The following is a 224,593-nucleotide window of genomic DNA, read 5'->3' as shown; positions in this document are numbered from 1 at the left end:
AAGATCACCCAGCGAGCGGCTTCCCCCGTGGTCACTTCGTGCGGCTTGCGATCGACGATGACCAGGTCCAGTGCGATGAGCACCAGCAGGCCACCGATCGTGGCGATCCACAGCCACAGGGGGACATTCATGGAACCAGAACCTCCGGATAGTGCGCATGAGCAACTAACCGGAGGTCTCTTCCGCCGGTGAAACCACCGGCCGACGGTGCCGGGGGCGCAGGGCCACCGTGCTGACGACACCGCCGCGAAGGAATACTCCCCTCACAGCGCGTCCAGTTTGCCGGTTCTCCCCGGCAAAGCGCCAGCCGGAATCGCCCACGTCACCAGGTTGGTCCTGTAATTTCGGTCACCTCGGTCCACCAGGCGGTCACGAGCGTGTGATCGATGTGAGCCGTTGAAGGCACTCTCAGGAAACTTCACATACGGTCACCTCGTGCCCCGACTCCCGCTCCCGCGAACACGCGGAGCCCGCCTCACCGCGCTCGCCGCCGTCGTCGTGGTCCTGGCCGCCGGCGCGGTCTTCTGGATCACGCGCCCGGCCGCGCCCGCGCCGGTGCCCACGCAGGACGCGCTGATCGACATGCCCGCCGCCCCCGGTTCGGCGGAGCAGGTCAAGATCGACACGACCACCTACCTGCCCGCCACCGTGCCCGCACCCGCGGTGCTGCTCGCGCACGGCTTCGGCGGGGACAAGAACAGCGTCGCCGACGACGCGCGCGAACTCGCCCGGAAGGGCTTCGTCGTCATGACGTGGTCCGCGCGCGGGTTCGGCAAGAGCACCGGCAAGATCGGGCTCAACGACCCGGACGGCGAGGTCGCCGACGCGAGCCGCCTGATCGACCGGCTCGTCGCGCAGCACCAGGTGACCACGGACGCGGGCGGTGACCCGAAGGTCGCCGTCACCGGCGCTTCCTACGGCGGCGCGCTCTCGCTGCTGCTGGCCGGCACGGACAAGCGCGTCGACGCGATCGCCCCGGTGATCACCTACAACGACCTCGCGCAGGGCCTGGTCCCGAACGCGGCCACGCCCGGCCTCACCGCCTCGGGCACGCCGGCCGCCGGCGCCTTCGCGACCGACGGCGTGTTCAAGAAGAGCTGGGCCGGCATCTTCTTCTCGGCCGGCTCCGGCGCGGCCTCCAGCGGCTCGCCGTCGGCCGAGGCGCCGGAGGCCGGGCAGCAGACGGACGCCGGCTCGACGGGAGCCGCCGGCGGCGCCGCGGCCGCCGTCCCCGCCGTGCCCCCGGGCGCGGGCGGCGGACGCCAGAGCGCGCCGGCCGACCCGTGCGGCCGGTTCACCGCCGCCGTCTGCCGCGCCTACACCGAGCTCGGCACCACCGGGCAGGCGAGCCAGGCGAGCGTCGACCTGCTGCGCCGCGTCTCCCCCGTCTCGGTGACGGGCAAGATCACCGTCCCGACCCTGCTGGTCCAGGGCGAGAGCGACACGCTGTTCGGCCTCGACCAGTCCGACGCCACCGCGCGCCAGATCACCGCGGCGGGTGGCAAGGTGCGCACGATCTGGTACACCGGCGGCCACGACGGCGGCAAGCCCGGGCCGCAGCTGCGCGGCAAGATCGCCGACTTCCTCTGGACGGCCGTCGACGGCGGCGACCCGGGCACCGGGTTCAGCTACGACGTCCAGGGCACGTTGCGCGCCAACGGAACGCCGTCGGTCCGCACGGTCAACGCCGCCACCTACCCGGGGCTCACCGGTCCGGCCACCGAACGGCGGCTGCTGGCGATGGCCGGGCCCGCCCAGTCGATCGTGCGCCCGGCCGGGGCGAACCCCTCGGCGGTGAGCGGGATCCCCGGCCTCAACGGCGTCGCGAGCAGCACGTCGCGCCTCGGCGCGTTGTTCAGCAACGACCCGCCGGGTCAGGCCGCGCAGTTCACGACCGCGCCGGTCGACGGGCAGATCGTCGTCAGCGGCTCCTCCACCGTGCGGCTGCGGGTCGCCGCCGACCCGGCGCACCCGCAGCCGGACGCGGTGCTGTTCGCGAAGCTCTACGACATCGGTCAGGACGGCTCGCGGGTGCTGCCCGCCAACGCGATCGCCCCGTTCCGGGTGAGCGGCCTGCCCGCCGACGGCACCCCGGTCGACGTCACCGTGACGCTGCCCGGCGTCGTCCGGCCGATCGAGGGCGGGCACTCGCTGCGCCTGGTCGTCGGCACGACCGACCAGGCGTTCGCGACCCCGGCCGCGCCCGCGGTGTTCCGGGTCGCGCTGGCCGGCGGGACGGCGCTGGCCGTGCCGGTCGTCCCCGGGACGTCCGTCGGCTCGCCGGCCCCGGTCGGGCAGCTGGTGGGCATCGGCGTGACGCTCGCGATCGCCGTGGCCGCGGTGCTCTTCGCGGTGCTGCGCCGCCGCCGGGCCACCGACATCGACCCCGAGCTCGCCACCACCCCGCTGGTCATCGAAGGCCTGCGCAAGGAGTACCCGGGCGGGTTCGTCGCGGTGAACGACCTGTCCTTCCGCGTCGAGCCGGGCCAGGTGCTCGGCCTGCTCGGGCCGAACGGCGCGGGCAAGACGACCACGCTGCGGATGCTGATGGGCCTGATCACGCCGACGAAGGGCCACATCCGGGTCTTCGGGCACAAGATCACCGGCGGCGCTCCGGTGCTCTCGCGCATCGGCTCGTTCGTCGAGGGTTCCGGGTTCCTGCCGCACCTGTCCGGCCGGGCGAACCTCGAGCTGTACTGGGCGGCCACCGGGCGGCCGGCGGAGAAGGCGCACTTCGGCGAGGCGCTGGAGATCGCCGGGCTCGGCGCGGCGGTCGACCGCCGGGTGCGGACCTACAGCCAGGGCATGCGGCAGCGGCTGGCGATCGCCCAGGCGATGCTCGGCCTGCCGGAGCTGATGGTCCTCGACGAGCCGACCAACGGGCTCGACCCGCCCCAGATCCACCAGATGCGCGAGGTGCTGCAGCGTTACGCCGCGACCGGCCGCACGGTGGTCGTGTCCAGCCACCTGCTGGCCGAGGTCGAGCAGACCTGCACGCACGTCGTGGTCATGCACCGCGGCGCGCTGGTCGCCTCGGGCGAGGTCGGCGAGCTGGCCGCGGCCGGCGGCGAGGCGACGTTCCGGGTCGACGATCCGGCAGCCGCCGCCGCGGCGCTGAAGGCCGCTCCCGGCGTCACCTCGGTCGACGTCGACGGCGACCTCGTGCACGCCGACCTCGACGGGATGCCGCGCGCCGAGGCGGTCGCGGCGCTGGTCCGCGCCGGCGTCGCCGTGGAGCAGGCCGGACCGAGGCGCCGGCTGGAAGACGCGTTCCTGCAACTGGTCGGAGAGGAATCATGAGCGAGGGTGTGCACACCGACCCGCACGCGCTGGACGAGCTGAGCGACGTCGCGTCGCACGAGCACGCCGAGGTCGGGCCGGACGGTGCCGTCGAGGGCTACGTCGCCCGGCGGACGCTGCGGCTCGGCGTCGAGCTGCGGCGCCAGCTCAAGCGGCGGCGCACGCAGTTCCTGCTCGGGTTCGTCGCGATCCTGCCGTTCACCCTGGTGCTCGCGTTCGAGGCGGGGCAGTCGAACCCGAACCGGCGCAGCGGCGGGTTCGTCGACCTGGCCACGGCGTCCGCGCCGAACTTCGTCGTGCTGGCGCTGTTCGTGTCGGGGACGTTCCTGCTGCCGATGATCGTCGCGCTGTTCTTCGGCGACACGATCGCGAGCGAGGCGTCGTGGTCGAGCCTGAAGTACCTGCTGGCGATCCCGGTGCCGCGGCAGCGGGTGCTGCGGCAGAAGGCGATCGTGTCCGGGCTGCTGTCGGCGGCGGCGCTGATCCTGCTGCCGCTGGTGTCGCTCGGTGTCGGCGTGATCTGGTACGGGGCGGGCGACGCGATCAGTCCCACCGGCGACGCGGTGTCCTTCGGCGACAGCCTGCTGGCCATCGCACTGTCCACTGTGTACATCATCCTGCAGCTGGCCTGGGTGGCCGGGCTGGCGCTGGCGCTGAGCGTGTCGACCGACGCCCCGCTCGGCGCGGTCGGCGGCGCGGTGCTGGTGGCGATCCTGTCGCAGATCCTCGACCAGATCACGGCGCTGGAGGGCCTGCGGAACTACCTGCCGACGCACTACGCGTTCTCGTGGATGGACCTGATCTCGACCGACGTCGACTGGACGAACCTGGCGAGCGGCATGCTGTCGGCGGTCATCTACGGCACGGTGTTCTTCCTCTACGCCGGCTGGCGGTTCGCCCGCAAGGACATCACCAGCTGATGTCCGCCGTGGTCGAGGGCCACCAGCCGCCCGCGCCGCTGGTGAAGGCGTTCAACGGGGTGCTGCGCGCGCTGCTGCCGAGCCCACTCGGGCGCGGCGTGCGCGAGTTCATGCTGCTCGCCTTCACCGGCCGCCGGTCCGGACGCCGCTACCGGGTCCCGGTGACCGCGCACCGCGACGCCGGCGGGCGGTACGTGCTCACGCCCGCCGGCTGGCGGCTGAACTTCACCGGCGGCGCGGACGCCGACGTGACGTTCGCCGGGCGGACCACGCCGATGCGCGGCGTGCTCCTCGACGACGAGGCCGCCGTGGTGCGGCTCTACCTGGACCGGATCACCGAACTCGGGCTGCGCGGGGCCGCGCGGCAGATCGGCCTGAAGTTCCCGGCCGGCCGCCTGCCGACGCTCGACGAGGTCACCGAGCTGGTGCGGCGCGAGCACTTCGGCGTCGTCCGGTTGAGCGCCAGGACCTGAGCGGACCGCCTCGCCGGGGTACGGTCGGGCGCGTGCCGATCACCCTGGAGCACCACCACGACGTCGCCGTGCTGCGGTTCGACCACGGCAAGGCCAACACCCTCGACAGCGACTCCTGCCGCGAGCTCGTGCTCCGGCTGGAGGAGGCTGCGCAGGCCCGTGCGGTGGTGCTCACCGGCGCCGGGCGCATCTTCTCCGCGGGGGTCGACCTCAAGCGGATCCACGACGGCGGCGCGGCGTACGTGTCGGAGTTCCTGCCGCTGCTGTCCGACGCGCTGCTGGCCGTGTTCGGCTTCCCGCGTCCGGTGGTCGCGGCGCTGAACGGGCCGGCCATCGCCGGCGGCGCCGTCCTCGCCGCGGCCTGCGACCACCGCGTACTCGGACCGGGCGCCATCGGCGTGACGGAACTGCTGGTCGGGGTGCCGTTCCCGCTGTCCGCGCTGGAGATCCTGCGCTGCGCCTACGGCACGGAACCGCTGCCGGCGCTGACCTACTCGGGTTCGACGTGCGGCGGCGAGGACGCCCTGGCGCGCGGCCTGGTCGACGAGCTGGCTCCACCGGAGGACGTGCTCGAGCGGGCGCTGGCCGTCGCGACCCGCCTCGGCGAGCTGCCCGCCGAGGCGTTCGCGCACACCAAGGCCCAGATCCGCCAGCCCTTCCACGAGCGGATCGCCGAGCACCGCCACACCGACGACCCCGAGGTCGAACGGCTGTGGCGCTCCCCCGCCGCGCTCGCCGCCGTGAAGTCCTATGTGGACAAGGTGCTCCGCTAGGCGGCGTGGACCCCGCTTTCGGCGAGGGCCTTGATGCCTTCGACCGTCTTCTGCATGTTGGCCTGCAGCTCGCCCAGGCGCATCGCGACGATCTCCTCCTCGTGCTCGGGCATCGAGCCGATGATCGCCGTCAGGTTGGACGGGCCGGGGCCGATCTGGGCCCACTGGCGCAGGATCGTGCCGTCGCCGTCGGGGACGAGCTCGAAGCGCCACGACGCGGCCGGGTTCGCCACGTCCATCACGGCCCACGCGAACAGCCGCTCGGGCTCGTAGCCGGTCACCGTCGAGACCGTCTCCCACTCCCCGGCGACCGGGTGGGAGTTGCGGCCGCGGAACCGCGCGCCCAAGCCGGGCTCGGCGTTCCCGACCCAGCCCCCGCCCTGGAACTCGGTCGAGAACCGGGCCGGCAGGTCGATGTCGAGGAGCCAGGACCAGACCTCGGCCGGTCGCGCGGCGATGCGGACTTCGACCTGGGTCGTAGGGCAGTCGGAAACCTTCATGGCGGACCCCTCGCTCGATGCCGGTGCCTACGGGTTCGGACCGTAACGTGGCGCTGATCAGCCGGACAACTCGCACGGTGCCCGCGGTTGCGCACGGCGGAGGACGCGCGCGCCACCCGACGAAAGTCGGAACCTGACCGATTCTGCGCCCGGACAGCCGATTGCCGACCGCCGCCGGTTCTGTGAGGGTCCCACGGTGGGATCCGAAGCCGGGGAGGGTGCGTCCATGCGCAGACTGTTCACCGCTGTGGCGGCCGTGCTGATGGTGGTGGGCCTGGCGCCCGCCGCGAGCGCGGCGACCGACATCGAAACCGCCTTGGCGCACATCCCCGGGCTCACGGTCGTCAAGGAGGACCCGGCGCCGGCCGGGTACCGGTTCTTCGAGCTGACCTTCACCCAGCCCGCCGACCACCGCCACCCCGGCGCGGGCACGTTCCAGCAGCGGTTCACCCTGCTGCACCGCGACTTCACCGCGCCGACGGTCGCCTTCACCAGCGGCTACAACGTCAGCACCGCGCCGAACCGGTCGGAGCCGACGCAGATCGTCGACGGCAACCAGCTTTCGATGGAGTACCGGTACTTCACGCCGTCGCGGCCGCAACCGGAGAACTGGGCGAAGCAGCTGACGATCTGGCAGGCCGCCGCCGACGAGCACCGCGCGGTGCAGGCGTTCAAGGCGATCTACCCGGGCAAGTGGCTGGCCACCGGCGGCAGCAAGGGCGGCATGACCGCGACGTACTTCCGGCGCTTCTTCCCCGACGATGTCGACGCGACGATCCCCTACGTCGCGCCCAACGACGTCATCGACCCGGTCGACGTCTACAACCGGTTCCTCTCCCGCGTCGGCGACGACCCGGGCTGCCGGGACGCGCTGAAGGCGATCCAGCGGGACGCGCTCAAGCGGCGGGCCGAGCTGGGCGTGATCGCGGCGGCGGACGCGGCGAAACGCGGGCTGACCTTCTCGATCGTCGGCTCGGCCGACAAGTCCCTCGAGATCTCGGTGATCGACTCGTACTTCGCGTTCTGGCAGTACCAGAAGCAGGCGGACTGCGCGACGGTCCCGAAGGCCGGTGCGCCCGCGGCCGACGTCTACGCCTGGTACGAGAAGGTCGAGAGCCTCAACACCTACTCGGACCAGGACCTCGAGCCGTTCATCCCGTACTACTACCAGGCGGCCGCGCAGCTGGGTTCGCCCGAGGCGTACGACGGCTACCTGCGCGACCTGCTCCGCTACCCGGGCGCCGACCAGCCGAAGACGTTCGTGCCGTCGTCGGTGAAGATCCCGCGCTTCGACTACCTGGCCATGCCGGACATCGACTTCTGGGTGAAGTCCCGCGGCACCCGGCTGCTGTTCGTGTACGGCTCGAACGACCCGTGGGGCGCCGAGCCGTTCGAACTGGGCTTCGGCAGCCGCGACTCGTACCGCTACTACGTACCGGGCGGCAACCACGGGTCGAAGATCGCGCAGCTGCCCGCGGCCGACGCCGCCGCGGCGACCGCGACGGTCCGGCGCTGGGCGGGACTGCCGGCCGCTTCCGCTTTGACGGCGCGGAGTGCCCCGGCCGGGTTCCCGGACTTCGACGCCGACCTCACCCTTGCGGCGCGGCCGCCGCTGTAATTTCCCGGCTGTGACTTTCCTCAGGCCGGGCGTAGTCTCACGGCACCTTGACGGCCCGGCCTGAGGAGGCGCGCATGCCTCGCCCTGTCCACTTCGAGATCCACGCGGGCGACCCCGAACGCGCGGTGGCCTTCTACACGGCGGTGTTCGGCTGGAAGTTCGAGCGCTGGGGCGACATCCCGTACTGGGTGATCACGACCGGCGAGGGCGACGGCATCGACGGCGGGCTCGTACCGCGGGTCGGCCCGGCGCCCGAAGAGACGGCCCCAGTGCACGGGTTCGTGAACACGATCGACGTCGCCGACCTCGACCGGTCGCTCGACGCGGTGACCGACGCGGGCGGAACGCTGGCGCTGCCGAAGAACCCGGTGCCGGGCGTCGGATGGCTGGCGTACGTCAAGGACACCGAGGGCAACATCTTCGGCATGCTGCAGCCGGACTCGAACGCACCGGCACCGTCCTAGGGACGTTTCGCTTTCGGCAGCCGCCGGACGACGTCGTCGTAGGAGACATCGATGAGCTCTTCGAGCTCGGCGTCGGGGACCCCGGCGCCGAGCCCGACGCGGTTCCAGCCGTAGCGGCCGAGGTAGTCCATGACGGTGACGGAGTCCGGGTACCGTTCCCGGACTTCGGCCGCTTCGTCCTTGGTGGACCCGCACTTGACGGCGACGGAGCCGGGCTCCTCCTGGCCGATGAAGGCGAAGCTCTTGCCGCCGACCTTGGCGACGAGCACGTGGTCGCCGAAGGGGTAGGTCTCTTCGGCACCCGGCTTGCCGAGGCAGTACGCGACAACGGCTTCGACGTTCACTACTTGATGCCGGCCGCGTCCATGCCCCGGAGCTCCTTCTTCAGGTCCTGGACCTCGTCGCGCAGCCGGGCGGCCAGCTCGAACTGCAGGTCGCGGGCCGCCTGCATCATCTGGTCGGTCATCTGCTGGATCAGGTCGGCCAGCTGGGCGCGCGGCATCGCCGAGACGTCCTTGTCGACCAGCATCCCCGAGCTGCGGACCCGGTCGCCCTGCTCCGGCTTCTTGCCGCGGGAGGAGTTGCGGCCCGAGCCGCCCACCGAGACCTGCTCGGTGTCTTCGGCCTCGCTGTACACGCGGTCGAGGATGTCGGCGATCTTCTTCCGCAGCGGCTGCGGGTCGACCCCGCGCTCGACGTTGTAGGCGACCTGCTTCTCGCGGCGGCGGTCGGTCTCGTCGATCGCGTGCTTCATCGAGTCGGTGATCTTGTCCGCGTACATGTGGACCTCGCCCGACACGTTTCGGGCCGCGCGGCCGATCGTCTGGATCAGGGACGTCCCGCTCCGGAGGAAGCCCTCCTTGTCCGCGTCGAGGATCGCCACCAGCGACACCTCCGGCAGGTCGAGACCCTCGCGCAGCAGGTTGATGCCGACCAGCACGTCGAAGTCGCCCGCCCGCAGCTGCCGCAGCAGCTCCACCCGGCGCAGCGTGTCGACCTCCGAGTGCAGGTAGCGCACCCGGATGCCCAGCTCCAGCAGGTAGTCCGTCAGGTCCTCGGACATCTTCTTCGTCAGCGTGGTGACCAGGACGCGCTCGTCCTTCTCCGCACGCTCGCGGATCTCGTGCACCAGGTCGTCGATCTGGCCCTCGGTCGGCTTCACGACCACCTTCGGGTCGACCAGGCCGGTCGGCCGGATGACCTGCTCGACGAACTCGCCGCCCGCCTGGCCCATCTCGTACGGCCCGGGCGTCGCCGACAGGTACACCGTCTGCCCGATCCGGTCGGAGAACTCCTCCCAGGTCAGCGGCCGGTTGTCGACCGCGCTCGGCAGCCGGAAGCCGTACTCCACGAGGTTCCGCTTCCGGGACATGTCACCTTCGTACATGCCGCCGATCTGCGGGACCGTCTGGTGCGACTCGTCGATCACCAGCAGGAAGTCGTCCGGGAAGTAGTCGATCAGCGTCGCCGGAGCGGTGCCCGCCCCGCGGCCGTCGATGTGGCGCGAGTAGTTCTCGATGCCGGAGCAGAACCCGACCTGCCGCATCATCTCGATGTCGTAGGCCGTGCGCATCCGCAGCCGCTGCGCCTCCAGCAGCTTGCCGGACTTCTCCAGCTCCGCCAGGCGATCCTCGAGCTCCTTTTCGATGCCCTGGATCGCCTTTTCCATCCGCTCCGGGCCCGCGACGTAGTGCGTCGCCGGGAAGATCCGGACCTCGTCGACCTCCTTGACGATGTCCCCGGTCAGCGGGTGCAGGTAGTACAGCTTCTCGACCTCGTCGCCGAAGAACTCGACGCGGATCGCCAGCTCCTCGTACGCCGGGATGATCTCGACCGTGTCCCCGCGCGCCCGGAACGTGCCGCGCGCGAACGCGATGTCGTTGCGCGTGTACTGCACGTCCACCAGCGCCCGCAGGAAGACGTCCCGGTCGAGCTGCATGCCGACCTTCAGCATCGACGACCGGTCGAGGTAGGACTGCGGCGTGCCCAGGCCGTAGATGCACGAGACACTGGCGACCACGATGACGTCCCGCCGCGACAGCAGGTTCATCGTCGCCGAGTGCCGCAGCCGCTCGACGTCGTCGTTGATCGACGAGTCCTTCTCGATGTAGGTGTCCGTCTGCGCGATGTACGCCTCGGGCTGGTAGTAGTCGTAGTAGCTGACGAAGTACTCGACCGCGTTGTGCGGGAACAGCTCGCGCAGCTCGTTGGCCAGCTGCGCGGCCAGGGTCTTGTTCGGCGCCATCACCAGCGTCGGCCGCTGGACGCGCTCGATCAGCCACGCGGTCGTCGCCGACTTGCCGGTGCCGGTGGCGCCCAGCAGCACGACGTCCTTTTCGCCCGCCCGGATCCGGCGTTCGAGGTCGTCGATGGCCGCCGGCTGGTCACCGGCGGGCTGGTAGTCACTGACCACCTCGAAGCGGCCGCCGGTCCGGGGGATCTCCGAGACGGGCCGGAAGTCGGACTGGGCGAGCACGGGGTGTTCGGTTGCGAAAGCCACGTCGACCAGAGTACGACGCACCACCGACAATTTCCGTCGGGCCTGGTCAGCGGGGTCGGAACACCGTGACGGAGGTGACTTCGCCGCCGGTCACGGCGCAGTGCACGACGGCCCCGGGCACCGGCTCGTCCCCGAAGCACGAGACCAGGGCCCGGTCGGGTCCGGTCGCCTGGACCTCGGTGCGCGGGAACTCCCCGAGCACCTCGGCGACCGCGGTCCCGGGGTCCGCGAGGTAGGCGAGCACCACCTCACGCGGCGACGGCGGCGGCGGGATCGGGAGGCCATGGCCTTCGAAGAGGCGGTTCAGCTGGTCGGCGGCCGAAACCGCGCGCGGGAAGCCGGCGAAGGCCGCCGTCTGGACGACGACCTCGCAGACCTCGGCGGGCGACAGCCCCGAGGCGAGGCCGGTGCGGAGGTGGACGCTCAGCGGCGGGCCGACCATGCCCGAAGCGACGATCGCCGCCAGGGTGGCGGCTTCCCGCGTCCGGCCGTCCAGCGCCGGCCGTTCGTGCAGGTGGCCGTAGACGGTGCCGACCGCCAGCTCACCCAGCGCCGGGACGGTGGCGAACAACGCGTCGAGCCGTTGCGCACCGCCTTCGACGAGCCCGGCGAAGTTCTCGCGGCCCCGGTCGTGCAGCTCGCCCATGGTCATTTTCGGTCCCCCTTCAGCAACTGCAGTCACAGCAGTCACAGCAGTCACAGCAACCACAGTCGCAGTCGCAGCAGTCGCAGCCCCCGGTCGAGTGCGGCTTCCCGCTCCACGGCCCAGGATAGGGATCGCGGCAGCAGAATTGGCAGGTGCAGCACATGTAGGGGGTCAGTGCGCAGCCGAGGAAGAAGTTGCGCTTCTTGGGCGGGACGGCGAACTTCGGGTACCAGAGGCCGCCGCCTTTGCCGTCGAGCGATTCGGGGCCGTCGGAATCGCCGGGGCCTCCTGGGCCACCCGGTCCGCCGGGACCTCCTGGGCCACCCGGTCCGCCGGGACCTCCTGGACCTCCTGGACCTCCGGGGCCGCCGGGGCCGCCGGGGCCGTTTGGTCCGCCCGGGCCTCCTGGTCCGCCGGGGCCGCTGGGCCCGCCTGGGCCACCGGGCCCGCCTGGGCCACCGGGCCCGCCTGGGCCTCGGCCGCCGGGACCGCCCGGACCGGGCGCGCCCGGCGGCGGAACCGGACCTGGCGGCGGAAAGCCCTGCGGCGCACCGGATCCCGGACCGCCCGGAGGCTGGTGCGGGTACTGCTGAGGAGCCGGCCCTCGGCCGATCCATCCCGGCGGCGCCTGGTGCGGGTGCTGTTGAGGGGTCGGCCCCGGCCCGATCCACCCGGGCGGCGGCTGCTGCCCGGCGAGATCGCCCGGCCGGTGTTCGCCAGGTGCGAACGCCGAGCCGGATCCGAAGTCCGCACCGGCCCCGGCCACCGGACCGAGCGCGGAGGACGGGCCGTGGCCGTGCCCCGAACCACGCTCCACGTCCGAGCCGTGCGCGTGCACCGAGCCGGACCCGGCGACCGAACTGCTTCCGGCCGCCGAACCGGGCCCGAACGCCGAACCGTGCCCATGTCCCGCGCCATGCACATGCCCCGAACCGTGCCCGAAGGCGCGCCGCACTGCCTGGCGCAGCTCGTGGACCAGCAGCGCGTGCACCAGGCCCGGCCGCGCGAACTTGGCCTCCCGCAACGCCAGCTCCACCCCGAGCACCGCGTCATCGCACAGCCGGCGGGCCTCCTCCAGCGAGGTTCCGGTCGCCCGCAACGGGTTCCACGCACCCGCCTCAGCGTCGGCCGCGTGGTCCTCGACCGCGTCCAGCAGGTGCGCCACCCGGCCGAACAGCCGGCCCGCCTCCGCCAGCGGGGCCACGTTGCCCGGCCGTCCGGCCAGCTCCGCCGTCCGCGCGAACGCCGCGGACGTCGCCACCTCCGCCGGCTCGGTCGCGAGGAGTGCCGAGTCGCCCAATCGGACCGAATGCTCCAGTGAACCCTGGCGCGAGACGGCCTCCACCAGCACCGACGTGTCGAACCCGACCCGGCCGCCGGTGCTGCTGCCCTGCGATGCCCAGCGGGACGCGACCCGGCGCGCCGCCATCGCCACCGGACGGCGGCCGAACGCGCCGTCGCGGTCCTCGACGTGGTCGTCCACCTTCGCCGCGGCCAGCACCAGCGATACCGCCGCCGCTAGCTGGGCGCCCTCGCCTCGCGCCACCGATGCCGTCCGCATCCCCCGCAAGGGGCAGGGTCCGGCGTTCCGGCGCCCGCCGACACCCGGCGTCTGCGCCTCGACCAGGGCCGAGATGATCAGCCCGTCGTAGTTCGTGACGACGCGGGCGAACTGCCCGTGTTCGTCGCGCAGCGTGAGGCAGAGGCCGCACAAGTGCGCCAGCCAATCCGCGTGCAGGCTCTCGGACAGCCGATGCCGGCACGGTCTGATGATTCCGAACATGCCCGGCTCCCCTCACACACAGTCGGCAGACCTTAGCCCGAACGTGTGGCTCGCGCGTCGCGTCTGCGCGATTCGTGACCCGCCGGGCAGGATGAGCCCCATGGCCGAACTGCACCCGCCGAAGGTCGAGATCTTCGACCCCGCCGCGCGCGCGAACATCGACCCGAAGGGCATCCTCCGAGAGGTCGAGGAGTACCGCGAGGAGCCGTTCGGCCTGTACCTCGCGCGCCCCACGCCCGGGCGGGCCCAGTTCCACTACCTCGAGTCGTGGCTGGTGCCCGGGCTCGGCCTGCGGTTCACCGACTTCTGGTTCACCCCCGGCCACGAGCGCGACCAGGACTTCTACCTCGACGTCGTCCGCGTGCGCCGCGACGGCCCGCGCTGGGTCGCCACCGACCTCTACGTCGACCTGGTGGTCAAGGACAAGCTGTCGCTGCGCGTGATCGACACCGACGAGCTCCTCGAAGCCCACGCCGCCGGGCTCGTCACCGGCGAAGACGCGCAGTACGCGCTCGAGACCACCTACGCGGCGGTCGAAGGGCTGGCCGCCCACGGCTACGATCTCACCGCCTGGCTGTCCACGAAGGACATCACGCTGACCTGGCGCCGGCACCCCTAGGGGCCACCGCATCCTCCGAACGGTGGATGCGACGGTGACCGGTTCGACGACGTGCCGGACCGGCTCGGCACGGGATTCTCGATCCAGCGGAAACGGATCGAGAAGGGGGACGGCGCCATGCCGGTCATCGAGGTCGAGCACCTCCACAAGCGGTACGGGGACAAGGTCGCGGTCGACGACGTGTCGTTCACCGTCGAGCGCGGCGAGATCTTCGGGATCCTGGGCCCGAACGGCGCGGGCAAGACCACGACCGTCGAGTGCCTGGAGGGCCTCCGGACGCCCGACGGCGGCCGGCTTTCGGTGCTGGGTCTCGACCCGCGCCGCGACCGGGCCGAGCTGCGCCAGCGCGTCGGCGTCCAGCTCCAGGAGGGCCGGTTGCAGGACAAGCTGCGGGTCGGCGAGCTGCTCGACCTCTACGCCGCCTTCTACCGCACCCCGGCGGACCCGGACCGGCTGCTCGCCACGCTCGGCCTGACCGAGCACCGCAACAAGGCCTACAAGAAGCTCTCCGGCGGTCAGCAGCAGCGGCTGTCCATCGCGCTCGCGCTGATCGGGAGCCCGGAGCTGGCGGTGCTCGACGAGCTCACCACCGGCCTCGACCCGCAGGCCCGCCGCGACACGTGGGACCTGATCGAGGCCGTGCGCGCCCAGGGCGTGACGATCCTGCTGGTCACGCACTTCATGGCCGAGGCCGAACGCCTCTGCGACCGGATCGCGGTGATCGACGCCGGCCGCGTCGTCGCGGTCGACTCACCGGCCGGGCTGGTCGCGCGGGTGAGCGACGAGCAGGTCGTGCGGTTCCGGCCGTCGGCGCCGCTCGACCCCGGTGTGTTCGAGGCGCTGCCCGAGGTCCGGACGGCCGAACGGAGCGGCGACCGCCTCGTGGTCTGCGGGAGCGGGAACGTGCTCCACGCGGTGACGTCGCTGCTCGCCCGGCTCGGCGTGATCGCCGGGGACCTGCGTGTCGAGCAGGCCGGCCTCGACGACGCCTTCGTCGCGCTCACCGGCCACCGGCCGGAATGAAGGGGGAAACCATGTCCGTCCTGACCAAGCTGACCACCGCCGAGGCCAAGGTGTTCCTGCGCGACCCGGGCGCCCCGGCCGTCGTCGTCGGCATCCCGCTCGCGCTGCTGCTGGTGTTCGGGCTCATGCCCGGCGCGAACGAGCCCGACCCGAAGTACGGCGGGCACAGCGCGCTGGCCACGGTGATCGCGCCGATGGCCGTCACGATCCTGCTGGCCATGTTGGCGCTGACGCTGTTTCCGAACGCGATGGCCACCTACCGCGAAAAGGGCCTGCTGAAACGCCTTTCCGCGAGCCCGGTGCCGCCGAGCCGGCTGCTCACCGCGCAGCTGCTGGTGAACCTGGCCGCGGCCGTCGTCGTGGTCCTGCTCATCGCGGGCGTCGGCGGGCTCGTGCTCGGCATTCCGTTGCCGGGCAACCCGGGCGGTTTCCTGCTCTCGATCGTCCTCGGCGCGCTGGCGCTGTTCTCCGTCGGGCTGCTGGTGGCGGCGCTGGCGCCGACCGGCCGCGCGGCGAGCGGCATCGGCAGCGCGCTGTTCTTCCCGATGCTGGCGCTCGGCGGGGTCTGGGTGCCGAAGGAGCAGCTGCCGGTCTTCCTGCAACACGTCGCCGACGCCCTGCCGCTGGGTGCCACGCTCAACGCGCTGCGCGCCACCTGGGCCGGGGACGCGCCGGAGCTGCTGCAGCTCGGCGCGATGGCGGCGTTCGCCGTCGTCTGCACCACGATCGCGGTACGGGTGTTCCGATGGGAGTGACGACCGCGCCCGCACCCGCCGTCGTCCGGCCGGTAGCTGTGAAGCCGGTGGCGGTCGTGACGGCGCTGATGGCGATCCCGTTGCTGCTGACGGCGAACCGCTACGGCTACTTCGGCGACGAGCTGTACTTCCTCGCCGCCGGGCGCCACCTCGCGTGGGGATATGTCGACCAGCCCCCGCTGCTTCCGTTGCTGGCCAAGGCGATGGACGCGCTCGGGCACTCGCCGTTCGTGCTGCGGATCCCGGCGATGCTGGCGGTGCTCGCCGGGGTCGCGCTCACCGCGCTGATCGCCCGCGAGCTGGGCGGCGGCGCGAAGGCCCAGACGCTCGCCGCCGCCACTTTCGCCGTCTCGACGGAGTTCCTGGCGGGCGGGCACTACCTGGCGACGTCCACAGTGGACCCGTTCCTCTGGACGCTGGTGCTGTGGCTGCTGGTCCGGTGGCTGCGCACCCGCGCCGACGGCCTGCTCGTCTGGGCCGGCGTGGTGACGGCGGTCGCGCTGTACACGAAGTTCCTCATCGGCGGTTTCTGGCTCGCCGCCGGGGTCGCCCTCCTCGTCTGCGGGCCGCGGGAGCTGCTGCGGCGTCCCGCGCTGTGGCTCGGCGCGGCGATCGCCGCGGTGGCGCTGGTGCCGACGCTGCTCTGGCAGGCCACGCACGGCTGGCCGCAGCTGGGGATGGGCGCGGCGATCTCGCACGAGGTCGACGGGACCTGGGGCGGCAGGCTGACGTTCCTGCCGACGGCCCTGGTCACCGCCGGTCTCCCGGTGGGCGCCGTGCTGCTCTGCTACGGCCTGTGGCGGCTGCTGCGCGACCGCGAGCTGCGCTTCCTCGGCTGGACGACCGTGCTGCTGACCGTCGTGTTCCTGGTGGTCAACGGCCGGTTCTACTACGTCGCCGGGATGTACCCGGTGTGCTGGGCGATGGCCGCCGTCGCGCTCGAACGCCGGGAACCGGCGCGCTGGTGGCGGTGGGTCGCGACCTGGCCGTGCTACGCGCTGGCCGTCGTGCTAGTCGTTCCGGTGGCGCTGCCGGTCTGGCCGCGGGCGTGGCTGACCGAGCACCCGTCGCTGCCGTCGCCCGTGTTCGCCTTCGCCGAAATCGGCTGGCCGGAAGGGGCCCGCTCGGTGGCCGGCGCGTTCGCCCGCCTGCCCGACCGGGACCGGACCGCGGTGGTGACCGGGACGTACTGGCAGGCGAGCGCGCTCGACCGCTACGGCCGCGACCTCGGCCTACCCGAGCCGGCCAGCGGGAACCGCGGCTACGCGACGCTGGTCGTCCCGCCGGAAAGCACGACCGACGTGCTGTTCGTGGGCGACGATCCGCGGCCGCTGCTCGGGCACTTCGCCGACCTGCGGCCGATCGGGGAGGTGGACACCGGCGCGGCGAAGCCGAGCCACTTCGACGGCGTGCCGCTGTGGCTGGCGACCGGCCGGACCGAGCCCTGGTCCGAGCTGTGGCCGAAGCTGGTGAACACGCACACGTGAGCCCGGCGTCACCATCCGCACGGTCACCCCGCGCGGGCCCACGTAGGGTGCGGGAAGGACCGGCGCCGACCCACGACAGGAGCATGATGGACGCCGTAGCCACGGCCCCCGACCAGTCGAAAGCCGACCTCGCCCCCTTTGCCCGGCTGCCGGTCGCGCTGCTGGCGCTGGGCACGGCCACCGCCCTGCTGCTGACGGCCGGCCGCTACGGCTACTTCGGTGACGAGCTGTACTTCCTCGCCGCCGGGAAGCACCTGGCGTGGGGCTACGCCGACCAGCCGCCGCTCGTGCCGTTCCTGGCCTGGGCGATGGACTCCCTGGCGCCCGGGAACCTGGTCGTCTTCCGGCTGCCGGCGATCGCCGCGACCGCGGCCGGGGTGGTCGTCACCGCGCTGATCGCCCGGGAGCTCGGCGGTCAGCGCAAAGCGCAGGCGCGCACCGCGGCGGCGTACGCGATCTGCGGGCAGTTCGTCGGCAGCGGCCACTACCTGGCGACGTCGACGATCGACCCGCTGCTGTGGGCGCTCGTGCTGTGGCTGCTGGTCCGCTGGGTCCGCACCCGGGCCGACGCGCTCCTGGTGTGGCTCGGCGTCGTGACGGCGGTGGCGCTCAACGACAAGCTGCTCATCGGCGCGTTCTGGGTGGTGGCCGGGCTCGCGGTCCTCGTGGTCGGGCCGCGGGAGCTGTTGCGCCGCCCGAAGCTCTGGCTGGGCGCGCTGATCGCCGCCGTCTCGCTGGTGCCCACGCTGCTGTGGCAGCGCGCGAACGGCTGGCCGCAGCTCGGCATGGGTGACGCGGTCGGCGCCGAGGTCGACGCGGCGGGCGGCCGCGAGAGCTTCGTCCCGAACCTCCTGGCCGGCGCCGGCTGGGTGATCGGCGCGCTCGGCGTCCTCTACGGCGTGGCCGTGCTGCTCGGGAGCCGGCAGCTGCGGCCGTACCGGTTCCTCGGCTGGACGGCGCTGGGGGTCGTCGCGGCCTTCCTGGTCGCCAACGGGCGGTACTACTACGCCGCTGGGATGTTCGGCGTCCTGTGGGCCGCGGCCGCCGTCCACCTCGAAGCGCGGGAACCGGCTCGGTGGTGGCGGTGGGTGCCGACGTGGCCGGTCTTCGTGCTGTCCGCGCTGTTCAGCCTGCCGTTCACGCTGCCGCTCTGGCCCGCGCAGTGGCTGGCCGACCACCCGGGCGCGCCGCGGCCGGCCTACGCGGCCGAAGAGATCGGCTGGCCGGACCTCGCCGGCGACGTCGCCGCGCTGTACCGGACGGCACCGCCGGGCACGGCCGTCGTCACCGGCGGCTACTGGCAGGCGGGCGCGCTCGACCGCTACGGGCCCGAGCACGGCCTGCCCGAGGTTTCCAGCCCGAGCCGCGGCTTCTGGTACTTCGGCCGGCCCGCCGACGACGCCGACACCGTGCTCTTCGTCGGCTACGACCCGGCGAAGCTCGCGAAGTACTTCGGGAGCGCGCAGCTCGCCGGGCAGGTCGGCAACCGGCTCGGCGTCGCGAACGCGAGCGAGCACATGCCGGTCTGGCGGCTCACCGGCCGGACCGCGACCTGGGCGGAGATCTGGCCGCGGCTCAAGGACATGAGAGCGTGAGCCTCGAGGTCGACTGGAGCCGGCCGATGTGGCCGCCGGAGTCGGCGCGGACCCCGGATGGCTGGCAGCCGTGGCTGTTCCGGGCCGAGCGCGTCCTGCCCGGCGCGCTGCTGGCCGTCGCGACGGTGGTCACCCTCGGCGTCGGCGGCCACGACGCGCGGTGGTGGGCGACCACCGGCGCCCTGGTCGCCGCGACCGCGCTCTGGGTGCTCGGGACGGTGGTCCTCGCACCGCCGCGGCTGCGCGAACGACCGGCCTTCGCCCTGCTCACGTTCCTCGGCGTCATCGGGCTGGGCAGCGCCCTCGAGGTCCGGGACATCACGTTCCTCATCTTCATGATCTTCGCGTTCCTGGCCGCCATGCGGCTGCGGCCCACGTGGCTCGCCTTCGCCGCGCTGGCGGTGACGTCGCTGCTGATCAACACCCTCGGCAACGGCGGCCCGGTGCACGCCCTGCGGGAGCGCCCGGCCATCTGGGTCACGATCATCGTCGTGCAGACCGCGGCGATCGGGGGTGGCGGCCTGCTCTCGACGGCCATCGCCCGGCAGAACGAGGAACGCCGGCGCATGCTCGACGACCTCGCCGCGGCGCACGCGGAAAACGAAGGCCTGCAACGACAGTTGCTCAGCCAGGCCCGGGAAGCCGGGATCCTCGACGAGCGGCAGCGGCTGGCCCATGAGATCCACGACACCCTGGCGCAGGGCTTCACCGGCATCATCACGCAGCTCGAGGCCGCCGCGCTGGCCCAGGACGAGCCGGCGGAACGGCAGCGGCACCTGGACTCCGCGACCGCGCTCGCGCGGGAGAACCTCACCGCCGCCCGGCGTTCGGTGCGCGCGCTGCACCCCGAGCCGCTGGACACCGCGACGCTGCCCGACGCGCTCGCCGGCGTCGCGGCGCGGTGGAGCGGGCGGACCGGCGTGCCCGCGGCGTTCACCGCCACCGGCGACCCGCGGCCGCTGCACCCCGAGATCGAGTCGACCGTCCTGCGGGTCACCCAGGAGGCGTTGTCCAATGTGGACAAGCACGCCGCGGCGAGCCGGGTCGGCCTCACGCTGTCCTACATGGACGACGAGGTGACCCTCGACGTCCGCGACGACGGCGCCGGGTTCACCCCCGGGCCCGGGCCGGGCTTCGGGTTGCCCGGGATGCGGCGGCGCGTCGAGCGGCTCGCCGGTACGCTCCACGTCGAGTCCGAACCCGGCGGCGGCACCGCGATCTCGGCCGTCCTGCCCGCCGTCCCGTCCCCGCCGGAGGCCTCCGCATGACGATCACCGTGCTCATCGCCGACGACCACCCGATCGTCCGCGACGGGCTGCGCGGCATCTTCACCGGCCGCGGCTTCGAGGTCGTCGGCGAGGCGGCGAACGGCGCCGAAGCCGTGGCGCTGGCCGAGCGGCTGCGCCCCGACGTCGTGCTGATGGACCTGCGGATGCCGGGCACCGACGGCGTCGCGGCGATCACCGAGCTGGCCCGGCTGGGCAACCCGGCGCGGGTCCTGGTGCTCACGACCTACGACACGGACTCCGACGTCCTGCTCGCCGTCGAGGCCGGCGCGACGGGCTACCTGCTCAAGGACGCCCCGCGCGAGGACCTCTTCCGCGCCGTCGAAGCCGCCGCCCGCGGGGAGGCCGTGCTCTCCCCCGCGGTCGCCAGCCGGCTGCTGGGCCGGATGCGCGCGCCGGTGCGAGAAACGCTGTCGCAGCGCGAGCTCGAAGTGCTCACCCTGGTCGCCCGCGGCTCGACGAACAAAGAAGCGGCGAAGAAGCTCTTCATCAGCGAAGCGACGGTCAAGACGCACCTGATCCACGTCTACGCGAAGCTCGGCGTGAACGATCGCGCGGCGGCCGTCGCGGTCGCGTTCGAACGCGGGCTGCTGGGCTCCTAGAGCGTCCAGCCGGTGGTCCCGGCCCACTTCTCCGCGCGGCCGAACACGCCGTTGACGAACTCCTGCTTCTCCTCCGCGTAGGACGCGACGTTGCCGTCCCCGGCGTGCGCGCCGGCCAGCCGCAGCTTCACGTCGCGGTAGTCGTCGCGCTCGTCCGGGTTCGCGCGCAGGTAGTCGCGGAACAGCAGCGCGAGCCGCCACGCCGGCGTCTCCTCGGACCGGACGTGCAGGTTCACCGCGCGCTTCGGGTCGGCGCCGACGTGCAGGCGCTTGGGCCACGGGTCGCCGCCGTCCGGGGCGTCGTCGCACCAGTCACCCTCGAGCCGAGGGAACCCGGCGTCGGACAGCAGCTCCTCGAGCGTGTCGGCGTCGGCGAGCGTGGCCACCGTGAGCTGGAGGTCGAGGACGTCCTTGGCGGGCAGGCCGGGGACGGCGGTGGAGCCGATGTGGTCGGCGCGGCGGGCCAGCTCCCCCGCCACCGCGCGGACCCGGGCGAGCACCCGCTCGGCCTGCGCCGGCCAGGTGAGGTCGTACTCGGCGATCTTCGGGGACACCGGCGGCCGCGGCCGGCGCAGCCGGATGTTCGCCTCGAACGGCACGAGCCGGTCGGCCCACAGCGCGTCGACGTCGGCGAGCACGGCGTCTTCGGCACCGCCGTTGTCCAGGAACACGTCCGCGACGGCGCGGCGCTGCTCGTCGCTCGCCTGCGCCCGGATCCGGGCCCGCGCGTCGTCCTCGGCCATGCCCCGCGCCGTCACCAGCCGCCGGACCCGCACCTCGACCGGCGCGTCGACCACCACGACCAGGTGGTACGCCGTCGCCAGGCCGTTTTCGACCAGCAACGGGATGTCGTGGACGATGACGGCGTCCGGTGCGGCGGCGGCCATCAGCTCGCCGGTGCGGGCACCGACCAGCGGGTGGACGATCGCGTTCAGCCGGCGCCGCGACTCGTCGTCGGCGAACGCCTTCGCGGCGAGCGCGGGCCGGTCGAGCGAACCGTCGGCGGCCAGGATCTCCTCGCCGAACTCCTCGACGAGCCGGGCGAGCCCCTCGGTACCGGGCTCGACCACCTCGCGGGCGATCCGGTCCGAGTCGATCAGGACGGCGCCGTGCTCGGCGAGCCGGTTCGCCACGGTCGACTTGCCGGCCCCGATCCCACCCGTCAACCCCACACGCAGCATGCCGATCACCCTAGTCAGCCCGGATCCGGCCGCCGGTCACCGGCCCGCCCGCGCCACCGTGTGGTCAGTGCACACGAACAGGTGACCCGCAAGTGATCGTGACGCGTGACTCAACCGATATCCGGACACGCCGCGTTGCTTACTCACCTTGACCGGGCCGAGTGCGTACCGTCCGCGCGACAGGGTCGCCCACACGGAGGAACGATGGCGGACAGCAAGCACGCCGGAAAGCACCGGCTCGGCACGCCGGGGCTGGTGCACTGCCTTCTGCACCGCACCGTGGCCGACGCGCTGGCGGGCTACCGCCGGACCTGGCTCAACGCCCTGCTCGTGCCGGCCAGGCACAGCTTCGCCGGACTCCGCCGCAAGGCCCGCGCCGCCGCCCTCGAGCGCATCTGGGTCCCGGCCGTGGGCACCGCGACCGTGCGCCCGCTGACCGCCCGCGCCGCCTGACCGTCCCCGCTCAACGCCCGGTTTCGCGCGTCTCGATCGCGATCTCCGCCGACAGCGTCCGGTGCACCGGGCACTTGTCGGCGATCAGCATGAGCTTCGCGCGCTGGTCGTCGTCCAGCTCGCCCTCCAGCTCGATCTCCCGCGTGATCCGGCTCAGCATCCCGCGTTCGGTCTCGCACTTGGCGCAGTCCTCGGCGTGGATGCGGTCGTGCCGGAGCCGGATGGTCGCCCGGGTGAGCGGGAAGCCCTTGCGGTCCGCGTACATCCGCAGCGTGATCGCCGTGCACGAACCCAGCGACGCGAGCAGCAGCTCGTACGGGTTCGGGCCGGCGTCGGCGCCGCCGACCGCGACCGGTTCGTCGACGAGCAGCTCGTGGGTCGCCGTCGTGACCCGCTGCGTGTAGGTGCCGTCGCCGGTCGCGGTGACGACGACCGTGCCGGGCTCGGGGTGCTCCATCCGCGTCAGTCCTCCCAGGGTGAGTCCAAGATCGTGGTGACGAAGTCCGTCCGTTCGAAGCCTGGCACGAACCGGGCCAGTACATCGGCTTTGACGTTCCCGAACGCCGTGTCGGGCCGGTCACGGATGCCGTCAGTGAACGCCGCGAGGATGCGCCGCTTGAAGTCCGGCCGCGGGTGCGCGGCCACGATCGCGGCCCGGTCCTCGGCGGGGAGGTCGTGGTAGCCGATGCCGAGGACGTCGTACTCGACCCCGGCCGTCACCAGCGCGACCTCGGGTTCCATGTGCTCGGGGATGCCCGGGGTGGTGTGCAGCGCGATGGCCGTCCAGGCGATCCGGGCGCGGTCGGCGTCGACGCCGTGGTCCAGCAGGAAACGCCGGACCTCGTCCGCGCCGTCGAGCTCGAAGCGCCGGTCGGAGCGGTGGCCCTCGACGAGCCCGAGGTCGTGGAACAGGGCCGCCACGTAGAGCAGTTCGGCGTCGAAGGCGAGGCCGCGGCGCCGGCCCTGGAGAGCGCCGAACCGGTAGACGCGGGCGGAGTGGTCGTACAGGAGCGGGCCCGCGGTGTCGCGGACGTACTCGGTGGCTTCGCGGGCGAGCGCGGTGCCGGGGACGTCGATGGTCATGACGCCGACGATGCCCGCCCGCGCGGTGCTCGGACATGCGTCGGGCGGACGGGAATCCCGCACATCCGGACATCCGGCGCATTCCCAAGACGCGCCGGATATCGTATCTTTTGCTGCGGGTGGGTCACCCGAACGTCGTTGTGCGCGAAGGGGGTGCGCCGTGGCCACCAGGCATCTGTCGACGCGCCCCGTCGAGCAGGGCCACCGTGAGCGTTTCCTGGACACGGCGCTGGGGGTGCTGTTCGACCGGGGTGTCACGGGGCTGACCGTGCGCGGGGTGGCCGAGGCGGCCGGCGCGTCGACGATCGCGGTGTACGCCCGCTTCGGCGGCCGCGCGGGCCTGCTCGACGCGCTGTACGAGCGCACGTTCGACTCGCTGCGGGAGCTGCTGGAAGGCCTGCCGACGGCGACCCCGGACGGGATCGCGGACCTGATGCACCTCGCGCTCGAGTACCGGCTGTTCGCCCGGGAGAGCCCGGTCCGCTACTCGCTGATGTTCGAACGCCCGGTGCCGGGGTTCGACCCCGACCCGGCGTTGCGGTCGGCGGTCGTGCGGACGACGTTCACCCTGTTCATCGCCCGGGTCCAGCGGGTGTGCCCACCGGAGGCGGACGCCCGCGAGACGGCCTACCAGCTGTGGACGGCGATGCACGGCCTGGTCGGGGCGGAGCTGATGCTGGCTTCGCGGACGCCGTTGCCGGACTGGTTCATCCCGCCGACCGAAGAGGCGAACGAGCGGATGTACCGCCGGGGAGTCGCCGCGATGATGACCGGCCTGGGCCTGCGCAACCGCTGAGCCGAGCCCGAGCCCGAGCCCGGAACGCAGCGAACCCCCGGTCCACTCGGGACCGGGGGTTCGCTGTCAGCTCAGACGCTCAGAGCGCTGGTGCTCACGCACCACCGGAGAGCTTCTCGCGGAGCGCCGCGAGCTGCTCGTCGGAGGCGAGGGTGCCGCCGGTGCTCTTCGTGTCGGTCGAGGTCGAACCCGAGGTGTAGCTCTCCGAGCCACCCTCGACGCCGGTCGCGGCGTCGGCCGCCGCTTCCGCGTCGGCCTCGACGGCCTTCTGGACCTGCTTCATGTGGGCCTCGTAACGAGTGTGGGCCTGCGCGTACTGGCCCTCCCACTCCTCACGCTGCTTGTCGAAGCCTTCCTGCCACTCCTGCGTGTCCGGGTCGAAGCCCTCGGGGTAGATGTAGTTCCCCTCGGTGTCGTACTCGGCCGCCATGCCGTACTGGGCCGGGTCGAACTCGGTGTCGGGCGTGACACCCTCGTTCGCCTGCTTCAGCGACAGCGAGATGCGACGACGCTCGAGGTCGATGTCGATGACCTTGACCATGACGTCGCCGTTGACCTGGACGACCTGCTCCGGGATCTCGACGTGGCGCTCGGCCAGCTCCGAGATGTGGACCAGACCCTCGATGCCCTCTTCGACGCGCACGAACGCACCGAACGGAACCAGCTTGGTGACCTTGCCCGGCACGATCTGACCGATCGCGTGGGTGCGGGCGAACTGACGCCACGGGTCTTCCTGGGTCGCCTTCAGCGACAGCGAGACGCGCTCGCGGTCCATGTCGACGTCCAGAACCTCGACCGTGACCTCCTGGCCGACCTCGACGACCTCGGACGGGTGGTCGATGTGCTTCCAGGACAGCTCGGAAACGTGCACCAGGCCGTCGACGCCACCCAGGTCCACGAAGGCACCGAAGTTGACGATGGACGACACGACGCCCTTGCGGACCTGGCCCTTGGCGAGCGCGTTGAGGAACTCGCTGCGCACCTCGGACTGGGTCTGCTCGAGGTAGGCGCGGCGGGACAGGACCACGTTGTTGCGGTTCTTGTCCAGCTCGATGATCTTCGCCTCGAGCTCGCGGCCGACGTACGGCTGCAGGTCGCGCACGCGGCGCATCTCGACCAGCGACGCGGGGAGGAAGCCGCGCAGGCCGATGTCCAGGATGAGGCCGCCCTTGACGACCTCGATGACGGTGCCCTTGACGGGCTCGTCCTTCTCCTTGAGCTCCTCGATCGTGCCCCAGGCGCGCTCGTACTGCGCGCGCTTCTTGGACAGGATCAGACGGCCTTCCTTGTCCTCCTTCTGGAGAACCAGGGCTTCGACCTCATCGCCGACGGTGACAACCTCAGCCGGGTCGACATCGTGCTTGATGGACAGCTCACGCGAGGGGATGACGCCCTCGGTCTTGTAGCCGATGTCGAGCAGGACTTCGTCGCGATCGACCTTGACGATGGTGCCCTCGACGATGTCGCCATCGTTGAAGTACTTGATCGTCTTGTCGATAGCCGCGAGGAAATCTTCCTCCGACCCGATGTCGTTGATGGCGACCTGCGGGGCCGCGTTCGGGGCGGTCGGGGCGGTGGCGGTGTCGATGGTCATTAGGCGGGTTGCTCCGGTGGATGGGATCGAGGGTTGGCAGTTGTCGGCGCGATGGGCTGTTGTGAGCATGCGACGACCCTGCGAGCAAACGTCCACCAGTGAACGACCGCGGCATGACCCGCATAACGGTGCGCGACCCCGAGCCCGACCTGGAAAGCTGAGCGGAAGGCAGCGCGAACCCACTGCGCTAACACTTATCCTACGCGGCGGCCGCTAGGCGGCACAATCAGGGTCCCCCACGATCGCTAAGGTCCTCGCGGAAGCAAACCGCACGCACCAGGACGCAGGGACCGGAGACCACCATCATGCCACCGGAGGACCCGCCCGCGCCGGGGCGCCACGACGCGGCCGAGCACCGGCTCGGCACCACGGCCGTCGCCTACCGCACGGTCGGGGGCCCCGAAGCCGCCGCCGCGAACCTCGCCTGGTGGGACGCCGATGCCGACGACTACCAGGCCGAACACGGCGGTTTCCTCGGCGACGCCGACTTCGTCTGGTGCCCGGAAGGGGTGCGGGAGGCCGACGCGCGGCTGCTCGGCGACGTCCGCGGCAAGCGCGTGCTGGAGGTCGGCTGCGGGCAGGCCGCGTGCTCGCGCTGGCTCGCGGCGCAGGGCGCCCGCGCCGTGGCGACCGACCTGTCCGCCGGCATGCTGCGCCACGCCCGCGAGGGCAACGACCGCACCGGCGCCGCCGTCCCGCTGGTGCAGGCGAACGCCGAGTACCTGCCGCTGGCGTCGGGCAGCTTCGACGCGGCCTGCTCGGCCTTCGGCGCGATCCCGTTCGTGGCCTCGGTGGACGCCGTCTTCGCCGAGGTGCACCGGGTGCTGCGGCCGGGCGCGCCGTGGGTGTTCTCGGTGACCCACCCGATGCGGTGGATCTTCCCGGACGACCCCGGCCCGCAGGGGCTCACCGTCACCCAGCCCTACTTCGACCGCACGCCGTACGTCGAGGTGGACGACGAGGGCACCGCCACCTACGTCGAGTACCACCACACCCTCGGCGACTACGTGCGCGCGCTGGCCGCGGCCGGGTTCACCCTCGTCGACCTGGTCGAGCCCGAGTGGCCGGAGGGGCACACGCGGGTCTGGGGCCAGTGGAGCCCCTTGCGGGGCCGGCTCTTCCCGGGCACCGCGATCTTCCGCACGCGCCGCCCGTGAACCCCCTGGAGCGGGAGCAGAACGCGCGGTTCGCCGCGCTCGACCCGCAGCTGCCGCCGATCGCCGCCCCGCCGGCGGCGAGCGAGCCGCTGGTGGTGACCACCGGCGGGCGCCGGGCGGGCGGCCTGCTGACGCACGTCGTGCACGCGCCGGGGGCGTGGCCCGCGCTCTGGGGGCCGTTGGAGATCTGGGACCTGACCGCGGTCCCGGGCGACAGCGGCGCGGCGGGCCTGACCGCGTTGCTCGGGGCCTGGCGTCAGCGGCTGCGCGGCACGCGGCCCGGCCTGGACTCGGGCTGCACGGTGGCCTGGCCGAGCCGCGACGCCGAGGCGTCGGCGGTCCTGCTGGCCCACGGCTTCGCGCCGATGACGTGCCTGGCGGTGCGGCCGCCCGGGCCGCCCACCGGCGAAGGTCCGTCGCGGGTGTCCGTCCGCCTCGCCGGCGAGGGCGACGTCGAAGCCCTCACCGACCTGCGCCTGGCCGAATGGCGCTACACGTCGATGGTCGGCACCGCGGTGCCGCGGCCCGGCGCGCGGGCGCTGCTGCGCGCGGAGGTCGTGCGCGCGCTGCGCTTCACCGGCCTGGTCTGGCTCGCGGAGGACGACGGCGTCCCGGTGGGCCTGGCCGCGTGCGCGCCCGCCTCGCCGAGGCCGGGCGACGGCATCCACGGCCGGCTGCACCCGGGCCGCTGGGGGTACGTCGACACGCTGTCGGTCGCGCCCGGCGCACGGGGCGGCGGCGTGGGCCGGGCGCTGATGGCGGTGGCCCATCGCGAGCTGCTCGGGCCGGAGGTGCGCGGTACGTTCCTCTTCTACCACCCGGCGAACCCGCTCTCGCCGGTGTTCTGGCACCGGCAGGGCTATCGTCCACTGTGGACGATGTGGATCCGGCGACCCGCCTGGTCCTGACCGATCGCAGCAGGGGGACCCATGGACATCGCCGAGCCGCTGCTCGCCGCCCACCGCGCGCGCTTCGCGGCGGTCGACGCGCTGCTGCCGCCCGCCGCGCCCCCGGCCGAGGGACGGCGGCTGGACGCCGCGACCGCGGACGGCACCCGGGTCGCCGGCGTGCTGCAGCGGCAGCGCGTGGCGCCCGGCGACGTCACGACGCTCTGGGCCGCCGCCGACACCTGGCAGCTCTTCCCGTACATCGGCGCCACCGGCACCGAAGGCGTCGATCTCCTGCTTCGCGCGCTCAAAGGCACGCTGGAGACCGAGGAGACCGGCGACGACTCGGCGTGCGTCGTCTTCTGGCCCAGCCGGGACGCCGAGGCGATCCGCGCCTTCCTCGACCACGGTCTCGTCCCGCTGTCCGCGGTCGGCGTGCGCACGGATCCCCCGGCCGAGGCGGACCCGGCGGTCGCCGTCCGCCGCGCCGGGCCCGGCGACTTCGCCGTGGCGCTGGAGCTGGCGGCCGCGACGTTCGACTACACCGGTCTCGTGGCCGTGGCCCGGCGGGCCGACACGGCCGAGCTGCTCGCCCCCGCGCTGCGCGCGGCGCTGGCCGAGGACGAGCCGGCGGTGTGGCTGGCCGAGGAGGACGGCGAGGCCCGCGCCCTCGCGCACTGCGCGTGGGTCGACGCGACCCCGGGGAGCGCGGCGGCCGAGCTGCTCCCGCCGGGCCGCTGGGGGTACGTCAACAACGTGGTGACGGCGCCCGGTGAGCGCGGCAGCGGCTTCGGCCGGGCGCTGATGGCCCACGTGCACCGGGAGCTGCACCGCGGCGGCGCCACCCGCACGTACCTCTACTACAACCCGACCAACCCGCTGGCTTCGGTGTTCTGGCACCGGCAGGGGTATCGCCCACTGTGGACCAGCTGGGAGGTCCGCCCGGCGTCCGCGCTCCGCTGAGCAGGGCAGCGACCGGTCGGAGGTCTGCCGCGGCGGTCGTGAGTGAGAAACAGGGTTAGAACACTGTTTCCCACTCACGACCTCCCCGCGGCAGCGCTCCGCTGAGCGGGATCGTCTCCCCCGCCCGGGTTCTCCGAGGGGCGCCGCGACCGGCGAACTGCGACAGTCACCCACGGGTGTGACGTGCGTCCGGTGATCTTGCCCCGCGACTCCATGAGGACTAGCTTTTTGAACTGACCGGTCAGTTCAAAAAGTTCCCGACGCTGGAGTAACCGTGCAGGTCCGCGCCGATCGGGTGTCCCTCGAAGGACACCACGGCCCCTTGTTACCGCCCACCTCGCTGACCGTCGGCGAGGGCGACCTGGCGATCGTGCACGGCGAGCCCGGCGTCGGCGTCACCGCGTTCGGCCTGGCACTGGCCGGGCGGCTGAAGCCGACCACCGGCACGGTGCACGCCGAAGGAACCGACGCCGGGCTGCCCGAGCTCGTCGCGGTCGTCGACGCCCCCGGCGTCAGCGAGCCCGACGACGCCCTCCCCCTGCGCGTGGTCGCCGGCGAGGAACTGGCGCTCGCCCACCGCCCGGCCGGCAAGGAAGACGTCGCCCGCTGGCTCGCCGCGCACGACGCCGCCCCGTTCGCGGGCACGCGGTTCGAGAACCTCGCCCCGGCCCTGCGCACGCGGCTGCTGACCGAGCTGGCCGCCGAGCGCAAGGGCGTGCGGCTGCTCGTCCTCGACACCCCCGACCGGCACACCAGCGACGTCGAAAGCTGGGCCGGCCTGGCGCGCGAGCTGGCCGAGCGCGGGCTCGCCGTCGTCGTGCTCGCCGCGACGACGCCGCTGTCCGCACTGCCCTTCACGCCCGCGCGCCTCGGCTCGGCCGAGCAGCCCGAGCCGCAGCACCACGCCCCCGAACCCGCCCCCACCGAAGAGCTCCCCGAGAGCACCGACGGAGTTTCCGAATGAACGCCTTCCGGATCGCGCGCAACGAGCTGCGCCGCCTCTCCACCGGCACGATGCCGAAGCTCGCGCTGGTCGCGCTCGTACTGGTGCCGCTGCTGTACGCGTCCTTCTACCTCTACGCGAACTACGACCCGTACGGCCGGCTCGACAAGCTGCCCGCCGCCGTCTTCACCAGCGACACCGGCGCGCAGGACTCGAGCGGCCAACAGCGCAACGTCGGCCGCGAGGTGACCGACGAGCTGGTCAAGTCCGGCACCTTCCAGTGGCACGAGGTGTCCGAGCAGGAGGCGCGTGACGGCGTCCGCGACGACAAGTACTCCTTCGCCATCGGCATCCCCAGCGGGTTCTCCGCCGCGCTGCTCTCGGTCGGCAACTTCCAGCCGCAACAGGCGACGATCACGCTGACCACCAACGACGCCAACAACTACCTGTCCGGCACCATCGCGAAGCAGGTGGCCGAGCAGGTGCGCAAGACGATCGCGGAGAAGGTCGGCAGCGAGGCCGCGGACCGGTTCCTGGTCGGCTTCTCCACGATCTACGCCAAGATCCAGGAAGCCTCGACCGGCGCGTCCCAGCTCGCCAACGGCGCTTCGCAGCTCAAGTCGGGGCAGCAAAAGCTGGCCGACGGCGCAGCGAAGCTCGCGGACGGCTCGTCGACGCTGGCGACCGGCCTGGGCACGCTCAAGACCGGCACCGCTTCCCTGCCTTCGCAGACGCAGCAGCTCGCGAGCGGCGCTTCGCAGGTGGCCGCCGGGGACCAGAAGGTCGCCGACGCGGCATCGATCGCCGCGACGGCGTCGTCCGACATCCAGGGCAAGCTCGACTCCTACCGGAGCCAGCTCCAGACCGATCTGCGCAACGCGGGTGTGCCGGACGCCCAGGTCCAGGAGATCCTGGCGCGCGCCGACCAGCTGCGCTCCCCCGTCGACCAGGCCAACAGCAAGATCCAGCAGGCCAACGGCGACCTCGCGAAGCTGGCCGACGGCGCCCGGCAGGTCTCCGACGGCGCGGCCAAGCTCGCCGCCGCGTCCCCGCAGCTGGCCAGCGGCATCGCACAGGCGTCCGACGGCGCGAACCAGCTGCGTGACGGCGCTTCGCAGCTCAACGACGGCGAGAAGACCGCCGTCACCGGCACGAACCAGCTCGCGGACGGCGCGGTGAAGCTGCGCGACGGGCTGGCCGCCGGGCTCCAGCAGATCCCGAACCCGGACGACCCGACCCGCAACGCGACCGCCAACACGATCGCGGACCCGGTGGCGGTGAACGCCAACGGCGAGGCGTCGGCGGGGACGTACGGCGCGGGCCTGGCGCCGTTCTTCATCTCGCTGGCCACCTGGATCGGCGCGTTCGTGCTCTTCCTGATCCTGCGGCCGCTCTCGACGCGGGCGCTGACCGCGGGCGCGTCGCCGTTCCGGGTCGCCGTCGGCGGCTGGCTGTCCTCGGCGCTGCTCGGCGTCGCGCAGGTCGTCGTGCTGTTCGGCGCGGTGACGTGGCTGGTCGGCATCCACATCGCCCACCCGCTGGGCGCGATAGGGTTCGCCGTGCTGGTTTCCCTGACCTTCACCTCGGTGGTGCACGCGCTCAACGCGTTCTTCGGCGCGGTCGGGAAGTTCCTCGGACTGGTGCTGCTGGTGCTGCAGCTGGTCAGCGCGGGAGGAACGTTCCCGTGGCAGACCATCCCGGACGCGCTGTACCCGCTGCACGTGGTGCTGCCGATGGGCTACGCGATCGACGGGTTCCGCCACCTCTTCTACAGCGGGGCGACGGTGAACCTCTTGGGTGACATCGGGGTGCTGCTGGCCTACCTCGTGGGCGGGGTACTGGTGTCCACGCTGGCCGCGCGCAAGCGTCGCGTTTGGACGGTGTCCGCGCTCAAACCCGAGCTGAGCCTGTGAGCGGCGGGACGAAGCAGAAGCTCTTCGAGGCCACCCTGCGGCTCTCGAAGAGCCGGGGCCTGGTCGGCCTGACGGTCGACGACATCGCCGCCGAGGCGGGCGTCGCGAAGGGCACGGTCTACTACAACTTCGGCTCGAAGGACGGCTTGGTCGACGGCCTCCTGCGGTACGGAGTGGACATGCTCGCGCTTCGGCTGCGTGACGCGGTTTCGGAGGCGGATCCGCTCGACGTGATCGAGGCACAGGTCGACGTGACGCTGGAGTTCATCGCGGCGTACCCGGGGTTTTCGCAGATCCTGGTGAGCGAGCTGTGGCGGACGCCGGGCCAGTGGCACGACACGCTTTCGCTGCTGCGCGAGGAGATCATCTCGATCGTGAAGGGGCAGCTGTCCCGGTTGGAGTCGGCGGGGCGGCTGCCGGACGGGGTGGAGATCCCGACGGCGGCGGCGGGCTTGTTCGGCACGATGCTGGTGGTGGCGCTGGACTGGCAGGTGTTCGGGCCGCAGCGAACGCGAGCCGAGGTGCGGGAAGCGGTGATGGTGCTGATCCGTGGTTTGGGTCGCAAGTAGCCGAAGCTTGGGGCAGCCCGCCGGCACCGCGCCCAGATCCCTCCCACCACCCCGATCCGAAGCCAGAACACGGCCGGCGGTTCCGGGTCAAGGCACGCTTTCCCGCCTTGACGCGGTGCCGCCGGCCGTAGTCACAATCAGGCGTCGGGGTGGTCGGTGCACTCCAACGCCGACAGGGCCGCACCGACTTCACGGCGACGGGCACTCCCCAACACAGGCAGGCCGCCGGGCCGGTCAAGCGCAGTTATCGGCGCAAGCCCGCCGGGGCGCCCCCCGTTCTCTACTTTACCGGCCGCCACCGACAGTTCTGGCGGCCGAAAGGGGTCAGGCGCGGTCTTCGATGCGGGCTCGGACAGCCGCCGCGTACGTGTCCACCGCTGTGGCCGCCGCCGTCAGCTCGCAGGGGCCGTCGATCAGCAACCTCTTCGCCGGGACGTACGCCTGCTCCAGCTCCGGGTCGCTCACCAAACCGTGCTCTCGGGCCAGCTCGTTGTCCGCGGCCAGGCGGGCGCGCAGTTCCTCGCGGCGGGCGACCAGGCCGTCGAGGACCGCTCGCTGGCGGCGGCCGTCCTCGACCGCCGGGGCTACCGCGTGCTCGTGGCCGCCGATGTGCTTCTCCACCCACTCCGCGTCGCCGTCGACCTCGGCCGAGCGCAGCTGCTTCAGCGCGCCGCGCAGGCGCTGGGCGCGGGCCGGCAGCATCGCGACGCCCGTGAAGCGGGTCGCCACGCGCAGCTGGTACGCCTCGATCTCGGCGAGCTCCTCCACGGACTGGGTCAGCACGTCGAGCCGGCCCGCGAGGTCGTCCGGCGCCGGGCGGGCGCCGTTCGTGCTCGCGCGGACCGCCGCGACCCCGGGCGAAGACTCCTCCCGGAAGCCGAGCAGCAGGCGGATGCCGAGCTCGGCCGCGCGGCCGGCGAGCGGAGCCAGCACCTCGCCGACGAGCCGGTCGGGCTCGGCGGAGTCGTCGATCGCGTCGACGACGAGGGTGCGGCCCGCGACGCCGGTCGTGAGCCGGTCGGCGATCCGGTGGCGGACGGCGTCGGCGGTGCGGCCGGTCGCGTCGACGGCGAGGTCGACGCTGCCCGCCGGCGGCATCTCGCCCAGCGCCGGCGGTAGGCCGGGCACGCCGAGGGAGCGTTCGCGGTCGGCGAGGACGATCCCGAACCGCAGGGCCGCGGCGACGGGCGAGCCGGCCTCGCCGGTGTCGACGACCCAGACGGTGCCGGGCTCGGCCTTGGCGAACCAGTCGGCGACGCGCTGCACGAAGGAGACGTCGACGGCTTCGCCGACGGGGCGCGAAAAACTGGCGTCGACCGCCGGGCTGCCCGACGTCCAGATGCTCAGCTGCGGCAGGTGCCCGAGCATGCTCTCGACCGGGATCATCCAGGTGCCGGTGTCCTTGCCGACGACCACGCCGACGAGGTGACCGGTCGCCTCGTCGAGCACCGCCGTGCCGCCGAAGCCGGGACCGAGCGGTTCGGCTTCGGACGTGCGGAACAGCCGGACCCACTCGCCGCCGGGACCGCCGGGGTGCTCGGGGCCGCCGAGCCGGGCGTGGGTCCAGCGGCCGACCGAACCCGGCGGGAACCCGAAGGCGCGCACGAGCTGGTGTTCGCCGAGCGGCATGCGGTGCAGCGGCGCGCGGAAGACGCGGGATTCGGGGCGTTCGAGGCGCAGCACAGCGAGGTCGCCGCGGCCGCCCCCGTCGGAGGGCACCCAGCAGCCTTCGACGACGGAAGCCGTGCCGGGCATCGCCTCGGCCAGGCCGACGAAGTCGACGCTCAACGAGGACCGCGGACCGCCGGCGGTCTCGACGACGTGCGCGCTCGTGAGGACGTGGTACTCGTCGAGAACCGTGCCCGCACCGCACACCCGGCCGAGTTCGTCGTGCAGCCGGACCCGCCAGCGTCGTCGCTCACGCTCGAACCCCATTCGGCGGACCCTACGCCGTGATCTCCGCGCCTCGGGCGCCGACCTCCCTACCCAGCGGTAACGGCTCACCCGAACGGAGTCAGCCCTTCGTAGCAATGCCAACGGTTTCTGCGTCCGAGTGAGCGGATGAGCACGCTCGGAGACCGTTCAGCGGGACAACGGCCCGCTGAGCGACTGCCCGAACGATCACCGAAGAGTGCCCCGGCGCGTCAAACGCGGCCGAACACCCAGCTGCCCGGCGCCGCCGGGTCGTCACCCGCCCAGAACTCGTACCAGTGGCCGGTGAACTCGTCGTGGGACAGGCGGCCGTCGCCGTCGGTGTCCAGGAGGGCGAACACCTCGTCCGTCGGCGTTTCGACGCCGTTCCACGCCTGGATCAGCCGCCGGTACTCGCCGGCGGAGATGGCGCCGTCGCCGTTTTCGTCCACCGCTTCGAACATCGCCGCGGCGGTTCCGGTGACGGCGCCCGGCATCTTCGGGAGTTCGTCGACGACGGTGAGGACCTCGTCGAGGGAGACCTTGCCGTCACGGTCGCGGTCGGAGGCGTCGCGCAGCGTGGCCCACCAGCCCATCATGATGGCGGCGAGCTTCTCCCCCTCGGGCGTGCCGCCGTCGGTGCCGCGGACGTCGAGCCACCTCGCCGTGAGCGCCCGGAAGTCGGACTCGGTCAGGTAGCCGTCGTCGTCGGCGTCCATCGCGCCGAACACGCCGGAGATCTTGCGTCGCTGAAAGTCACTGGCCATGACCGACAGCTTCGCCGCGACCGGCGGCGTTCCACGACGTCCGCCCGAGTACACCCGCGCCACGACCCGGTGATCCGGGTCGCGACGCAGAGTGAACTCAGTGCGCGGCGTCGTTCCAGGACCGGCCGTAGCCGACCGAGACCTCCAGCGGCACAGCGAGGTCGTAGGCCGACCCCATGCCGTGGCGCACCAGCTTCTCCAGCTCGTCCCGCTCGCCGTCGGCGACCTCGAGCACCAGCTCGTCGTGGACCTGCAGCAGGATCCGGCTCTTCAGCTTCGCCTCGACCAGCGCGCGGTGGACGTTGAGCATCGCGACCTTGATGATGTCGGCCGCGCTGCCCTGGATCGGGGCGTTCAGCGCCATCCGCTCGGCCATCTCGCGGCGCTGGCGGTTGTCGCTGTTGAGGTCCGGTAGGTAGCGGCGGCGGCCGAAGACCGTCTCGGTGTACCCGTTCTTCGCCGCGACGCCGACGACCGAGTGGAGGTAGTCGCGCACCCCGCCGAAGCGGTCGAAGTACGCCTCCATCTGGGACTTGGCGTCCTCGGTCGAGATCCGCAGCTGCTGCGAGAGCCCGTACGCCGACAAGCCGTACGCGAGCCCGTACGACATCGCCTTGACGCGGTAGCGCAGCTCCGGCGTGATCTCCTCCGGTGGCATCGAGAACGCGCGCGACGCGACGAACGTGTGCAGGTCCTCACCGGAGTTGAACGCCTCGATGAGGCCCTCGTCCTGCGACAGGTGCGCCATGATCCGCATTTCGATCTGGCTGTAGTCCGCGGTCATCAGCTCGGTGAAGCCCTCGCCGACGACGAACGCGTCGCGGATGCGGCGGCCTTCTTCGGTGCGGACCGGGATGTTCTGCAGGTTCGGCTCGGTCGAGGACAGCCGCCCGGTGGCCGCGATGGTCTGCAGCAGCGTCGTGTGGATGCGACCGTCGTCGGCGACGGACTTGATCAGGCCCTCGACGGTCGTGCGCAGCTTCGTCGCGTCCCGGTGCTCCAGCATGTGCTGCAGGAAGGGGTGCTCGGTCTTCTCGAACAGGCCCTGCAGCGCCTCGGCGTCGGTGGTGTAGCCGGTCTTGGTGCGCTTGGTCTTCGGCATGCCGAGCTCGTCGAACAGCACGACCTGCAGCTGCTTCGGCGAGCCGAGGTTGATCTGCTTGCCGATCACCGCGTACGCCTCTTCGGCCGCCTGCGTGACGCGCGAGAGATAGTGCGCCTCCAGCGTGGTCAGCTGCTCGAGGTCGACGGCGACGCCGGCGATCTCCAGCTCGGTGATGACCTCCAGCAGCGGCAGCTCCAGCTCGGCGAGCAGCCGGGCGCCGCCGATCTCGTCGAGCTCCTTCTCGAGCGCGCCGGCCAGCTCGAAGATCGCGCGGGCCTTGACCAGCTCCTCGTCGATCTCCTTCTGCTCCAGGCCCTCCGCGCCGCCGTCGAGCAGCGACAGCTGACCGTCGCCGCCGTCGGTCTCCGAGCGCAGCTCGCGGTGCAGGTACCGCAGCGCGAGGTCGTCGAGCTCGAACGTGCGCTGCCCGGGCCGGACGAGGTACGCGGCCAGCGCGGTGTCCATGGCGAGCCCGGCCAGCGTCCAGCCGCGGGAGCGGATCGCGTGCAGCGGCGCCTTGAGGTCGTGGCCGGTCTTGCGGATCTTCGGGTCGGCGAACCACGCGGCGAGCGCCGAGTCGTCGGCCTGGTCCATCGCCGTGACGTCGACGTACGCGCCTTCGCCGTCGGCCGACGCGAAGGCGACCGCGCGCAGGTCGGCCCGGACCGACGTGCCCATGGCGCGGAAGGACAGCGCCACCGGCTCGCCCTCGCCCGCGTGCGCGGCGAGCCACGCCGGAAGCGCGCCCGGCGCGAGCGCGGACCCCGAGACCTCGAAGCCCTCGTCGGCCTCCGGCTCGGCGCTCTGCAGCGTCGCGAACAGCCGGTCGCGCAGGACGCGGAACTCCAGCTCGTCGAACAGCGCGTGCACGGCCTCGCGGTCCCACGGGCGCAGCTCCAGCCCGGACGGGCCGACCTCCAGCTCGACGTCCCGGATCAGCTCGGTGAGCTGGCGGTTGAGCTGGACCGAGCTGAGGTGCGCGCGCAGCGCCTCGCCCGCCTTGCCCTTGACCTCGTCGACCCGGTCGATCAGGTCGTCGAGCGAGCCGAACTGCTTGATCCACTTGGCCGCGGTCTTCTCGCCGACGCCGGGGATGTTCGGCAGGTTGTCCGAGGGGTCGCCGCGCAGCGCGGCGAAGTCCGGGTACTGCCGCGGGGTGAGGCCGTACTTCTCCTCGACGGCGTCCGGCGTGAACCGCGTCATCTCCGAGACGCCGCGCTTCGGGTACAGCACGGTGACGTGGTCGGTGACCAGCTGCAGCGCGTCGCGGTCGCCGGTGCAGATGAGGACGTCGAAGCCGTCCGCCGCGGCCTGCGTCGTGAGCGTGGCGATGATGTCGTCGGCTTCGAAGTTCTCCTTCGTCAGCGACGGGATGCCGAGCACGTCGAGGACCTCCCGGACCAGGTCCACCTGGCCGCGGAACTCGTCCGGGGTCGCGCTGCGGTTCGCCTTGTAGTCCGCGAAGGTCTCCGAGCGGAAGGTCTTGCGCGAGAGGTCGAACGCCACCGCGAGGTGGGTCGGCGCTTCGTCGCGCAGGAGGTTGATGAGCATCGAGGTGAACCCGAAGACGGCGTTCGTGACCTGCCCGGTCTTGGTCTTGAAGTTTTCCGCGGGCAGGGCGAAGAACGCCCGGTAGGCCATCGAATGGCCGTCGATCAGCAGCAGCTTCGGCCGCTCGGCGACAGTGGTCGTTCCTGTGGCGTTGGCAACGGTCGTCTTCTCACTCGGGCTCACGGGGCCGAGTCTAGGCTGAGGGTCCGACACTCTTACGTGTCGCATAGGAACAGGAGCATTGCGTGACCGAAAGTGCCGCCCCCATCGACGTGGACCGGCTGTCGGGCATCGACCCGGCGGCTGCGGACCAGCAGCTGAACGACAAAGTCGGGATGAAGCTGCTCGAAGCGACGGCCGAACGCGTGGTCGGCACCATCCCGGTCGAGGGCAACCTCCAGCCGTACGGCCTGCTGCACGGCGGCGCCAACGCCGTGCTCGCCGAAGCGCTGGGCTCGACGGTCGCCGCGCTCAACGCGGGCCCCGGTCGCGCGGCGATGGGGCTGGAGCTGTCCTGCACGCACCACCGCGCGGTCCGCTCGGGCACCGTCACCGGCGTCGCGACGCCGCTGCACGTCGGGCGCGGCACCATCACCGCGGAGATCGTGCTGACCGACGACGAGGGTCGGCGCACCTGCACCGCGCGGCTCACCTGCGTCGTCCGGGACCGCCCGCCGGGCGCCTGAGCCGGTGGACCTCGACCTGGCCCAGGTCCGGGCGTTCGTCGTCACCGCGGAACAGCGCCACTTCGGGCGCGCGGCCCAGTCGCTGTTCCTCACCCAGCAGGCGCTGTCGAAGCGGATCCGGAAGCTCGAGGAGGCGCTGGCGACGCCGTTGTTCCTGCGCACCAACCGGTCGGTCGAGCTGACCGCCGACGGCGAGCGCTTCCTCCCCCACGCCCGCGAGCTGGTGCGGGTGGCCGACGCGGCGGTGGCCGCCATGGGCGCCGACGACCGGCCGCTGCGCCTCGACGTCGTCGACTTCCGGCTCTCCCCCATGTTCCTGCTGCGCCGGCTCGCCGCGCGGGAGCCGGCGCTGCGGATCGACCGGGTCGCCGGCGGCGGGTTCGCCCACGCCGTCGAGCCGCTGCTGACCGGGGAGCTCGACGTCGCCATCGGCCGCGTCACCGGCTTCGGCCGGCCGCTGCCCGACGAGCTGGAGCACCGCCCGATCCGGCTCGAACCGCTGGTCGCGCTGCTCGCCCCGGAGCACCCCCTGGCCCAGCAGGCCGTGCTGCGGCTCGACGAGCTGCGCGCCGAGGGCATCTGGCTGCCCGGGTCCGGCGGGGCCGCCGAATGGCTGTCCTACCTGCAGGCGATGTGCACCCGGTTCGACGTGCCGATCGACGACTCCGGCGTCAGCTACGACCTGCGGCACACGCTCGAGCAGACGCGGTACGGCAAGCGGCGCGTCACGCTGGCCGGCGCCGACATGGAGCTCGCGCCCGACCTCGACCTCAAGGTGCTGCCGTTCGAGCCGTCGCCGCTGTTCCCGTGGTCGCTGGTCTGGCGGCGCGGGAAGCCGCACCCGGCGCTGCGGCGGCTCCTGGCCCTGGCCGGGCGCACCAGCCGTGAAGAGGACTGGTGCGCCTACGACCCGGAGCGCGCCTGGCTGCCGGAGGACGACCTCAAGCTCGCAGCCGCCGCGCGAACCACTCGCTGAACGCCGCGTCGACGCGCTTCGCCTCCGGCGTCCCCGGCGCGAACTCGTGCGCCATGTCGTCGACCGTGACCAGCTCGGTCCCCAGCTTGTCGCGCAGCGCCGCCGCGGGCTCGCGCACGGCGATGTCGTCGTCCGCCCCGGCGACCAGCAGCAGGGGCGCGGTCAGCTCCCCGGCCCGGCGCACGAAGTCGTAGTGACCGGCGACCTCGCGGGACCGCGGGGTCCACGGGTAGGTGACGTCGAAGAGCCGCTCGTTGCGGCCGATCACCGGCGTGAGCTGCGCGACCGGGCTGACCACCGCGGCGGCCTCGACGGCGGCGTCCCCGCGGGCGAGCACTTCCAGGGCCACCAGCGAGCCCGCCGAGCCGCCGAAGACGCCGAGCGGGCCGTCCGCGCCGGGGAGCCGGTCCCGCAGCTCGGCCAGCGCCGCCGGGAACTCCGCCACCGCCTGCTCGGTGACCGGCCCGAAGACGTTGAGCACCGCGTCCTCGCTCGCCAGCCGGAACAGCTCCGCCGGCCCGCCCGCCGGCAGCCGGGCCCCGGTCAGCGGCAGGCCGAAGTACACCCGCCACGCCTGCAGCCCGGCCATCGGCACCGCCTCGGCGAAGGCCTGCTCGCTCGCGGGCACCTCCATCAGGTGCCAGCCGGCCACCAGCGCCGCCGGTGCGTCCGGGTCCGCCGGGGCCAGCGCCACGAACGGCACGCCCGCCGCGACACCCTCGACCACTTCCCGCATCCTTCTCTCCCTGTCTCTCGGCTGCCTCCAGCGAACAGCCGGGGAGGGGTGCGGGTCCAACAGCCGTTCCGGCGGCCACGACAACCGGTGGTTGTCACAGCCCGGGTGCCCCTTCGGGCAGACCTGGTTTTCCCGGTGAGCGGGGGGCTGGTCCGTTCGGCCGCCCGAACCGGACGTAAGGTGCATCCCTACGGCGGTGCCCGCTCCGCGGAACCCCCGCCAGGGTGAACACCGGATCGCCGGGAAACCGGCCACGCACCGCCCGCCGAAATGGGCCATGACATACCGTGGAAACACGGCTGTCACCCATTCGCAGAACGTGCCCCGATACTTAGCATCGCTGCGTGACCAGCGGCAGGCCGTAACGAAACGTCGTTCGCCTTTTCGTGCAATTCGTGTCGGTTGCGATCGTCACGATGTGGACACAGAGTAGTGAGGCCGCCTGTGCACATGATGGGCGAGAGGGATATCTTCCTGCCCTAACCTAGCCCCTGTGTCGGGGGCAACGCCTACCGGCGGCTGGTTGGTCATGGGAGGTAGTCGGTGTCAGGAGTGCGTTTTGGACGGGTTCTCGCCCTCGCAGCGGCGACGTCGCTCGCGCTGGCGGGCTGCGCCGGCGGCGGGTCGTCGAGCAACAGTGGTGACGGCAGCACGCTGAAGATCGGGTTCATGGGCGACCTGACCGGGGAGAACTCCGGGATCGTGATTCCCCCGAACAACGGTGCCAAGCTCGCCATCGACGAGTACAACGCCACGAACCCCAGCGTGAAGCTCGAGCTGAAGAACTACGACAGCCAGGGCAAGCCGGAGCAGGCCACCTCGCTGGTGCAGACCGCGATCGGGACGGACAAGATCACGGCCCTGATCGGCCCCGCGTTCTCGGGTGAGTCGAAGGCCGTGGGCGGCGTCCTCGAGCAGGGCAAGGTCCCGAGCGTGTCGCCGTCGGCGACCAACCCGGGCCTGGCCGCGAACGGCTGGAAGTACTGGCACCGCGTCGTCGCGAACGACAACGACCAGGGCCCCGCGATCGCGAACTTCCTCATCACGGCGAAGTCGCCGAAGAACGCGTACGTCCTCTCGGACGACCAGGAGTACAGCGTCGGCCTCGCGGACGCGTTCGAGAAGACCTTCAAGGACAAGGGCATCACGACCGAGCGCGACAAGTTCGCCAAGGACGCGTCGGACTACTCGTCGACCGTGCAGAAGGTCAAGGCCGCCAACCCGGACGTCATCACCTTCGGTGGCTACTACGCCCAGGGCGGCCGGCTGCTCAAGCAGCTCCGTGACGGCGGCGTGAAGGCCATCTTCGCCACCGGTGACGGTTCGCTCGACCCGCAGCTGGTCTCGGGTGCGGGTGCCGCGGCGGCCGACGGTGCCGTCATCGGCTGCCCGTGCAACATCCCGGACGCCGGCGCCACGAACGAGTTCGCCACCAAGTACAAGGCCAAGTTCAACGTCGACCCGGCGATCTACGCCACCGAGGGCTACGACGCGGCGACCGCCATCATCAACGCGGTCAAGGCGGGCAACACCACCGGTGAGAAGATCAACGACTTCCTGAAGACGGAAGACTTCAAGGGCGCGTCGAAGCAGGTCAAGTTCAAGGAGAACGGCGAGCCGCAGACGAACGCGATCTACGTCTACCAGGTCGTCGGCGGGGTCATCAAGAACCTCGGCGACTCGACCACCGCCAAGATCACCGGCTGACGGAGCAGTAGAAACACCTAACGGGAGCGGGGGCGCTGTGCTCGGACACAGCACCCCCGCTCCCCGCCAATGTGGCGACCATCCTCGCCCCGTCAGGTAAGGCAACTACGTCATGTTCCAAGATCTGCAGAGCCAGTTTCTGGGCAGCACCATCGGCGGCCTGGTAGCCGGCTCCATCTACGCCCTCATCGCCCTCGGCTACACGATGGTCTACGGCGTGCTGAGGCTCATCAACTTCGCGCACTCCGAAATCTTCATGATCGGGACGATGACGTCCCTGTTCATCCTCATCGCCATCGCCGGCGGCACCGCCCCGATCACCGTGGGCGTGTTCGGGATGATCGGCATCCTCCTGCTGATCGCGGTGGCCTCCGCGATCACGTCCGGCGGCTCGGCCATCGTGCTGGAGCAGCTGGCCTACCGGCCGCTGCGCAAGAAGGGCGCCACCCGGCTCGCCGCCCTGATCTCCGCGATCGGCGCCTCGCTGTTCCTGCAGGAGCTGTTCGGCCTCGCGATCATCCCGGCGCTGTCGGACAAGGCGGGCAAGGTCCAGCAGAACGCGCCCCGGTTCGTGCCGCACGACGAGCTGTTCCGCATCGGCAACGGCGTCGTGCGCACCGACCACGTCTTCGTCATCATCGCCGCCGTGGTCGTGATGGTCGTGCTCGACCAGCTGGTCAGCCGCACGCGCATCGGCCGCGGCATCCGGGCGACCGCCCAGGACCCCGAAGCCGCCGTGCTCATGGGCGTCAGCATCGACCGCATCGTCCGGATCACGTTCCTGCTCGGCGGGGCGATGGCCGGTGTCGCCGCGGCGCTCTACGTCATGGAGTACGAGAACACCGACTACCGGGTGGGCTTCCTGCTCGGGATCAAGGCGTTCACCGCCGCCGTCCTCGGCGGCATCGGCAACCTGCGCGGCGCCCTCCTCGGCGGCATCGTGCTGGGCCTGGTCGAGAACTGGAGCTCCATCTTCCTCGGCTCCGAGTGGAAGGACGTCACCGCGTTCGTGGTTCTCGTCCTCGTGCTCATGCTCCGGCCCACCGGCATCCTCGGTGAATCCCTGCAGCGAGCACGCGCATGAAAGGCGACGGAGTGGCTGACAACAAAGAAACCCCGGCGCGCAAGGGTTTCCATCCCGTCGACGGGATGCGTGACTGGTGGGCCGACGCGCCCGTGTGGCAGCGCTACGGCGTGTACCTGGCCCTGATCGTCCTGGTCCTGATCCTGCCCGCGCCGTGGATCGGCTCGTTCATGTCGCCGTACTCGGACTGGACGACCGTCCTGATCTTCCCGGTCGGCACGTACATCCTGCTCGCCGTCGGCCTCAACATCGTGGTCGGCCACGCGGGCATGCTCGACCTCGGGTACGTGGCGTTCTTCGCGATCGGCGCCTACACCTGGGCGTCGATCGGCACGACCTACGGCTGGTCGTTCTGGCCGACGGTGCTGATCGGCATCTTCCTGGCCTCGGTGTCGGGCGTCATCCTCGGCGCACCGACACTCCGGCTACGCGGCGACTACCTGGCCATCGTCACACTGGGCTTCGGTGAGATCGTCCGGATCACGGCGAACAACACCGACGGCATCGGCGGCGCGCGCGGCATCACGAACGTCCCGCACCCCGAGCCGCTGTTCGGCATGGAGTTCTTCCTCGACCCCGCGCCGTACTACTACCTGATGGTGTTCGCGATCGCGCTCGTCATCGTCTTCTCGGTGCGGCTCACCAAGAGCCGGGTCGGGCGGGCGTGGGCGGCGATCCGCGAGGACGAGGACGCGGCCGAGCTGATGGGCGTGCCGACGTTCAAGTTCAAGCTCCTCGCCTTCGCCATCGGCGCCATGATCGGCGGGTTCGCCGGCACGATCTACGCGAGCAAGGCCGTGTTCATCGAGCCGAACAACTTCCCGTTCATCCTGTCCGCGACCATCCTGGCCGCGGTCGTGCTGGGCGGGTCCGGCAACCTCCCGGGCGTCATCCTCGGCGCGTTCGTGATCGCGTGGCTGCCGGAGCGCTTCCGCCAGTTCAACGACTACCGCGTCCTCATCTTCGGTGCCGTGCTGGTGCTGATGATGGCGCTGCGGCCGGAAGGCCTGCTGCCGTCGCGGCAGCGCAAGGCCGAACTACGGGAAGGAACCGGCGGCATGGGCGCCATGGGCGCGGAAGTGGCCGGCCCCGACTCCGAGGCTTCGGCGGAGGTGACGAAGTGAGCGCGCTGCTCGAATTCGACAACGTGACGATGCGCTTCGGCGGCGTCACGGCGTTGCGCGAGGTCAACCTCACGATCAACGAGGGCGAGATCTTCGCCCTGATCGGGCCGAACGGCGCGGGCAAGACCACGGTGTTCAACGTGGTCACCGGCGTCTACCAGCCGACCGAGGGCGAAGTCCGCTTCGACGGCGACCGCATCGACGGCATGAAGCGGTTCAAGGTCACCAAGCGCGGCATCGCCCGGACGTTCCAGAACATCCGGCTGTTCCACAACATGTCGGCGCTGGAGAACGTCATGGTGGGCGTCGACGCGCACCACAAGACGGGCGCGATCGGCGCGACGCTCGGCCTGCCGTGGCACCGCAAGGAAGAGAAGCAGGGCCGTGAACGGGCCCGGGAGCTGCTCGACTTCGTCGGCATCGGCCGGGTCGAGCACAACGTCGCGAAGAACCTCTCCTACGGCGACCAGCGCCGGCTGGAGATCGCGCGAGCCCTCGCCACGGACCCGAAGCTGCTCCTGCTCGACGAACCTGCGGCGGGCATGAACCCGGCGGAGAAGAACTCGCTGCAGGCGCTGATCCGCAAGATCCGGGACGACGGCCGCACCGTGCTGCTGATCGAGCACGACATGGGCCTGGTCATGCACATCAGCGACCGGCTGGCGGTGCTCGACTTCGGCCAGAAGATCGCAGAAGGGCTGCCGCACGAGGTGCAGAACAACCAGAAGGTGATCGAGGCGTATCTGGGGGTGTCCGAAGATGCTTCTTGAGGTCGAGGACATCAACGTCCACTACGGCAAGATCGCGGCCCTGAAGGGCATGAGCATCCAGGTCGGCGAGGGTGAGATCGTCTCCCTCATCGGGGCCAACGGCGCCGGCAAGACCACGACGCTCAAGACGATCTCCGGGCTGCGACCGCTCACCAGCGGCCGGATCCTGTTCAACGGCCAGGACATCTCGAAGACCCCGGGGCACAAGCGCGTGCTGCTCGGGATCGGCCAGTCGCCGGAAGGCCGGGGCGTGTTCCCCGGCATGACGGTGCAGGAGAACCTCCTGATGGGTGCCTACACCCGCAAGGACGACCTCCAGGCCGACCTCGACGAGGTCTTCGAGCTGTTCCCGCGGCTCGCGGAGCGGAAGAACCAGTTCGGCGGCACCATGTCCGGCGGCGAGCAGCAGATGATCGCCATCGGCCGGGCGCTGATGACGAAGCCGAAGGTGCTGCTGCTCGACGAGCCGTCGATGGGCCTGGCGCCGATGCTGATCGCGCAGATCTTCGACATCATCCGCGAGATCAACAAGCGCGGGACGACGGTGCTGCTGGTGGAGCAGAATGCCCAGCAGGCGCTGAAGCTGTCGGACCGGGCGTACGTGCTCGAAACGGGCCGCGTGGTGCAGAGCGCGCCCGGGGCCGAGCTGCTGAACGACCCGAAGGTGCGGGCCGCCTACCTCGGTGGCGACCTCGGCGTCTGAGTGTTTCTTCGTGAGGGGCCCGGCATTCGTGCCGGGCCCCTTTTTTCACAGCTTGATGTCGGTGCCGTTGACGTTCTTCATGTCGGTGATGGTGGGGCCGCCGAACGCCCTGAGCGCGACCGGTTTCCGGTCCTTGGGGAGGTCCCAGTAGAGGTCGAACTCGACGCGCACGCTGTGCCCGAGGTCGAACTGGGCGGGCTGGCGCTTGATCAGCATGGCCTGCTCGTCCGGCGGGTGCGTGGCGCCCTGGTCGTCGACGAGCAGCTGCCGTTTCGGGTCGAACAGGACGCTCGAGGTCCCGGTGTTGGTCACGACGAGCCGCAACCGGACGTACTGGCCCTTGGGGAGCATTTCGGCGTGGCTGCCGGTGATACTGGGCAGGCCGGCGGCCAGGCCGATCAGGGTGAACTCGGTGTCGCCGTTCTTCGCGGGCGGCACCTTGAGGGCGGTCTCGTCGGGCCGGACCGGCCGCGGCGGCAGCTCGTAGGTGGTCGTCGGCGCGGGCGTGCTGGGGGCCGCTTCGCACCCTGTCAGCAGCAGAAGGGCGACGACGGCCGGCAGCAGTTTCACGCTCGTGATTCTGCCCGCCGGCCGCCGGTCCGGCTAGGTTCCGATGCTTTCGACGACGGCCTCGGCGACGGCCTTCATGGTGGTCCGGCGGTCCATGGCGGTGCGCTGGATCCAGCGGAAGGCGTCGGGTTCGGTGAGGCCCTGGCGGCTCATGAGCAGGCCCTTGGCGCGGTCGATGACCTTCCGCGTCTCGAGCCGGTCGGTGAGCCCGGCGACCTCGGCCTCGAGGGCCTGCAGCTCGGAGAACCGGCTGACGGCGAGCTCGATGGCGGGCACGAGGTCCCGCTTGGCGAAGGGCTTGACGAGGTAGGCCATGGTGCCGGCGTCCCGCGCCCGTTCGACGAGATCACGCTGGCTGAAGGCGGTGAGGATGACGACGGGCGCGATCCGGTCACCGGTGATCTTGGCCGCGGCCTCGATCCCGTCCAGCTTGGGCATCTTGACGTCGAGGATCACGAGGTCGGGCTTGAGATCGGTGGCGAGGGAGATGGCCTGCTCCCCATCCCCGGCCTCCCCGACGACCTCATAGCCCTCTTCACGCAACATTTCGACGAGGTCCAGCCGGATGAGCGCCTCGTCTTCGGCGACAAGTACCCGACGCTGCGGCACGGTGGCGGCACCGTTGGCCTCGGTAGCCTGATCGGTCACCGGGGTCCTCCTGAAGACTCGGCGGGACGGTGGTTTCGCGGCTTCCCGCGAACCTGAAGCCTACCGGGAACGATCCAGAAGAAGAGATGGCGTTCACCACGTAGTGGCGGGCGCGACACTCTCCGCCCCGGTAGCTCGCCGGACTCGGTGATCCCGTAGGGTTGCAGCGTCGCGCCCCCGTAGCCCAACTGGCAGAGGCAACGGATTCAAAACCCGTCCAGTGTGAGTTCGAATCTCACCGGGGGCACTCCTTTTCGCAGGTCAGCGGCTCGCTGGCACAATTCTGCACCGTCTCGGCTGGGTCGAGCGGTTTCCCGACCCAGCCGATGCCGCCGGTGGCACTCTGTCGCTCTATATCCACAGTGGACTACGTGGCCAGCTCTTTTCCGGATCAGGCCGACAGACGACGAGCCACGGCCGGGATCACGATCGCCGCTGCGGCCAGGTGCGCCACCATCAGCAGCACCTTCGTAGCCGCCGAGGCGTCCGCGAGCACGTCCGGGACCAGCGACAACGCCGTGAGCGTGACCGTTACGCGAATGAACGCCACTCGGGGGTGACGCACCCAGCGGGCCAGTGCCAGGGCGAGCACCAGGCCGAGAGCGGAGAACAATGCGGTCAGCACGGCGAACCCGGAGGCGGGGATCACCGCGCCGGCGACTTCGGCGTCGAGACCCGCGATGTGTGCGGCCGCGGCGATGGCCGACGTGGCGACAGTGGCTCCGGCGACAACCATCAGACCGGTGGTGACCAGGGACTTCACGGGAGCGGTGGTGGTGACGGACAACGGGACCTCCAGGGCAGGCGACCGGCTCGGTAGCCGGTCTCTCACCCTGACTACGAACCGGGAAGACGCCATCCGACATCGCCTGCGAAAAATGTTGGGAAGTTTCCGCCGTCGGCGCGGGGACCCCGACACCTTCCGTCGAGGCGTGAGTTCCCCGGACCCGGCCCGGCTCGAACGGGTAGATGCGCCTTGGCGGCTAGTCCGGTCATGCCGAAGGGTTGATGGATGAGCGGAGGCTCCGGATAACAGCACCCGGACCACGGCGCTGCTTCGAGCCCGGCTGGGTTTGGCGTTGGAGGCGGTGACCGAAGAGTGGCACTGGCACCAAGGCCGGCGGAGCGCGCCGCTGAGGTTCTGGTTGCACTTTCACCGCATGCCCGCTCTGGGGCATCAGAAATTGCTGCCGTCTGGAGGGGTGCAACCGCGCCACGCTGGTCGAGCACGAAGTTCCCGGCGATACGTCCACGTCGAGGTGTTCGGCCCCGATCTGTGGGCCACCGGCTAGCGGGCGTCGGAGCGAGTCCTCTGTGACGTGGTCAGCAGGGCCGTGATCCCGTCGACCAGGATGTCGCCCGTCTCGGCCCAGCCGGGGATTCCCGAGCGGTCCCCCGCCTCGGCCAGCTCGGCTTCCCGCTCGGCGCAGGTGTGGACGATCGCGTGCCGGGCCATCGTCGAGCGAGTCAGGATCGCGGGGTCGGCGGGATCGCCGGCGTGGGCGGCCACCGCCAGCAGGGCCCGGTGCATCACCGGTGTCGACGTCGTCACCGACAACGCCCGCGCGCGCAGGACCGGGTCGCTGACGACGTGTGCGGCGAAACGGGCGTAGTAACTGGGGACGCCGAGCTCCGCTAGGTGCAGGGTCGTGGGCAGCACGAGTGCGGCCACGTGGTCGCGCAGCCGCGTCGACCCCGTCGCCGCGTCCACCATCGTGGCCCGGATGCGGTCCATCGCCTCGCCGTGCTCGCGCAGCACGGCGAGGATCACCTCCTCCATCGTGCCGACGTGGTAAGCGACCGCGGAGTTGTTGGCCTGCCCCGCTTCCTGGGCGAGCCGGCGGCTCGACACCTGGGCGACGCCGTCCTCGGCGATCAGCCGCTCCGCCGTCGCCAGCAGGCGGGCCCGGGTGGCCGCCGACCGCCCGCCGCCCTGCGGCCGCGGCGCCGTCACCACCGCACCAGGACCCGGTCGATCCCGCCGACGATCAGCCCTTGGCGGGCACGCAGGTCCGCGGCGTCCCCGACGAGCTCCAGGGTGGGCAGGCGGCGCAGCAGCACTTCGAGCACGGTCTGCAGCTCCACGCGCGCGAGCTGCTGGCCGACGCACGAATGCGGGCCGACGCCGAAAGCCAGGTGCGCGTTAGGCCGGCGGGCGAGGTCCATGTCGTCCGCACCCTCGAACGCGGCGGTGTCGCGGTTGCCCGACGCCATGCTGCACACGACGGTCGTGCCGCGCGGCAGGGTGGTGCCCCCGACCACGGTCTCTTCCGAGACGTAGCGCGGCATCCCGAACCCGGGGTTGGCGTCGAACCGCAGCGCTTCCTCGACGGCGGAAGGCACCAGCGACGGGTCGGCCAGCAGCCGCTCCCAGCGGTGCTCGCGGTCCGCCAGCAGCATCGCGACCATTTTGCCGATCATGTTGGCGGTCGTCTCGTGGCCGGCGATGAGAAGGCCCTGCCCGGTCATGACCAGCTCGGTCGCGCTCATGTCGGCGGCGAGGTCGCTCAGCAGGTCGTCACCGGGCGCGGACCGCTTGGCGGCGACCAAATCCGTCATGTACTGGTAGAACTCGCGGCCCGACCGGTCGATCTCGTCCTGGGTGAACCGGGTCAGGTTGAGCATCGTGTCCGACCAGTGCGCGAACCGGCCCCGGTCGTCGCGGGGCACTCCAAGTAGGTCGCAGATCACGAACACCGGCAGCGGAAATCCCAGCGTGGGGCCGATGTCGGCGGGTGCGCCGGCCTCGACCAGGTCCGTGACCAGCTGCTCGGCCAGCTCGGCCATGCCCGGGCGCAACGCCTGCACCCGCTTGACGGTGAACGCCTTCCCGACCAGCCGCCGCCAGCGCCGGTGCCCGGGACCACCGAGCATCGACGCCTCCGGCTCGTCCGCGTCCGCCTCGCCGCCGGCCGCCGACGAGGGACGGCTGAACACCCCGCCGTCGTCGCTGTCGGAGACCCGGGACGCGTCGGCGGCATCGAGCTGACGGGTGAACCGCGGATCGGACAGCATCTCCCGGACGTCGTCGTAGCGGGTCAGCAGCAAGGCCTCGTCGCCGCTGGCCAGCTCGATGCGCGCCACCGGGCACCGCGCACGCAGCCGCTCCCACTCCGGCGGCGGCTCCAGCGCGCTGGGGTTGGGGAACGGGTAGGGCGGCAGTGCTCCGTCGACGGGCATGTCGGCAGCCTAGGTAAGACGCTTGCCTTAATCAAGACACCTGTCTTAATCTCGACCGGTTGGAGGCTCGCCGGGGACATCGACATCGCCGGCGCGCGGGCCACCGCCGAGTGGGTCAACGGGCAGACTTGGTCCATCGACGGCGGCGGCAGCCTGCACGACTGACCCGCGAAACGGACAAGGACCATCCACTGTGGACTACCGGAAACTGTTCGCCGAGATCCACCGGCGCCCGCAGCTCTACGGGCTGGACGGCAGCTACCGCGACTACTGCACGTTCCTCCTCGGCGTCGACGCGGGCAACGACGGGCAGCTGCTCACCGGCTTCACCGAATCACTCGTGCCGCGGGTCGGTACCGGCACCAACCTGACCTGGACGTCTCTCGTGCTGTACCTGGCCTTTCCCGGTCGCACCGCGGGCTGGCACGACGAAGCCGCGGGCGAGGGACGGCAGCGCTCGGTCGACTTGCTCTTCGTCCTGCTCGACGAGTTCCTCGAGCGGCGGGCCGCGACAGGCGGAACCGCGGCGATCTTCGACGAGTACCTGACGTGGCTCAAGGCGCGGCCGTGGTACCGCTCCTGAGCGGTTTCCCTCGTTCGGCCGCTGTTCCAGCAGGTCACCGGCTATGTAGAGTACGACATATGGTGAGGATGACGCTTCAGACGCAGCTCGTCCTGCGGGCGCTGCTCGAGAATCCTCAGCAGGAGCGCTACGGCCTCGAACTCTGCGAACTCCTCGGACTCGCGTCCGGGACGATCTATCCCATCCTGGCGCGGCTGGAGCACGTCGGCTGGGTCGAAAGCACCTGGGAAGACCCCGCGCTGCACGAACCGTCCGGACGGCCTCGCCGTCGGCTCTACCGGCTCACCACCAGTGGCACGGCCCAGGCGGGCCACGCGTTGGCGCGGACGAAGAACCGGCTGGTGTGGGGCAAGCCGATCCTGGGAGGGCAGTCGTCATGACGGAGGACAAGCTCGCCCCGGTACTCGCCGCGGCGGTGGACTGGGACGAGGACGACGTCCGGCGCGTCGTGCGCGCCTACCGGGCCGCCGAGTGCCTGCACCGCGGGCAGCTGCGGCGCAGCGGTGATCCCTACATCCACCACCCGATCGAGGTCGCCACGATCGTCGCGCGCCAGGGTGCCCGGCCGGACACCGTCTGCGCGGCGCTGCTGCACGACGTCGTCGAGGACACCTCTTACACGGCCGAGCAGCTGCAAGCGGACTTCGGACGCCGCATCGCCGCGCGCGTGACCGCTCTGGCCGAGCTCGCCGCCGCCGATCTCGCCGGCGCGGATCGTGACGTCCTGCTCCTCAAGCTCGCCGACCGGCTGCACAACATGCGCACGATCCGGTTCGTGGCCCCGGACGCGCAACGGACCAAGTCCGACGAGACCCTCCGGACCCTCGTCCCGCTGGCGAACCGTCTCGGCATGCCGGATCTCGGCGCCGAGCTCTCCGATCTGGCCTCGCAGGTCCTGCGTGGCGGCCAAAGCGCACTCGGGCCGGCGTTGCTCCAGACGACAGCCGTCCTGCTGCCGCGCACGGTCCGCACGCGGTGGCTGGCCGAGTGGACCGCCGAACTCGCCACCCTGCCGACGAAACGGTCCAGGATGCGGTTCGTGGCCGGGCTGGTGATCGGCATGCCCCGGTTCGCCTCGGTGCTCCGCTCCTCGTCCGGCACCCGCCGCCGCACCGCGACCGTCGGGAAACTGATGATTTCGGCGACGCTGGGCGGGACCTGGGCGTCGGTCGCCATCAGCCCCACGATGGCCTGGATCTTCCTCGCGGCGATCCTCGGCTGTCTCGCCCTGGCCACCGCCGTACTCTTCGCCACCAGCGACAAACCCGCACAGCGGCTGCGGGAACTCATCGAAAGCTGGCGGAACTCCGGCTGATCAGAGGTCGAGGACGAGGCGAGCCGACCGGGACCGGGAACAGCACGGCATCATGACCTCACCGGATGCCCGCTCCTGCGCGCTGAGGTAGGAATCGCGGTGGTCCGGCTCGCCCTCGAGGACGAACGTCTCGCAGGTGCCGCACGTGCCTTCGCGGCACGACGTCGGAAGGTCGACCCCCGCCGCCTCGATCGCCTCGGCCAGGGTCTGGTCGGCGCCGACGGTCAGCGTGATGCCCGACGCGTCCAGCTCGACCTCGAACGCCGCGTTCACGCCGTCGAGCGCGCCTTCCTTCGGGCGGAAGCGTTCGACGTGCAGCGCGCCCGCCGGCCAGGACGCGCACCGCTCCTCGACCGCGTCGAGGAGCACCCCGGGTCCGCAGCAGTAAACCGCCGTGCCGGGGCCCGGGGTGCCCAGGATCGTGGCGAGCTCGAGGAGTCCGTGCGTGTCCTGCGGCCAGGGGGTGACCTTGTCGCCGTAGCGCGCCAGCTCGGCGCGGAACGCCATGGACGACGTCCGGCGCCCGCCGTAGAACAGCCGCCACGGCCGGTCCGCGGCCTCACACGCGGCGATCATCGGCAGGATCGGCGTGATCCCGATCCCGCCCGCGACGAACAGGTACTCGGCCGCCTCGGCCAGGGCGAAGTTGTTGCGGGGCCCGCGACACGTCACCTGATCGCCGACGGCGAGGGTCTCGTGGACGTACGACGACCCGCCGCGGCTTTCGGGCTCGCGCAGGACACCGACCCGCCAGTGCGACAGGTCGGCCGGGTCGCCGCAGAGCGAGTACTGCCGCTCCAGACCGGGTGCGAGGACGAGGTCGACGTGCGCGCCCGGTTCCCACGCGGGCATCTTCTCGCCCGCCGCGGGTTCCAGGCGCAGCGAGACGATCCCGTCCGCCTCGGCCTCGATCGCGGCGACGACCGCGGTCACGTCCGGTTCCGTCACGAGATCCCCGCTTTCGCCGCCACGGCCTTCGTCGCCTCGGCGTCCCCGGTGAGCACCTGGACCGGGTTGACGACCATGATCTGCGTGATCTGGTCCTCGGTGACCCCGCGCTCGCGCAGCGCCGGCAGCACGTAGTCGGAGATGCGGTGGTGGTGCCAGTTCGGCGTGTGCTTCGCGCGCCACGACGGCGGCGTGTTGATGGAGAAGAACCCGGCGTCGTGGGAGATCGTGATCCGGTCCGCGTAGCCCTGCGCGATCAGCTTCGCCAGGGTGTCGACGCGGGACTCGTCGTCGAGCACGAACTCCATGCCGAAGCGGTCCATGCCGATGAAGGAGCCGTTGTCCATCAGCTCCTTGAGGTAGTCGAGGTCGGTGGAGTCGCCGCTGTGGCCGATGACGGTGCGTTCGAGGTCGACGCCGTTGGCCTTGAACCACTTCTGCTGGTCGCGGCCGTTCGCGAAGTGGACGTTGGTGTGGGTCGAGATCGGCACGCCGGTCTCGGCCTGGGCGCGGGCGGCGGCACGGTAGACGCGGTCGAGGTCGGGGGTGATGCCGTGCTCGTCGGTGACGATCTTGATGATGCCGGCCTTGACGCCGTCCGTGCGCGGGATGCCCTTCGTGAGGTCGTCGAGGAACAGCGTCTCCAGCACGTCGGGGCCGCCGAGCGTCCGGCCGACGAGGCCGTCCGGGCCGTGCGTGTGGAAGTAGGTCGGCAGGTCCTTGGCCGTGTAGTAGCCGGTGGCGACGACGATGTTGAGCGGCACGTCCTCGGCGAGCCGTTGCACGGTCGGGACGTCGCGGCCGAGGCCGAGCACGGTGAGGTCGACGAACGTGTCGATGCCCTTGTCCTCGTGCAGCGAGGTCAGGCTTTTGCGCGCATGCTCGAAGATCGCGGCTTCGTCGTACTCGGGGTGCACGATGTTCCGCTCGAGTTCGGGGTTGCGGGCCATGATGTGCTCGTGCATCAGCGCGGTGCCGATCTTCGAGCTGTCGATCGGGCCACGCAGGGTGTTGACGGTGCTCATTTCGCTCCTTGGTTCGTGAGTGCGGCACGGCGGACGCGGGCGGCGACGAGGCCCGCCTTGAGGAAGGCCGCGTCCGAGCCCGCGGTGACCATCCGGAAGCCCCGGCCGGCCTCGGTGACCGGGTCGCCGGTGATGCCGGCCGCGATCCCCGCGGTCGCGCACGCTCGGCAGATCTCCGCGACGGCGGCGCGGTGCCGTTCTTCTTCCGGCCCGGTCACGGGGTCCAGGCCGAGGCTGACCGCGAGGTCGCCCGGCCCGACGTACACCCCGTGCACCCCGGGCACCGCGGTGATTTCCTTCGCCCGCGCGACGCCTTCCGCGGTTTCGATCATCACCAGGCACAGCACCTGGCCGTTGACCGTCGCCGGGTCGGAGCCGAGGCCGAAGGCCGACCGGGTCGGCCCCCAGCTGCGCCCGCCGAGCGGCGGGTAGTGCGTGGCCGCAGCGGCGCGGGCGGCCTCCTCGGCGGACTCGACGTTGGGCACGATGACGCCCTCGGCGCCGGCGTCGAGGGCCCGGCCGATGAGCACCGGGTCGTTGGCCGCGACCCGGACCAGCGCGGTGGTGCCCGTGCGGGCCGTGGCCCGCAGCATCTCCACCGGGCTGGCCAAGCCGCCGACGCTGTGCTGCTGGTCGAGGTAGAGGTAGTCGAACCCGGCCAGGGCGAAGGTCTCCGCGACGTGCGGATCGCCGGTGTGGCAGGCCAGGCCGACGGCCCTCCCGCCGGACTCCAGAAGCGCCCGGAGCCGGTTCGGGTGGGTCCCGGTGACGGCGGCGTAGCTCATCCGAGCGCCTTGTCGAGCCGGTACCAGTGACGCGCGGACTCGTGCATCACCTTGGGGCGCATGGACTCCGGCATGACGTCGAGGACGGCGGCCAGGTCGTCGGTGTGCAGGTGCGGGTAGTCGGTGGCGAAGAGCAGGATGTCTTCGGACCCGAGCCACTCGATGATCCGACGCGCGTGCGGCGCCGGGCCGAGGTCGGCCGGGGCGATCGAGAACCGGAAGTGGTCGCGGATGATGTCGGTCGGCAGGCGGTCGACCCAGGGGATCTCGCGGCGCAGGCCCTTCCACTTCTTGTTGATGCTCCAGCTCCACGTGGGCACCCACGCGAACCCGCTTTCCAGCATGGTCACGCGCATGCCGGGAAACTTCTGGAAGATCCCCTCGTAGATCAGGCTCGTCATCTGCGCGCCGTAGACCTGGATCTCCGCCGCGTACTCCTCGGCGTACCAGGAGGCGTAGCCGGTGGGCGACGGCGCGTCCTCCGACGTGCCGCCCCAGCTCAGGCCCATCACCAGGTCGTGGCGGGTCATGGCTTCGTAGATCGGCCAGAAAACCCGTTGCCCGTACAGCCTTTCCGACCGGACGGGCATGGTGACCTGCACGATCCGCGGGTGCGAGCCGACGCGCTCGATCTCGGCGGCGGCCGCGGCGGGGTCGCGCGCCGGGATCACCATCGAGCCGACGAGCCGCGGGTCGCGGTCGAGCCATTCGGCGATCAGCCAGTCGTTCACGGCCCGCGCGAGGGCGGGCGCCCAGTCCGGGTGGCGCAGGGAATCGACGCCGTACGCGGTGTTCACGATCGCCGCGTCCGTCCGCCACGGGTCGAGCACGTGCCGTTGCAGATCCTCCACTTGGGACGCCGGTGGGCGGCCCTCGGGCCGCCACTCGTCGCGTGCCGTCGTGGGCGCGTTCGGCGGGTACGCCAGCGCCTGGCCGTTCGGGCCCTTCCAGCCGCGCTCCCGCGCGCCCTGCACCCACACCGGGTCCGTGTAGGGGAACAGCGCTTCGAGCGACGGCGGGGTGGCGTGGACGTCGCAGTCGACGACGGGTCCGGTCCACAGTGTGTCCCTTGTGGACTTCTGGAGCAGCGGGGCGCTCATGACGTTCCTCCTCGGGCCGGCCGCAGGGACAGCACCACGTAGTCGGACTCGACCGTCACGTCGACGGTCTCGGCGGTGTAAGGACCGGGAATGCGGCCCAGCTCGCCGGATTCGAGCGCGGCCTTCACCTCGTCGGCGCCTTCGAGCGCGACGGCGAACGGCCGGGCCCGCAGCCGCGGGTTCCAGTAGGACTGGCCGGTTTCGACGTCGAACTCCCAGTTGTGGTACGGGCACGTGACGAACGTCTGTCCGGTGTCGAGGCTGACGTCGCCCGGTACCGGCGAGTCGATCTGGTTGACGACGCCGCCTTCGCAGAGCGGCGCGCCGAGGTGCGGGCAGCGGTTGAGCATCGCGTAGAACTGGCCGCCGATGTTGAACACGCCGATCTCGCGGCCATTCGCCTCGACGATCCGGCGCTGTCCCGGCGGGATCTCGTCGACGCGCCCGACCACGAAACGGGTCGTGCGGGCCGGGCGGGTGGGTGAGGTCGTCACCGTGCCTCCTTCGTTCGCGGGCCGGGGACGGTGGCGGCGTCCAGCCAGGTCGGGTCCAGGTCGGTGACGGCGCGGCAGCCCATCAGCCGCATCGTGCGGACCATCTCGGCGCGCAGGATCTCCAGCACCCGCTCGACGCCCGCGGTGCCCGCCGCCGCCAGTCCCCACGCGGGGAGCCGGCCGACCAGCACCGCGCGGGCGCCGAGGGAGAGCGCTTTCAGGACGTCGCTGCCGCGGCGGATCCCGCTGTCGCACAGCACCTCCGCGCGGTCGCCGACGGCGTCGGCGATCCGCGGCAGTGCGGTGAGCGTGGCCGGTGAGCCGTCGAGCTGGCGGCCGCCGTGGTTGGACACGATCACCGCGTCGGCCCCGGCGTCGACCGCGCGCACCGCGTCCTCGGGGGTGATGATCCCCTTGACCACCAGCGGCCCGTGCCAGTGCGCGCGCAGCCAGTCGAGGTCGGTCCACGTCGGCGAGTGGGAGCCCGCGCCGCCCTTGGTCATCTCGGTGAGCACCATCGGCTTGCCGTCGACGGTGACCTCGGCCGTGTTCGGGATCTCGAACGGCAGCCCGTCGAGCAGGTACCGGGTCAGCCAGGCCGGCTTCGGCAGCAGCTGGGGCGCGAGCTTCACGGCGTTGCGGGCGTTGACCCGCATCGAGTAGCTGAAACCGTTCTTGTAGTCCCGGGGCCGGAATCCCGACACGGCCGTGTCCACAGTGGCCACCAGTGCCGAGTACCCCGCCGCCCGCGCGCGCCCCACCAGGTTCTCCATGGTGGCCTGCGAGGAGAAGCGGTAGAGCTGGAACCACTGCGGGCCCTCGACCTCGGCGATCTCTTCCAGGGTGTACCCGGCGGCCGACGACGCGACGTGGATCGTGCCCGCGCGGGCGGCGCCGGTCGCGAGGCCGAGGTCGCCGTCCGGGTGCACCAGGCGCATCCCGCCGCACGGGGCGGTGAGCACCGGCAGGTCGATCGGCGAGCCGAGCACCTTCGTCGACAGGTCCGGCTCGTCGACCCAGGTGGCCATCCGGGGCGCGAACGCGACGTCCTGGAACGCCTGCGCGTTGCGCCGCAACGTCACTTCGCCTTCGGAACCGCCGTCGACGTACTCCCGGATGCCGCGGGGCAATGCCCGCGCCGCGGCGCGCTGGGCGTCCGCGGCGTCGAGCAGCCGGGCCGCGCGCTTGCGGCGGGCGTTCTCCACGACGGTCATGCGCCGGCCGCCGGGATGCCGTGTCCGGTGCGCAGCGGGATCTTGTACAGCGCGCTCGCGTTCGCGCCGAGGATCCGGCGGCGCCGCTCCAGCGGGAACGACTGCGGCACCGACTCGTAAGGCGAGTCGAAGTCCCAGTGCGGGTAGTCGGAGGAGAACATCAGCCGGTCCGCGAACCCGGTCTCCTCGAACATCTCGTACACCGCCGGTGTCCACTTCGGATCTTCCGGCTCTTCGATCGGCTGGGTCGAGAACCAGAAGTGCTCACGCAGGTAGTCCGACGGCTTGCGCGTCAGGTGCGGCAGCTCGTCGCGCAGCTTCCCGTACGTCGCGTCGAGCCGCCACGCGTAGGGTGCGGCCCAGTCCCAGCCCAGCTCCAGCAGCGCGATCTTGAGCTTCGGAAAGCGCTCGAAGACACCCTCGAAGACCAGGCTGGACACCATCGAGATCGGCAGCACCGCGAACGCCGCGTGCATCTCGGCGTAGAAGTTCTGCCGCCCGGCGCCGGTCGGCTGGCGGCCCATGCCCGGCACGTGGAAGGCCAGCGGGATGTCGTAGTGCTCGCAGGCCTCGAAGATCGGCCAGTACCGCTGCTTGCCCAGCGGGTCCTGCCCGGCCGGGGACATCAGCACCTGGACGTAGGAGTCGCCGTTCGGCCCCTCCTTGCAGCGCACGATCTCGTCCGCGGCGCCCGCCAGGTCGCGGGGCAGCGTGATGCTGGCCTTGAACCGGTCGTCGGCGCCCGCCCAGGTGTGCGCCAGGGCGTCGTTGTAGGCGCGGTAGATCGCGAACGCGCACTCGTAGGGCATGTTCGCGCCGCCGTGGGTGATGATGTAGGTCTGCGGGCAGGTCAGCACCACCGCGGACATGTCGAACTTGTCCACCACCTGCTCGACCGCCAGGTGCGGGTCGACGCCGACGCGGCCCTGCTCGTCGACCGCGTCCAGCCGGTGGGTGAACTCCCGCTGGGACGGCGCGATCCCGCCGCCGAAGCTGCCGAGCCCGTAGCGGGCGATGTAGTCCTTCCACCGCCGCGGCAGGTGCTCGGCGACCTGCGGATCGGTCGGGAGCGGCATCGGGTGGAAGTCGGTGTCGATGATGCCGAGCTTCTCCCCGGCCGGGGTCCCGGCCGGACGCTCGTCGATGAGGGTCATGGTCTTTCCTCCGGGGTTACAGCGCGATCTTGCTGGTCTCGCGGGCGAAGAACACCGCGATCACCGTGAGCAGGCAGGTCGCGCCCATGAACAGGGAGATGCCGGCGGTGCTGCCGCCCGAGCCCGCGAGCAGCGACGCGCAGATCAGCGGGGTGAAGCCGCCGCCGATGGTGCCGGCGATCTGGTAGCCGAGCGACGCGCCGGTGTAGCGCTGGGTCGTCGGGAACAGCTCGCCCAGCCACGCGCCGAGCGGGCTGTAGACGATGGCGTGGGTGAACGCGGCGAGCGAGATGCCCAGGTACATCTCCCCCACGCCGCCGCCGGCCATGAGCGCGAACATCACCGGGATGCTGAGCGCCTGCAGCACCGCCCCGACGCCGACGACGACGCGGCGGCCCCAGAGGTCGGACAGGTAGGCGAAGACCGGCTGGAAGACCAGGCCGATGGCGGCGGAGACGAGCACCGCGTTGAGGATGTCCGCGCGGGGGAAGCCCGCGGTGATGCCGTAGCTGACGATCCACGTGCCGTACACCGCGCTGGCCGCGAACGCGCCGAGCACCAGGAACACCGACAGCAGCAGGTTCTTGGGGCGCCGCAGCACCTCTACGATCGGCAGCTTCGCGGGTTCCGCGCGCTGCGCCTTCTCGCGGGCTTCCTTGAAGATCGGGCTTTCCTCGACGCCGAGCCGGATCCACAGGCCGATCACGACCAGCACCGCCGAGATGAGGAACGGGATGCGCCAGCCCCAGGACAGGAAGGCGTCGCCGGTCAGCGCGGACGTCAGCGCGAAGACGCCGTTGGCGAGCAGGATTCCGCCGTACAGCCCCATTTGCGCGACCGAGCTGGACAGCCCGCGGCGCTTCGGCGCGTGCTCCATGGACATGAGCACGGCGCCGCCCCACTCACCGCCCGCGGAGACGCCCTGGATCAGGCGCATCACGACGAGCAGGATCGGCGCGGCGATGCCGATGGTGGCGAAGGTGGGCAGGAGGCCCACGACGACCGTCGACAGTCCCATGAGGAGGATCGACAGCACGAGCATGCCCTTGCGCCCGACGCGATCGCCGAAGTGGCCCCAGATGACGCCGCCCACCGGCCGGGCGATGAAGCCCGCGGCGAGGGTGGCGAAGGCGGCGAGCGTGCCGGCCGTGGCGCTGGCGCCGGGGAAGAACAGCTTGTTGAACACCGCGGCCGAGGCGATGCCGAAGAGGTAGAAGTCGTACCACTCGATGACGGACCCGATGAAGCTCGACACGAGCACCCGGTTCCGCATCCGCCGGCTGGATCTCGGGGTGACGCCGGCGCCGCGAGCGGCAGTCTGTGAGTCGGTCACCGTTGACCTCCGTGGTGGGGAGCAGGAGCAGGTGCCTGCAAAACGTATATTCTCTGAGCCAAGAATATACGTTTTGTGCCGACAGTTGTCCATAGCGGATCTCGACGAGAGGTTTGCGCAGGTAGCGGCGGGAAACGAGGTCAGCCGGCGAGCCGGCCCGGGCCCCCGTGATCGCGTGGTGTGCCGGGCTCGCTCCAGAAGTCGAGCGAGTCGAGCCACTTCATGAGCAGGTCGCCCGTGCCCGTGAAGTGGTCCTTGGCCAGCGTGCGCGCCCGGTCGACGTCGCCGGCCGCGATGGCGTCGATCAGCGGGGTGTGCTGGGTGCGGTTGACGTCGGACCAGCCCGGCACGACGTGGAAGTTCTCCGGGAACTGCAAGGGGACGAGCCTGCTCGCCGCCTCGGCGAACCACTCCAGCTTGGGCGCGTCGGCGATCACCGAGACGTAGTGGTGCAGCTTCGCGTTCAGCGAGGTGGCCAGGTGGCCGTCGGACGGGTCCGCGGTGCGGATCCGGTCGTCGAGCCGGCGCAGCTCGTCGACGTCGCGGGACGTCGCCCGCGTGGCGGCCCGCGCAGCGAGCTCGCCCTCGGCCGTGCCCCACATCAGGTAGGTGTCCTCGACGTCCTTGCGCCGCACGGCCGACACCCGGAAGCCGCGGTTCGGCTCGTGCGTCACCCAGCCGTCCTGGCTCAGCAGCAACAGGGCTTCACGGACGGGCGTCACGCTGACTCCGAGCAGCTCCGCCAGCTGACCCAGCCGCAACGGCTCGCCCGGCTGCACGGTCCGCGCCATGATCTGGTCACGGATCGCGCTCGCGACGTTGCCGCGCAGCTGCTCCTTCCCCGTCCGGCCCACGCACCGATCGTACCGGGCCACCCGATGACCGTCAGCCGAGGTGCGGCGACGCTCCGCAGCCGAACCGACCCGTTCACTGGTCTGCACCACGCGTTGTACCTTGTCCACAAGCCGTCAGCGCCGATGGAAACCCTTTGGCCGTGCGTGGCTAGGAGGCACTGTGCTGGAAGCGCTGGGCATGACTCCCGACGAAGAACGGGTCTACCGCGTGCTCGTCGGCGGGTACCGGACCACTCCCGCCGAGCTCGCGGGCAAGGCCGGCGTGAGCCGCCGCGAGGTGGAGTCGATCCTGGAGGTCCTGCTGGCGAAGGGGCTCGTCAGCAAGGCGGGCGAGCACTACGTCTCCGCGCCGCCGGACGTCTCGCTCGGCCCGCTGCTGGTGCGGGGCCAGGAGCAACTGGAGGCCGCCCGGGCCGCGGTGACGCAGCTCGCCGAGGAGTACCGCGGGAGCGCGCGGCGGCGGGACTCCGCGCAGCTCGTCGAGGTCATCACCGGCGTGGACGCGATCCGGCGGCAGGCGCTCAGCATCCAGCGCGGCGCCCGCGAAGAGTCGCTCTGGTTCTGCCTGGAGGGCAACGTCGCGATGGCGGCGTCGGAGAACATCGAGGAAGCGCTGGCACTGGCCCGCGGCGTGAGCTACCGCGTGATCTACGAGACCGGCCTGCTCGAAGAGCCCGGCCGGATCGTCAACGTCCTGGAGGGGATCGAGGGCGGGGAGATCGCCCGCTCGATCTCGAAGCTGCCGGTGCGCCTGGCCATCTCCGACCGCCGGGTGGCGCTGTGCCCGCTGGTCAGCCACGACAGCACGGGCGAGCCCACCGCCGCGCTCGTCCGGGAAAGCAGCCTGCTGTCCGCGCTGGTCGCGTTGTTCGAGGTCTACTGGGAACGCGCGTCGCCGCTGCGGATCGGCGACACCGCGCCCACGAGCCACCTCGACCCCGACGAGCGACGGCTGCTGTCCCTGCTCATCGGCGGGGTCAGCGACAAGTCGATCGCGACGCAGCTCGACGTCAGCTACCGGACCGTCCAGCGGCGCCTGCAGGACCTGATGCGCCGGGTCAACGCCCACACGCGGATGCAGCTGGCCTGGCAGGCCAGCAAACTCGGCTGGCTGGACGAGCCGAGCCCCGGGCACCTCCTGCCGCGAACCGGCGGAAGGCACCCGGAGCCCGTGCACGACGCTATTTCGAGCTGAGCCCGTACGCCCGGAGCACCGTCTGGTCGACGGTGTCGCCCGCGTTGTCGGTGGCCTGCACCCGCAGCGCGACGTACTTGTTCGTGGCACCGAGCGACGGGTGGTCGATCGTGGCCTCGTAGGACTTCCCGGTGCGCTTGACGTCGACGGCGCGCCAGGTCCTGCCGTCGTCGTAGGACGCCCAGGCCTTCATCGACCGCACGTCCGGCGCGGCCATCCCGTCCTGGAACCGCGCGGTCAGGCCGATCCTGGCCTTGCGACCGGCCGGGAGGCGGTTGCCGGCGTCGGCGTCCACCGCGTAGTCCAGCTGCAGCAACGGAAGCAGCGCCGGCGACGCCGACCGGGCCGAGCGGAACGTCCACGACGTCTGCGTGCTGGTGCCGAACAGCCACTCCGGCGAGTCGCGCCGCACCGCCAGGTCGAGCCGGTAGGTCGCCGGGTCCGCCCCGGCGGGGAAGGTGCCCCACGCGTAGGGCTGTTCGGACACGAGCTTGCCGTCGCGGAACAGCTTCGCCGACGTCGTGGCCGGACCGGCCTGGTCGTCGCCTTCGTTGAACCCGTAGTGGCCGGCCTGGCTGTCGACGAACTCCGGGATCCGGATCCGGAGGTTGTCGCCCTCACGGGTCGAGTCCATGCCCGGCACGCCGCGCGGGATGGCGGGCCGGACGACCGGCGCGAACCAGTCCTCGGTGACGTTTTCCTTGCCCGTGTACGTGCGCGGTGCCGTGGTCATGCCGCCGTCGAGTGGCGACATCTCGTCCCAGATCAGGCCGTGCTTGACCCGGTGCTGCCACTGGATGTCCCCGGAGCTGACGTACTCCTCCCGGGTCGACGGCGTCGCCACGTACCGCTGGTACTCGTTGACGGCGAAGTCCTGCCACGGCTTCCAGGCGAACCGCTGTTCCTTGGCCTCACCGCCGCTGCCGGTCTGGCGGTAGTGGGTGGTGACGGTCGCGGTGTTCGCCGCGGTGACCTTGTGGACGATCTTCTCCGGGATCCGGTCGCGCTCGGTCTGCACCACGTCGTAGAGGTACGGGCTGACCGCGATCCCTTCCAGGCTCAGGAAAGCCGGGAAGCGCTTGATCTTGGCGAGGAGCGCCACGCCCTCGTCCCGGTCGAGCTGGACGGTCGGGATCGTCAGGAACGGCGCCGCGCTGACCGACGGCACCGAGGCGGTCCCCCAGCCGTCCGGCACGACGATGAAGACGATCGCCGCCCCGGCGTCCGCGGCGGCGCGGGAGACCTCGTCGCGGTTGTAGTCCGCCGGGTCCGGGTCGACGATGGCGGCCTTCCCGCGCACGTTCTTGAAGTCCGCCGGTTTGCCGTGCCCCGCGGAGACGGCCTGCAGCAGCCGCCAGCCGTCCAGCTTGGGCGAGCCGGCGAGGTAGCGGGTCGTGAGCGGGTCACGGCTGCCGAGGACGTTCGCCGTCAACGGCGGGGCGATCCTCGACCAGCGGGAGCCGAACTCGAAGGCGCCGGTCGTCACCTTCGGCGTCGGGGTGACCCGGAGTTCGCGGGTGTAGTCGAACTGCATGGCGTAGTTCGCGATCTTGCGCGGACCGAGCTCCCGGTAGGTGTAGTAGCTCCAGATCCCGGCCTGTTCCGACGGTTTCGGGGTCTCGATCTCCACCTTCACCGCCTTGCGGGCGTCCAGCACGACGGTCGTGTCGCCGGTGACCCGGATCTCCGGCTGGACGACCTGGTAGGCGGTCAGGCCGTCTTCGGTGCCGTTGACCTGCGCGGTCAGGTAGTACACGCCCGCGCCGACTTCGACCGTCAGGCCGGCGCCGGCCAGCCAGGTGTTCACGTCGAAGCGGTAGTCCTCGCCGTACATCAGCAGCCACGGCGCGACGGCCGGTTTGCCGTGCACGTCGAGAGCGGTGAAGGTGACCTTGTGCTTCGGCGCGGTCTTGTCCGCGCCGAGCGCGGTGTGCGCGACCACGCCCGCCGCGGTCGCGGTGAGCCGCCCGCTGTAGGTGCCCGCCGCCAGTTTCGCCGGGTCGCCGGTGATCGTGACGGTGGTCCGGCCGCCGGCCGGAACGTCCACAGTGGATTTGTCGATCCGGATCCCGTCGGCGGCGGGGACGCCGGCGAGGGACTTCGCGTCGAGGGCGAGCTTCAGCGAGACCGGCGTGGTGCCGATGTTGGTGTAGGTGACCTCTTGGGACACCGGCGCCTTGCCGTCCTCGACCGCGCCGAGGTCGACCGTGCCGGTGGCGAAGACCTGCTGCTTCACCGCGCGGGCCACGTCGACCCGGCCGCCGCCCTGCTCGAACACCGAGAGCCCGTTCGCCGTCAGGGAAGTGCTGGCCAGCGCGTCCTTGAGCCGGCTGCCCGGCCAGTCGGGGTGCTGCTGGGCGAGGATCGCCACCGCGCCGGCGACGTGCGGCGTCGCCATCGAGGTGCCGGACGCGGCGGTGTAGTGGTCGTCGACGACGTCGCCCATGGCGGTCCCCGCGGCGCGGGCGGCGACGATGCCGACGCCGGGCGCGGTGATGTCGGGCTTGACGGCGTTGTCGCCCAGGCGCGGGCCGCGGCTGGAGAACGACGCCAGGCTCTCGTCGCGGCCGACGGCGCCGACCGTCAGCGCGGCTTCGGCGGTGCCGGGCGAGCCGATGGTGTACGCGCCCTGTTCGCCGTCGTTGCCGCCGGCCACCACGAAGAGCGTGCCGGTCTGCTCGCTGAGCGCGTCGAGACCGAGGCTGAGCGCGTCGGTGCCGTCGGTCGGACCGCCGCCGAGGCTCATGTTGACCGCCTTGGCGCCGGAGTGCGCCGCCCACTCCATCCCGGCGAGGACCCAGGACTCGTAGCCGAAGCCGTCGTCGTCGAGCACCTTGCCGACGAGCAGTTTCGCGCCCGGCGCGGCGCCCTTGAGCCGCCCGCCCGACGCGGCGCCGGAGCCCGCGATCGTCGAGGCGACGTGCGTGCCGTGGCCGAAGTGGTCGGTGGTGTCGGGGCTGGTCGTGAAGTTGACCGCCTCCTGCACCCGACCGGCCAGGTCGGGGTGAGTGGGGTCGTAGCCGGTGTCGAGCACCGCGACCGTGGTGCCGGTGCCGTCGTAGCCCGCGGCCCACGCCTCGGGGGCGCCGATCTGCGGGACGCTCCGGTCGAGGGACGCGCGGACCTTGCGGTCCAGGGAGATCCGTTCGATCGCGGTGCCCGCGGACGAGGCCCAGAACGCGCCGGCGTTGGCCTTGCTGGCCCGCGCGGAACGGCCGTTGACGCTGGTCAGCGTCGCGCCGAGCTCGGCGGCCGCCGGGGCCGCCTCGGCGGTGCGGAGGTCCGCGCCCTTGCGGTAGGTGAGGATCAGCGGGAGCGTCTTCGACTGCTCGTCGGCGTAGCCCTCGGCGATCAGTTCGGTGACGTCGAAGAGGTTCCGGTCGACCTGCTTCGAGCCCAGCCGCGGGGCGACGTCCTCGGGGAAGACGCTGAGGTGGCCGTCGACCTCCTGCTGGTGGAAGCGGATCTTCTCCCGGCCCGGCGCGGGCTGGACGGTGGCCGCCTGCTTGCCGCCGGGCTGCCGTTCGACCTGGACGACGTCACCGGTGAGCAGGGTGACCGAATGCCGTTCGACGCCCGCGGGAGACGAGGCCGCTTGCGGGCCGGGGGTCGCGTTCGCGACGCCGGCGGTGCCCGCGGCCAGGGTGCCGGCGCAGGCCAGGACCAGAACACGTGATCTCCAGTGCATCGCACCAGGCTCGCGCCGGCACCGTCGTTCGTCACTAGGGCGGCGGCGTCCGAATCACGACACGTCGCATCTTCGTCAGCCGGTCACGGGCCCCGGCGTTCGGCGCCGAGCACCCGGTACACCGGCCGGAGCAGCTCGGCGACGGCTTCGCCGCCCACCGTGATCGCGAACGGCGGGGCCTGGTCCAGGAGCGCGTCGGACGACGTCCGCGGCCCGTGCAGCGGCGCCGCGCCGCCCAGGCCCGGGGCCTCACCGCAGTCGAAGAAGGTGTCCATGACCTCGGTCAGGGCCGGCGACCGGTCGTCGGGATCGAGCGGCTCGGCGGAGATGAGCCGGTTCTTCAGCTCCTCGAGCAGCGTCTCGCGGTCCCGGCCGCGCAGCGCGAGGAGGGTGAACGGGTCGTCGCCGACCCGGGCCACGAGCGCGGTGAACACCGCGTTCAGGTGGCCGCACGGCACCTCGGCGTCCGGGCAGGTGCAGTCCAGGGACACCTCCCGCGCCGACGACGGGAACAACGGCAGCCGGACCGCCTTGAAGATCTGCTCGACGTCCCGGGGCAGCTCGCCGCTGAGCAGCAGGACCGTCGCCGACGCTTTCGCGGCGAGGGCATGGGTGATCGCCGCCCAGTCCGCTTTCCCGAACGCCGTCAGCCCGATCCGCACCTGGTAGGAGCGCTCGTCCCGCACCTCGGCGTCGACGCGCCCGGCACCGACGGCCAAGGACACGACGCTCCCCCGGCCCCGCGAGGGCAGGAGGACGCCGACCGCCGTCAACGCCCGGATGAACCGGGTCGCCCACCACGGGAGCGGCTCAGTCATCGATCGCCTCCTCCCCCAGGGTCAGCACCCCGCGCAGCGCGTCCGCGGACAGTTCGGTGAGCCCGCTTTCGCCCTCGCCGACGACCATCCCCGCGAGCGCGCGCTTCCTGGTGATCAGGGTGTCGATGCGGTCCTCGATGGTGCCCGGGCAAAGGAACTTGCGGACCTGGACGGTCCGGCCCTGCCCGATCCGGAACGCCCGGTCGGTGGCCTGGTTCTCGACGGCCGGGTTCCACCAGCGGTCCAGGTGCAGGACCTGGCTGGCGGCGGTCAGCGTGAGCCCGGAGCCGCCCGCTTTGAGCGAGAGCACCAGAATCCGCGGCCCGTCGCCGGCCTGGAAGCGGTCCACGATCGCGTCGCGCGCCCCTTTTGCCAAGCCACCGTGCAGAAACGCGACTTCGGCGTCGAGCCGGTCCGTCAGGTGGGGCACGAGCAGGTGGCCGAATTCGGTGTACTGCGTGAAGCACAGCACCCGGTCCCCCGCCGCCAGGATTTCCGCCAGGATCTCTTCGAGACGGGTGACCTTGCCGGAGCGACGCCCGATCGGGGACCCGTCGTGCAGCAGGTGCGCGGGGTGGTTGCAGACCTGCTTGAGCTTCGTGATCGCGGCGAGGACGTTGCCGCGGCGCTTGATGCCCTGGCTGTTCTCGATCTTCTTCATCATCTCGTCGACGATCGCGCTGTACAACGTGCCCTGTTCGCGGGTGAGCCGGTACTCCTGCCGGATTTCGATCTTGTCCGGCAGCTCCGGGACGATCGCGGGGTCCGTCTTCACCCGGCGCAGCAGGTACGGCTGCGTGAGCCGGCGCAGCGTGGCGGCCGTGGCGGTGTCGCCGCCGCGCTCGATCGGGGCCGCGAACCGTTGCCGGAACTCGAACCTGCTGCCGAGCAGTCCGGGGTTGAGCAGGTCCAGCACCGACCACAGGTCCGCCAGCCGGTTCTCCACCGGGGTGCCGGTCAGCGCGAGCCGGTGCCCCGCCGGGAACCGCCGCACCGCCTTGGCCGTCGCGGTGTCGGCGTTCTTGATGGCGTGCGCTTCGTCGAGCACCAGCCGTCGCCAGGTGAACGTCTCGAGTTCGGCCGCGTCCCGGGCGGCGGTCGCGTAGGTCGTGACGACGAGGTCAGCCGCGGCGACCTGCTCGGCGAGCAGGTCGCCGTGCGCGCGGGCGCCGCCGTGGTGGGCGAGGACACGCAGCTCCGGGGCGAAGTTCGCCGCCTCTCGCTGCCACATGCCGACCAGCGACATCGGGCACAGCACCAACGTCGGCCGGCGATCGCCCTCGGAACGCTCGAGCGCCTCGAGAGCCAGCGTCTGGACGGTCTTGCCGAGGCCCATGTCATCGGCCAGGCACGCCCCGAGGCCCAGCGACGCCATGAACGCCAGCCACGCGACACCCCGCTGCTGGTAGGGGCGCAGCGTGGCGCGGAACGTCGGCGGCAGCTCGACCGGCCGCAGCGTCTGCGGGACCCGCTCGGCCAGGACGTCCCCGACCCAGCCGTCGGCGCTGAGGCCGGTGACCGGGAGCGGCGTCTCCGGCCCGACGTGGACGAGCTCCAGCAGCTCGGCCGCGGTGGGGCCCCCGGTGTGCCGGTGCGGGTCGCGGCGCAGGAACTCGAGGCCGGCGCGGAGGCGGTCGGCGTCGACGCTGATCCACCTCCCCCGCAGCCGCACCAGCGGCGTCTTCGCCGCGACGAGCCGCGCCAGCTCCTCCTCGCCGATTTCGGCGTCGCCCACCGCGATCGACCAGCGGAACGCGGCCAGCTCGTCGCGGCCCACCCGGCTGCGCGTGACGACCTGCTCGGACGGCGTGCTGCGGACGGAGAGCCGGAGCCCGAGCCGGCGCCTGCCGTCCCAGGTGGCCGGCAGCTGCACCTCGAACCCGGCCTCGACCAGCCGGGTCGCGCCCGAGGTGAGGAACCGTTCGGCTTCCTCGACGGTCAGGTCGTACTCGGCCGGCCGGGTCCGGCGCACGGCCGGCGCCAGCATCGGCTCGACCAGCGCGGCCCGGCCCAGCTCGGCGACCAGCAGCCCCTTCGGGTCCCGGACCAGCCCGTTCGCCTCGCCCGACCAGATCTGCCCGGCCGACAGCAGCAGGCTCGGGTCGGCCGTCGACCGCAGGAGGAACTGCAGCTGCCACTTGGTGCCGTCGCCGGTATGGTCGTCGGGGTCGTCCTCGGCCGGCCGACGCAGGGTGCCGACTTCGGCCAGCCGGAAGCAGGCCCGGCCGTCGACGACGTCGGTGTCGGCGACCTCGTCCCACTTCGCGACGGCCTCGGCCAGGACACCGAGCTCGCCCAGCGGCAGCTCGACGCGGGGAAGGCCGCCCTGCAGAGCGGCCAGCCACACCCCGGCCGCACCCTGGCCCCCGCGCAGGTCGACGGGCGGATCCGCGCGCGCCAGCCGGTCCCGGACCGCCGTGTCGACCAGGGTGTGCAGGGCATCGGTGACGAGCGCGCGCGGCGAGGCCCCGGTGAGCGGCGCGACCTGCTCGGCCCGCCCGACCGGCGGCATGGCCGCGGCCAGCGCGTCGAACGCGACGAAGTCGACGCCCTGCAGCACCGGGCGCCACCGGGCCTCCGCCGCGTCGCCCTGGCGGACCAGCGTCGGCAGGACCCGCCCGCGCCGCACCAGATCCGCGGCCAGGCGGGCGACCGCCCGCAGGTAGGTGACCGAAGCGCCGTACGACGCCGAGTCGTCGAGGTCGTCCAGTTCGGTGGCGTCCACGATCAACGCCGGCACCGACCACGGCCGCACCGACGGCGCCGGACCCCGCCGCTTACCGCCCGTCGCCTCCGAGGAGGCGAGCGGCCGGTTCGCCCGCGACGGCAGCAGCAAGGTCGCCGAGGTGGGCTTGCCGGGGTGCAGAGCGGTCAGCTTCGCGCTGGAGACCGCGAAGGGATGCGGGAGCGCGATGTGCGCCGACCGGCTCGACGTGCCGGCCGGACCCCGGTCGTGCTCCGCCCACAGCAGCAGACCCCGGCCCGGGGACCACAGCGCGTGCACCGAGGGCAAGGTCGAGGGCTCCTTCGTCCGATCCGGGTTCCCCCAGATCGTCGCACGGCGGACGCCGCGTCACGGCGTCACCTCCGCGATCCTCGTGAAGGTGTTCTGCGCGGCCGCGACGACGATCCGCACCTGAGCCGTGGTCACCGGTGCCGGGAACGGGATCCACCGGGAGACGGCGGTGTTGCCGGTCACGTGGACCTGGTCGGCCCACTGGCCGCCGTCCCAGGTCTGGACGGTGAAGTCGGTCGGGACGCCGTCCGGGTTGGACGCGAAGCCGACGCCGGTCAGCGCGGTCGCGGCGGGCGCCGTGACGGTCAGTGTGTCGGGGTACCGGTTGTCGGTGTCGTCGTTCCAGAACGTCGCGAGGTCGTGGTCGATCGCGTTCGACGCCCCGTACGTCCGGGTCGCGCCGTTGACGACGTTCGGCGCGTGCTCGCTCGACGCCGCAGCCGTCGTGCCGCTCGCCCAGCTGCCGAACACCGGCACATTCACGATCGTCTTCACCGCGTCTCCGCGAGGGGGCTTCACGGTGATGGTCATCGGGTACAGGCCGCTCTTGGCTCCGGCGGGCACGGTGATCCGCACGCTCCCCGGCGTCTCGGAAGTGGCCGGGGTCAACGGGATCGCGGTCGTCGTCGCGGTCCAGCCCGCGGGCACCTGCGCGCCGAGCGTCGCCTGACCGGCCACAGTGGACCGTCCTTCGACAACCACCGGGACGTCGCCGCTGCCGCCCGCGGTGATGGCGGCCGGGGTGCCCGTGGTGAGCGCGAGCCGGGTGAACGGCGTGCGCGGCGGCGTCACGGTGAACGTGTAGTCGCCCGAACCGGCGGTCAGGGTGAGCGTCTCGTCGTCGGCGTGGCCGACCGTCAGGCCGGGGTCGGACTGGGCGGCGTGGCCGTCGGCGAAGATCGTCCGCCCGCTCTCCCGCACCGACGACTGCTTGCCGCCGAGCAGCGGCAGCCGGATCGTCGCTTTCGCACCGACCGGAACCACCGCGTGGTAGGTGAGGGTGCTGCCGTCGCGCTGCCAGGAGCCGGCGACGGTCCCCCGCACGGTCTGCTGCGACGCCGTCACATGCGTGAGGTTCCCGGCGACGGCGGGTGCGAGGGTGAACTCGCGCCAGCCGGGCGAGCCGGGCTGGATGCCCGCCAGCTGCTGCTGGAACCACTGGCCGATCGCGCCGCCGAGGCCGATGTGGTCCTTCGACGACGTGCCGTCCGGCGCCGAGGAGTTGTCCCACTTCTCCCAGATGGTCCCGGGTCCCTGGTTCACCATGTAGCCGAAGCTCGGGTAGTCGGTGCGCTGGGCGATCGCGAGCGCGACGTCGTTGCGTTGGTACTTCCCCAGCGCCTGGAACACGAGCGTCGTGCCGACGAACCCGGTCGTGACGTGGTTCTGGTGGGCGGCGATGTCGCCGACCAGGCGGTCCACAGTGGACTGCTCGCGGCCGGCCGGGACGAGCCCGAAGACCAGCGGCAGGGCGTAGGACAGCTGCGTCCCGGTGCCGAAGACGCCGGTGTCGGCGGAGTAGAACCGCTTGAGGAAGCCGGCCGCGATCTGCCCGCTCAGGGCGGTGTACTTCGTGGCGTCGGTCTGCTTGCCCAGTGCTCCGGCCATCTTCGCGAGCAGCGTCGCGTCGAAGTACGAGAACCCGGTCTGGAAGTAGCCGTGCGGGGTGCTGACCGTCGAGAGCCAGTCGTCACCCCACGACGTCGGCGGGTTGACGACGACGTGGTCGGCGTCGCTGATCGTGCCGAGGTAGTCGACCCACGCCTTGACGTGGTCGTAGTGCGTCGCGAGCAGCCGCGTGTTTCCGTACTGGGTGTAGGAGTCCCAGATGATCTGCGGGTACGCGGTGCCCCACGCGGGGTCGGTGGACCAGTCGGTGCGGCCGTTGACCGGCGCGACCGACGGCAGGCTGCCGTCGGCGTTCCGGCTGGTCACCATGTCACCCAGCCACTTCGTGTAGAACGCCTGCATGTCGAAGTTGGCCATCGCCTCCTGGTCGGAGTCGGCGGCGTCGCCGAGCCAGCCGTGGCGTTCCCGCGTCGGGCAGTCCATCTGGATCGACTCGAGGTTGTTCAGCTGCGTCTGCGTGACGGCGGCCTGGATCCGGTCGAGCCCCGGGTCCGAGGTGCCGAACCGGCCCGTCGAGGCGACATCGGTGTGGATCTCCTGCGCGGTCACGGTGACGGCGGCGTCGTCGGGAACGCCGGTCAGCTCGGCGTAGCGGAAACCGGCGTAGTTGAAGTGCGGCAGGTACGTCTCCGTGCCGACGCCGCTGAACGTGTAGTGATCGGTCTGCCGGGGTGGTTCGGAGCCGTTGAAGCTGATGTTCGCGGTCGAGACGCGCCCGCCGGCGTCGAGGATCTCACCCTTCTTCAGCGTCGCCGTCGTCCCGGCGGGCTGGGCCGCCCGCAGCGTCGCCTGGCCGGTGCGGTTCTGGCCGAAGTCGTAGACGCGCACCCCCGGCGCGGGCCGGGTTTCCTTGACCGGCGCGAAGTTCGCGACGATCCGGGTCGGCGGCGTGACGTCGGCTTGCAGCCGCGTAACGCCGCTGTCGACCACCGCGGGGTCCGGGCCGTAGACGCCGATCTCCGCCAGCCGGAACGTGCAGCTCGAGCCGGCGCAGGCGAGCTTCGTCGCGGTCACCCGGACGTACCGGCCGGTGACGTTCGCGGGCACCGTGACGGCCGCGGTGCCCGGGTTGGCCTGGTCGGAATCCGTGCGATCGGCGACCGTGGTCGCGGTGGCGAACGCCGGGTCGTCGCTGACCTGGACGCGGTAGCGCACCGGGAAGCCGGCGCCGGGGAAGTCCCCCGCGGGGTCGTTGGTCGGCCGCGCCGGGAACAGCGCCACCGAGCCGATCGGCTGGGCCGCGCCGAGGTCGACCTGCGCCCACTTCGTGCTGTCGGCGCTCGGTTCGATGGCCGAGTGGTAGCCCTCGGACGCGTCGATCGAGCCGTCGATGCCGTCGGTTGCGGCCGCCGGGGACCAGCCGCAGCAGGTGGTCGTGTCCGACGCCGTCACCGGCTTGCCCTGCGCCAGGCTCTGGCGGTGGGACGCCGGAGCGACGGCGTGCGCGGCGGGCCAGGCGGCGGCGTCGAACCCGGCCGTGTCCCAGCCCGCGATCTCCTTGCGGGCGTCGTAGGTTTCGCCGTAGTAGAAGTCGTCGCCGGTCACCGGGCCGGCGTGCGCCTTCCAGTCGGTGCCGGTGCCGAAGCGCGCGGTCAAGCCGTCGGTGTAGGTGACGTCGACCTGGGCGACGAGCGCCGGCCGGCCGGTGTACTGGCCCTTCCCGGCCATGAACGCGAGCGCGTTGCGGCCGGGCTTGAGCAGCTTCGTGACGTCGAGGTCGCGGTAGAGCACGCGCGCGGCGTAGTCGGTGACGGCGGAGTCGAGCACCTGCTCGGGCCGGACGCGGGCGCCGTTGACGTGCGGCTCGGCGACCCCCTGCGCGCCGAAGTACAGCCGGGCGCGGGCGACGGGCTTGGTGACGTCGAAGGTGCCGCGGACGAGCGCGCCGTCGTCGACCTGCAGCCACCACGCGGACCAGTCGGCCGGCTGGAGCAGGCCGGTGTCGAAGCGGGCGGGCGCCGACCACGGCGACTGCCGGCCTTCGCCGTTCCAGGTTCGCACCGACCACTCGTAGGTGCGGTCGCTGCCGAGGGCGGGTCCGGTGTAGGCGACGTCGACCGAGTTGCCCGAAACCACGCGACCGGAGTCCCAGTGGGAGCGCGGGCCGTCGACGCGGATTTCGTACGCCGTCTGGGTTTCCGCGCGGCCGGTGTCGTTCACCGTCCACGCCAGCGTCGGCCGTGGACTCCCCACCAGGACGTTCGACGCCTGGCCGTCGGCACGCAGCGCGGTCGGCGGCAGCGGGCCGCCGTGCGCGGGCTCCGCGCTCGCGGCCGTGGCGGGCACGACCGCCGCGGCGAGCGCGAGCGCGACGACGACGGCCCGTCTCTTCATCGAGGTTCCCGACCGCCGCATGACCGTCTCCCGCCGCTACTAAAACGTTTCAATCAGCCGAGGGACTGTCTACCGACAACCTCGCGCGGAAACAAGAAACGGCGTCGATCCTGTCCGGCTGACGCCGGAGAAGACACTCGATCAGCTCAGCGCGCCTTGTTCGCGCAGGCGATGCAGATCCGCGTCGCCGGGAGGGCCTCGAGCCGCTCTTCCGCGATCGGGCCGCCGCAGCGTTCGCACGTTTCATAAGTGCCGGCGCGGACGCGTTCCTCGGCGCGGTCGAGGTCCGCGAGGTCGTCCTGGGCCTGCCGCAGGAGGGCCTGGACCTGCGCCCGCTCGAACGCGATCGTCACGCCTTCCGGGTCGTGCTCGTCGTCGTTGCTGGTGAACTCCGACGCCTCGACGATCCCGTCGCGCTGCCGGGCGAGGGCGGCGGCCAGCCGCGCGGTCTCGGCCCGCGCCCGCGCGATCAGGTCGAGCTGCTCCGCCTCCGTCATGCCCCCAGCGAACCACGAAAGCTCATTTTTCTCGCCGGCCCGTGTCGAGAACGGGCGATCGGCTCCGACCAGTGGACATCGGCGGCCGAGATGGGCCGCCCACCACGACAGGAGCACGAACGATGACCCAGGTGACCGCCCAGATGTCGGTGTCCCTCGACGGCTTCTACACCGGACCGCGCCACCCGCGGCACCCCCACGACATGAGCGGCTGGATGCGCGGCCCCGAAGCGCCCGGCTTCTTCCGGGTCACCCGCTGGGCCGTCGACGCCGCGGCGTGGCGCGAGCGGCAGGGCTTCGCCGGCGGCGAGCGGTCGGCCGACTCGGAGATCGTCGAGGAGACCTTCGCGGCGGCCGGCGCCTACGTGATGGGCCGGCGGATGTTCGACGCCGGCGAGGTCCCCTGGGGCGACGAGCCGCCGTTCCACGCCCCGGCGTTCGTCGTCACCCACCGTCACCGGGACGTGCTCGAACGCCAGGGTGGCACGTCCTTCACCTTCGTCACCGAAGGGCTCGAGCGGGCCGTCGAGCTGGCCCGGGACGCCGCCGGCGACAAGGACGTGGCGATCGCCGGCGGCGGGGAGCTCCTGCGCCAGGTGCTGGCCGCCGGGCTGCTCGACCAGCTCGACCTGCACATCGCCCCGGTGCTGCTGGGTGACGGCCAGCGCCTGCTCGGCCCCGGTCTCGGACTCGGCCCGGACGAGGGCATCGAGCTGGTCCCCGTCCGGGTCGTCGAGTCGCCCGGGGTCACCCACATCCGCTATACCGTCACCGGGCGGTCGAAGCTGGTGCTGGACGATCGCGGGGCCAGTGGCGAACTGGTCGGCCGGTGAGAGAGGAACGAGCCGTGAAATACATGCTGCTGATCTACGGCAACGAGGAAGCCTTCACCTCGATCGGCGCGGAGACCCTCGCCGAGCTCATCCGCGAGACCGATGCCCTCAACCAGGAGCTGTTCGAGTCCGGTGAGCTGGTCGGCGCCTACGGGATGGCCGACCAGATGAACTCCAAGATGGTCCGGGTCGCCGGCGGGACGCCGGTGGTGACCGACGGCCCGTACGCCGAGGCCAAGGAGTACCTGGGCAGCTTCACGATCCTCGACTGCGACAGCCTGGACCGGGCGCTGGAGATCGCGGCCCGCAACCCGTCGGCGCGCCACTGGGGTGTCGAGGTCCGGCCGCTCATGCACGAGGCCAACGTCGAGCCGTGACCGACTGGCAGGCCGTCCGGCGGCTCGTCCCGGAGGTGCTCGGCGCGCTGGTGCGCCGGTACGGCCAGTTCGACGCCTGCGAGGACGCCGTCCAGGAGGCACTGGCGGCGGCCGCGGCCCAGTGGCCGGCGGAGGGGTGGCCGGAGAATCCCCGGGCGTGGCTGGTGACGGTGGCGTCGCGGCGCCTCGCCGACCAGGTGCGCAGCGACGCGGCCCGTCGCCGGCGGGAGGAGGCCGATGCCCTCCGCACTCCGCCCGCCGGGGACGCCGGCTCCGCCGACGACGACACCCTCACGCTGCTGTTCCTGTGCTGCCACCCGGCGCTGACGCCGCCGTCGCAGGTCGCGCTGACCCTGCGGGCCGTCGGCGGCCTGTCGACCGCCGAGATCGCCCGGGCGTTCCTCGTGCCCGAGGCGACCATGGCGCAGCGCATCAGCCGGGCGAAGCAGCGCATCAAGGCGGCCGGCGCGGGCTTCGACCTGCCACCGCCGGCCGAGCAGGCACAGCGGCTCGGCGTCGTGCTCCAGGTCGTCTACCTCGTCTTCAACGAGGGCTACACGGCGACGTCGGGGACGCGGCTGGTGCGGGCCGAGCTGACGGCCGAGGCGATCCGGCTGGCCCGCGAGCTGCACCGGCTGGTCCCCGCCGACGGCGAGGTGGCCGGGCTCCTGAGTCTGCTGCTGCTGACCGACGCCCGCCGCCGCGCCCGCACGGCCGCCGACGGGTCGCTGGTGCCGCTGAGCGAGCAGGACCGGTCGCTTTGGGACGCCGAAGCCATCACCGAGGGCGTGGCCCTCGTGACCGCCACCCTGTCGAGCGGCCCGATCGGCCCGTACCAGCTCCAGGCCGCGATCGCCGCCGTCCACGACGAGGCGGCCACCGCTTCGGCCACCGACTGGCCGCAGATCCTGGCTCTTTACACGGTGCTCGAGCGCGTGGCCCCCAACCCGACGGTGACGCTCAACCGGGCGGTGGCGGTGGCCGAGGTCCACGGGCCCGCGGCGGGGCTGGCCCTGCTCGACGCCCTCTCGGCCGACGAGCGGATTTCCGCTTCGCACCACCTGGTGTCGGTGCGAGCCCACCTGCTGGAGCTGGCCGGCGACCTCGACGCGGCGCGCACGGGCTACCGCGAGGCGGCCCGCCGCACCACGAGCGAACCCGAGCGCCGCCACCTCCTGACCCGCGCCGCCCGGCTGGGATGACCGGCCGCCCGGCGCGTCGTCACGCCGGCATCAGCCGGATCCGCTGGTCGAGGTTGCGTTCGACCTCGCCGCGGCTGTACAGCAACGGGAACGACCCTCCCGAGGCCCACAGCGCGTTCAAGTCGCTGTAGTGCGGGCTGCGCGGGTCTCCCGACTGCCCCGGTGCGTTGATCGCCGCCGAGCCGTTCCAGTTGCCGACGTCCAGGGCCATCTTGAACGTCGCCCCGATGATCTGGGCGTACGTCAGCGGGTGGAAGAACGACGGGTGGATCGTGTGGTAGTCGCCGCCGATCGGGGTGGGGCCGACGTTCGGGCTGCCCAGCGGGTGCTTGAACTCGTTGTGGTGCAACGAACCCCAGTGCCACGTCGAGGGGTCCGGGCCGAGCTGGCCGGCGACGTCGCGGAAGGCCACCGGCAGCGAGGTCAGGATCAGCTGGTCGCGCACCGCCGCGCCGTCCGGGCCGAGCCAGTTCGCCGGGTCCTTGAAGGACGCGATGATCAGGCTGAAGTCGGGGTTGATGGTGCGGACCAGCGCGTCCGCCGCGGCCTGCGGCAGCACCGCGTGCGCCCAGACGTAGTGCAGGTACTTCATGATCCACGTCTCGTACAGCGCGGCCGCCGGCGAATCCGCCGAGGCGACGCCGTCCCAGCCGCGCAGCAGCTCCAGTGCCTTCGCCGTGTCCGGGTCCGTCGACGACAGCCCGCGCACGAACTCCACGAGTTGCGTGGCCACCAGCGACTTTTCGTCCTTCTGCAGCGCGAGCGAGTCGGCGACGGTAGCGCCCGGCTTGGACTCGATCAGCTCGTCGATGCGCTGCTTGCGGTAGGGCAGCTGCCATTCGTAGTTGGACACCACCGGGTGCCGCGGCGGGATGTTGAAGTCGTTGGCCGAGGCGAAGTACCCCGACGGCGGGTTGTACTGGCCTGGCAGCTCACTGTTGGCGTAGAAGCCGTTCCAGTCGTAGCGGCCGTCGCCGGGGACGGGCAGCAGGCCGTCGTAGTCCGCGCCGGTGCGACGCGGCGTCAGCCCCGCCGGGACGTAGCCGATGTTGCCGCGCACGTCGGCGTAGGCGAGGTTCGAGCCCGGCGTCCCCCACGTCCGCATGCCCGCGGTGAACTCGCCGAAGTTCTTGGCCCGCTGGTAGTTCAGGCTGCCCAGGTAGGCCGACGCGCCCGGCTGCGTCCACGCCGTGCGGACCGCGAACGCCTTGTGCGCCGCCTCGTCGACCTTGACGATCGGGCCGTGCCGGGTGAAGGACAGGTCCTTGGTGACCGGCGTGCCGCCGCGCACCGCGATGGGCTCGGTGACCGTGGTCATCTTCTCCCAGCCGGTGCCGTAGCGATAGCGGGTGGGGTCGTCCGGGTCGAGGTCGTAGACGTAGAGGTCGGTCTGGTCGATCGGCAGGTTGGTCAGGCCGAACGCGATGTTCTCGTTGTGTCCGATGGCGATCCCCGGGTTCCACGGCTCGCCCGCGCCGGCGAGGTTCAGCCCGGGGGCCGACAGCTGCGCGACGTACCGGCCGGACGGCAGGGCGTCCGCGCCGCGGTGCGGGTCGTTGGCCAGGATGGGACGCCCCGACGCGGTGCGCCCCGGCCCGATCGCCCAGGCGTTGCTGCCGGCGGTCGCGTCGGCGATGTCCTTGGTCTCGGTCCGGAAGCCGCTGCCGGTGAAGTTCACCGCGGCGGTCGCGAGGTCGTACACCTTGAGCACGTCGTCGGGCACCGAGCACGGGTCGAGTCCGGCCGGCACCGCGGCCTCGTGGTCCGGGTGAAGTGAGCGCAGGTAGCGGCTCGCGCCGGGGCCGGCCAGGCAGACCAGCTTCGCGCGGGCGACCTCCCACATCAGGTTCTCGCCGATGGCGTGCGTGCGGATCCGCACCACGTCCTGCGGGCGCCAGTGGGCGGGCTGGTAGCCGAGCTTCGCGAACTCCGGCGGGAGCGCGGACGGGTTGCGGCCCAGCCAGTCGACGTAGGAGTTGATGCCTTCGGCGAACCGGGTGGCGGCCAGCCTGCCCTCCGGACCGTAGGACGCCCACTCGGCGTCCATGTCACCGCGGTAGAGGAACAGCCGGGCGGCGCGATCCTGCTCCACATAGGACGGACCGAGCACCTCGCTGAGCATCCCGAGCCCGCGGCGGCGCCAGGTGTCGACCTGGAACAGCCGGTCACGGGCGATGTTGAAGCCCTGGGCGAAGAAGAGGTCACTGGTGTCGGCCGCGTAGATGTGCGGCACGCCCCACTTGTCGACGAGCAGGTCGACCGGCCGGTGCAGCCCGGCGACCGCGTACCGCGGGCCGGTCGCGGCCGCCACGCCCGGAATCGGCGCCAGGCAGAGCACGACCAAGGCGAGGATCAGGCCGCGGAAGACCGGCCGGCGTGGGGACATGGGAATCTCCTCGTTCGGGAGTCGAGTCCGGGTTAGTCCGATATGTCTACCGGCCGCCGGCCCGCTCCCACGAGCCCCTTAGGGGTTGGCGGCTAGCCGGACGCCGGCCCCGGAAACGCCGCCCCCTCCGGTTCCACCAGCACACTTTCCGGGTCCTGCGGGTCGTACCGCACCGTCACCGCCGCACCGCGGGACGGTGCCTGGAACAGCGAGGTCACCATCGTCGCCACCACCGTGCGGTCCCCCGTCTCCGTCGGGAAGCGGACGTGGACGACGAACCGCGGGTTGCCCATCACCCAGACGTTGGTGAACTCGACGTGCACCACCTGACCGGTGACCTGCCGCCCCCGCTGCCGCAGCCCTTCCACCCGGTCGTCCGCCTCCGCCTCCCGCAGGAACGCCCGCAGCAGCACCACGATCGTCACCAGCGCCACCAGCGCGGCCACCGCCGGGACGAGGTACGGCTCGTAGTAGACGACCCAGTCCACGTCCGACCACGGCTCGGCCTCGCCGTCGAGGAACGGCAGCCGCTGTCCCACCGACTCCGGCGGGGTCCACGACGGGATCGCGACGCCGCCGCCCAGCGCCACGCCCAGTGACGCCGTCAGCGAGCTCGCCCGGAAGCCGAGGCCGACGCCGTCAAGCGACAGCCCGGCGCTCCAGAGCATCGCGAACCCCAGTGACGAGGCCACCGTGACCGCCACGCTGAAGAACAGCACCAGTGATGCCGCCGAGCCCGCGTCGGCCCCCCACGCGTCGAGGCGGTTCAGCGACATCAGCCGGAAGCTGTCCAGGATCCCGAGCGACCCGGACCAGCCCGCGGCGGCCCAGGCCAGCGTCGTCGGGATCCCGAGCAGCCACAGCCGCCGCGCGGACCGGCGGCCCCGCCGGGGCGGGTCCACGAGCCCGGGAACGAATCCGAACACGGCGGCCGCCTAGTCGATCGGGCCGAACACGGCGACCTTCGCCGGGTCGGCGGGGTCGACGCGGGCCTCGTGCCGGGTGCCGGGCGCGTACTGCTGGATCGTCGCCTGCGGCGTGATCAGCGGGGTCACCGTCCGGTAGGTGGTGCCGTCGGCGCGGGTGACCTCCAGTGTCGCCGTGTACCGCGCCTGCCCGGCAACGGTCCGGCCGGTCGGCTCCAGTGCGCGGATGACCAGCGTGGCCGGCTCGCACGTGTCGTACAGCCGTCGCAGCTCGGAGCCGTAGGCCTGCAGCTCCTGCTGCTGGCGCAGCTGCTCCTCGGGCGGCAGCGCGATGAACGCCGCCAGGTCCGGGTCGGCGGCCATGCCACGCATCGCCTGCGCGGCCAGCTGCGGCGTCGGCAGCTGCGGGGTGATGTCGTACCCCTGCGCCGCCGCAGCCTGCCGGAACTGCTCCGCGTGCTGCCGGAAGTCCTGTGCGCCGCGGGCCATGCCCTGCTGGGTGGCCTCGTTGACCTTGTCGCGGATCTTCTTGAACATCGGTCCCGCCTTTCGCTGTGTGGTGTGCACACAGCTTCGGGCGGGCCGGCCGCTACCGAACCCAGGTTTGCCCGTCGTCGGAGGCGTCGAGGCAGGTCAGCGCGGCCCAGAAGACCGGTGAGCAGTCGGGCTCGGCCCGTTCGCGCCAGCGCGCGAGCCGGGTCCGCTGCCACGCGCAGAGCTCGGCGACCGGGTCGTCGCCGGCGAGCGCCGTGTCGACGGCGATCACCAGCTCGGCCATCGGGTCCGCGCCGGGCACCGCCGCCGACGTCGGCAGCGCCCACACCGTCGCGGCCACCAGCCGGGCCCCGGCCGCGACGGCCGCGAGCAGCACACCGAACGGCTCGGCCAGGCCGAAGTCACTCGCGCTGGCGCAGCCGATCAGGGCCACCCGCGCCGGCATCGCGGCCACTTCGGACAGGGCGAGGTCCGCGGCGGTGAAGGGCCGGTGCGCACCGATCGGCGCGGCGGTACCGGGCAGCTCGGCCGCACAGGACAGGTGCAGCGCCGTCTGCGCGCCGTGGTCGTCGCGGACCTGGCTGACGTGCCCCACGAACACCAGCCGCGAGCACGGTTCGGCCAGCAGCCGCGCGAGCAGCCGCCGGTCGGTGTCGGTGCGGCGGACCAGATCGAGGCCCCGGGTCGCGGCCGGCCGGACCGGGCCGCCGGCGAGCCGCGCGTCGAGGTGGCGGATCAGCGGCGACGCCGGATCCTGCTTGCCCAGCACCGAGCCCAGCTCACCGAACGCGCTCTGACCGGGGATCCGCGGGTCGAGCAGGTAGACCGGTGGCCCGGGCGGCGCCGGTGTCCGTCGCGGGATCCCGACGGGAGCGAGCAGCGAAACGTCGGCGACGTCGAGGACGCGCTCGTCGCCGTCGAAGCAGCTGCCTTCCTCACCGGGTTCGAGCGCCTGCTCCGGCCGCCGGTCGGGCAGGGCGAGCAGCCCCCACGGCACCGCGGCGAGGATCGGCGACGGCTGGACGCGCAGCAGCGGACGCCGTCCGTCGGCGGTGGCCTCCCGCAGTCGCGAGACGAGGTCGGCCGGCAGCAGGTTCAGGCCGAGGACGCGGGCCAGCCGTTGTTCGCCGGCGAACGCTGTCAGCGCTCGCCCGACGGCCTCGGGGACGCTCTCGCCCTCGTGCGGCGTCGGGGACGCGGCGTCCAGGTACTCCCGCGCCGTCGCGACCAGGGCGGCGTCGACCGGGTGCGTGTGGACGTCGTCGAGGTCGCCGGTGGTCCGCCAGGTGAGGTAGGTGTGCCCGGCGTCGGCGTAGCGCAGGAGGAACGTCTCCCGCTCGGTGTCCGGCCAGGTGCGCACGACCGGGGTTTCCTTGCGGGACAGGGAGTATCGCTCGGCGGCGACGTCGAGCCAGCGGTCGAGCTCCATCGGCGAGCCCGGGGACCACCGCAGGGCGGGCGGTGGGGCCAGGCGCAACGGCAGCGACGCCGTGACGGTGCCCAGCGCGGCGAGCGGAAGCCGGTCACCGGTGGGCGCCACCTCGAGCGAAGGCACCGTCCCGGTGAGGTCGAGCGACGGTCCCTCCGTGTAGGCCCCGACGGCGCAGGTGCGTTCGATCAGCTCCGCCGCCAGCCTGGGCTCCTTCAGCCGGGCCAGCACCGCCATCAGCAGTGCGGTCGCCGGTCCCGCGACGTCGCGCGCCCACGCCGTGCGGGCCCGCGGCGACGCGAACTCGAAGCGGTAGTCCGCCGCCGCCAGCGCCAGCGGGAGCAGCAGGTCGAGCAACGCGCGCGGATCGTCGCCGCGGGCGTAGCCGATCGTGGCCGCGACGAAGTCCGTGTGCAGGCACTCCAGCCACTCACCGGACGCGCGCGCCGACTCCCGCGCTCGCGTCGCGTGCTCCTCGGCCGTCTCCCAGTCACCCTCGGCCGCGGCGCACCGGGCCAGCGCCACGTCGAGCCGGCGCAGGCCGGGCGTGTCTTCGTGGGCCGTCCAGATCTTCCCCGCGTGCTCGAACTGGTCCCGTGCCTGCCGGGCGTCGCCCGCGAGCAGCAGCACCGTCCCCAGCGCGTGGCTCGCCTCCGCCACGTCGCCGGTCGCGCCGGCCGCCGCGAGCTCGTCGCGGGCGGCGACGATCGCCGCCACCGCGCCCGGGAAGTCACCGCCCGACGCCCGGTCGGCGGCCAGCTCGATGGCGTACTTGGCCGAGTGGCCGGTGGCGAGCCGGACCAGATCGGCGCGGGCGTCGGCGTCCTGACCGCCGGCCCGGCGCAGGCGGGCGCGTTCGGCCTGGGCCATCGCCTTCAGGGAAGGCTTCCGGTCGCACGCCGGCTCGCTCAGGATCTCCTCGAGCGCGCTCAGCGCCCCGGCCGGATCCCCGGCGGCGACTCGGACGCGCGCCTCGAGGATCCGCAGCTCCAGCTCGTCCGTGCCGTCCGGGTCGAGCAGTTCGGGCGGGTACTGCTCCGGTCCGGCCGCCTTCCGCAGGGCCGCCCGGTGCCGCTGTCCCGCGATCAGCTCACGGGCCCGTGCGACGTCCCCCTCCTCGGTGGACAGCGAGATCAGCACGCGATCGGCCACCTCGCGGGACCCTTCGATCATCCTGACCTCGGCGTACTGTCCGAAGTGGACGGCAGCGGCCGTGCTCACCCGGAAGGCCGCGAGGACGGCTTCGGCGCACTGCCGGGCGTTGCGCAGGTCGCCCGCGGAGTAGCAGACCGTCGCCAGGTCGCTGACGGCCGCCAGTTCCAGATCGCTGCGGTCCAGCTGGTGCGCGATCTGCCGCATCCGGCCGTACAACCGTTGTGCGCCAACGATGTCCCGGGCCGCGGCGAGCCGCTTGGCCTCCTGCTGGACCTCGACGGCCTCGCCGAGCAGTTGCCGGTACTCGGCCTCGGTGAGCGAGCACGCGGGCAGTTCGCCATAAGCCGCCGGGTCCAGGCCGAAGTGCACAGCGACGCAGCGGCAGTTGTAGCCGTGCGAACTCGCCCCGGCCAGCTCGTCCGGCAGGGGCCGGTCCGGCGGGGTGAGCGGCGGCGGCAGCCCGGCAAGCACGTCAGAACTCCCCGTCGGCGGCCGCACGCTCGGCGAGCGTCCGTGCCTCCGGCGGCAACGCCTCGCGTGCCCGCGCCAGCGACACCACCGCGGCCCGGTCCGCCGCCGTCGTCCCGATGAGGTCTTCGGCCGTCACGCCGATGACGAGTCCGAAGTGGACGGAACGCGCGTCGGCCAGGTCGACGGCACCGGCGAACCGCCCGACTCCCAGCTGCAGAGGGACTTCCGCGACCACCTCGCCGTCGCGGGTCGCGAACGCGGACAGCGTCGCGTCGGCGAACGCCCCGGCGACCTCGACCTCGAGCCGGATGGCCGTCGGCGCCGCGACGACCCGCCAGGTCACGGTGTCGTCCGCGGCATCGAGGACGCCCGGCGGCACCCGCGCCCAGTCGACGCTCGCCCGGCCCTCGGCGACGACGCCCTCCCCGGCCGGGCCGGAACCGGCGCCCGCGGCCAGGGCGTACGCGCGCTGACCCGGCATCGCGGCGGCCGCCAGCCGAGCCGCGGCTTCGGCGCGTTCGACGTCGTCCTGCTCGTCGAACCAAGCCGACAACCGCGTGCACAGGCCACGGACTTCGTCGGCGACGGGCGTCGTGGCGAGTCCTTCGACGGCCGCGTCGAACAGTTCCGCGGGCGTGGCTTCGAAGCCGTCGAGCATTCCTTCGGCCACGGCCGCGGTGGCGACGGCGGCTTCGAGGTCCAGCAGCGCCGGGTCCAGCGCGGGGACGCCGAGTGCCGGGCTCGCGGGCCACCACCGGCGGGCCCACAGCAGGAGCGCGAGAGTCGCCAGTTCGGGCCTAGTGGGAACGTCGACGTGTCCGGCCGTGAGCGCGTCGAGGGCGTGATCTTCCCCGACGAGCCGCGTCAGCCACGGCTCCGCGGCCGCCGCGTCGGTGAGTTCGACGCGCATCGAGCCGGGCACGCCGGCGAGCAGGTCGGCGAGGGCGAAGCGGACGAGGCCGCCGTCCGCCGCGACGACGGGCGTGTGCACGGGGTGCGTCACGAGACGGCCTCCAGGTCCGGCAGGCGGGCCACGAGCGCGCGGCGCACCTTCGTCCGCAGGTCCAGCGAGGTCGACCGGACGACGCCGGTGACGAGGTCCCGCACGTCCGCGGCGTCGGCCGGGAGGTCACCGCGCACGTCGAAGCCGTGCAGGCGGATCCACAGCCGGCCGAGGAACTGCTTGCCGAACTCCCGCAGCTCGCGCACCAGCTCGGCGTCGGGACGCGGGGTGAGCGGCGTGGTGCCGGCCAGCGCCCGGCGGGCGTGGAGCACGTACCCCTCGCGCGCGACCTGGGCGTTGAGCTGCCGCGCGAATCCGGGGGCCGGTCCGGGCGCGACGCCGTCGAGCGGCCGGAGGGCGGGCGCGAGGACGACGCCGAGCGCGAAACACGTGGCCAGGGCGGGCATCCCGAGCCCGAACCCGGCGACGACGCGGCGGGCCTCGTCGTCGACCAGGCCGGCGACGTCACCCCGTTCGCCTGCGGGCAGCCGCCGCAGGGTGGCGCGCACCCGCCGTTCGACGCTGCGTTCGAGCAGTTCCGGACCGGCTTCGTCCTGACGCCGCAGCGGCGGGACGGCGGTGCGATCCCCGCGCTGCAGACCGAGATCCGGCGGCGGCGAGCCGGACACGACCTCGGCGGCCCGGGCGAGCGCGCCGGCTCCCCCGGGCTGCCGCAGCGCGAGGCCGAGCGCGTGCCCGGCGGCGGAACCCGCCAGCCACGCGGCATCCGTGAGGCTGTCCGCGAACTCGCCGAGCAGCACGGCGGCGTCGTCCGGCGCGAGACCGGCGTCGGCGTGCCAGCGGCGGTGCAGCCCGGCCGTCAGGTCCGCGGCCGCCCGGGGATCGGCGAGGTACGCGGTGAGCTGCGTGACGCCGGCTTCATCGCCTTCGCCGTGCAGCTCGCGCAACGCCGCCGCCGCGGTCTCCGGTGCTTCCGGTCCGGGCATGCCGAGTCCCGTCGCGAGCTCGTACGCCAAGGGGAAGCACACGTCCTGGACGTTGCCCGCGGTGATGCGCAGGGCCCGGCGCTGCCGCTTGAGGTGCCCGAACCACGCGGCGGTCGCCCGCAGCCGCGGGGCGTCGGCGAGGATCAGCTCGGTGAGCTCGGCCGCCGCGGCGGGCTCGAGCAGCGGCCGGCCCAGCTTCGGCCGCGCGGCGGTGCGGACGACGAGGGGGTCGACGATCTTCTTGACCGTGCGGGTCAGCGGGCCGCCATCGCCGGCCGAGAGGACGTCGAGGCCGGGAATCCGCTGCCACGCGGCGGCGAGCACGGCCGAGCGCGGCCGGGGCTTGCCCGATCCCGTCACCGCCGTCCCCTCCCCACGACCGCACCTTACGTGATCGGGACCCCGGCTCAGACGCGCTGCTCCGGCGGCACGTACTCGAAGGTCGGCCCCGCGGTCGTCCGCCCGTCGCCGCTGGGCAGCTTCATCAACGCCACCGCCTGCGCCCGCAGCGCGTACATCGTGCCGACCGAAGCCCCCAGCTGCCCCGGGTCGCCGGTGAAAGCCTGCTCCAGCTGGTAAAGCAGCAAGCTGTAGGTCTGGTTGAAGGCCTCCTGCGCCACCCGGACCGCGCTGCCCTCCGGGTAGTCGGCCGTCCGCGGGTTCGGCCGCATCGGCAGCACCCCGTCGAGGTCGACCTCGATCTTCTCGCCCGTCGGCCCGGACGCCGGCGTGTCCCCGGTGCGGTACCGGCGGCCGAGGCTCAGCTCCTGGAAGCGGTAGTAGTGCGCCACCTCCTCGCGCTCGGGGTGGAAGACGTCGCGGTCGCCGTCCCAGACGTCGGTGCGGGCCGCGCCTTCGCCCTGCTCGACGACCTCCGCCAGTGCCGCCAGTGCGGTCTTCAGGTCGTGGACGGCGATGACCTCACCGCCGCCGCCCCGGAGGTGGAACGCGTCGACCTGCCGGGCCGGGTCGCCCGTGAAGACCGCGGCTTCACCCAGCTCGTCGCACAGGTCGCGGAAGCCGGCCTCGATGGCGGCGTAGAACTGGCCGATCGTCTCGTACTCGTCCGATTCGGGCGGCGCGTCCGCCGACGCGGGCTGTTCGATGCGCAGGAACAGGTCGAGCGCTTCGGGGCCGAACGGCGCCAGGTGGACGTGCACGGAACGGTCGCCGTGCGGCAGCGGATGCGGGTAGGGCGGCAGGAGCGCGGGGGTGTCGAGCTGGGGCGACCCGCCCACGGCGTTGAGCAGGTTCGCGGCCAGCGCGAGGTGCAGCATCTCCTCGGCCAGCACCGACCCGACCACCCGCACGGCTTCGGGGTTGCGGCCCGGGTCCAGCGAGTACAGCGCGCACAGGTACGGGGGAATGGTCGCGTGCTCCAGCTCGATCGCCCACTGCAGGTGGCGGCGGAGATCGTCCAGCGTGTCCATGGCTACCTCGGTTCGTCAGGTCGGTTGCGGCAGCTGAGACAAGACGCCGCCCCGGCTTGTGACTACTGAGGGCCGTTGGTCAGGGAGAGGTTGAACGCGTAGCGGGACGCGCGGTAGACGTGCCAGCCGTACTCGACCACGCGTCCCGTGTCGTCGTACGTCGTGCGCTGCATGGTCAGCAGTGCCGCGCCCGGCGGTTCGTCCAGCAGCTCCGCGTCCTCTTCGGTCGCCAGCCGGGCACCGATGTGCTGCTCCGCCGCGTGCAGCCGGACCCCCGCCGAGCGCAGCAGCTGGTAGAGGCCCTTGGCGCGCAGCTCCTCGTCCGTCGGGTCGATGACGCCGTCGGGCAGGTAGTTGTTCATCAGGGCGAGCGGCTCGCCGTCGGTCGAGCGGATGCGCGTCAGCCGTCGCACCCGCGTCAGGCCCGGGGCCTCCAGCAGCGCGGCCACCTCGGCGTCGGCGTCCTCGACGTTGTTGGCCAGCACCACCGACTCCGGCTTGCCGCCGAGCCCCGAGAGGTCGTCGAAGAGGCTGCTCAGCCGCAGCGGCCGCGCCACCTTGGTCCGGACGACCTGGGTGCCGACGCCGCGCCGCCGCACCAGCAGGCCCTGGTTGACCAGCGTCTGGATCGCCTGGCGCACGGTCGGGCGCGACAGCCGCAGGTTCGCCGCCAGGTCCACCTCGTTGCCCAGCCGGGCCCCCGCCGGCAGCCTGCCGTCCTCGATCGCGGCGTGCAGCTGCTGCGAGACCTGGTGGTAGAGCGGTTCGGGGCTGCCCGGGTCCAGCACGATCTCCCGGCCGGGGTCCCAGGCCGGGTGCGTGACGTCCACGCGGGACGACGGCGGAGGGGTGCTCACCGCCGGAAGCCTACCGCCATCCGCGTCACCGGTAGGGATGACCTGTTGTCCATATGTCTTGACAAAGTCTCCGGCCGCTGGCACCGTCGATTCCGGGCCGATCGACGGTCCCGAGCGAGCCGAGGGAGCGACTGTGACCGACCTGGTGCGGCGTCTCGTCGCCAAGCGCGTGCACGACCCGGGAGCGATCGGCGAGGCGGCCGCGAACCGGGTCCGGGCCACATCGCTCTTCAACCACAGCGACCGCATGATGATCATCGCCGCGGACCACCCCGCACGCGGCGCCAACGCCGTGGGCGGCGATCCATCGGCCATGGCCGACCGGGGTGAGCTGCTGGAGCGGCTGTGCCTCGCGCTGGAACGCCCCGGCGTCACCGGCGTGCTGGCGACCGCCGACGTCATCGACGACCTGCTGCTGCTCGGCGTGCTGGACGGCAAGACCGTGCTGGGGTCCATGAACCGGACCGGGCTGGCCGGGTCGAGCTTCGAAATCGACGACCGTTTCGCCTGCTACGACGCCGAAACGATCGAGCGGATGCGGTTCGACGGCGGCAAGACGCTCACCCGGATCTGCCTCGAAGACCCGGCCACGCCCAGCGTCCTGGAGAACACCGCGAACGCGGTCAACGCACTGGCCGACCGCAAGCTGATCGCCATGGTCGAGCCGTTCCTGTCGGTCTGGACCGACGGCCGGGTCAAAAACGACCTCTCCCCCGACGCCGTCATCAAGTCGATCACGATCGCCGCCGGGCTCGGCCGCTCGTCGGCCTACACCTGGCTCAAGCTGCCGGTGGTGGACGACATGGAGCGGGTGCTCGCGTCGTCGACCCTGCCGGCCGTCCTGCTCGGCGGCGAGGTCAAGGACCCGGACGCGGCCTTCGCCGCCTGGCAGCGCGCGCTGACCCAGCCCACCGTGCAGGGCCTGGTCGTCGGGCGCTCGCTGCTCTACCCGCACGACGGTGACGTCGCCAAGGCCGTCGACACCGCGGTGGGGCTGTTGTGAACCCGTCTCGCGCCACTACCGGTAGGAGCACCGTGAACACCATCGAACACTGGATCGACGGCACCGCCACGCCCGCGGGCTCGACCCGCACGGCACCCGTCTTCGACCCGGCCACCGGGAAGCAGCAGGCTCAGGTCCTGCTCGCCGAAGCGTCCGATGTGGACACCGCGGTCGCGGCCGCGGGCAAGGCCTTCGAAGCGTGGGGCGACTCCTCGCTGTCCCAGCGGACCAAGGTGATGTTCGCCTTCCGCGAGCTGCTGGTGAAGCACGAGGACGAGCTCGCGCGGATCATCTCGAGCGAGCACGGCAAGGTCGTCGACGACGCCCGCGGCGAGATCGTGCGCGGCCGCGAGGTCGTCGAGTACGCCTGCGGCATCGCCGACGCCCTCAAGGGCAGCTTCTCCGACCAGGTCTCCCGCGACGTCGACGTCCACGACTTCCGCCAGCCGCTCGGGGTCGTCGCCGGGATCACGCCGTTCAACTTCCCGATCATGGTCCCGCTGTGGATGCACCCGGTCGCGATCGCCACCGGCAACACGTTCGTCCTCAAGCCGAGCGAACGCGACCCGTCGGCGTCGAACTTCGTCGCGCGGCTCTACGCCGAAGCCGGGCTGCCCGACGGTGTGTTCAACGTCGTGCACGGCGACAAGGTCGCGGTCGACGCGATCCTGGACCACCCGGACGTCGCGGCGGTGTCGTTCGTCGGCTCGACGCCGATCGCGAAGTACGTCCACGAACGCGGAACCGCGGCCGGCAAGCGCGTGCAGGCCCTCGGCGGGGCGAAGAACCACGCGGTCGTCCTGCCCGACGCCGATCTCGAGTACGCGGCCAACCACCTGACGGCGGCGGCGTTCGGCTCGGCCGGGCAGCGGTGCATGGCGATCTCGGTCGGCGTGGCCGTCGGGGCGGCCGGCGACAAGCTGGTCGAGGTCCTCGAGCGCAAGGCCCGCGAGGTCAAGGTCGGTCCCGGCGGCGACCCGGCCAGCGACATGGGCCCGGTGGTCACCGAAGCCGCCCGCGAGCGCGTGGTGAACTCCGTCGCGCGGGGCGCCGAGCAGGGCGCGACGGTGGTGGTCGACGGCCGCGGCCTGACGGTCGAGGGCCGTGAGGAAGGCTTCTTCGTCGGACCGTCCCTGCTGGACAACGTCACCACGGAGATGGACGCCTACCGCGAGGAGATCTTCGGCCCGGTGCTGGCGGTCGTGCGCGCGCAAACGGTGGACGAGGCGATCGCGATCATCAACGCCAACCCCTACGGCAACGGCACCGCGATCTTCACCGGCAGCGGCGAGGCGGCGCGCAAGTTCCAGCGCGAGGTGAAGGTCGGCATGATCGGCGTCAACGTGCCGATCCCGGTCCCGATGTCGTACTACTCCTTCGGCGGCTGGAAGGACTCCCTGATCGGCGACAGCCCCATCCACGGTCCGGCGGGCGTCCGCTTCTACACCCGCGCGAAGGTGGTGACGACGCGTTGGCCGCACACGAGTACCTCAGCCGCCTTTACCTTCCCCACGTCCAGCTAACCGGAATACCTGTCTCCGTTTCTTGGTATCGTGGCCGTCATGGGTTACCGAGGTCCGCTCCCGAAGAACGCCGTCGACCGCGTCAACACCTGCGTGGGCTCGCTCCGGACGTCCCCGCGCTGGGGCCGGCTGGTCCGCCGCCACCTCACCCAGGTCACGTACACGGGACGCCGGTCGGGCCGCACGTTCACCACGCCGGTCGGCTACCGGCGGGCCGGTGACGTCGTCACGATCGGCGTCAGGCTGCCGGACGCGAAGAACTGGTGGCGCAACTTCACCGGCGACGGCGGCCTGCTGGCCCTCGAGCTCGACGACGCGGAGCGCACCGGCCACGCGGTGGCGCACCGCGACGAGAAGGGCCGCGTCACGGTGACCGTCCGGCTGCACGACGACGAAACCGCCTAGCGGGCCATCCCGTGCCAGAGCAGTTCGGCGAGACCGGCCGCGTCGCCGCGCCAGTCGCCGTCCGGGTCGAGCAGGAGCAGCCCGGCCAGGCCTCGCAGCACCACCATCGGGTCGAGGTCCGGCCGCACGGTCCCGGCCGCCTCGTTGGCCTTCAGCAACGTCGAGACCGCGCCGACCATCGCCTCGTAGGCGCTCGCCGGCAGCTCGCCGCGGGACGCCGTCGCGCGGCGCAGCGCGTCAGCGAGTCCCTTCTTGGTCATCATGTAGTGCGCCAGGTGGTCGGTCACCCACGCCCGGAACGCCTCGTCGGCGGCGTACTTCTCCAGCAGTACCGGCACGATGTCGACGATGTGCCGCACCTCGCGCTCGTACACCGCGAGGATCAGCGACTCCGGCGTCGGGAAGTGCCGGTACACCGTGCCGACGCCGACCTCCGCCTGCTTCGCGATCGCGTTGAACGAGACCTCGCCCGTCTTCGCCAGCGACTCCGCGGCGGAGACGAGGATGCGCTCGTGGTTGCGCCGGGTGTCCGCGCGCCGGGGGCTGACCGATCCCGTCGTCATCGTCCTCCCGTTCCTCGTGCCGTCGCGCCGAATCTAACCCAGACCTGGAGCGACTCCAGCATGTCCGGTTCGTTGCGAACCGGATTGTAATCCGCTAGCCTCGCGAACGGGTGAAGCGGATGAGTATCCGCTCCCCGATCGCCGCCACCACCACCGTCAGGTACCCATCCGGACGAGCTGCGGAAAGAGACCAGTGGAAATCTCACTCGAAGTCAATGGCAGTACCGAACACCTGGACGTCGATCCGGGGGTGACCCTGCTCGACGCGCTGCGCGAGCGCCTCGACGTCACCGGCCCGAAGAAGGGCTGCGACCGCGGGCAGTGCGGCGCCTGCACCGTGCACGTCGGCGGCCGGCCCGTGCTTTCGTGCCTCACGCTGGCGGCCACCGTCAGGCAGCCGGTGACCACCGTCGAAGGACTGTCCACAGAGGACCGTCTGCACCCGGTGCAGCAGGCCTTCGTCGACCAGGACGCCCTGCAGTGCGGGTTCTGCACCGCCGGGCAGGTCATGTCGGCGGTCGCCGCCGTCGAGCAGGACGTCGAGGACGTACGGGAGTTCATGTCCGGCAACCTCTGCCGGTGCGCGGCCTACCCGAACATCGTCAAGGCCGTCGAGCAGGCGAGGCGGGCCGATGCGTCCCTTTGAGCTGACCGCCCCCACCACCGTCGAAGACGCCCTCGCGACCCCCGGCACGTTCCTGGCCGGCGGGACGACGCTGGTCGACCTCATGAAGCTCGACGTCCTCACCCCGCGGCACGTCCTGGACATCAACCAGGTCCCGCTGCGCGGCATCGACACGAGCGACGGCCTGCGTTTCGGCGCGCTGGAGCGGATGAGCGCCATCGCCGCGCACCCGCAGGTGTACCCGGCGATCTCGCGCGCGCTGCTGCTGAGCGCGTCCCAGCAGATCCGGAACATGGCCAGCATCGGCGGGAACCTGCTGCAGCGCACGCGCTGCTCGTACTTCCGCGACGTCTCCACCCCGTGCAACAAGCGCGAGCCCGGCAGCGGCTGCTCGGCGCTCGGCGGCGCCAACCGGATGCACGCGATCTTCGGCTCCAGCGACTCGTGCGTCGCCACGCACGCCAGTGACGTGGCCGTCGCCCTGGTCGCGCTCGACGCGCGCCTGCGGCTGGCGGACGCCGAAGGCACCCGCGAAGTCGCCCTGCGCGACTTCTACCAGGTGCCCGGCGACACCCCGGCGCTGGAGAACGACCTGCGCCCCGGCGAGCTGATCACCGAGGTCACCGTGCCGAGGCTGGACTGGGCGGCCAACTCCACCTACGTGAAGGTGCGCGACCGGCAGTCCTACGAGTTCGCGCTGTGCTCCGCCGCCGTCGCGCTCGACGTGCGGGACGGCGTCATCGCCGACGCGCGGGTCGCGGCCGGCGGCGTCGGGACGGTGCCGTGGCACCTGCCCGCCGTCGAGGACGCCCTGCGCGGCGCCCCGGCGACCCAGGCCTCCTTCGAGGCCGCCGCGGCCGTGGCCGCCGACGGCGCGCGCCCGTTGTCCGACAACGGTTTCAAGGTGTCGCTGCTGAAGCGGACGATCGTCCGCGCCCTGCTCGAACTGACCGAGGGGAGCTCCCGATGATCACCCGGCTCGACGCGCCGCTGAAGGTCACCGGCGGGGCCAAGTACGGCGCCGACCACACCTTCCCCGGCCAGGTCTACGGCTACGTCGTGCTCAGCACGGTCGCCCACGCCGAGATCGAGGCGATGGACTTCTCCGCCGCGCGGGACGCACCCGGCGTCGTCGGCGTGTACTCGCCGTTCGACCCGCTGGAGCTCAAGACGGCGACCTCGCCGCTGTTCGGCGAGACGTGGGTCCCGCTGCAGACCAAGGAAGTCACCTACTACGGCCAGCCGATCGGCTTCGTCGTCGCGGAGACGTTCGAGCAGGCCCGGGACGCGGCGGCGCTCGTCACGGTCGGCTACCGCGAGCTGCCGGCCAAGACGTCGCTCTCCGCCGGCCTCGCCGAGGCCGAAGACGCGCCCCCGGGCCGCGACGGCGAGGGGTCGACGCTGGAGATCCTCGAGGACGGCGTCGAGTCCATCGACGACGCGTTCGCCGCGAGCCCGGTGGTCGTCGAAGCGACGTACTCGACCGCGACGCAGAACCACGCCGCGATGGAGCCCCACTCCGCCGTCGCGGTGTGGGACGGCGGCGAGGTGACCGTCTACAGCGGCAACCAGGCGTCGAACCTGCAGGCGATGGAGCTCGCCAGCGCGCTCGACGTGCCGCTGGAAGCCGTGCACTGCGTGAACCCGTTCGTGGGCGGCGCGTTCGGCGGCAAGGGACGCACGTCGTCGCCGGCGTTCCTCGCCGCCGCGGCGGCCCGCGACCTCGGCCGGCCGGTGAAGTCCACCCTCGCCCGCGAGCAGGTCTTCACCGCGACCGCCGGCCGCGCGGCGACCGTCCAGACGATCAAGCTCGGCGCCGAGCGGGACGGCAGCCTCGTCGCCCTGAGCCACGACTCCTGGTGCAGCACGGACACCGCGCGCTCGTTCGTCGAACCGACGTCGCACGGCACCTCGCGCGAGTGGTACGCGACGCGGAACCTGGCCATCAGCCAGAAGATCGTGCCGCTGAACGTCCCGCCGACCACGTTCATGCGCGCGCCCGGCGAGGCACCCGGCTCGTTCGCGCTGGAGAGCGCGATCGACGAGCTCGCCGAAGCGCTCGGCATGGACCCGATCGAGCTGCGGATCAAGAACAACTCGACCGCCCCGCCGGGCAAGGACCTGCAGTGGTCGAGCAAGCACCTCGACGAGTGCTTCCGCGTCGGCGCGGCCCGGTTCGGCTGGCAGCACCGCCGTCCGGGCGGGCACACCGACGGCGACTGGCTCGTCGGGATGGGCGCGGCGACCGCGATGTTCCCCGCCCTGCGGTTCCCGGCCACCGTCGGCGTCACGCTCAACGCGGACGACACGGCCGTCGTCGCGACGAGCGGCGCGGACCCCGGCACCGGCCTGCTGACCGTGCTTTCCCTCGTGGGCGCGGAGTCGCTGGACATCCCGGCCGACCGGATCACCCCGAAGCTCGGCGACTCGGCGCTCCCGCCGGGCGGCCTCTCCGGCGGTTCGACGGCGACGGCGAGCGCGGGCACGGCGATCATGATCGCCGCGACCAAGGCGATCGACGAGCTGGTCGCCCTGGCGTCCGACCCCGGCGCGCCGTTCGAAGGTGCCGAAGTCACCTACGCCGACGGCCGCGTCTTCGCGAACGGGCAGACCATGACGTTCGGCGAACTGCTGCGGGCGCTGGGCCGGGAGACGCTCGAGGTGACCGGCTCGTCGGCACCCGGCGAAGAGCTGACCAAGCACTCCTTCAGCTCGTGGGGCGCCCAGTTCGTCGAGGTCCGCGTGCACAAGTGGACGCGCGAGGCCCGGGTGTCGCGGATGCTCGGCGTGTTCGACGCGGGCCGGATCATCAACGACAAGGCGGCCCGCAGCCAGCTGATGGGCGGCATGATCTGGGGCATCTCGGCCGCGTTGCACGAGGGTCTGGAGATCGAGGCCAACGGCCGGCTCGCGAACGGCGACTTCGCGAGCTACCTGCTCCCGGTGAACGCCGACATCCCGGAGGTCGACGTCCAGCTCGTCGAGTACCCGGACACCCTGCACAACGCGGTCGGCGCGCGCGGGGTCGGCGAGATCGGCACGGTCGGCATGGCCGCGGCGGTCGCCAACGCCGTGCACAACGCCACCGGTATCCGGGTCCGGCACATCCCGATCACCATCGAAGATCTGCTCGAGGACTGACGCTCGGGGCGGGGCGCGCACGCGTGTCCCGCCCCTGGCGTTCGGCCACCTGGCGCAACGGGCCCGGCGCCGTTATCCATCCGCGACAATTCCCGCGACGGTTCGCCCATGACGGCGGTCCGTCCCCGGTCCTAGGCTGACGGGCGCTCGTCCGATCTTCCTCGAAGGGACCCCCCGGCATGACCGACCCCGTCGTCCCCACCACGTCCGGCGCGGTCCGCGGTCACGTCACCGCCGCCGGCTTCGCGCTGTTCCGCGGCATCCCGTACGCCGCCGCGCCGGAGGGCGACCTGCGCTTCGCCGAACCCGTCCCGGCCCCGCCGTGGGAGGACGTCCGCGACGCGAGCAGACCGGGGCCGACCGCACCGCAACGCCGGCACGACGTGCCCGGGCTCGACCTCGCCCCCCTCACCGGCACCGGCTGGCGGCCGGGCCCGGAGTACCTGACGGTCGACGTCTGGACCCCGCAGCTCGGCGCGGCCGGCCTGCCCGTGCTCGTGTTCGTGCACGGCGGCGCGTTCCTCGGCGGCACCGGGTCGGCGCCGGTCTACGACGGCACGTCGTTCTCGCACGCCGGCGCGGTGCTCGTGACCGTCCAGTACCGCCTCGGCGTCGACGGCTTCCTGCCGCTGGACGGCGGCGCGACGAACCTCGGGCTGCGCGACCAGCTCGCGGCCCTGCAGTGGGTCCAGGAGAACATCGCCGGCTTCGGCGGCGACCCCGGCAACGTGACCTTCTTCGGCGCCGCCTCAGGCGCGGTCAGCGTCGCCTGCCTCCTCGGTTCTCCCCTCTCGGCGGGACTCTTCCGCCGAGCCATCGTCCAGAGTGGACACCCGGACATGGTGCGCGACTTCGTCCAGGCGCGCCGTCTCGCCCGGGTGATCGCCGACGAGCTGAAGGCCGAACCGACCGCCGAGGCGTTCCGGAAGGTCTCGACCGAGCAGCTGCTCGACGCGCAGGACGCCGTCCTGCGGCCCGGTGGCGCCCCCGACCTGCGCGACGCGCTCGGCTACGACCGCGGGTACGGGCTCAGCCCGTTCCTCCCGGTGTTCGGCGACGACGTCCTGCCGCAGCACCCGGCCAAGGCGATCCGGGCGGGCGCGGGCCGCGACGTCGACCTCGTCGTCGGCAGCTGCAGCGAGGAGATGCGGCTCTACCTCGTGCCCACCGGCGCGCTCGACGCGGTCACCGACGACCAGGCCGTGGCGTCGCTGGCGGTGTCGCACCCCGACCCGGCCGGCGTGCTCGTCCGCTACGGCCTCGGCGCGGACCGCTCGGCGGGCGAGGTCCTCGTCGCCGCCCTGACCGACCTGGTCTTCCGCGACGGCGTGCGCGACCTGGCCGAGCACCACGGCGGCCGGACCTTCCGGTACGAGTTCGAGTGGGGTTCGCCGCTGCTCGACGGCAGCCTGGGCGCGTGCCACGGGCTCGAGCTGCCCTTCGTGTTCGACGCGCTGGGGCCGGTGTCCGGGCCACGGAGCCTGCTGGGCGAGCACCCGCCGCGGGAGCTGGCCCGCGACCTGAACAGCGCCTGGTACCGCTTCGCCGCCACCGGGTCGCCGGGCTGGGCGGAGTACACGGGCGAGGACACGATCTTCCACACCTACTGACGAACACCCCTGCCCCCACCCCGGGGGCGGTTGACGACGCCCCCGCCGCGCTGCCAGGCTCAGACCGCCCGGACGGCCGGACGAAATGGGGACCAACCGATGCCCGAGGCGGGCTCTGCCGCGCCGCCGCGCGCGCTCGTTCGCACGCTGTTGCGCAGCGGAACACCCGCGGAACCGGCCGAGCCCCCCGACGAGCACGGCGACCTCGCCGCCATCGGGGACGCGACGCTCGCCCGCGCCGCGCGCTACTGGGTCGTCGTGCCGCTGGCCTACCGGATCGCGGCGTTCGTCAAGGTGTTCATCGGGTTCGCCGCGGCCAACGGCAGGCTCGGGCTGGGGCCGGTGCTGGCCGCCACGGTGTTCGCCGTCGCGGCCAACACCGCCGCCGTGGCCTGGGTGCTGCGCTCGGGCGGGCTGCGGGCCCGCGTCACCGGCCGAGCACTGGGCCTGGACCTGGCCGTCGGGGTGGCGCTCAACTTCGCCGTCGCGGCGACGGCCCCGGCGTCGGTGCAGCCGTTCGCCGTCGACGTGTCCTGGACCTGGCTGGTCGGCGCGGTGGCGATGTGGGCGGGCACGTCCGGGCTGCCCTCGGCGCTGTGGCTGGTGGTGGCGGCCGTCCCGCTCCGGGCGGCGCTCACGCTAGCCGGCGGCCTCCCGCTGACCGACCAGCTCTCCGTGACGCGGTCGATCGGCTGCATGGTCGCGCTGGGCGTGGCGATCGTGCTCGCCGCGGGCATCCTCATCCTGCTCGGCGCCGGCACCCGGTTCGCGGTCGACATCGGGATCCGGCGCGGGCGCGAGGCCGAGCGCCGCCGGACGCGACGCATCATGCACGACAGCGTGCTGCAGACGCTGGAAGCGCTTGCCATCTCGGCGCCGGGCGACGACGCGCACGCCGTGAGCAGGCTGTCGGAGGTGCGATCGGTGGCCAAGGCCGAGGCCGCCGAGATCCGCCGCCAGATCACCGAGCCCATCCCGAACGGGACGACGCGCGGGTTCGCGGTCGAGCTCGCCGACGTCGCGACCGAGATGGCCCGCGACGGCCTGCGCACCCAGCTCGTCGCCGCGGACTTCGCCGACGACGACAAGCTCTCCCAGGACCGTCGCACGGCGATGTGCGAAGCGGTGCGGGAAGCGTTGCGCAACACGGTGAAGCACTCCGGGACGAAGCAGGTCGTGCTGCGCGTGGAGGAGCGCGACGGCGGGATCGCGGTGGTGGCGCGCGACCAGGGCGAGGGCTTCGACGTCCGCGAGCGGCCGCCCGGCTTCGGCATCACCCAGTCGATCGTGGCCCGCCTGGCCGAGGTCGGCGGCCACGGCACGGTGGACTCCCAGCCGGGCCGCGGCACCCGCGTGACGATGTGGGTGCCGAGCTAGTCAACGCATCTGCGCCGGCAGGCAAGACCGCGGTGGCGTCCGGGGCGCACCATGCCCGGACCAAGCCATCGCGGGAGGAGAATCCCATGTCCGACGCACTGCGCCGGGACGCGCTGGGCACGCCGGGTGTCGTCTTCCTCGTGCTGGCCGCCGTCGCGCCGCTCACCGGCATCGTCGTCATCGCCGCACCGGGCATCGCGCTCGGGAACGGCGGGGGCATGCCCGGCGCGTTCCTGCTCGCCGCCGTGATCCTCGTGCTCTTCGGCGTCGGCTACGCGCAGATGAGCAAGGTCGTCACCGGCGCGGGCGGGTTCTACGTCTACGTCACCAAGGGGCTGGGCCGTCCACTCGGCCTGGTCGCGGCGCTGATCGCGCTGCTGGGCTACAACTGCTTCGTCGCCGGCGCGGGGTCGACGTCAGCGCGAAGGTGCTCGGGGTCTCGCTGGTCCTGGAGGTGTCGATCCTGCTCGTCCTGGACGTCGCGATCGCCGTCCGGACCGGCCTCGACGTCCACGCCTTCGCGCCCGGCGTGGTCTTCTCCGGCTCGGTCGGGGTCGCGTTCCTGTTCGCCTTCAACGCTTTCGTCGGCTTCGAAGCCACCGGGTTGTTCAGCGAGGAGGCGCGTGACCCGCACCGGACGATCTCCCGCGCGACCTACACGGCGATCGTGCTCATCGGTGTCTTCGCCGCGGTCACGACGTGGGCGGTCGTCAGCGCGACGAGCGTCGCCGAAGCCGGACGAACGCGGCCAACGGCGCGCCGTACGTCGCCAGCGGGACGCAGATCGGGGTGGCGACGCTGATCGCGGCGGTGTACGCGCTGGCCGGGCTGGACCCGCTCGCCGACCTCACGGCCAGCATGACCGGCATCGGGACGCTCGGGGTGATCGCCCTGCAGGCACTGGCCGGGGTCGCCGTCGTCGCGTTCTTCCGCAAGCGGCGTGACCCCCGGATCTGGCGCACCGCGGTGGCTCCGGGCCTCGGCGGGCTGGGCCTGATCGCGGTGACGACGCTGGCGTTCCTCAACTTCCCCACCCTCGCCGGGTCCGAGGCGCCGGCGATCGCGTTGCTGCCGTGGCTGCTGGCGGTGGCGGTGGCCGGCGGGCTCGCGCTCGCGGTGTCGCTGCGGAGTCGCCGCCCGGACGTCTACGCGGGCCTGGACGAGCTCGGCCTCGAAACGGTCTCGGGCTAGGCCGCGCGCCGGGCGTCGCGCTCGGCGGCCAGGCTCGCCCGGCAGGCCGCGGTCAGCCGGGGTAAACGAGCTCGGCCTCGAAACGGTGTCCAGCTAGGCCGCGCGCCGGGCGTCGCGCTCGGCGGCCAGGCTCGCGCGGCAGGCCGCCGTCAGTCGCGCGGTGGCGGCGCTGCCGCCGTGACCGCACCGCGGGCAGGTCATCGAAACCCCGAGCGACAGCTCGTCGACGGCGACGCACAGCTCGGTCCGGCAGCCCCGGCACCAGCGGTGCCGGGTAACCGGGCTGACGTGTGCCGGCGAGGCGACGCACTGGTGGATCCACCGGCCGTGCACGTGACAGGTCAGGCGGTCGTCCGGTGCCAGCAGGCCGACGTCTTCGGCGTCGTCCTCGGTGGCGAGCAGGACCAGCAGGCTGCGGACCCGGGTGGTGGTGCACGTCGTGGTGGTCATCGTGAGCCCCTTTCCCTACCTGTTCGTCGAAGCGGGGCCGCCCGGATCGACATCCGGACCTGATTGGCCGGATCTCGGCGGTTCTTGGCATTCCAGCCACTGCCGGTGCCGCGCGAAGATCGCTAACTTCGGCGGGTGTCGAAATTCCTGCTCTCGGTCCACGTCCTGGCGGCGATCCTCGCCGTCGGCCCGGTCGCCGTCGCGGCCAGCATGTTCCCCGCCACCGTCCGGAAGGGCGATCTCAAGATCGCGAAGACGCTGCACCGGATCTGCCGCGTGTACGCCTACGCCGCCATCGCGGTCCCGGTGTTCGGCTTCGGCGTCGCGGGCACGATGCACGTCATGGGCGACCCGTGGCTGCTCGTGTCCATCGGGCTGACCGCCATCGCGGCCGCGGTGCTCGCGGCCCTGGTACTGCCGCGGCAACGGCGCCTGCTGGCCGAGGAGTCCACTTCGGACAAACTGAGCAGGCTCGCGATGGTCACGGGGGTGTTCAACCTGCTGTGGGCGGCGGTGACGGTGCTGATGATCGTCCGCCCCGGCTCCTCGACCGGCGCCTAACCCGGCACCCGGACCGCGACGAAGTCCGGCCGCTGCCGCAGGACGAAGCCGAGCGAGAGGTAGAGACGGATCGCGGAGGTGTTGCTCGCGGCCGCGTGCATCATCGGCGTCTCGCCGCGCTCGACGATTCCCGCCGCCACCGCGTGCACGAGCCGCGTCGCGAGGCCCTGCCCGCGGTACGCCGGGTCCGTGCACACCGCGCTGATCTCGGTGTGGCCCGGCGGGTGCAGCCGCTCCCCGGCCATCGCGACCAGCGCGCCGCCCCGCCGGATCCCGAGGTACGTGCCGAGCTCGATGGTCCGCTTGCGGAACGGCCCCGGCTTCGTCCGCTCGACGAGGTCGAGCATCTCCGGCACGTCCGCGAGCCCCAGCCGGACGGCCTCCGGGTCCGGCGCGGCCGCGACGCTCTCGGCGACGAGCTGGACACCGGGCAGCGCGTCGAGCACCTCCCAGCCCGACGGCGGGCGCGCGGCGGTGGCGGCGAGCACGACGACGGCTCCCGGCCCGGCGAGCTCGGCGACGTCGAGCCAGTCCCGCTCGTCGGGCGCGTCGGGAAGGCCCAGGAAGGGAGCCACGTCCTCGGGGTAGCGCACCGCGCGCCCGCGCCGTTCCGCGAAGCGGGCGTGTGGGCCGGTCAGCGACGCCCAAGTCGGGTTGTCGAGCGGAGAAGCCATGTCGCCAGGATGCTCGAAACCGCCGTTCGCGCGGCGGCGCTCCCACATCCTGAGCGGGCGCTCAGCCGACCGTCGTCAGCTCGTCGTCCGAGAGCACGCCGGACCCGGCCGACACGATCAGCCTGCCGCCGTCCACCTGGTAGGTGTAGTCGCCGTTCTTCGCGACGAAACCGTCGCCCGAAGCCTGGGCGGGCAGCACGATGTGGGTGTCGTCCGAGGCCGCCTGCCCGCGCGCCTGACCGTCGTAGAAGACCCGCCCGTCGGGCACCTGGCAGATCGTGATCAGCGACTTCGCCGTCTGCGCGACCAGCAGCGCCGTCCCCTGGCCGCCCGGCAGGTACCGCGCCGCGTCCCCTGGGCACGGCTTCCCCGCTGGCGTCGACGACGGCGAAGCCGACGTGGACGGCGTCACCGGCGGGGTGACGGCGTTCGCGGTCGTGACGACGGTCTTGGTCGTCGGCAGGGCGGGCGTCGTGTACGCCGGGAACGGCCCGGAGGCGTCCGGCGAGGGCTTCGAGCGGGCGGTGAACAGCAGGACCCCGCCGATCGCGACGCCGGCGACCAGCATCAGGGTCAGCAGCACCCACAACGCCCGCGCTCGAGCCCGGCCCGGGGCCAGGCTCGAGCAGGTGCCGCACCGTCCGGCCGCGGGGTCGTTGACGGCGCCGCACTGCGCGCACATCCAGGGGGCACCCGCCATCGGGCCTCCTTCTCCCCCCTCATCGTCACCGACGCGGGCGCGGGCTGCAACGCCCCGTTACGCCCGCTGGACGACGTTGACCATCCACGGGATGCCGAACTTGTCGACGCAGGCACCGAATTCGTCGCCCCACATCTGCTTTTCGAACGGAACCGTCACGGTTCCGCCCTCGCTCAGCTTGTCCCAGTAGCCGCGCAGATCGCCCGCGTCGTCGCCGCTGAGGCTGACCGTGATGTTGGTGCCCGGGTTGTAGTCCATCCCGGTGGGGGTGTCGGACGCCATGAGCGTGTAGCCGTTGTCCGTCTCCAGCTGGGCGTGCATGATCTTGTCCGCGTCCGCTCCTTCGGGTGAACCGAATTCCCCGAAGGTGTTCACCTTCAGGGTGCCGCCGAAGACGCTCTTGTAGAACTCCATGGCCTGCCGAGCTTCGGCGCGGAAGCTCAGGTACGGGTTGAGCACGGTAGCCACTGCGATCTCCTACTCCTCGAACGAGAGCAGCATCTTCGCAGAAGCCCGTGACCTCGACAAACGCGAGAATTTCAGACGACGAACCGGCGGTGCGCGTGCGGTTCCAACGGCAGCGCGCCGTGCAGGGCGGCACGGGCGCGCAGCTCCAGCGCGCGGTCGAGGGGCGCGGCTCCGGCGGCCGGCGCGGTGTGGAACGTGCCGCGGTCGAAGAGGTACACGAGCGCGAGCTTGCGGTCGCGGCGCCCGCCCGGCTCGGCGAACTCGACGGTCGCCGACCGCAGGCAGCCGCCGTAGCCCGCCCGGGCCAGCCGGTCCGCGACGTCGACCAGGTCGCCGGTCAGCACGCGCAGGTCGTGGTTGCGGCGCCAGCACCGGACCGTCGAGCGGCCGTAAAGGTCCTGCGTCACCAGCGGGTGCACCGGCAGCCGCGCCGACGTCGCGGCGATCAGCTCCGCTTCGGTGCGGGCCAGGGCGTCCCCGTCCACCTTGAAGCCGACCGTGCCGCCGCCGGTGGGCGTGAGGCCGAGCGCGGCGCGCATCCGCGGGGCGGCCGCGGCGAGGGTGTACAGGGACTGCAGGTGCGGACGGGACGTCCAGTAACGGACGAGCTTGTGGTCCAGCAGGGTCACGGGCGGTGTGTCCTTTTCCGGTCGAGAAGGCCGCCGGGCCGGGCGCTCTGGCAATGTCCACAGTGGACGTCAGGCGCGGGGTCGCGGGGTCGGAAAGGACAGCATGCGCCCGCGGCACCGGTTCCGTCCCGGAACCACGCCGGCACGCGGCGAACGGCAGCACTTCGCCGCCGAACGGTCACTCCGGGTCAGGTTCAGCCGATCAGCGGTATCCCTTTCGCCTCACGCGGAGGTGATCACGACCTTCCCGAAGTTCTCGCGGCTCCGGAACCGCTCGCAGGCTGCCCCGGCGTCGTCGAAGGAATGAACGCTGTCGACGACCGGCTCGACCGGCCGCACCGCGAGCTGCCGCAGGAGGTCTTCGGTGTCCTCGCGGCTGCCGACCCAGATCTTCCGCACGGTCGCACCGCTGCGGAACAGGTCCATGAACTCGACCGGAGCACCGCCGGTGCCGACGAACCCGACGAGCGCGATCTCGGCGTGGTGCGTCCCGGCGGCGACGAGCGACTGCGCGAACGTGCCCGGTCCGCCGACCTCGACGATCCGGTCCGCGCCGCGGCCGCCGGTGGCGTCGAGGACCGCCTTGCCCCACTCGAGGGTCGCCCGGTAGTCGAGCACGGTGTCGGCGCCGAGCGCGGTCAGCTTCGCGGCCTTCTCCGGACTGGACGTCGTGGCGACCACCCGCGCGCCGAGCACCTTGGCCAGCTGCAGGGCGAACAGCGACACCCCACCGGTGCCGAGGGTGAGCACGACGTCGCCCGGCCGCACGCCGGCGAGCGACGTCCAGGCGGTGACGGCGGCACACGGCAGCGTCGCCCCTTGTTCGAAGGTCAGCGAATCCGGCAGCGCGACGAGGGCGTGCTCGGAGACGGCGCGGTACTCGGTGAGCCAGCCGTCCTGCCCGTTCCCGTAGCCGACCAGAGAATCCGGCAGCCGTCCCGCGATCCAGTTCGAGTGGAAGGCGTTGATCACCCGGTCGCCCACGGCGAAGCGCGTGACGCCCTCGCCGACCGCGGCGACCTCGCCCGCGGCGTCGGAGACCGGGATCAGGCTCCCGGGCCCGTTGGTGAAGTGGTCGCCGTCGAGGATGAGCAGGTCCCGGTAGTTCAGCGACGTCGCCCGGACCCGGACGAGCACCTCGCCGCGCCGGGGCTCCGGAACAGCCTCTTCACGCTGGACCAGCTTGCCGGATTCGGGGCGATAGACGCGCACCGCCGACCTCCTCATGTTAATCGATTGGCTAACATCGACCATGGCACAGCCGCCCGCGCTCCGGCAACCAAGGGATACTCGGACCATGGCCAGCCGCACCGCGACCCCCTTGGACCACCCGGCCCTCGAGGACGTCACGTTCGCCGAGGCCCTGGAAGCCCTGCGCGACCCGTATCGGCTGGCCATGGTCGCCGCACTCGCGCGTGAACCCGGCCAGTCGTGCGGCGCGATCATGCCGCCGGTCAGCAAGCCCGCCGCATCCCGGCACTTCAAGATCCTTCGCGCGGCCGGCCTGCTGAAGCAGTGGGACAGCGGCACGCAGCGGCTGAACGCGTTGCGCCGCGAGGAGTTCGACGCGCGCTTCCCCGGTCTGCTCGACCTGGCTCTCGCCGAAGCCGCCCGCTGAACCGGGAGCTTCCTCGCCAACCAGACATTTAGCGTTGCTAATAGATCTGAGTCAGAGCTACCTTGGCGACATGACCGAGCTCGCCGAACGACTGCTCGGCGCCGTCCAGGGGATCCGCCGGGTGGTGCGCCGCCGCGTGCGCGCCGAGGTGCCCGGCTTCCCGCTGCCCGGCGCCCAGGTCGAGGTCCTGCGCGTCGTGGCCGATCAGCCCGGCATCGGCGTCGCCGCGGCCGCGCGCGAACTGCACCTGGCCGCCAACTCGGTCAGCACGCTGGTGAACCAGCTCGTCGACGCCGGCCTGCTGCGCCGCGAAGCCGACCCGGCCGACCGGCGCGCGGCCCGGCTGGAGGTCACCGGCGCCGCGCGCGACCGGATGGCGTCGTGGCGGCGCGCCCGGACCGGGCTCGTCGCCGAAGCACTCACCGGACTGTCCGAAGAGGACACGGCAGCGATCGAACAGGCGTTGCCCGCCCTCGAAAAGCTCATGGGCATCCTGAAGGAGCAGCCATGACCGAACCCGCGGTGCGGTGCACCGGCCTGAGCCACTCGTTCGGGACGACCCGCGCGGTGGACGGCGTCGACCTGGAGATCGCGCCCGGCGAGGTGTTCGGCCTGCTCGGCCCGAACGGGGCGGGCAAGACGACGACCCTCCGGATGATCACCACGCTGCTGCCCACCGCGGCGGGCCGCATCACGGTCTTCGGCGTCGACGTCACGCGCCGCCGGATGGCCGTGCGGCGGCTCATCGGCTACGTCCCGCAGCAGCTGTCGGCCGACGGCGCGCTCACCGGCCGCGAGAACGTCGCGTTGTTCGCCCGGCTCTTCGACGTGCCGCGCGCCCGGCGCGACGGTGAGGTGCGGCGCGCACTGGACCTCGTCGGGCTGGCCGGCGAAGCCGATCGCGTCGCGAAGGGCTACTCCGGCGGCATGATCCGCCGGCTCGAGCTCGCCCAGGCCCTGGTCAGCTCGCCGCGGCTGCTGATCCTCGACGAGCCGACGATCGGGCTCGACCCGGTCGCCCGCTCGGCCGTGTGGGAGCGGATCACGCAGATCCGCACCGACACCGGCATGACCGTGCTCGTCACCACCCACTACATGGACGAGGCCGAGCAGTACTGCGACCGCGTCGCGCTCATGCACGCCGGCCGGATCCGGGCGCTGGGCACCCCCGCCGACCTCGAGACCGACCTCGGCCCGGGGTCCACATTGGACGACGTGTTCCGGGCGGTCACCGGCGACCGCCTCGAAACCGACGAAGGAGGGATCCGCAGTGTCCGTGCCGCTCGCCGCACCGCCCGCCGTCTCGGCTGACCCCGGCCCGCTGCGCCAGGTGCGCATCCTCGCCGCCCGCGTCGGCGCGATGTGCCTGGTGGAGCTACAGAAACTGCGCCGCGACCAGACCGAGCTGCTCACCCGGGCGATCCAGCCCGCGCTGTGGCTGCTGATCTTCGGGGAGACGTTCACCCGGCTGAAGGCGATCCCGACCGGCTCGACACCGTACCTCGACTACCTCGCGCCCGGCATCCTCGCGCAGTCGGCGTTGTTCATCTCGATCTTCTACGGCATCCAGATCATCTGGGAACGCGACGCCGGCGTGCTCGCCAAGCTCCTGGTGACGCCGACGCCGCGGGCCGCGCTCGTCGCCGGGAAGGCGTTCGCCGCCGGCGTCCGCGCGCTCGTGCAGGCCCTGATGGTGCTGATCCTGGCCGCGATCCTCGGCGTCGGGCTGACCGTGAACCCGCTGAAGCTGCTCGCGATGGCCGTCGTGCTCGTGCTCGGGTCGGCGTTCTTCTGCTGCCTGTCCATCGTGATCGCCGGGATCGTGCTGTCGCGCGAACGGCTGATGGGCATCGGCCAGGCGATCACGATGCCGCTGTTCTTCGGCTCGAACGCGCTGTACCCGGTGGACCTGATGCCGTCGTGGCTCAAGGTGCTCAGCCACGTCAACCCGCTGAGCTACCAGGTCGACGCGCTGCGCGGGCTGCTGATCGGCACCCCGTCGCACCTCGGGCTCGACTTCGCCGTGCTGACCGCGGCGACGGTCGCCGCGATTTCGGTCGCTTCGGCCCTGCTCGGCAGGTTGGCCCGTTGAGGCACATGTCTCACCGAACGGAAGCTTCATTCCCGGATGGCTAATCTCGGATTCGTGAATGGTCGCCCTGGCGTGGTCTCTTTTGCCGGTTTGTGTGTTCTCGCCGGAATTCTGGTGGCGGGCACGATGGCGCCCGCCGCCATCGGCGCCGGCCTGCTGTCGAATCAGGTCAGCGATTCGGTGGACGCCATTTCCGCCCAGCTCGCCGCCGCCGACCCGCCGCTGACCACGACCGTGACCGACCGGGACGGCACGCCGATCGCGACGCTCTACGCGCAGTACCGGCTGCCGGTGACCTCGGCCGGGATCGCGACGACGATGAAGGCCGCCATCATCGGGATCGAGGACCGCCGCTTCTACACCGAAGGCGGCGTCGACATGCAGGGCATGCTGCGCGCGGCGGTCAACGACAGCGCCGGCGGCGCGCTGCAGGGCGCGTCGACGATCTCGCAGCAGCTCGTCAAGAACTACCTCGTGAACGTGGTCGACCGGACCAACCCGATCGCGCAGCAGGAAGACCGTGAGGACTCGCTCGCGCGCAAGCTGCGCGAGGCGAAAATGGCCGTCCAGCTCAACGACACCATGAGCAAGGACGACATTCTGGCGAATTACCTCAATGTGGTCGAATTCAGCGGAACGGTGTACGGGGTTGCCTCCGCGGCGAAAGCCTACTTCGGGACGACGGCGGACAAACTGACCGTGCCGCAGGCGGCGTTGCTCGCCGGAATGGTGAACAACCCCAGCGTCTACAACCCGTACACCCACGCGGACAAAGCGTTGCAGCGCCGCAACCTCGTCATCGACGCCATGGTCAGCAACGGCTCCCTCCCGGCGTCCTACGCGGCGACGGCGAAGGCGGCGCCGCTCGGGCTGCTGCCGGACGGACCCGTGACGCCGTCCGCGACGTGCATGGGCGCGGCGCCGGACGCGGGGTTCTTCTGCGCCTACGCCGAGAACTACCTGGTGCACGCCGGCTTCACCGCGGACCAGCTGGCCACCGGCGGCTACACGATCAAGACCACGCTCGACCCGCACGTCTCCCAGGTGACGAAGGACGCCGTCGACGCGAACGTGCCGACCACCCAGGACGGCGTGGCGAACACCTTCGCCGTCGTCCAGCCGGGCTCGGCCGGCCACCAGGTGCTCGCCATGGTCGCGAACCGGAACTACGGCACGGATCCGGCCCAGGGCGAGACGTCCACGGACATCGTCGCCGACGCGAGCAACGAGTTCGGCGCGGGCTCGTCGTTCAAGATCTTCACCTCGGCCGCGGCGCTCGTCACCGGCAAGGCGGGCCTGGAGACGCCGCTGCCCAACCCGGACAGCCAGTGCTTCGCGCCGCCGAACGCCAACGCGCGCACGGCGTGCTACACCGTCCACAACGACGGCCACTACGCCGATCCGATCAGCCTCGCCGACGGTCTCGCGACGTCGCCGAACGTCGCCTTCGTCGGGCTGGAGAGCCAGGTCGGGATGCCGGCCGTGCTGGACATGGCCTACAAGCTGGGGCTGCGGAACACCCTCGCGACCAACGACGCGGGCGCGGCGCCGGACCCCGCTTCGGCCAACCCGCAGTACAACCAGCCGCAGTCGAAGTACTTCCAGAACCTGCTGTCGTTCACCCTCGGCAACAGCCCGGTCAGCCCGCTGGAGATGGCGAACGTCTCGGCGACGCTGATGAGCGGCGGCGTCTGGTGCCCGCCGAACCCGATCCTGTCGGTGACCGACCGGAACGGGACCGCCGTCCCGGTGGCGCAGCAGGCGTGCGAGCAGGTCATCCCGACCGGCGTGGCCAACACCCTCGAAGCGGGCCTGAGCAAGGACACGACGGACGGCACGTCGGCCCAGGCCGCCCACGCGGCCGGCTGGACCCGCCCCGACATCGGCAAGACCGGGACGACGCAGCAGAGCGAGTCCGTGGCGTTCGTCGGCGGCGTCGACGGCTACGCGGTGTCGTCGATGGTCTTCGCCGACGGCTCGCACCCACGCGAAATCTGCCCCGGCACCCCCGTGCACCTCGGCAACTGCGGCCACGGCGCGTTCGGCGGCACGGTCGCCGCGCCGCCGTACTTCCACGCGATGAGCCAGCTGCTCGCGGGCGTGCCGGACCAGCAGATCCCCGGCCCGGACCCGGACTACCTGACCGCGCGGAGCTAGCGCGGTTCGAGGAAGACGAGCGGGATCTCGCGCTCGGTCTTGGTCTGGTACTGCGCGTAGTTCTTGAAGTCGCCGGAGATCTTCGGCCAGAGCTTCGCGCGCTCGTCGGCGTCGGCGACGCGGGCGTGCATCGGCCGCTTCGGGGCGCCCTTGAGCGAGACCTCGACCTCCGGGTTGTCGCGCAGGTTGAGGAACCACGCGGGGTGCGTGTCGTCCCCGCCTCGCGAAGCCACGACGACCAGCGTGTCGCCGTCCTGGTGCGGCGAGGTCAGCAGCACCGACCGCGGCTGCCCGCTCTTGCGGCCGGTCGTGGTGAGCTCCAGGACGGGCATGGCGGCGTGCCAGCCGACCTTCCCGCCGGTGAGCTTGATCAGGCCGCGGTGCACGGCGTTCATGGTCTTGAGGGCGAAATCGCTCGGCATGATCACAATCTAGTCCCCGAGTTCCGCGAAACCGCCACGCGGCGGCGCGCCGGTGTGCGACGCTGCGCGGCGGACAGAAGACCTGGGAGAAAGAAGTACCGATGCTGATCTGGGGCTGGCGGACACGGATCTACGTGCTCGCGATGACGACCTTCCTGTGCGGCCGGTGCGGCAACCCCGCCTCGCACGCGGTGCGCAAGGCGGTCACGAAGTTCACGCTCTTCTTCATCCCGCTCTTCCCGATCAGCGTGAAGTACTCCGCGCAGTGCACGTTCTGCGGGATCGAGAACCGGATCCCGAAGGAGGACGCCGTCCGCCTGCAGGCGCAGGAGGAGCAGGGCCAGCAGCCGCCGACCGGCGGGTACCCGCAGCAGCAGGGTTTCCCGCAGCAGGGTGCGCCGCAGGGCTTCCAGCCGCCGCACCCGTCCCAGCCGCAGGGTTTCCCGCAGCCGCAGCACCCGTCGCAGGGTGGCGGGCAGCAGTTCCCGCAGCAGGGCAACTGAGCCGTCCTTTTCGGACAATCAGGGATAAATCGGCGCAATCCTCGCTCGGTCAGGCATCCACCGGCGCGAACGCCGCGGCCCGGCGCGCGATCACGGCCGCGGTCCCGGCGAACCGCCCGTAGACCGCCGCGAGCAGCACCACGTCGACCGCGGCGTGCCCGCGTACCTCTTCACGCAGCGCCCGCTCCGCGGCCTCGGCGAGCGCGACGGCGTCGGCCACTCCGGCGCCGTCCTCTCCGGCGCCGCCCGCTCCGGCGAGCAGCCCCTGAAGCGCCCGGGCGGCGGCCACCGCGTGCCCGCCCAGCCGCCCGAGCGACGGCCGCACCTCCACCGGCACCCGCCGCGGCTCCGCGACCTCCCGCGCAAGACCACCCATCCGAGTGAGATCCGCGGCGGTGTGGACGGCGGCGACGACCACCTTCACGTCGTCGGCCCGCGGCGTGTGCAGGGCCAGCAGCGCACAGGCCTGGTCCTCGCACGCGGCCCCGAGCGCGACGACCGCGGCGACGTCTTCCCGCACCCGTCCGCCCAGCGTGTGGTCACTTTCGAGGACGGAACGCGTGGCGTCTTCGAGCGCGCGCACGACCAGCGCGCACAGGTCCGCGAGCCGGTGGGCGAGCGTGCCCAGCTCCTTCTGAAACGCCGTCGGCATGGCGGCAGGAAACCAGCCCGGCCGGGTACCGGCATCTCGTCGCCCGGCCCGGAACTGTCGGACCCCCGTGCTCTCCTCGTCGGCGAGAGCGGTGCACCCGCACCCGGAGGAGAAGGAGGAGACCGATGGCAGGCGAAACGCTGGTCACCGTGGTCGGCAACCTGACGTCCGACCCCGAGCTGCGGTTCACGCCGTCCGGCGCCGCGGTCGCGAACTTCACGGTCGCGTCCACGCCGCGCACGTTCGACCGCGAGTCCGGCGCCTGGCGCGACGGCGAGGCGCTGTTCCTGCGCTGCAGCCTGTGGCGGCAGTACGCGGAGAACGTCGCGGAGTCGCTCGGGCGCGGCACCCGCGTGGTCGTCCAAGGCCGGCTGAGACAGCGGTCGTACGACACGAAGGAGGGTGAGAAGCGCACCGTGACGGAGCTCGACGTCGACGAGATCGGCCCGGCCCTGCGGTACGCCACGGCGAAGGTGACCAGGCTCAGCCGGGCCGCCGGCGGCGAGGAGAGCAGTTCGTGGACACCGGAGCCGGTCCCGGTGGCCGCCGGCGCGGAGCCTCCGTTCTGAGTCGACCCGGGCTCGACCGCCGGCGGTGACGATGGACGGACGCTTCAGGTCAGGCCGGTTCCGCCTGTGCTGTCGAAATCCCGTCACCTGGTTCGACGCATGGATAGGAAGAGGTCGAACCACGAGCGGGAGGGACCGAGATGACCAGCGACGAACAGACCGGAACACCGGCCGTGCACCCCCTGGTGAACCACCGCATGCTGGCGATGCTGCGAGCGGTCGGCGCAGGCCGCGGCCGGGTGTCCTGCAGCAGCGAGCCGGACCTGTTCATCGACGGAGTCTCGTGCGGCGACCAGTTCGCGGCCCACACACTGGCCCACCAGGGCCTCCTCCGCGCGGCCCGCCCCGGCCTCCCGGGCGAGCTGGTCCCGGCCACCCTGACCCCCGACGGCCAGGCGATCCTCAAGGCACAGCATCAGAAGCACCACGCCGCCTGACCCGGCGACGCGAACCTTGACAACTCCACAACCCCGGGCGCGTGCCCGATCCCGACGAGCTGCTCAGCCGCGCCTGCAGGCATCGCCCGAGGACCTCGTTCTCGGCGGCCGAGGTCGGCGGCCCCGCCGACCCGGCCCCCGCCGCGCGGGGTACACCCCCACCCCGGCGAGGTCGCAGCCACCCAGCCGCCCTGTCGCGCAGGCGCACCCCGGCGCACCCGACCGAGTCGGCGCCACCGGACCGACCCTGCCCACCCCGGCGAGGTCGCTGCCACCCGGCCGCCCGAGACCCCGTGTCGCGCAGGCATACCTCGGCCCACCCGACCGAGTCGGCGCCACCAGTCCCGTCCGCGCAGGCACAGCCCCGTCCACCCGGCCGGGTCGCAGCCACCGGCCGGCCGAAACCCCTCGCGGCGCAGGCACATCCCCGGCCGATGAGCCCGCTGTCACCATCTCCACCTGGCCCGCCCCTCAACCAAGACCGAGCCCGGGCGGGGATCGCGACTACCGTGGCGGCCATGAGCAACACCGAGGCCGCCCCCACCGAGCTCGCCTGCGGCGACCGGCCCGCGACGGCCGACCCCGAGCACCCGGCCGTCGAGATCCTCACCCCGCGTGAGGTCCCCCTGGGCGGCCCACGGGCGATGCGGGTCCGGCGGACGCTCCCCCAGCGCTCCCGGTCCCTGATCGGCGCCTGGTGCTTCGCCGACCACTACGGCCCGACCGAGGTGACCGGCGCGATGGACGTCGCCCCGCACCCGCACACCGGCCTGCAGACGGTGAGCTGGCTGTTCGCCGGCGAGATCGAGCACCGCGACAGCCTGGGCACGCACGCGATGATCCGCCCCGGCGAGCTGAACCTGATGACCGGCGGCGACGGCATCTGCCACTCGGAGGTCTCGACCGAAGCCGCGAAGACGCTGCACGGCGTCCAGCTCTGGGTGGCCCTGCCCGAGCGGCACCGCCACACGGCCCGCGCCTTCGACCACTACGTGCCGTCGGTGAACCGGATCGAAGGCGCCGAGATCCGGGTGTTCCTCGGGTCGCTGGCCGGGCGCACGTCCCCGATCCCGACGTTCACCCCGCTCCTGGGCGCGGAGATCGTGCTGGGCCCGGACGCCCACATGTCCCTCGGCGTCGACCCCCGCTTCGAGCACGGCGTCCTGGTCGACTCCGGCGACGTCGTCGTCGCGGGCACCCGCGTCCGCGCGGCCGAGCTGGGCTACGTCGGCACCGGCCTCCGCTCTCTGACGCTGAGCAACCGGGGCGCGACGCCGGCCCGGTTCCTCCTGCTGGGCGGAACCCCGTTCGACGAGGAAATCCTGATGTGGTGGAACTTCCTCGGCCGGACCCACGAGGAGATCGCGGCTTTCCGCGAAGCCTGGCAGGCGGAGTCCGACCAGTTCGGCAGCGTCACAGGCTACACGGGCATCCCGCCGCGGCTGCCGGCACCGGAGCTGCCGGCGGTCCGCATCAAGCCACGCCGCAACCCCGCCTCAGCCCAGGAACCCGGCCACGGCTGAGACGAACGCGGGCGCGTCGTCCAGCCAGGGGTAGTGCGCGGCACCGGGCAGGACGACGACCCGCGCATCCGGGAACAGCCCGGCGAACTCGCCGGCGACGCCCGGGCTGGCGATCCAGTCCAGCTCGCCCGCGAGCACCAGCACGGGAGCCTCGACGCCACCGAGCGCGACCCGGGTCAGCTCGGGTTCGAAGGCACCATCGGCGTTGTAGACGCGCGCGGCGGCACCATTGCGCTGACCGGCCTCGGCAGCCTGGTGCCGCCGGGCGGCGTCGTCCCAGCGGCCGTAGTACATCGGGGCAACGGCGGCCCAGTCGGCACTGGTGGCAGCCCGGGCGGCAATCGCCTCATAGGCCGCGGCGGCGGCCTCGAACCAGGGCGCACCGGCCCGCCGCGCCATGATCAGCCGCCGATCGCCAACGGGCAGCTGCAACCCGACGGCCCGCGGACTGGGAGCGACGAGCGCAAGCCGCCGCAGCCGCCCGGGATACCGAGCGGCATAGAGAGTGGCAAGACTCGCCCCGGCCGAGTGCCCCAGCAGGTCGAACCGCTCGAGGCCAAGGTGCTTGCGCAACGCTTCGACGTCCTCGACCTGCCGATCGCACCGATAGGTCGAGGGGTCATCGGGTACCTCGGAGTCCCCAGTCCCCCGCGAATCCAGCACGGCAAGCCGCCGCCGAGCCCCAAGCCCACCAAGATCCCCCAGATAGGCCCCGGCCCGCATGGGCCCACCGGGCAGGCAGACGACGGGCGCACCACCGGAACCGAAAAGACGAAAGGCAAGCGCGGTCCCATCCGGCGCGGAGAAGATCGGCATCCCCGACCCTGACACTCCCCAGGCGGCCCAGGCAACCCTCAACCGAGCAAAGGACCGCCGCCCCGAACACGACCGGACCAACCGCGCCCACCCAACGCACAACCCGAGCGCCCCTCGCCAGCCCAAGCCACCATCCGAGCGCGCCTCGCCCGCTCAACGCACCATCCGAGCGCCCTCGCCCGCGCACAACGCAAGCGGCCCTCGCCCACCCCAGGTCGCTTCAACCGAGCCATCTGCCACCCGCCTCAGCGCCAGCCCGGCAACATCGCCCCGCCCCAGCCAGCGAAGCCCCTTCAGCCGAGCCAGCCGCGACCAACCCGCGCCACCCAGCGCACCACGCGAGCGACCCTCGCCTGCCCAGATCGCGCAACCGGGCGTCTCCACCCGCCCACCCCAGCAACCCGTCAGCCAAGCCCGCCGACCATCACCGCCCCCGCGCGAGATAAGCCTCCAAAGTCGCCAGCCGATGCGCCCGCGCGAACCGCTCGACCTCCGCCGGCTCACCCCCACCCTCGATCAGCGCAAGCAACCGCTCGTGCTCCTCAACCGACTCCGGCGCCCGCCCCGGCACGGACGCGAACGAGCTGTCACGTACCGCGGCCAGCCGAGTCCAGCAGCGTTGCACCAAGTCGACCAGGTTCGGGTTCGGGCAGGCGCCGAACAGCACCTCGTGGAACTCCGCGTTCAGCGCCGTGAACGCGAGCGGGTCGAACTCGGCGAGACTCCGGCGCATCCGCTCGTTCAGCGACCGGGCGCGCGCCAGATCCGCCGGCGTCAGCAGCGGCGCGGCCAGCCCGGTCGCGGCACCCTCGACGATCGCCACCGTCTCCATCGCGTGCTGGTACTCCGTGGGGTCGATGGCCACCACCCGGGCCCCGACGTTCCGCTCGAACTCGATCAGCTCCTCGGCCTCGAGCCGGCGCAGGGCCTCGCGGACCGGCACCGCGCTGACCTCGAGCTCGCGGCCGATCTGGTCGAGCACCAGCCGGTAGCCGGGCCCGTAGCGGCCGTCGAGGATCCTGGCCTTGATCGTCTCGTAGGCCAGCTGGGACTTCGTGACCGGTCTTCCCGAGGACGCGCTGATCATGTAGGAAACCATATATGGTCCCGCCGACGGACGACGCCCAGGAGGCCGTGCCGATGCCGATTCCCCCGCCCGCCCCGACTGCGGCCGACCTGATCGTCGACGGGCTGCGAGCCCACGGCGTCGACACCGTCTTCGGCCTGCCCGGCGTGCAGACCTACGACCTGTTCGACAGCCTGGCCCGCGCGGACGACATCCGGGTGATCGGCGCCCGGCACGAGCAGACCGTGGCCTACATGGCGTTCGGGTACGCCCAGGCGACCGGCCGCACCGGCGTCTACACCGTCGTGCCCGGCCCCGGCGTCCTCAACGCCTCGGCCGCGATGCTCTCGGCTCACGGGGCCAGCGCACCCGTGTTGTGCCTGACCAGCGAGATCCCCCGCGCGTACCTCGGCCGCGGGCTCGGGCACCTGCACGAGATGCCCGACCAGCTGGCCACCCTCCAGACCTTGACCAAGTGGTCGGCGCTCGTCGAGCACCCGGTCGAGGTCCCGGACGCGCTGGCGACCGCCTTCCGCGAAGCCGCGGGCGGGCGGCCGCGGCCGGTCTCCCTGGCGGTGCCCTGGGATGTGCTGGGCCTGCGCGCTCCCGCCGAGGTGGCCGGCCCGCTGCCGCTGCCCCGCCCGGCCGTCGACCCGGCGGCCGTCGCCGAGGCGGCGGAACTCCTGCACGGCGCTAAGAACCCGATGATCATGGTGGGCGGCGGCGCCCGGCACGCGGCCGCCGAGGTGCGGGCGCTGGCCGAGCGGCTGCAGGCGCCGGTGGTGCCGTTCCGCGGCGGGCGCGGCATCGTGGGCGACGACCACCCGCTGGGTTTCACCTGCGTCTCCGGCTTCGAGCGGTGGGCCGAAACCGACGTGGTGATCGGCATCGGGTCGCGGATGGAGCTGTCCTGGTTCCGCTGGCCGGAGAAACCCGCGGGGCTCAAGACGATCCTGCTCGACATCGACCCGCGGCAGGCGACCCGGCTGCAAGCGGACGTCGCGATCATCGCCGACGCCGCCGACTCGACGGCCGCGCTGACCGAGGCCGCCGGCCCGCGACGGACGGACCGGACCGCGGAGTTCGCCGCGCTGAAGGCGACCGTGGCCGGGCAGTTCACCGATGTCGGGCCCGAACTGGAGTACCTGCGGGCGATCCGGGACGTGCTGCCGCGCGACGGGTTCTTCGTCGAAGAGATCTGCCAGGTCGGCTTCGCGTCCTACTTCGGGTTCGACATCTACTCGCCGCGCACCTTCGTCACGTGCGGCCACCAGGGCACGCTCGGGTTCGGCTACCCGACGGCGCTCGGCGTGCAGGCGGCCTTCCCCGACCGGCCGGTGGTTTCCGTGACCGGGGACGGCGGTTTCATGTTCGCCGCGCAGGAGCTGGCCACGGCCGTCCAATATGGACTCAACGTGGTGGCGGTCGTGTTCGACAACGGCTACTACGGCAACGTCCACCTCGACCAGGAGCGGCTGTTCGAGGGCCGCGCGCTGGGCGGGCGGCTGCGGAACCCGGACTTCGCCCGGCTCGCCGAGACGTTCGGCGCGCTCGGCCTGACCGCGCGCACCCCGGACGACCTGCGCGGCGCGCTCGACAAGGCGTTCGCCGCGGGACGGCCCGCGCTGGTGCACGTGCCGTGCGAGCTGGGCGTCGGTGCCTCGCCGTGGAAGTACCTGATGCCGAAGTCGGACCGCAGCTAGCCGGCGGCCAAGCGCTCGAGCACGGCGAAGACGCTGTCGACGTCGGCCGCGGTCGTCCGCCAGTTGCTGAAGGCCGCACGCAGCGCCGGGTGGCCGTCGTACACGGTCGGGGTGAGGAAGGTGGTCCCGTCCTCGGCGATGGCGTCGACGAGGGCGTCGATCCGGTCCTGGGTGACGTCCTCGGCCGGGGCGAAGCACACGACGTTGAGCCGCACCGGCGCGAGCAGCCGCCAGCGGGGCGAGCCGTCGAGCCGCGCGCCGAGGTCCCGGGCGAGCGACACGCAGCGCTCGACGATCTCGCGGTGCCCGTCCCGGCCGTAGGCCACGAGCGAGAACCAGGCCGGGAGGGCGCGCAGCCGCCGGGAGTTCTCCGGCGTGAGGTGCAGGAAGTCCGGGGTTTCGCCGATTTCGCCGAGGTAGGCGGCGTTGTTGCTGAACACGCGCAGCTGCAGGTCGCGGCGGAGGGTGAACTGGACGGCGGAGTCGTAGGGCACGTTGAGCCACTTGTGCAGGTCGACGACCACCGAGTCGGCCTGGTCGAGGCCCGCGACGAGCGCCGCGTGCTCCGGCGCGAGCGCGGCGAACCCGCCGAACGCGGCGTCGACGTGCAGCCAGAAGTCGTACCGCTGCTTGAGCGCGGCGATCGCGCGCAGGTCGTCGAAGTCGACGGTGTTGACGGTGCCGGCGTTCGCGACGACGACGGCCGGCCCGTCGAGCGAGTCGAGCGCTTCGGCCAGCTTCGCGACGTCGACGGCTTCGCGGCCCGCCAGCGTCGGCACCTTCCGCAGCGCCGACCGGCCCATCCCGAGGAACGACAACGCCTTCAGGATGCTCGAATGCGGCGAGCCGGACAGCACGGTGACCGGGCCGAGCGCGGCGGCGCCGTCGTCGGACACCGACACCCCGGCGCGCTCGCCGAGCCATTCGCGGGCGATGGCGAGACCGGTGACCGTGGACATCGTGGCGCCGGTGACGAACGCGCCGGAGAACTCCGCGCCGAGCCCGAACAGCTCGGCCAGCCAGCCGACGGTCTCGCGCTCGAGGTCCTGCGCCGAGGAGTCCATGCCGCTGGCGGGGTTCTGGTCGTAGGTGGCGGTGAGCCAGTCCCCGGCCAGCGACGCCGGAGTCGCGCCCCCGGTGACGAACCCGAGGTAGCGGGGCCCGGCACTGCCCGCGAAGCCGGCTTCCCAGCGTTGCGAGAACTCCTCCAGCGCGGCCCGTCCCCCGGCACCGTCGAGCGGCAGCGGCGCCCGGGCCGGGTCGCCGGGCGGGACGGCGGCGGGCCGCTCAGGCAGCCCCGCCAGCGCTTCCCCGGCGAGTTTCCGCGCGGCGTCGAGCAGGTCGGGCAAGGACTTCAGGTCTTCGGCAAGCCTCGGGTGCACCCCACCGACGCTAGGCGCGACGATCGGCCGCTGTCGCGGTCCAATCCCCCGGAACTGGACCCCTCGCCGACGGTGCGCGCTGCCCGCTACCGACGGTCGAACACGTATCGTTCGACTGTAACGACGGGGACCACCGGACCGATCTTCGAACGGCGCTCCGGATGGCCGGGAGGGGGTGACGGCGTGCTGGTCGTGGTACAGCATCCGGTCGTCGACGTCCGGCAGCTGGTGGCCGGTCCGGGCCATCGCATCGACTCTCCGAAGTGGCCGCACCCGTTGCGAGTCCACCCCCGCGGCTCGCAGGACGACTGCAGAACGGACTTCATCCGCGGCCTCGGACCGGTCCGACGGCGGATGCGCGGAAACCCGTCCCCCTGGCTGAACGAGTCCTACTACGTCGACGCGCGGAACCGGATCATCCTGTCGGGGTTGCGCGGAACGGACCCACGGCTTCCGTTCAAGGTCCGGCTCAAGCCCTTGTTCCGGAGGTTCTACAGCGACGGTGTCGTCGGCCGGTTCGAGATCGGGTTCTTCTGCGATCTCGACTTCCGGGGACTGGATCTGGCGACGGTCGGCGCGGGTGCCCGGACGGCGCTCGGCGTGCGGGCACGCATCCGAGGCGGCGTGGACGCGCCACAGCCCCTGGTGCACTTCGGTCCGGCGCTCGCCGGCCACTTGCTGCGCGCCACGACTCGTAGTACCCCCAGCGGTTTCACGCCGCCACGCTGGTGGGTTTCGGTCGGCACCCCCGGTGTCTTCCTGGAGGTGCAGCAACGCTCGAGGGACGAGCCGCCACCGGTCCGGCTCTGGCACACCTCCCCCATCGTCACGAACACGCCGGTGTCGTGCTGGACCATCGCCGACACGTCGGGTTCCGACCGTGAGCTCCTGCGGCGGCTGCGCGTGCAGGTGTCGCACCTGCACGCGGACTTGGCGGCGCTGGAGACCGTGCTGGGGTTCTGCCGGTCCGGCCGGCTGGCACCCGGCGCCGGGATCGAGGATTTCCTCGACGACATGTGCGGCAAGCTGCTGCGACCGCAACGGCACGGACTGACGCAACACGAGTACCTGACCGAGGTGATCGACGCGGCGCACGGCCATTACGCCGACCGCATCTGGATGCTGCGGGTTCTGAGCGACCGGATGTCGAGCAAGGGTCTCGCCCGCAAGCTGACGGATGCCGCGGCCATGCTGTCCGAGGCGCTGGAGCGCCCCCGGGGGAACTTCTATCTGATCAACGGAGGAGATCTCGTGCAGGAGAAGAACGAAACCGTCGTCCACGGCTCGGCCGGCGTCGTGGCGTCCAAGTCCACGGTCACGATGCGTGACGTGAACATGGGCTCGCAGGGTGCCGACCTCGCGGCGCTCGTGGAGGATCTCGAGGCGAAAGTCGCCGGGCTGCGCGGCAAGGTGACCGACGAAGCCGCGGACCAAGCAGAAGATGCCATCGCGAGCGTGAACAAGGAACTGGCCGCCAAGGAGCCGGACAAGCCCGGGATGCTGCGCCGGCTCAACACCCTGGTCGCGCTGGCCAAGAGCGCCGGTGGAGCGGGAACTGCCGTGGCGGCGGCGGTGACCGCGCTGCGGGCCGCACTCGGTCTGTGATCGCCGGTAGTCCCCGGCCGATGACGGACGACCGGGGAAGCACCAGACCTGCGAACAGCGGTGTCGCTCCCCCTGGGGGTCCGGTAGCGGACCGGTCCGAGAGGGACTGAGTACCGCCTACCCTGTTAACCAGTCGGTATCTTGATCACTGGATACATTCACACGTCAGCTCACTAGAGCCGACTTTTAGTGCATGCGATGCCGATGCCTTCATCGCCGCAATCGGGCACCCGATGTGCTGTCGATCCCGGCAGGCGAGATCAACGATAGCACTGGACTCGGGATCACCCGGCCGTTCGGTCGCGTCCGGTCAGCGACGCCGAAGCCGCCGGATCCGGACCTCCGCCGGGTCGAACGCCACCCGCCTCAACGGCACCACGAGCAGCAACACCACCGCCATCGCCGACAGCGCGGCGAGCACCATCGCGGCGACGAACTGGGCCGCGCCCGACGTCGCCGTCCCGAGGACCAGATATCCCGCCAGCACCAACGCGACCGGGGCGAGCAGGCCGCAGAGCACCGGCACCGGTGGCACCCGGTCACCGTCGGGGCGGCGGGCGGACACCACCGCCGCCCCGGCGCAGGTGACCGCGGCGACCAGGAGACAGCCGCCGACGGTGTCGCTCAACCGGTGCCAGCCCAGCGCCACGGCCGCGGCCGCGACCCAGGCGACGCCGACCCCGCCGGCCACCAGGGCCTGCGGGCGGAACCGGCGCGGCAGGACGATCGCGAGCGCCACCAGCACGGCCATCGCCGCGCTGACGTGCCCGCTGGGAAAGCTGTTGTGGCTCGCGACGCCGAACCGGTCGCCCGTGCTCGGGCGGTCCAGGACGTACAGCTTGAGCAGCTGCGCCACCATCAGCGGCGCGGCGAGCATGAGCAGGGCCGTCACGCCGAGGGCGAACCGCCGGCGGGCCAGGGCGATCACCACCAGCAGCACCGCGACGCCGCCGAGGACGACCACCAGGTCGGCGTCCCGCAGCGGGGCCGCCCACTCCACCGTCGTCCCCGCGGACTGGGCACTGCGGACGACGCCGTTCTCGACGCCTCTCCCCGCCTCGGTGCGGACGAAGAGCAAGTAGGCCGCGATGAACGCGAGCGCGAACCCGGCCGCGCCCGCCGCCAGCACCGCGGTGCGGGACACGGCCCGGGTCACGAGCGCGTGGCGGCCGGCCGGCGGGGTTACGGGACGTACCTCGGAGATGATCACTGCCATGTCTTCGAGTCTGGCTCCGGCATTTCGAGATCCCGTCAGGGCGATGTCATGGTTTTGCTACAAGATCCGCCCGGGTCGCCATGACGTGCGCATTTCCGAATAATGGCGCCGTGGCCGAGGTACTGGTGGTGGAAGACGACGCGGCGGTGCGGGAAGGACTGCAACTGGCCCTGCGCCGGCAGGGACACGTGGTGCACACCGCGGAGTCGGGTGAGCTCGGCATCGAGGTGCTCGTGCGCCGGCATCCCGACATCGTGGTGCTCGACCTCATGCTGCCCGGCATGGACGGCTTCGAGACGTGCCGCCGGATGCGCGCGTCGGGACCGATCCCGATCATCATGCTCACCGCGCGCAGCGACGACTTCGACGTCGTGGCCGGGCTCGAAGCGGGCGCGGACGACTACGTCGCCAAGCCGGTCGAACCCCGCGTGCTGGACGCGCGGATCCGGGCCGTGCTGCGCCGGGCCGTCGCGGAGCGGCCGGCCGAACGGCCGGGCGAGCAGCCGGAGCCAGAAGAACGCCACGGCGACCTGGTCATCGACCGGGCCGGGCTCGAGGTGACCAAGGGCGGCGTCCCGGTGTCGCTGACGCCGACCGAGCTGAAGCTGCTGCTGGAGCTCTCGCGCACGCCCGGCCAGGTGTTCAGCCGCCAGCAGATCCTCTCGGCCGTCTGGGACCACGACTACCTCGGCGACTCGCGGCTCGTCGACGCGTGCGTGCAGCGGCTGCGCGCGAAGATCGAAGACGTGCCGGCGAAGCCGGACCACGTGCAGACGGTCCGGGGGTTCGGCTACCGGTTCGGCCGGTCGTGATCCGGCGGATCCGCTCGTGGCTGGCCGGGCTGCGGCCCCGGCTGGTCGCCGCCTTCGCGGTCATCATGATCCTCGGCGCCACCGCCGCGGCCGGCGCGAGCTACGTCTCCGCGCGCAACGCCATCCTCAAGGGCATCCAGGACCAGACGATGCTGAAGCTGCGCGACCAGATCGTCGCGTACCTGCCGACCGTGTCGCTGCCGCCGACCCAGGCCACCCTCGACGCGTTCGCGGCCGCGCTCAAGCCCAGCGGCGCGCTCGTCGTCTACCACGACCTGCACTCGACCTCGGGCATGTCGCTGGAACAGGTGCCCGCCGAGCTGCGCCGGGCCGTGGCGACCAGCACGTACACGCAGTTCCAGCGGGTCGACGCCCAGGGGTTCCCGCAGTTCTACGTCGGGATCCCGGTGCAGACGGCGTCGGGCACGCCGAGCGGCCTCGATGTCTTCGCGGGGACGTCGCTCGACCAGCAACAGGCCGCGATCGACGAACTGGCCCGCCAGGCCTGGCTGGTCTCCGCGCTCGCTCTCCCGTTCGCGGTCGGGGTGGCCCTGCTGGCCGCGCGGCAGGTGCTGCGGCCGGTCCGCGCGCTGAACACCGCGGCCGACCAGCTCGGCCGGGGCCGCCTCGACGTGCGGCTGCGCGTCAAGGGCTCCGACGAGCTCGCGCAGCTGGTCACGACGTTCAACCACACCGCGGCGGAGCTGGAGCGCACGGTCGGCACGCTGCGCTCGATGGAGGCCGACGCGCGGCGGTTCGTCGCCGACGTCTCACACGAGCTGCGGACGCCGCTCGCGGCGATGAACGCCGTCACCGACGTCCTCGACGAGGACGCGCACCAGCTGCCGGCGGACACCGCCGTCGCCGCTCGGTTGGTGTCGGCGGAGACCAAGCGGCTGACAAGGCTGGTGCAGGACCTGATCGAGATCTCCCGGTTCGACGCCGGCCGGGCGGAGCTGCGGCGGGAGACGCTGGACGTCGCGGCCGCCGTCACCGACAGCCTCGGCGCACGCGGGTGGGAGCCCGGTTCCGGCAACCCCGACGTCGTCGCCGACCTGCCGCCCGGGATCACGGCGGCGCTCGACCGGCGGCGGCTGGACATCGTCGTGGCGAACCTCGTCGGCAACGCGCTCCGGCACGGCGCGCCCCCGGTCGAGGTGGTGCTGCGGGCGGAAGACGGCGAGATCGTGCTGACCGTCACCGACCACGGGCCGGGCATCCCCGGCGAGGTGCTGCCCCGGGTCTTCGACCGCTTCGCCAAGGCGGACACGGCCCGGGCGCGGTCCGAGGGCAGCGGGCTCGGGCTGTCCATCGCGCGCGAGAACGCGCGGTTGCACGGCGGCGACATCGTCGCGGTCAACACCGGCACGGGCGCGCGCTTCGAGCTGCGCCTGCCCGGGGCGGCCCCGATCGTGGAGGTGCGGTGAAGAAGCTCCTGGTCCTGGTCGTGCTGCTGCTGGTGAGCTCGTGCGGCATCAAACCGACCGGCGCCGTCCCGGCCGGGCCGGCGCCGACGCTGCGCAACACCGCCGGCAGCGGACGCGGCACCGACGTGATCCTCTACCTCGTCATCGACGGCCGGGTGGCCCCGGTGACGCGATCGACCGGTGGTGGCAGCGTGAGCGTCGAGACGGCGCTGTCGCTGCTGCTGGCCGGACCGACGTCCAGCGAGGCGGCCGAAGGGTACGTTTCGGCCCTCCCCCGCCAGGCCGAGCCGGTCGTACTGGTGGCCTCCGGCCCGCCCGCGGCGATCACCTTCCCGTTCCCGCTGAAGTCCATCGCCGGAGTCGGCATCAACCAGCTGGTCTGCACGGCGGTCGCGGCGCTGGCGACCGACGGGCAGTACTCGAACGACGGCACGATCTCGATCTCCGGCACGGACGTCCAGCTGCCGTACCAGACGTGCCAGGCGTTCTGAGCGCTGTCTACTGTGGACGCTCGGGTGCCGCGGCCGAGGCGACGAAGATCGGGACGGCGAGGAAGAACCGACCCGCCGCGGCCCGCGCCGCCTGCTCCCCCAACCAGGCCTCGAGCTGGGCTTCCGTCGCGACACCGGCGGCCCCGGCCGCGGCGGCGAGGCCGGCCAGCAGGGGCCGGAGGCCGCCGTCGGCGTCGACCACGGTCCTGACCTCGACCGCGATCTCGGTGAACCCGGCATCGACCAGCAAGGTCCGGTACTGCCGCGCCGCCCGGGGGCCGGCGATCGCGTCGGCGCGGGCGTGGACGATCGCGCGGGTCAGCGCCGGCCGGTCCGAGTCGAGCACCAGGGTGTCCCAGTCCTGCCCGCACAGCACGACCCGGCCCCCGCCGGCCAGCACCCGCCGAGCCTCCGCGACGGCCGCGACCGGGTCGGCCAGCTCGTGCAGCACCTTGTCGGCCCGGTAGCCACGGAACTCACTGTCGGCAAACGGCAGCCGCAGCACATCGGCCTCGACAAACCCGGCGGCCGCGGGCGGCGAGCCAGCCGGCGCGGGCAGGCCCGCGCTTCGTGCCCGAGCCGCCGCCAGCATCCGCGGATCGCGATCCACCCCCACCGCGTGCACCCCGCGCCCGCACAGCTCCACGACCGCCCGCCCGCCGCCACACCCGACGTCCAGGACGCGGTCGCCTGGCTCGCACCGCAACAGCTCATACGTCGCTTCGCGCAGCTCCGACGCTCCCGGCAGGGCATCCGCCCGGTCGAGGCCGGCGAGCAGCTGGTCCGTCGTCATACCCGCCATCGTCGGCCTTCAAGCCGACCTGAAGTCAAGCTCCGGGATACGGCCGGACCGACCGGGCCTCGGTCAGCGAGCGGGCCCACCAGCCCAGCTGGTCGAGCATCGCCTTCGCCGCGACCGCCGCCGCGTCGTCGGTCGGCGCGCCGTCCGCGCCGAAGCGAGCGTGGGCGCCGTGGAAGCTGACCGTGTCGCGGATCGTCACCGCGTGGAGCTCGGCGAACACCGCCCTCAGGTGCTCGACCGCGCGCAGGCCGCCCGACATCCCGCCGTACGACACGAACGCGACCGGCTTGGCCGTCCACTCCGCGCGGTGCCAGTCGATCGCGTTCTTCAGCGAAGCCGGATAGCTGTGGTTGTACTCCGGGGTGACCACGACGAACGCGTCGGCCGCGAGAAGCCGCGGAGTCACCTTCGCGATCTCCGCCACAACCGCCGCCGACGGGGCCGAGCCGAACGCCGGCAGCACCATCGGGAGGTCGGGCTCGGCGAGGTCGACGACGTCGACCTCGAAGCCGCCGTGGTCGCCCGCGACGCCGGCCAGCCAGTCCGCCACCACCGGGCCGAACCGTCCTTCCCGGACACTTCCCACGATCACCGCGACCCGCACGGGAGCTTCGGACACACTTCCTCCTTGGCACAGCGGCGTTGTTGCCGTCCGGGCCAGGATCAGACTTCAAGCTCGCTTGAAGTCAAGCGCGCGGCTGTGGTTGGCTGGGAAGCATGGTCAACGCCACAGTCCGGACGCTGCCCGAACTCACCGTCGGCGAACTCTCACGGCGCAGCGGGGTGCCCGCGTCGGCCCTGCGCTTCTACGAGGACGAAGGCCTCATCCGCAGCCGCCGCACCGCCGGCAACCAGCGCCGTTACTGCCGCGACGCGCTGCGGCGGGTGACGTTCATCCGGATGTCCCAGCGGGTCGGCATGCCGCTGTCGGCGATCCGGGAGGTGCTCGCCCTGCTGCCCGACGACCGCACGCCGACCCGGGCCGACTGGGCCCGGATCTCCCAGTGCTGGCAGCACGACCTGAACGCGCGGATCCGCCAGATGGAACAGCTGCGCGACCAGCTCACCGACTGCATCGGCTGCGGCTGCATGTCCCTGGCCAAGTGCCGGCTCGCCAACCCGGGCGACCGGCTGGGCTCCGACGGGCCCGGCCCGCGGCGCTTGGCCGACCACCGCGGGGAAGGTTACGAAGACTAGCGGCGCTCCAGCACGCCGCGGACGAACATCGCCTGCCCGGCGTGCTGGATGTCGTCGTCGAGGACGCTCACCAGCCGCACGCCCAGGGTCACGGGCGGATCCCAGGCCTTGTCGACGATCCGGTCGAGCGCCTGCTCGTCGAGGCCCCGGACGAACCGGACGGTCTGCTCGTGCACGGCGTCGTAGTAGCCGGTGAGCAGACCGGGCTCGTCGACGCGGACCGCCTCGACGTCGGCCGGGCGGTGCCCGTAGCCGGTGTCGCCCGCCGGGAACGGGAGACCGAACCGCGAAAGCCAGTCCTGGCCGGTCCACACCTGGCCGGTCCCGGCCACGTCGGAGACGTGGTCGTCCTGGACCCGGGTCAGGTGCCACACCAGCCAGGCGATCGAGTTGGCCTCGTCGTCCAGCCGGGTCCGGAGCTGCTCGGCGGTGAGGCCCTCCACCGCCGCGTGCACGTTCTCCCGGACCCGGCCGAACCCGTCGACGAGCAGATCGGCCACGTTCATCGGCTGCCTCCCGTTGCTGAACCCGTTCACCGGCGTGCTACCCGATCATGCCCGCCGGCAAACGGATCCGGCTACCGCGGGAGCAGCTGGTCGAAGAACGAGCGGTAGCGCCGCAGCGCGATCCGCAGCTCCTCGGTAGCTGGCTCGCCCTGCCGCCACTGGCCTTCCAGCTCGCTCTTGTGCTCGGCGAACGTGGTGGCCAGCGCGCTGATCACGGCCGCGACCAGCTCGTCGGCCTCGCTGACCGCCTGCTTCGGGTCGTCGACGAAGCCGGTCTGCACGTTCTGCCAGCGGTCGCGGAAGCCGGTGACCTTGTCCTCGTCGATCAGCGGCTGGGCCTCGACGTCACCACCCGACCGCGCGGGCGTGTCCTCCGCACGGGGCTCCTCGGCGGCCGGCTGGGCCGACGCCGAAGCGAGGTCGGCCGTGCTCAAGCTCTGGCCGCCGTCGAACCCCTCGTCGGTGCCGGGTTCGCGGAAGTCCGCGTGGTCGCCGCCGGCGGCGGTGTCCGGCTCGTGGACGTCCTCACGCCCGGTGAAGTCGTCGTCGTGTTCGGCGCTGTGCCGGGTCAGGTGCTCGGTCATGGTCAGCGACCTCCGTTCCACTCGGTCCGCGGCTGCGCGGACGCCTGGTGCTCGTGCTGGGCGGTGTCGTCACGACGGTCGTCGCGGTCATGGTCGTCACGGTCACGGTCGTGCCCGTTGCGACGGTCGTGGTGTTCGTGTTCGTGGTCCCGGTGCTCGTCGTCCGCGCCGTCGGTCAGCAGGTCCTCGAAGACGGTGCGGTAGCGCACCATCGCGTCGCGAAGGTCCTCAGTGGACGCTCCGTCGCTCTTCTGCTGCGTGGTGTGCGCGGCGCGGTAGTTCTCGAGGGTCTTGGCGTGCCGCACGGAAAGGTCGGCCACCTGCTGCTCGTACCCCTCGGTGGGGTACCCGCGCTCACCCATCAGCGCCACGAGGAGCCGGTCCGCCTCGCCGACCGCGGTGGACGGCTCGTCGACGAACTTTTCCTGTACCTGCGCCCATTCCCGGGCGTAACGCTCACGCGCCGACGCCGACAGCGGGCGGATGTCGAGCTCCTTGTGACGGCGCTCGCGCTCGGCGAGTTCCCGTTGCGCGGCACGGGGATTGTCACTCTCCTCGACCGTCCGGTCGTACTCCGGACCGAACCGCTGCTGCAGCCGCTTTCGCTGCATCTCCTGTGTCACAAGCCAAATCACGGCGCCGAGCACCGCGATGGCCACGACGACGATCACGACGATCAGCCATGTGGGCATTGCACAAACTCCTTCACGGACGTCGCCCCCGACGCGTCCGGAGTTCCCGCCCGCCGGGGCCGGAAACCGTGTTCGGGTGCGATTCGGCCGACCGGCCGCGCGGATACGGCCGGATGCCGACCACCCCGGGAGATGTAACGACGATAACACCAGATCACTAGCGTTGTTACCATCGAAGTGCTATCGTCGATAACAGAACGACGGAAGCGGTGATACAGCCACCGCCCTGACCGGAAGAAGGAACCATGAGCACCACCGGAACCCGCGTCGCGATCGTCACCGGCGGCTCCCGCGGCATCGGCCGCCAGGTCGCCGAGCGCCTGGCCGCCGACGGCATGGCGGTCGTCGTCAACTTCGCCGGCAACGAGAAGGAGGCCCAGGCCGCCGTCGACGCCATCACCGAGCGGGGCGGGCAGGCCATCGCCGTCCGCGCCGACGTGGCCGACCCGACCGCGGTCGTGGAGCTGTTCGACACCGCGGAACGCACATACGGCGGCGTGGACGTCGTCGCCCACCTGGCCGGCGTGATGAACGCGCCGACGTCGATCGCCGACACCGACTTCGAGGTCCTCGACCGCGTGCACCGCACCAACATCCGCGGCACGTTCGCGGTGGCCCAGCAGGCCGCGAAGCGGGTGCGCGACGGCGGCGCGGTGATCACCACCTCGACGTCGGTGCTCGGGCTGAACCTGCCAGGCTACGGCATCTACAACGCGACCAAGGGCGCGGTCGAGGCGATCACCATGATCCTGGCGCGCGAGCTGCGCGGCCGCGACATCACCGTCAACACCGTTGCCCCGGGCCCGACGGCGACGGCGCTGTTCCTCGACGGCAAGGACGAGGAGACCATCGGCCGGATGGCCAAGCAGCCGCCGCTCGAGCGCCTCGGCCGGCCCGAAGACATCGCCGAGGTCGTCGCGTTCCTCGCCGGTCCGGCCCGCTGGGTCAACGGCCAGGTGCTGCGCGCCAACGGCGGAATCGTCTGAGCACCCCGGCCACCGGAAAGGGACAGAGCCATGATCATCGTCGTCACCGGCGCCTCCAGCGGGATCGGCGCCCTCTCCGCCCGGGCGCTGGCCCGGGCCGGGCACACCGTCTACGCGGGCATGCGCGCCACCGCCGGCCGCAACGCGCCCCAGGTCGAAGCCGCCGCTGCCTACGCCCGTGACCACGGCGTGGACCTGCGGTCGGTCGAGCTGGACGTCTCCAGCCAGGAGTCCGCCGACGCCGCGATCGCCTCGATCGTCGCCGAGCGGGGCCGGCTGGACGCCGTGGTGCACAACGCCGGGCACATGGTGCTCGGCCCGGCCGAGGCGTTCACCCCCGAGCAGCTGGCCGGGCTGTACGACACGAACGTGATCGGCGCGCAGCGGGTCAACCGCGCCGCCCTGCCGCACCTGCGCGCCCAGCGCGACGGGCTGCTGGTGTGGGTGTCGAGCAGCAGCGTCCGCGGCGGCACCCCGCCGTATCTGGCGCCGTACTTCGCGGCGAAGGCGGCCATGGACAGCCTCGCGGTCAGCTACGCCGCGGAGCTGGCGCGGTTCGGGATCGACACCACCATCGTCGTGCCGGGCGCGTTCACCTCGGGCACCAACCACTTCCCGAACTCCGGGCACCCGGCCGACGAGGCGGTCGCGGCGGCCTACGAAGAGCGGTACGCGGGCTTGAGCGACCACGTCGCGGCGAAGCTGGCCGAGATCACCCCGGCCGGCGCGGACGTGGCGAAGGTGGCCGAAGAGCTGACGCGCGTGGTCGGCCTGCCGAAGGGGCAGCGGCCGTTCCGGGTGCACATCGACCCGGCGGACGACGGCGGCTGGCTGGTCGCGGAGGTCGGCGACCGGATCCGGAGCGAGTTCCTGCGCCGGATCGACCTGGGCGACCTGCTCAGCCCGGCGGCCGGCTGAACCGCGTGACGATCACGTGGTCCTTCGCCGGGCCGCGGACCGCCCACTCCTGCCGCCACCGCCGGGCATCGAGCACGCGGTAGCTGCCGCGGTAGAGGTCGGCACGGCAGGGATGGTCCGTTTCCCAGTGGCCGGCGCGCAGGTCGACGGCGTGGAAGAACCCGCCGTGGTCGAAGTGCACGTCGGCGCGGCCGGGCGCGGTGGGCCGGTAGTGGAGCGTGCGGGTCACCGGGCCGGTGTACGTGCCGAGCCGCATCTCACCGGCTTCGCGGTAGACGAGGACGCCGTTCTCCTCGGTGAAGGTGGCGGTGCCGGTCACCTCCCCCGCCGGGTCGCCGCCGGCGGTGCGGATTTCGCGGTCGAGCCGCCACTCGCCGGCGAAATGCGCGGCCAGGTCGGGAACCGGGAAGTGCTCGTCCATCCCGGCCAGTGTGTCATCCGGCCGTGACCGGCAGCGGCTAGGTTCGGCTCATGCGACTTCCGAGGGGGATGGCCGCGGTGTTCGTGGCGGCCTGCCTGACCGCCTGTTCCGGCCCGCCCGCACCCGCCGCGCCCGCGCCGGCCACCACGACTCACACGACGACCGCCTCGCACACCACCACCGCGCCGCCGACGCCGGTGTTCGTGACACCCGCGAAGGTCACGGCGGCGTGCCCGTTCGTCACCGTTCCCGACATCATGCAGGCCGTGGGCGGTGCCTGGGCGGCCACGGCGGTCGAAAAGCCGCCGCAGAAGGGTTCGTTCCTCTGCACCTACCAGAGCAAGTTCCACGACGCGGCCGCGTTCCAGCTGCGGATCCTCGTCCCGAGCGGGAAGACGCCGCAGGCGCTGGCGGGCGAGGTGGCGAAGACGTGCGGGAAGCCCGCGGTGGCCGTTCCCGGCGCCGGTGCTGCCGCGTTCTACTGCGATGGCCCCGACCAGGACGTCGACGGCATCCCCGAGCAGCAGACGCGGATCGTCGTCGCCAAGGCGAGCCACGGCGAGACCCGGGCGGGTGTGCTGGACGTGCACAGCATCCGCGAGGGCGTCTACACGAACCTGGCGCACCTGCTCGGCGAGCGGCTGTAGGCGGATCCCGCCGCGCCGGAGAGGGCGGCCGGAAGTTGTCGGACCCCGGCTCTAGACTCGGCCGGGTGGCAGCCCCCGAGACGGCAACGGTGTCCGAAGCGCAGGAAACCCTCCAGCGCGTGTTCGGCTACGACAGCTTCCGCGGCGACCAGGCGGCGATCGTCGAGCACGTGATCGCCGGTGGCGACGCGCTCGTCCTGATGCCCACCGGTGGCGGGAAGTCGTTGTGCTACCAGATCCCGGCGCTGGTGCGGCCCGGGGTGGGGGTGGTCGTCTCGCCGCTCATCGCCCTGATGCAGGACCAGGTCGACGCTCTGCGCAACGCCGGGGTCCGCGCCGGTTTCCTCAACTCCACGCAGGACTACGCGGCCCGCCAAGAGGTCGAGTCGGCGTTCCTGTCCGGCGAGCTCGACCTGCTCTACCTGGCCCCGGAACGGCTTTCGGTGGAATCCACCGTGCGGCTGCTCGACCGCGGCAAGATCTCGCTGTTCGCGATCGACGAGGCGCACTGCGTCGCCCAGTGGGGCCACGACTTCCGGCCCGACTACCTCCAGCTCTCCGCGCTGCACGAGCGCTGGCCGGACGTGCCGCGGATCGCGCTCACCGCCACCGCGACCGAGGCCACGCACCAGGAGATCGCGACCCGGCTGAAGCTCGACGAGGCCCGCCACTTCGTCGCGAGCTTCGACCGGCCGAACATCCAGTACCGGATCGTCGGCAAGAACTCGCCACAGCGGCAGCTGCTGGAGCTGCTGCGCACCGAGCACCAGGGTGACGCGGGGATCGTCTACTGCCTGTCCCGGAACTCGGTCGAGAAGACCGCGGAGTTCCTGGTGCAGAACGGAATCCCGGCGGTGCCGTACCACGCGGGGCTCGACGCGCGCACCCGCGCGAAGCACCAGTCGCGGTTCCTGCGCGAGGACGGCCTGATCGTGGTCGCGACGATCGCGTTCGGCATGGGCATCGACAAACCGGACGTCCGGTTCGTCGCGCACCTCGACCTGCCGAAGTCGGTCGAGGGCTACTACCAGGAGACCGGCCGCGCGGGGCGTGACGGCCTGCCGTCCACCGCCTGGCTCGCGTACGGGCTGCAGGACGTCGTGCAGCAGCGCAAGATGATCGACACGTCCGAGGGCGACGACGCGCACCGGCGCCGGCTGGGCGCCCACCTGAACGCGATGCTCGCGCTGTGCGAAACGGTCGAATGCCGGCGCGTGCAGGTCCTCAACTACTTCGGGCAGAAGGCCGAGCCCTGCGGCAACTGCGACACGTGCCTGAGCCCGCCGGAGAAGTTCGACGGCACGATCCCGGCGCAGAAGCTGCTGTCGACGATCGTGCGGCTGCGCAACGAGCGGCGGCAGAAGTTCGGTGCGGGGCAGGTGATCGACATCCTGCTCGGCAAGTCCACGCCGAAGGTCACGCAGTTCCAGCACGACACGCTCAAGACGTTCGGCATCGGCACCGAGCTGCGCGAGCCGGAGTGGCGCGCGGTGGTGCGGCAGCTGCTGGCCCAGGGCCTGCTCGCGGTCGAAGGCGACTACGGATCGCTGGTCCTCACCGAGGCCAGCGCCGAGGTGCTGGGCGGCGACCGCGAGGTGATGCTGCGCCGCGAGCCCGAGCGCGCGGCGGCCGCCAAGGTCCGCGGCACCCGGAAGTCCGCCCCCGCGGTGGACATGCCCGCGGAGGCGGCCCCGGTGTTCGAGCGCCTGCGTGCCTGGCGGGCCGGCGTCGCGAAGGAGCAGGGCGTCCCCGCCTACGTCATCTTCCACGACGCGACCCTGCGCCAGATCGCCACGCAACAGCCGTCCTCGCTGGCCGACCTGGGCACGGTCAGCGGCGTCGGCGAGAACAAGCTCGCCAAGTACGGCGAGGGCGTCCTCGAGGTGCTGGCGGCCGAGTGACCTAGCGGGCGGCGGCCGGCCCCGGCCGGTCGTCCGGCCCGGTCACGGAGTTGACCTTGCGGACCGCCCCGGCGATCTGCTCGTGGTACTTGCCCTTGGTCTTGTCGTCGACGAACTTGGCCGCCTTGCCGACGGCCCCGTTCACCTTTTCGGGGTTCTTCTTGGCGTACGCGCGGGCGGCGCCGGCCGCGCCCGCCAGCACGGTGAGCTTGCGCAGGAAAGCCATGGTCGTCTCCCTAGTCGGTGTGCGGTCATCCTGACAACGCGGACGAACCACCCGGAGGTTCCCCGTGTGACGAGGGCCAAACAAAATTGCCGCGCGAGCGGCGCCCGGCGGCCTCTAGGGTCGGGCTCATGCGCGACCTGGCGGCCCTGCCGAAGGCCCACCTGCACGTCCACCTGGAGAGCACGATCCGGCCGGGCACGCTCCGTGAGCTCGGCGAGGCGAACGGCGTCGCCGTCCCGGCCGAACCGCCGGCGTTCGACGGTTTTCGCGCGTTCGCCGACTACAACGCGCTAATCCGGGCCTGTCTCCGGCAGCCTGAGGACTTCGAGCGCATCGCCCGCGAGTACTGCGAAGACGAGCTCGCCCAAGGTACGCGGTACGCCGAAGTCACGTTCACCGCGGCCTCGCACGGGGAACGGCTGGGCGAGCTCGAAATGCCGCTGGCGTCCGTCCTCAAAGGACTGTCCGGGCTCGAAACCCGGCTCGTGCTGGACCACTCGCGACGCCGCTCGGTCGAACGCGCCGAGCGCACCCTCGACCTCGCACTGAAGTACGGCGAAGTCTTCGCGATCGGCATGGCCGGCGAGGAAAAGCACTCGCTCCGTCCTTTCGCGACGGTCTTCGAGAAGGCCCGCGCGGCCGGCCTCCACCTGCTGCACCACACCGGTGAGGACGCCGGCCCGGACAGCATCCGCGAGGCCGTGGACGTCGGCCTGACCGAACGGCTGGGCCACGGCATCCGCGTCCTCGACGACCCCGCGCTGGTCACCGAGGTCCGCGAGCGGGGCCTCGCGCTGGAGGTCTGCCCGTCGTCGAACGTGACGCTCGGGCTGGTGCCGTCGCTGCCCGAGCACCCGCTCCCCCGGCTCCTCGACGCCGGCCTGACGGTCACGCTCAACACCGACGTCCCGTCGGTCACCGGCGCGAACCTGGCCGGGGAGTACGCCCGCGTCCGGGACGCGTTCGGCTACGACGACGCCGCGATGGCGGACTTCGCGCGGGCGAGCGTCACCGCGTCCTTCGCCCCCGACGCGACGAAACGAAGAATCCTCGAAGACATCGACGCGTGGCTCACACCGGCAGCAGGCGCGTGACCAGCGTGCCGAGCTGGTGCACCGTGCGGCACTCGTGCATCTCGACGACGTCGGCGTACTCCAGCGCGGCCGAGTCGCCGGTCGACCACAGCGACCGCCGCTCCGGGTTCAGCCAGTAGACGTGCCGGGCGCGGGCCTTGATCTCGCGGACGGCGTCGAGGTTCGGGTCGCCGCCGTTGGTGCGGGCGTCGCCGAGGATCAGCACCGACGTGCGCGGGCCGACGGCGTCGAGCCAGTTCGCCGTGAACTGGCGCAGTGAACCGCCGTAGTCGCTGTGGCCGTCCCAGCGCACCAGGGCCGCTTCGGACAGCATGCGCGCGCCCAGGTGCTCGGGGTCGGCGGTACCGGTGGTGACCAGGTGGGTGACCTCGTCGGCGCTGTCGACGAACGCGAACACGCGGATCTTGCTGAACTGGTCGCGCAGGGCCTGGACCAGCAGCATGGTGAAGTTCGCGAACCCCGCGACGGATCCGGACAGGTCGCACAGCAGCACGATCTCGGGCCGGCCGGGACGTCGGTGGCGGTAGGCCGGGCGCAGCGGCACCCCGCCGGTGGACAGCGACCGCCGCAGCGTGCGGCGCAGGTCGATCTGCCCGCGCGTCGTGCGCTTGCGGCGGGCGGCGAGGCGCGTCGCGAGCTTGCGGGACAACGGCTGGATCGTGCGCCGCAGCTCGGCGAGCTGGGCGCGGCTGGCGATGAGGAAGTCGACGCGGTCGGGCGCGGGCGCGATGGCGTGCTTGGCGACGCGCTCGCGGCCACGGACCTCGGCCGCGCGGCGGCGGGCTTCGGTGCGGACCCGGCCGCGGAACCCTTCGACGCGGCGGCGGATCTCGTCGCGGTCGAGCCGGTCGGTGAACTCGCCGCGCGCGCCACCGCCACGCACGGCCGCGAGCACCCGGGCGATCAGCGTCTGCGGCTGGAGCCGCTCCAGGGTCTGGTGGGCGCTGAACCCGCCACCGGGACCGGAGGACGAGCCGTACTGGCCGAGCATGTCCACCGCGAGCCCGGCGAGCTGGGACAACGCCTGCTCGTCACCGTCGGCCAGCGCCGTCGCCAGCTCGGAACGCAGCTCCTCCAGCGTCGACGGCTGCTCTTCGCGGGCTCGCTCCGGCGTGCCGATGCCGGCCGGGAAGTACAGGTCGAACGCGGCGTCGAACACCGCGCGTTGCCCGCCGCGCCTGACCAGCGCCGCGGCCAGTCCTTCGCGGACCAGCGAACGGTCGTCCATGCCGAGGACTTCCAGCGCGGCCGCGGCGTCGACGGTCTCGGCAGGGCCAGCCGGGATGCCCTGGGCCCGCAGCGCCCGGACGAACGACGCGAGCCGCTCCGGCACGCCGCCGGTCACGACGCGTCCAGGACCTGTTCGAGCTTCAGGCCGGCGCCGGCCTTGGCGATGTCGTCCTGGTGCTTGAGGACGACGCCGAGGCTCTCCCGCACGACCCGCTCGTCCAGCGTCGACGCGCCGAGCGCGAGCAGCGTGCGCGCCCAGTCGATGGTCTCGGCGACCGACGGCAGCTTGCGCAGGTCCATCGCGCGCAGCGCGGCGATCACCCGGACGACGGAATCCGCGAGCGCGTCATCGATGCCCGGGACCTTGAGCCGGACGATGTCGCGTTCGAGGTCTTCGTCCGGGAAGTCGATGTGCAGGAACAGGCACCGGCGACGCAGCGCCTCGGACAGCTCGCGCGTCGCGTTCGACGTCAGCACGGCGAACGGCGCGCGCGTCGCGGTGATCGTCCCCAGCTCCGGCACGGTCACCTGGAAGTCGCCGAGCACCTCCAGCAGCAGGCCTTCGACCTCCATGTCGGCCTTGTCGGTCTCGTCGATGAGCAGGACGGTCGGCTCGTCCGACGAGATCGCGGTGAGCAGCGGGCGGCGCAGCAGGAACTCCTCGCCGAAGATGTCCGTGCGGGCGTCTTCCCACGTCTCGTCGCGGCCGGCGGTGATCCGCAGCAGCTGCTTCGCGTGGTTCCACTCGTACAGCGCGCGGGCCTCGTCGATGCCCTCGTAGCACTGCAGCCGCACCAGCCGCGAGCCGCTGACCTGCGCGACGGCCTTGGCGAGCTCGGTCTTGCCGACGCCCGCCGGGCCTTCGACCAGCAGCGGCTTGCCGAGCCGGTCGGCGAGGAACACCGTGGTCGCCACCGCCGTGGACGCCAGGTAGCCGGCTTCGGCCAGCTTGGCCGACACGTCGTCGACGGAGGTGAAGAATCCGGTGCCCACCACGTGCCTCCTAAGCGGTCGCTCACCCGGAGCGTACCCGACCGCCGGGCTAGCATCGGCCGCGTGACCTACGTTGCGGCTTCCGGCCGATACGAATCGATCCCTTACCGGCGCTGCGGGCGGTCCGGGCTCAAGCTGCCCGCGATCTCGCTCGGGCTGTGGCACAACTTCGGCCACGACAAGCCCCTGCAGACCCAGCGCGACATCACCCGCCGCGCCTTCGACCTCGGCATCACGCACTTCGACCTGGCGAACAACTACGGCCCGCCGTACGGCTCGGCGGAGGAGAACTTCGGGCGGCTGCTGGCGTCCGACTTCAAGCCGTACCGCGACGAGCTGGTGATCTCCACCAAGGCCGGCTACGACATGTGGCCCGGCCCGTACGGCGAGTGGGGCTCCCGCAAGTACCTGCTGTCCTCCCTGGACCAGTCGCTCGGACGGCTGGGCCTGGACTACGTCGACATCTTCTACTCCCACCGGTTCGACCCCGAGACGCCGCTCGAGGAGACCGTCGGCGCGCTCGACTCCGCCGTCCGCGCCGGGAAAGCGCTCTACGTCGGGATTTCGTCGTACAACTCCGAGCGGACCGCCGAGGCCGCGCGGATGTTGCGCGAGCTCGGCACGCCGCTGCTGATCCACCAGCCGTCGTACTCGATGCTGAACCGCTGGATCGAGGAGGACGGGCTGCTGGACACCCTGGAGGAGGTGGGCGCGGGCTGCATCGCGTTCTCGCCGCTGGCGCAGGGGCTGCTGACCGACAAGTACCTCAAGGGCGTCCCGGCGGATTCGCGGGCGGCGCAGGGCAAGTCGCTCGACCCGGACACGCTCGACGACGACCGGCTGAGCCGGGTCCGGGCGCTGAACGAGATCGCCGGACGCCGCGGGCAGTCGCTGGCGCAGCTGGCGCTCGCGTGGGCGTTGCGCGACCACCGCGTGACGTCGGTGCTGATCGGCGCGAGCAGCGTCAAGCAGCTCGAGGACAACGTCGGCGCGCTCAGCAACCTCGACTTCAGCTCCGAAGAGCTGACCGAGATCGACGGCCACGCCACCGACGCGGGCATCAACCTCTGGAAGCGGTCCTCGGACGGCTGACCCCGGGACGACGGCGGGGCGCCCGGTGCGTCCCGCCGTTTTTCCGGCCTGACGTTTGACCAGATTTCGTATTTGGTCATACGATGGCGTCATGCCTCCTGCCGAAGACCGCGCCGAGCGGGCCGAGCGGATCCTGGACGCGGCCGCCGAGCTGCTGCTGCGAGCCGGCTACCGGCGCACGACGATCGAGGACGTCGCCGAGCGCGCGGACGTCGGCAAGGGGACCGTCTACCTGCACTGGAAGAACCGTGAGGAGCTGTTCCTCGCGGTGCTGCTCCGGGAGTCCGTCCGCAGCATCGAAGACCTCGTCGGGGCGCTCGAAGCCGACCCGCTCACCGCGCGGCTGTCGCGGCTGACCGAGGTCCTGTACACCACCGTGCTGGGGCGCCCGCTGCTGCGCGCGGGGTACGTCGACGACGCCGACACGCTCGGGAAGCTCCTGCCGAAGGTGCACGCCAAGCTCGACCCGCGGCACGACGAGGCGTTCGTCGAGTACCTCGAGCTGCTGGCGGAGAACGACCTGCTGCGCGCCGACCGGCCGGCCCGGCAGCTCGCCGTCGCCTACCAGGCGGTGCTGCACGGCTTCCTCGTCAGCGTTCCCCCGCTGGAGCCCGCGCTGATCGCCGACACCGTCGCGCACGCCTTCGAGCCGGTCGCCGTCTCGACGATGCGGCTGCGCGAGGTGGCGCCGCGGGTCGTCGCGCTGTTCACCGAATCCGTCGCGCTCGACCGGAAGCAGCTCGAGCGCGCTTACTGAAGGTCCGGGAGGACACATGCGTACGGGGATCCTGATCGACGAGCTGGGCGTCGGCTTCGACGCCATGACCGCGCAAGCACGCGAAGCCGCGAAGCTCGGCTACAAGACGCTTTGGCTGGCGCAGCGCGGGGGCTGGGACGCGCTCACGGCGTTGCCCGCGCTCGGCGCCGCGGCACCCGGCGTCGAGCTGGGCACCTGCGTCGTGCCGACGTACCCGCGGCACCCGATCACGATGGCGGCGCAGGCGCTGACCGTCCAGGCGGCGACCGGCGTGCCGGTCCACCTCGGCGTCGGGCTGAGCCACCGGTACGTCGTCGAGGGGGAGTTCGGGTACTCCTACGACCGGCCGCTGCGACACCTGCGCGAGTACCTCGAGGCGCTGAACCCGTTGCTGCGCGGGGAAAAGGCGGACGTCCACGGCGAGACGCTCACCGCGGCGGGCGGCCTGACCACCCCCGGCGCGGCCCGGCCGGCGGTCCTCGTGGGCTCGGTCAGCCCGCGCTCGACGCGGCTGGCGGGCGAGCTGGCCGACGGCGTGATCACGACGTGGGCGGGCCCGCGGGCGCTCGGCGAGTTCGTGGTGCCGGCGCTCGGGACGGCGTCGCGGGTCGTGTCGGGCCGGCTGATCTGCGTGACGTCCGAAGTGGACGAACGGCGCGCGTGGGTCGAAGAGACCTACGGCGCGGCGGCAGGCGTTCCGGCCTATCGGTCCATTTTGGACCGCGACGGTTACGCGCGCGTGTCGGACAGCGCGATCATCGGCGACGAGGAAACGGTGCGCCGCCAGGTGAAGTCCCTGGAGGACGCGGGCGCGACCGAGCTGCTGGTGATGCCGTTCGGCTCGGCGGCCGAGCAGTCCCGCACGCGCGAGCTGCTGGCCGCGTGACCGGCCTCTGGGTGGACGACCTGCGCCCGGCGCCGGCGGGGTGGACGTGGGCGAAGTCGAGCGCCGAGGCGATCTCGCTGCTCGGCGCCGGGGAGTTCACCGCGATCTCGCTGGACCACGACCTCGGCGGCGACGACACGACCCGCCCGGTCGTGCGGTGGCTGTGCGAGCACGACCGCTGGCCACCGGAAGTACGCGTCCACACGGCCAACCCGGTGGGCCGGGAGTGGCTCACCGGCATGGCGCGGCGGTACGGGCCCGGCGTCCGCTAGCCGGCGCCGCGCGCGCGACGGGCTTGGATCAGGTCGTCGCGGGCGCGGGCGACGCGGGAGCGGACCGTGCCGACCGGGCAGCCGCAGACGTCGGCGGCCTCGGCGTAGGACAGGCCGAGGACCTGGGTCAGCACCAGGACTTCGCGCCGTTCCGGGTCGAGGCCGTCGAGCAGCAGGCCCAGCTCGACGAGCTCTTCGAAGCCGGCCGCGGGGTCGCGGGTGCGCTCGGCCGCGGCTTCCCAGTCGGTGTCGGCGATCTTGGGCCGGGCACCCGCCGCTCGGATCTGGTCGACGACGACCCGGCGCGCGATCGACAGCAGCCAGGTGCGCGACGACGAGCGTCCCGCGAAGCGGCGAAGGCTGCCGAAGGCGCGAAGGTAGGTCTCCTGCGCCAGGTCGTCGGCCGCGGCGGCGTCGGTGAGGTGGGCGAGGAAGCGCCAGACGTCGGCCTGCGTCGCGCGAACCCACTCCTCGAGGGCCCGCCGATCGCCGCGACCCGCCGCCATCGCCAGGGCCGTGACGCGCTCGTCGTCCTCACCGCGGGTCATGATCCGGAACCTATCAGTGAGAGGCACCTCTCGGATCCGCCGTCCGGCTGCCGGGAGGCGAGCCGCCGTGCAGGGCGTTATACGACCCTCACTCGACCTGCTTGACCGCCCACTCCGCCCACTCGCGCTGCATCGCCGAGAACCGCTTGCCCCACTCCAGGACCAGGCGGCCGTAGAGCGACTGGTTGTCGTCGCCCCAGTCGATCGAGCCCTCCAGCTCGTCCAGCCGCTCTTCGCGCGCCCGGGCCGACTCACCCATCGACGCGACGTAGCCGCGCGCCTGCGCCGGCGAGACCGAGCCGAGGAAGTACACGCGCAGCAACGCGGCGCTGCGCGGCGGGCCACCCGGGTCGACGTCGACCAGCCAGTGCCGCAGTTCCTCGAGCCCGGCCTCGGTGATCTCGTACTCCTTGCGTCCGCGCGGCCCCTCGGCGAGGACGTGGATCATGCCCGCCGCCTCCAGCTTGCCGAGCTCGCCGTAGAGCTGGCTCTGCGTCGCGGGCCAGACGTTGGCCATCGCCCGCTCGAACCGCTTCAGCAGGTCGTAGCCGCTTCCGGGCTCGTCGGCCAGCATGCCGAGCACCGCGTGTCGAAGGCTCATGCATCCATCATGACATTCCACTATTGACATGTCTATCCAGGAGCTTCTAGTTTCGACATGTCAAAGTTGGAACGTCAGGGGAGAGACCGGCATGAAATACCTGAAGAGCTTCCTTCCGTGGATCGCCTTCGCCGTGGTCGCGACGCAGTTCGACTGGCGCTGGTCCGGCCTGACCGGGCTGGTCATCTCGGCCGCGCTCCTGCTGCTCGCCCGCCGCGAAGGCCGCAAGAACGACGCGCTCATCATCGAGTGGAGCGCACTCGCCTTCTTCGCCCTGCTCACGGCCGTCGCGTTCACCTTCCCCGCGTCGCCGCTGAAGACCTACACCGGCGCGCTCACCGACGCCTGGCTGGCGCTCACCGCCTGGGGCTCCCTCGCCCTGCGACGCCCCTTCACCCTCGGCATCGCCCGCACCATGACACCGCCGGAGCTCTGGGACAACCCGGTCTTCAAGCGCGTCAACGTCGTCATCACGCTCGTGTGGGCCGCGAGCTTCACCGTCACCGGCCTCGCCGGCATCGCGCTGCTGAACTTCGCCCCGCACGCGACGGGCGCCTTGATCACGCTCAAGGTCCTCGGCTTCGCCGTGCCGGTCGCCTTCACCATCCGCTACCCGCGCATCGTGCGCGCCCGAGCCGAGAAGGCCGCCTGACATGACCACCAGCGACTTCCACCTGAGCGGGGTCTACTCGCCCGTCCACGACGAGCTGACCGCGTTCGACCTCCCCGTCACCGGCGCGCTGCCGCCCGAGCTGACCGGCTGGTACCTGCGCAACGGCCCGAACCCGCGCGAGGACAGCAAGCACTGGTTCACCGGCGACGGCATGGTCCACGGCGTCCGGCTCGAAAACGGCCGCGCCGCCTGGTACCGCAACCGGTGGGTGCGCACCGACAGCTTCGACGACCCGGATCTCAAGCTCTACAACGAAGACGGCACGCGCAACCTGCACGCCAGCGTCGCGAACACGCACGTGGTGAACCACGCCGGCCGCACGCTCGCGCTCGTCGAATCCTCGCTGCCGTACGAGATCACGACGGACCTCGAAACCGTCGGCGCCTACGACTTCGGCGGCGAGCTGGCCGACTCGATGACCGCGCACCCGAAGATCTGCCCCACGACCGGGGAGCTGCACTTCTTCGGCTACGGCAGCATCACCGCCCCGCACGTCAGCTACTACCGCGCCGACGGCGACGGCAAGCTCGTCGTCAAGCAGCCCATCGACGTCCCGGGGCTGACGATGATGCACGACTTCGCGCTCACCGCGGAGCACGCCGTCTTCTACGACCTGCCCGTGGTGTTCGACCACGCGTCGGTCGGGAAGGGCATGCCCTACCGGTGGGACGCGGGCTACGGCGCCCGGCTCGGCGTGCTGCGCCGCGACCGGCCCGAAGCCGGCGTGCGCTGGCTGGAGATCGAGCCCTGCTACGTCTTCCACACGCTCAACGCCTTCGACACGCCGGACGGCCGGATCGTCGTGCACGTCATGCGGTACGACCACCAGTGGTGGACCGGGCACGAGGACCCGCCGGCGTCGCTGTGGCGCTGGACGATCGACGTCGCCGCCGGCACGGTCACCGAGGACCGGCTCGACGACCGGCCGGGCGAGTTCCCCCGCATCGACGACCGGCTCGCCGGGTCCGACGCGCGCTTCGGGCACGTCACCGGCCACGACGTCCTGCGGCGCCACGACCTGCACGCCGGCACCGCCACCGAGCACGTCTTCGGCGAAGGACATGTCCCGGGCGAAGCGGTGTTCGTCCCGGCGGAGCACGGCGAAGGCTGGCTGCTCACCTACGTCTACGACAAGGCCGAGGACCGCAGCGACCTCGTCGTGCTCGACGCCGGGAACGTCGCCGCGGCGCCCGTGGCGACCGTCCACCTCCCGCGGCGCGTTCCCGCGGGCTTCCACGGGAACTGGCTGCCGGACGCTTAGGCGAACTTCGTCTTCGGCCGTTCCTGCCGGACGTCGTCGACGTAGACGTCGACCTTCTCGTCGAGGAACGCCACCAGCCCGGCGACGCGCTCGCTCTCCGGCAGCGGCGTCGGATAGCTCCACGCGAGGTCCTCGTGCCCGGTGACGTCGAAGTGGTCGGCCGCCCCCTTGTACGGGCAGTGCGTCACGGCGTCGATCTTCTCGAGGAGGTCCATCCGGACGTCGACGCGGGGCAGGTAGTAGCGCGTCGGCAGGCCGGTCTCGAACAGCAGGTGCGGCCGGACGGTGTCGGCGACGGTGACGCCGTCGACCTCGATCCGCACATGGCGCGAGCTCGGCAGGATGTCGACCCGGACCCCGGGGTCGCGTGGGTGCGTGAAGATCTGTTCGTCCTCTTCGAACCAGTCGAAGGCGCCGAACTCGAAGCGGACGTGGTCCCGGAGCTCCTCGATGGGCGAATCCGGGTATTCCAGCGCGGCGTCCACCGCCTCGGCTCCGCCACCCTTTATCGTCGACAGAACGCCTTCTCCGCGGCTGGGCGAGTGCGACGTCCGGCCGGAGGGGGCGATAACGCCGCTCACGACGTCCGCGCGCGGGAAGTAGTAGGTCGGGTAGTAAGGAACTTCCCACACCAGAAGGGGGTGCACCGTGTCCGCGACGACCTGCCCGCCGAGGAACACGCGCACCCGTTTCGCGCCTTGTGCCACGCGGACCCGGCCGCGTACCGGAGTGCTCATGCTCCGGTCAACGGGTCCCGAAGCGGGCGTATTCCGGCGGAACCGGGGCTCGGGCGGCTAGCGTGGCAGGAAGTACGAGGACGACTGGAGGCGGGCACGGGTGGCCGGCGTAGATGTTCCAACGGTCGGGACCCCCGCCGGGATGCGCAAGATCAACCAGCGGGCGGTGCTCGACCTGCTGCGCCGCAGCGGACCGGCGACCCGGCCGCAGGTGGCGAAGGACACCGGGCTGTCGAAGCCGACGGTGAGCCAGGCGCTGCTGGCGCTGGAGGCCGCCGGGCTGGCGCGCCCGACCGGGCACACCTCGACCGGCACCGGGCGCTCGGCCGTGCTGTACGAGGCCGACCCGACCGCGGGGTACGTGCTGGGTGTCGACATCGGGCGCGAGCACATCCGGGTCGCGGTGTCGGACCTCGGCCGCACGATCGTCGCGCGCCGCGACGAGCGCAACACGGCGCGTTCCGGCGCCGCGCTGGTCACGGCGGTCGGGAAGATCGCGGCGTCGGCCGTCGCGGAGGCACGGTTGTCGCAGGCCGACATCGTTGTCCGCGTGGTCGGCTCCCCCGGCGTCGCCGACCCGGAGAAGCGCTGCTTCCGGCACGCGCCGAACCTGCCGGGCTGGGGCCGGGCCGGGCTGATCGACGACCTCGAGGCCGCGCTGGGCCCGGACCTGATGGTGGAGAACGACGCGAACCTGACGGCGGTCGGCGAGGGCGAGAGCGGCGCCGCGCGCGGGGCGTCGGTGTTCGGCTGCATCACGATCGGCACGGGCGTCGGCATGGGCATGATGGTCGACGGCCGCGTGTTCCGCGGCGCGACGGGCGCGGCGGGCGAGATCGGCTACCTGCCGTACGGCCGCACGCGCTCGTCACTGGAAGACGGTGCCCCGCCGGCCCGCGGCCACCTCGAAGAGGCGACGGCGGCGCAGTCGGTCGTCCGCGGCGCGCGCGAACTCGGCCTGGGCACGGCGAAGTCGGCCCGCGAGGTGTTCCGCTTGGCCCGCGAAGGCGACGAACTGGCCCGCCGCGCGCTCGAAGCGGAAGCGGACCGGCTGGCGTACACGGTCGCGTCGGTGGCGGCGGTGATCGACCCGGAGCTGATCGTCCTGGGCGGCGGCATGGGCACGGCCGCCGACCTGTTGCTGGAGCCCTTGGACCGCGCACTGCGGGCGTTCACGCCGTTGGTGCCGAAGGTGGTCCAGGGCGAACTGGGCGAGGACGCGGTGCTGGCGGGGGCGATCAGCGTCGGGCTGCGGGCGGCTCAGGGCCTGGTCTTCGACCGCCGCGTGGGTGCCGCTTAGTGGGCTCCCCCGGGCGCGAGCTCCGGCTGCCGCTCGACGAAGCCGTCGAGGTGCTCTGCGACCTGAACGAGTTCGTGGTCTCGTTGGACCGCATCGGCTCCCGGCAAGCCGGCGGTGTCGCCGACGACGCGACGGCGGGCCGGTTCGTCGTCGAGTGGGATCTGGCCCGGCGGCTGGCCCGCGCCCGCGCCGTCTTGTCGCAAGCTCTCGACGAGCAGCTGACCGCCGCCGAAAACGCGCGGATCGACGAGCGGTGCGAGCGAGGCCGGTTCTTCGGCGACGCTTAAGCCGCGCGCCAGGCTTCTCCGCCGGTCGAAACCCGCCACGGCGTCAGCCTCAGCACCGTGATCTTCGGGTCCCGGAAGTCCTCGCCGCCCAGGATCTTCGGGTCGTAACCCAGCGGCTCCGGCGCCGAGGCGAACCGGCCCCACAGGTACTTCCGGGTCTCCTCGTCGTCGGTGAACTCCGCCCGGCACTCCGCCACCGCCACCTCGTGCCGCGGGTCCCAGTACGAGCACGACACGTACGGCGATTCCGCCAGGTGTGCGACCTTCAGCGGCGTCGGGCGGGTGAACACCCAGCCGGTCAGGCCATCCGGGCCGAGGTCCCAGATCGGGTGGACCACCCGCGACCGCGGCCGCCCGCGCCGGTCGACGGTCACCAAAGTGCACCACACCACGCGGTGCGCCACGCGGACGAACGCTCCGGCCAGTTCGGCCGGCACTCTGCTAGATTCCACAACCATGGTTGTGCACCCTACGCCGGACGGCTTGGACTTGTCACTCACCAGCCTCTTCGCGGGCTGGGTAATGACCGACGAGGTCCAGCGGCGGCTCACCGAAAACAGCTTCGGCGACTTGCGGTTCAACGACGGCGTGGTGATCCAGCACGTCCTCGCCGCCCCGCTGTCGATCACCGCGCTCGCCGAGCGGATGGGCGTGACGCAGCAGGCCGCGTCGAAGGCCGTCGCCGACCTCGAACGCCGCGGACTCCTGAGCCGCGAACCCGACCCCGACGACGCGCGCACCAAGCTGCTGCACCTGACGGACCACGCACGGGAAGCCGTCGAAGCGACCCGGACTCTCAGGAAGGAACTTCAGGAGGAACTCGAGGCGGAGTTCGGCGCGGCCCGCGTCGAGGACGCGAGAACGTTGCTGGCGGCGGTCATCGGCCGCTTCGGCGGCGGCGACGCGATCCGCGCCCGCCGCGTCCGGCCGCCGAGATGATTACCTCCCGCGTAATCGACCGCGGAGCCCCGGCAGCCGACGATGGACCCATGAGCGAAACCAACCGCATGATCGTCGTCGACTGCCTGGAAAACCTGTTCGTGCACAAGGACTTCGACGCCGCGAAGGCCGCGCTGCACCCTGACTTCGTCACCCACAGCCCCGGCCTGCCGAACGGCCGCGACGCGTTCGCCGACGCGGTCAAGAACTCGCCGCTCGCCGGCGCGACCGCCGAGATCAAGCACATCGCCGCCGAGAACGACCTCGTCATGGTGCACCTGCACGTGGCCGGGACCGCCATCGTCGACATCCTGCGCGTCGAGGACGGCCTGCTCGTCGAGCACTGGGACGTCAAGCAGCCCGGGTGATCACGCAGGTTCCCGACGCCGTCGCCAGCAGCTTGCCTTCGGCGTCGCGGATCTCCCCCTCCGCGAACGCGATCCGCGAACCCTCCTTCACGACGCGCCCGGTCGCGCGGATCTCGCCGCGGCCCGCGTGGATGGCGCGCAGGTAGCTCACCTTCAGCTCCACCGACGAGTAGCCGACGCCGGCCGGCAGCGTCGTGTGCACCGCGCAGCCGACCACCGAGTCGAGCATCGTGGCCGCGACCCCGCCGTGGACCATCCCGATCGGGTTGTACAGCGACTCGTCGGGCTCGATGACGGCGACGACCTCGCCGTGGCCGATCCGCTCCCAGGTCATCCCGAAGTGCGCGGCGATCGGCGGCCCCGGGATGCGCCCCTCGGCGATCGCGGTCAGGTACTCGAACCCGGTCATCGTGGCGCCGAGCCGGGCGGTCGGCAGCGGGTCCTGCCAGGTGATGGTCTTCGAGCGGGTCTGCGCCCCGGCGGCCACGTCGGTCATCTCGGCTCCTCGATTATGACAACTGTCTTAACCGCAGCCTCGCCCGCGCACCCGCCGGCGTCAAGCGGGGCGTGACCCAGGCCACCGGTGGTCGGCCCCCGGCCCGGGTGGAATCATCCGGGAGTGGACAACGACGCCGGCCGCAAGCTCATCGACCCCGAACGGGTGGCCGCCGCGGTCGACGGGCTGGGCGACCGCGCCGTCATCGACGAGTGGGCCCAGCGCTTCTCCGTGGTCGCCGACCCGTCGCGGCTGGCTCTGCTGGTGTCGATCCACTACGCCCGCGAAATCAGCGTCACCGACCTCGCCGCCGTCACCGGCATGACCGACACCGCGGTTTCCCAGGCCCTGCGGCTCTTGCGCGCCCACGGACTGGTCACCACCCAGCGCACCGGGCGCGTCGTGCGCTACCGGCTCGCGGACGCCACCGTGCACGAGCTGATCCACCGGGTACGGCCGCACCCGGAACAGCCCGTGACCGACGAGGACCGGTAGCGTGCGAGCATGACGGGATTGCCCGAGACCATCACCGCCTGCCTGTTCGACCTCGACGGAGTTCTTACCGGTACGGCCGTTCTCCACAGCCAAGCCTGGAAACGGACTTTCGACGAGTTTCTTCGCGCCCGCGACGGCGAAGGCTTCCGCGAGTTCACCGACCAGGACTACGCGACCTATGTGGACGGCCGCCCCCGCGCCGACGGGGTCCGTGAATTCCTGCGCTCGCGCGGGATCGAACTGCCCGAAGGCACCCCCGACGACCCCCCGGACGCCGCCACCGTCAACGGCGTCGGCAACCGCAAGAACGAGCTCGTCCTGAAGATCATCGACGAAAACGGGGTGAACACCTACCCCGGCTCGGTCCGCTACCTCGAAGCCGTGAAAGCCGCCGGCCTGCGGATCGCCGTCGTGACGTCGTCGGCGAACGGCAAGAAGGTGCTCGACGCCGGTGACCTGAGCAAGTACGTCGAAGCCCGCGTCGACGGCCTGACCATCCGCGAGCGGAACCTCAAGGGCAAGCCCGCGCCGGACTCGTTCCTGGCCGGTGCCGCCGAACTCGGCGTCGAACCCGCCCACGCGGCCGTGTTCGAGGACGCCCAGTCCGGTGTCCAGGCCGGGAAGGCCGGCGGCTTCGGCTACGTCGTGGGCGTGAACCGCGCGAACCAGGCCGACGCGCTGAAGGCGCACGGCGCCGACATCGTCGTCGACGACCTCGCCGACCTGCTGGAGGATTGATGACCGAGGAAGAACCCCGCGGCTACGAATGCGCGGCGTGGGAGCTGCGCTGGCGCGGGATGGACGTCGACGCCCTGCAGCGCACCGAGTCGGCGTTCGCCGTGTCGAACGGCCACATCGGGCTGCGCGGCACGCTCGAGGAAGCCGAGCCGCGCGGCCTGCCCGGCACCTACCTCAACGGCTTCTACGAACAGCACGAGCTCCCCTACGCCGAAGCGGGCTACGGCTACCCCGAAGAAGGCCAGACCGTCGTCAACGTGACCGACGGCAAGATCATCCGGCTGCTGGTCGAGGACGAGCCCCTCGACATGCGCTACGGCGCCGCCACCAAGCACGACCGGGTGCTCGACTTCCGCAAGGGCACGCTCTGCCGCAGCACCGAATGGTCGTCGCCGACCGGGCGGCGGGTCCGGGTGCGCACCGAGCGGCTGGTTTCGTTCACCCAGCGCGCGATCGCCGCCATCCGGTACGAGGTCGAGCCGCTCGACGAGGACCTGCAGCTGGTCGTCCAGTCCGACCTGCTGGCCAACGAGCCGATCGAGTCCGACACCAGCGACCCGCGGGTGGCCGCCGCGCTGAACTCGCCGCTGGTCGGCGAGTTCCACCGCGCGACCGACTACAACGCCGTGCTGGTGCACCAGACCCGCCGGTCCGGGCTGCGGATGGCCGCGGCGATGGACCACAAGATCGAGGTGGACGACGGGATCCGCGCCCGCATCCACTCCGAGGAGGACCTCGCGCGGCTCACCGTCGCGGTCGACGTGCCGAAGGGCGGGCGGCTGCGCATCACCAAGTTCCTCGCCTACGGCTGGTCCGCGCAGCGCTCGGTACCCGCGCTGCGGTCCCAGGTCGAAGCCGCGCTGGCGGGCGCGCGCCAGACCGGCTGGAAGGGCCTGGTCACCGAGCAGCGCCAGTTCCTCGACGACTTCTGGGCCACTTCGGACATCGAGATCGAGGGCGATCCCGAGCTGCAGCAAGCCGTCCGGTTCGCGCTGTTCCACCTCCTGCAGGCCGGTGCCCGCGGGGAAAGCCGCGCGATCGCCGGCAAGGGCCTGACCGGCCCGGGCTACGACGGGCACGCCTTCTGGGACACCGAGTCGTTCGTCCTGCCGGTGCTGACCTACACGATGCCGGACGCCGCGCGCGACGCCCTGCGCTGGCGGCACTCCACAATGGACAAGGCGCGGGACCGCGCGCACCAGCTGGGGTTGCGCGGCGCGGCGTTCCCGTGGCGGTCGATCAACGGCGCCGAGTGCTCGGCCTACTGGCCGGCCGGCACCGGCGCGTTCCACGTCAGCGCGGACATCGCCGACGCCGTGCTGCGGTACCTGAACGCGACCGGCGACGAGGAGTTCGAACGCGACTACGGCGCCGAGCTGCTGCTGGAAACCGCGCGGCTGTGGGCGTCGCTGGGCCACCACGACCGGCACGGTGCGTTCCGCATCGACGGCGTCACCGGGCCCGACGAGTACTCGGCCGTGGCGGACAACAACGTCTACACGAACCTGATGGCGCGCCGGAACCTGCTGGCCGCCGCGGATTCGTGCGAGCGGCACCCGGACGTGGCGGCGCGCTTCGGCGTCGACACGGTCGAGCTGGACACGTGGCGCGCGGCCGCCGCGGCCATGTACCTGCCCTACGACGCGGAACTCGGCGTGCACCCGCAGTCGGAGGGCTTCCTCGACCACGACGAGTGGGACTACGAGCACACGGACATGGCGCAGTACCCGCTGCTGCTGCACTTCCCGTACTTCGACCTGTACCGCAAGCAGGTCGTGAAGCAGGCGGACCTGGTGCTGGCGCTGTACGTGTGCGGCGACTCGTTCAGCCCGGAGGAGAAGGCCCGCAACTTCGCCTACTACGAGGCGAGGACCGTGCGCGACTCGTCGCTCTCGGCGGGGACGCAGTCGGTGGTCGCGGCCGAGGTCGGGCACCTCGAACTGGCTTACGACTACCTCGCCGAAGCCGCGCTGACCGACCTGCACGACGTGCACAACAACGTCCGCAACGGCCTGCACATGGCGTCGCTGGCCGGGGCTTGGCAAGGCGCCGTGGCCGGCTTCGGCGGGCTGCGCGACCACGGCGGGACGCTGGCGTTCGCGCCGCGGCTGCCGCCGCAGCTCGACCGGATCACCTTCCGGCTGATGTTCCGCGGCACCCGGTTCCAGGTCGAGATCGACCGCGACCAGGCGACCTACCACGTGCTGGACGGCGACCCGATCGACGTGCTGCACCACGGCGAACGCGTCACGGTCGCCGTCGAGCCGCAGCGGTTCGCGATCCCGAAGATCGACGCGGGCGACCCGCCGAGCCAGCCCCCGGGCCGCGCTCCCATGCGGCGCGACTCGGAGAAGGTCCGTCAGTACGCGGATCCGACCAACCCGGTCACCCTGGAAGGTCGCTGACGACGTCCCGTCCGGGTGGGGCCGGAACCTCTTCGGTCCCACCCGGGTTGACGTCCGGGTCGGGCGCGGTGGGCACGTCGTGGGTCAGCTGGCCGGGGGTCGGCAGCTTCGGGAGCTCGTCGTCTTCGTCGTCACGGGCGTGGATGCGCTGCTGCTCGCTCATGCTTTCCGGGATACCCGGTTTTCCCGGCCACGGCCAGGGGTCAGGCCGCGGCGACCTTGTTCGCCTTCTCCCGGCCGGCCTTCTCCCGCGCTTTGTCCTGCAGGGTCAGCAGCAGGCCGTCGCGGGTCGACCAGGGGCAGATCGCGACCTTGCCACCCGCGACCGTGAGCAGCGCTTCCGCCACGATCGCGCCCGCCAGCGCCTGGTGGGCGCGGCTGCGGGAGATGCCCGGCAGCTTCGCGCGCTTCGACGGCGGCAACGCGGCGAGCCGCGGGATCCAGGCCCGCAGGTCGTCGAGGAGCAGTTCCTTGCATTTGTTCGGGCGGGCACCCGAAAGCCGCGCGAGCTGCTGCAGCACCTTGGAACACCCGACGACGCGCGGGTCGTCGACGTCCGCGGCGCCCAGCGTGGTGGTCACGACGTCGAGCGCGTGCGCGCGCAACGCCTTGACCTGCTTGGTCGACACGCGCTCGCCCGGCAGCCAGTCGCGGGTCATCGACCGCGCGCCCAGCGGCAGCGACCGCGCGAACGTCGCCTGGTCGCCGCGGCCCGCGGCCAGCTCGACCGTGCCCCCGCCGATGTCGAGCACCAGCAGCGGCCCGGCCTCCGCGCCGTACCAGCGGCGGGCGGCGACGTAGGTCAGCTCGGCTTCGCGGCGGCCGGAGAGGAACCGCAGCTCGACGCCGGTCTCGCCGGCGACGTGCCGGACGACGTCGGCGGCGTTGGCGGCGTCGCGGATCGACGACGTCGCGAGCGGGTAGACGTGGCTCACGCCGTGGCGGTAGGCGGCGCTCATCCCCGCGGCGACGGCGGCCGTGACGGCGGTGATGCCGCGGGCGGAGAGGCGGCCGCGGTCGTCGAGCTCGCGGTCGAGGCGCAGCCGCGTCCGGTGGTTCAGCACCGGCTCGCGCGGCGATCCGTCGACCGGGACGACCACCAGACGGGCGCTGAACGATCCGACGTCCAGTACGCCCACCGCGGGCTCTTCGATTTTTCGCACGGCTCGGCGCACCTCACTTCCGGACGGGTGGATATCCCCAGTTCGACAGGTTGAAACACGCAATACTGCCCGAAATCGCCGCGGTTCGCCGGGAATTGTCGGATTTACCTCCTCCGAAGGTGCTTTGTTGATGCGTAGGTCACAGTGAGGTAATCCGATCGAGTGAACCGGAGCACTCCTGGACACGATTCGGTAACGCCCCCTCCCCGCGCCCCGACTCACCGGTGTGCGGCAGGGGAACGAGAGCGAGCGGCATTCGACGCTCATCCGGCCGGCCGCCGCCGTGCTCGCGGTGGTGGCCGGGCTCGGCTGTGTCCTGCTCGGCGTCACCACGGTGCTCACCCCGGGCGCTCCCGGGGTCGCCGCGGACCGGCCGGTGACCGTCGGCGCCGGTGTCCTGCCGGCCGCCCTGGCGATCCCCGACCTGGGCCTGGCGCTGAACCACCTGGTCGACCTCGGGCACATCGGCGGCCGCCGGGAGCAGCCCGGCACGGCACTGGGCGTCGGCTGGTTCACCGACAGCCCGGCCCCGGGTGCGCCGGGCGTCGCCGTGCTGTCCGGGCACGCCGGCTTCGGGTACTCCAGCGGCGCCTTCGCCCGCCTCGACGCGCTGTTGCCGGGCGCCGCCGTCGTCGTGCGCGACGACGAGGGCCGCGAGGCCCGCTTCCAGGTCCGCCGGACCGCGACGTTCCCCGCGGACGAGCCGGACAGCACGCTCGTCGCCCCGGACGGACCCGGCCCGGAGCTGCGCCTGATCACCAGCGACGGGACCCACGACCTCGCCGGGATCGACTCCCCGCGGATCGCCGTCTACGCCGTCCCGGTCTGAGCGCTCAGCCGAGCAGCTCCTTCAGCTGGGCCACCGCCGACACCCGCGCCTCGCGGCCGGGCAGCATCGGGTTGACGACCAGCGTCGTCGCACCGGCTTCCCTGAAGGCCGCCAGCCGCTCCTTGACGTACCCGGCCGGGCCGACCAGCGAGATCGAGCGCAGCAGCTCGAGCGGCACGGCCGCCGCGGCTTCGTCCTTCTTGCCGTCGAGGTAGAGGTCCTGGATCAGCTTCGCCTCGGCCTCGTAGCCGTAGCGGCGGGCGAGGTCGTTGTAGAAGTTCTTGCCGCGCGCGCCCATCCCGCCGACGTAGAGGGCCACGAGCGGCCGCAGGTGGTCGAGCAGCGGCTCGACGTCGTCGCCGATGGCCAGCGCGGCGCTGACGAAGGTGTCCAGCTCGCCGAGCGCCGGGTCGCGCTTGGCCTTGCCCGCGGCCAGGGACTCGCCCCAGACGTCGGCGGCCTTCTCCGGGTGGAAGAAGATCGGCTGCCAGCCCTCGGCGATCTCGGCGGTGAGCGCGACGTTCTTCGGCCCGAGCGAGGCCAGCAGCACCGGGATGCGCTCGCGCACCGGGTGGTTGATCAGCTTCAGCGGCTTGCCGAGGCCGGTGCCCTGCTCCGGCGGCAGCGGGATCGTGTAGTGCTTGCCGTCGTGGACGACGCGCTCGCGGCGCCACACCTGGCGGCAGATCTCGACGATCTCGCGGGTGCGGGCCAGCGGCGCGTCGTACTTCACGCCGTGGAAGCCCTCGATGACCTGCGGGCCGGAGGCGCCGAGCCCGAGGATGAACCGCCCGTCGGAGACGAAGTCGAGCCCGGCCGCGGTCATCGCGGTGAGGGTCGGGGTGCGGGTGTAGATCTGGAAGATGCCGGACGCGAGCTGGACGCGTTCGGTCTTCGCCGCCAGGTAGCCGAGCTGGCTGACGGCGTCGAAGGAGTAGGCCTCGGGCACGAAGGCGACGTCGAGCCCCACCTTCTCGAGTTCGACGATGTCGGCGACGCTTTCGGCGAAGCCTCCGGCGTAGTTGATCCCGGTCCCGATCCGCATGGCCACCTCCGTTGCTGAGCAAGCGCTTAGTAGCAGCAGATCCTAACGGGACCGGCCGGGCCGCGCGCCGGCGATGTGCCCGCCGCCACTCAGCGGCCGGTGAGCGTGCGGACCACCAGCTCCGCCGAAGCCCCGGCCCCGAGCGTCGTGCCGGCGTAGCGGACGTCGGCGGCGAGCGTGCCGGCCGGCGGCTCGTCCCGGACCGTCAGCCACACCGTGACCATCAGCAGCCAGCGGACGACCAGGTAGACGAACAGCAGCACGCCGACGAGCGTGCCGAAGGCCGCGACCGCGGGCGAGCGGCCGAGGAGGTGCAGGTACAGCCCGCCGGCCTGCTGGAGCGCGGCGAGCCCGACGGCGGCGGCCCCGGCCGGGCGCAGCGTCGAGCGCAGCGGCAGCGGCCGGCGCGGCAGGCGGGCCAGGCACCACGCGATGACCAGCCAGTTCGCGGCGAGGCCGAGCAGCAGCGAGCCCGCGACGAGGACGAAGTGCGCGAACCCGCCGGTCAGCCCGGTCAGGTCCAGGAGCCGGCTGCCGGCCGCGCCGGTGAGCGCCGCCAGCCCGAAGGACACGGCCATCGCGAGCCCCACCCCGGCCAGCACGACGACGTCGGCGGCGATGCCGCGCAGCAGCGGCCGCGGGGTGCGCTCCTGGCCGAGCATCGACGTGACCGCGTCGCGGACGTTGCTGATCCAGCTCCAGCCGGAGTACGCGGCGACGCCGAGCGCGAGCAGCCCGATCCGGCCGCGTTCCCCCACGACGGTGTGCACGACACCGGTGACCTGCCCGCCGATCTCGGGCGGCAGCGAGCCGTCGATGACCCTGTCGAGCTCGGTCGCGAGCAACCGGTCACCGGCCAGCACGAACCCGGCCACCGAGACGGCGACCATGACCAGCGGGACCAGCGCGAGCAGGCTGAAGAAGGTGACCGCGGCCGCGTAGTGGTCACCGTCGCGTTCCCGGTACCGGGCCAGGGTCGACCCGGCCCGCCGGACCCCCTTGCCCACGACGGTTTTCCCCGCTCCACGTCCCACCGGCCGACCCTCTCATCCGCGTGCGTCTCCCGCAGTCCGACACCGCGACGGGGTAAACGTCACGCGATCACGGCCGGATCTCGCGCGTTTGTTTCCTGTCGACCTCAATCCCGTGGGTGCGGATTCCCGAATTCGGGGACCACTGTGCCCCGGACGTCGCCGAAACCGATGCGGGTGCCGGCCGGGCCGGGGGCCGTCGCGCTGATCACGACCTCGTCGCCGTCCTCCAGGAACGTCCGCTGCTGCCCGCCGGGGAGGTCGAGGGGTTCGCGGCCGCCCCAGGACAGCTCCAGGAGCGAGCCGCGCTGGTCGCGGTCCGGGCCGGTCACCGTGCCCGAGGCGAACAGGTCGCCGGTGCGCAGGCTGGCGCCGTTGACGGTCAGGTGCGCGAGCTGCTGCGGCGCGGTCCAGTACTGCGTCGCGAACGGCGGGCTGGACACCAGGTGGCCGTTGAGCCTGACCTCGATCGCCAGGTCCAGGCCCCAGTTCTGGTCGGTGCGCAGGTAGTCGAACGGTTCCGGGTCCTGCGGCGGGCCCGCGACCCGCGCGTGCTCCAGCGCGTCCAGCGGGACGATCCACGGCGACACCGACGTCGCGAACGACTTGCCGAGGAACGGGCCCAGCGGCTGGGACTCCCAGGCCTGGATGTCGCGGGCGGACCAGTCGTTGACCAGGCAGACACCGAAGACGTGGTCCGCGAAGTCCTCAGTGGACACCCGGGTGCCCGGAGTGGACGGGACGCCGACGACGAACCCCACCTCCGCTTCGATGTCCAGCCGTTGCGAGGGGCCGAACGAAGGAGCGTCGGCGTTGCGCGGTTTGCGCTGCCCGTGCGGGCGGACGACCGGCGTACCCGACGCGACGACCGTGCCCGCCCGGCCGTGGTACCCGATCGGCAGGTGCTTCCAGTTCGGCGGCAGCTCGGCGGCGTCGGGCCGGAAGATCCGGCCGGCGTTGAGGGCGTGCTGCTCGCTGGAGTAGAAGTCGACGTAGTCGGCGACCTCGAAGGCCAGGTGCGTGGTCACCTCGGCCAGGGGCACGAGGTGCGGGCGCAGCTGGTCGGCGTAGCGGGGTTCGGTCAGCCAGGTCCGGACGCTCTCGCGGACCTCCCGCCACGTGTCCGGCCCGGCGGCCAGCAGCGGGTTGAGAACGCCACCGGTGAGCAGCGGCGCGAAGGGCGCCGCGGTCTCGGCGGCCGCGGCGGTCAGGTCGAGGACGTGCTCGCCGACGGGAACGCCGACCCGCCGCTCTGGCGCGCCGCCGACCGAGAACACGCCGTAGGGCAGGTTGTCCAGGCCGAACGGCGTATCGTCGGGGAGGTCGAGCCGGGTCACGTCTGCTCCTCGTTGTGGTGGTGCGGATCCGGCGGCCAGCCGGCGTGGGGGTCACGGTCGCGCCCGCTCGCCGCCGCGGTCGTGCGGGCTCGGCGGCGTGCCGCCGAGCCCGGTCTCACGATCGCTCCTCGTCGTCCGCGCCGGGCCGGGTCAGCTCACGCGTGATCAGCGAGCCGACACGCGTGATTGGAGGGTCGACACGCGTGATTGCGGGGTCGACACGGCGGGTCCTCACTCCTTGCCCTCCGCGGAGCGGGCCGCCACCCACGTGGCCACCACGTCCGCCAGGACCGGGAGCGGGAGGGTTCCGCTGCCCAGCACCGTGTCGTGGAACTCGCGGATGTCGAACCGCTCGCCCAGCTCTCGCTCGGCGTCGGCGCGCAGGCGCTCGATCTCCAGGCGGCCCACCATGTAGCCGAGCGCCTGGCCGGGGTGGCCCGCGTAGCGGTCGATCTCCGCCTCGATCTCGAGCTGCGCCATCGGCGTGTTCTCGACCAGGAAGTCGACCGCCCGCCGGCGGCTCCAGCCCAGCGCGTGCAACCCCGTGTCGACGACCAGCCGCGCCGCGCGCATCGAATCCTGCGTCAGCAGGCCGAAGCGGGACACGTCGTCCGAATACAGCCCCATCTCGTCGGCCAGCCGTTCCGCGTACAGGCCCCAGCCTTCGGCGTAGGCGTTGAAGATCGCGATCCGCCGCAGCAGCGGGACTCCGGTGAGCTGCTGCGCGAGCGTCAGCTGGAAGTGGTGCCCCGGCACGGCTTCGTGGAACGCGACCGACTCGCCCAGCGTCCGCTGCCGCTGGTCCGCCTCGTGCGTGTTGGCGTAGTACGTGCCCGGCCGCGAACCGTCGAGCGACGCGTCGATGTAGTACGCGATCGAGCCGCTTTCGGCCTCGGCGGCGGGCACCGGGGCGACCTCGCACTTCTGCTCCGGGACGCGCGAGAACCATTGCGGCGCGACGGCTTCCGCCCGCGCGATCGTCCGGCGGGCGGTCTCCAGCAGCTCCTCGCCGTCACGCCAGCGCAGCGCCGGGTCCGTGCGGATCCGCTCGAAGATCTCCGCGAGCTCGGTCGTGCCGAACACCTTCTCGCCCAGCTCGCGGTACTCACCCGCCAGCCGCTCGATGATGGCCAGCCCGGTGTCGTGCAGGTCCTGGGCCGTGCGCTCGGTCGTCGTCTCCGCGCGGATCAGCGCCGCGTAGCGCGCCGGCCCGCCCGGCAGGTCGCCGATGCCCGGCGACGTCTCCGGCCGCGAAACCGGGACCACCTCGTCGGCCAGGAAGTCGCGGTAACGCGCGTACGCCGGCCGCACGACCTCGTCCAGCAGCCGATCGCGCTCGGCCTCCAGCCCGTGGACCGGCACCCTCAGCGGATCGGCCTCCGGGGCCGCGAGGTAGCGCTCGACGTACCCGACGCCGATGCGCGCCAGGAACTCCGGCGGCGTGAGGCCCTGCGCGAGCACGGCCCGCTGCCGCTCGATCAGCTGGTCCAGGTACGTGCCGATCGCCGCGAGCCGGCTCAGGTAGCCGCGGGCCTTGGCCTCGTCGTCGAGCACCGTCTGCGGCAGCATCATCAGCAGTTCCAGCGCCGGCGCCGCGAGCCCGTCGCTCACCGCGATGTCGGCGCGGCCGGAGTCGAGCACGTCGATCGTCGTGCGCGCCTGCCAGATCACGACGTCCCGCGTGACGCGTTCGGCCGGGGGCAGCGAGCCGAGCGCCTCGGCCCGCCTGATCAAGCCGGCGAACGCGGCGCGCTGCCGGGCACCCGCCTCGGCGGACTGGTCGGCGAGCTTGTCGTGCGCACCGGGAAGGCCGTAGAGCGACGGCAGCAGCGGCTGCGCCTCGAACATCAGCTCCAGGCACTCGTCCGCGAGCGAGTCCGGGGTGTCGATCCGGCTCGCGACCCAGTCCGTGACGACCTTCGCCAGCGCCGGCAGCGGCAGCATCCCGTGGCCCAGCACGACTTCGTGGAAGTCGCGGATGTCGAAACCGTCGCCGAGCGCCGCCTCGGCCTCGGCGCGCAGCCGCTGGATCTCCAGCCGCCCCACCATGTACCCGAGGGCCTGGGCGGGCCAGCCAGCATACCGGTCGATCTCCGCCTCGATCTCCATCCGCGCCATCGGCGTGTGGTCGACGAGGAAGTCGATCGCCCGCTGCCGGCTCCAGCCCAGCGCGTGCATCCCGGTGTCGACGACGAGCCGGCCCGCCCGCATCGAGTCCTGCGTCAGCATGCCCAGCCGCGCGACGTCGTCGGAGTACAGGCCCATCTCGTCGGCCAGCCGCTCGGCGTAGAGCCCCCAGCCCTCGGCGTAGGCGTTGAACATGCCGATCCGCCGCAGCAGCGGCAGGTCACGCAGCTCCTGGGCGAGGCTGAGCTGGAAGTGGTGACCCGGCACGGCTTCGTGGAACGCGATCGCCTCGCTGGTGAACCGCGGGCGCTTGTCGGCTTCGTGGGTGTTGGCGTAGTAGGTGCCCGGCCGCGAACCGTCGAGCGACGGCTGCAGGTAGTACGCGATCGTGCCGCTCGCCGCGTCGGCCTCGGGCACCGGCGCGACCTCGCACTTCTCCGCCGGGATGCGCGAGAACCACTGCGGCGCCACCGCTTCGGCGCGGGCGATGGCGTCCCGGGCCGCGGACAGCAGCTCCTCGCCGTCGCGCCAGCGCAGCGCCGGATCGGTGCGCAGGCGCTCGAAGATCTCGGCGAGATCGGTGGTGCCGAACACCTTCTGCCCCAGCTCGCGGTACTCCGCCGAGAGCTGCTCGATGATCGCGAGCCCGGTGTCGTGCAGGTCCTGGGCCGTGCGCTCGGTCGTCGTCTCCGCGCGGATCAGCGCGGCGTACCGCTGCGCGCCGTCCGGCACGTGGCCGATCCCGGGCGCGGTGTCGGGCCGGCCGACCGGCTCGACCTCGGTGCGCAGGAAGTCGCGGTAGCGGGCGTAAGCCGGGCGGACGACTTCGGCGAGCAGCCGGTCGCGTTCGGCTTCGAAGCCCTCGACGGCCGCCGTCGTGCCCACCTTGAGCGGGTCGCTGTCCGGCGCGGCGAGGTAGCGGTCGACGTACTCGACGCCCACGCGCGCGAGGTAGGCCGGCGGCACGAGCCCGTCGGCCAGGCTCTCGCGCTGCCGCTCGGTCAGCGCCTCGAGGAACGTGGGGATCGCGCCGAGCCGGGCCAGGTAGCCGCGGGCCTTCTTCTCGTCGTCGAGCTTGTAGTACGGCAGGTACAGCAGCAGCCCCAGCGCGGGTGCGGTCAGCCCGTCGCTGACCGCGATGTCGGCGCTGCGGGCCGCGAGCCGGTCGGCCTCGACCTCGGCGGAGGCGACGATGACCTCGCGCGTCACGGCTTCTTCCGCGCTCAGGCTGTCATCGGGCAATGCCCGGGCGCGGGCGGCCAGGTCGCGGTAGGCGGCGAGGAACCGCTCCTGCGCGGCCCGGCTCGGGTCGGCGAGCCGGCCGTGGTCGCCGGGCAGGCCGAAGACCGACGGGTACAGCGGCTCGTGCTCGAAGGTCAGCTCGACGAGCTCGCCGGCCAGGCCGTTGGCCGTGTCACCGTGGCCGGCCACCCAGTCGTCGATGGCGGAAGCGAGCGCCGAGAGCGGCAGCGCGCCCCCGGCGAGCACGAGGTCGTGGAAGGCGCGGACGTCGAACCGGGACCCGAGCCGCTCCTCGGCACCGGCGCGGATCCGCTGGATCTCCAGGCGCCCCACCATGTACGCGAGCGCCTGGCCCGGCCACGCGATGTAGCGGTCGATCTCGGCTTCGATCTCGACGCGGGCCATCGGCGTGTGCTCGGCCAGGTAGTCGACGGCCTGCTGCCGGCTCCAGCCCAGCGCGTGCATGCCCGTGTCGACGACCAGGCGGCCCGCGCGCATCGAGTCGGCGGTCAGCATGCCGAGCCGCGCGACGTCGTCGGAGTACAGCCCCATCTCCTCGGCGAGGCGCTCGCTGTAGAGGCCCCAGCCCTCGGTGTAGGCGGTGAAGCTGCCGATGCGGCGCAGCAGCGGCAAATCGGTCAAGCCGGTCGCGACGCTCAGCTGGAAGTGGTGCCCCGGCACGGCTTCGTGGAACGCGACCGACTCGGCCGAGTGCCGGAACCGTTCGGTGGCCTCGTGGGTGTTCGCGAAGTAGATGCCGGGCCGGGAGCCGTCGGCGGCCGGGCGCAGGTAGTACGCCGGGGGCGCGCCGGGCGCGGCCTCCTCGGGCACCGCTTCGACCAGGCACGGCTGCGCCGGAACGGTGCCGAACCACTTCGGGGCTTCGGCGGTCGCGCGGGCGACGGCGGTGCGGGCGGTGTCCAGGAGCTCCTCGGCGCTGGTCCACCGCAGGGCCGGGTCGGTGCGCAGCCGCCGGAAGATCTCCGCCAGGTCGTCGGTGCCGAACACCTTCTGCCCCAGCTCGCGGTACTCGGCCGCCAGCGACGCGATGATGTCGAGCCCCGTGCGGTGCAGCTCCTCCGGGGTGCGGTCGGTGGTCGTGTGCACCTTCGCGAGCCGCGCGTACGTCTCTTCGCCGCCGGGCAGCCACTTCAGGCCGGCCTGCTCCGGGGGCCGGCCGTGCGGCCCGACCTCGGTGACGAGGAACTCGCGGTACTCGGCGAACGCGGGGCGGACGACGTCGGCCAGCAGCTCGTCGCGCCGGCGCCCGAACTCTTCGTCCGGCGCCGGCTGGCGGCGCAGCGGGTCCGCGTCCGGGTCGGCCAGGTAGCGGTCGAGGTGCGCGACCGCGGCCTCGACCAGGTGCGCCACCGGGACGCGCCCGGCGGCGATGCCCTCGGTGTGCCGCCGCGCGGCCTGGCGCAGGTACTCCGGGATCGCGGCCAGCCGTCCCAGCTGGGCCTCCGCGGCCTCGCCCGCCGTCACCGTCGTCATCGGCAGCGCCATGAGCAGCGACGCCGCGGGCGCGACCATGACGTCGGTGACCGTGAACTCGGCCATCCGGCTGTCGATCGACGCCATGCGGTCTTCGGCCGTCGCGATCAGCACCTCGCGGGTGACGCGGTCTTCGGCCGACAGCGCGCCGGCGTCCAGCGCGCGGGCGCGCTCGGCGAACCCGGCGAGCCGGGCCCGGTGCGCCTGCTCGGCTTCGGCGGACTGGTCCGGCAGGCCGGGCTCGGCCGGGCGGATGCCCAGCAGCGCCGGCGTCAGCGGATCGGCGGCGAACAGCGCTTCGACGAACTCGTCGGCGAGTTCGGTGACCGCGGTCATGGCAGGACCCCCAGCTTCGGTGATGTGCTCCACGGCCGACCCTAACGGAGATCACCGACAGGAACGGTGTGCTGTTCGCCGGGGGCGGACCACCTCGGCGTGACCGCTCCGGCGAGGCGGTAGCGTTCTGGGGGTGGCCGTGACCGATCCCGTCGATACCCGCCTGCTCGCCGCGCTCGCCGACCTCGGCAAGGCGGCGGTGCACGAGCTGGCGGCCAAGGTCGGCATGGATCCGCGCGAAGTCGCCTACCGGCTGGTGGCGCTGTCCGGCAGCGGGCTGCCGCTGCTCGTCGGCGTCGAGAGCGACCCCCAGGGCCTCCGGGCGGCGATCGCGGGCTCGCCGCCGTCGTGGGCGAACCGGCCGCCGCAGCAGCAGTTCCCGCCCCCGCCGTCCCAGCCGGTGCCTCAGCAGCAGTTCCCGCCTCCACCGCCGTCCCAGCCGGCGCCGCAGCAGTCGCCGATGCCGCCGCCGGGCCCGCACGGAGTGCCGTCGGGTCCATACAACGTGCAGGGCGCGCCCTCGGGGCCGTACAACGTCCAAGGCGCGCCGTCCGGGCCGTACAACGTCCAGGGGACGCCGTCCGGCCGGTACCCGGGCCCGCCGCCCCAGCCGCGTCCGCCGCAGCAGTTCGCGCCGCCGCCGGACCCGGTGGTGAGCACGTGGGGCCTGCCGCAGACGGCGTCGTGGGCCCGCGGCGACGAGCCCGCCCGCCCCGCGGCCCCGGCCGGTGGCAAGAAGGGCCGGATCCGCGAGGTCCTGGAGACCCAGGGCCTGGAGGGCGAGCAGCTGTCGGTGCAGCTCCTGGAGGTCCAGGACCCGGCGGACTACCTCTTCAGCGCGGCGGGCTACCGCCTGGAAGAGGGCGAGCGTTCGGTGGTCGTGCACACCGAGATCACCAACCGCGGGGCGATCCCGTTCGCGTCGCTGCCGGACAACTACCTCGAGCTGCTCGCCGCCGACGGCACCGCGATCGGCAAGGCCCCGGTGTCGCTGACGTCGCGGCCACCGCACAAGATCGGCGTCCAGCCGGGCGAAACCCTGGGCGGCCACACGGTGTACGTCCTCCCGGACGCGACGCGGGTGGTGTCGGTGCGCTGGAGCCCGCGGCCGGAACCGGACGAACGCACGCTGACCTGGTCGATCGAGGATTAATAGCTCTCGTCCTGGAGGATCTTCAGCGCGTTCGCGAGGTCGTCCGGGTACTCCGACTCGAACTCGACCCAGCGGCCGTCCGCCGGGTGGGCGAACGCCAGGGTCTTCGCGTGCAGCCACTGGCGGCTCAGGCCGAGGTGGCGGGCCAGGACCGGGTCCGCGCCGTACGTCAGGTCGCCGACGCACGGGTGCTTCAGCGCCGAGAAGTGGACGCGGATCTGGTGCGTGCGCCCGGTTTCGAGCTTGATGTGCGCCAGTGACGCCGCGCGGAACGCCTCGACGACCTCGTAGTGCGTCACGCTCGGGCGGCCGCCCTGGACGACCGCGAACTTGTAGTCGTGGCGGGGGTGGCGGTCGATCGGGGCGTCGATCGTGCCGCGCGTCGGGTCGGGGTGGCCCTGGACGATCGCGTGGTAGCCCTTGTCGACCGTGCGCTCCTTGAACGCGCGCTTCAGCACGGTGTACGCGTGCTCGCTCTTGGCCACGACCATCACGCCCGTCGTGCCCGCGTCGAGCCGGTGCACGACGCCCTGGCGCTCGGCCGCGCCCGAGGTCGCGATGCGCAGGCCGGCCGCGGCGAGGCCGCCGACCACCGTCGGGCCGGTCCAGCCCGGGCTCGGGTGCACCGCGACGCCGACCGGCTTGGAGATCACGACGATGTCGTCGTCGTCGTGGAGGATCTTCATCCCCTCGACCGGCTCGGCGATGATCTCGACCGGGTTCGCCGGCTCCGGCAGCGTGATCTCCAGCAGGCCGCCGCCGGACAGCCGGTCGGACTTGCCGGCGGGACGGCCGTCGAGCAGCACGTCCCCGGCTTCGGCCAGCTCCGCGACGACGGTCCGCGACAGGCCCAGCAGCTTGGCGAGGCCGGCGTCGACCCGCATCCCGTCGAGCCCGTCGGGCACCGGGAGCATCCGCGCGCTCACGCCTTTTCCTCCGGCTGTCCGGCCTTCTTCTTGTCCTTGGTCGACGTGCCGTCGTAGTCCTTGCCCAGCAGGGACAGCAGCACGATCAGCGCGCCGCCGACGCAGATCGCCGAGTCGGCGATGTTGAAGATCGCGAAGCCCTTGCCGTTCGGGGCGAACGCCGAGATGAAGTCGACGACGTGGCCCTGCAGTCCGCCGGGCGCGCGGAAGACGCGGTCGGTCAGGTTGCCGAGAGCGCCGGCGAGCACGAGGCCGAGCCCGATGGCCCAGCCGATCGAGCGCAGCCGCCGGGACAGCCAGATGATCGCGATGACGACGGCCAGCGCGACCAGCGCGAGCACCCACGTCATGCCGGTGGCCATCGAGAACGCCGCACCCGGGTTGCGGATCACCTGCAGGTAGACGAGGCCGCCGAGGATCCGGACCGGCTCCTTGCCCTCGAGGTTGGCGGCGACCAGGTTCTTCGTCACCAGGTCGATCGCCCAGAACACGACGGCGACAGCGAACACCCAGCCCACGCGGCGCTTCGGCAGCGGCTTGGCCGGCGCCTCCGAAGTCTCCGGAGTCTCGGCCGCAGTCTCGGGCACCGCCTCTTCGGGCGCGGCGGTGTCGGGTTCGGAGTGGCTGGGATCGGTGCTCACCGCTCCATTCTCCACGCCTGGTCAGGGCGCGTCGGCGGCAGTGTCGCGGGGGCGCCGCAGGAGGACCGCGAACGCGCCCGCGAACAGCACGCCCGCCGCACCCAGCGCGCCGGTCACGGGCGTCAGTAACAGCACGCTGACCAGCGCGAACACCACCGTCACGGCGAGCGTGAACCAGCTGCGCTCGTACGCCGCCAGCACCAGCAGCCCCAGCGTCGCCACGAACACGCCCCGGACGTCGCCGGACAGCCTCAGCTCCAGGGTGGCGACCAGGTCGAGCAGCGGGACGGCCGCCAGCGCGCCCAGGGTGCCGAGCGCGAAGCGGACGGGCCGCGGCGGGGTGCCGGCGCGGCGCAGGCTCCGCCAGTACCAGGCCGCGACGGCGAGCACCACGCAGGCGAGACCGGCCGTCCAGCCGAGGGCCGCCGGGGGCACCACGTCCACCGCTATGGCATTCGCCGTGTACCGGGCGCCGTCCGCGAGACCGGTGCCGCCGACCGCGCCGGTTCCGAGGTCGTGGAGCTCCTGCGTCATCCGGTAGCCGCGCATGTTCACGAACTCGCCGGTCACCGGGGCCGCCGGGACCAGCGCGACCACCGCCATCACGAGCTGGGCGAACCCCAGCGCCGCCAACGGGAACCAGAGTCGTCGTCCATCCCCCATCGGGGCAGGATAGCGCCCGCCAGCAGGACGGCGGCCGAGATCACCACGCCCGGCAGGTCCGCCACGGCGACGGCCACCCCGCCGGCGAGCACCGCCACCGCGAGCACCGGGAGACTGCGTTCGTACCAGGCGACCACGGCCAGGCCGAGCGTCGCGAGCAGCGGGCCGCGGGTGGGCGCGGCGAGGTCGAACCAGCTGAAGGCCAGCAGGTCCAGCAGGGGCACGGCGAGCACGACGCCGGCGGTCGCGAGGGCGGTCACCTTTGCTCCCCACCGCCGGGCGTAGCACGCCACCACGGCGGCGAACGCCGCGATGAGCGTCCACTGCCAGGCCGGTCCGCTGCCGCCGTAAGCCACGACGGTGTCGGCGATGCTCAAGAACTGCTGCCCGCCACCGTGGTCTTCGACGGTGAACCCGAAGATGCTGTCGTAGGACGGCCCACCCGGCCCGGCCGGGAAGTGCGCCGCCAGGTCCGCGGTCACGGCCGAGCGGTGCACCAGCTCGACCGTCACCAGGACCAGCTCGGCGAAACCCAGCAACGCCAACGGAACCCCGTGCCTCCCCATCGGCCCAGGCTAACGCTCAGCAGAACGGCGGCAGCTCCCGCGGGTCGCCGGCCGGGGCCCAGCGGCCGTCCACCTTCGCGTACTCCCAGCGCGCCCCGCGCGCGACGATCTGGCGCAGCGCCAGCACGACGCGGTCGACGTGCTCCTCGGTGCTGCCCAGGCCGAGGCTGACGCGGATCGCCTGCCGCCCGTCGCCGCCGGTGACGCCGATGAGCCGCTTGGCCGCGATGTGGGCGCAGAAAGCGCCGTCGCGGACGCCGATGCCGTACTCGGCCGACAGCACCGCGGCCACCCAGCCCGGGTCGAAGCCGTCGAGGACGAAGCTGAGCGTGCCGACGCGGTCGACCGGCGCGTCGAACAGCCGCAGCTCGGCGCAGCCCGGGATGGCCTCGAGACCCTTGCGCAGCCGGGTGAGCAGGGCCTGCTCGTGCGCCACGACGGCGTCCCAGTTCTCGCTGAGCGTCTCGCAGGCGACGCCGAGCGCGTACACGCCGACGGTGTTGGGCGAGCCCGCTTCGTGGCGCTCGGGCCCGGTGTTCCAGACCACCGCGTCCTCGGTGACGAGCTTGGTCGCGCCGCCGCCGGCGAGGTACGGCTTGGCGGCGCGCAGCCAGTCGGCGCGGCCGATCAGCGCACCCGCACCGAAGGGGGCATACAGCTTGTGGCCGGACAGGGCGACGTAGTCGACGTCCAGCTCCTTGATCGAGATCCGGCGGTGCGGGGCCAGCTGGGCGGCGTCGAGCGCGATGCGAGCGCCGTGCTTCCGTGCCACCGCGGCGATCTCGGCCACCGGCAGGAGCTCACCGGTCACATTGGACGCTCCGGTGACGACGACCAACCGCGGTCCCTGCGGGGAGTCCGCGAGGGCTTCGTCCACAGCGGACACTGCCGCGAGACGCGTGCGCGGGGTCGGGATCCGCCGGACGTTCGGGCCCTGCCACGGCAGCAGCGCGGCGTGGTGCTCGGTGTCGAACACGACGACCGTGGTGTGCCGGGGCAGGCTGCGGGCGAGCAGGTTGAAGGAGTCGGTGGTGTTGCGGGTGAAGACGACGGTGTCGGTCCGGCGGGCATCGACGAAGCGACGCAGGACGTCGCGGGTGCGCTCGTAGAGCTTGGTGGAGACCTGCGACGCGAAGCCGGCGCCGCGGTGGACGCTGGCGTACCAGGGCAGGAACTCGTCGACCTTCGCGCGGACGGCGTCGAGACACGGGGCGCTCGCGGCGTGGTCGAGGTTGGCGTAGCCGATGGTTTCGCCGGTGACGAGCGGGACCCGCAGGGACGCCCCGGCGACGGCCGGAACGGCCTGCGGGACAACGAGTCCGGTGAAGTCGGGCGAAGTGCTGGTGCGATCGATGGCGAGAGTCATCGGTGCCTCCTCGGCGGTCCGGGGGACCCCGGCGAGGGGCCCGCGCTTGCCCGTCGCACGACGCGACCGGCCCGGTCTTCACCCGGGGCACCCCACCGCGGAAGGAGGGTTGCCGGCCAGCAAGCCGGGGCTGAACGCTGGCACTCATGACCTGAGCCAGAAGGTAACCGAGAACGCCGCCGCCGGCCAACCCCCGACTCACATTCTGAGACGGCGCTCACACACCGTGAGGTCTCAGAGCTTCGCGCGGAAGCGTCCCGGCAGCTGCGTCACGGCGTTGTCGGCGAGGTGCGTCGCCGTGCCGGTGTACTGCTCGGCGCCCGCGGTGAAGCGCCAGCCGCCGATGGTCTTGCCGTCGACGGCCTCGCCGCTGGCCGCCGCGACGGCCGTCGAGACCTCGGCGAACGACTTGCCGTCCCAGTTCGCCGCCGCCGGGGCGTCCGGCAGGGTCCAGAGCGTGAAGTGCACGTGGGCGCCGGTGCTGCTGCCCCCGCACGGCAGCGCGTTGCCGGTCGAGCCGAGCTCGGCCCCGGCCTCGACGTGCTCACCGTCGGTGACCGTGATGCCCTCCATGTGGTAGTACCCGGTCCGCCAGCCGCCGGCGTGGTCGATGGTCACCCAGTCCCCGCCGGCGCAGTGCTGCAGGTGGACGGTGCCGGCCAGCGGCGCGCGCACGGTGCGGTCGGCCGGGCTGAAGTCGATGGCGTTCTTGACGCCGGTGCTGCCGTCGTCGGAGTGGATGCCGGCCGAGTAGACCTGCTGGCCGGCCTTGAACGGCAGGGCGAGCGCCGGGAACGGGGCGATTTCGGCGGTCGCGGCCGGCGCCGTGGCCAGCCCGAGGATCGCGGTCATCGCGGCGGCGAGGGCCGCCCCACGCACGTGAAGTTTGGTCACCCTGCGTACTCCTTTGGCTCTGCACTCACCCATTCGAACTAACGAATGGAGCGCACAGTAAGCCAAAAGAGGGAACGAAGGGAAGATCGTGTGAGATTTTTGTGGGACAAGCGCCGGACATCGGCACTGGCTAACGGCCCGACTCGCCCTTCCAGCGGGCCAGGCGGCCGGCCCGGTCCACCGCGCGGAGCCGTCGCTCGACGTCGTCGCGGACGCCGCTCGTGGTGACCACCAGCAGCTGGTCGAGCTCCTGGAGCCGGCTGGTCTTCTGCGGCGTGAAGCCGGCGCCTTCGCGCACGACCAGGCTGACCGTCGCGCCCACCGGCAGCCGCAGCTCCGACAGGTACACGCCGTGCAGCTTCGACCCCGGCTGGATGCGGACCTGCAGCAGCTCGGCCCCCAGCTCGTCCAGCGGCGCGGAGTCGACTTCGATCTCGTGCGCCTCGGAGCTCTTCGCCAGCCCGAGCCAGCGCCCGAGCGGCCCGAGCGTCGCGCCCTGGACCAGCGTCAGCACGATGACCAGCACGAACACCGCGTCGACCAGCCGTTGCGCGCCCGGCACCCCCTGCGACAGCGGGATCATGGCGAGCACGATCGGCACCGCGCCGCGCAGGCCCGCCCACGACAGGAACGCCTGTTCCCGCCACGGCAGCCGGAACGGCAGCATCGCCAGCACGACCGACATCGGCCGGGCCAGCAGCAGCACGACGGCCCCCGCGACCAGGCCCGGCAGCACCGACTCGAGCACCCGGCTCGGCGAGGCGAACAGGCCGAGCAGCACGAACAGCCCGATCTGCGCCAGCCAGCCGAGCCCCTCGGCGAACGACAGCGTGTCCGAGCGGTGCGGCAGCCGCGAGTTCCCGAGCACCAGCGCGGCGACGTAGGTGGCGAGCAGCCCGGACGCGTGCAGCAGCTGCCCGGACGAGTACGCGACGACGCACACCGCGACCGTGGCGACCGGGTAGAGACCGGTCGCCGGCAACGCGGCCTTGCGCAGCGCGAGGCCGCCGAGCCAGCCGAAGGCGAGCCCGATCGCCAGCCCTGCCGCGAGTTCGTAGACGACCAGCAGCGGCAGCGTCCAGTCCACAGTGGTGCCTTCGGCCAGCACCACGACGGCGATGTACGCGGGCGCGTCGTTGATGCCCGACTCGAGTTCCAGCGCCCCGGTGAGCCGTTTGCCGATCCCGGCCGAGCGCAGCACGGAGAACACCGCGGCCGCGTCGGTCGAGGCGAGCACCGCGCCCCACAGCAGCGCGAACCGCCAGTCGAGGCCCAGCAGCCAGTGCAGGGCGGCCCCGGTCACCGCGATGCTCACCACAACGGCCACAGTGGACAGTGCGATCCCGATGCCCAGCGCCGGTTTCACCGCCGACCAGCGGGTCGTCAGCCCGCCTTCGGCGAGGATCATGACGAGCGCGGCGAGGCCGAGCGACTGGGTCAGCTCGGGGTTGTCGAACCGGATGCCGAACCCGGCTTCGCCGAGCAGCACGCCGATCGCGAGGTAGAGCAGCAGCGACGGCAGGCCCAGCCGGATCGACACGCGCACGGCGAGCACGGAGGCGAGCAGCACGACGCCGCCGACGCCGAGCAGCACGGGAAGCTGGTCCATGCCGCCTCCCTCCGAGTGCCGTGGGCCCTCAGAATAGTGAAGCGGTCGAGTTAACTCCTTCGTGTACCGCTGGGGCGCGCCGACGGCGTGGTGTGTTAAGGCCCACCGAGCGCGGCGAGATCGACACCGAGTGCCGCGAACGGCTTCTCCGCCGCCGGAAACACCTTCACCGCGCGATGCCCGTCGCGGCCGACCCAGCCGGCGCCGACCGCGCGCTCGAGCAGCGCGGCGGGCACGGCTCCGGCGAGGTGGTCGCGCCGCTCCGTCCAATCCAGACAGTCGCGCAGCGGCGAGCGTCGCCCGGGCTCGAGCGGCACGCCGAGCTCGGCCAGCACCTCTCGGCCGCGGCCGGTCAGCGCCAGGCCGCCGTCGGCGTCGACCAGGCCGGTGGCCAGCATGCCGTCGCGGACCGCGACGCCGAGCACACCGGCGAGGTGGTCGTAGCAGGTCCGCGCGAACCCGAGCCGCTTCACCCGCAACGACGACTTCAGCCCGGTCACGGGCCGGTGCTCAGCGTGCTGGGCGAGGTGCTCGATCAGCTCGGCGACGCGCGGGTCGGCGATCCGGACGTAGCTGGCCCGGCCCTGCTTGACCCGGGCGACGAACCCGGCGTCGACCAGCCGGGTGACGTGCTCGCTGGCCGTGGAGAGCGCGATCCCGGCCGCCTTCGCGAGCTCACCGACGGTCCACGCCCGCCCGTCGAGCAGGGCGAGGCACATGGTGGCCCGGCTCGGGTCGGCGAGCACCGCGGCGACCTCGGCGAGAGCGATCGTCTCCATGCGCCCACGGTACGGCGGCCACCCTTCGCCCGCGGCCGAAGCGTCGAACGGACGACACGCGTACCCAGGCGGACGACTCGCGTACCCAGGCGGACGACACGACCCAGGCCTGGTGTGTCGTCCATCGGGGTACGCGTGTCGTCCGGGCGGGTACGCGTGTCGTCCGGACGGGTGCGGGTCAGAGGGCTTTCAGGAACTTCGCGGCCAGGGTGACCGCCGGGCCTGAGTCGTTCGAGTCCTCCAGGACCACCGCGAAAGCGACGTTGGCGCGGTAGCCGACGAACCAGCCCGTGGCCTCCGAGCCGTCGCCGAACTGGGCCGTGCCCGTCTTGCCGAAGACGTTCCCCGCGCCGGCCGCGCCCCGGCCCGTTCCGCTGGTGACGACCGCGCGCATCATCGTCCGCACCTGGCCGAGCACCGACGCGGGCGGCGGCGAGTACCCCTTGACGACGGTGGTGTCGAGGTCGTGCCACAGCCGCGGCGTGATCGCCTTGCCGGACGCGACCGTCGCCGCCATCACCGCGCCGCCGAGGCAGCTCGCCTGGATCCGGCCCTGGCCGAACCCGTCCTCGACCTGCTCGTCCTTGCTCGCCGCGGGCTCGACCTTGCCCAGCTCGGTGTCGATCCCCGGGATCTCGTAGTCGGCGTTGAGACCCAGCTCGTTCGCGGCCTTCACCAGGCCGTCGGCCGGCAGGTCCAGCGCGAGCCGCCCGAACGTCGTGTTGCACGACCGCGCGAACGCCGTCTGCAGGTTCGTCGCGCCCAGCTCGAAGCCCTCGTTCTTGACCGTCCGCGTCCCGATCGTCGCGACGCCGGGGCAGTCGACCGGCGACTGCGCGGTCAGGCCGCTCTGCTGGACCGCGGCGACGGACGTCGCGATCTTGAACGACGAACCGGGCTCGTACAGCCCGCTGAGCGCCTTGGGTGACAGTCCGGCGGCGCTGTTCTGCGCGACGGCCAGGATGTCGCCCGAGCCCGTGTCGAGGGCGACCAGCATCGCCGAGCCCTTGAAGCTGTCGACCGCGGCCTGCGCGGAGTTCTGCGCGGCCAGGCTCAGGCTCGACGTCACCGTCTTCGCGTCGCCGTCGGCCTTCCCGAACAGCGTCTCCACGCTCTTCCCCACGGTGTCGACGCGCTCGACGGCGAAGCCGCCGCCCGTCGCCGCCGAGACCTGCCCGACCAGCGCCGAGTGCAGCAGCGGAGCGGGGTTGCCCTCGACCGTCCGCAAGCCGCCGGCCCCGTTGACCAGCAGGGGCTTGCCGTCGCGGTCGGCGACGGCGGTCGTGTCCGGCACGGCCGTGCTGACGACCAGCCGCTGCCCCACCTCCAGCTTCGGGTGCAGCAGCGACGGCGCCCAGTGCACGAGCCATTTGCCGTCGGCCTGGGTCAGCTCGAACGGCACGTCGTAGGTCCAGGTGCCCGGCTTCAGCGCCCACGCCATGCTGAACGTCCCGCTGGTCCGCTTGGCCCCGGCCGGGGTCGGCTGCAGGACGGTCAGCTTGGCCACGACCGACCTCGGGCTCAGCGTGTTCCGCGCGTCCCGCAGGGCCACCGCGGCCGCGGGTGCGGCGTCGGTCAGCTTGGCCGCCGCGTCCGGGTTGTTCTCGGCCACGTCCTGCAGGTACTCCGTGATCGCCGAGTGCGGGTCGGCCGCGCCCGGGCTCTCGACGCTCGTGGCCCCGGCTTCCGCCTCGGGCGCCGAACCGCCGTTCAGCACGAAGAACGCGGCGACGACGACCGCCACGACCAGCAGCACGCCGCCGATCAGGACACCGCGTCTCTTGGCAGGACTCATTTCGCGTACCCCTCCCCCAAGGAACGCCACCGCCGTGGGTGACCGGCCGATCTTACCGGTCACCCACGACAGCTCGTCAGGCTTTCGCGACCGAAACCGTCACCTTCGTGCCGTCGCCGACCGTGCCGGCGAAGCCGTCGGCCACCGGCGCGAAGGTCACCGACGTCGCCAGCGTCTCCGACGCCAGGAAGTCCTGCTGCGTCCGAGCCGCTTCGACGACGTCGGCCGGCGCGTCGACGGTCAGCGCGATCCGGTCGGCGACGTCGAGCCCGGCGTCACGACGAGCCTGCTGCACGACCCGGACCAGGTCGCGGACCAGGCCTTCGGCCGCCAGCTCCGGCGTCACCCCGGTGTCGATCAGGACCAGCCCGGACCCGCCGGGCAGCTCCGCCGCCGCGCCGCCGCCCTTGGCGACCAGCCGCCGCTCGAACTCGCCTTCCCGCAGCGAGATCCCGGCCGCGACGACGGTGTCGCCCCGCAGCGACCAGTCGCCCGCCTTGACGGCCTTGATCACGGTCTGGACGTCCTTGCCCAGGCGCGGGCCGGCGGCGCGGGCGTTGACCGCGACCTCGAACCCGCCGTGCGCGGCGACGTCGGTGGTCAGCTCGACCGCCTTGACGTTCACCTCGTCGCGCAGGATGTCGGCGAAGGGCGCCATCGACTCGGCGTCACCGGCCGCCACGACCAGCGACGACAGCGGCAGCCGCACGCGCAGCTTGTTGGCCTTCCGCAGCGACAACGCCGAGGACGCCACCTGCCGCACCCGGTCCATCGCGGTGACGAGCGCCGCGTCGGCGGGCAGGTCGAGCGCGTTCGGCCAGTCGGTGAGGTGCACCGAACGGCCGCCGGTGAGCCCGCGCCAGACGACCTCGGTGGTCAGCGGCAGCAGCGGCGCCGCGACCCGCGACGTCACCTCCAGCACGGTGTGCAGCGTGTCGATCGCGTCCTTGTCGCCGGCCCAGAAGCGGTCCCGCGAGCGCCGCACGTACCAGTTCGTGAGGACCTCGAGGAAGTCCCGCACGGTCTGGCACGCGCCCGCGACGTCGTAGTGGTCCATCGCGTACTCGACGTCGGTGACGAGCTCGTGCGTCTTCGCCAGCACGTACCGGTCGAGCACGTTCGGCGAATCCGTGCGCCACTGACCTTCCACGCCTTCGGCATTCGCGTAGAGCGCGAGGAAGTAGTACGAGTTCCACAGCGGCAGCACGGCCTGGCGGACGGCGTCGCGGATGCCCTTGTCGGTGACGACCAGGTTGCCGCCGCGCAGGATCGGGCTCGCCATCAGGTACCAGCGCATGGCGTCGGAGCCGTCGCGCTCGAGCACCTCGTTGACGTCCGGGTAGTTGCGCAGCGACTTGGACATCTTCGCGCCGTCGGAGCCCAGCACGATGCCGTGCGCGACGCAGGCGCGGAACGCCGGCCGGTCGAACAGCGCCGTCGCGAGCACGTGCAGCAGGTAGAACCAGCCGCGGGTCTGCCCGATGTACTCGACGATGAAGTCGCTCGGGTAGTGGTGCTCGAACCAGTCGGCGTTCTCGAACGGGTAGTGCACCTGGGCGTACGGCATCGAGCCCGAGTCGAACCAGACGTCCAGGACGTCCGGGACGCGGCGCATGGTGGACTTCCCCGTCGGGTCGTCCGGGTTCGGCCGGGTCAGCTCGTCGATGTAGGGCCGGTGCAGGTTGTCCAGCCGCACACCGAAGTCGGCCTCCAGCTCGTCGAGCGAGCCGTAGACGTCGGTGCGCGGGTACTCGGGGTCGTCGGACTGCCACACCGGGATCGGCGTGCCGAAGTACCGGTTGCGGGAGATCGACCAGTCGATCGCGTTCTCCAGCCACTTCCCGAACTGGCCGTCCTTGACGTTCTCCGGGTACCAGGTGATCTGCTGGTTCAGCTCGACCATCCGGTCCTTGAACTGCGTCACCGCGACGAACCACGACGAGACCGCGCGGTAGATCAGCGGGTTCCGGCAGCGCCAGCAGTGCGGGTAGGAGTGGTCGTAGGTCTCGTGCCGCAGCAGCACGGCACCCTGCTGCCCGGCCGAGCCCGTGCCGTTCTTGAGGTCCCGCACGATGTTCGGGTTGGCGTCGAAGACCTGCTGGCCCTCGTAGTCCGGCACGGTGGCGTCGAACTTGCCGTGCGCGTCGACCGGCGTGACCGGCGGGATGCCGGCGGCGTCGGTGACCACCTTGTCGTCGGCGCCGTAGGCCGGGGCGATGTGGACGATCCCGGTGCCGTCGTCGGTGGTGACGTAGTCCGCGGCGAGGACCCGGTGCGCGTTGTCGGTCCCGACGAAGTACGGGAACGGTGGCGCGTAACGGGTTCCGAGCAGCTGGGTGCCGGTGTAGCGCGCGACGACCGCCGGTTCTTCGCCGAGTTCACGCTCGTACGCCGCGACGCGCGCTTCGGCGAGCAGGAACCGCTTGCCGTCGCTCTCGACGACGACGTAGTCCACGTCCGGGTGCACGGCCGTGGCGAGGTTCGACGGCAGCGTCCACGGCGTGGTCGTCCAGATCAGCAGGTAGGTGCCGTCGAGCTCGTTGTCGTTGCCCTCCAGGCGGAACCCGACGGTGACGGCCGGGTCCTGGCGGTTGCGGTAGACGTCGTCGTCCATGCCCAGCTCGTGGTTGGACAGCGGCGTCGCGTCGCGCCAGCAGTACGGCAGGACGCGGTAGCCCTCGTAGACGAGTCCCTTGTCCCACAGGCGTTTGAACGCCCAGAGCACCGACTCCATGTACGTGACGTCGAGGGTCTTGTAGTCGTTGTCGAAGTCGACCCAGCGGGCCTGGCGGGTCACGTAGTCGCGCCACTCGTCGGTGTAGCGCAGCACGGACTCCTGCGAAGCCGCGTTGAACTTCGCGATGCCCATCTCTTCGATCTCGGACGTCTCGGTGATGCCGAGCTGGCGCATCGCCTCGAGCTCGGCGGGCAGGCCGTGGGTGTCCCAGCCGAAGCGGCGCTCGACCTTGCGGCCCTTCATCGTCTGGTAGCGCGGCACCAGGTCCTTGACGTACCCGGTGAGCAGGTGGCCGTAGTGCGGCAGGCCGTTGGCGAACGGCGGGCCGTCGTAGAAGACGTACTCGTTGTCGCCGTGCTCGCCGGCGGGGCGCGCGTCGATGGATGCCTGGAACGTCCGGTCCGTCTCCCAGTAGGCGAGGACCTGCTTCTCCAGCTCGGGGAAGGACGGCTGCGACGGCACACCCGCGCTGTCGTCGAGCTTGGCCTGGGGGTACATCCGGGTGCTCCTCGGTTCGTCTCTCGCGTACGGACGACCGGCTCCCGGTCACCCACACGGGGACGAGACGCCTTGCGGCGTTCCGCGGTACCACCCCGCTTGCCCGGCATCGTGCTCTCCGGGCCGCTCGTTCGACGGCTGTCACGGGCCGCACCCGTCCGGTTCTACTGAGAGCGGTGACGCTCGGTTCTTCCGGAGGCTCCCCGGTGATGGCCGGATCGACGCCTTGCTGGTTACCAGGTTAACCGGCCCGCGCAACCCGGTTGTCACGAGGGGCGGGTACGCCGGCCAGCGTCACGCCGATCGCCAGCAGCCACAACGTTCCCGCGATCAGGCCGGCGGTACGGAGGCCGCCGGGCGACCCGTCGCCCGCCACGGCGCCGAGCACCGCCACCCCGAGCGCGCCGCCGGCTTGGCGGGCGGTGTTGGTGATGCCGCTGGCGACGCCCGCGCGCCCGGGCGGGATGCCGCCGACCGCGGCCGTCACGACCGCGGTCGTCAGCAGGCCCATGCCGATCCCCAGCCCCAGCAACGTCGGCAGGAGGGCCGGATAGCCGCTGTTTTCCTTGAGCAGCACCAGGTTCAGCATCCCGGCCGCCCCGAGCGCGAGCCCGGCCACCATCAGCGGACGCGGCCCGGACCGGGCCACCAGCCGGCCCGCGACCGGTGCCAGCACCGAGAGCGGCAGGAACAGCGGCAGCACTTCGAGCCCGGCTTCCAGCGGCCCGGCGTGCCGGACGCCCTGCAGGTACAGCGTCAGGACGAGGATCGTGCCGATGCCGACGAAGTTCATCGCCGCCGCGACGAAGTTCGCGCCCGCCGTCCGCCGGGCGACGTCCAGGGGCAGCATCGGGTGCGCCGAGCGGCGCTCGACGACCAGGAACGCACCCAACAGGGCGACCGCGAGCACCCCGGCGCCAATGCTCCGGCCGATGACCGCGTAGACCCCGGCGCCGAGCGCGGGCGCGGCGGTGACGATGCCGGCGACGTCGACCCGCCGTCCGGGCACGCGGTCGACGCGCGGGACGAGCCGCCGCGTCGCGACGGCGGCCGCGAGCACGACCGGGACGTTGAGCCAGAACACCGGCCGCCAGCCGGCCGCGGCGACGATCGCGCCGCCCAGAACCGGGCCAACCGGCAGCGCCAGCGCCGACACGCCGGCCCAGATCCCGAGGGCTCGTGCGCGCTCGGCGCGTCCCGGGTAGGCGTTGGTGATCACGGCCAGGGTGCCCGGCAACAGCAACGCGGCGCCCAGGCCTTGCCCCGCGCGGGCGGCGACGAGCCACGCCGCGTCGCCGGCGAGCCCGCACGCGGCCGACGCGGCGCCGAACAGCGCGAAGCCCGCGAGGACGACCCGGCGGTGGCCGAAGACGTCGCCGAGTGCGCCGCCGGTGAGCAGCAGCGCGGCCAGGACGACCGCGTAGCCGTCCACCACCCACTGCAGCGCGGCGAGGTTCGCGCCGAGCTCGGTCCCGATGGTGGGCAGGGCGACGTTGACGACCGTGACGTCCAGCTGCACCAGGAACATCCCGGCGCACATAGTGAGCAGGAGCATGTCCCCAGTGGACCGCGCGGACGCTTCCGTCGCGGTGGAAGTGTGCCGGGGGCATCCTGGAGGCATGGCTGGAGGTAGGAACGGCGACGCCGACATCGCCCGCACCGCGGCGCTGTTCGCGGACCCGGCGCGGGTCCGCGTGCTGCTCGCGCTCGCCGACGGCCGGGCGCTGGCGGCGTCCGTGCTGGCGGCCGAGGCCCGGCTGTCCGCGCAAGGAGTCAGCGCGCACCTGGCGAAGCTGCGGGCCGCGGGCCTGGTGGTCGCCGAGAAGTCGGGGCGGCACCGGTTCTACCGGCTGGCCGGCCCGGAACCGGCGGAGCTGATGGAGACGCTGGCGCGGTTCTCGCCGGCCCAGCCGGTGACGTCCCTGCGTGAGGGCACGCGCGCGGAGGCGTTGCGCACCGCTCGGACGTGCTACGACCACCTGGCCGGCCGGCTCGGGGTCGCGGTGACGTCGGCGTTGCTCGATCGGGGGGCGCTGTCCGGGGCGGCCGACACGCGGCGACGGCCGGGAGACCGGATTTCGGCTCCGCTGCGCGAGCATCCGTACACGCTGGGTCCGTCGGCGGCCGCGGTGTTCGGCGAACTGGGCGTGGACCTCGACGCGGCGGCGGCCGGACGCCGTCCGCTGCTGAGGTTCTGCCTGGACTGGAGCGAACAGCGTCACCACCTGGCGGGCGCACTAGGGGCGGCCGTCGCGACGCGGTTCGTGAACGCGGGCTGGGTGCGGCGGCGCGGCCGGGCGCATCGCGCCGTGAAGCTCACGCCGGAAGGAGCACGGGCGCTCGAGACCCATCTGGGCTTGGCCGGCCTCGCCGCTTGACGGCGTGTCGTCGCACCGCGCTCGCGTGTCGTCGGCTAGCGGTGGGCGGCGACCATGGTCGCGTCGGGGCGACAGCGATCACAGGGAGTGAACCCGAGCTGACGGGCTTCGCCGATGCCGATCGGGATCGTGTCGCGGGTGCCCAGCCAGACGCACGTCGTCAGGTGGTAGCGCGGGTGCTCGTCGACGACCACGACCTCGTCTTCGAGGTCGGCCAGGACGGCGATGTCGGCCGCCGCGGTCTCTTCCTCACCCGGGTCGGTCTCGGGTTCGGGTTCGGGCTCGTCCTTGGGTTCGGCCTTGGCCTCGACCGGGGCCTCCGCCGCGACGGGTTCCGCGGTCACCGGCTCTTCGGGCTCGGGCGTGTCGGCCGGATCCCCCAGGTCACCGGCGGCCGGGATGAGGACGGTCTGCTCCGCTTCGGCCGGGTGCTCTTCGGCCGGCGGCTCTTCGGAGACGGGCTCTTCGGCGGCGACTTCCCGCGGTGCGGGCTCGGCCGGGGCCGCGGCACGACGCCGGCGGCGCAGCCAGTCGGCGACCAGCATCAGCCCGGCCAGCACGGAGAGACCGATGGAAACCCACGCCCACAGCGAAGAAGCGGTGATGAGCGCGGTGACGAGCAACCCCAGAGCCGCCAGTACCAGTACCAGCACGATGTAAAGCACGGTGAATTACAGCACGAACGGGGCAAGATCGTCGGCCGACCCGCCCACGTGCGGTACCGGATCGGCTCCGAGCCGTGATCCCACCCCGCCGGCTCGTGCCGACGGGGTGGATCAGCGGAAAGACTCAGCCCGCCTCGGCCCGCGGGCCGAACGAGTAGCCCTGGCCACCGCTGGTCGAACCGGACGGCTGCCCGGAGTTCGACGAGGCCGACGCCGGGGCCGCGGAGCCGCGGTCGTCGAGCTCGCGGAGCTGGGACTCGAGGAACCCGCGCAACCTCGTGCGGTACTCCCGCTCGATCGTGCGCAGCTCTTCGATCTTCTTGCCCAGCCCACCCTTCTCGGAGTTGAGGCTGTTCATCGTCTCGGTGTACTTGCGCTGCGACTCGCGCTCGAGCGTCGTCGCCTTGTCGCGCGCCTGGCGCTCCAGCGTCTCGGCCCGGGTCCGCGCGTCGTTCAGCATCGTGTCGACGCGCGTGCGCGCCTCGTTGACCATCGAGTCGGACTTCGCCCGGGCGTCCGAGAGCAGCTGCTCGGACTTGGTGCGGGCCTCGGCCAGCATCCCGTCGGACTCGGTCTTCGCCTCGGCGGTCAGCCGGTCGGCCATCTCCTGGGCGAGGCCCAGGACCTTGGCGGCCTGCACGTTCGGCTCGGCGCTGTCACCGACCATCGAGTGCGCCTGGGTCTGCTCCATGGCGGACTGCGGCGGCGGCACCGGCGCGAGGCGCCGGGACGGCTCTTCGCGCATCGGGGGCTGCGCGGATTTGGCGTTGTCGAGCTCGCTACGAGTCGACTCGAGCTCGGCGTCGAGCTGCTCCATCTGCTGGCGCAGCTCGTTGTTGTCCTCGATCAAGCGGGCCAGCTCGGTCTCCACCAGGTCGAGGAACGCGTCCACCTCGTCCTCGTTGTAGCCCCTCTTGCCGATGGGCGGCTTGCTGAACGCAACGTTATGCACGTCAGCGGGGGTCAACGACATCAGATCACCTCACGCACTCCATGGCCTGCAGGTCCCTCCAAGTTCTTCCCCGATCAACTTGGAGTCGCCAGTTGCATCGCGAAGAACACAACCAGCAGCAGAACCATAATCGACAAGTCCAGTCCCACGCCGCCGATTCGAACCATCGGAATGATTCGTCTGAACAGACGAACCGGCGGGTCCGTCACTGTGTAGATGGTCTCGAGCGTCACCGCAACCCCTCCGGCCGGATGCCACTCACGGGCGAACGTCCGGACGAGTTCGATCACGATCCGCGCCGTCAGCAGCAGCCAGAAGGCGAACAGCACGTACCAGACGACCAGCCACACAGCTTCCACGTACCTACTCTAACCGGGCGTCCTCGGAGAAGACGCAGTTGAGGGGGTCGACGCGGCATCGGGTCGACAAAATCACGTCTGCTTGCGCTCAGCGGTAAGCGCGACTTCACCCGCGCAGGAACAATCCGCCCTCGGCAATCCGCCGGCGGTCCTCCGCGGTGACGTCCACATCGGGCGGTGAGAGAAGGAACACCTTGTTGGTGACCTTGTCCATCGACCCGCGCAGCGCGAACGCCAGCCCGGCGGCGAAGTCGACGAGCCGCTTGGCGTCCGCGTTCTCCATCTCGGTGAGGTTGATGATCACCGGGATGCCCTCGCGGTAGTGCTCGCCGATGGCGCGCGCCTCGACGTAGCTCGTCGGGTGCAGGGTCGTGATCCGGCTCAGCGGGTCACGCATCGGCGGCCGGGCCGGCTCGGTGACCGGGCGCAGGCGCGCGACCGGTTCCGGCTGCCGGTCCATCGCCAGCGCGCCGTGGACGGCGGGCTCGGCTGCCGCCACGGAGCGTGATCGGCTGCGGCTGACGGGCTCGTCGTACGTGTCGTCGACGTCGCGGTACCGTGAGCGGGACGTCCGGGGCGCGGGCTCCTCGTACGAGTCGTAGTCGTCGTCGTAGCCGCGCCGGTAGTCGTCCTCGGCTTCGTAGCCGTCGTCGTCTGCGGGCACCATCCCGAAGTAGGCCTTCAGCTTCTGCAGCGCGCTCATGCCTCTCCCTAGCCCTAGCCGCTCCCGCACCAACGCTTCTCCACGCCGTCAGTGCCCCGCGCGGACGAACACTAAACGTGACGGCCGCGCGAGCTCCCTACGGCGAGGCTAAACCGCGTCCGCCGAGCAACGCGGTTCCGACACGCACACAGGTCGAGCCGTGCGTGATCGCCTGCTCGAGATCATGGCTCATCCCGGCGGAGACTTCTGCGGCATTCGGGTGATCTTCACGGAGCCGCTCACCGGCCAGAGCGAGCCGTTCGAAGACCGCCGAGGGGTCCGCGCCGAGCGGTGCGACGGCCATCAGGCCGCGAAGCCGCAGTTCACCCATGTGAGTGACACGCTCGGCGAGCGCGCCGAGCTCGTCCAGCGGGCAGCCGCCGCGCTCCGGGTCGTCGTCGAGGCTGGCCTGGATCAGCACGTCGAGGGGTTCGTCACGTATCTCTGCGTCACGAACCGCACGCACCGCCTTCGCGAGCGCGTCGGCGAGCCGGGCCGAGTCGAGGGACTGCACTTCCTGTGCCCACCCGACCACGGAACGTGCTTTGTTCCGCTGCAGCCGGCCGACCATGTGCCAGCGCAGCGCCGCGTCCGGCCGGAGCCCGGCCACCTCCGCGGCCTTCGGGCCGGCGTCCTGGTCGCGGTTCTCGCCGAGGTCGGCGACACCGAGGTCGGCGAGCAGCGCGGCGTCGGACGCGGGGAACGTCTTGGTGACGGCGACCAGCTTGACCTCGTCCCGGGCGCGCCCGGCGGCGCGGCAGGCGGCGGCGATCCGCTCTTCGACCTCGGCCAGGTTCGCGGCCAGCTCGGCCTTGCGGTCTGTCATGCCTCGATCCAGGTGATGCCCGCGATCCGCCCGGTGGTGCCGTCGCGGCGGTAGCTGAAGAGCGTCTTGTCCTCGTTCGTGCACCGCGGGTCGACGCCGATCTTGCCGACGCCGAGGTCGGCGAGCTGCTGCCAGAGCCCGGCGCGCAGGTCGAGGCCGGGCGTGCCCTGGCGGGTCTTGCAGGCGCTGCCCGGAACGTGTTTCTCGACGTCGGCGGCCATCGCGGCCGGGACCTCGTAGCAGTCGCCGCAGATGGCCGGGCCCAGCAGCGCCTCGATGCGGCCCACCTCCGCGCCCGCCGCCTGCATCGCGGAGACCGCGGCCGGGACGACGCCGACCCGCGTGCCGACGCGTCCGGCGTGCACCGCCGAGACCACGCCGGCCTCGGCGTCGGCCAGCAGGATCGGGACGCAGTCGGCGACCAGCACCACGAGCGCAACACCTGGGGTCGCCGTCACCAGGGCGTCGGTCGCCTCGGCGGCCCGGGTCTCGGAGCCGTCCACAGTGGTCGCCGTGCGGCCGTGGACCTGTTCCATCCAGGCCAGCTTGTCCTCGGCCAGGCCCAGCTCGGCGGCGAGGCGCTTGCGGTTCGCGTAGACGTTGCCCTCGTCGTCGCCGACGTGGTCGCCCAGGTTGAACGTGTCGTAAGGCGGCCGTGACGCGCCGCCCGCCCTGGTCGTCACCACTCGCCGAACCCGCACGAATCCTCCTGAACATCGCTGAAGGCCACCGCCCACCGACTCTAGTCAGCGGGCGATGGCCTTCAGTGTGGTGTCTAGCGCCGCATGAACGGCGGCACGTCGACCTCGTCGTCCGACGGGTCGTCGTGCACCGGCATCGCGCGGCCGGGCAGGCTGCCCTGGGTCGCGTTGGAGCCCATCGGCGAGTAGCCGCGCGAGCCGCCGCCCGGCTGCGGGAGCCCGCCCGAAGCCGGGTTCCCCGTGGCCGAGGGCAGCGGCGAGTGCGACCGCGGCGGCGCGACCGGGTAGCCGGAGCTGCCGGACGACGGCACCGGGGTGGCCCCCGACGGCGGCTGCGAGTTCGAGACCTGACCCGCGGCGGCCGAGGCCGTCGTGGACGACGAGCGCGAACCGAACGCCGGCGGGTCGAGCTTCTTGTGCGTCGGCGCGCCCGCGTCGAACCCGGCCGCGATCACCGTGACGCGGACCTCGTCGCCGAGCGAGTCGTCGATGATCGTGCCGAAGATGATGTTGGCGTCCGGGTGCGCCGACTCCTGCACCAGCGAGGCGGCCTCGTTGATCTCGAACAGGCCCAGGTCCGAACCACCCGCGATCGAAAGCAGCGCGCCGTGCGCACCGTCCATGGAGGCCTCGAGGAGCGGCGAGTTGATCGCCTTCTCGGCCGCCTGGATGGCTCTGCCTTCACCGCGTGCGGACCCTATTCCCATCAACGCCGAGCCCGCGCCGGACATGACGCTCTTGACGTCGGCGAAGTCGAGGTTGATCAGGCCCGGGGTGGTGATCAGGTCGGTGATGCCCTGGACACCGGACAGCAGCACCTCGTCCGCGGAGCGGAACGCGTCCATCAGCGAGACGCCGATGTCGCCGAGCTGCAGCAGCCGGTCGTTGGGGATCACGATGAGGGTGTCGCACTCGTTGCGCAGCGACTGGATGCCGTCCTCGGCCTGCTTGCCGCGGCGCTTGCCCTCGAAGGTGAACGGGCGGGTCACGACGCCGATGGTCAGCGCGCCCAGCTTGCGGGCGATCTGCGCCACGACCGGGGCGCCACCGGTGCCGGTGCCGCCGCCTTCGCCGGCCGTCACGAACACCATGTCGGCGCCCTTGATGACCTCTTCGATCTCTTCACGGTGGTCTTCGGCGGCCTTCTGGCCGACCTCGGGGGCGGCGCCCGCGCCGAGGCCCCGGGTGAGTTCGCGGCCGATGTCGAGCTTGACGTCGGCGTCGGACATGAGCAGTGCCTGGGCGTCGGTGTTCACCGCGATGAACTCGACACCCTTGAGGCCGACCTCGATCATGCGGTTCACGGCGTTCACGCCGCCACCGCCGATGCCGACCACCTTGATCACCGCAAGGTAGTTGTGCGGGGGCGTCATCGAAGTCCGCCTTCCTGATCGTTGTGCCCGTACAGCCCGCCGGCCGGTGATCAACTCTCAACCTAAACCGCAGATTGAGAGTTATGTCAACTGCCGACGTTAGGCAGGACGGTAGGCACCAGGCACGCTCTAATCCAGTAGGCACGCCGTGTGTCGCAAAGGTGTTTTGCCACAACACGTTCGAGCGCGCAAGAGCGAGGAGCCGGGAGCACCGCTCCGGCCGCGTCTGCTATGGCGCTCCGGTCAGGCCGGAACGGGCATGCTCATGAGCACGTCGGTGGGTGCCCCGCTGGGCGATCCGCCGGCCTGCTCGAGGCTCACCGCCAGGTGGTCGGCGCTCCCGACGCCCTCCGCGACGACCAGGCCGCCGTCGGCCGCCGAGGCGATCACCCCGGCCGAGCGCGGCGCGTCCTTGCCGGTGATCAGCCAGGCCTCGTAGACCTTCCCGCCCGCCTGCGCCGGCAGCCCGGCGTCCATCACCATCACGCGGTTCAGCGACTTCGACAGCACGACCGTCACGCCGCCGCCGGTGGGCGCCTCGCCGTGCGCGGTCTTCGCGTCCGGGGCCGCGAGCAGCGCGGCGACCGGCGCGTACCGGTCCTTCGCCTGGTCGAGCTGGGACTGCGCGGACTGCAGCTCCTGCTGCTGGGTCAGCGCGATCCCGCCGAACACCCCGCCCGCGGCGAGCCCGACGACGGCGGCCGCGGCCGCCACGACGACGGCCCAGCGCGGGGCGCGCGCCGACCGGCGGTGCCGCTCGGGCGAGCCGGGGCGGGTCCGCGGCGGCAGCTGGCGGGTGGCGTGCATGGCGGTCATGACCCGGTCCTTGAACTCCGGCGGCGGCTCCTCGGCCATCGCCGCGCCCAGCCGGGCCGCGGTCGCGCGCAGCTCGGCGACCTCCTGCGCGCACGAGTCGCACTGCTCGAGGTGGCGGGAGAACTCCGCCCGCTCGATGTCGGACACCGCGTCGAGCGCGAACGCGCCCGCCAGGGTGTGCATCTCCGGCGTGCTCACGCGGTCACCCCCAAGCAGTCCCGCAGGCGGATCAGCCCGTCCCGCAGCCGCGTCTTGATGGTTCCTTGCGGCGTCGACAGCACTTCGGCCACCTCGCGATACGTATAGCCCTGGTAGTAGGCGAGCAGCACGGACTCGCGCTGCAGATCGGTCAGGAAGGACAGGCACTTGCGCACCTGGGAGCGTTCGAGCCGCGCGGTGACGGACTCGGCGACCTCGTCGAACGGCCGGCCGCGGGCGGCTTCGAAGGTCGCCTTCTGCTCCCGCTCGGTGCTGGCGCGGGCCGAGCGGACGCGGTCGACCGCGCGGCGGTGCGCCAGGGTCATCGCCCAGTTCAGCGCCGAGCCCTTGTCCGGCGCGTACCGGGTCGCGGTGCGCCAGAGCTCGACGAGCACCTCCTGGGCGACCTCCTCGGACTGGGCCGCGTCGCGCACGATCCGCCGCACCAGCCCGAAGATCGGCCCCGCGAGCTGGTCGTAGAGCAGCTCGAAGGCCCGCTCGTCACCTTTGGCGACGCGCACCATGAGCTCCTCGGCGGTCGGCCCCGCCGGGACTTCGGCGGGCACCGGGGCCATCGGACGCGAGCGGGCCGGCTCATCCATGCAGCTGTCCTCCGGCGTTCTGCGGGGTGCGCGCGATGACCGGCGCCTTCCGCAGCCACAACGCGACGCCGTGGCGGCGGATCAGCGCGGACACCCGCTGCGGCAGCAGGGGCCGGGCCAGGACCAGCCGGGCCAGCCACCGCGGGTCCACCGGTCGGCGAACCCCCCGCAGCGTAGCGACCAGCGGCGTCGAGGTCCCGCGGCGCAACGCCACGGTGAGGTCGAGCAACGCTTCCGGGTGGGGCAGGCGCATCCGGTACTCGCCGTCCATCTCCTGGAACGGCGAGACGTAGAACGCCTTGTCCGCACGGGCGCGGCCGGCCTCGTCGGGGTGCAGCAGGTAGGCGTGCCGGCCGCCGTAGGTGTTGTGCACCTCGGCGACGACGCACGCCAGGCGCCCCTCGGGGTCGTGGCACCAGTAGACGCTGATCGGGTTGAAGACGTACCCGAGCACGCGCGCGGCGGCCAGCATGACGACCTTGCCGCCGCGCAGGTCGACGTCGCGTTCGGCCAGCCACGCGTCCAGCTTCTCCCGGACCCCGCGCGGGTCGCTCGCCTTGAAGTGGTCGCGGGGGTCGAAGCGCGCGAACGGGCGCGCCCACCACGGCAGCTCCGGCGGCGCGTCCAGATCGACGAGCCACAGGTACACCCGGTGCGCGAAGGAGTGCGGCGGGTCGATCCGCCGCACGTGCGCGACCGTGGCGTCGTAGAGCGCGTTCGTCACCAGGCGACCCCGAGGCTTTCGGCGGCGCGGGCACCCGAAGAACAGCCGTCCTCGTGGAAGCCCCAGCCGTGGTACGCGCCGGCGTAGGCGAACACGCCGTCGTTGAGCTCGGGCAGGCGTCGTTGCGCCGCAACGGATTCCGGCGTGTAGACCGGGTGCTCGTAGTGCATCTTGGCGACCAGCGCCTCCTTGCCGGTGCCCTCGCCCGGGTTGAGCGTGACGACGTAGCCGGTCGGCTCGTCCAGCCGCATCAGGCGGTTCATGTCGTAGCTGACCTGGACCGCGCCGGTCGGGGCGCCGCACACGGGCGCCCGGTAGTTCCAGCCCGCGCGGGCGTCGGCCAGCGACGGCAGCACGCTCGTGTCGGTGTGCAGCCAGGCTTCGTTCTCCGAGTAGCGGAACGCGCCGAGCACGTCGCGTTCGGCGCCCGTCGGGTTGGCCAGCAGGGACAGCGCCTGGTCGGCGTGGGTGGCGATGACGACCCGGTCGACGCGGTGCGGGGTGTCGGCGTCGTCGCGGATTTCGACGCCGCCGCCCGTCCGCAGCACCGAGCGCACCGGCGTGGACAGGTGCACCGCGGTGAGCTGCTTGGCCGCGCGTTCGACGTATTCGCGGGACCCGCCGACGACGGTCCGCCAGGCCGGCGAGTTCTTGACCGACAGCATGCCGTGGTTGCGGAGGAACTCGAACAGGTAGCGCGCCGGGTAGCGCAGCGTGTCGCTGCGGTCGGCCGACCAGACCGTCGAGACCAGCGGCAGCATGAAGTGGTCGGTGAAGTAGCGGGTGTAGCCGCCGATGGCGAGGAACGCGCCGAGGGTGACGTCACCGGCGTCTTTCGCGTCCAGCAGGCGCTTGGCGTGCCGGTGGAACTTCTTCACCTCGGCCAGCATCCGCAGGTAGCGGGGCCGCGCGAGGTTGCCGCGCTGGGCGAACAGGCCGGGCAGCCCCTTCGCGCCGGCGTACTGCAGGCCGCAGCCGTCGCACCGGATGCTCATCGACATCTCGGTGTCGCGGGTGCGCACGCCGAGCTCCGCGAACAGCTTCAGCAGCGTCGGGTAGGTGCGCTCGTTGTGGACGATGAACCCCGAGTCCACGCCGATGGTGCCGCCGTGGGCGCTCGGCACGTCGTGGGTGTGCGCGTGCCCGCCGAGCCGGTCGTCGGACTCGAAGAGCAGGACCTCGTGCTTGCGTTGCAGCAGGTATGCCGCCGTCAGCCCGGCCACCCCGCTGCCGATGACGGCGATGCGTTCTCCCGTGATCTCCACACCGGTGATTCGCCGCCGCACCGGATGTGGATTGGATGGACCCGGCACCAATCCACCGCGCAGGAGAGAGCGAATCCCGGACATGCCGAACAGCACCGCGCACCGCCTCGCCTCGTTCGCCGAAAAGCTTCTCGGCGGGCAGCTCCCCGTGGGCTTGCGGACCTGGGACGGAACCCGCGCCGGCCCAGTGGACGCGCCCACCGTCGTCCTCCGCAACCGCCGCGCCCTGCGCCGCCTCCTCTACGCGCCGGGTGAGCTGGGTCTCGCCCGCGCCTACGTCACCGGTGACCTGGACGTCGAAGGCGATCTCGCCGACGGCTTCCGCCGGATCTGGGCCCTCACCCGCGCGGGTGAGCTGAACCGGGTGAAGCTCGGTCCCCGCGACTGGGCCGAGGCCGCCAAGCTCGCCGCGTCGCTCGGGGTCTTCGGCCTCCCGCCGAAGCCGCCGGCCGAGGAGGCCCGGCTGACCGGCAAGCTGCACAGCCTGCTGCGCGACAAGTCCGCCATCGCCCACCACTACGACCTGGGCAACGCGTTCTACCAGCTGCTCATGGACGAGTCGATGGCCTACTCCAGCGCGTACTTCACCTCCGACGAGCCGGGCTACGGCCTGGCGGAGGCGCAGGCCGACAAGCTGGAGATGATCTGCCGCAAGCTGGACCTGCGTCCCGGCATGCGGCTGCTCGACATCGGCTGCGGCTGGGGCTCGCTGCTGGTCCACGCGGCCAAGCACCACGGCGTCCACGCCGTCGGCATCACGCTCTCGGCCGAGCAGCTGCAGCACATCCGCGGCCGGCTCGCCCAGCACGACCTCGAGGACCGCGTCGAGGTCCGGCGCCAGGACTACCGCGAGCTGCCGGACGCGCCGTTCGACGCGGTGGCGTCGATCGAGATGGGCGAGCACGTCGGCGAGGTCAACTACCCCACCTACGCCGCGACGCTGCACAAGATGGTCAAGCCGGGCGGGCGCGTGCTCATCCAGCAGATGTCCCGCGGGAACGTCGCCCCCGGCGGCGGCGCGTTCATCGAGCGCTACATCGCCCCGGACATGACCATGCGCCCGGTCGGCCGGACGGTCGACCACCTCGAGACGGCCGGGCTCGAGGTCCGGGACGTGCACGCGATGCGCGAGCACTACGTCTGGACGGTCCGGGCCTGGGCCGACACCCTGGAGGAGAACTGGGCCGACGTCGTCGCGCTGATCGGCGAGACCGGCGCGCGGGTCTGGCGGCTGTACCTGGTGGGCGGAGCACTGGCTTTCGAGGAGAACCGGATGGGTGTGGACCAGATCCTGAGCGTGCGGCCGGACGAGCACGGCGTCAGCGGCATGCCGGCGACGCGGGAGTGGCTCCGATGACCCTCGGCGGCACGCTGCTGCTCACCGCCGGCGTCACGCTCGTTTCGGTCGTGGTGACCTTCGGGATCGCGCGGGCGCGCGAGCGCTACGACACCGTCGACACGTTCTGGGGGCTCGGCTTCGCGATCGTCGCGCTGGCCGCCTTCCCCTTCGGCGACGGTCCCCTGCCGCTGCGGCTGGTGGTCGTGGTCTTGACGGTCGTCTGGGGCGGGCGCCTTTCGCTGCACCTGCACCTGCGCAACCACAAGCTGCCGGAGGACCCGCGGTACGCGCGGATGGGGTTCGCGCCGCTGAAGATGTTCGTCCGCGTCTACCTGTTCCAGGGCGTGGTGCTGTACTTCGTCTCGCTGCCGGTGCAGTTCGCGATGTTCGGGACGGGCATCGGGGTGCTCGGCTGGCTCGGCGTCGCGGTGTGGCTGGTCGGGTTCGCGTTCGAGACGATCGGCGACGACCAGCTGCGCCGCTTCAAGACCGATCCCGCGAACAAGGGCAAGGTGCTCGACACGGGGTTGTGGCGCTACACGCGGCACCCGAACTACTTCGGCGACGCGTGCGTGTGGTGGGGCCTCTACCTGCTGGCCTGCTCGACGTGGCCGGGCGCGCTGACGATCCTCTCCCCCGTGGCGATGACCTTCACCCTGGCCCGCGGCACGGGGAAACCCATGCTGGAGAAGGGCATGGCGCGCACGCGCCCGGCGTACGCGCACTACGTCGAGCGCACCAGCGGCTTCTTCCCCCTGCCGCCCAAGAAGGTCACTCCCCGGTGAGCCCGTCGGTCAGCTCGCGCAGCAGGTCGAGGTGGCCGACGTGCCGGGCGGTCTCCTCGATCATGTGCGTGAGGACCCAGCGGACGTTGAAGGTCTCGTCCTTGTGCGTGACCTCGTCGTCCAGGCCGTGCTTCGCCACGATCCCGCGGCTGCGGGCGGACTGCTTCTCGTAGTCGGCGAGCAGCTGTTCTGTCGACGTCTCGGCCGGGACCCGGAACTCGGCGTCCGGGTCCTGCTCGAGCTTGGCCTCCCAGGTGTCCTCCTCGCCGCCGACGACCACGGCGAACCAGAACCACTCGTTCAGCGTGAGGTGGGCGAGCAGACCGGCGACGGTCGTCAGCTCGCTGGGCAGATGTTTTTCGCGCGCTTGAGCTTCGGTGAGCCCGCCGGACTTCCACGCGACGGTGGCGCGGTGGTAGTCGAGCAGGCTCGTGAGGATTTCGCGCTCGCCGCCGGTCAGCGGGACCTTCGGGCGCTCGGGTCGTTCGGTCATGGGCCGGACTCTGCCAGAGGGGTCCGACACTTCCGATACCTTGCGCACGATGTAATCGTGGACTAGGTTCATGGACGTGCCGGATGAGTTCCTCTTGGACGAGCAAGCCTGCTTCGCGCTCTACGCGGCGTCGCGCGCGGTGACGGACTCCTACCGTCCCCTGCTCGGCGAACTGGGGCTCACCTACCCGCAGTACCTCGTGCTGCTGGTGCTGTGGGAGTCCGACGCCCGGCCGGTCAAGGAGATCGGCGAGGCACTGCACCTGGACTACGGCACGCTTTCCCCGCTGCTCAAACGACTCGAGGCCAACGGGCTGGTCACGCGGGCGCGCCTGCCCGAAGACGAACGCACCGTGGTGATCAGCCTGACCGAGGAAGGCCGGACGATGCGTACGCGCGCCGCCGGTGTCCCGTCGGCCATCGGCTGCGCACTGGGCCTCGACGACTCCGGGCGGCGGCAGCTGATCGAAACCCTGCGGCGGCTGACGGCGTCGGCCGCCGCCCACTCACTTGGAGGCCCTGATGCCCAGCCGTGACGCGACCACCCACTGGGTCGGCGGACTGCAGAACGGGAAGGGCGAGGTCACGCTCGACTCGTCCAACGCCGGCACGTTCTCCGTGTCGTTCCCGACCCGCGCGGGCAACCCGGACGGCCAGACGAGCCCCGAGGAGCTCATCGCGGCGGCGCACTCGTCGTGCCTGGCGATGAACCTGTCGGGCGTGCTGGAGGCCCAGAAGCTGACGGCGGACTCGATCGACGTGAGCGCGGAGGTCACCCTCGGCCCGGCGGCCGGCGGCGGCTTCGAGATCAGCGGCATCGCGATCACGCTGCGCGCGTCCCTGCCCGGCGTGAGCGCGGAGCAGTTCGCGGAGTACGCCGAGACGGCGGAGAAGACGTGCCCGGTGTCGAAGGCACTGGCCGGCACGACGATCACCCTGGACGCGGCCCTCGTCTGAGGCCCGTCGCGAACGGCCCCCTCCTTTTCGCCGAGGGGGCCGTTTCGCGTCGGTGCACCAGCCGCGTCAGTGCACCTTGGCTCGATAAGTCGACTTCTTCGCCTGGTTCCCGCAGATCTCCATCGAGCACCACCGCCGCGTCCCCGGCCGGGACGTGTCCAGGAACAGCGCGCCGCAGCGCTCGCCCGCGCACCTCCGGACCCGCGCGAACTCCGGGGACGTCGCCAGCTCGAGCGCGTCCCGCACCAGCAGCGCGAGCATCGCCGACGCCGGATCCGCGGCCTGCCAACGTAACTCCCCCGAAGTCGTCAGCGACGGCGCGGGTACCGGCAGCGCCGCGAAGCGGTTCAGGCGCTGCCGCGTCGCGGGACGCACGGAGTCCGTGAGCAACGCGTGGATCGCCTCCCGCGCCGCCCACGCGTCGTCGGCCGATGACGGGCGCACCGGGACCGGGTACGGGCCGAACGCGTCGATCCACGCTCCCCACGCCGTCGCGTCCGGGAGCTCCTCCACCGCCGCGGGCGTCCCGCGGTAGCGCAGCGTGCGGATGAAGTCGAGGCACGGTCTGCCCGCTCCGGAGCGGAATCGGTCCGTCATGGGGATCACAGTACGCCGGAACCGGTTTGACTGGTACCGTCGGGAACCGATCAAACCGGTTCCACAAGGGGGCGCACATGACGGACACGAAGCAGGAAGCCCCACCCGGCTGGCTCGTGCTGCTACTGGCCGTCTCCTGTGGACTGACCGTCGCCAACCTCTACTACGCCCAGCCGCTGCTCGCCGAGCTGCGGCACACCTTCGGCGTCGGCGAGGCCGCCGCGGGCGGGGTCGTCACCGCCACCCAGATCGGCTACGCCGCGGGCATGCTGCTGCTCGTCCCGCTCGGTGACCGCCTCGAGAACCGCGGCCTCGTCGCGACGCTGCTCGCGCTCGCCACCGCGAGCCTGGTCGCCATCGGCGTCGCCCCGGGGTTCGGCGTGCTGCTGATCGCCTCCCTGGTCGCCGGGGCCACGTCGGTCGTCGTGCAGATCCTCATCCCGTTCGCCGCCGACATCTCCCCCGACGCCATCCGCGGCCGGATCGTCGGGCGCGTCGTGAGCGGGCTGCTGTTCGGCATCCTGCTCTCACGCGTGGTCGCGAGCTTCCTGGCCGAGGTCACGAGCTGGCGCGTGGTGTTCCTGATCTCGGCCGGCGCGATGGCCGCGCTCGCCGTCGCGCTGCGGTTCATCCTGCCGCGCCGGGCACCCAAGACCGACGTCCACTATGGACAGCTGCTGCGCTCGACCCTCGCGATGTGGAAGAAGCACCCCGCACTGCGCCACCGCGCGCTGTACCAGTCGGCGATGTTCGGGGCGTTCAGCGCGTTCTGGACGACGATCGCGTTCGTGCTCACCGCGCCGCCGTTCAACTACAGCCAGCTCGGCGTCGGGCTGTTCGCGCTGGCCGGCGCGGCGGGCGCCGCCGTGGCACCGCTGGCCGGGCGGCTGTCGGACCACGGCCACGGCCGGCGGCTCACCGCGGGCGCGTTCGCCCTCTGCGCGGCCGCCTTCGCGCTCGCCGGCTTCGGCGCCCACAGCGTCGTGCTGCTGGCGATCGCCGCGATCGCGGTCGACATGGCCGTCCAGGCGACGCTGGTGACCGGCCAGCACGTGATCTACCAGCTCGACCCGTCGGCCCGCGCCCGCGTCAACAGCGTCTACCTCGGCACGTTCTTCATCGGCGGCGCGATCGGCTCGCAGGCGGGCTCGATCGCCTACCACCTCGGCGGCTGGACGGCGGTCGTCGTCTTCGCCGGCGCCCTCCCGCTGCTCGGCCTGGCCGGAATGGCGCGCACCCGAGTGTGAAATCGATGAATTCGACGCGGCCCGGCCATTATCCACAGTGCAGCCGAAAAGCGTAGATCACTGCCACATTGGATTCAGTCAACGCGCGGCTTTCCGGCCGAAAATGTCCGGAAGTGACGAAGACCGGACAAAAACGGTAACTCTCCAGCTGATCGACACGACGACCCCGGTGCCACCCAACTGGAGGTCTCGGGATCATGGCCTGGAACCCTCGTCGTCGCCTGTCGGTCACCCTTCGAAGAAGTCGCAAGCAGCTGGCGCGGGGAGTGGTTCTCCTCCTCGTCGCGGCTCTGCTGCCGCCGGCCCAGAACGCCGGCCTCGCGCCGCTGCTGACGTCCGCCTCGCCCGGGGGCGGCGCGGTCGACGTCCCCGCCCACCCGGACGGGGTGTCCTTCAACCCCAACCAGCTCAAGGGAATCCAGGCGGCCGACCCCGGCACCGGGATCAACCTCATCCAGCCGCCGACGGCGAACAACACCGGCGAAGCCCGGCTGAACTACCCGATCGAGCTCCCGCCGGGCCGGGGTGACGCGCAGCCGCAGCTGTCGCTCGCCTACGACTCGGCGAACGCCGACGGCTGGGCCGGCATGGGGTGGGACCTGCGCCTGCCGTCGATCACCATCGACACCCGCTGGGGCGTGCCGCGCTACGACGCCGGGCTCGAAACCGAGACCTATCTGCTCGACGGCGAACAGCTCACTCCCGTGGCCAATCGGACGCCACTACTGGCCAGAACCGCGGAAAAGGTGTTCCACACCCGGACCGAAGGACAATTCCGCAGAATCGTCCGGCACGGCGCCAACCCCCGCGAATACTGGTGGGAGGTCACCGCCAAGAACGGGACGCGGACGATCTTCGGCGGCCCGGCCGCGGCCGGCACCGACAGCACCACCCTCACCGACGACGCGGGCGACATCGCCGTCTGGGCGCTGAGCGAAACCCGGGACACCCACGACAACTTCGTGCGCTACCACCACGTCCGGGTCAGCGATCCGGGCGTCACCGGCGGCACCGTGCCCGGCGTCGCGCTGTACGCGCAGAAGATCACCTACACCGGCCAGGGCAAGATCGAAGGCCGCTACAGCATCACCTTCACCCGGGACCGCGACCGCGGCGAGCCCCGGCGGCCGGACGTCCAGATCGACGGCCGGAACGGGTTCAAGCAGGTCACGGCCGACCTGCTGCGCCGGGTCGACGTCTTCCTCGACGACAAGCCGATCCGCGGTTACGAGCTGAACTACCGCACCGGCGCGTTCGCCAAGACGCTGCTGCAGTCGGTGACGCAGTTCGGCGAAGACGGCTCGCCGTTCACCACCCACACCTTCGACTACTACGACGACATCCGCTCCGCCGACGGCCGGTACCAGGCGTTCGGCGACGCGCTCGGGTGGAGCGTGCCGGGCGACTCGCTCGGGGAAAGCGTGCCCGGCGGACACGCGAGCGCGCTGTCGGCCACGACGTCGCGCAGCGCCGGCGGGCACCTCTACGTCGGGTTCAACCCGGCCGTGGCCCGCAAGTCCGGTTCGGCGGGCGCCAAGGTCGGGTTCAACGCCGGCAGCTCCGAGGGCCTGCTCTCGCTGACCGACGTCAACGGCGACTCGTTGCCGGACAAGGTGTTCCGGACCGGCGCCGGGATCTTCTACCGGCCGAACCTCGCCGGCCCCGGCGGCGCGCCGAAGTTCGGCGACACGCCGATCAAGCTCCCGAACCTCCCCGGGATCGCCGCGGAGGAGACCCGGTCGACCACGTCCGGCGTCGAGGCGTACTTCGGGGTGGCCGCGCAGCTCGACCAGGTCTCGACCACCACGCGCACCGACCGGTACCTCACCGACGTCAACGCCGACGGCATCGCCGACCTGGTGAACGACGGCGGTGTCCTGTTCGGGCACCTCGACGCCCAGGGCAACCCGGTCTACAGCACGAACAGCGACGACACCCCGGTGCCGATCGGCAGCGGCGCCGCGAACGGGACCATCGTCGGCGACCAGACCGCCGAAATCGAGCGCCAGGTCGACGCCTTCCCGCTGCTCGACAGCGTGCGCCGGTGGGTCGCGCCCTACGACGGCACGGTGCGGATCGGCGGGGGCGCGCGGCTGACCTCCGACCCCGGTGCCGACCGCGCCGCCGACGGCGTCCGCGTGGCCGTGCAGCACGAGGACACCGAACTGTGGGCGCAGCGCATCACCGCGCGCGACCACGCCGTGTACGCACCGTCCGGTGTGGACGGTGTCGCCGTGCACCACGGCGACCGGCTCTACTTCCGCGTCCAGTCCGTCGCCGACGGCCGGTTCGACCAGGTCGACTGGGACCCGGACGTCACCTACACCGATGTCACGCCCACGACCGACGTCAACGGCCTCGACGCCTACCGCTACCTCGCCTCCCGCGACTTCACCCTGGGCGGCCGGCCCTCGACGGTCACCGCTCCCCTGACCGGGACGCTGCACCTCTCCGGTGACGTCTCCAAGGTCGGCCCGACGACCGACGACGTCGCCGTGGTGATCACCCGCAACGGCACCGACGTCTTCAGCCGCACCCTGCCCGCGGCGAGCGGGACGACCGTGCCGGTCGACCTCGACATCCCGGTGTCGGCGAACGACACGCTGTCCTGGCGGCTCAAGGTGGACTCGCCGATCGACGCGGGGACGCTGAACTGGGTGCCGTCGGCGCACTACGTCGCGGCCGAGGGCGGCGTGCCGGTCGTCGACCAGCAGGGCAACCCCACGCTGGTCATCGACCCGCCGTTCGACCTGGACCTCTATCCCGTCGACACGTCCACCGCGCCGCAAGGGACCTACACCGCGGACCGCACCGGGGACCTCGTCGTCCGGCCCGAGCTGGCACTCACCGGGGACGCGCACGTCGTGTTCACCATCAAGCGCCGGGGAGCGCTGCTGGCCAAGCGCGTCCTCGACGTCGTGGCCGGCCAGGTGCCCGACACGCAGCTCACGGTGCCGGTGAACGAAGGCGACGAGCTGTTCTTCGACTACTCCACGCTCGACACCGGCCTGGCGGGCCGGGTCACCGGTCAGTCGGCGTCGGTCAGCACCGACGGCGTGACTTTCACACCGGTGCCGAGCGCGTTGCACTCCTCGGCCGAGCAGGGCGCCTTCGCCCAGCCCTACCGCGGCTGGGCGGCCATCGGCTACCAGGGCAACCGCGACCGCGCGACCGCGCCGATCAAGCAGTCCGACCTCGTGATCGACGCGAGCTACCGGGACAGGATCCCGGGCGCGCCACAGGAGTCCGACGTGCCCGGCTTCGACGGGCGGGTCAGCACGCCGAACGCCGTCGTGCTCGCCCCGCGGCCCGCGCTGGAGCGCTGGGGCAGCGACGACGGCAACACCTGGATCGCCGCCGGCTCGGCGGCCTCGTCCCGGTTCGGCACCGACCGGATCGACGTCGCCCAGGACGCCGACATCGCCGGCGCGACCGGCGTGTCCCGGGTCGCGCGCACGCAGCAGATCTCGACCACGTTCGGCGCGAGCGTGCCCGGCGTCCCGATCGGGGCCGGGGCCAGCGTGGCCCGCGGCCGCAGCTCCGGGCAGGTCGACTTCCTCGACCTCAACGGCGACCGCTTCCCCGACGTCGTCGGCCCGGCCGGGATCCAGTACTCCGACCAGACCGGCGGGCTCGGCACGACCCGCGGCAGCCTCGGCACCGGCAGCGTCCGCGAGTCCGACTCGACGGCGTTCACCGCGTCGGCCAACGCCGGCAGCCCGGCCCGCAGCGCCGCCAACGGCCGTGGCATGTCCGCGCCGTCGGCGGACAAGCCGGCCACCACGGCGCAGTCCGGGAGCGAGCTGCCGAGCCTCGGCATCGGCGGCAGCGTCGGCGGCGGCGAGTCCGACGCCGCGTTCGACCTGCTCGACATCAACGGCGACACGCTCCCGGACCGCGTCTACGCGGACGGGAACGCGGCGCTCAACCTCGGCTACCGGTTCGCGGCGCCCGAGCCGTGGCCGGGCGGCCCGCTCGCCGGCTCCAGCACCCGCAGCAGCGGCGCCAACCTCGGCTTCAACACCGACTTCTACGGTCTGGCCGGCGGGGTTTCGGCCACGAACGGCGAGTCCAAGTCCGAAGCCGGGCTCCAGGACGTGACCGGCGACGGCCTCCCGGACCGGGTGTTCTCCCGCAACGGCCAGCCGCTCTCCGTCGCGATCAACACCGGCAGCGGCTTCGCGCCACCGACGCCGTTCGGCGGCAGCCAGGCCGGGATCACCACCGACAGCAGCGCGAACCTCGGCGCCGGTGCCTACTTCACCTTCGGGTTCTGCCTGGGCATCCTGGGCGGCGCCTGCGTCGTGTTCAACCCGGGCGCCGACACCTCCCGGGGCATCGGGCGCAGCGAGGTCGCGCTGCGGGACGTGAACGGCGACGGGTACGCCGACCAGGTCCGCTCCACCCGCGACGACGAGCTGGTCGTCGCGGAGAACCGGACCGGGCGCACCAACCTGCTGCGCACGGTCAACCGCCCGCTGGGTGCGCGCTTCGAGCTCGACTACACCCGCGACGGCAACACGGAGAACCTGCCGCAGTCGCGCTGGGTGCTCTCGCGCACGACGCTGTTCGACGGCCACCCGGGTGACGGCCAGGACTTCCAGGTGTCCACCTTCCGCTACACCGACGGCCGGTTCGACCGGCTGGAAAGGCAGTTCACCGGCTACGGCCGCGTGGTCAGCGAGCAGCGCGACGGCGACACGGTCTACCGCAGCACCACCAGCGACTACCGCACGGACACGGTCTACGCGCGTGGCCTGCTCACCCGCACCGCCACCGCCGACGGCGGCGGGCACCTGTTCACCGAGACGCTCAACAGCTACGTCCTGCGGGACGTGGCCACGGGCAAGATCGCGGACCCGGCCAGCACCGTGGCCACGGTGTTCCCGCTCTTGTCGCGCACCGAGCAGCGCTTCTACGAAGGCGGCGCGGCCGCGGGCAAGACGACCGCCACCGAGAACGAGTACGACGCGTTCGGCAACCTGACCCGCGTCCTCGACACGGCGGACACCGGCGCCGCCGACGACGTCGAGACGAAGATGCAGTACACGGCGGCCGACGCCGCGTGCCGCGACCGCAACATCGTGGGCGTGCCGGACGTCGTGGACGTGGTGGCCGTCGCGGCCAAGGCGACGACCCGGCACCGGGAGTCCACAGTGGACTGCACGACCGGCGACGTCCGGCAGGTGCGCGCGGTGCTGGCCGACGGCTCGAAGGCCGTCACGGACATGGAGTACCTCGGCAACGGCAACCTCAAGGCCGTCGTCGGGCCGGCGAACAAGGCCGGTCAGCGGTACCGCCTCGACTACGGCTACGACCCCGTGGTCGGCGTCCACATCGAGACCATCGTGGACAGCTACGGCTACCGCACGGCCATCACGCACAACTACAAGTACGGCCTGCCGGAGACGACGCTGGACAAGAACTTCCAGCGCGTCCACACGAACTACGACCGGTTCGGCCGGGTGTCCTTCGTCGCGGGGCCGTACGAGATCCCGGAGAACCGGGTGACCGTGAGCTTCGAGTACCACCCCGAAGCGCCGGTTCCGTACGCCGTCAGCAGGCACATCGACAACACGGCCGGCAGCGTCCGGGACGACACCATCGACGTCGTCCAGTTCACCGACGGGCTCGACCGGGTGCTGCAGACCAAGAAGGACGCCAGCGTCGCGACCGAAGCCGGGGCGGACCCGGAAGCGGTGATGACCGTGTCCGGGCACACCGTGTACGACTTCGCCGGGCGCGCCGTCGAGCAGTACTACCCCGTCACCGAACCGAAGGGAGATAACAACTTCGCGTTCGACACCGCGGTCGACTCCGTCACGCCGACGCGGCTGGGCTACGACATCCTCGACCGCACGATCCGCACGGAGATCCCGGACGGAGGGGTGTCCAGCACCGCCTTCGGGTTCGGCGCCGACCGGTCCGGCACGACCCGGTTCGAGACGGTCAGCACCGACGCGAACGGCAAGCAGCGCCGCAGCTACTCCGACACCCGCGAGCTGACCACCGCGGTCAAGGAGGCCAACCCGGCCGGCGGCCAGCCGGTGATCTGGACCAGCTACGGCTACGACGCGATGGGCCAGATCACGTCCGTCGTCGACGACCGGAACAACACGACGAAGGCGACGTACGACAACTTCGGCCGGCGCACGGCCGTGGAGAGCCCGGACTCGGGGAAGGTCGAGACCGGCTACGACCTCGCCGACAACGTCACCAGCAAGGTGACGCCGACCCTGCGCGCCCAGCGCAAGGCCATCCAGTACGACTACGAGTTCACGCGGCTGACCGGGATCCGGTACCCGGTCTTCACCGGCAACGACGTCCAGTACACCTACGGCGCGCTCGGCGCCCCCGAGAACGGCGCGGGCCGGATCACGTCGATCCACGACGCCGCCGGCACCGAGACCCGCGGCTACGGGCCGCTCGGCGAGCTCACCCGGGAGACCCGGACGCTCGGCGGTGACGTGGGCACCAAGGACGACCGGGGGAAGTCGTTCACCACGACGACCCGGTACGACACCTGGAACCGGGTGCTGGAAACCACCTACCCCGACGGGGAGGAGCTGACCTACGGCTACGACACCGGCGGGCAGGTCACCCAGCTCACCGGGGTCAAGAACGGCACCCAGTACGCCTACCTGGCGCGGCTGGACTACGACAAGTTCGAGCAGAAGGTGCTGCAGGAGACCGGCTCCGGTGTCCGGACGACCTACCGCTACGACGCCACCGACCGGCGCCTGGCCACGCTGAAGTCGGCGCAGCCCGACGGGAACACGTTCCAGAACCTCTCCTACGGCTACGACAAGGTCGGCAACGTCACCACGCTGACCAACGACGTCGCGGTGCCGGGCGCCAAGGAGCTCGGCGGTCCCAGCAGCCAGACCTACGGCTACGACGACCTCTACCGGCTCACCTCGGCGACCGGGTCGTACCGCAACGACAACGCCAAGCTGAACCACTACCAGCTGGACCTGGCCTACGACACGCTCAACAACACGACGAACAAGACCCAGAAGCACGACCTCACGGCCACGTCGGGCGCCACCCAGCCGCAGAGCAAGACCAGCTACACACAGAAGTACACCTATTCGGCGCTGCCGCACGCGCCGAGCAAGATCGGCACCGACGTCCAGAAGTACGACGCCGGCGGGAACCTGATCGACATCACCGCCGGCAGGAGCGCCGATGCCGCGAGTGCTGACTCCGTGGTGCTGACGGCCGAGACCAGTGGCGGCAAGCGGACCCAGTTCGTCTGGGACGAGGAGAACCGGCTCGCGTGCGCCTACGACGACGAAGACGACACGGTCAAGCAGGAACCCGCGTCCTGTGACGACAAGGGCGACCAGCCCGACGTCCGGTTCGTCTACGACGACGCCGGCAACCGCGTCGCCAAGGAGGGCAAGCAGACCCACGTCGCGATCGGCACCACCTACAGCCGGGTCGACGGCAAGCCCGTCAAGCACTACTTCCTCGGCGACACCCGGCTGCTGAGCAAGAAGGCCGCCGACGCGGGGTACGAGCACGACCAGTTCTACTTCCACGCCGACCAGCTGGGTTCGGCCACGTACGTCACCGACGAACACGGCAAGCTCGCCTCGCACCAGGAGTACTTCGCCTACGGGGAATCCTGGGTCGAGGAGAACAAGGCCCAGGAACCGGTGCCGTACCAGTACAACGGGAAGGAGTTCGACAAGGAGACCGGGCTCTACTTCTACGGCGCCCGCTACTACAACCCGCGCACGAACCTGTGGCAGAGCGCCGACCCGGCCGCCGGGTCCTATCTGGACGGTGCGCCGAACGGCGGCGTGCACCAGCCGTTCAACCTGGCGTCCTACAGCTACGCCTCCGACAACCCCGTGCGGCTGTCCGACCCGGACGGGCGCAGCACGTGGAACCGCGTCATGGGCGGGCTGAAGCTGGTCGGCGGGTTCGCCGAGTCCGCCACCGGGGCTACGGTCGGCGTGGCGACGTCGTGGACCGGCATCGGCGCGGTCGCCGGAGCCGTGGTGTTCGTCCACGGCGCCGACACCGCGGCCACCGGGCTGCGGCAGCTCGTCTCCGGCGAGGACGAAAGCTCGCTGACCAGCCAGGCCATCCAGCACACGACCGGGCTGAGCAAGGAGACCGTCGACCAGGGCGAAGCCGTCGTCTCGCTCGGTGCCACGCTGGGCATGACGGCGGCCCTCAAGGCCCCGCAGATCGCCGCCGCCACCAGCTCCAACGGCTCGGTTTCCCGGGCGCTGGCCTCGACCGGCCTGATCGCGGGCGGGCTGTCCAAGCCGGGCGCGCTGCGCGCGGCGGCGATCGAGGTGCACGACCTGGCCCTGCTCGAGAAGGGCGGGCAGATCCGGCACACGATGTCCACCGTGGCGTTGCACGAGGCCCGGCTGGCCGACGGCACGACGCAGATCTTCGCGTCGGGCTCGAGCGGCCGGCTGTCCACGGCGCAGATCGCGCGGCTGGTCGAGCTCGGCGTGCCACGGGCGAACATCGTGCGCGGCGGCTTGCACGCCGAACGGAACATCCTCGCCGCCGTACCGGAAGGAGCGGAGCAGGTGCGGTGGGGCATCGCCTGGAGCACGGCCAACAAGCCGGTACCTTGTGGCAAGTGCGCCCCGTTCCTGAAGGGCATCATCGAAGGAGCCGAATGACCTCGGTCGACATCGGCTCGCTGGCCGCTTCGGCGGCCGGCGGGCCGGCCACCCGCTCTCCGGCCGACGGCTGGGCGGCCTGCGCCACGATCTGGGCGCGGGTCTACGTCCAAGCCGGCCCCGGGTGGGCGAAGTGGCCGCACCTGGCCGCCACGGCCGGCGCGGCGCTCACCACCGCGCTGGCCCGTGCGGCCGGAGCCGAGGTCTCCGGCGAGGAGGACATCGCCCGCCTGAGCGCGTTCGACGTCGAAGACGACGGGTCCGACGAGTGGCAGCACGTCCTCGACCTGACGACGATGCTGCTGGCCGCGTTGTCCGACGACGACGTCGAATCCACGCTCGAGAGCGCGGTGACGACCTACCTGGAGGGCACGTTCACCGTGCTGGCCAACGACCACGCCCGCACCGCCGGCCGCCCGCTCGGCCAGCCGGAGGCGGAAGAGGCACTGGCGGCCGACGAACGTTGGCAGCGCGCGGTCGGCTTCGTCCGCGCGCTGTGAGCTAGCCGAACACCGCCCGGTTCGCCTCGGCCCACTCCGCGTAGGTCGTCCCCGGGCGGCCGAGCAGGTCTTCGACGACACCGGTCGGGACCTGCGGGTGCCGCAGGGTTTCCTCGAAGCCGTCCAGCAGCCAGTCGACGGCGGCTTCGGGGACCCCGTACCCGACCCACTGCGCACGTTGCTGTGCCCTGGTCAGCTCACGGAACCGGATTTCCTTGCCCAGCACGGACTCCAGCGTCGCGACCTGCCCCCGCAGGCTGATCGCCTCCGGTCCACTGAGGACGTACGTGGCGCCTTCGTGGCCTTCGGTGGTGAGCACGCGGGCGGCCACCGCGGCGATGTCCCCGAGGTCGATCGGGGTCTGCGTCGCGTCGCCGTAAGCCATCGCGGCCTCGCCCGCGGCGACCATGGGCGCCCAGTCGAGCGTGTTGTTCATGAAGACGCCGGGACGCAGGAAGGTCCATGCGAAACCGGCGTCACGGACCGCCTTCTCGACGGCGCCGTACTCGTTGCCGCTGGAGCCTTCGTGGTCGTCCCCGACGCTGCTGCCCGACAGCGCGACCACCCGCTTGATGCCGGCTTCGGTGGCGAGTGCGCAGAACTTCCGGACGGTCCCCGCCATCGGGGCGAGGTAAACGGCGTCGACGCCGTCGAGCGGCAGGGTCGACGGCCGGGCCAGCGACCCGACCACCACCTCGGCCTCGGGCGGCAGCTGCGCGCGTTCGGGGTCGACGGTCAGCGCTCTGACCGGGGCGCCCAGCGCCAGCAGCTCGTCGACCACCAGCCGGCCCACGCTGCCGGTCGCGCCCGTCACCAGGATCGTCATCGTCATGCCCTCCTCGTTCTCGTATGCCGTACGAGATCGTACGGCATACGGGAACCCCGGTGCACGTAAATTGCCTGACGAACGGTTCGCGGACGAGCCGCGCTGCGAGTCGTCCGGCGGTCGCGGTCGTCACCGCCGGCGGAGCGACCGAGACTTCAGGACGTGATGGTCGGCAGCTCAGGCGCCGCGACGTCGTAGACCTTGCCCTCTTGGGTGAGCAGTGCCGCCAGGACCTTGGCCTTGCGGTCCGTCTGCTCCGGTGTCCCCCAGCGGACGATCTTGCCGCTCGACAGCGTGAACTCCACGCTCGCCGGGGTCTTCGCCGTCGCCGTCGTGACCTGCTTCAGCAGCTGCTCCGGGATCACCCCGAGGACCGCCGTCACCGCGCGGGTCACCGGGTCGTCCGCCGACACCTTCGGCAGCTTGAGCTCCGGCAGCCCCGCCGGTCGGGAAGGCACCGTCTTGAAGACCACGCCGCCGCCGTCGACGAGGTGGACGCCGTCGCCGCCCGGGCCGCTGTCGAAGAACGCGATCGCCGTCCGCTCGGTCACCGTGATCTCGACCGTGTTCGGCCACGACCGCGACACCTCGACCGTCGCGATGCCCGGCATCCCGGCCACCCGGTCGCGGATGTCGTCGGTGCTCAGCAGCAGCATCGGCTTGTCCAGCGGCACCGCCGCGACCGCGCGGATCCGGTCGGCCGTCACCGTGCGCGAACCGCTGACCGAGACGTCCTTCGCGCCCAGCATCGAGCTGAAGAACAGCAGGTACACCAAGGCGATCACGGTCAGCACCGAGAGCAGGGCCACCCACCGGCGGCGGATCTCGACGCGCCGGTTGGGCCGGTTGCGCGGCGACGGACGCGTGGCCGCGCGGGTGCGGCGGCGCTCCTCGTCGGAGCGCCGCCCCCGGCGTTCCCGCGCCAGGGCGGCACGATCCCGTTCGTCCTCTTCGGACGGACGGCGGCGTTCCCTGGTCGGACTCATCGGCTCAGCGCTTGTCCAGCTCGGCGAGGATCTCCGGGCCCAGCTGCGTCACGTCCCCGGCGCCCATGGTGACCACGAGGTCGCCGGGCTTCGCCAGCCCGGCCACCAGCGGCGCGGCGACGTCGAACGCCGGCTCGTAGTGCACCGTCGCCGTCACCCGGTCCGCGATCAGCGCGCCGGTGACCCCGGGCTCGGGCTCCTCGCGCGCGCCGTAGACGTCCAGCACGACGACCTCGTCGGCCTGCGACAGCGCCTCGGCGAACTCCGCCGAGAACGTCTTGGTCCGCGAGTACAGGTGCGGCTGGAACACCACGATCACCCGCCCGGTCCCGGCCGCCGTCCGGACCGCGCGCAGCTGCGCGGACACCTCGGTCGGGTGGTGGGCGTAGTCGTCGTAGACGCGGACGTCGCCGGCGCGGCCCTTGAACTCGAACCGCCGCCGCACGCCGCCGAACACCGCGAGCCCCTCGACCAGACCTTCGACGGGCGCACCGAGCTCGATCCCGGCCAGCAGGGCCGCGAGCGCGTTGTTCGCCATGTGGTCGCCCGGCACCGCGACCTTCACGTCGATCAGCTTGGTCTTCAACGAGATCCGCACGACCCCGCCGTCGGGCTGCGGCTCGTAGGACATGACCTTGGCGTCGTCCGGCCCGCTGACCCAGTGGCCGTACCGCTGCACGCGGACACCGCGCTTCTCGGCGGCGTCGCCCAGCGCGTCGGCCCCTTCGTCGTCGGCGCAGACGATCAGCAGCCCGTCCGGGTCGAGCCGGTCGACGAACTCGGTGAACACCTTCGTGTAGGCCTCGGCGGTGCCGTGGTGGTCCAGGTGGTCCGGCTCGACGTTCGTCACGACCGCGACCGACGGCGAGTAGGCCAGGAACGAGCCGTCGCTCTCGTCGGCCTCGGCGACGAAGATGCCGCCCTCGCCGTGGTGGGCGTTGGCCCCGGACTCGTTGAGGTCGCCGCCGATGGCGAACGACGGGTCGAGCCGGCAGTGTTGCAACGCCACGGTGAGCATCGACGTCGTCGACGTCTTGCCGTGCGTGCCCGCGATGCAGGCGACGCGGTGGCCCTCCATCAGCCCGGCCAGCGCCTGGGCCCGGTGCAGCACCGGGATCCCCGCGGCGCGCGCCGCGGCCAGCTCGGGGTTGGTCTCCTTGATGGCCGTCGAGACGACCACCGACGACGGCGGCTCGGCGAGCGCGGTCAGGTTCGCGGCGGCCTGGCCGACGAACAGCTCGGCGCCCTGGGCCCGCAGCGACAGCAGCGCGCGCGACTCCTTCGCGTCCGAGCCCGACACGAAAGCGCCGCGGGCCAGCAGGATCCGCGCGATGCCGGACATGCCGGCACCGCCGATCCCGATCAGGTGCGCCCGGCGCAGCTCTTCAGGCAGTTCAGGCACCAGCGGCCTCCAAGACGATGCGGGCGAGGGTCTCGTCGGCCTCGCGGTGGCCCATGCCGGCCGCCGCCGCGCTCATCTTCGCGACGCGGTCGGCGTCGGTGACCAGCGGGACGACCAGCTCGGCGACCTTGGCCGGGCTCAGGTCGGCGTCGGCGATCATCAGCGCGGCCCCGGCGTCGACGGCGGGCCGTCCGTTGGAGGCCTGCTCGCCGTTGCCGATCGGCAGCGGGACGAACACCGCGGGCAGCCCGACCGAGGTCACCTCGGCGACGGTCATCGCGCCCGAGCGGCAGATCGTGACGTCTGCGGCCGCGTAGGCCAGGTCCATCCGCTCCAGGTACGGCACCGGCACGTACGCCGGCTTGCCCGGGAACTCCTGCACGACCAGGGTGTTCTTCGGGCCGTGCGCGTGCAGCACGCCGACCCCGGCGTCCGCCAGGTCCTTGGCCGCGCCGGACACCGCGGCGTTGATCGACTGCGCGCCCTGCGAACCGCCGAACACCAGCAGCGTCGGGGCGTCCGGGTCCAGGCCGAAGTGGGCGCGGGCCTCGGCTCGCAGCGCTGCCCGGTCCAGCGAGGTGATCGACCGCCGCAGCGGGATCCCGACGACCTCGGCCTTCGGCAGTGACGTCCCCGGGACGGCGACGGCGACGCGGGCGGCGAACCGCGCACCGACCTTGTTGGCCAGGCCCGCCGACTTGTTGGCCTCGTGCACGACGATCGGGACGCGCCCGCGCGCGGCCAGGTAGGCGGGCAGGGCGACGTAGCCGCCGAAGCCGACGACGACGTCCGCGCCGACCCGCTCCAGCACCTCGCGGGTCTTGCGGACCGAGTCGCGGACCTTCAGCGGCAGCCGCAGCAGCTCCGGGGTCGGCTTGCGCGGCAGCGGGACCGGCGGGATCAGCTCCAGGTCGTACCCGCGGGCCGGGACCAGCTTGTTCTCCAGGCCGCGCTCGGTCCCGAGGGCGATCACCGTCGCGTCCGGGCGCAGCCGCTTGACGGCGTCGGCCAGGGCGAGGGCGGGTTCGATGTGTCCTGCGGTGCCACCACCGGCGACCACGACCACAGGCCCTTTGCCCGTGGCGGACCGCTCGGTTCCCTTGACGGGCTTACTCACCAATGACCTCTCCGGTTCGCGGTACTCCGGGTACCACGGCTCGCTGTTGTCCGCGCGGCCCCGCCGCGAGACGTGGCCGTGCTCGTCCGTGCCGCGCTGCGGCGCACCGGTTCGCGGACCGACCTGCGTCGTTCCTGCGCCGGGGCGGGCCGCGCCGCACGGGGCGCGGGCCTGGCCGCCTTCGCCCCGGTGCGCGCCGCCCCCTTGCGGGTGGCGGGCGGGCGGTACGGATCGGGCGCGGGCAGCCGCAGCAGGCGTCCGAATTTACCCGGCCCCTGTGTGCGCAGCGCGGCCACCGCCTCCGGTTCGTGCCGGGCGGCGTTCGCGAGCACCCCCATGATGAGCATGGTGATCACCAGCGAGGTGCCGCCGTAGGAGATCAGCGGCAGCGTGACGCCGGTGACCGGCAGCAGGCCGACGACGTAGCCGATGTTGATGCCGGCCTGCGCCACGAGGAACACGGTGAGCGTGCCGGACACGATCCGGATCCACGGGTCGATGTTGCGGGTGGCGATCCGCAGGCCGACGACGGCGACCGCGGCGAACAGGGCGAGCACGACGACGCACCCGATCAGCCCGAGCTCCTCGCCGATCAGGGCGAAGATGAAGTCGTTCTGCACGTTCGGCAGGTAGTTCCAGCTGGCCGCGCCCTGGCCGAGGCCCTTGCCGAGCAGCCCGCCGTCGGCGAGCGCCAGCTTGGCCTGGTTCGCCTGGAAGCCCTCGGCGCTGGTGTCGGCGTCCGGCGAGAGGAACGACATGACGCGGGCGAGCCGGTAGGGCGCGATGAGAGCGAGCACGAGCACGCCGGCCAGGCCGCCCGCGAGGATCACGCCGAACAGCCGTTTCGGGGCGCCGGCGAACCACAGCAGCGCCAGCAGGACGACGGCGAGGGTGACCGTGCCGCCGAGGTCGGGCTGCAGCATGACCAGGGCGAACATCAGCAGCGCGATCGGCACCACGGGCACCAGCAGGTGCCGCCACTGGTGGATCACGTTGTACTTGATCACCAGGATGTGCGCGCCCCAGAACGCCAGCGCGACCTTCGCGGCCTCGACCGGCTGGAAGGTGAAGTCGCCGAGGCGGAACCAGCCCTGCGAGCCGTTGACCGTCGACCCCAGCGGGGTCAGGACCAGCACCAGCAGGCCCAGGCAGATCACCGTCGCGGTGGCCGACATCCGCCGGATCCGCTCCAGCTTGACCCGCATGCCCAGCCAGAACACCACGCCGCCGAGCGCGACGAACACCAGGTGCTTGGTGAACAGCGCGTACACGCCGCTGCCGGTCTTCGGGTTGTACGAGCCGACCGACGACGCCGAGAGCACCATGACGATGCCGATGACGGTGAGCACGCCGGTCAGCGCGAGCACGAGGTGGAACGACGCCAGCGGGCGCGAGAGCCACGCGGTCAGCGCGGTCCGGAACGCGACGAAGCCGCTCTCCTTGCGCTCACGGCGCGGGCGCTTCGGCGGTGTCTTGGGCTTGGGCTCAACGGCCGTCACTCGGCTCCCCCGCTGCGTCGTCGCGGAGGACGTGCACCGCCGCGGCGAACGCGTCGCCGCGCTCGCCGTAGTTGCGGAACATGTCCAACGACGCCGCGGCGGGTGCGAGCAGCACCACGTCACCAGGCCGGGCCATCGCGCTGGCCGCACTCACCGCCGCAGTCATGGGTTCATGGTCACCCGGACGGAGGCTGTTCACCGGGACATCGGGCGCGTGTCGCGCGACCGCGGCGGCGATCACGGGTGAATCGACCCCGAGTAGCACGACTCCGCGCAACCGGCCCGCGATGCTGCTCACCAGTTCTTCGACGGAAGCGCCCTTGAGCTGGCCACCGGCGATCCAGACGATGCTCTCGTGCGCGCGCAGCGACCCGGCGGCGGCGTGCGGGTTGGTCGCCTTCGAGTCGTTGACGTACCGGACCCCGGCGACCTCGGCCACCTCGACGGCCCGGTGCGGGGCCGGCTGGTATTCGCGCAGCCCCTTCAGCACGGCCTCCGGCGGGACGCCGTGGGCGCGGGCCAGCGAGGCCGCGGCGAGGGCGTTGGAGACGTTGTGCGGGCCGGGCGGGCGGACGTCGGCGAGGGTCGCGAGCTCCTCGGCGCTGTTCGCCGAGTCTGCGACGAAAGCGCGGTCGACCAGCAGGTCCTCGACCAGGCCCAGCTCTTCGGCGGCCGGGGTGTCCAGCCGGAAGCCGACGCGGCGGGCGCTCTCGGGCGCGTGCTCCTGCGCGATCCGCGTGGACCACTCGTCGTCGGCGTTGTGCACGGCGACCTTGGCGCGCGCGTACACGCGCCCCTTGGCGGCGGCGTAGGAGTCCATCGAGCCGTGCCAGTCGATGTGGTCCTCGGCCAGGTTGAGCACCACGGCCGCGTCCGGGGCCAGCGTCGAGGACCAGTGCAGCTGGAAGCTGGACAGCTCCACGGCCAGCACGTCGTAGCCCGCGCGCACCGCGTCCAGCGCCGCGTAGCCGATGTTCCCGCAGGCCACGGCGTTGCTGCCGGCCGACTTGAGGATCGACTCGAGCATGCCCACGGTGGTCGTCTTGCCGTTGGTGCCGGTGACGACCAACCACGACGGCGGGTGCTCGCGCAGCTGCCCGACGCGCCAGGCCAGCTCGACGTCGCCGATCACCTCGACACCGGCTTCGGCGGCGGCCACCAGCAGCGGCGACGTCGGCCGCCAGCCGGGGCTGGTGACGACGAGGACGACGTCGGCGGGCGGCTCGGTCAGCCCGGGCACCAGCTCGGCGCCGAGGCCGTCCAGCTCGGCCAGGCGCTCGGCGTTGCCGTCGGTGACGGTCACGCGAGCGCCCAGCTCGGTGAGCACGGGCACGATCGACTTCCCGGTGACCCCCGCACCGGCGACGAGAACGTGACGACCGGCGATGTCCACGTTCCGACCTTCCTCCCCGCCACCGCCCTCAACGGAGACGCTTCGCGCCACTGGTTCTACCCCCCGAAGCCCAGCTGCTCGCTGTAGAACAGGCCGAGGCCGAACATGCAGCAGATCGCCGAGAGCAGCCAGAACCGGATGATGACCGTGGTTTCCGCCCACCCGGCGAGCTCGAAGTGGTGGTGGAACGGCGCCATCCGGAACAGCCTTCGCCGCGTCGTCCGGAACACCGCGATCTGCGCGACCACCGAGATCATCTCGACCATGAACAGGCCGCCGATGACGATGGCGAGCAGCTCGGTGCGGGTGGTCATGGACAGGCCGGCGACCAGGCCGCCGAGGGCCAGCGAGCCGGTGTCGCCCATGAAGATCTTCGCCGGGGCCGCGTTCCACCACAGGAACCCGACGCAGGCGCCGGCGGCCGCGGCGGCGACCACCGCCAGGTCGAGCGGGTCGCGGACGTCGTAGCAGGCCGGCGCCGGGCCGTTGGCGCAGTTCAGCCGCTCCTGCCAGAACGCGATGACGACGTAGGTCGCCAGCACCATCGCCGCCGAGCCGCCGGCCAGGCCGTCGAGCCCGTCGGTGAAGTTCACCGCGTTCGACCAGCCGGAGATCACGATGTAGCAGAAGATCACGAAGATCACCGACGGGAAGGTGATCAGCGCGAGGTCGCGGACGTAGGAGAGGCTCTCCGACGCCGGCGTGATGCCGCGCGAGTCCGCGAAGTTCAGCGCCAGCACCGCGAAGGCGATGGTGACGACCAGCTGGCCGACCAGCTTCGCCGTCTTGTTCAGCCCCAGGTTGCGCTGCTTGCGGATCTTGATGAAGTCGTCGAGGAACCCGACGATCCCGAGGCCCACCGCGAGCATCAGCACGAGCAGCCCGGAGGCCGTCGGCGCGCCGCTGCGGGAGTTGAACATCCAGTTGATCAAGTGCGCGGCGAAGTACCCGACGACCATCGCGATGATGATCGCGACGCCACCCATCGTCGGCGTACCGCGCTTCGACTTGTGTCCCTGCGGGCCTTCCTCACGGATCTCCTGGCCGAAGCCCTGCCGGGAGAACACCCGGATGAGGTAGGGCGTGAGCAGGATGGAGATCAGCAGGCCCGCCCCGGCCGCGATCAGGATGCTGATCACGCGTCACCACCGTTCGAGCGATTCTCGGAGTTGTCGGTTTCCCGGGGTTCGAGCAGGGCTTCGGCGACCCGCCAGAGACCGGCGGCCTTGGAGGCCTTGACCAGCACGACGTCCCCGGGACGGAGCTGATCATGCAGCAGGGCGATCGCGGCACTCACGTCGGGTACCAGAGCCGATTCCTCGCCCCAGGAGCCCTCCTGGTGCGCGCCCTGGTGCATGGCCGCCGCCTCGGGGCCGATCACGACGAGCTTGGCGATGTTGAGCCGGACGACCAGCCTGCCGATCTCGTCGTGGGCGTTGACGGCGTCCGCGCCGAGCTCGCCCATCACGCCGAGCACGGCCCAGGACCGGCGGCCGCTGTCCCGCGTCATCGCCGCGAGGGCCTTCAGGCCGGCCCGCATCGACTCGGGGTTGGCGTTGAAGGAGTCGTTGAGGATCGTCACGCCGTCTTCGCGGGTGACGACCTCCATGCGCCGTGCGGACCGGCGTTCGAGGCTCGACAGCCGCGTGGCGATCTCCGCCGGCGTCGCACCCAGCTCCAGCGCGACCGCCGCGGCGGACAGCGCGTTGCCGACGTGGTGCTCGCCGTGCAGCGGCAGCTTCACGTCGGCCTCGCCGGCCGGGGTGACCAGCCGGAAGGAGGCGCGGGCCTCGTCGTCGAGGGTGATGCCCTCCGCGCGGACCTGCGCCGAGGCGCTTTCGCCGACGAACACGACGCGGGCCTTCGTGCGGCTCGCCATGGCCGCGACCAGCGGGTCGTCGAGGTTGAGGATCGCGACGCCGTCTTCCGGCAGGGCCTCGACCAGCTCGCCCTTGGTCTTCGCGATGCCGTCGCGCGACCCGAACTCGCCGACGTGCGCGGTCCCGACGTTGAGCACCACGCCGATCTTCGGCGGCGCGATCTCGGCGAGGTGGGCGATGTGCCCCGGCCCGCGCGCGGACAGCTCCAGCACCAGGTGCCGGGTCTCCGCGTCGGCCCGCAGCGCCGTCCAGGGGTGGCCGAGCTCGTTGTTGAACGACCCGGGCGGCGCGACCGTCGGGCCGAGCGGCTCGAGCAGCTGCGCGATGACGTCCTTCGTCGACGTCTTGCCGGACGAGCCGGTGACGCCGACGACGGTCAGGTTACCCTCGGCCAGGCGCTGCACGACGAACCGGGCGAGCTTGGCGAGCGCCGCGAGCACGGCCGCCCCGGAGCCGTCCTTGTCGCCGGTCAGCGCGACCGACCGTTCGTGGGCCTCGCCCGGCGCCAGCGGCGGGACGACGATCGCGGGCGCGTCGACCTCGCGGGCGGCCAGCACGGCCACGGCGCCGGCCTCGACGGCCTGCGCGGCGAAGTCGTGGCCGTCGACCTTCTCCCCCGGCAGGGCGACGAACAGGCTGCCGGGCGTGAGCTGCCGGGTGTCGAACTCCACGCTGCCGGTCACCTGCGCGCCCGGGTCGGCGCGGTGCAGCCGGCCGCCGACGACGTCGGCGATCTCGGCCAGGCTGAGCACGATCACACACTCACCTCGAGTTTGTTGCGGATGGCCGCGGCCAGCTCGTCGCGGTCGGAGAACGGGTGCACGACGCCGCCGGCCTCCTGGCCGGACTCGTGCCCCTTGCCGGCGAGGAAGACGATGTCGCCGGGCTCGGCGAGCGCGACGGCGTGCTCGATGGCCTGGCGGCGGTCGCCGATTTCGACGACCTCGCCGCCCTCGGCGGGCCCGACGGCGCGGGCGCCGGCGAGCATCGCGGCGCGGATCGCCGCGGGGTCTTCGGAACGCGGGTTGTCGTCGGTGACGATCAGGACATCGCTGCGGCGGGCCGCCGCCTCGCCCATCATCGGGCGCTTGGCGGTGTCGCGGTCGCCGCCGCAGCCGAGCACGGTGATGATCCGGCCCTCGGCGCGGGCCCGCAGCGCGTCCAGGCCCTGCGAGACCGCGGCCGGCTTGTGGGCGTAGTCGACGACGGCGGTGAACTCCTGGCCGACGTGGACCCGTTCCATCCGGCCCGGCACCTGCACCTGGGCGAGCCCGGCGACGATGTGCTCCAGGCTCACCCCGGCGGTGCTCAGGATCGCCGCCGCGAGCACGGCGTTGGCGACGTTGAACTCGCCGGGCAGCGGGATCCGCGCGGGTGCGCTGAGGCCGTCCGGGCCGTGCAGGGTGAACGTCTGCTCGCCGTGCGGGGTGGCCTGCAGGTCGGTGGCCTTCCACGCCGCGTCGGTGCCCGGGTCCGTGGTCACCGTGACGGTCTGCGGCGTGAGCAGCGCCTGGCCCCACGCGCTGTCGACCACGACGACCTCGGTGGTCGAGCGGCCGTCGAACAGCAGCGACTTCGCGGCGAAGTACTCCTGCATGTCCTTGTGGAAGTCCAGGTGGTCCTGGGAGAGGTTGGTGAACGCGCCGACGGCGAACCGGGTGCCGTTGGCGCGGCCCAGCGCGAGCGCGTGGCTGGAGACCTCCATCGGCACGTGCGTGACGCCGCGCTCCAGCATCACCGCGAGCAGGGCCTGCAGGTCCGGCGCCTCCGGCGTGGTGAACCCGCTGACCAGGCGTTCGCCGGCGATCCGGGTCTCGACCGTGCCGATCAGGCCGGTGGTCAGGCCGGCCGCCTGCAGACCGGCGTCGACCAGGTAGGACGTCGTGGTCTTGCCCGAAGTCCCGGTGACGCCGAGGACGGCCAGCCGCAGCGACGGCTCCCCGTAGATCCAGGCGGCGATCTCGCCGAGGGCGGCGCGCGGGTCGGCGTGGACGAGGATCGGGACGCCGGCGTCGCGCAGCGCGGGGCGCTCGGCCCCGTCGGCGTCGGTGAGCACCGCGACGGCGCCCGCGGCGATCGCCTGGTCGCTGAAGTCGGCACCGTGGGCCCGGGCACCGGGCAGGGCGGCGAACAGGTCGCCGGGCAGCACGTGCTGGGCGCGCAGGGTGGTACCGGTGACGGTGAGCTCGGCGGCGTCGGGACGGTCGGCGATCAGCCGCGCGTCCGCCCTGGCGAGCAGCGTCGCCAGCGGGACCGGGTCGATGCGCGCCGGGCGCGGCGGCGCGGGGACCGCTTTCACCGGGCTTTCCGGCACCTGGGAACTGGACGAGGACACGGACACGGCCAAGAGGCTACCGGCGGGCGTCCGGGGGGCCCGCACGCGGTACGGCGATTGCGCGCGGCTGAGGCAGATGTGCTAGGCGGCGCCGTCCACCCCGTTGCGCCGCAACGCTTTCTCCGGCGCTTCGGACCGATGTGGACGCTGGACACGGCAAAGCCCCCTCACCCGGGTGAGGGGGCTTTAACGGATCGTGCTCACGGCACGATGAGCGGGACCTCCGGCGACGGGCCGTCCGACAGCGGGATCTGGTACCGCTGCGTCAGGTACGACGCGATGCTGTGGAACAGCGGCGCGGCGGAGTGTCCCACCGGCAGCGTCGTGTCGGGCGCGTCCAGCCGGATCCCGACGACGAACCGGGGGTGGTCGGCGGGCAGGATGCCGGCGAAGGTGATGTTGTACAGGTGGTCGCTGTAGCCCTTGTTCCGCGGGTCGATCTGCTGGCCGGTGCCGGTCTTGCCGGAGATCTGGTAGCCCTCGACCGCCGCCGTCGGCGCGGTGCCCTTCTGCAGGCCCTTGCCGTTCTGCACGACCGCGCGCATCATGTCGCGCACCGTCTTCGCCGTCTGCGGGCTCACCACCTGGACCTGCTTCGGCGCGGGCTCCGGCACGGTAGTCCCGTCCGGGTTCACCTTCGCCTTGACGATCCGGGGTTCGACGCGCAGGCCGTCGTTCGCGATCGCCTGGTACAGCCCGGCCATCTGCAGCACGGTCATCGACAGGCCCTGCCCGATCGGCAGGTTGCCGAAGGTGGTCGCCGACCACTGGCTGCGCGGCGGCACCAGGCCCGCGCTCTCCCCGGGCAGGCCGACGCCGGTGCGCTGGCCGAGGCCGAACTTCTTGAGCAGCTCGACGTAGCGGTCCTCGCCGATCTTCTGCGCCAGCAGCAGCGTGCCGATGTTGGAGGACTTGGCGAAGATCCCGGCGGTGGTGAACGTCTGCGTCCCGTGCGTCCAGGCGTCGTGCACGGTCTTGTTGGCGACCTGCAGCTGGCCGGGCACCTGGATGGTCGACTCCGGGGTCGCGATGCCGTAGTCGATCGCCCCGGTGGCGGTGACGATCTTGTTGACCGAGCCCGGTTCGAACGGCGTGGTCACCGCGGGGTTGGCGAGGCCGTCGTTGGTCCAGCTCGACTGGTCGTTGGGGTCGAACGTCTTGTCGTTGGCCAGCGCGTAGACCTCGCCGGTCTTGACGTCCATGACCACCGCCTGCCCGCCCTTGGCGTGCGACTGCTGGACGTAGTCCGTCAGCTGGCGCTGCACCTCGTACTGCAGGTCGGAGTCGATGGTCAGCTCGAGGTCCGACCCGGGGACCGCGGCCTGCAGGTCGCGCTCGGTGCCCGGGATGACGACGTTGTCGCTGCCGTTCTTGGTGTTGACCAGCATCCGGCCCGGCGTTCCCGCCAGGTCGTTGTCGCGCAGCAGCTCCAGCCCGACCAGGCCGTGCAGGTTGTGCTTGGACACGTCCGGGTCGTCGGAGCGCCAGTTCGCGGCGCCGACGATGTTCGAGGCCAGGCTCCCGCCCGGGTACTCGCGCAGGGCGCGCTTCTCGAGGCCGATCCACGCGAAGTTCTTGACGATGTCGGCGGCGACCGACGGCTCGACGTTGTGCTCGAGGTAGGTGAAGGACGCCTGCTTGTGGAACAGGTCCAGCAGCTGCTGCTCGGTCAGCTGGCCCGGCACCTTGGCGGCGATGTACTTCGCGGCGGCGGCGGTCTCGGCGTCGAAGGTCTTCTTCGTGCCGGGATTCTTCGCCGCGAAGTCGTCCATGCTCTTGTGCAGCGCCTTGAGGTTCACCGACAACGAGCGCACCTCGACGCTGAACGCCAGCTTGGCGCCACTGCGGTCCACAATGGACCCGCGCTGGGCCGGGATGTCGATGGTCTGGGCACGCTGCCGCTCGGCCGCGGCCGAGAGCGCCGCGGCGTCGAACCACTGCACCTGCACCAGTTTCACGCCGGCGACGAGCAGCAGCGCGACCAGGATGAGGCGCACCGCGGAGAACCGGCTGCGGTTCCCGCCGTTGCCCCGGCGCGCGGCCGCGCTGCGCGTCCCGGCGGCGTAGGTCCGCCGCGCGCTCCCGGTGGTGCGCGCGCGGGCCTGGCCCCGGCTCGAAGCCATCACTGGCCGCCCCCGGGCTGCGCCGGCGGTGCGGGCTGTTCTTCGGCGGGCACGGCGGGCTGGTCGCCCTCGATCGGCGCGCCCTGCTCCGACTGCGTGCCCGCGGCGGGCGCGGCCGGCGGCGCGACCGGCACCGCCGGTGCGTCCGCCTTGGCCTTCTTGGGCTCGCCGACGAGCGACGTCTTCCCGTCCGGGCCCACGAGGATGCGCGCCGGGTCGCCGCCCGGCACCATGCCCAGCTGCTGGGCCGCGGGGGCCAGCGACGCGGGCGACTCGGCCTTCGCGACGTCGCGCTGCAGCTGTTCCTTCGTCTCGGCCAGGTTCGAGTTGGTGGTGCGCAGCTGCTCGAGCCGGTAGGAGTCGGCGATCGCCTGCGTCGTCAGCCACAGCGTGGTGGCCACGCCGGCGGCCAGCAGCGCCATCATCAGCAGCACGAACGACGCGCGCGACTTCGGCAGCCGCAGCTTGAGCCGGACCTTGGGCTCGCCGGCCTCAGCGGTCTTCGGCGCACGCTGCGGCTCGCGCTCCTTGAGCAGGTCGGCCCGCTGGGCCCGGCGCGCGTAGGCGCGCTCGGCCGCGGACGTGCGGCCCCGCGACGCGCGGCGCGGCGCGGCCGTGCCCGGCTCGGTGGTCCGCGGCTCTTCGACGGTGGTCCCGCGCGCCGGCTCGGCACGCTTGCGCGTCGCGGGCCCACCGGCCCGGCGCTTCGTGGGAGCGGTCATCGCGGCTCTCCGATCCTCTCTGCGGCCCGCAACCGCACCGAAGCGGCGCGCGGGTTCCGGTCGATCTCCTCTTCGCCGGCCTTTTCGGCCCCCCGGGTCAGGAGCTTCAGCTCCGGTCCGTGTCCCGGCAGCTCGACCGGAAGCCCCTCCGGGGTGCGGGACTTCGCGAGCTCGGCGAGCGCCTGCTTGACCGGCCGGTCTTCCAGCGACTGGTAGGACTCGACGACGATCCGCCCGCCCATGGCGAGCGCGCCCAGCGCGGCGGGCATGGCCCGGCGGAGCACCTCCAGCTCGCCGTTGACCTCGATCCGCAGCGCCTGGAACGTGCGCTTGGCCGGGTGGCCGCCGGTCCGCCTGCTGGCCGCCGGCACGGCGTCGTAGAGCAGCTCGACCAGGCGGCCGCTCATGGTGAACGGCTCCTGCTCGCGCGCTTTCACGACGGCTTTGACGATCCGCTGCGCGAACCGTTCCTCGCCGTAGTCGCGCAGGATCCGGATCAGCTCGCCGGGCGCGTAGGTGTTGAGGACGTCGGCGGCGGTGAACCCGGTGGTCGGGTCCATCCGCATGTCGAGCGGCGCGTCCTTCGAGTACGCGAACCCGCGCTCGGTGCGGTCCAGCTGCATCGACGAGACGCCGAGGTCGAACAGGATGCCGTCGGCCTTGGCGATCTTCAGGCCGGCGAGGGCCTCGGGAAGCCCGTCGTAGACGGTGTGCACGAAGTCGACGCGGTCACCGTGGCGGGCCAGGCGTTCGGCGGACTTCTCCAGCGCGGCCGGGTCCCGGTCCAGCGCGACGAGGCGCAGCCGCGGGAAGGCGTCGAGGAGGGCGTCGGAGTGGCCGCCGAGGCCGACGGTCGCGTCCACGAGGACGCCGTCGCGCTCGGCGAACACGGGAGTGAACAGCTCGACGATGCGGTCGAGCAGCACCGGGACGTGTTCGGGTGCCGTCATGTTCCCTCCCCCTTTCTCGCCTGGGCGGCCCGGGGGAAATATGGCGGATGCCGTCAGGTCCCTGTCCGCCCGCTGCCGACCTGGTACCGGGGAAGGTGCACCAGGGCTGTTGAGCGGACAGAGGCCTCACGGCATCCGGGTGGGCGTCTCCCACCGCGCGGACGGCGAACCTCTTCGTCCCCCGACGACGAAGGTGCACCGCGACCGCACGTCTAGAAGACGCCCGGCAGTACTTCCTCTCGAGCCTTCGCGTAGCTGTCTTCGTGTTCTTCCAGGTAGCCCTGCCACGCTTGGGCGTCCCAGATCTCGAGCCTGGTGATCGCCCCGATCACCACGCAGTCCTTGCTGAGCCCCGCGTAGCGGCGAAGCTCGGGCGCGATGCTGATGCGCCCCTGCCCGTCAGGGCGTTGCTCGTCGGTCCCGGCGAACAGGTAGCGCTGGTAGGCCCGAACCGCCTCGTTGGTGAACGGGGCCTCGGCGACCTTGCGCGCCATCTGCTCGAACTCGGCGCGGGGGAAGACGAAGAGGCAGTGGTCCTGCCCCTTGGTGAGCATCAGCCCGCCGGCCAAGGCGTCGCGGAACTTCGCGGGCAGCGCGAGCCGCCCCTTGTCGTCCAGCTTCGGGGTGTGGGTGCCGAGGAACACGGCCTCCACCTCCCTACCGCGACCGGTGGCGGACCACCGACTGCGGCTACGGGGCTTCCCTTCCGCCCCACTGGCCACCACCGTACCCCACTTTTCACCACAGTCAACGCGTGAAACCGGCGACTCACTCCGTCGTGTGCTTTGTTTGCGCAGGTCAGCAGGGTGGGGGTCGGTGGGGGGTGCGGTGGGGGACGGTGGGCAAGATCCCCCGTGCCGGGGTCCGGAGCAACCTCAGCTGCACCCCATGCGTCCGCATAACGGCCGCGAAAGAACCCAGGGACGGGTAAGTGGGGCCGGGTGGGGAGCCCGGGTGGGGCCCGGTGGGGGCACGAGGTGGGTCCCGGTGGGGCCACCCGCGTGATCAGCCGGGCATCACCCGTGATCCAGCAGGCATCACCCGTGATTCAGCGGGCATCACCGTGATGCCCCTCCAGTCACGCGCGATGCCTCTCTGGACACGCGTGATGCCCCCGCGGGCTCAGTCCTCGGGGGTGAGGAGGGCCGCGACGCGGGACGCGAGCCGTGCGCTGTCGACCGGCGTCACGCTCACCCACTCCTCCCCGCCCCGTCCCGGGGTCTTGGTCGCGCAGTAGGCCCCGACGTCCGTGTCGAACCACGTCAGCCCGCCCACCCGCGAGACCCGCCCGGACGGCGCCCGCCGGCTCACGCTGAACTGCCCAGCCGCGAACACCGGCCGGGCCTGGATCGCCAGCACCTCCTGCTGCTGGACGGACTGGCCGGACTGACCCGAAGCCGAAGCCGGCCCCGCGCCCGAAAGCGCCGAAGCCGCGAGGTTGACGCCGTAGCCCGGCCCCGCCGTCAGCTCCGGCAGGACGTCGACGAGCGCCGCGCAGAGCTCGGTCGAGCGGATCGAGTCCAGGCCGATCGTCTGCTCCGGCTGGGTCGCCAGCACCCCGCTCCGGCCGCGGGCCGCCGTCACCGCGCGGAACGGCGTCGGCGCCGTCATGTCGGCCAGCGCCTCGCACGCCACGAACACCTCACCGCCCGCCAGCAGGTCCAGGCGCGAGGCCAGCGCCGGTGCCAGCGTGCCGTCGTACAGGCCACGCTCGGCGAGGTTCTCGTACACCGCCTTCCGCACCTCGGCGCGTTCCTCCTCGGTCCCGCCGACGCTGCGCACGGTCAGCGGCTCCGGCGGGCGGTCGTGGCCGAGGTCGGTCCAGAGGATGTCGAACGCCGACGCGGAAACGCGGATCAAGCCGGCCCCAGCGTGGGCGGGTCCGCGAACGTCTCGGCGGGCACCTGCCCGTGCAGGGCCGCGTCGCGGGTCCGCATGACGTCGATCGCCTTCTGCCGCGCGGCCTCCGCCTCGGCGCGGCGGGCCGCCATCTCGTCGGCCAGCCCGGCCAGGACGAGCACGTTCCCGGACGACGCGGCCTCGCGGATCATCGCCGCCGGGTCGTAGGTCACCGGCGGGGGCATGTCCGCGCGGGCCCGCGCCGCCGCGTCCGCCTGCGCGCCGACCGCGCCGCCCACCGAAGCCGAGACGGCGGCGGAGTGCGAAAGCCACTGCGCGGCCCGGCCCAGCGCCGCGCGGGCCGCGTCCCCGGCGTCACCGCGCCAGTTCTCCTGTGAAGAGGAGACCAGCGCGGCGAGGTCGGCGGTCGACTCGTGCAGCCGTTTCGCCAGCGCGTCCCAGCGCGCGCCCGCCTCACCCGCGGCGACCGGGTCGTTGCCGCGCTCGACCTCCGCGGCCATCGCCTCGTGGCTGTAGGCCTCGTACCTCGCGGTCGGCACCGGGGGTTCGGACACGACGCACCTCTCGGGTTCAGGGCAGCTTGGGCTCGACCAGCCCGGCCACCGTGCCCGCGCGGCGGCACGCGAGCGGGGTGTCCGAGAAGCCGGTGTTGCTGACGTCGATCTGGACGCTGGCCGAGTCGCCCACCCCGAGCAGCACGGCGCAGGTGCCGTCGGCGGCCTTCTTGTCCGCCACCTGCAGCGCCGGGTGCGCGCCGACCTTGGTCTTCGTGGCGGTCTTCTTCGCGACCTCGAGGTCGGCCAGGCCGTCGGTCTCGCTGAGGGTCACGGTGACGCCGAAGGTGCCGGGCACGGTCCAGTCGCACGCGCGGGCGCCGGCGATGTCCTTGGGCTTGCCGGGCACGCTGACCCCGGCGGCCGACCGCTCCCGCGGGTCGAGCAGCGCGCAGGGGTCGATCGCGGCGAGGCCGGTCCACGCGACGACGGGCGGCGGCCCGGCCGAGGCGGTGGCCTGCGCCGAGGTGTGCCCGGCGGCGGCCGGCTCGGCGGCTCGCTGCTGCCCGCACCCGGCGACCGACACCACGGCCAAGACGGCGAGTGTCCCCACGTACTTCTTCCGCACCGCGTCAGCCACCCGAGCAGTCCACCCCGTCCGCCGCCTGCTCGTCGGCGTGCTGGTACTTCGCCAGCGCATAGCCGATCCGGTGCTTGAGCGTCTCGAGCTCCTTGCCGAACGCCGTCAGCTGCTGCACGGCCGAGCCCCGCCCGCCGATGCCGTACTCCGCCATGAACTTGCCGATCTCCCCGGCGTACCCGCCGCCGAGGGGGACGCTCCGGCCGAGCACCTTGGCCTCGCGGACCATCTCGCCGACGAGGTCCTGCAGGGCACCGAGCTTCGCGTAGGCGTCGGTGGCCAGCTCGGGCGCGACCGCGAACCCGCGGACGTCGTACGTCTGCCCCCGCACCTCGCTCATGAGCGGTTACGCCTCTCTGAAAGCGGACACAGCCGGGCGATCCTTGACTAACAAGCATAGAACAGAGCAGAGCGTCAGTGGGAGCGCCCAGAATCGGGTGACAACACACCCGTTCGGGGTATCGTCGCTGCTTGCGCAGTGTCATCAACCGACGTGCCGGGCGTGATCCCCGGGCTTCGCGGGGTTCCGCCCCCGGGTTCGCCCGGGTTTGACACACTGGATGGAAGGCTGGTCGCTGCGCGCGGACAGCAGCGATGGGGGCCGTTCGGCCCGGCGGTGCGCACAGTGCGCGCGGCCATGCGCCACCAGGAGGTCGAGTGACGTCGAGAATCCAGTCTGCGACGCCCGGATCGGGCGAGCAGGCATCCGGGCGGCCGCCTTACCCGGCGGAGTCCACGGGCAACGGCCGGGCCGCCGGCCGCCCCGCGAGAGTGTCGCTGGACGAACTGCACGAGGCCGCGCGGCGGATCGCCGCGAACGTGGAGCGGGTGCTGGTCGGCAAGCCCGAGGTCATCCGGATCGCGCTGGTGACGCTGCTCGCCGAAGGCCACCTGCTGGTCGAGGACGTGCCCGGCGTCGGGAAGACGTCGCTGGCGAAGGCCCTCGCCCGGTCGATCGACTGCACGGTCAGCCGCATCCAGTTCACGCCGGACCTGCTGCCGAGCGACGTCACCGGCGTCTCCATCTACAACCGGCAGAGCGGCGGGTTCGAGTTCCGGCCCGGCCCGGTGTTCGCGAACATCGTGGTCGGCGACGAGATCAACCGCGCCTCGCCGAAGACGCAGTCGGCGCTGCTGGAGTGCATGGAAGAGCACCAGGTCACCGTCGACACCTCGACGTACCACCTCGACGAGCCGTTCATGGTGATCGCCACCCAGAACCCGATCGAGATGGAAGGCACGTACGCGCTGCCCGAAGCCCAGCGCGACCGGTTCACCGCGCGGGTCTCCATCGGCTACCCCGACCAGCAGGCCGAGCTGGCCATGGTCGACGAGCACGCCGGGCACAACCCGATGGACGACCTGCAGCCGGTTTCCGACGGCGAGACCGTGCACCGGCTGATCGAGACGGTCCGCGGCGTGCACATGGCGCCGGAGGTCCGGCGCTACGCCGTCGACGTCGTCGCGGCCACCCGCCAGGTCCCGGAGATCCGCCTCGGCGCGTCCCCGCGCGCGACGCTGCACCTCGTCCGCGCGGCGCGGGCGCAGGCGGCGCTGTCGGGCCGCGACTACGTCGTACCCGACGACCTGCACACGGTCGCGGTGCCGGTGCTGGCGCACCGCCTGGTGCTGACCACCGAGGCCCACGCGGCGCGCCGGTCGGCGACCGACGTCGTGCGGGCGGTGCTGCACCGGGTGCCGGTGCCGCAGGGCTCCCGGCCCGGTGCCAATCCGACCCAAAAGTAGGCCGGCCCCGGAGCGGAACTTGTCCATCGCCGCAAAAGCCATCCGGCCGTGACTGTGGTCGGGTTGGCACGAACTGCACCGTAACCGCACCGCGAAGGGGAGACAACGACGTGCTGCGTGCCCTGTCCGGCCTGACCACCCGCGGCCGCTGCCTGCTGGCCGCGGGGCTGGCGGCCGCGGTGTGTTCGTTCGTGCTCAACGAACGCGACCTGCTGCGGGTCGCCGTCTTCGTGGTGGCGCTGCCGCTGCTGGTCGCCGTGTTCATCTCGGCGACCCGGCTGCGCATCGGCGCCACCCGCGCGTTGCGCCCCCAGCGGGTCGCGGTCGGCGGCGCCGGCGAAGTCCAGCTGGAGCTGTGGCGCAGCGGGCGGCTGCCCGCGGGCGAGGTCCTCCTCGAGGACGGCGTGCCGTACGCGCTGGGCTCGCGGCCGCGGTTCGTCGTCGAACGCCTCCCGCACGACCGCCGGGTCGCGCTGCGCTACCCGCTGCAGCCGGTGCTGCGCGGGATCCAGCAGGTCGGGCCGCTGCGCGCGACCATCACCGACCCGTTCGGCCTGTGCGAGTTCGAGCGCGAGCTGATCGGGCACTCCCGGCTGGTCGTCGTGCCCCGGGTGGTCCCGCTGTGGGGCCTGCCGAGCGGCGCGGGCATCGGCGTCGGCGACGACGGCACGGTCCGGCTGCACGCCGGCCAGGGCGAGGCCGACGTGATCGTCCGCCAGTACCGCCAGGGCGACGACCTGCGCAAGGTCCACTGGCGCTCGACGGCGCGCCGCGACGAGATCATGGTGCGCGTCGAGGAACGGCCGTGGCGCGGCGGCACGACGGTGCTGCTCGACCACCGCGCGGCCGCCCACCACGGCAGCGGCCCGGCCGCCAGCCTGGAGTGGGCCGTGTCCTTCGCGGCGTCGGCCGCGTTGCACCTGCGCCGGTCCGGCCACCGCGTCCGCCTGGTCAGCGAGCACGGCGCGACGCTCGCGGACACCCCCGGCGACGGCGGCGACCACTACGACCACGTCGTGCTCGACGCACTGGCCGCACTGCAGCCCGCCCACCAGCGCGACATCACCCTGGCGAGCGACCCGGCCGACGGCCAGGAGCTGATCGCCGTGCTCGGCACGGTCAGTACGGAGGCGGTGCACGAGCTGGCCCAGTTCCGCCCGCGCGGCATCCGCAGCCTCGCCGTCCTGCTGGACACGCCGACGTGGTCGGCGGGGGTGACGGCCCCCGAGCAGAGGGCCGCGGCCACCGAGGACTCGGCGGCCCTGCTGCGCGCTTCCGGCTGGGGCGTGGTGATCGCCGGCCCGGGTTCACCGATGCCCCAGGTGTGGGCAGAGCTGTGCCGCAGCGGCGCCCGCCGCGGCACACTGATCGGCGGCCCGCGATGACGACGACCGCCCCGCCGCAGCCCTCCGGTTCCCAGCACCTCCTCGCCGAACGGCAACCCGCGATCGCCACCACCGCACCGCACCCCGCCTCGCGGTTCGCACTTTCCGGCGCCGCATGCAGGCCGGGCCACTCGCCCCGCCAGCACCTGCGCACCGCCGCCTCGCACCAACCCCCCGCCTCCCAGCACCTCCTCGCCGAACGGCAACCCGCGATCGCCACCACCGCACCGCACCCCGCCGCCCCGCGGCTCGCGCTTTCCGGCGCCGCACGCAGGCCTGGCCGCTCGCCCCGCCGGCACCTGAGCACCGCCGCCCAGCGCCGCGCAGCCGAGCACCCCATCGCCGACCGCCGGTCCGCGATGGCCACCACCGCGCCGCACCGCGCCTCGCGGTTCGCGCTTTCCGGTACCCCCCGCAGGCCTGGCTGCCTGCCCCGCCAGCACTTGCGCACCGCCGCACCGCACCGCGCCGCCGAGCACCCGACCTCCCAGCGACCCCTCGCCGAACGGCAGCCCGCACCGCGCCCCGCAGCCGAGCGCCACCCCCGGCCGGCTAGCCCGTCCACTCCCTTCTCCCCGATCGGCGGTCCGCGATGAGCACCGCCGCCCCGCCGCGCCCGTCCGGCTCCTCGGCGAAACGTCCCGCCTCCCAGCACCCCCTCTCGGCCTGGCGGGGCAGCCTGCTCGCGCCGTCGGCCGCCGGGATCGCGACCCTCTGTGCCGCCACCTCCGTGACCAGCGTCGTTTCCGGGCTGGCCTGGTTCGGCTACCTCTTCGTCGCCGTGCTGCTGATCGCCGCGACCGGGCTCGCGCTGCGCTCGCTGCAGGTGCCGACCGTGCTCGTCGGGCTCGGTCAGCTGCTCGTGCTGCTCTTCCTGATCACCGGTGCCTTCACCACGCACGGGATCCTGCAGGTCATCCCCGGCCCGGAGGCGTTCGGCGAGATCGGGAGCACGCTCTCGGCCGCCGCCGATCAGATTCGCGTCGGGCTGCCGCCCGTCGAGGGCAGTCAGCCGATCCTGTGCCTGGTGACGATCCTGGTCGGCCTCGTCGCCGTCCTCGTCGACACGCTGACCGTCGCCGCCGCGGCACCCGCCGCCACCGGGCTCGTGCTGCTCTGCGTCTACGCCGTGCCGGCCGCCCTCTCCGAAGAAATGCTGCCGTGGTGGACGTTCCTGCTCGGCGGGGCCGCGTTCGCCGGCCTGCTGGCGGTCGACGGCAACCACCGGCACCGCCGCTGGCGGACCCGGGAAGCACCCGGCCGCAGCGGCAAACCGGGCGTGCTGTCCGCGCCGGTCGCGGTGGTGGCCGCGGCGATCGTGCTCGGCCTGTTCGGCGGGGCGATCAGCTGGGTCGGCACGGTCGGGCGGATCCCGTTCGGCAACGGCGGCGACGGCCCCGGCGCGGGCGCCGGCGGGTTCGGCATCCAGCCGTTCACCGAGCTGCGCGGCTTCCTCGACCAGGGGTCGAACCGGGAGCTGTTCAAGGTCCGCGGCCTCGGCACCGACAAGCGGCTGCTGCGCGCGATGACGCTGGACACCTACTACCCCAACAAGGGCTGGGGCCTGCACGACGAAGGCCGGTCGCAGCAGGGCGTACCGGTCGGGCCGCAGCTGCCGCCCGCGCCCGGCGACGACGGCAGCGGTGCCGCGCGCCGGATCGACGTCGAGCCGTCGAGCTGGCGCGACAACTGGCTGCCGGTGTACGGCGCGCCGCGGGTGATCGACGGCGCCGCCAACGGCTACCTCTACGACCAGGTCAGCGGCACGGTGTTCACGACGCGCAGCGAGGTTCCGCCGTCCTACACCGAATACGCGTCGCTGAAGGAACCCACGGCCCAGGAGCTGCGCGTCACCCCGCGCGTCGACGACCTGCCGCCGCGCTACACGCAGATCGACCGCGTCGACGACCGCGTCCGGGCGAAGACGCAGCAGCTGATCGGCGCCGAGTCCAACGACTTCGACCGCGCGTCGGCGATCTGGCGGTACTTCACCGCGCAGAACGGGTTCGTCTACGACACCAAAACCGCGCCGGCGAACGACTCCGACGCGCTCGCGGACTTCATCCTCAACGGCAAGCGCGGCTTCTGCGAGCAGTTCGCGTCGGCGATGGCCGTGATGCTGCGGGTGGCGGGCATCCCGTCGCGCGTGGCCATCGGGTTCACCCCCGGCGTGCAGGTCAACGACTACCTCTCGATCAGCACCCAGGACGCGCACGCGTGGGTCGAGGCGTACTTCGGCGACAAGGGCTGGGTGACGTTCGACCCGACGCCGCTGTCCGACGGCCGCGGCATCACCCCGTCGTACCTGCAGGCCGGTACACAGGACGGCAACCAGCCCGACGACACCCAGGTGGCGCCGAGCACGGTCCAGTCGAGCGCCGCGCCGACCGGCGTGCCGCGCGACACCGACCAGAACCCGCAGGCCCAGGGCCCGCAGAACACCGACGAGGGCACCCCGGCCGCGGTGTGGGTGCTCCTCGGGGTGCTGGCCGCGCTCGCGCTGGTGGCGACGATCCTGGTGATCGCCGGCGGACGCCGCAGACGGCCGGATCGCGAACCCGCGTCCACCGGGCTCGGGGCGCTGCTCAAGAACTGGCTGCCGCTGATCGCGGCGGCGCTGTGGGTCGTGGTCCTCGGCGTGCTGACGTGGCTGGTGGCCTGGTGGTTCAGCCTGATCGTGGTGCTGCTGCTGGCCGGGCTGCTGGGCCCGTCGGCGGCGCGCGACGTCGGCCGGCGGCGACGGCTGCAGGAGATCGTCGGGCAGCGCCCGGGTGCGGCGGACGCGGCGTGGTCCGAGCTGCGGGCCGAATGCGCCGACCGCGGGCTGCCGATCCCGACGAGCGACACGGTCCGCGTGGCCGGCCAGAAGCTGGCGGCGAAGCACCACCTGGACGACGAGGGCCGCGACGGCCTGCGCACGGTGATCGGCGTGGTGGAGAAGTCCTGGTACGGCGAGGACGGCGAGGCCGACCCGACGCTGCCCCCGGCGTTCGACCACCTCCGGCGGAGCCTGCACCGCAACGCCCCGCTGTCCTGGAAGGGCCGGTTGTTCCCGAAGTCCCTTTTCCGCAACCGCGACTGACGGTCGTCAGGACCCCGAATGGGGGTCACCCGACTGGGCATAACCCGGTGTCACCATCGCCGGAGCGGGACCGCCGGAGTGGTCGAGCACACAAGAAGATCCGCGTCCCGCCAAGCGGCGGAACGCGGATCCCTTGGTCTTGCGGCGCTACTGCTCCTCGAAGCGCTGGCGGAAGCGCTCTTCCATGCGCTGGGTGAAGGAGCTCCGGCGGCCCGCCTGCTTGGCCCCGCGAGATCCCGATCCACCCCCGCCCTTGCCGTCCGATTCGGCGCCGTGCCGGATCGATGTGACGGCCAACATGACCCCGAAGAACATCACGAGGAACCCGAGCACGCTGATCAGCGGGATGTCGGCCACCCGGAACTGCGGCACCACCACGCCCAGCACCAGCAGGGCCACGCCCACTACGAACAGGGCGATGCCCTGGATACGCCGTCGGCGAGCGGGGCGACGCAACCGGGTGCCACGCACCGTGGATGCGAACTTGGGGTCCTCGGCATAGAGCTCGCGCTCGATTTGATCGAGCAGCCGCTGCTCATGCTCGGAGAGTGGCATCTTTCCTCCTCCGGCACAGCTGTCGCGGGCGCCGGGCCGCGCAACGTTCTGGACCCAACAGCCAACCCCAGGCGGGGTGGCACTGTCCAGGATACGAGGCCCGCGCCCGGACGACTACCCGATCCCGCATCCAGAAGGGATCGAATTGGGCTAAATCCCGCCGGAGCGGGGTTGCGGACGGTCACCGCCACCGAAAGTGACCGATTCACGGCCCGAGCGGCGATGTGGGGGACGGCTGTCGAGTCGAAGATCACGCGGAGTGCGCGAGGCGAAATGCGGGGTGCCGGCTCGAGCCGACGGATCCAGCGCGCGACACGAAGATCGGCGCAACCGCCCTCGGCACCCCCGGGAAACCTCACTCCTCCCGCGGCCCCAGCAGCGACGCCGGCCGCACGGCCGCGGAGCCGAACTTCGACCTCGCCACGTCCGCAGCCACCTCCGCGTCGCGCCACCTCGGCGCCGGGGACTCGAACACCAGCTGCTCCCCCGCCTCCCCCGTGTCGAGGCCCTCCACCCGCACCCCGATCAGCCGGACCGCTCCCGTCGGCGCGTGCTCCGTGAGCAACGCCACCGCCACCGCGTGGATCTCGCGCGCCACGTCGGTCGCCGAGACCAGCGTGCGGGCGCGGGTGATCGTGCGGAAGTCCGCGAACCGCACCTTGATCGACACCGTCCGGCCGCGCACGCCCCGCGAACGCAACGTCGCCCCCACGCGCGAAGCCAGGCGCAGCAGCTCCAGGCCCAGCTCGGCCCGGGAATGGCGGTCGACGTCGAACGTGTGCTCCGCGCCGATCGACTTCTCCGGCGAATCCACGACCACCGAGCGCTCGTCGACGCCGTGCGCGAGGCGGTACAGGTGCTCGCCCACCGCCGTCCC

General features: G+C 72.2%; 209 protein-coding genes, 1 tRNA gene, 1 pseudogene and 1 riboswitch (2 of these 212 running past the window's edge). Of the genes and pseudogenes, 93 read left to right on the top strand and 118 right to left on the bottom strand.

From position 1 onward, the window contains the following. Positions 1–131 carry the start of a TerC family protein gene (locus tag ACZ7PG_RS50665; protein ID WP_470246409.1) on the bottom strand. It extends 832 nt beyond the left edge of the window, so only the first 131 of its 963 coding nucleotides appear in the window; the start codon lies at positions 129–131; its stop codon lies beyond the left edge, outside the window. Positions 132–435: 304 nt separating this feature from the next. On the opposite strand from ACZ7PG_RS50665, the gene ACZ7PG_RS50660 reads away from it, so the two are divergent. From ACZ7PG_RS50660 to ACZ7PG_RS50645, 4 genes are read left to right on the top strand one after another with little or no spacing between them, the layout of a single operon-like run. Continuing rightward, positions 436–3,300 (top strand): alpha/beta fold hydrolase, encoded by a 2,865-nt coding sequence (locus ACZ7PG_RS50660; RefSeq protein WP_470246408.1) that lies wholly within the window; start codon positions 436–438, stop codon positions 3,298–3,300. Then, complete coding sequence (locus ACZ7PG_RS50655) at positions 3,297–4,220, top strand: ABC transporter permease (protein ID WP_470246407.1); 924 nt, start codon at positions 3,297–3,299, stop codon at positions 4,218–4,220. Before ACZ7PG_RS50660 ends, ACZ7PG_RS50655 begins: the two co-directional genes overlap by 4 nt. Then, positions 4,220–4,693, top strand: a complete 474-nt coding sequence (locus tag ACZ7PG_RS50650; RefSeq protein WP_470246406.1) for a hypothetical protein — start codon at positions 4,220–4,222, stop codon at positions 4,691–4,693. The genes ACZ7PG_RS50655 and ACZ7PG_RS50650 overlap by 1 nt, the downstream gene beginning before the upstream one ends. Positions 4,694–4,725: 32 nt before the next feature. Continuing rightward, a complete protein-coding gene (locus ACZ7PG_RS50645; protein WP_470246405.1) occupies positions 4,726–5,466 on the top strand; it encodes an enoyl-CoA hydratase/isomerase family protein in 741 nt (246 codons plus the stop codon). Here the strand turns inward: ACZ7PG_RS50645 and ACZ7PG_RS50640 are convergent. After that, on the bottom strand, positions 5,463–5,966 hold the full coding sequence (locus ACZ7PG_RS50640; RefSeq protein WP_470246404.1) for an SRPBCC family protein: 504 nt from the start codon (positions 5,964–5,966) through the stop codon (positions 5,463–5,465). The two genes, ACZ7PG_RS50645 and ACZ7PG_RS50640, sit on opposite strands and share 4 nt — an antisense overlap. A gap of 226 nt (positions 5,967–6,192) precedes the next feature. Between ACZ7PG_RS50640 and ACZ7PG_RS50635 the strand changes: the two genes are divergently transcribed. Beyond that, positions 6,193–7,584: a S28 family serine protease gene (locus ACZ7PG_RS50635; RefSeq protein ID WP_470246403.1), complete on the top strand. Its 1,392-nt coding sequence runs from the start codon at positions 6,193–6,195 to the stop codon at positions 7,582–7,584. A 74-nt stretch (positions 7,585–7,658) separates the two neighbouring features. Next, positions 7,659–8,048, top strand: a complete 390-nt coding sequence (locus ACZ7PG_RS50630) for a VOC family protein (protein WP_470246402.1) — start codon at positions 7,659–7,661, stop codon at positions 8,046–8,048. Here ACZ7PG_RS50630 and ACZ7PG_RS50625 read toward each other — a convergent pair. The 4 genes and pseudogenes from ACZ7PG_RS50625 to ACZ7PG_RS50610 form a co-directional block, all read right to left on the bottom strand. Further along, positions 8,045–8,392 carry an MmcQ/YjbR family DNA-binding protein gene (locus tag ACZ7PG_RS50625; RefSeq protein WP_470246401.1) on the bottom strand — a complete coding sequence of 116 codons (348 nt, stop codon included), beginning with the start codon at positions 8,390–8,392 and terminating at the stop codon, positions 8,045–8,047. The genes ACZ7PG_RS50630 and ACZ7PG_RS50625 overlap by 4 nt on opposite strands. Beyond that, positions 8,392–10,548, bottom strand: coding sequence for an excinuclease ABC subunit UvrB (gene uvrB, locus ACZ7PG_RS50620; protein WP_470246400.1), 2,157 nt, complete (start codon positions 10,546–10,548; stop codon positions 8,392–8,394). The genes ACZ7PG_RS50625 and uvrB overlap by 1 nt, the downstream gene beginning before the upstream one ends. A gap of 46 nt (positions 10,549–10,594) precedes the next feature. Next, a complete protein-coding gene (locus tag ACZ7PG_RS50615) occupies positions 10,595–11,200 on the bottom strand; it encodes a carboxymuconolactone decarboxylase family protein (RefSeq protein ID WP_470246399.1) in 606 nt (201 codons plus the stop codon). Positions 11,201–12,101: 901 nt separating this feature from the next. Beyond that, positions 12,102–12,977 (bottom strand): annotated as a pseudogene (locus tag ACZ7PG_RS50610) (DUF5685 family protein); the annotation flags it as partial. 100 nt (positions 12,978–13,077) lie between these two features. Here ACZ7PG_RS50610 and ACZ7PG_RS50605 point away from each other — a divergent pair. The 7 genes from ACZ7PG_RS50605 (at position 13,078) to ACZ7PG_RS50575 (ending at position 20,344) form a co-directional block, all read left to right on the top strand. Then, entirely contained in the window at positions 13,078–13,596 is a 519-nt protein-coding gene (locus tag ACZ7PG_RS50605) for a ribonuclease FAU-1 family protein (RefSeq protein ID WP_470246398.1), read from the top strand. 117 nt (positions 13,597–13,713) lie between these two features. Further along, on the top strand, positions 13,714–14,619 hold the full coding sequence (locus ACZ7PG_RS50600) for an ABC transporter ATP-binding protein (RefSeq protein ID WP_470246502.1): 906 nt from the start codon (positions 13,714–13,716) through the stop codon (positions 14,617–14,619). Between the two features lie 11 nt (positions 14,620–14,630). Continuing rightward, on the top strand, positions 14,631–15,374 hold the full coding sequence (locus ACZ7PG_RS50595) for an ABC transporter permease (protein ID WP_470246397.1): 744 nt from the start codon (positions 14,631–14,633) through the stop codon (positions 15,372–15,374). Then, the gene (locus ACZ7PG_RS50590; protein WP_470246396.1) at positions 15,365–16,861 is read left to right on the top strand and encodes a glycosyltransferase family 39 protein; all 1,497 of its coding nucleotides are present in this window, start codon (positions 15,365–15,367) and stop codon (positions 16,859–16,861) included. Before ACZ7PG_RS50595 ends, ACZ7PG_RS50590 begins: the two co-directional genes overlap by 10 nt. Positions 16,862–16,947: 86 nt before the next feature. Continuing rightward, positions 16,948–18,456: an ArnT family glycosyltransferase gene (locus tag ACZ7PG_RS50585; protein WP_470246395.1), complete on the top strand. Its 1,509-nt coding sequence runs from the start codon at positions 16,948–16,950 to the stop codon at positions 18,454–18,456. Next, positions 18,453–19,724, top strand: coding sequence for a histidine kinase (locus ACZ7PG_RS50580; RefSeq protein ID WP_470246394.1), 1,272 nt, complete (start codon positions 18,453–18,455; stop codon positions 19,722–19,724). The genes ACZ7PG_RS50585 and ACZ7PG_RS50580 overlap by 4 nt, the downstream gene beginning before the upstream one ends. Continuing rightward, positions 19,721–20,344, top strand: coding sequence for a response regulator (locus tag ACZ7PG_RS50575; protein WP_470246393.1), 624 nt, complete (start codon positions 19,721–19,723; stop codon positions 20,342–20,344). Before ACZ7PG_RS50580 ends, ACZ7PG_RS50575 begins: the two co-directional genes overlap by 4 nt. Here ACZ7PG_RS50575 and coaE read toward each other — a convergent pair. After that, positions 20,341–21,525 carry a dephospho-CoA kinase gene (coaE, locus tag ACZ7PG_RS50570; RefSeq protein ID WP_470246392.1) on the bottom strand — a complete coding sequence of 395 codons (1,185 nt, stop codon included), beginning with the start codon at positions 21,523–21,525 and terminating at the stop codon, positions 20,341–20,343. The two genes, ACZ7PG_RS50575 and coaE, sit on opposite strands and share 4 nt — an antisense overlap. Positions 21,526–21,729: 204 nt before the next feature. On the opposite strand from coaE, the gene ACZ7PG_RS50565 reads away from it, so the two are divergent. Further along, positions 21,730–21,978: a hypothetical protein gene (locus ACZ7PG_RS50565; RefSeq protein WP_470246391.1), complete on the top strand. Its 249-nt coding sequence runs from the start codon at positions 21,730–21,732 to the stop codon at positions 21,976–21,978. Between the two features lie 10 nt (positions 21,979–21,988). Here ACZ7PG_RS50565 and ACZ7PG_RS50560 read toward each other — a convergent pair whose 3' ends face one another. Next, positions 21,989–22,435: an OsmC family protein gene (locus tag ACZ7PG_RS50560; RefSeq protein ID WP_470246390.1), complete on the bottom strand. Its 447-nt coding sequence runs from the start codon at positions 22,433–22,435 to the stop codon at positions 21,989–21,991. Positions 22,436–22,440: 5 nt separating this feature from the next. Then, a complete protein-coding gene (locus ACZ7PG_RS50555) occupies positions 22,441–23,061 on the bottom strand; it encodes an HD domain-containing protein (protein ID WP_470246389.1) in 621 nt (206 codons plus the stop codon). 160 nt (positions 23,062–23,221) lie between these two features. Between ACZ7PG_RS50555 and ACZ7PG_RS50550 the strand changes: the two genes are divergently transcribed. Then, positions 23,222–23,857: a TetR/AcrR family transcriptional regulator gene (locus ACZ7PG_RS50550; protein WP_470246388.1), complete on the top strand. Its 636-nt coding sequence runs from the start codon at positions 23,222–23,224 to the stop codon at positions 23,855–23,857. A gap of 94 nt (positions 23,858–23,951) precedes the next feature. On the opposite strand, the gene rpsA is transcribed toward ACZ7PG_RS50550, so the two are convergent. Further along, complete coding sequence (gene rpsA / locus ACZ7PG_RS50545; RefSeq protein ID WP_470246387.1) at positions 23,952–25,451, bottom strand: 30S ribosomal protein S1; 1,500 nt, start codon at positions 25,449–25,451, stop codon at positions 23,952–23,954. A gap of 305 nt (positions 25,452–25,756) precedes the next feature. Between rpsA and ACZ7PG_RS50540 the strand changes: the two genes are divergently transcribed. The 6 genes from ACZ7PG_RS50540 (at position 25,757) to ACZ7PG_RS50515 (ending at position 31,883) form a co-directional block, all read left to right on the top strand. Next, on the top strand, positions 25,757–26,608 hold the full coding sequence (locus ACZ7PG_RS50540; protein ID WP_470246386.1) for a class I SAM-dependent methyltransferase: 852 nt from the start codon (positions 25,757–25,759) through the stop codon (positions 26,606–26,608). Next, positions 26,605–27,516 carry a GNAT family N-acetyltransferase gene (locus ACZ7PG_RS50535; protein ID WP_470246385.1) on the top strand — a complete coding sequence of 304 codons (912 nt, stop codon included), beginning with the start codon at positions 26,605–26,607 and terminating at the stop codon, positions 27,514–27,516. Before ACZ7PG_RS50540 ends, ACZ7PG_RS50535 begins: the two co-directional genes overlap by 4 nt. A 21-nt stretch (positions 27,517–27,537) precedes the next feature. Further along, on the top strand, positions 27,538–28,458 hold the full coding sequence (locus ACZ7PG_RS50530; protein WP_470246384.1) for a GNAT family N-acetyltransferase: 921 nt from the start codon (positions 27,538–27,540) through the stop codon (positions 28,456–28,458). 274 nt (positions 28,459–28,732) lie between these two features. Next, positions 28,733–29,422: a P-loop NTPase family protein gene (locus ACZ7PG_RS50525; protein WP_470246383.1), complete on the top strand. Its 690-nt coding sequence runs from the start codon at positions 28,733–28,735 to the stop codon at positions 29,420–29,422. Then, on the top strand, positions 29,419–31,314 hold the full coding sequence (locus tag ACZ7PG_RS50520) for a YhgE/Pip family protein (RefSeq protein WP_470246382.1): 1,896 nt from the start codon (positions 29,419–29,421) through the stop codon (positions 31,312–31,314). The genes ACZ7PG_RS50525 and ACZ7PG_RS50520 overlap by 4 nt, the downstream gene beginning before the upstream one ends. After that, positions 31,311–31,883, top strand: coding sequence for a TetR/AcrR family transcriptional regulator (locus ACZ7PG_RS50515; RefSeq protein ID WP_470246381.1), 573 nt, complete (start codon positions 31,311–31,313; stop codon positions 31,881–31,883). Before ACZ7PG_RS50520 ends, ACZ7PG_RS50515 begins: the two co-directional genes overlap by 4 nt. Positions 31,884–32,207: 324 nt before the next feature. Here the strand turns inward: ACZ7PG_RS50515 and ACZ7PG_RS50510 are convergent, their stop codons facing one another. From ACZ7PG_RS50510 to polA, 3 genes are all read right to left on the bottom strand, one after another. Then, positions 32,208–33,818, bottom strand: coding sequence for a S1 family peptidase (locus ACZ7PG_RS50510; RefSeq protein WP_470246380.1), 1,611 nt, complete (start codon positions 33,816–33,818; stop codon positions 32,208–32,210). 209 nt (positions 33,819–34,027) lie between these two features. Next, entirely contained in the window at positions 34,028–34,561 is a 534-nt protein-coding gene (locus tag ACZ7PG_RS50505) for an EF-hand domain-containing protein (protein WP_470246379.1), read from the bottom strand. A gap of 97 nt (positions 34,562–34,658) precedes the next feature. Next, positions 34,659–37,400, bottom strand: coding sequence for a DNA polymerase I (gene polA / locus ACZ7PG_RS50500; protein WP_470246378.1), 2,742 nt, complete (start codon positions 37,398–37,400; stop codon positions 34,659–34,661). A gap of 62 nt (positions 37,401–37,462) precedes the next feature. Between polA and ACZ7PG_RS50495 the strand changes: the two genes are divergently transcribed. Together ACZ7PG_RS50495 and ACZ7PG_RS50490 are read left to right on the top strand one after the other, a co-directional pair. Further along, entirely contained in the window at positions 37,463–37,903 is a 441-nt protein-coding gene (locus tag ACZ7PG_RS50495; RefSeq protein WP_020646636.1) for a PaaI family thioesterase, read from the top strand. A 4-nt stretch (positions 37,904–37,907) separates the two neighbouring features. Continuing rightward, the gene (locus ACZ7PG_RS50490) at positions 37,908–38,879 is read left to right on the top strand and encodes a LysR family transcriptional regulator (RefSeq protein ID WP_470246377.1); all 972 of its coding nucleotides are present in this window, start codon (positions 37,908–37,910) and stop codon (positions 38,877–38,879) included. Here ACZ7PG_RS50490 and ACZ7PG_RS50485 read toward each other — a convergent pair. Continuing rightward, positions 38,845–39,615, bottom strand: coding sequence for an alpha/beta hydrolase family protein (locus tag ACZ7PG_RS50485; RefSeq protein ID WP_470246376.1), 771 nt, complete (start codon positions 39,613–39,615; stop codon positions 38,845–38,847). The genes ACZ7PG_RS50490 and ACZ7PG_RS50485 overlap by 35 nt on opposite strands. Positions 39,616–40,167: 552 nt before the next feature. Between ACZ7PG_RS50485 and ACZ7PG_RS50480 the strand changes: the two genes are divergently transcribed. The 5 genes from ACZ7PG_RS50480 to ACZ7PG_RS50460 all read left to right on the top strand — a co-directional run bounded on the left by ACZ7PG_RS50480 (position 40,168) and on the right by ACZ7PG_RS50460 (position 45,003). After that, a complete protein-coding gene (locus tag ACZ7PG_RS50480; RefSeq protein WP_470246375.1) occupies positions 40,168–41,322 on the top strand; it encodes a branched-chain amino acid ABC transporter substrate-binding protein in 1,155 nt (384 codons plus the stop codon). Between the two features lie 112 nt (positions 41,323–41,434). After that, complete coding sequence (locus ACZ7PG_RS50475; protein WP_155546125.1) at positions 41,435–42,406, top strand: branched-chain amino acid ABC transporter permease; 972 nt, start codon at positions 41,435–41,437, stop codon at positions 42,404–42,406. Continuing rightward, positions 42,403–43,530, top strand: a complete 1,128-nt coding sequence (locus tag ACZ7PG_RS50470) for a branched-chain amino acid ABC transporter permease (protein WP_470246374.1) — start codon at positions 42,403–42,405, stop codon at positions 43,528–43,530. The genes ACZ7PG_RS50475 and ACZ7PG_RS50470 overlap by 4 nt, the downstream gene beginning before the upstream one ends. Beyond that, on the top strand, positions 43,527–44,300 hold the full coding sequence (locus ACZ7PG_RS50465) for an ABC transporter ATP-binding protein (RefSeq protein WP_470246373.1): 774 nt from the start codon (positions 43,527–43,529) through the stop codon (positions 44,298–44,300). Before ACZ7PG_RS50470 ends, ACZ7PG_RS50465 begins: the two co-directional genes overlap by 4 nt. Then, positions 44,290–45,003 carry an ABC transporter ATP-binding protein gene (locus ACZ7PG_RS50460; protein ID WP_470246372.1) on the top strand — a complete coding sequence of 238 codons (714 nt, stop codon included), beginning with the start codon at positions 44,290–44,292 and terminating at the stop codon, positions 45,001–45,003. The genes ACZ7PG_RS50465 and ACZ7PG_RS50460 overlap by 11 nt, the downstream gene beginning before the upstream one ends. Before the next feature lie 45 nt (positions 45,004–45,048). Here the strand turns inward: ACZ7PG_RS50460 and ACZ7PG_RS50455 are convergent, their stop codons facing one another. Continuing rightward, positions 45,049–45,573 carry a DUF4352 domain-containing protein gene (locus tag ACZ7PG_RS50455; protein WP_470246371.1) on the bottom strand — a complete coding sequence of 175 codons (525 nt, stop codon included), beginning with the start codon at positions 45,571–45,573 and terminating at the stop codon, positions 45,049–45,051. Between the two features lie 33 nt (positions 45,574–45,606). Then, the gene (locus tag ACZ7PG_RS50450; protein WP_155546120.1) at positions 45,607–46,221 is read right to left on the bottom strand and encodes an ANTAR domain-containing response regulator; all 615 of its coding nucleotides are present in this window, start codon (positions 46,219–46,221) and stop codon (positions 45,607–45,609) included. Between the two features lie 173 nt (positions 46,222–46,394). On the opposite strand from ACZ7PG_RS50450, the gene ACZ7PG_RS50445 reads away from it, so the two are divergent. Then, positions 46,395–46,468: transfer RNA gene (locus ACZ7PG_RS50445), tRNA-Leu, on the top strand. Between the two features lie 144 nt (positions 46,469–46,612). On the opposite strand, the gene ACZ7PG_RS50440 is transcribed toward ACZ7PG_RS50445, so the two are convergent. The 3 genes from ACZ7PG_RS50440 to ACZ7PG_RS50430 all read right to left on the bottom strand — a co-directional run bounded on the left by ACZ7PG_RS50440 (position 46,613) and on the right by ACZ7PG_RS50430 (position 49,401). Beyond that, positions 46,613–47,008: a DUF6069 family protein gene (locus tag ACZ7PG_RS50440; protein WP_470246370.1), complete on the bottom strand. Its 396-nt coding sequence runs from the start codon at positions 47,006–47,008 to the stop codon at positions 46,613–46,615. Positions 47,009–47,509: 501 nt separating this feature from the next. Continuing rightward, positions 47,510–48,175 (bottom strand): TetR/AcrR family transcriptional regulator, encoded by a 666-nt coding sequence (locus ACZ7PG_RS50435; protein WP_470246369.1) that lies wholly within the window; start codon positions 48,173–48,175, stop codon positions 47,510–47,512. Beyond that, the gene (locus ACZ7PG_RS50430; protein WP_470246368.1) at positions 48,172–49,401 is read right to left on the bottom strand and encodes a cytochrome P450; all 1,230 of its coding nucleotides are present in this window, start codon (positions 49,399–49,401) and stop codon (positions 48,172–48,174) included. Before ACZ7PG_RS50430 ends, ACZ7PG_RS50435 begins: the two co-directional genes overlap by 4 nt. A gap of 193 nt (positions 49,402–49,594) precedes the next feature. Here ACZ7PG_RS50430 and ACZ7PG_RS50425 point away from each other — a divergent pair, with 193 nt between their 5' ends. The 3 genes from ACZ7PG_RS50425 (at position 49,595) to ACZ7PG_RS50415 (ending at position 51,299) form a co-directional block, all read left to right on the top strand. Then, a complete protein-coding gene (locus tag ACZ7PG_RS50425) occupies positions 49,595–49,984 on the top strand; it encodes a hypothetical protein (protein ID WP_470246367.1) in 390 nt (129 codons plus the stop codon). Between the two features lie 68 nt (positions 49,985–50,052). After that, complete coding sequence (locus ACZ7PG_RS50420; protein ID WP_470246366.1) at positions 50,053–50,364, top strand: PadR family transcriptional regulator; 312 nt, start codon at positions 50,053–50,055, stop codon at positions 50,362–50,364. Beyond that, positions 50,361–51,299, top strand: a complete 939-nt coding sequence (locus ACZ7PG_RS50415; protein ID WP_470246365.1) for an HD domain-containing protein — start codon at positions 50,361–50,363, stop codon at positions 51,297–51,299. The genes ACZ7PG_RS50420 and ACZ7PG_RS50415 overlap by 4 nt, the downstream gene beginning before the upstream one ends. On the opposite strand, the gene ACZ7PG_RS50410 is transcribed toward ACZ7PG_RS50415, so the two are convergent. From ACZ7PG_RS50410 to ACZ7PG_RS50370, 9 genes are all read right to left on the bottom strand, one after another. Next, positions 51,300–52,247, bottom strand: a complete 948-nt coding sequence (locus tag ACZ7PG_RS50410) for a PDR/VanB family oxidoreductase (RefSeq protein WP_470246364.1) — start codon at positions 52,245–52,247, stop codon at positions 51,300–51,302. Beyond that, entirely contained in the window at positions 52,244–53,272 is a 1,029-nt protein-coding gene (locus ACZ7PG_RS50405) for a phosphotriesterase family protein (RefSeq protein WP_470246363.1), read from the bottom strand. The genes ACZ7PG_RS50410 and ACZ7PG_RS50405 overlap by 4 nt, the downstream gene beginning before the upstream one ends. Continuing rightward, positions 53,269–54,057 (bottom strand): HpcH/HpaI aldolase family protein, encoded by a 789-nt coding sequence (locus ACZ7PG_RS50400; protein WP_470246362.1) that lies wholly within the window; start codon positions 54,055–54,057, stop codon positions 53,269–53,271. Before ACZ7PG_RS50400 ends, ACZ7PG_RS50405 begins: the two co-directional genes overlap by 4 nt. Continuing rightward, the gene (locus ACZ7PG_RS50395) at positions 54,054–55,157 is read right to left on the bottom strand and encodes an amidohydrolase family protein (RefSeq protein WP_470246361.1); all 1,104 of its coding nucleotides are present in this window, start codon (positions 55,155–55,157) and stop codon (positions 54,054–54,056) included. Before ACZ7PG_RS50395 ends, ACZ7PG_RS50400 begins: the two co-directional genes overlap by 4 nt. Continuing rightward, complete coding sequence (locus ACZ7PG_RS50390) at positions 55,154–55,651, bottom strand: Rieske (2Fe-2S) protein (RefSeq protein ID WP_470246360.1); 498 nt, start codon at positions 55,649–55,651, stop codon at positions 55,154–55,156. The genes ACZ7PG_RS50395 and ACZ7PG_RS50390 overlap by 4 nt, the downstream gene beginning before the upstream one ends. Next, positions 55,648–56,865, bottom strand: coding sequence for an alpha-hydroxy acid oxidase (locus tag ACZ7PG_RS50385; protein WP_470246359.1), 1,218 nt, complete (start codon positions 56,863–56,865; stop codon positions 55,648–55,650). Before ACZ7PG_RS50385 ends, ACZ7PG_RS50390 begins: the two co-directional genes overlap by 4 nt. Continuing rightward, positions 56,862–58,019: an amidohydrolase family protein gene (locus tag ACZ7PG_RS50380; RefSeq protein WP_470246358.1), complete on the bottom strand. Its 1,158-nt coding sequence runs from the start codon at positions 58,017–58,019 to the stop codon at positions 56,862–56,864. The genes ACZ7PG_RS50385 and ACZ7PG_RS50380 overlap by 4 nt, the downstream gene beginning before the upstream one ends. 16 nt (positions 58,020–58,035) lie before the next feature. Beyond that, a complete protein-coding gene (locus ACZ7PG_RS50375) occupies positions 58,036–59,352 on the bottom strand; it encodes an MFS transporter (protein WP_470246357.1) in 1,317 nt (438 codons plus the stop codon). A gap of 140 nt (positions 59,353–59,492) precedes the next feature. Beyond that, on the bottom strand, positions 59,493–60,206 hold the full coding sequence (locus ACZ7PG_RS50370; protein WP_470246356.1) for a GntR family transcriptional regulator: 714 nt from the start codon (positions 60,204–60,206) through the stop codon (positions 59,493–59,495). 160 nt (positions 60,207–60,366) lie between these two features. Here ACZ7PG_RS50370 and ACZ7PG_RS50365 point away from each other — a divergent pair, with 160 nt between their 5' ends. After that, positions 60,367–61,401 (top strand): helix-turn-helix domain-containing protein, encoded by a 1,035-nt coding sequence (locus ACZ7PG_RS50365; protein WP_470246355.1) that lies wholly within the window; start codon positions 60,367–60,369, stop codon positions 61,399–61,401. On the opposite strand, the gene ACZ7PG_RS50360 is transcribed toward ACZ7PG_RS50365, so the two are convergent. From ACZ7PG_RS50360 to ACZ7PG_RS50340, 5 genes are all read right to left on the bottom strand, one after another. Further along, positions 61,388–65,089, bottom strand: a complete 3,702-nt coding sequence (locus ACZ7PG_RS50360) for a S8 family serine peptidase (RefSeq protein WP_470246354.1) — start codon at positions 65,087–65,089, stop codon at positions 61,388–61,390. The genes ACZ7PG_RS50365 and ACZ7PG_RS50360 overlap by 14 nt on opposite strands. A gap of 83 nt (positions 65,090–65,172) precedes the next feature. Continuing rightward, positions 65,173–65,907: an SWIM zinc finger family protein gene (locus ACZ7PG_RS50355; RefSeq protein ID WP_470246353.1), complete on the bottom strand. Its 735-nt coding sequence runs from the start codon at positions 65,905–65,907 to the stop codon at positions 65,173–65,175. Then, complete coding sequence (locus ACZ7PG_RS50350) at positions 65,900–68,920, bottom strand: DEAD/DEAH box helicase (protein ID WP_470246352.1); 3,021 nt, start codon at positions 68,918–68,920, stop codon at positions 65,900–65,902. Before ACZ7PG_RS50350 ends, ACZ7PG_RS50355 begins: the two co-directional genes overlap by 8 nt. Before the next feature lie 60 nt (positions 68,921–68,980). After that, positions 68,981–72,886: a family 78 glycoside hydrolase catalytic domain gene (locus tag ACZ7PG_RS50345; protein WP_470246351.1), complete on the bottom strand. Its 3,906-nt coding sequence runs from the start codon at positions 72,884–72,886 to the stop codon at positions 68,981–68,983. 146 nt (positions 72,887–73,032) lie between these two features. Then, a complete protein-coding gene (locus tag ACZ7PG_RS50340; protein ID WP_470246350.1) occupies positions 73,033–73,383 on the bottom strand; it encodes a TraR/DksA family transcriptional regulator in 351 nt (116 codons plus the stop codon). A 122-nt stretch (positions 73,384–73,505) separates the two neighbouring features. Here ACZ7PG_RS50340 and ACZ7PG_RS50335 point away from each other — a divergent pair, with 122 nt between their 5' ends. Genes ACZ7PG_RS50335 through ACZ7PG_RS50325 form a run of 3 tightly spaced genes read left to right on the top strand, consistent with a single transcriptional unit; the run spans position 73,506 to position 75,795 of the window. Further along, positions 73,506–74,216: a dihydrofolate reductase family protein gene (locus ACZ7PG_RS50335; protein ID WP_470246349.1), complete on the top strand. Its 711-nt coding sequence runs from the start codon at positions 73,506–73,508 to the stop codon at positions 74,214–74,216. Between the two features lie 23 nt (positions 74,217–74,239). Continuing rightward, positions 74,240–74,593, top strand: a complete 354-nt coding sequence (locus tag ACZ7PG_RS50330; RefSeq protein WP_470246501.1) for a YciI family protein — start codon at positions 74,240–74,242, stop codon at positions 74,591–74,593. Next, entirely contained in the window at positions 74,590–75,795 is a 1,206-nt protein-coding gene (locus ACZ7PG_RS50325) for an RNA polymerase sigma factor (protein ID WP_470246348.1), read from the top strand. The genes ACZ7PG_RS50330 and ACZ7PG_RS50325 overlap by 4 nt, the downstream gene beginning before the upstream one ends. A gap of 19 nt (positions 75,796–75,814) precedes the next feature. On the opposite strand, the gene ACZ7PG_RS50320 is transcribed toward ACZ7PG_RS50325, so the two are convergent. The 8 genes from ACZ7PG_RS50320 to ACZ7PG_RS50285 form a co-directional block, all read right to left on the bottom strand. Then, on the bottom strand, positions 75,815–78,181 hold the full coding sequence (locus tag ACZ7PG_RS50320; protein ID WP_470246347.1) for a penicillin acylase family protein: 2,367 nt from the start codon (positions 78,179–78,181) through the stop codon (positions 75,815–75,817). A 92-nt stretch (positions 78,182–78,273) separates the two neighbouring features. Further along, positions 78,274–79,107: a DUF3592 domain-containing protein gene (locus tag ACZ7PG_RS50315; protein ID WP_470246346.1), complete on the bottom strand. Its 834-nt coding sequence runs from the start codon at positions 79,105–79,107 to the stop codon at positions 78,274–78,276. Positions 79,108–79,116: 9 nt separating this feature from the next. Next, positions 79,117–79,644 carry a hypothetical protein gene (locus ACZ7PG_RS50310; protein ID WP_470246345.1) on the bottom strand — a complete coding sequence of 176 codons (528 nt, stop codon included), beginning with the start codon at positions 79,642–79,644 and terminating at the stop codon, positions 79,117–79,119. 52 nt (positions 79,645–79,696) lie between these two features. Beyond that, complete coding sequence (locus tag ACZ7PG_RS50305; RefSeq protein WP_470246344.1) at positions 79,697–82,657, bottom strand: hypothetical protein; 2,961 nt, start codon at positions 82,655–82,657, stop codon at positions 79,697–79,699. A 1-nt stretch (position 82,658) separates the two neighbouring features. Then, a complete protein-coding gene (locus tag ACZ7PG_RS50300; protein ID WP_470246343.1) occupies positions 82,659–83,660 on the bottom strand; it encodes a hypothetical protein in 1,002 nt (333 codons plus the stop codon). Further along, positions 83,657–84,967 (bottom strand): hypothetical protein, encoded by a 1,311-nt coding sequence (locus tag ACZ7PG_RS50295; RefSeq protein ID WP_470246342.1) that lies wholly within the window; start codon positions 84,965–84,967, stop codon positions 83,657–83,659. Before ACZ7PG_RS50295 ends, ACZ7PG_RS50300 begins: the two co-directional genes overlap by 4 nt. Before the next feature lie 47 nt (positions 84,968–85,014). Further along, a complete protein-coding gene (locus ACZ7PG_RS50290; RefSeq protein WP_470246341.1) occupies positions 85,015–86,037 on the bottom strand; it encodes a ferritin-like domain-containing protein in 1,023 nt (340 codons plus the stop codon). Positions 86,038–86,099: 62 nt separating this feature from the next. Beyond that, entirely contained in the window at positions 86,100–86,894 is a 795-nt protein-coding gene (locus ACZ7PG_RS50285) for a GntR family transcriptional regulator (protein WP_470246340.1), read from the bottom strand. Between the two features lie 133 nt (positions 86,895–87,027). Between ACZ7PG_RS50285 and ACZ7PG_RS50280 the strand changes: the two genes are divergently transcribed. The 3 genes from ACZ7PG_RS50280 to ACZ7PG_RS50270 are packed head-to-tail and all read left to right on the top strand — an operon-like array spanning position 87,028 to position 89,825. Then, complete coding sequence (locus ACZ7PG_RS50280; RefSeq protein ID WP_470246339.1) at positions 87,028–87,897, top strand: Cgl0159 family (beta/alpha)8-fold protein; 870 nt, start codon at positions 87,028–87,030, stop codon at positions 87,895–87,897. A 32-nt stretch (positions 87,898–87,929) separates the two neighbouring features. Next, on the top strand, positions 87,930–89,420 hold the full coding sequence (locus ACZ7PG_RS50275; RefSeq protein WP_470246338.1) for a CoA-acylating methylmalonate-semialdehyde dehydrogenase: 1,491 nt from the start codon (positions 87,930–87,932) through the stop codon (positions 89,418–89,420). Between the two features lie 39 nt (positions 89,421–89,459). Then, entirely contained in the window at positions 89,460–89,825 is a 366-nt protein-coding gene (locus tag ACZ7PG_RS50270) for a hypothetical protein (RefSeq protein WP_470246337.1), read from the top strand. Here the strand turns inward: ACZ7PG_RS50270 and ACZ7PG_RS50265 are convergent. Then, complete coding sequence (locus ACZ7PG_RS50265; protein ID WP_470246336.1) at positions 89,822–90,388, bottom strand: TetR/AcrR family transcriptional regulator; 567 nt, start codon at positions 90,386–90,388, stop codon at positions 89,822–89,824. The two genes, ACZ7PG_RS50270 and ACZ7PG_RS50265, sit on opposite strands and share 4 nt — an antisense overlap. Positions 90,389–90,581: 193 nt before the next feature. Between ACZ7PG_RS50265 and ACZ7PG_RS50260 the strand changes: the two genes are divergently transcribed. The 7 genes from ACZ7PG_RS50260 to ACZ7PG_RS50230 all read left to right on the top strand — a co-directional run bounded on the left by ACZ7PG_RS50260 (position 90,582) and on the right by ACZ7PG_RS50230 (position 98,332). Continuing rightward, positions 90,582–91,034 carry a (2Fe-2S)-binding protein gene (locus tag ACZ7PG_RS50260; protein ID WP_470246335.1) on the top strand — a complete coding sequence of 151 codons (453 nt, stop codon included), beginning with the start codon at positions 90,582–90,584 and terminating at the stop codon, positions 91,032–91,034. After that, complete coding sequence (locus tag ACZ7PG_RS50255; RefSeq protein ID WP_470246334.1) at positions 91,021–91,983, top strand: FAD binding domain-containing protein; 963 nt, start codon at positions 91,021–91,023, stop codon at positions 91,981–91,983. Before ACZ7PG_RS50260 ends, ACZ7PG_RS50255 begins: the two co-directional genes overlap by 14 nt. Next, complete coding sequence (locus ACZ7PG_RS50250; protein WP_470246333.1) at positions 91,980–94,154, top strand: xanthine dehydrogenase family protein molybdopterin-binding subunit; 2,175 nt, start codon at positions 91,980–91,982, stop codon at positions 94,152–94,154. Before ACZ7PG_RS50255 ends, ACZ7PG_RS50250 begins: the two co-directional genes overlap by 4 nt. Before the next feature lie 179 nt (positions 94,155–94,333). Further along, on the top strand, positions 94,334–95,764 hold the full coding sequence (locus ACZ7PG_RS50245; protein ID WP_470246332.1) for a carboxylesterase/lipase family protein: 1,431 nt from the start codon (positions 94,334–94,336) through the stop codon (positions 95,762–95,764). Between the two features lie 99 nt (positions 95,765–95,863). Beyond that, on the top strand, positions 95,864–97,141 hold the full coding sequence (locus ACZ7PG_RS50240; RefSeq protein WP_470246331.1) for a sensor histidine kinase: 1,278 nt from the start codon (positions 95,864–95,866) through the stop codon (positions 97,139–97,141). Between the two features lie 427 nt (positions 97,142–97,568). Beyond that, positions 97,569–97,943 (top strand): hypothetical protein, encoded by a 375-nt coding sequence (locus ACZ7PG_RS50235; protein WP_470246330.1) that lies wholly within the window; start codon positions 97,569–97,571, stop codon positions 97,941–97,943. Continuing rightward, positions 97,931–98,332 carry a hypothetical protein gene (locus ACZ7PG_RS50230; protein WP_470246329.1) on the top strand — a complete coding sequence of 134 codons (402 nt, stop codon included), beginning with the start codon at positions 97,931–97,933 and terminating at the stop codon, positions 98,330–98,332. The genes ACZ7PG_RS50235 and ACZ7PG_RS50230 overlap by 13 nt, the downstream gene beginning before the upstream one ends. A gap of 93 nt (positions 98,333–98,425) precedes the next feature. Here the strand turns inward: ACZ7PG_RS50230 and ACZ7PG_RS50225 are convergent, their stop codons facing one another. After that, positions 98,426–98,782 carry a hypothetical protein gene (locus ACZ7PG_RS50225; protein ID WP_470246328.1) on the bottom strand — a complete coding sequence of 119 codons (357 nt, stop codon included), beginning with the start codon at positions 98,780–98,782 and terminating at the stop codon, positions 98,426–98,428. Positions 98,783–98,917: 135 nt separating this feature from the next. Between ACZ7PG_RS50225 and ACZ7PG_RS50220 the strand changes: the two genes are divergently transcribed. Beyond that, on the top strand, positions 98,918–99,343 hold the full coding sequence (locus ACZ7PG_RS50220) for a DUF2269 family protein (protein WP_470246327.1): 426 nt from the start codon (positions 98,918–98,920) through the stop codon (positions 99,341–99,343). Here the strand turns inward: ACZ7PG_RS50220 and ACZ7PG_RS50215 are convergent. From ACZ7PG_RS50215 to ACZ7PG_RS50195, 5 genes are all read right to left on the bottom strand, one after another. Next, the gene (locus tag ACZ7PG_RS50215; protein WP_470246326.1) at positions 99,340–100,017 is read right to left on the bottom strand and encodes a GNAT family N-acetyltransferase; all 678 of its coding nucleotides are present in this window, start codon (positions 100,015–100,017) and stop codon (positions 99,340–99,342) included. The genes ACZ7PG_RS50220 and ACZ7PG_RS50215 overlap by 4 nt on opposite strands. 61 nt (positions 100,018–100,078) lie before the next feature. Next, entirely contained in the window at positions 100,079–100,717 is a 639-nt protein-coding gene (locus ACZ7PG_RS50210) for a hypothetical protein (RefSeq protein ID WP_470246325.1), read from the bottom strand. 57 nt (positions 100,718–100,774) lie between these two features. Then, positions 100,775–101,185 (bottom strand): VOC family protein, encoded by a 411-nt coding sequence (locus ACZ7PG_RS50205; RefSeq protein ID WP_470246324.1) that lies wholly within the window; start codon positions 101,183–101,185, stop codon positions 100,775–100,777. A gap of 71 nt (positions 101,186–101,256) precedes the next feature. Continuing rightward, on the bottom strand, positions 101,257–101,814 hold the full coding sequence (gene pspAB / locus ACZ7PG_RS50200) for a PspA-associated protein PspAB (RefSeq protein ID WP_470246323.1): 558 nt from the start codon (positions 101,812–101,814) through the stop codon (positions 101,257–101,259). 222 nt (positions 101,815–102,036) lie between these two features. Then, positions 102,037–103,026: a zinc-dependent alcohol dehydrogenase family protein gene (locus ACZ7PG_RS50195; RefSeq protein ID WP_470246322.1), complete on the bottom strand. Its 990-nt coding sequence runs from the start codon at positions 103,024–103,026 to the stop codon at positions 102,037–102,039. Positions 103,027–103,111: 85 nt separating this feature from the next. On the opposite strand from ACZ7PG_RS50195, the gene ACZ7PG_RS50190 reads away from it, so the two are divergent. The 5 genes from ACZ7PG_RS50190 to ACZ7PG_RS50170 all read left to right on the top strand — a co-directional run bounded on the left by ACZ7PG_RS50190 (position 103,112) and on the right by ACZ7PG_RS50170 (position 107,681). Then, complete coding sequence (locus ACZ7PG_RS50190) at positions 103,112–103,432, top strand: ArsR/SmtB family transcription factor (RefSeq protein WP_470246321.1); 321 nt, start codon at positions 103,112–103,114, stop codon at positions 103,430–103,432. A gap of 70 nt (positions 103,433–103,502) precedes the next feature. Then, positions 103,503–103,943: a MarR family winged helix-turn-helix transcriptional regulator gene (locus ACZ7PG_RS50185; RefSeq protein WP_470246320.1), complete on the top strand. Its 441-nt coding sequence runs from the start codon at positions 103,503–103,505 to the stop codon at positions 103,941–103,943. Further along, on the top strand, positions 103,940–104,743 hold the full coding sequence (locus ACZ7PG_RS50180) for an ABC transporter ATP-binding protein (protein WP_470246319.1): 804 nt from the start codon (positions 103,940–103,942) through the stop codon (positions 104,741–104,743). The genes ACZ7PG_RS50185 and ACZ7PG_RS50180 overlap by 4 nt, the downstream gene beginning before the upstream one ends. Continuing rightward, on the top strand, positions 104,703–105,524 hold the full coding sequence (locus ACZ7PG_RS50175; protein WP_470246318.1) for an ABC transporter permease: 822 nt from the start codon (positions 104,703–104,705) through the stop codon (positions 105,522–105,524). The genes ACZ7PG_RS50180 and ACZ7PG_RS50175 overlap by 41 nt, the downstream gene beginning before the upstream one ends. A gap of 36 nt (positions 105,525–105,560) precedes the next feature. Then, positions 105,561–107,681, top strand: coding sequence for a transglycosylase domain-containing protein (locus ACZ7PG_RS50170; protein ID WP_470246317.1), 2,121 nt, complete (start codon positions 105,561–105,563; stop codon positions 107,679–107,681). On the opposite strand, the gene ACZ7PG_RS50165 is transcribed toward ACZ7PG_RS50170, so the two are convergent. Next, positions 107,678–108,103, bottom strand: coding sequence for a nitroreductase/quinone reductase family protein (locus ACZ7PG_RS50165; protein WP_470246316.1), 426 nt, complete (start codon positions 108,101–108,103; stop codon positions 107,678–107,680). The genes ACZ7PG_RS50170 and ACZ7PG_RS50165 overlap by 4 nt on opposite strands. 101 nt (positions 108,104–108,204) lie before the next feature. On the opposite strand from ACZ7PG_RS50165, the gene ACZ7PG_RS50160 reads away from it, so the two are divergent. Then, positions 108,205–108,606, top strand: coding sequence for a zinc ribbon domain-containing protein (locus ACZ7PG_RS50160; RefSeq protein WP_470246315.1), 402 nt, complete (start codon positions 108,205–108,207; stop codon positions 108,604–108,606). A 49-nt stretch (positions 108,607–108,655) separates the two neighbouring features. Here ACZ7PG_RS50160 and ACZ7PG_RS50155 read toward each other — a convergent pair whose 3' ends face one another. After that, entirely contained in the window at positions 108,656–109,258 is a 603-nt protein-coding gene (locus ACZ7PG_RS50155) for a PhoU domain-containing protein (RefSeq protein WP_470246314.1), read from the bottom strand. Positions 109,259–109,383: 125 nt separating this feature from the next. Between ACZ7PG_RS50155 and ACZ7PG_RS50150 the strand changes: the two genes are divergently transcribed. The 3 genes from ACZ7PG_RS50150 to ACZ7PG_RS50140 all read left to right on the top strand — a co-directional run bounded on the left by ACZ7PG_RS50150 (position 109,384) and on the right by ACZ7PG_RS50140 (position 111,787). Next, positions 109,384–109,827, top strand: a complete 444-nt coding sequence (locus ACZ7PG_RS50150; protein ID WP_470246313.1) for a single-stranded DNA-binding protein — start codon at positions 109,384–109,386, stop codon at positions 109,825–109,827. Between the two features lie 140 nt (positions 109,828–109,967). Beyond that, positions 109,968–110,264, top strand: a complete 297-nt coding sequence (locus ACZ7PG_RS50145; protein ID WP_470246312.1) for a hypothetical protein — start codon at positions 109,968–109,970, stop codon at positions 110,262–110,264. A 518-nt stretch (positions 110,265–110,782) separates the two neighbouring features. After that, positions 110,783–111,787 (top strand): pirin family protein, encoded by a 1,005-nt coding sequence (locus ACZ7PG_RS50140; protein ID WP_470246311.1) that lies wholly within the window; start codon positions 110,783–110,785, stop codon positions 111,785–111,787. Here the strand turns inward: ACZ7PG_RS50140 and ACZ7PG_RS50135 are convergent. Together ACZ7PG_RS50135 and ACZ7PG_RS50130 are read right to left on the bottom strand one after the other, a co-directional pair. Next, positions 111,761–112,603, bottom strand: coding sequence for an alpha/beta fold hydrolase (locus tag ACZ7PG_RS50135; RefSeq protein WP_470246310.1), 843 nt, complete (start codon positions 112,601–112,603; stop codon positions 111,761–111,763). The genes ACZ7PG_RS50140 and ACZ7PG_RS50135 overlap by 27 nt on opposite strands. 424 nt (positions 112,604–113,027) lie before the next feature. Next, positions 113,028–113,702: a GntR family transcriptional regulator gene (locus tag ACZ7PG_RS50130; RefSeq protein WP_470246309.1), complete on the bottom strand. Its 675-nt coding sequence runs from the start codon at positions 113,700–113,702 to the stop codon at positions 113,028–113,030. Between the two features lie 2 nt (positions 113,703–113,704). On the opposite strand from ACZ7PG_RS50130, the gene ACZ7PG_RS50125 reads away from it, so the two are divergent. Next, positions 113,705–115,372, top strand: coding sequence for a thiamine pyrophosphate-dependent enzyme (locus ACZ7PG_RS50125; protein ID WP_470246308.1), 1,668 nt, complete (start codon positions 113,705–113,707; stop codon positions 115,370–115,372). Here ACZ7PG_RS50125 and ACZ7PG_RS50120 read toward each other — a convergent pair. Then, entirely contained in the window at positions 115,369–116,754 is a 1,386-nt protein-coding gene (locus tag ACZ7PG_RS50120) for a pyridoxal phosphate-dependent decarboxylase family protein (RefSeq protein WP_470246307.1), read from the bottom strand. The two genes, ACZ7PG_RS50125 and ACZ7PG_RS50120, sit on opposite strands and share 4 nt — an antisense overlap. Positions 116,755–116,937: 183 nt before the next feature. Between ACZ7PG_RS50120 and ACZ7PG_RS50115 the strand changes: the two genes are divergently transcribed. Further along, positions 116,938–118,359, top strand: coding sequence for a hypothetical protein (locus ACZ7PG_RS50115; protein WP_470246306.1), 1,422 nt, complete (start codon positions 116,938–116,940; stop codon positions 118,357–118,359). Between the two features lie 310 nt (positions 118,360–118,669). Here ACZ7PG_RS50115 and ACZ7PG_RS50110 read toward each other — a convergent pair whose 3' ends face one another. Then, positions 118,670–119,575 (bottom strand): phosphatase PAP2 family protein, encoded by a 906-nt coding sequence (locus tag ACZ7PG_RS50110; protein WP_470246305.1) that lies wholly within the window; start codon positions 119,573–119,575, stop codon positions 118,670–118,672. A 110-nt stretch (positions 119,576–119,685) separates the two neighbouring features. On the opposite strand from ACZ7PG_RS50110, the gene ACZ7PG_RS50105 reads away from it, so the two are divergent. From ACZ7PG_RS50105 to ACZ7PG_RS50095, 3 genes are all read left to right on the top strand, one after another. Next, on the top strand, positions 119,686–120,387 hold the full coding sequence (locus ACZ7PG_RS50105; protein ID WP_470246304.1) for a response regulator: 702 nt from the start codon (positions 119,686–119,688) through the stop codon (positions 120,385–120,387). 65 nt (positions 120,388–120,452) lie between these two features. Then, complete coding sequence (locus tag ACZ7PG_RS50100; protein WP_470246500.1) at positions 120,453–121,814, top strand: ATP-binding protein; 1,362 nt, start codon at positions 120,453–120,455, stop codon at positions 121,812–121,814. Beyond that, on the top strand, positions 121,811–122,305 hold the full coding sequence (locus ACZ7PG_RS50095) for a hypothetical protein (RefSeq protein ID WP_470246303.1): 495 nt from the start codon (positions 121,811–121,813) through the stop codon (positions 122,303–122,305). The genes ACZ7PG_RS50100 and ACZ7PG_RS50095 overlap by 4 nt, the downstream gene beginning before the upstream one ends. Positions 122,306–122,312: 7 nt before the next feature. Here ACZ7PG_RS50095 and ACZ7PG_RS50090 read toward each other — a convergent pair whose 3' ends face one another. Together ACZ7PG_RS50090 and ACZ7PG_RS50085 are read right to left on the bottom strand one after the other, a co-directional pair. Continuing rightward, complete coding sequence (locus ACZ7PG_RS50090) at positions 122,313–123,098, bottom strand: methyltransferase domain-containing protein (protein WP_470246302.1); 786 nt, start codon at positions 123,096–123,098, stop codon at positions 122,313–122,315. Positions 123,099–123,132: 34 nt separating this feature from the next. Continuing rightward, complete coding sequence (locus ACZ7PG_RS50085; RefSeq protein ID WP_470246301.1) at positions 123,133–123,726, bottom strand: NADPH-dependent FMN reductase; 594 nt, start codon at positions 123,724–123,726, stop codon at positions 123,133–123,135. A 98-nt stretch (positions 123,727–123,824) separates the two neighbouring features. Between ACZ7PG_RS50085 and soxR the strand changes: the two genes are divergently transcribed. Beyond that, on the top strand, positions 123,825–124,304 hold the full coding sequence (gene soxR / locus ACZ7PG_RS50080; RefSeq protein ID WP_470246300.1) for a redox-sensitive transcriptional activator SoxR: 480 nt from the start codon (positions 123,825–123,827) through the stop codon (positions 124,302–124,304). Here soxR and ACZ7PG_RS50075 read toward each other — a convergent pair. The 3 genes from ACZ7PG_RS50075 to ACZ7PG_RS50065 all read right to left on the bottom strand — a co-directional run bounded on the left by ACZ7PG_RS50075 (position 124,301) and on the right by ACZ7PG_RS50065 (position 126,086). Further along, positions 124,301–124,810 carry a mycothiol transferase gene (locus ACZ7PG_RS50075; protein WP_470246299.1) on the bottom strand — a complete coding sequence of 170 codons (510 nt, stop codon included), beginning with the start codon at positions 124,808–124,810 and terminating at the stop codon, positions 124,301–124,303. The two genes, soxR and ACZ7PG_RS50075, sit on opposite strands and share 4 nt — an antisense overlap. A 71-nt stretch (positions 124,811–124,881) precedes the next feature. Next, complete coding sequence (locus ACZ7PG_RS50070) at positions 124,882–125,394, bottom strand: hypothetical protein (RefSeq protein WP_470246298.1); 513 nt, start codon at positions 125,392–125,394, stop codon at positions 124,882–124,884. 2 nt (positions 125,395–125,396) lie between these two features. Then, positions 125,397–126,086 carry a hypothetical protein gene (locus ACZ7PG_RS50065; protein ID WP_470246297.1) on the bottom strand — a complete coding sequence of 230 codons (690 nt, stop codon included), beginning with the start codon at positions 126,084–126,086 and terminating at the stop codon, positions 125,397–125,399. A gap of 245 nt (positions 126,087–126,331) precedes the next feature. Here ACZ7PG_RS50065 and ACZ7PG_RS50060 point away from each other — a divergent pair, with 245 nt between their 5' ends. Both ACZ7PG_RS50060 and ACZ7PG_RS50055 read left to right on the top strand, forming a co-directional pair. After that, positions 126,332–127,072 (top strand): SDR family oxidoreductase, encoded by a 741-nt coding sequence (locus ACZ7PG_RS50060; RefSeq protein ID WP_470246296.1) that lies wholly within the window; start codon positions 126,332–126,334, stop codon positions 127,070–127,072. A 30-nt stretch (positions 127,073–127,102) separates the two neighbouring features. Next, a complete protein-coding gene (locus ACZ7PG_RS50055; protein ID WP_470246295.1) occupies positions 127,103–127,990 on the top strand; it encodes an SDR family oxidoreductase in 888 nt (295 codons plus the stop codon). Here the strand turns inward: ACZ7PG_RS50055 and ACZ7PG_RS50050 are convergent. Continuing rightward, the gene (locus ACZ7PG_RS50050; protein WP_470246294.1) at positions 127,971–128,411 is read right to left on the bottom strand and encodes a DUF6314 family protein; all 441 of its coding nucleotides are present in this window, start codon (positions 128,409–128,411) and stop codon (positions 127,971–127,973) included. The two genes, ACZ7PG_RS50055 and ACZ7PG_RS50050, sit on opposite strands and share 20 nt — an antisense overlap. A gap of 50 nt (positions 128,412–128,461) precedes the next feature. Between ACZ7PG_RS50050 and ACZ7PG_RS50045 the strand changes: the two genes are divergently transcribed. Both ACZ7PG_RS50045 and recQ read left to right on the top strand, forming a co-directional pair. Further along, entirely contained in the window at positions 128,462–129,058 is a 597-nt protein-coding gene (locus ACZ7PG_RS50045) for a hypothetical protein (protein ID WP_470246293.1), read from the top strand. A 65-nt stretch (positions 129,059–129,123) separates the two neighbouring features. Further along, positions 129,124–130,959, top strand: coding sequence for a DNA helicase RecQ (gene recQ / locus ACZ7PG_RS50040; protein WP_470246292.1), 1,836 nt, complete (start codon positions 129,124–129,126; stop codon positions 130,957–130,959). Position 130,960: 1 nt separating this feature from the next. Here recQ and ACZ7PG_RS50035 read toward each other — a convergent pair whose 3' ends face one another. Next, a complete protein-coding gene (locus ACZ7PG_RS50035; protein WP_470246291.1) occupies positions 130,961–131,185 on the bottom strand; it encodes an antitoxin in 225 nt (74 codons plus the stop codon). A gap of 128 nt (positions 131,186–131,313) precedes the next feature. Between ACZ7PG_RS50035 and add the strand changes: the two genes are divergently transcribed. Beyond that, complete coding sequence (gene add, locus ACZ7PG_RS50030) at positions 131,314–132,279, top strand: adenosine deaminase (protein ID WP_470246290.1); 966 nt, start codon at positions 131,314–131,316, stop codon at positions 132,277–132,279. Here add and ACZ7PG_RS50025 read toward each other — a convergent pair. Both ACZ7PG_RS50025 and ACZ7PG_RS50020 read right to left on the bottom strand, forming a co-directional pair. Then, a complete protein-coding gene (locus ACZ7PG_RS50025) occupies positions 132,257–133,624 on the bottom strand; it encodes a vWA domain-containing protein (RefSeq protein WP_470246289.1) in 1,368 nt (455 codons plus the stop codon). The genes add and ACZ7PG_RS50025 overlap by 23 nt on opposite strands. Beyond that, positions 133,621–134,502, bottom strand: coding sequence for an AAA family ATPase (locus tag ACZ7PG_RS50020; protein ID WP_470246288.1), 882 nt, complete (start codon positions 134,500–134,502; stop codon positions 133,621–133,623). The genes ACZ7PG_RS50025 and ACZ7PG_RS50020 overlap by 4 nt, the downstream gene beginning before the upstream one ends. Before the next feature lie 63 nt (positions 134,503–134,565). On the opposite strand from ACZ7PG_RS50020, the gene mgrA reads away from it, so the two are divergent. From mgrA to ACZ7PG_RS50000, 4 genes are all read left to right on the top strand, one after another. Next, positions 134,566–135,594, top strand: coding sequence for an L-glyceraldehyde 3-phosphate reductase (gene mgrA / locus ACZ7PG_RS50015; RefSeq protein ID WP_470246287.1), 1,029 nt, complete (start codon positions 134,566–134,568; stop codon positions 135,592–135,594). 91 nt (positions 135,595–135,685) lie between these two features. Continuing rightward, positions 135,686–136,351 (top strand): TetR/AcrR family transcriptional regulator, encoded by a 666-nt coding sequence (locus ACZ7PG_RS50010; RefSeq protein ID WP_470246286.1) that lies wholly within the window; start codon positions 135,686–135,688, stop codon positions 136,349–136,351. 16 nt (positions 136,352–136,367) lie between these two features. Then, positions 136,368–137,237: a TIGR03564 family F420-dependent LLM class oxidoreductase gene (locus tag ACZ7PG_RS50005; RefSeq protein ID WP_470246285.1), complete on the top strand. Its 870-nt coding sequence runs from the start codon at positions 136,368–136,370 to the stop codon at positions 137,235–137,237. After that, the gene (locus tag ACZ7PG_RS50000; protein ID WP_470246284.1) at positions 137,234–137,509 is read left to right on the top strand and encodes a cyclic-phosphate processing receiver domain-containing protein; all 276 of its coding nucleotides are present in this window, start codon (positions 137,234–137,236) and stop codon (positions 137,507–137,509) included. Before ACZ7PG_RS50005 ends, ACZ7PG_RS50000 begins: the two co-directional genes overlap by 4 nt. On the opposite strand, the gene ACZ7PG_RS49995 is transcribed toward ACZ7PG_RS50000, so the two are convergent. Together ACZ7PG_RS49995 and ACZ7PG_RS49990 are read right to left on the bottom strand one after the other, a co-directional pair. After that, positions 137,506–138,057, bottom strand: coding sequence for a sigma-70 family RNA polymerase sigma factor (locus ACZ7PG_RS49995; RefSeq protein ID WP_470246283.1), 552 nt, complete (start codon positions 138,055–138,057; stop codon positions 137,506–137,508). The two genes, ACZ7PG_RS50000 and ACZ7PG_RS49995, sit on opposite strands and share 4 nt — an antisense overlap. A gap of 88 nt (positions 138,058–138,145) precedes the next feature. Next, on the bottom strand, positions 138,146–138,658 hold the full coding sequence (locus ACZ7PG_RS49990; RefSeq protein WP_470246282.1) for a PadR family transcriptional regulator: 513 nt from the start codon (positions 138,656–138,658) through the stop codon (positions 138,146–138,148). Positions 138,659–138,749: 91 nt separating this feature from the next. On the opposite strand from ACZ7PG_RS49990, the gene ACZ7PG_RS49985 reads away from it, so the two are divergent. Further along, positions 138,750–139,310: a hypothetical protein gene (locus tag ACZ7PG_RS49985; protein ID WP_470246281.1), complete on the top strand. Its 561-nt coding sequence runs from the start codon at positions 138,750–138,752 to the stop codon at positions 139,308–139,310. A gap of 1 nt (position 139,311) precedes the next feature. Further along, the gene (locus ACZ7PG_RS49980) at positions 139,312–140,592 is read left to right on the top strand and encodes a carotenoid oxygenase family protein (RefSeq protein ID WP_470246280.1); all 1,281 of its coding nucleotides are present in this window, start codon (positions 139,312–139,314) and stop codon (positions 140,590–140,592) included. Here ACZ7PG_RS49980 and ACZ7PG_RS49975 read toward each other — a convergent pair. Then, entirely contained in the window at positions 140,589–141,329 is a 741-nt protein-coding gene (locus ACZ7PG_RS49975) for a DUF427 domain-containing protein (RefSeq protein ID WP_470246279.1), read from the bottom strand. The two genes, ACZ7PG_RS49980 and ACZ7PG_RS49975, sit on opposite strands and share 4 nt — an antisense overlap. A gap of 142 nt (positions 141,330–141,471) precedes the next feature. Between ACZ7PG_RS49975 and ACZ7PG_RS49970 the strand changes: the two genes are divergently transcribed. Next, complete coding sequence (locus tag ACZ7PG_RS49970; RefSeq protein ID WP_470246278.1) at positions 141,472–142,629, top strand: ROK family protein; 1,158 nt, start codon at positions 141,472–141,474, stop codon at positions 142,627–142,629. Next, positions 142,629–142,916 (top strand): hypothetical protein, encoded by a 288-nt coding sequence (locus tag ACZ7PG_RS49965; protein WP_470246277.1) that lies wholly within the window; start codon positions 142,629–142,631, stop codon positions 142,914–142,916. Before ACZ7PG_RS49970 ends, ACZ7PG_RS49965 begins: the two co-directional genes overlap by 1 nt. Here ACZ7PG_RS49965 and ACZ7PG_RS49960 read toward each other — a convergent pair. After that, positions 142,913–143,374 (bottom strand): pyridoxamine 5'-phosphate oxidase family protein, encoded by a 462-nt coding sequence (locus tag ACZ7PG_RS49960; RefSeq protein WP_470246276.1) that lies wholly within the window; start codon positions 143,372–143,374, stop codon positions 142,913–142,915. The two genes, ACZ7PG_RS49965 and ACZ7PG_RS49960, sit on opposite strands and share 4 nt — an antisense overlap. Positions 143,375–143,438: 64 nt before the next feature. On the opposite strand from ACZ7PG_RS49960, the gene ACZ7PG_RS49955 reads away from it, so the two are divergent. Next, positions 143,439–143,855: a MarR family winged helix-turn-helix transcriptional regulator gene (locus ACZ7PG_RS49955; protein ID WP_470246275.1), complete on the top strand. Its 417-nt coding sequence runs from the start codon at positions 143,439–143,441 to the stop codon at positions 143,853–143,855. 50 nt (positions 143,856–143,905) lie between these two features. After that, positions 143,906–144,223 carry a nuclear transport factor 2 family protein gene (locus ACZ7PG_RS49950; protein ID WP_470246274.1) on the top strand — a complete coding sequence of 106 codons (318 nt, stop codon included), beginning with the start codon at positions 143,906–143,908 and terminating at the stop codon, positions 144,221–144,223. On the opposite strand, the gene ACZ7PG_RS49945 is transcribed toward ACZ7PG_RS49950, so the two are convergent. Beyond that, the gene (locus ACZ7PG_RS49945; protein WP_470246273.1) at positions 144,207–144,719 is read right to left on the bottom strand and encodes a PaaI family thioesterase; all 513 of its coding nucleotides are present in this window, start codon (positions 144,717–144,719) and stop codon (positions 144,207–144,209) included. The genes ACZ7PG_RS49950 and ACZ7PG_RS49945 overlap by 17 nt on opposite strands. A gap of 123 nt (positions 144,720–144,842) precedes the next feature. Between ACZ7PG_RS49945 and ACZ7PG_RS49940 the strand changes: the two genes are divergently transcribed. The 3 genes from ACZ7PG_RS49940 to ACZ7PG_RS49930 are packed head-to-tail and all read left to right on the top strand — an operon-like array spanning position 144,843 to position 148,357. Further along, positions 144,843–145,214, top strand: a complete 372-nt coding sequence (locus ACZ7PG_RS49940) for an ArsR/SmtB family transcription factor (RefSeq protein ID WP_470246272.1) — start codon at positions 144,843–144,845, stop codon at positions 145,212–145,214. 9 nt (positions 145,215–145,223) lie between these two features. Beyond that, entirely contained in the window at positions 145,224–145,952 is a 729-nt protein-coding gene (locus tag ACZ7PG_RS49935) for an HAD family hydrolase (protein WP_470246271.1), read from the top strand. After that, entirely contained in the window at positions 145,952–148,357 is a 2,406-nt protein-coding gene (locus ACZ7PG_RS49930; RefSeq protein WP_470246270.1) for a glycoside hydrolase family 65 protein, read from the top strand. Before ACZ7PG_RS49935 ends, ACZ7PG_RS49930 begins: the two co-directional genes overlap by 1 nt. Here ACZ7PG_RS49930 and ACZ7PG_RS49925 read toward each other — a convergent pair. After that, positions 148,338–148,520, bottom strand: a complete 183-nt coding sequence (locus ACZ7PG_RS49925) for a hypothetical protein (RefSeq protein ID WP_470246269.1) — start codon at positions 148,518–148,520, stop codon at positions 148,338–148,340. The two genes, ACZ7PG_RS49930 and ACZ7PG_RS49925, sit on opposite strands and share 20 nt — an antisense overlap. A 40-nt stretch (positions 148,521–148,560) precedes the next feature. Then, positions 148,561–149,520, bottom strand: coding sequence for a Ppx/GppA phosphatase family protein (locus ACZ7PG_RS49920; RefSeq protein ID WP_470246268.1), 960 nt, complete (start codon positions 149,518–149,520; stop codon positions 148,561–148,563). Between the two features lie 226 nt (positions 149,521–149,746). Here ACZ7PG_RS49920 and ACZ7PG_RS49915 point away from each other — a divergent pair, with 226 nt between their 5' ends. After that, positions 149,747–150,349, top strand: coding sequence for a class F sortase (locus ACZ7PG_RS49915; protein ID WP_470246267.1), 603 nt, complete (start codon positions 149,747–149,749; stop codon positions 150,347–150,349). Positions 150,350–150,353: 4 nt separating this feature from the next. Here the strand turns inward: ACZ7PG_RS49915 and ACZ7PG_RS49910 are convergent, their stop codons facing one another. From ACZ7PG_RS49910 to ACZ7PG_RS49890, 5 genes are all read right to left on the bottom strand, one after another. Continuing rightward, positions 150,354–151,394: an LLM class F420-dependent oxidoreductase gene (locus ACZ7PG_RS49910; RefSeq protein ID WP_470246266.1), complete on the bottom strand. Its 1,041-nt coding sequence runs from the start codon at positions 151,392–151,394 to the stop codon at positions 150,354–150,356. Between the two features lie 89 nt (positions 151,395–151,483). Beyond that, positions 151,484–152,401: a YhjD/YihY/BrkB family envelope integrity protein gene (locus ACZ7PG_RS49905; RefSeq protein WP_470246265.1), complete on the bottom strand. Its 918-nt coding sequence runs from the start codon at positions 152,399–152,401 to the stop codon at positions 151,484–151,486. 131 nt (positions 152,402–152,532) lie between these two features. Then, the gene (gene fahA / locus ACZ7PG_RS49900; protein WP_470246264.1) at positions 152,533–153,762 is read right to left on the bottom strand and encodes a fumarylacetoacetase; all 1,230 of its coding nucleotides are present in this window, start codon (positions 153,760–153,762) and stop codon (positions 152,533–152,535) included. Then, a complete protein-coding gene (locus tag ACZ7PG_RS49895) occupies positions 153,759–153,881 on the bottom strand; it encodes a hypothetical protein (protein WP_470246263.1) in 123 nt (40 codons plus the stop codon). Before ACZ7PG_RS49895 ends, fahA begins: the two co-directional genes overlap by 4 nt. A gap of 112 nt (positions 153,882–153,993) precedes the next feature. Further along, positions 153,994–158,961: a DUF885 domain-containing protein gene (locus tag ACZ7PG_RS49890; RefSeq protein ID WP_470246262.1), complete on the bottom strand. Its 4,968-nt coding sequence runs from the start codon at positions 158,959–158,961 to the stop codon at positions 153,994–153,996. Positions 158,962–159,094: 133 nt separating this feature from the next. Between ACZ7PG_RS49890 and ACZ7PG_RS49885 the strand changes: the two genes are divergently transcribed. Then, entirely contained in the window at positions 159,095–160,114 is a 1,020-nt protein-coding gene (locus ACZ7PG_RS49885) for an AsnC family protein (RefSeq protein WP_470246261.1), read from the top strand. On the opposite strand, the gene ACZ7PG_RS49880 is transcribed toward ACZ7PG_RS49885, so the two are convergent. The 11 genes from ACZ7PG_RS49880 to ACZ7PG_RS49830 all read right to left on the bottom strand — a co-directional run bounded on the left by ACZ7PG_RS49880 (position 160,111) and on the right by ACZ7PG_RS49830 (position 174,143). Next, positions 160,111–161,040, bottom strand: a complete 930-nt coding sequence (locus ACZ7PG_RS49880) for an RluA family pseudouridine synthase (protein WP_470246260.1) — start codon at positions 161,038–161,040, stop codon at positions 160,111–160,113. The two genes, ACZ7PG_RS49885 and ACZ7PG_RS49880, sit on opposite strands and share 4 nt — an antisense overlap. Next, complete coding sequence (gene lspA / locus ACZ7PG_RS49875; RefSeq protein ID WP_470246259.1) at positions 161,037–161,681, bottom strand: signal peptidase II; 645 nt, start codon at positions 161,679–161,681, stop codon at positions 161,037–161,039. Before lspA ends, ACZ7PG_RS49880 begins: the two co-directional genes overlap by 4 nt. Positions 161,682–161,702: 21 nt before the next feature. Then, positions 161,703–162,344, bottom strand: coding sequence for a hypothetical protein (locus ACZ7PG_RS49870; protein ID WP_470246258.1), 642 nt, complete (start codon positions 162,342–162,344; stop codon positions 161,703–161,705). Continuing rightward, positions 162,284–162,910 (bottom strand): hypothetical protein, encoded by a 627-nt coding sequence (locus tag ACZ7PG_RS49865; RefSeq protein ID WP_470246257.1) that lies wholly within the window; start codon positions 162,908–162,910, stop codon positions 162,284–162,286. Before ACZ7PG_RS49865 ends, ACZ7PG_RS49870 begins: the two co-directional genes overlap by 61 nt. A gap of 16 nt (positions 162,911–162,926) precedes the next feature. Next, positions 162,927–164,276, bottom strand: coding sequence for an aminotransferase class V-fold PLP-dependent enzyme (locus tag ACZ7PG_RS49860; protein ID WP_470246256.1), 1,350 nt, complete (start codon positions 164,274–164,276; stop codon positions 162,927–162,929). A gap of 37 nt (positions 164,277–164,313) precedes the next feature. Continuing rightward, positions 164,314–164,428: riboswitch (SAM riboswitch) on the bottom strand. An 82-nt stretch (positions 164,429–164,510) separates the two neighbouring features. Beyond that, a complete protein-coding gene (locus tag ACZ7PG_RS49855) occupies positions 164,511–165,170 on the bottom strand; it encodes a M23 family metallopeptidase (protein WP_470246255.1) in 660 nt (219 codons plus the stop codon). Between the two features lie 130 nt (positions 165,171–165,300). Beyond that, positions 165,301–166,779, bottom strand: coding sequence for a potassium/proton antiporter (locus ACZ7PG_RS49850; RefSeq protein ID WP_470246254.1), 1,479 nt, complete (start codon positions 166,777–166,779; stop codon positions 165,301–165,303). Positions 166,780–166,874: 95 nt separating this feature from the next. Then, positions 166,875–167,558 (bottom strand): ArsR/SmtB family transcription factor, encoded by a 684-nt coding sequence (locus ACZ7PG_RS49845; RefSeq protein ID WP_470246253.1) that lies wholly within the window; start codon positions 167,556–167,558, stop codon positions 166,875–166,877. Positions 167,559–167,736: 178 nt separating this feature from the next. Further along, positions 167,737–169,353 (bottom strand): penicillin-binding transpeptidase domain-containing protein, encoded by a 1,617-nt coding sequence (locus ACZ7PG_RS49840; protein ID WP_470246252.1) that lies wholly within the window; start codon positions 169,351–169,353, stop codon positions 167,737–167,739. 76 nt (positions 169,354–169,429) lie between these two features. Then, positions 169,430–172,588 (bottom strand): isoleucine--tRNA ligase, encoded by a 3,159-nt coding sequence (ileS, locus tag ACZ7PG_RS49835; RefSeq protein ID WP_470246251.1) that lies wholly within the window; start codon positions 172,586–172,588, stop codon positions 169,430–169,432. Between the two features lie 241 nt (positions 172,589–172,829). After that, a complete protein-coding gene (locus ACZ7PG_RS49830; RefSeq protein ID WP_470246250.1) occupies positions 172,830–174,143 on the bottom strand; it encodes an MFS transporter in 1,314 nt (437 codons plus the stop codon). A 64-nt stretch (positions 174,144–174,207) separates the two neighbouring features. Here ACZ7PG_RS49830 and ACZ7PG_RS49825 point away from each other — a divergent pair, with 64 nt between their 5' ends. Then, positions 174,208–174,966 carry an ArsR/SmtB family transcription factor gene (locus ACZ7PG_RS49825; protein ID WP_470246249.1) on the top strand — a complete coding sequence of 253 codons (759 nt, stop codon included), beginning with the start codon at positions 174,208–174,210 and terminating at the stop codon, positions 174,964–174,966. A 35-nt stretch (positions 174,967–175,001) separates the two neighbouring features. On the opposite strand, the gene ACZ7PG_RS49820 is transcribed toward ACZ7PG_RS49825, so the two are convergent. The 11 genes from ACZ7PG_RS49820 to ACZ7PG_RS49770 form a co-directional block, all read right to left on the bottom strand. Continuing rightward, positions 175,002–175,631 (bottom strand): hypothetical protein, encoded by a 630-nt coding sequence (locus ACZ7PG_RS49820; protein ID WP_470246248.1) that lies wholly within the window; start codon positions 175,629–175,631, stop codon positions 175,002–175,004. 124 nt (positions 175,632–175,755) lie between these two features. Then, positions 175,756–176,604, bottom strand: a complete 849-nt coding sequence (gene wag31, locus ACZ7PG_RS49815; RefSeq protein WP_470246247.1) for a DivIVA-like cell division protein Wag31 — start codon at positions 176,602–176,604, stop codon at positions 175,756–175,758. Positions 176,605–176,657: 53 nt separating this feature from the next. After that, a complete protein-coding gene (locus tag ACZ7PG_RS49810; protein WP_072477845.1) occupies positions 176,658–176,933 on the bottom strand; it encodes a YggT family protein in 276 nt (91 codons plus the stop codon). Between the two features lie 115 nt (positions 176,934–177,048). Further along, positions 177,049–177,645 carry a cell division protein SepF gene (locus tag ACZ7PG_RS49805; protein WP_470246246.1) on the bottom strand — a complete coding sequence of 199 codons (597 nt, stop codon included), beginning with the start codon at positions 177,643–177,645 and terminating at the stop codon, positions 177,049–177,051. Between the two features lie 97 nt (positions 177,646–177,742). Then, positions 177,743–178,471, bottom strand: coding sequence for a YggS family pyridoxal phosphate-dependent enzyme (locus ACZ7PG_RS49800; protein WP_470246245.1), 729 nt, complete (start codon positions 178,469–178,471; stop codon positions 177,743–177,745). Next, entirely contained in the window at positions 178,468–179,172 is a 705-nt protein-coding gene (gene pgeF, locus ACZ7PG_RS49795; RefSeq protein ID WP_470246244.1) for a peptidoglycan editing factor PgeF, read from the bottom strand. Before pgeF ends, ACZ7PG_RS49800 begins: the two co-directional genes overlap by 4 nt. A gap of 74 nt (positions 179,173–179,246) precedes the next feature. Then, entirely contained in the window at positions 179,247–180,545 is a 1,299-nt protein-coding gene (gene ftsZ / locus ACZ7PG_RS49790) for a cell division protein FtsZ (protein WP_470246243.1), read from the bottom strand. Between the two features lie 243 nt (positions 180,546–180,788). After that, entirely contained in the window at positions 180,789–181,559 is a 771-nt protein-coding gene (locus tag ACZ7PG_RS49785; protein WP_470246242.1) for an anti-sigma factor, read from the bottom strand. Next, positions 181,556–182,161 carry an ECF RNA polymerase sigma factor SigK gene (gene sigK, locus ACZ7PG_RS49780; protein WP_470246241.1) on the bottom strand — a complete coding sequence of 202 codons (606 nt, stop codon included), beginning with the start codon at positions 182,159–182,161 and terminating at the stop codon, positions 181,556–181,558. The genes ACZ7PG_RS49785 and sigK overlap by 4 nt, the downstream gene beginning before the upstream one ends. After that, complete coding sequence (locus ACZ7PG_RS49775) at positions 182,154–182,888, bottom strand: DUF1365 domain-containing protein (protein WP_470246499.1); 735 nt, start codon at positions 182,886–182,888, stop codon at positions 182,154–182,156. Before ACZ7PG_RS49775 ends, sigK begins: the two co-directional genes overlap by 8 nt. Next, on the bottom strand, positions 182,882–184,150 hold the full coding sequence (locus tag ACZ7PG_RS49770; RefSeq protein ID WP_470246240.1) for an NAD(P)/FAD-dependent oxidoreductase: 1,269 nt from the start codon (positions 184,148–184,150) through the stop codon (positions 182,882–182,884). The genes ACZ7PG_RS49775 and ACZ7PG_RS49770 overlap by 7 nt, the downstream gene beginning before the upstream one ends. A gap of 82 nt (positions 184,151–184,232) precedes the next feature. Here ACZ7PG_RS49770 and ACZ7PG_RS49765 point away from each other — a divergent pair, with 82 nt between their 5' ends. Together ACZ7PG_RS49765 and ACZ7PG_RS49760 are read left to right on the top strand one after the other, a co-directional pair. Beyond that, a complete protein-coding gene (locus tag ACZ7PG_RS49765; protein WP_470246239.1) occupies positions 184,233–185,507 on the top strand; it encodes a class I SAM-dependent methyltransferase in 1,275 nt (424 codons plus the stop codon). Next, positions 185,504–186,274, top strand: a complete 771-nt coding sequence (locus ACZ7PG_RS49760; protein WP_470246238.1) for a DUF1295 domain-containing protein — start codon at positions 185,504–185,506, stop codon at positions 186,272–186,274. Before ACZ7PG_RS49765 ends, ACZ7PG_RS49760 begins: the two co-directional genes overlap by 4 nt. On the opposite strand, the gene ACZ7PG_RS49755 is transcribed toward ACZ7PG_RS49760, so the two are convergent. Beyond that, a complete protein-coding gene (locus tag ACZ7PG_RS49755) occupies positions 186,261–186,767 on the bottom strand; it encodes a DinB family protein (protein WP_470246237.1) in 507 nt (168 codons plus the stop codon). The two genes, ACZ7PG_RS49760 and ACZ7PG_RS49755, sit on opposite strands and share 14 nt — an antisense overlap. A gap of 76 nt (positions 186,768–186,843) precedes the next feature. On the opposite strand from ACZ7PG_RS49755, the gene ACZ7PG_RS49750 reads away from it, so the two are divergent. Together ACZ7PG_RS49750 and ACZ7PG_RS49745 are read left to right on the top strand one after the other, a co-directional pair. Then, the gene (locus ACZ7PG_RS49750) at positions 186,844–187,302 is read left to right on the top strand and encodes a MarR family winged helix-turn-helix transcriptional regulator (protein ID WP_470246498.1); all 459 of its coding nucleotides are present in this window, start codon (positions 186,844–186,846) and stop codon (positions 187,300–187,302) included. Further along, positions 187,289–187,723, top strand: coding sequence for an OsmC family peroxiredoxin (locus ACZ7PG_RS49745; RefSeq protein WP_155546023.1), 435 nt, complete (start codon positions 187,289–187,291; stop codon positions 187,721–187,723). The genes ACZ7PG_RS49750 and ACZ7PG_RS49745 overlap by 14 nt, the downstream gene beginning before the upstream one ends. A gap of 66 nt (positions 187,724–187,789) precedes the next feature. Here the strand turns inward: ACZ7PG_RS49745 and ACZ7PG_RS49740 are convergent, their stop codons facing one another. Then, positions 187,790–188,320, bottom strand: a complete 531-nt coding sequence (locus ACZ7PG_RS49740) for a CGNR zinc finger domain-containing protein (RefSeq protein ID WP_470246236.1) — start codon at positions 188,318–188,320, stop codon at positions 187,790–187,792. Between the two features lie 77 nt (positions 188,321–188,397). Between ACZ7PG_RS49740 and ACZ7PG_RS49735 the strand changes: the two genes are divergently transcribed. From ACZ7PG_RS49735 to ACZ7PG_RS49725, 3 genes are all read left to right on the top strand, one after another. After that, positions 188,398–189,567: an MFS transporter gene (locus tag ACZ7PG_RS49735; protein WP_470246235.1), complete on the top strand. Its 1,170-nt coding sequence runs from the start codon at positions 188,398–188,400 to the stop codon at positions 189,565–189,567. A 266-nt stretch (positions 189,568–189,833) separates the two neighbouring features. Further along, complete coding sequence (locus ACZ7PG_RS49730) at positions 189,834–198,221, top strand: SpvB/TcaC N-terminal domain-containing protein (protein ID WP_470246234.1); 8,388 nt, start codon at positions 189,834–189,836, stop codon at positions 198,219–198,221. Beyond that, a complete protein-coding gene (locus ACZ7PG_RS49725) occupies positions 198,218–198,721 on the top strand; it encodes a hypothetical protein (protein ID WP_470246233.1) in 504 nt (167 codons plus the stop codon). Before ACZ7PG_RS49730 ends, ACZ7PG_RS49725 begins: the two co-directional genes overlap by 4 nt. Before the next feature lies 1 nt (position 198,722). Here the strand turns inward: ACZ7PG_RS49725 and ACZ7PG_RS49720 are convergent, their stop codons facing one another. The 17 genes from ACZ7PG_RS49720 to ACZ7PG_RS49640 all read right to left on the bottom strand — a co-directional run bounded on the left by ACZ7PG_RS49720 (position 198,723) and on the right by ACZ7PG_RS49640 (position 217,288). Beyond that, positions 198,723–199,547, bottom strand: coding sequence for an NAD(P)H-binding protein (locus ACZ7PG_RS49720; protein ID WP_470246497.1), 825 nt, complete (start codon positions 199,545–199,547; stop codon positions 198,723–198,725). Between the two features lie 155 nt (positions 199,548–199,702). Continuing rightward, positions 199,703–200,533, bottom strand: coding sequence for a cell division protein FtsQ/DivIB (locus ACZ7PG_RS49715; protein WP_470246232.1), 831 nt, complete (start codon positions 200,531–200,533; stop codon positions 199,703–199,705). 4 nt (positions 200,534–200,537) lie between these two features. Continuing rightward, a complete protein-coding gene (murC, locus tag ACZ7PG_RS49710; protein ID WP_470246231.1) occupies positions 200,538–201,935 on the bottom strand; it encodes a UDP-N-acetylmuramate--L-alanine ligase in 1,398 nt (465 codons plus the stop codon). Further along, positions 201,928–203,052: an undecaprenyldiphospho-muramoylpentapeptide beta-N-acetylglucosaminyltransferase gene (gene murG / locus ACZ7PG_RS49705; protein WP_470246230.1), complete on the bottom strand. Its 1,125-nt coding sequence runs from the start codon at positions 203,050–203,052 to the stop codon at positions 201,928–201,930. The genes murC and murG overlap by 8 nt, the downstream gene beginning before the upstream one ends. After that, complete coding sequence (ftsW, locus tag ACZ7PG_RS49700; RefSeq protein ID WP_470246229.1) at positions 203,049–204,551, bottom strand: putative lipid II flippase FtsW; 1,503 nt, start codon at positions 204,549–204,551, stop codon at positions 203,049–203,051. The genes murG and ftsW overlap by 4 nt, the downstream gene beginning before the upstream one ends. After that, positions 204,538–205,944, bottom strand: a complete 1,407-nt coding sequence (gene murD / locus ACZ7PG_RS49695) for a UDP-N-acetylmuramoyl-L-alanine--D-glutamate ligase (protein WP_470246228.1) — start codon at positions 205,942–205,944, stop codon at positions 204,538–204,540. Before murD ends, ftsW begins: the two co-directional genes overlap by 14 nt. A 56-nt stretch (positions 205,945–206,000) precedes the next feature. Continuing rightward, a complete protein-coding gene (gene mraY / locus ACZ7PG_RS49690) occupies positions 206,001–207,083 on the bottom strand; it encodes a phospho-N-acetylmuramoyl-pentapeptide-transferase (RefSeq protein ID WP_155546014.1) in 1,083 nt (360 codons plus the stop codon). Beyond that, positions 207,080–208,582, bottom strand: coding sequence for a UDP-N-acetylmuramoyl-tripeptide--D-alanyl-D-alanine ligase (locus ACZ7PG_RS49685; RefSeq protein ID WP_470246227.1), 1,503 nt, complete (start codon positions 208,580–208,582; stop codon positions 207,080–207,082). Before ACZ7PG_RS49685 ends, mraY begins: the two co-directional genes overlap by 4 nt. Continuing rightward, positions 208,579–210,123, bottom strand: a complete 1,545-nt coding sequence (locus ACZ7PG_RS49680) for a UDP-N-acetylmuramoyl-L-alanyl-D-glutamate--2,6-diaminopimelate ligase (protein WP_470246496.1) — start codon at positions 210,121–210,123, stop codon at positions 208,579–208,581. The genes ACZ7PG_RS49685 and ACZ7PG_RS49680 overlap by 4 nt, the downstream gene beginning before the upstream one ends. 236 nt (positions 210,124–210,359) lie before the next feature. Then, complete coding sequence (locus ACZ7PG_RS49675) at positions 210,360–212,282, bottom strand: peptidoglycan D,D-transpeptidase FtsI family protein (protein ID WP_470246226.1); 1,923 nt, start codon at positions 212,280–212,282, stop codon at positions 210,360–210,362. Continuing rightward, positions 212,282–213,004 carry a cell division protein FtsL gene (gene ftsL / locus ACZ7PG_RS49670; protein ID WP_470246225.1) on the bottom strand — a complete coding sequence of 241 codons (723 nt, stop codon included), beginning with the start codon at positions 213,002–213,004 and terminating at the stop codon, positions 212,282–212,284. Before ftsL ends, ACZ7PG_RS49675 begins: the two co-directional genes overlap by 1 nt. After that, positions 213,001–213,954 carry a 16S rRNA (cytosine(1402)-N(4))-methyltransferase RsmH gene (rsmH, locus tag ACZ7PG_RS49665; protein WP_470246224.1) on the bottom strand — a complete coding sequence of 318 codons (954 nt, stop codon included), beginning with the start codon at positions 213,952–213,954 and terminating at the stop codon, positions 213,001–213,003. The genes ftsL and rsmH overlap by 4 nt, the downstream gene beginning before the upstream one ends. A gap of 212 nt (positions 213,955–214,166) precedes the next feature. Beyond that, positions 214,167–214,598, bottom strand: coding sequence for a division/cell wall cluster transcriptional repressor MraZ (mraZ, locus tag ACZ7PG_RS49660; protein ID WP_364382812.1), 432 nt, complete (start codon positions 214,596–214,598; stop codon positions 214,167–214,169). Between the two features lie 478 nt (positions 214,599–215,076). Continuing rightward, positions 215,077–215,814, bottom strand: coding sequence for an ESX secretion-associated protein EspG (locus ACZ7PG_RS49655; protein ID WP_470246223.1), 738 nt, complete (start codon positions 215,812–215,814; stop codon positions 215,077–215,079). Then, complete coding sequence (locus ACZ7PG_RS49650) at positions 215,811–216,368, bottom strand: PPE domain-containing protein (protein ID WP_470246222.1); 558 nt, start codon at positions 216,366–216,368, stop codon at positions 215,811–215,813. The genes ACZ7PG_RS49655 and ACZ7PG_RS49650 overlap by 4 nt, the downstream gene beginning before the upstream one ends. A 16-nt stretch (positions 216,369–216,384) precedes the next feature. Next, entirely contained in the window at positions 216,385–216,948 is a 564-nt protein-coding gene (locus ACZ7PG_RS49645; RefSeq protein ID WP_470246221.1) for a DUF3558 domain-containing protein, read from the bottom strand. Next, positions 216,941–217,288, bottom strand: coding sequence for a hypothetical protein (locus tag ACZ7PG_RS49640; RefSeq protein WP_470246220.1), 348 nt, complete (start codon positions 217,286–217,288; stop codon positions 216,941–216,943). The genes ACZ7PG_RS49645 and ACZ7PG_RS49640 overlap by 8 nt, the downstream gene beginning before the upstream one ends. A gap of 317 nt (positions 217,289–217,605) precedes the next feature. Between ACZ7PG_RS49640 and ACZ7PG_RS49635 the strand changes: the two genes are divergently transcribed. The 3 genes from ACZ7PG_RS49635 (at position 217,606) to ACZ7PG_RS49625 (ending at position 223,161) form a co-directional block, all read left to right on the top strand. Beyond that, on the top strand, positions 217,606–218,694 hold the full coding sequence (locus ACZ7PG_RS49635) for an AAA family ATPase (RefSeq protein WP_470246219.1): 1,089 nt from the start codon (positions 217,606–217,608) through the stop codon (positions 218,692–218,694). Positions 218,695–218,804: 110 nt separating this feature from the next. Then, complete coding sequence (locus ACZ7PG_RS49630) at positions 218,805–220,079, top strand: DUF58 domain-containing protein (RefSeq protein ID WP_470246218.1); 1,275 nt, start codon at positions 218,805–218,807, stop codon at positions 220,077–220,079. A gap of 592 nt (positions 220,080–220,671) precedes the next feature. Next, positions 220,672–223,161, top strand: coding sequence for a transglutaminase TgpA family protein (locus ACZ7PG_RS49625; RefSeq protein ID WP_470246217.1), 2,490 nt, complete (start codon positions 220,672–220,674; stop codon positions 223,159–223,161). Between the two features lie 147 nt (positions 223,162–223,308). Here ACZ7PG_RS49625 and ACZ7PG_RS49620 read toward each other — a convergent pair whose 3' ends face one another. Continuing rightward, positions 223,309–223,716: a DUF3040 domain-containing protein gene (locus tag ACZ7PG_RS49620; RefSeq protein WP_470246216.1), complete on the bottom strand. Its 408-nt coding sequence runs from the start codon at positions 223,714–223,716 to the stop codon at positions 223,309–223,311. A gap of 355 nt (positions 223,717–224,071) precedes the next feature. Beyond that, positions 224,072–224,593, bottom strand: the 3' end of a protein-coding gene (gene dinB, locus ACZ7PG_RS49615; protein ID WP_470246495.1) for a DNA polymerase IV. 693 nt of this gene lie beyond the right edge of the window; only the last 522 of its 1,215 coding nucleotides appear in the window; the start codon falls outside the window, past its right edge — the gene reads right to left on this strand; it ends in the stop codon at positions 224,072–224,074.

The organism is Amycolatopsis sp. NPDC114504 (assembly GCF_055633595.1).
This window is presented reverse-complemented; position numbering and strand designations above follow the sequence as displayed.

What these genes read in the sequence shown, in the direction of transcription:
- ACZ7PG_RS50245 (WP_470246332.1), top strand. Translation starts at nt 94,334, where the DNA reads ATGACCGACCCCGTCGTCCCCACCACGTCCGGCGCGGTCCGCGGTCAC.
- ACZ7PG_RS50655 (WP_470246407.1), top strand. Translation starts at nt 3,297, where the DNA reads ATGAGCGAGGGTGTGCACACCGACCCGCACGCGCTGGACGAGCTGAGC.
- ACZ7PG_RS49745 (WP_155546023.1), top strand. Translation starts at nt 187,289, where the DNA reads ATGCCCAGCCGTGACGCGACCACCCACTGGGTCGGCGGACTGCAGAAC.
- ACZ7PG_RS50190 (WP_470246321.1), top strand. Translation starts at nt 103,112, where the DNA reads ATGGCCAGCCGCACCGCGACCCCCTTGGACCACCCGGCCCTCGAGGAC.
- ftsZ (WP_470246243.1), bottom strand. Translation starts at nt 180,545, where the DNA reads ATGACGCCCCCGCACAACTACCTTGCGGTGATCAAGGTGGTCGGCATC.
- ftsL (WP_470246225.1), bottom strand. Translation starts at nt 213,004, where the DNA reads ATGACCGCTCCCACGAAGCGCCGGGCCGGTGGGCCCGCGACGCGCAAG.
- ACZ7PG_RS50215 (WP_470246326.1), bottom strand. Translation starts at nt 100,017, where the DNA reads ATGGCTTCTCCGCTCGACAACCCGACTTGGGCGTCGCTGACCGGCCCA.
- wag31 (WP_470246247.1), bottom strand. Translation starts at nt 176,604, where the DNA reads ATGTCGTTGACCCCCGCTGACGTGCATAACGTTGCGTTCAGCAAGCCG.
- ACZ7PG_RS49970 (WP_470246278.1), top strand. Translation starts at nt 141,472, where the DNA reads ATGCGCAAGATCAACCAGCGGGCGGTGCTCGACCTGCTGCGCCGCAGC.
- ACZ7PG_RS49990 (WP_470246282.1), bottom strand. Translation starts at nt 138,658, where the DNA reads ATGAGCCTTCGACACGCGGTGCTCGGCATGCTGGCCGACGAGCCCGGA.
- ACZ7PG_RS49910 (WP_470246266.1), bottom strand. Translation starts at nt 151,394, where the DNA reads ATGCGGATCGGGACCGGGATCAACTACGCCGGAGGCTTCGCCGAAAGC.
- ACZ7PG_RS50320 (WP_470246347.1), bottom strand. Translation starts at nt 78,181, where the DNA reads ATGTCCCCACGCCGGCCGGTCTTCCGCGGCCTGATCCTCGCCTTGGTC.
- ACZ7PG_RS50485 (WP_470246376.1), bottom strand. Translation starts at nt 39,615, where the DNA reads ATGCGGGAAGTGGTCGAGGGTGTCGCGGCGGGCGTGCCGTTCGTGGCG.
- ACZ7PG_RS50460 (WP_470246372.1), top strand. Translation starts at nt 44,290, where the DNA reads ATGCTTCTTGAGGTCGAGGACATCAACGTCCACTACGGCAAGATCGCG.
- ACZ7PG_RS50125 (WP_470246308.1), top strand. Translation starts at nt 113,705, where the DNA reads ATGGTCCCGCCGACGGACGACGCCCAGGAGGCCGTGCCGATGCCGATT.
- ACZ7PG_RS50475 (WP_155546125.1), top strand. Translation starts at nt 41,435, where the DNA reads ATGTTCCAAGATCTGCAGAGCCAGTTTCTGGGCAGCACCATCGGCGGC.
- ACZ7PG_RS49740 (WP_470246236.1), bottom strand. Translation starts at nt 188,320, where the DNA reads ATGACGGACCGATTCCGCTCCGGAGCGGGCAGACCGTGCCTCGACTTC.
- ACZ7PG_RS49625 (WP_470246217.1), top strand. Translation starts at nt 220,672, where the DNA reads ATGAGCACCGCCGCCCCGCCGCGCCCGTCCGGCTCCTCGGCGAAACGT.
- ACZ7PG_RS49800 (WP_470246245.1), bottom strand. Translation starts at nt 178,471, where the DNA reads ATGACAGACCGCAAGGCCGAGCTGGCCGCGAACCTGGCCGAGGTCGAA.
- ACZ7PG_RS50555 (WP_470246389.1), bottom strand. Translation starts at nt 23,061, where the DNA reads ATGACCATCGACGTCCCCGGCACCGCGCTCGCCCGCGAAGCCACCGAG.
- ACZ7PG_RS49930 (WP_470246270.1), top strand. Translation starts at nt 145,952, where the DNA reads ATGACCGAGGAAGAACCCCGCGGCTACGAATGCGCGGCGTGGGAGCTG.
- ACZ7PG_RS50630 (WP_470246402.1), top strand. Translation starts at nt 7,659, where the DNA reads ATGCCTCGCCCTGTCCACTTCGAGATCCACGCGGGCGACCCCGAACGC.
- ACZ7PG_RS50565 (WP_470246391.1), top strand. Translation starts at nt 21,730, where the DNA reads ATGGCGGACAGCAAGCACGCCGGAAAGCACCGGCTCGGCACGCCGGGG.
- coaE (WP_470246392.1), bottom strand. Translation starts at nt 21,525, where the DNA reads ATGCTGCGTGTGGGGTTGACGGGTGGGATCGGGGCCGGCAAGTCGACC.
- ACZ7PG_RS50155 (WP_470246314.1), bottom strand. Translation starts at nt 109,258, where the DNA reads ATGCCGACGGCGTTTCAGAAGGAGCTGGGCACGCTCGCCCACCGGCTC.
- ACZ7PG_RS50135 (WP_470246310.1), bottom strand. Translation starts at nt 112,603, where the DNA reads ATGCCGATCTTCTCCGCGCCGGATGGGACCGCGCTTGCCTTTCGTCTT.
- ACZ7PG_RS50005 (WP_470246285.1), top strand. Translation starts at nt 136,368, where the DNA reads ATGCGTACGGGGATCCTGATCGACGAGCTGGGCGTCGGCTTCGACGCC.
- ACZ7PG_RS49825 (WP_470246249.1), top strand. Translation starts at nt 174,208, where the DNA reads ATGGCTGGAGGTAGGAACGGCGACGCCGACATCGCCCGCACCGCGGCG.
- ACZ7PG_RS49845 (WP_470246253.1), bottom strand. Translation starts at nt 167,558, where the DNA reads ATGGAGACGATCGCTCTCGCCGAGGTCGCCGCGGTGCTCGCCGACCCG.
- ACZ7PG_RS50145 (WP_470246312.1), top strand. Translation starts at nt 109,968, where the DNA reads ATGACCAGCGACGAACAGACCGGAACACCGGCCGTGCACCCCCTGGTG.
- ACZ7PG_RS50225 (WP_470246328.1), bottom strand. Translation starts at nt 98,782, where the DNA reads ATGACCACCACGACGTGCACCACCACCCGGGTCCGCAGCCTGCTGGTC.
- ACZ7PG_RS50595 (WP_470246397.1), top strand. Translation starts at nt 14,631, where the DNA reads ATGTCCGTCCTGACCAAGCTGACCACCGCCGAGGCCAAGGTGTTCCTG.
- ACZ7PG_RS49935 (WP_470246271.1), top strand. Translation starts at nt 145,224, where the DNA reads ATGACGGGATTGCCCGAGACCATCACCGCCTGCCTGTTCGACCTCGAC.
- ACZ7PG_RS49755 (WP_470246237.1), bottom strand. Translation starts at nt 186,767, where the DNA reads ATGACCGAACGACCCGAGCGCCCGAAGGTCCCGCTGACCGGCGGCGAG.
- ACZ7PG_RS49640 (WP_470246220.1), bottom strand. Translation starts at nt 217,288, where the DNA reads ATGAGCGAGGTGCGGGGGCAGACGTACGACGTCCGCGGGTTCGCGGTC.
- ACZ7PG_RS49725 (WP_470246233.1), top strand. Translation starts at nt 198,218, where the DNA reads ATGACCTCGGTCGACATCGGCTCGCTGGCCGCTTCGGCGGCCGGCGGG.
- ACZ7PG_RS50075 (WP_470246299.1), bottom strand. Translation starts at nt 124,810, where the DNA reads ATGAACGTGGCCGATCTGCTCGTCGACGGGTTCGGCCGGGTCCGGGAG.
- ACZ7PG_RS49870 (WP_470246258.1), bottom strand. Translation starts at nt 162,344, where the DNA reads ATGGGGGATGGACGACGACTCTGGTTCCCGTTGGCGGCGCTGGGGTTC.
- ACZ7PG_RS49840 (WP_470246252.1), bottom strand. Translation starts at nt 169,353, where the DNA reads ATGAGTCCTGCCAAGAGACGCGGTGTCCTGATCGGCGGCGTGCTGCTG.
- ACZ7PG_RS50380 (WP_470246358.1), bottom strand. Translation starts at nt 58,019, where the DNA reads ATGACCCTCATCGACGAGCGTCCGGCCGGGACCCCGGCCGGGGAGAAG.
- ACZ7PG_RS49765 (WP_470246239.1), top strand. Translation starts at nt 184,233, where the DNA reads ATGCCGAACAGCACCGCGCACCGCCTCGCCTCGTTCGCCGAAAAGCTT.
- ACZ7PG_RS50110 (WP_470246305.1), bottom strand. Translation starts at nt 119,575, where the DNA reads ATGGCAGTGATCATCTCCGAGGTACGTCCCGTAACCCCGCCGGCCGGC.
- ACZ7PG_RS49950 (WP_470246274.1), top strand. Translation starts at nt 143,906, where the DNA reads ATGAGCGAAACCAACCGCATGATCGTCGTCGACTGCCTGGAAAACCTG.
- ACZ7PG_RS50330 (WP_470246501.1), top strand. Translation starts at nt 74,240, where the DNA reads ATGCTGCTGATCTACGGCAACGAGGAAGCCTTCACCTCGATCGGCGCG.
- ACZ7PG_RS49975 (WP_470246279.1), bottom strand. Translation starts at nt 141,329, where the DNA reads ATGAGCACTCCGGTACGCGGCCGGGTCCGCGTGGCACAAGGCGCGAAA.
- ACZ7PG_RS50575 (WP_470246393.1), top strand. Translation starts at nt 19,721, where the DNA reads ATGACGATCACCGTGCTCATCGCCGACGACCACCCGATCGTCCGCGAC.
- ACZ7PG_RS49675 (WP_470246226.1), bottom strand. Translation starts at nt 212,282, where the DNA reads ATGGCTTCGAGCCGGGGCCAGGCCCGCGCGCGCACCACCGGGAGCGCG.
- ACZ7PG_RS50505 (WP_470246379.1), bottom strand. Translation starts at nt 34,561, where the DNA reads ATGGCCAGTGACTTTCAGCGACGCAAGATCTCCGGCGTGTTCGGCGCG.
- ACZ7PG_RS50585 (WP_470246395.1), top strand. Translation starts at nt 16,948, where the DNA reads ATGGACGCCGTAGCCACGGCCCCCGACCAGTCGAAAGCCGACCTCGCC.
- ACZ7PG_RS49890 (WP_470246262.1), bottom strand. Translation starts at nt 158,961, where the DNA reads ATGACCGCGGTCACCGAACTCGCCGACGAGTTCGTCGAAGCGCTGTTC.
- ACZ7PG_RS49715 (WP_470246232.1), bottom strand. Translation starts at nt 200,533, where the DNA reads ATGAGTCCGACCAGGGAACGCCGCCGTCCGTCCGAAGAGGACGAACGG.
- ACZ7PG_RS49980 (WP_470246280.1), top strand. Translation starts at nt 139,312, where the DNA reads ATGACCACCAGCGACTTCCACCTGAGCGGGGTCTACTCGCCCGTCCAC.
- ACZ7PG_RS50310 (WP_470246345.1), bottom strand. Translation starts at nt 79,644, where the DNA reads ATGTTCAAGAAGATCCGCGACAAGGTCAACGAGGCCACCCAGCAGGGC.
- ACZ7PG_RS49865 (WP_470246257.1), bottom strand. Translation starts at nt 162,910, where the DNA reads ATGGGGAGGCACGGGGTTCCGTTGGCGTTGCTGGGTTTCGCCGAGCTG.
- ACZ7PG_RS49925 (WP_470246269.1), bottom strand. Translation starts at nt 148,520, where the DNA reads ATGAGCGAGCAGCAGCGCATCCACGCCCGTGACGACGAAGACGACGAG.
- ACZ7PG_RS50180 (WP_470246319.1), top strand. Translation starts at nt 103,940, where the DNA reads ATGACCGAACCCGCGGTGCGGTGCACCGGCCTGAGCCACTCGTTCGGG.
- ACZ7PG_RS50650 (WP_470246406.1), top strand. Translation starts at nt 4,220, where the DNA reads ATGTCCGCCGTGGTCGAGGGCCACCAGCCGCCCGCGCCGCTGGTGAAG.
- ACZ7PG_RS50035 (WP_470246291.1), bottom strand. Translation starts at nt 131,185, where the DNA reads ATGGCTTTCCTGCGCAAGCTCACCGTGCTGGCGGGCGCGGCCGGCGCC.
- soxR (WP_470246300.1), top strand. Translation starts at nt 123,825, where the DNA reads ATGGTCAACGCCACAGTCCGGACGCTGCCCGAACTCACCGTCGGCGAA.
- ACZ7PG_RS50590 (WP_470246396.1), top strand. Translation starts at nt 15,365, where the DNA reads ATGGGAGTGACGACCGCGCCCGCACCCGCCGTCGTCCGGCCGGTAGCT.
- ACZ7PG_RS49955 (WP_470246275.1), top strand. Translation starts at nt 143,439, where the DNA reads ATGACCGACGAGGTCCAGCGGCGGCTCACCGAAAACAGCTTCGGCGAC.
- ACZ7PG_RS50355 (WP_470246353.1), bottom strand. Translation starts at nt 65,907, where the DNA reads ATGACTGAGCCGCTCCCGTGGTGGGCGACCCGGTTCATCCGGGCGTTG.
- ACZ7PG_RS50530 (WP_470246384.1), top strand. Translation starts at nt 27,538, where the DNA reads ATGGACATCGCCGAGCCGCTGCTCGCCGCCCACCGCGCGCGCTTCGCG.
- ileS (WP_470246251.1), bottom strand. Translation starts at nt 172,588, where the DNA reads ATGTACCCCCAGGCCAAGCTCGACGACAGCGCGGGTGTGCCGTCGCAG.
- ACZ7PG_RS50510 (WP_470246380.1), bottom strand. Translation starts at nt 33,818, where the DNA reads ATGGGGTTCGAGCGTGAGCGACGACGCTGGCGGGTCCGGCTGCACGAC.
- ACZ7PG_RS50640 (WP_470246404.1), bottom strand. Translation starts at nt 5,966, where the DNA reads ATGAAGGTTTCCGACTGCCCTACGACCCAGGTCGAAGTCCGCATCGCC.
- ACZ7PG_RS50420 (WP_470246366.1), top strand. Translation starts at nt 50,053, where the DNA reads ATGACGCTTCAGACGCAGCTCGTCCTGCGGGCGCTGCTCGAGAATCCT.
- ACZ7PG_RS50210 (WP_470246325.1), bottom strand. Translation starts at nt 100,717, where the DNA reads ATGGCGGGTGCCCCCTGGATGTGCGCGCAGTGCGGCGCCGTCAACGAC.
- ACZ7PG_RS50170 (WP_470246317.1), top strand. Translation starts at nt 105,561, where the DNA reads ATGGCTAATCTCGGATTCGTGAATGGTCGCCCTGGCGTGGTCTCTTTT.
- ACZ7PG_RS50405 (WP_470246363.1), bottom strand. Translation starts at nt 53,272, where the DNA reads ATGAGCACCGTCAACACCCTGCGTGGCCCGATCGACAGCTCGAAGATC.
- ACZ7PG_RS50090 (WP_470246302.1), bottom strand. Translation starts at nt 123,098, where the DNA reads ATGACGACGGACCAGCTGCTCGCCGGCCTCGACCGGGCGGATGCCCTG.
- ACZ7PG_RS50395 (WP_470246361.1), bottom strand. Translation starts at nt 55,157, where the DNA reads ATGAGCGCCCCGCTGCTCCAGAAGTCCACAAGGGACACACTGTGGACC.
- ACZ7PG_RS50250 (WP_470246333.1), top strand. Translation starts at nt 91,980, where the DNA reads ATGATCACCCGGCTCGACGCGCCGCTGAAGGTCACCGGCGGGGCCAAG.
- ACZ7PG_RS50010 (WP_470246286.1), top strand. Translation starts at nt 135,686, where the DNA reads ATGCCTCCTGCCGAAGACCGCGCCGAGCGGGCCGAGCGGATCCTGGAC.
- ACZ7PG_RS49995 (WP_470246283.1), bottom strand. Translation starts at nt 138,057, where the DNA reads ATGACCCGCGGTGAGGACGACGAGCGCGTCACGGCCCTGGCGATGGCG.
- sigK (WP_470246241.1), bottom strand. Translation starts at nt 182,161, where the DNA reads ATGGATGAGCCGGCCCGCTCGCGTCCGATGGCCCCGGTGCCCGCCGAA.
- ACZ7PG_RS50065 (WP_470246297.1), bottom strand. Translation starts at nt 126,086, where the DNA reads ATGCCCACATGGCTGATCGTCGTGATCGTCGTCGTGGCCATCGCGGTG.
- ACZ7PG_RS49960 (WP_470246276.1), bottom strand. Translation starts at nt 143,374, where the DNA reads ATGGTTGTGGAATCTAGCAGAGTGCCGGCCGAACTGGCCGGAGCGTTC.
- ACZ7PG_RS50140 (WP_470246311.1), top strand. Translation starts at nt 110,783, where the DNA reads ATGAGCAACACCGAGGCCGCCCCCACCGAGCTCGCCTGCGGCGACCGG.
- ACZ7PG_RS50100 (WP_470246500.1), top strand. Translation starts at nt 120,453, where the DNA reads ATGATCCTCGGCGCCACCGCCGCGGCCGGCGCGAGCTACGTCTCCGCG.
- ACZ7PG_RS50070 (WP_470246298.1), bottom strand. Translation starts at nt 125,394, where the DNA reads ATGACCGAGCACCTGACCCGGCACAGCGCCGAACACGACGACGACTTC.
- ACZ7PG_RS50055 (WP_470246295.1), top strand. Translation starts at nt 127,103, where the DNA reads ATGATCATCGTCGTCACCGGCGCCTCCAGCGGGATCGGCGCCCTCTCC.
- ACZ7PG_RS50130 (WP_470246309.1), bottom strand. Translation starts at nt 113,702, where the DNA reads ATGGTTTCCTACATGATCAGCGCGTCCTCGGGAAGACCGGTCACGAAG.
- ACZ7PG_RS50160 (WP_470246315.1), top strand. Translation starts at nt 108,205, where the DNA reads ATGCTGATCTGGGGCTGGCGGACACGGATCTACGTGCTCGCGATGACG.
- add (WP_470246290.1), top strand. Translation starts at nt 131,314, where the DNA reads ATGCGCGACCTGGCGGCCCTGCCGAAGGCCCACCTGCACGTCCACCTG.
- ACZ7PG_RS50635 (WP_470246403.1), top strand. Translation starts at nt 6,193, where the DNA reads ATGCGCAGACTGTTCACCGCTGTGGCGGCCGTGCTGATGGTGGTGGGC.
- ACZ7PG_RS49985 (WP_470246281.1), top strand. Translation starts at nt 138,750, where the DNA reads ATGAAATACCTGAAGAGCTTCCTTCCGTGGATCGCCTTCGCCGTGGTC.
- ACZ7PG_RS49735 (WP_470246235.1), top strand. Translation starts at nt 188,398, where the DNA reads ATGACGGACACGAAGCAGGAAGCCCCACCCGGCTGGCTCGTGCTGCTA.
- ACZ7PG_RS49860 (WP_470246256.1), bottom strand. Translation starts at nt 164,276, where the DNA reads ATGACTCTCGCCATCGATCGCACCAGCACTTCGCCCGACTTCACCGGA.
- ACZ7PG_RS49720 (WP_470246497.1), bottom strand. Translation starts at nt 199,547, where the DNA reads ATGACGATCCTGGTGACGGGCGCGACCGGCAGCGTGGGCCGGCTGGTG.
- ACZ7PG_RS50520 (WP_470246382.1), top strand. Translation starts at nt 29,419, where the DNA reads ATGAACGCCTTCCGGATCGCGCGCAACGAGCTGCGCCGCCTCTCCACC.
- ACZ7PG_RS50540 (WP_470246386.1), top strand. Translation starts at nt 25,757, where the DNA reads ATGCCACCGGAGGACCCGCCCGCGCCGGGGCGCCACGACGCGGCCGAG.
- ACZ7PG_RS50290 (WP_470246341.1), bottom strand. Translation starts at nt 86,037, where the DNA reads ATGGACACGCTGGACGATCTCCGCCGCCACCTGCAGTGGGCGATCGAG.
- ACZ7PG_RS50600 (WP_470246502.1), top strand. Translation starts at nt 13,714, where the DNA reads ATGCCGGTCATCGAGGTCGAGCACCTCCACAAGCGGTACGGGGACAAG.
- ACZ7PG_RS49805 (WP_470246246.1), bottom strand. Translation starts at nt 177,645, where the DNA reads ATGAGCGCGCTGCAGAAGCTGAAGGCCTACTTCGGGATGGTGCCCGCA.
- ACZ7PG_RS50360 (WP_470246354.1), bottom strand. Translation starts at nt 65,089, where the DNA reads ATGCACTGGAGATCACGTGTTCTGGTCCTGGCCTGCGCCGGCACCCTG.
- ACZ7PG_RS50560 (WP_470246390.1), bottom strand. Translation starts at nt 22,435, where the DNA reads ATGGAGCACCCCGAGCCCGGCACGGTCGTCGTCACCGCGACCGGCGAC.
- ACZ7PG_RS50400 (WP_470246362.1), bottom strand. Translation starts at nt 54,057, where the DNA reads ATGAGCTACGCCGCCGTCACCGGGACCCACCCGAACCGGCTCCGGGCG.
- ACZ7PG_RS50470 (WP_470246374.1), top strand. Translation starts at nt 42,403, where the DNA reads ATGAAAGGCGACGGAGTGGCTGACAACAAAGAAACCCCGGCGCGCAAG.
- ACZ7PG_RS50335 (WP_470246349.1), top strand. Translation starts at nt 73,506, where the DNA reads ATGACCCAGGTGACCGCCCAGATGTCGGTGTCCCTCGACGGCTTCTAC.
- ACZ7PG_RS50240 (WP_470246331.1), top strand. Translation starts at nt 95,864, where the DNA reads ATGCCCGAGGCGGGCTCTGCCGCGCCGCCGCGCGCGCTCGTTCGCACG.
- ACZ7PG_RS50345 (WP_470246351.1), bottom strand. Translation starts at nt 72,886, where the DNA reads ATGAAGAGACGGGCCGTCGTCGTCGCGCTCGCGCTCGCCGCGGCGGTC.
- ACZ7PG_RS50165 (WP_470246316.1), bottom strand. Translation starts at nt 108,103, where the DNA reads ATGCCGAGCGATTTCGCCCTCAAGACCATGAACGCCGTGCACCGCGGC.
- ACZ7PG_RS50270 (WP_470246337.1), top strand. Translation starts at nt 89,460, where the DNA reads ATGGGTTACCGAGGTCCGCTCCCGAAGAACGCCGTCGACCGCGTCAAC.
- ACZ7PG_RS50185 (WP_470246320.1), top strand. Translation starts at nt 103,503, where the DNA reads ATGACCGAGCTCGCCGAACGACTGCTCGGCGCCGTCCAGGGGATCCGC.
- ACZ7PG_RS49850 (WP_470246254.1), bottom strand. Translation starts at nt 166,779, where the DNA reads ATGGACCAGCTTCCCGTGCTGCTCGGCGTCGGCGGCGTCGTGCTGCTC.
- ACZ7PG_RS49760 (WP_470246238.1), top strand. Translation starts at nt 185,504, where the DNA reads ATGACCCTCGGCGGCACGCTGCTGCTCACCGCCGGCGTCACGCTCGTT.
- ACZ7PG_RS49830 (WP_470246250.1), bottom strand. Translation starts at nt 174,143, where the DNA reads ATGCTCCTGCTCACTATGTGCGCCGGGATGTTCCTGGTGCAGCTGGAC.
- ACZ7PG_RS50430 (WP_470246368.1), bottom strand. Translation starts at nt 49,401, where the DNA reads ATGCCCGTCGACGGAGCACTGCCGCCCTACCCGTTCCCCAACCCCAGC.
- ACZ7PG_RS50265 (WP_470246336.1), bottom strand. Translation starts at nt 90,388, where the DNA reads ATGACGACGGGATCGGTCAGCCCCCGGCGCGCGGACACCCGGCGCAAC.
- ACZ7PG_RS50615 (WP_470246399.1), bottom strand. Translation starts at nt 11,200, where the DNA reads ATGACCATGGGCGAGCTGCACGACCGGGGCCGCGAGAACTTCGCCGGG.
- ACZ7PG_RS50050 (WP_470246294.1), bottom strand. Translation starts at nt 128,411, where the DNA reads ATGGACGAGCACTTCCCGGTTCCCGACCTGGCCGCGCATTTCGCCGGC.
- ACZ7PG_RS49945 (WP_470246273.1), bottom strand. Translation starts at nt 144,719, where the DNA reads ATGACCGACGTGGCCGCCGGGGCGCAGACCCGCTCGAAGACCATCACC.
- ACZ7PG_RS50340 (WP_470246350.1), bottom strand. Translation starts at nt 73,383, where the DNA reads ATGACGGAGGCGGAGCAGCTCGACCTGATCGCGCGGGCGCGGGCCGAG.
- rsmH (WP_470246224.1), bottom strand. Translation starts at nt 213,954, where the DNA reads ATGACGGCACCCGAACACGTCCCGGTGCTGCTCGACCGCATCGTCGAG.
- ACZ7PG_RS50415 (WP_470246365.1), top strand. Translation starts at nt 50,361, where the DNA reads ATGACGGAGGACAAGCTCGCCCCGGTACTCGCCGCGGCGGTGGACTGG.
- ACZ7PG_RS50150 (WP_470246313.1), top strand. Translation starts at nt 109,384, where the DNA reads ATGGCAGGCGAAACGCTGGTCACCGTGGTCGGCAACCTGACGTCCGAC.
- rpsA (WP_470246387.1), bottom strand. Translation starts at nt 25,451, where the DNA reads ATGACCATCGACACCGCCACCGCCCCGACCGCCCCGAACGCGGCCCCG.
- ACZ7PG_RS50255 (WP_470246334.1), top strand. Translation starts at nt 91,021, where the DNA reads ATGCGTCCCTTTGAGCTGACCGCCCCCACCACCGTCGAAGACGCCCTC.
- ACZ7PG_RS50045 (WP_470246293.1), top strand. Translation starts at nt 128,462, where the DNA reads ATGCGACTTCCGAGGGGGATGGCCGCGGTGTTCGTGGCGGCCTGCCTG.
- ACZ7PG_RS50060 (WP_470246296.1), top strand. Translation starts at nt 126,332, where the DNA reads ATGAGCACCACCGGAACCCGCGTCGCGATCGTCACCGGCGGCTCCCGC.
- ACZ7PG_RS49620 (WP_470246216.1), bottom strand. Translation starts at nt 223,716, where the DNA reads ATGCCACTCTCCGAGCATGAGCAGCGGCTGCTCGATCAAATCGAGCGC.
- ACZ7PG_RS50385 (WP_470246359.1), bottom strand. Translation starts at nt 56,865, where the DNA reads ATGACCGTCGTGGAGAACGCCCGCCGCAAGCGCGCGGCCCGGCTGCTC.
- ACZ7PG_RS50605 (WP_470246398.1), top strand. Translation starts at nt 13,078, where the DNA reads ATGGCCGAACTGCACCCGCCGAAGGTCGAGATCTTCGACCCCGCCGCG.